The organism is Shouchella tritolerans (genome assembly GCF_025770735.1).
GTDB lineage: Bacteria > Bacillota > Bacilli > Bacillales > Bacillaceae_D > Shouchella > Shouchella tritolerans.
The window spans coordinates 457,283-687,968 of record NZ_JAODPB010000002.1; the positions used below are offsets into that span (position 1 = coordinate 457,283).

Annotated in this window: 237 protein-coding genes and 3 riboswitches (2 of these 240 cut by a window edge); of the genes, 187 read left to right on the plus strand and 50 right to left on the minus strand. The window is 44.6% G+C overall.

What is annotated here, in order from left to right:
* Together N6H06_RS08655 and N6H06_RS08660 are read left to right on the plus strand one after the other, a co-directional pair.
* Positions 1–265, plus strand: partial view of a DUF2179 domain-containing protein gene (locus N6H06_RS08655; protein ID WP_062747162.1) — the 3' end only. The gene continues 296 nt to the left of window position 1, outside the view; 265 of the gene's 561 nt are visible here — the last part of the coding sequence; its start codon lies off the left edge, out of view; the stop codon is at positions 263–265.
* A gap of 208 nt (positions 266–473) precedes the next feature.
* Entirely contained in the window at positions 474–1,598 is a 1,125-nt protein-coding gene (locus tag N6H06_RS08660; protein WP_263706048.1) for a 2,3-diketo-5-methylthiopentyl-1-phosphate enolase, read from the plus strand.
* A gap of 54 nt (positions 1,599–1,652) precedes the next feature.
* Here N6H06_RS08660 and uppP read toward each other — a convergent pair whose 3' ends face one another.
* A complete protein-coding gene (gene uppP / locus N6H06_RS08665; RefSeq protein WP_062747159.1) occupies positions 1,653–2,486 on the minus strand; it encodes an undecaprenyl-diphosphatase UppP in 834 nt (277 codons plus the stop codon).
* Positions 2,487–2,578: 92 nt separating this feature from the next.
* Between uppP and N6H06_RS08670 the strand changes: the two genes are divergently transcribed.
* The gene (locus N6H06_RS08670) at positions 2,579–3,097 is read left to right on the plus strand and encodes a TlpA family protein disulfide reductase (protein WP_062747157.1); all 519 of its coding nucleotides are present in this window, start codon (positions 2,579–2,581) and stop codon (positions 3,095–3,097) included.
* A 1-nt stretch (position 3,098) separates the two neighbouring features.
* On the opposite strand, the gene mciZ is transcribed toward N6H06_RS08670, so the two are convergent.
* The gene (gene mciZ / locus N6H06_RS08675) at positions 3,099–3,263 is read right to left on the minus strand and encodes a Z-ring formation inhibitor MciZ (RefSeq protein ID WP_082808275.1); all 165 of its coding nucleotides are present in this window, start codon (positions 3,261–3,263) and stop codon (positions 3,099–3,101) included.
* Positions 3,264–3,336: 73 nt separating this feature from the next.
* Between mciZ and N6H06_RS08680 the strand changes: the two genes are divergently transcribed.
* The 11 genes from N6H06_RS08680 to N6H06_RS08730 all read left to right on the plus strand — a co-directional run bounded on the left by N6H06_RS08680 (position 3,337) and on the right by N6H06_RS08730 (position 12,605).
* Complete coding sequence (locus N6H06_RS08680) at positions 3,337–3,876, plus strand: NUDIX domain-containing protein (protein WP_212953423.1); 540 nt, start codon at positions 3,337–3,339, stop codon at positions 3,874–3,876.
* Between the two features lie 53 nt (positions 3,877–3,929).
* Positions 3,930–4,574 (plus strand): stage II sporulation protein M, encoded by a 645-nt coding sequence (gene spoIIM / locus N6H06_RS08685; protein ID WP_062747154.1) that lies wholly within the window; start codon positions 3,930–3,932, stop codon positions 4,572–4,574.
* Positions 4,575–4,694: 120 nt separating this feature from the next.
* Complete coding sequence (gene fur, locus N6H06_RS08690; RefSeq protein ID WP_062747152.1) at positions 4,695–5,186, plus strand: ferric iron uptake transcriptional regulator; 492 nt, start codon at positions 4,695–4,697, stop codon at positions 5,184–5,186.
* Between the two features lie 236 nt (positions 5,187–5,422).
* The gene (locus tag N6H06_RS08695) at positions 5,423–5,644 is read left to right on the plus strand and encodes a YqzK family protein (protein ID WP_011246624.1); all 222 of its coding nucleotides are present in this window, start codon (positions 5,423–5,425) and stop codon (positions 5,642–5,644) included.
* Positions 5,645–5,672: 28 nt separating this feature from the next.
* A complete protein-coding gene (gene xerD, locus N6H06_RS08700; RefSeq protein ID WP_213028903.1) occupies positions 5,673–6,560 on the plus strand; it encodes a site-specific tyrosine recombinase XerD in 888 nt (295 codons plus the stop codon).
* A gap of 90 nt (positions 6,561–6,650) precedes the next feature.
* Positions 6,651–7,835 carry a phosphopentomutase gene (gene deoB, locus N6H06_RS08705; RefSeq protein ID WP_062747150.1) on the plus strand — a complete coding sequence of 395 codons (1,185 nt, stop codon included), beginning with the start codon at positions 6,651–6,653 and terminating at the stop codon, positions 7,833–7,835.
* Positions 7,836–7,941: 106 nt separating this feature from the next.
* Positions 7,942–9,249 (plus strand): pyrimidine-nucleoside phosphorylase, encoded by a 1,308-nt coding sequence (locus N6H06_RS08710; protein WP_062747149.1) that lies wholly within the window; start codon positions 7,942–7,944, stop codon positions 9,247–9,249.
* Positions 9,250–9,431: 182 nt separating this feature from the next.
* Positions 9,432–9,845, plus strand: coding sequence for an organic hydroperoxide resistance protein (locus N6H06_RS08715; RefSeq protein WP_062747147.1), 414 nt, complete (start codon positions 9,432–9,434; stop codon positions 9,843–9,845).
* Between the two features lie 15 nt (positions 9,846–9,860).
* The gene (locus tag N6H06_RS08720; protein WP_062747145.1) at positions 9,861–10,652 is read left to right on the plus strand and encodes a VLRF1 family aeRF1-type release factor; all 792 of its coding nucleotides are present in this window, start codon (positions 9,861–9,863) and stop codon (positions 10,650–10,652) included.
* A gap of 273 nt (positions 10,653–10,925) precedes the next feature.
* Positions 10,926–12,314 (plus strand): MDR family MFS transporter, encoded by a 1,389-nt coding sequence (locus tag N6H06_RS08725; protein WP_263706049.1) that lies wholly within the window; start codon positions 10,926–10,928, stop codon positions 12,312–12,314.
* Between the two features lie 93 nt (positions 12,315–12,407).
* Positions 12,408–12,605, plus strand: coding sequence for a DUF2188 domain-containing protein (locus N6H06_RS08730; RefSeq protein WP_062747141.1), 198 nt, complete (start codon positions 12,408–12,410; stop codon positions 12,603–12,605).
* Between the two features lie 224 nt (positions 12,606–12,829).
* Here the strand turns inward: N6H06_RS08730 and N6H06_RS08735 are convergent, their stop codons facing one another.
* Positions 12,830–13,186 carry a hypothetical protein gene (locus N6H06_RS08735; RefSeq protein WP_062747139.1) on the minus strand — a complete coding sequence of 119 codons (357 nt, stop codon included), beginning with the start codon at positions 13,184–13,186 and terminating at the stop codon, positions 12,830–12,832.
* Between the two features lie 147 nt (positions 13,187–13,333).
* Here N6H06_RS08735 and N6H06_RS08740 point away from each other — a divergent pair, with 147 nt between their 5' ends.
* The 14 genes from N6H06_RS08740 to N6H06_RS08805 all read left to right on the plus strand — a co-directional run bounded on the left by N6H06_RS08740 (position 13,334) and on the right by N6H06_RS08805 (position 24,696).
* Positions 13,334–13,807 carry a metal-dependent hydrolase gene (locus tag N6H06_RS08740; protein ID WP_213028904.1) on the plus strand — a complete coding sequence of 158 codons (474 nt, stop codon included), beginning with the start codon at positions 13,334–13,336 and terminating at the stop codon, positions 13,805–13,807.
* Positions 13,808–13,877: 70 nt separating this feature from the next.
* Positions 13,878–14,657: a polysaccharide deacetylase family protein gene (locus N6H06_RS08745; RefSeq protein WP_062747136.1), complete on the plus strand. Its 780-nt coding sequence runs from the start codon at positions 13,878–13,880 to the stop codon at positions 14,655–14,657.
* Between the two features lie 165 nt (positions 14,658–14,822).
* A complete protein-coding gene (locus N6H06_RS08750) occupies positions 14,823–15,989 on the plus strand; it encodes a D-alanyl-D-alanine carboxypeptidase family protein (protein WP_212953427.1) in 1,167 nt (388 codons plus the stop codon).
* 106 nt (positions 15,990–16,095) lie between these two features.
* Positions 16,096–16,440, plus strand: coding sequence for an anti-sigma F factor antagonist (gene spoIIAA, locus N6H06_RS08755; RefSeq protein ID WP_011246636.1), 345 nt, complete (start codon positions 16,096–16,098; stop codon positions 16,438–16,440).
* Position 16,441: 1 nt separating this feature from the next.
* The gene (spoIIAB, locus tag N6H06_RS08760; protein WP_062747132.1) at positions 16,442–16,882 is read left to right on the plus strand and encodes an anti-sigma F factor; all 441 of its coding nucleotides are present in this window, start codon (positions 16,442–16,444) and stop codon (positions 16,880–16,882) included.
* Positions 16,883–16,894: 12 nt separating this feature from the next.
* Positions 16,895–17,659, plus strand: coding sequence for an RNA polymerase sporulation sigma factor SigF (gene sigF, locus N6H06_RS08765; protein ID WP_011246638.1), 765 nt, complete (start codon positions 16,895–16,897; stop codon positions 17,657–17,659).
* A 336-nt stretch (positions 17,660–17,995) separates the two neighbouring features.
* Entirely contained in the window at positions 17,996–18,469 is a 474-nt protein-coding gene (gene spoVAC, locus N6H06_RS08770; protein ID WP_011246639.1) for a stage V sporulation protein AC, read from the plus strand.
* A gap of 14 nt (positions 18,470–18,483) precedes the next feature.
* Positions 18,484–19,488 (plus strand): stage V sporulation protein AD, encoded by a 1,005-nt coding sequence (gene spoVAD, locus N6H06_RS08775; protein WP_062747130.1) that lies wholly within the window; start codon positions 18,484–18,486, stop codon positions 19,486–19,488.
* A gap of 3 nt (positions 19,489–19,491) precedes the next feature.
* The gene (spoVAE, locus tag N6H06_RS08780) at positions 19,492–19,848 is read left to right on the plus strand and encodes a stage V sporulation protein AE (protein ID WP_062747129.1); all 357 of its coding nucleotides are present in this window, start codon (positions 19,492–19,494) and stop codon (positions 19,846–19,848) included.
* Complete coding sequence (locus N6H06_RS08785; RefSeq protein WP_062747127.1) at positions 19,845–20,432, plus strand: stage V sporulation protein AE; 588 nt, start codon at positions 19,845–19,847, stop codon at positions 20,430–20,432. The genes spoVAE (N6H06_RS08780) and N6H06_RS08785 overlap by 4 nt, the downstream gene beginning before the upstream one ends.
* Positions 20,413–21,882 (plus strand): spore germination protein, encoded by a 1,470-nt coding sequence (locus N6H06_RS08790; protein WP_062747905.1) that lies wholly within the window; start codon positions 20,413–20,415, stop codon positions 21,880–21,882. The genes N6H06_RS08785 and N6H06_RS08790 overlap by 20 nt, the downstream gene beginning before the upstream one ends.
* Positions 21,883–21,986: 104 nt before the next feature.
* Positions 21,987–23,318, plus strand: a complete 1,332-nt coding sequence (gene lysA / locus N6H06_RS08795) for a diaminopimelate decarboxylase (protein WP_062747125.1) — start codon at positions 21,987–21,989, stop codon at positions 23,316–23,318.
* Positions 23,319–23,391: 73 nt separating this feature from the next.
* Positions 23,392–23,826, plus strand: a complete 435-nt coding sequence (locus tag N6H06_RS08800) for a peptidylprolyl isomerase (protein ID WP_011246645.1) — start codon at positions 23,392–23,394, stop codon at positions 23,824–23,826.
* 402 nt (positions 23,827–24,228) lie between these two features.
* Complete coding sequence (locus N6H06_RS08805; RefSeq protein ID WP_062747122.1) at positions 24,229–24,696, plus strand: TspO/MBR family protein; 468 nt, start codon at positions 24,229–24,231, stop codon at positions 24,694–24,696.
* Positions 24,697–24,713: 17 nt separating this feature from the next.
* On the opposite strand, the gene N6H06_RS08810 is transcribed toward N6H06_RS08805, so the two are convergent.
* Positions 24,714–25,586, minus strand: coding sequence for a LysR family transcriptional regulator (locus N6H06_RS08810; RefSeq protein WP_062747121.1), 873 nt, complete (start codon positions 25,584–25,586; stop codon positions 24,714–24,716).
* A 511-nt stretch (positions 25,587–26,097) separates the two neighbouring features.
* Between N6H06_RS08810 and mmgD the strand changes: the two genes are divergently transcribed.
* The 5 genes from mmgD (at position 26,098) to N6H06_RS08835 (ending at position 32,155) form a co-directional block, all read left to right on the plus strand.
* A complete protein-coding gene (gene mmgD, locus N6H06_RS08815) occupies positions 26,098–27,219 on the plus strand; it encodes a citrate synthase (RefSeq protein WP_062747119.1) in 1,122 nt (373 codons plus the stop codon).
* Positions 27,220–27,241: 22 nt separating this feature from the next.
* Positions 27,242–28,675, plus strand: a complete 1,434-nt coding sequence (locus N6H06_RS08820; RefSeq protein ID WP_062747117.1) for a bifunctional 2-methylcitrate dehydratase/aconitate hydratase — start codon at positions 27,242–27,244, stop codon at positions 28,673–28,675.
* A 19-nt stretch (positions 28,676–28,694) separates the two neighbouring features.
* On the plus strand, positions 28,695–29,603 hold the full coding sequence (gene prpB, locus N6H06_RS08825; protein WP_062747116.1) for a methylisocitrate lyase: 909 nt from the start codon (positions 28,695–28,697) through the stop codon (positions 29,601–29,603).
* A gap of 189 nt (positions 29,604–29,792) precedes the next feature.
* Positions 29,793–30,698 carry an NAD(P)-dependent oxidoreductase gene (locus tag N6H06_RS08830; RefSeq protein WP_404830338.1) on the plus strand — a complete coding sequence of 302 codons (906 nt, stop codon included), beginning with the start codon at positions 29,793–29,795 and terminating at the stop codon, positions 30,696–30,698.
* On the plus strand, positions 30,695–32,155 hold the full coding sequence (locus tag N6H06_RS08835) for a CoA-acylating methylmalonate-semialdehyde dehydrogenase (protein WP_212953431.1): 1,461 nt from the start codon (positions 30,695–30,697) through the stop codon (positions 32,153–32,155). Before N6H06_RS08830 ends, N6H06_RS08835 begins: the two co-directional genes overlap by 4 nt.
* A gap of 238 nt (positions 32,156–32,393) precedes the next feature.
* On the opposite strand, the gene N6H06_RS08840 is transcribed toward N6H06_RS08835, so the two are convergent.
* The gene (locus N6H06_RS08840; protein ID WP_263706050.1) at positions 32,394–33,446 is read right to left on the minus strand and encodes an enoyl-CoA hydratase/isomerase family protein; all 1,053 of its coding nucleotides are present in this window, start codon (positions 33,444–33,446) and stop codon (positions 32,394–32,396) included.
* A 621-nt stretch (positions 33,447–34,067) separates the two neighbouring features.
* Positions 34,068–34,218: riboswitch (FMN riboswitch) on the plus strand.
* A gap of 131 nt (positions 34,219–34,349) precedes the next feature.
* On the opposite strand from N6H06_RS08840, the gene ribE reads away from it, so the two are divergent.
* The 3 genes from ribE to ribH are packed head-to-tail and all read left to right on the plus strand — an operon-like array spanning position 34,350 to position 36,683.
* Positions 34,350–34,994 (plus strand): riboflavin synthase, encoded by a 645-nt coding sequence (ribE, locus tag N6H06_RS08845; protein ID WP_062747111.1) that lies wholly within the window; start codon positions 34,350–34,352, stop codon positions 34,992–34,994.
* Positions 34,995–35,007: 13 nt separating this feature from the next.
* Positions 35,008–36,201, plus strand: a complete 1,194-nt coding sequence (locus N6H06_RS08850; protein WP_263706051.1) for a bifunctional 3,4-dihydroxy-2-butanone-4-phosphate synthase/GTP cyclohydrolase II — start codon at positions 35,008–35,010, stop codon at positions 36,199–36,201.
* Between the two features lie 11 nt (positions 36,202–36,212).
* A complete protein-coding gene (gene ribH / locus N6H06_RS08855) occupies positions 36,213–36,683 on the plus strand; it encodes a 6,7-dimethyl-8-ribityllumazine synthase (RefSeq protein ID WP_062747108.1) in 471 nt (156 codons plus the stop codon).
* A 134-nt stretch (positions 36,684–36,817) separates the two neighbouring features.
* On the opposite strand, the gene N6H06_RS08860 is transcribed toward ribH, so the two are convergent.
* Positions 36,818–37,282, minus strand: coding sequence for a DUF309 domain-containing protein (locus N6H06_RS08860; RefSeq protein WP_062747106.1), 465 nt, complete (start codon positions 37,280–37,282; stop codon positions 36,818–36,820).
* A gap of 147 nt (positions 37,283–37,429) precedes the next feature.
* On the opposite strand from N6H06_RS08860, the gene N6H06_RS08865 reads away from it, so the two are divergent.
* The 3 genes from N6H06_RS08865 to N6H06_RS08875 are packed head-to-tail and all read left to right on the plus strand — an operon-like array spanning position 37,430 to position 39,359.
* Positions 37,430–38,200 (plus strand): segregation/condensation protein A, encoded by a 771-nt coding sequence (locus tag N6H06_RS08865; protein ID WP_062747105.1) that lies wholly within the window; start codon positions 37,430–37,432, stop codon positions 38,198–38,200.
* Positions 38,181–38,762 carry an SMC-Scp complex subunit ScpB gene (gene scpB, locus N6H06_RS08870; RefSeq protein ID WP_062747901.1) on the plus strand — a complete coding sequence of 194 codons (582 nt, stop codon included), beginning with the start codon at positions 38,181–38,183 and terminating at the stop codon, positions 38,760–38,762. Before N6H06_RS08865 ends, scpB begins: the two co-directional genes overlap by 20 nt.
* A 24-nt stretch (positions 38,763–38,786) precedes the next feature.
* The gene (locus N6H06_RS08875; RefSeq protein ID WP_263706052.1) at positions 38,787–39,359 is read left to right on the plus strand and encodes a DUF2087 domain-containing protein; all 573 of its coding nucleotides are present in this window, start codon (positions 38,787–38,789) and stop codon (positions 39,357–39,359) included.
* A 171-nt stretch (positions 39,360–39,530) separates the two neighbouring features.
* Here the strand turns inward: N6H06_RS08875 and adh are convergent, their stop codons facing one another.
* Entirely contained in the window at positions 39,531–41,051 is a 1,521-nt protein-coding gene (adh, locus tag N6H06_RS08880; protein WP_263706364.1) for an aldehyde dehydrogenase, read from the minus strand.
* A gap of 176 nt (positions 41,052–41,227) precedes the next feature.
* On the opposite strand from adh, the gene N6H06_RS08885 reads away from it, so the two are divergent.
* Positions 41,228–42,094: a superoxide dismutase gene (locus N6H06_RS08885; RefSeq protein ID WP_263706053.1), complete on the plus strand. Its 867-nt coding sequence runs from the start codon at positions 41,228–41,230 to the stop codon at positions 42,092–42,094.
* Between the two features lie 38 nt (positions 42,095–42,132).
* On the opposite strand, the gene cls is transcribed toward N6H06_RS08885, so the two are convergent.
* The 4 genes from cls to N6H06_RS08905 form a co-directional block, all read right to left on the minus strand.
* On the minus strand, positions 42,133–43,593 hold the full coding sequence (cls, locus tag N6H06_RS08890) for a cardiolipin synthase (protein WP_212953435.1): 1,461 nt from the start codon (positions 43,591–43,593) through the stop codon (positions 42,133–42,135).
* A 28-nt stretch (positions 43,594–43,621) separates the two neighbouring features.
* Positions 43,622–45,286, minus strand: a complete 1,665-nt coding sequence (locus tag N6H06_RS08895) for an ABC1 kinase family protein (RefSeq protein WP_263706054.1) — start codon at positions 45,284–45,286, stop codon at positions 43,622–43,624.
* A 33-nt stretch (positions 45,287–45,319) separates the two neighbouring features.
* Entirely contained in the window at positions 45,320–45,637 is a 318-nt protein-coding gene (locus N6H06_RS08900; protein ID WP_238583312.1) for a phasin family protein, read from the minus strand.
* 178 nt (positions 45,638–45,815) lie between these two features.
* Positions 45,816–46,502, minus strand: coding sequence for a DUF421 domain-containing protein (locus N6H06_RS08905; protein ID WP_062747100.1), 687 nt, complete (start codon positions 46,500–46,502; stop codon positions 45,816–45,818).
* Between the two features lie 237 nt (positions 46,503–46,739).
* Between N6H06_RS08905 and N6H06_RS08910 the strand changes: the two genes are divergently transcribed.
* The 18 genes from N6H06_RS08910 to N6H06_RS08995 all read left to right on the plus strand — a co-directional run bounded on the left by N6H06_RS08910 (position 46,740) and on the right by N6H06_RS08995 (position 62,274).
* Complete coding sequence (locus N6H06_RS08910; RefSeq protein ID WP_062747099.1) at positions 46,740–47,171, plus strand: YhcN/YlaJ family sporulation lipoprotein; 432 nt, start codon at positions 46,740–46,742, stop codon at positions 47,169–47,171.
* 7 nt (positions 47,172–47,178) lie between these two features.
* Complete coding sequence (gene spoVAC, locus N6H06_RS08915) at positions 47,179–47,649, plus strand: stage V sporulation protein AC (RefSeq protein ID WP_062747097.1); 471 nt, start codon at positions 47,179–47,181, stop codon at positions 47,647–47,649.
* On the plus strand, positions 47,649–48,665 hold the full coding sequence (gene spoVAD / locus N6H06_RS08920; RefSeq protein ID WP_212953442.1) for a stage V sporulation protein AD: 1,017 nt from the start codon (positions 47,649–47,651) through the stop codon (positions 48,663–48,665). Before spoVAC (N6H06_RS08915) ends, spoVAD (N6H06_RS08920) begins: the two co-directional genes overlap by 1 nt.
* Entirely contained in the window at positions 48,662–49,012 is a 351-nt protein-coding gene (gene spoVAE / locus N6H06_RS08925; RefSeq protein WP_011246670.1) for a stage V sporulation protein AE, read from the plus strand. Before spoVAD (N6H06_RS08920) ends, spoVAE (N6H06_RS08925) begins: the two co-directional genes overlap by 4 nt.
* A gap of 147 nt (positions 49,013–49,159) precedes the next feature.
* Complete coding sequence (locus N6H06_RS08930; protein WP_062747894.1) at positions 49,160–50,302, plus strand: D-alanyl-D-alanine carboxypeptidase family protein; 1,143 nt, start codon at positions 49,160–49,162, stop codon at positions 50,300–50,302.
* Entirely contained in the window at positions 50,299–50,898 is a 600-nt protein-coding gene (locus N6H06_RS08935; RefSeq protein WP_062747092.1) for a nucleoside recognition domain-containing protein, read from the plus strand. Before N6H06_RS08930 ends, N6H06_RS08935 begins: the two co-directional genes overlap by 4 nt.
* Entirely contained in the window at positions 50,895–51,425 is a 531-nt protein-coding gene (locus N6H06_RS08940; protein WP_062747090.1) for a spore maturation protein, read from the plus strand. Before N6H06_RS08935 ends, N6H06_RS08940 begins: the two co-directional genes overlap by 4 nt.
* A 281-nt stretch (positions 51,426–51,706) precedes the next feature.
* The gene (locus N6H06_RS08945) at positions 51,707–52,435 is read left to right on the plus strand and encodes a pseudouridine synthase (RefSeq protein ID WP_011246674.1); all 729 of its coding nucleotides are present in this window, start codon (positions 51,707–51,709) and stop codon (positions 52,433–52,435) included.
* Positions 52,436–52,513: 78 nt separating this feature from the next.
* Entirely contained in the window at positions 52,514–53,047 is a 534-nt protein-coding gene (gene resA / locus N6H06_RS08950) for a thiol-disulfide oxidoreductase ResA (RefSeq protein ID WP_095238596.1), read from the plus strand.
* 21 nt (positions 53,048–53,068) lie between these two features.
* Positions 53,069–54,703, plus strand: a complete 1,635-nt coding sequence (gene resB, locus N6H06_RS08955; protein WP_062747086.1) for a cytochrome c biogenesis protein ResB — start codon at positions 53,069–53,071, stop codon at positions 54,701–54,703.
* Positions 54,704–54,721: 18 nt separating this feature from the next.
* Positions 54,722–55,921: a c-type cytochrome biogenesis protein CcsB gene (ccsB, locus tag N6H06_RS08960; RefSeq protein WP_212953446.1), complete on the plus strand. Its 1,200-nt coding sequence runs from the start codon at positions 54,722–54,724 to the stop codon at positions 55,919–55,921.
* Between the two features lie 124 nt (positions 55,922–56,045).
* Positions 56,046–56,762 (plus strand): response regulator transcription factor, encoded by a 717-nt coding sequence (locus N6H06_RS08965; RefSeq protein WP_011246678.1) that lies wholly within the window; start codon positions 56,046–56,048, stop codon positions 56,760–56,762.
* Positions 56,762–58,549 (plus strand): ATP-binding protein, encoded by a 1,788-nt coding sequence (locus tag N6H06_RS08970; RefSeq protein WP_318527540.1) that lies wholly within the window; start codon positions 56,762–56,764, stop codon positions 58,547–58,549. Before N6H06_RS08965 ends, N6H06_RS08970 begins: the two co-directional genes overlap by 1 nt.
* 142 nt (positions 58,550–58,691) lie before the next feature.
* Complete coding sequence (locus N6H06_RS08975) at positions 58,692–59,762, plus strand: FecCD family ABC transporter permease (RefSeq protein ID WP_062747083.1); 1,071 nt, start codon at positions 58,692–58,694, stop codon at positions 59,760–59,762.
* A complete protein-coding gene (locus tag N6H06_RS08980) occupies positions 59,759–60,538 on the plus strand; it encodes an ABC transporter ATP-binding protein (protein WP_263706056.1) in 780 nt (259 codons plus the stop codon). The genes N6H06_RS08975 and N6H06_RS08980 overlap by 4 nt, the downstream gene beginning before the upstream one ends.
* Before the next feature lie 72 nt (positions 60,539–60,610).
* Positions 60,611–61,162 carry a cob(I)yrinic acid a,c-diamide adenosyltransferase gene (locus N6H06_RS08985; protein ID WP_263706057.1) on the plus strand — a complete coding sequence of 184 codons (552 nt, stop codon included), beginning with the start codon at positions 60,611–60,613 and terminating at the stop codon, positions 61,160–61,162.
* Positions 61,163–61,272: 110 nt separating this feature from the next.
* Entirely contained in the window at positions 61,273–61,416 is a 144-nt protein-coding gene (locus tag N6H06_RS08990; RefSeq protein WP_193754471.1) for a hypothetical protein, read from the plus strand.
* Between the two features lie 96 nt (positions 61,417–61,512).
* A complete protein-coding gene (locus N6H06_RS08995; RefSeq protein WP_062747077.1) occupies positions 61,513–62,274 on the plus strand; it encodes a TerC family protein in 762 nt (253 codons plus the stop codon).
* 148 nt (positions 62,275–62,422) lie between these two features.
* On the opposite strand, the gene N6H06_RS09000 is transcribed toward N6H06_RS08995, so the two are convergent.
* From N6H06_RS09000 to N6H06_RS09010, 3 genes are all read right to left on the minus strand, one after another.
* Positions 62,423–63,802: an FAD-dependent oxidoreductase gene (locus N6H06_RS09000; protein ID WP_263706058.1), complete on the minus strand. Its 1,380-nt coding sequence runs from the start codon at positions 63,800–63,802 to the stop codon at positions 62,423–62,425.
* 315 nt (positions 63,803–64,117) lie between these two features.
* Positions 64,118–65,719 (minus strand): phosphoglycerate dehydrogenase, encoded by a 1,602-nt coding sequence (serA, locus tag N6H06_RS09005; RefSeq protein ID WP_062747073.1) that lies wholly within the window; start codon positions 65,717–65,719, stop codon positions 64,118–64,120.
* A gap of 432 nt (positions 65,720–66,151) precedes the next feature.
* Complete coding sequence (locus tag N6H06_RS09010; protein ID WP_062747071.1) at positions 66,152–66,403, minus strand: ferredoxin; 252 nt, start codon at positions 66,401–66,403, stop codon at positions 66,152–66,154.
* Positions 66,404–66,539: 136 nt separating this feature from the next.
* Between N6H06_RS09010 and N6H06_RS09015 the strand changes: the two genes are divergently transcribed.
* From N6H06_RS09015 to N6H06_RS09035, 5 genes are read left to right on the plus strand one after another with little or no spacing between them, the layout of a single operon-like run.
* Complete coding sequence (locus N6H06_RS09015; protein WP_263706059.1) at positions 66,540–67,580, plus strand: helix-turn-helix domain-containing protein; 1,041 nt, start codon at positions 66,540–66,542, stop codon at positions 67,578–67,580.
* Positions 67,574–69,079 carry a RecQ family ATP-dependent DNA helicase gene (locus tag N6H06_RS09020; protein WP_212953452.1) on the plus strand — a complete coding sequence of 502 codons (1,506 nt, stop codon included), beginning with the start codon at positions 67,574–67,576 and terminating at the stop codon, positions 69,077–69,079. The genes N6H06_RS09015 and N6H06_RS09020 overlap by 7 nt, the downstream gene beginning before the upstream one ends.
* Positions 69,076–69,651: a CPBP family intramembrane glutamic endopeptidase gene (locus N6H06_RS09025; protein ID WP_062747066.1), complete on the plus strand. Its 576-nt coding sequence runs from the start codon at positions 69,076–69,078 to the stop codon at positions 69,649–69,651. Before N6H06_RS09020 ends, N6H06_RS09025 begins: the two co-directional genes overlap by 4 nt.
* Before the next feature lie 12 nt (positions 69,652–69,663).
* Complete coding sequence (locus N6H06_RS09030; protein WP_062747065.1) at positions 69,664–69,858, plus strand: hypothetical protein; 195 nt, start codon at positions 69,664–69,666, stop codon at positions 69,856–69,858.
* Positions 69,859–69,902: 44 nt separating this feature from the next.
* Positions 69,903–70,316: a DUF2663 family protein gene (locus tag N6H06_RS09035; RefSeq protein ID WP_062747063.1), complete on the plus strand. Its 414-nt coding sequence runs from the start codon at positions 69,903–69,905 to the stop codon at positions 70,314–70,316.
* Positions 70,317–70,506: 190 nt separating this feature from the next.
* On the opposite strand, the gene N6H06_RS09040 is transcribed toward N6H06_RS09035, so the two are convergent.
* Positions 70,507–70,827: a helix-turn-helix domain-containing protein gene (locus N6H06_RS09040; RefSeq protein WP_212953462.1), complete on the minus strand. Its 321-nt coding sequence runs from the start codon at positions 70,825–70,827 to the stop codon at positions 70,507–70,509.
* Between the two features lie 145 nt (positions 70,828–70,972).
* On the opposite strand from N6H06_RS09040, the gene N6H06_RS09045 reads away from it, so the two are divergent.
* The 63 genes from N6H06_RS09045 to N6H06_RS09355 all read left to right on the plus strand — a co-directional run bounded on the left by N6H06_RS09045 (position 70,973) and on the right by N6H06_RS09355 (position 134,362).
* Positions 70,973–71,239 (plus strand): helix-turn-helix transcriptional regulator, encoded by a 267-nt coding sequence (locus N6H06_RS09045; protein ID WP_082808271.1) that lies wholly within the window; start codon positions 70,973–70,975, stop codon positions 71,237–71,239.
* Between the two features lie 884 nt (positions 71,240–72,123).
* A complete protein-coding gene (locus N6H06_RS09050) occupies positions 72,124–73,344 on the plus strand; it encodes a glycosyltransferase family 4 protein (protein WP_062747059.1) in 1,221 nt (406 codons plus the stop codon).
* Positions 73,341–74,378 carry a glycosyltransferase family 4 protein gene (locus N6H06_RS09055; RefSeq protein WP_062747057.1) on the plus strand — a complete coding sequence of 346 codons (1,038 nt, stop codon included), beginning with the start codon at positions 73,341–73,343 and terminating at the stop codon, positions 74,376–74,378. The genes N6H06_RS09050 and N6H06_RS09055 overlap by 4 nt, the downstream gene beginning before the upstream one ends.
* On the plus strand, positions 74,371–75,432 hold the full coding sequence (locus N6H06_RS09060; RefSeq protein WP_062747055.1) for a lysylphosphatidylglycerol synthase transmembrane domain-containing protein: 1,062 nt from the start codon (positions 74,371–74,373) through the stop codon (positions 75,430–75,432). Before N6H06_RS09055 ends, N6H06_RS09060 begins: the two co-directional genes overlap by 8 nt.
* A gap of 287 nt (positions 75,433–75,719) precedes the next feature.
* Positions 75,720–76,907 (plus strand): M20 metallopeptidase family protein, encoded by a 1,188-nt coding sequence (locus tag N6H06_RS09065; RefSeq protein ID WP_062747053.1) that lies wholly within the window; start codon positions 75,720–75,722, stop codon positions 76,905–76,907.
* A 133-nt stretch (positions 76,908–77,040) separates the two neighbouring features.
* Positions 77,041–77,823 (plus strand): metallophosphoesterase, encoded by a 783-nt coding sequence (locus tag N6H06_RS09070; RefSeq protein ID WP_064505287.1) that lies wholly within the window; start codon positions 77,041–77,043, stop codon positions 77,821–77,823.
* A 14-nt stretch (positions 77,824–77,837) separates the two neighbouring features.
* Positions 77,838–78,749: a MerR family transcriptional regulator gene (locus tag N6H06_RS09075; protein WP_263706060.1), complete on the plus strand. Its 912-nt coding sequence runs from the start codon at positions 77,838–77,840 to the stop codon at positions 78,747–78,749.
* A 111-nt stretch (positions 78,750–78,860) separates the two neighbouring features.
* Positions 78,861–79,463: a genetic competence negative regulator gene (locus N6H06_RS09080; protein WP_062747049.1), complete on the plus strand. Its 603-nt coding sequence runs from the start codon at positions 78,861–78,863 to the stop codon at positions 79,461–79,463.
* 136 nt (positions 79,464–79,599) lie between these two features.
* Positions 79,600–80,286: a response regulator transcription factor gene (locus N6H06_RS09085; protein ID WP_062747047.1), complete on the plus strand. Its 687-nt coding sequence runs from the start codon at positions 79,600–79,602 to the stop codon at positions 80,284–80,286.
* Positions 80,283–81,725 (plus strand): sensor histidine kinase, encoded by a 1,443-nt coding sequence (locus tag N6H06_RS09090; RefSeq protein WP_263706061.1) that lies wholly within the window; start codon positions 80,283–80,285, stop codon positions 81,723–81,725. Before N6H06_RS09085 ends, N6H06_RS09090 begins: the two co-directional genes overlap by 4 nt.
* Complete coding sequence (locus N6H06_RS09095; protein WP_263706062.1) at positions 81,722–82,738, plus strand: LolA family protein; 1,017 nt, start codon at positions 81,722–81,724, stop codon at positions 82,736–82,738. The genes N6H06_RS09090 and N6H06_RS09095 overlap by 4 nt, the downstream gene beginning before the upstream one ends.
* 87 nt (positions 82,739–82,825) lie before the next feature.
* Positions 82,826–84,082 carry a Glu/Leu/Phe/Val family dehydrogenase gene (locus N6H06_RS09100; RefSeq protein ID WP_062747041.1) on the plus strand — a complete coding sequence of 419 codons (1,257 nt, stop codon included), beginning with the start codon at positions 82,826–82,828 and terminating at the stop codon, positions 84,080–84,082.
* An 89-nt stretch (positions 84,083–84,171) separates the two neighbouring features.
* The gene (locus N6H06_RS09105) at positions 84,172–85,140 is read left to right on the plus strand and encodes a YpdA family putative bacillithiol disulfide reductase (RefSeq protein ID WP_062747039.1); all 969 of its coding nucleotides are present in this window, start codon (positions 84,172–84,174) and stop codon (positions 85,138–85,140) included.
* 5 nt (positions 85,141–85,145) lie between these two features.
* The gene (locus tag N6H06_RS09110) at positions 85,146–86,105 is read left to right on the plus strand and encodes an asparaginase (protein ID WP_062747038.1); all 960 of its coding nucleotides are present in this window, start codon (positions 85,146–85,148) and stop codon (positions 86,103–86,105) included.
* An 88-nt stretch (positions 86,106–86,193) separates the two neighbouring features.
* Entirely contained in the window at positions 86,194–86,841 is a 648-nt protein-coding gene (gene prsW, locus N6H06_RS09115; RefSeq protein WP_062747036.1) for a glutamic-type intramembrane protease PrsW, read from the plus strand.
* Between the two features lie 180 nt (positions 86,842–87,021).
* Positions 87,022–87,186, plus strand: coding sequence for a hypothetical protein (locus tag N6H06_RS09120; protein WP_169715968.1), 165 nt, complete (start codon positions 87,022–87,024; stop codon positions 87,184–87,186).
* A gap of 133 nt (positions 87,187–87,319) precedes the next feature.
* Positions 87,320–87,419, plus strand: a riboswitch (SAM riboswitch).
* Positions 87,420–87,503: 84 nt separating this feature from the next.
* Positions 87,504–88,610 (plus strand): methionine biosynthesis PLP-dependent protein, encoded by a 1,107-nt coding sequence (locus tag N6H06_RS09125; protein WP_062747035.1) that lies wholly within the window; start codon positions 87,504–87,506, stop codon positions 88,608–88,610.
* Between the two features lie 11 nt (positions 88,611–88,621).
* Positions 88,622–90,487, plus strand: coding sequence for a bifunctional homocysteine S-methyltransferase/methylenetetrahydrofolate reductase (locus N6H06_RS09130; protein ID WP_263706063.1), 1,866 nt, complete (start codon positions 88,622–88,624; stop codon positions 90,485–90,487).
* Positions 90,484–93,930 (plus strand): methionine synthase, encoded by a 3,447-nt coding sequence (metH, locus tag N6H06_RS09135; RefSeq protein WP_263706064.1) that lies wholly within the window; start codon positions 90,484–90,486, stop codon positions 93,928–93,930. The genes N6H06_RS09130 and metH overlap by 4 nt, the downstream gene beginning before the upstream one ends.
* A 127-nt stretch (positions 93,931–94,057) precedes the next feature.
* The gene (gene sleB, locus N6H06_RS09140) at positions 94,058–94,951 is read left to right on the plus strand and encodes a spore cortex-lytic enzyme (protein WP_263706065.1); all 894 of its coding nucleotides are present in this window, start codon (positions 94,058–94,060) and stop codon (positions 94,949–94,951) included.
* An 18-nt stretch (positions 94,952–94,969) separates the two neighbouring features.
* The gene (gene ypeB, locus N6H06_RS09145) at positions 94,970–96,313 is read left to right on the plus strand and encodes a germination protein YpeB (protein ID WP_062747027.1); all 1,344 of its coding nucleotides are present in this window, start codon (positions 94,970–94,972) and stop codon (positions 96,311–96,313) included.
* Positions 96,314–96,479: 166 nt separating this feature from the next.
* Entirely contained in the window at positions 96,480–97,157 is a 678-nt protein-coding gene (cmk, locus tag N6H06_RS09150) for a (d)CMP kinase (protein WP_263706066.1), read from the plus strand.
* Positions 97,154–97,744 (plus strand): lysophospholipid acyltransferase family protein, encoded by a 591-nt coding sequence (locus N6H06_RS09155; protein WP_062747026.1) that lies wholly within the window; start codon positions 97,154–97,156, stop codon positions 97,742–97,744. Before cmk ends, N6H06_RS09155 begins: the two co-directional genes overlap by 4 nt.
* A 92-nt stretch (positions 97,745–97,836) precedes the next feature.
* Entirely contained in the window at positions 97,837–98,991 is a 1,155-nt protein-coding gene (rpsA, locus tag N6H06_RS09160; RefSeq protein ID WP_062747024.1) for a 30S ribosomal protein S1, read from the plus strand.
* A gap of 256 nt (positions 98,992–99,247) precedes the next feature.
* Entirely contained in the window at positions 99,248–99,871 is a 624-nt protein-coding gene (locus N6H06_RS09165) for a YphA family membrane protein (RefSeq protein ID WP_062747023.1), read from the plus strand.
* A 78-nt stretch (positions 99,872–99,949) separates the two neighbouring features.
* Positions 99,950–101,263, plus strand: coding sequence for a ribosome biogenesis GTPase Der (gene der, locus N6H06_RS09170; RefSeq protein ID WP_062747882.1), 1,314 nt, complete (start codon positions 99,950–99,952; stop codon positions 101,261–101,263).
* A 22-nt stretch (positions 101,264–101,285) separates the two neighbouring features.
* Positions 101,286–101,903 carry a glycerol-3-phosphate 1-O-acyltransferase PlsY gene (plsY, locus tag N6H06_RS09175; protein WP_062747021.1) on the plus strand — a complete coding sequence of 206 codons (618 nt, stop codon included), beginning with the start codon at positions 101,286–101,288 and terminating at the stop codon, positions 101,901–101,903.
* 12 nt (positions 101,904–101,915) lie between these two features.
* Positions 101,916–102,938 (plus strand): NAD(P)H-dependent glycerol-3-phosphate dehydrogenase, encoded by a 1,023-nt coding sequence (locus N6H06_RS09180; protein ID WP_062747019.1) that lies wholly within the window; start codon positions 101,916–101,918, stop codon positions 102,936–102,938.
* 96 nt (positions 102,939–103,034) lie between these two features.
* The gene (locus tag N6H06_RS09185) at positions 103,035–103,301 is read left to right on the plus strand and encodes a stage VI sporulation protein F (protein ID WP_062747018.1); all 267 of its coding nucleotides are present in this window, start codon (positions 103,035–103,037) and stop codon (positions 103,299–103,301) included.
* Positions 103,302–103,509: 208 nt separating this feature from the next.
* On the plus strand, positions 103,510–103,716 hold the full coding sequence (locus N6H06_RS09190; protein ID WP_011246723.1) for a DUF2768 domain-containing protein: 207 nt from the start codon (positions 103,510–103,512) through the stop codon (positions 103,714–103,716).
* 25 nt (positions 103,717–103,741) lie between these two features.
* Complete coding sequence (locus tag N6H06_RS09195) at positions 103,742–104,461, plus strand: hypothetical protein (protein ID WP_062747017.1); 720 nt, start codon at positions 103,742–103,744, stop codon at positions 104,459–104,461.
* A gap of 245 nt (positions 104,462–104,706) precedes the next feature.
* Positions 104,707–106,185 (plus strand): stage IV sporulation protein A, encoded by a 1,479-nt coding sequence (spoIVA, locus tag N6H06_RS09200; protein ID WP_062747880.1) that lies wholly within the window; start codon positions 104,707–104,709, stop codon positions 106,183–106,185.
* 185 nt (positions 106,186–106,370) lie between these two features.
* Complete coding sequence (gene folE, locus N6H06_RS09205) at positions 106,371–106,940, plus strand: GTP cyclohydrolase I FolE (RefSeq protein ID WP_062747015.1); 570 nt, start codon at positions 106,371–106,373, stop codon at positions 106,938–106,940.
* Between the two features lie 2 nt (positions 106,941–106,942).
* Positions 106,943–107,170, plus strand: coding sequence for a trp RNA-binding attenuation protein MtrB (mtrB, locus tag N6H06_RS09210; protein WP_062747014.1), 228 nt, complete (start codon positions 106,943–106,945; stop codon positions 107,168–107,170).
* A gap of 98 nt (positions 107,171–107,268) precedes the next feature.
* A complete protein-coding gene (locus N6H06_RS09215; RefSeq protein WP_212953478.1) occupies positions 107,269–108,051 on the plus strand; it encodes a heptaprenyl diphosphate synthase component 1 in 783 nt (260 codons plus the stop codon).
* The gene (menG, locus tag N6H06_RS09220) at positions 108,020–108,727 is read left to right on the plus strand and encodes a demethylmenaquinone methyltransferase (RefSeq protein ID WP_062747010.1); all 708 of its coding nucleotides are present in this window, start codon (positions 108,020–108,022) and stop codon (positions 108,725–108,727) included. Before N6H06_RS09215 ends, menG begins: the two co-directional genes overlap by 32 nt.
* Positions 108,728–108,760: 33 nt before the next feature.
* Positions 108,761–109,648 (plus strand): UbiA-like polyprenyltransferase, encoded by an 888-nt coding sequence (locus tag N6H06_RS09225; RefSeq protein ID WP_062747009.1) that lies wholly within the window; start codon positions 108,761–108,763, stop codon positions 109,646–109,648.
* An 11-nt stretch (positions 109,649–109,659) separates the two neighbouring features.
* Positions 109,660–110,517 carry a menaquinone biosynthesis protein gene (locus N6H06_RS09230; RefSeq protein ID WP_263706067.1) on the plus strand — a complete coding sequence of 286 codons (858 nt, stop codon included), beginning with the start codon at positions 109,660–109,662 and terminating at the stop codon, positions 110,515–110,517.
* 25 nt (positions 110,518–110,542) lie between these two features.
* Entirely contained in the window at positions 110,543–111,514 is a 972-nt protein-coding gene (hepT, locus tag N6H06_RS09235) for a heptaprenyl diphosphate synthase component II (RefSeq protein ID WP_062747006.1), read from the plus strand.
* Between the two features lie 129 nt (positions 111,515–111,643).
* Positions 111,644–112,087 (plus strand): nucleoside-diphosphate kinase, encoded by a 444-nt coding sequence (ndk, locus tag N6H06_RS09240; RefSeq protein WP_062747001.1) that lies wholly within the window; start codon positions 111,644–111,646, stop codon positions 112,085–112,087.
* Positions 112,088–112,269: 182 nt separating this feature from the next.
* Positions 112,270–113,058 carry a CheR family methyltransferase gene (locus tag N6H06_RS09245; RefSeq protein WP_318527525.1) on the plus strand — a complete coding sequence of 263 codons (789 nt, stop codon included), beginning with the start codon at positions 112,270–112,272 and terminating at the stop codon, positions 113,056–113,058.
* A gap of 88 nt (positions 113,059–113,146) precedes the next feature.
* Entirely contained in the window at positions 113,147–114,319 is a 1,173-nt protein-coding gene (gene aroC / locus N6H06_RS09250) for a chorismate synthase (RefSeq protein WP_062746999.1), read from the plus strand.
* A gap of 3 nt (positions 114,320–114,322) precedes the next feature.
* Positions 114,323–115,399 carry a 3-dehydroquinate synthase gene (aroB, locus tag N6H06_RS09255; RefSeq protein ID WP_263706068.1) on the plus strand — a complete coding sequence of 359 codons (1,077 nt, stop codon included), beginning with the start codon at positions 114,323–114,325 and terminating at the stop codon, positions 115,397–115,399.
* Positions 115,396–115,761, plus strand: coding sequence for a chorismate mutase (gene aroH / locus N6H06_RS09260; protein ID WP_062746995.1), 366 nt, complete (start codon positions 115,396–115,398; stop codon positions 115,759–115,761). The genes aroB and aroH overlap by 4 nt, the downstream gene beginning before the upstream one ends.
* 264 nt (positions 115,762–116,025) lie before the next feature.
* Positions 116,026–117,522, plus strand: coding sequence for an anthranilate synthase component I (trpE, locus tag N6H06_RS09265; RefSeq protein WP_062746992.1), 1,497 nt, complete (start codon positions 116,026–116,028; stop codon positions 117,520–117,522).
* Positions 117,519–118,544, plus strand: coding sequence for an anthranilate phosphoribosyltransferase (gene trpD, locus N6H06_RS09270; protein WP_263706069.1), 1,026 nt, complete (start codon positions 117,519–117,521; stop codon positions 118,542–118,544). The genes trpE and trpD overlap by 4 nt, the downstream gene beginning before the upstream one ends.
* On the plus strand, positions 118,537–119,304 hold the full coding sequence (gene trpC / locus N6H06_RS09275; RefSeq protein WP_263706070.1) for an indole-3-glycerol phosphate synthase TrpC: 768 nt from the start codon (positions 118,537–118,539) through the stop codon (positions 119,302–119,304). The genes trpD and trpC overlap by 8 nt, the downstream gene beginning before the upstream one ends.
* Entirely contained in the window at positions 119,301–119,954 is a 654-nt protein-coding gene (locus N6H06_RS09280; protein ID WP_263706071.1) for a phosphoribosylanthranilate isomerase, read from the plus strand. The genes trpC and N6H06_RS09280 overlap by 4 nt, the downstream gene beginning before the upstream one ends.
* The gene (gene trpB, locus N6H06_RS09285; protein ID WP_062746986.1) at positions 119,932–121,131 is read left to right on the plus strand and encodes a tryptophan synthase subunit beta; all 1,200 of its coding nucleotides are present in this window, start codon (positions 119,932–119,934) and stop codon (positions 121,129–121,131) included. Before N6H06_RS09280 ends, trpB begins: the two co-directional genes overlap by 23 nt.
* Positions 121,124–121,933, plus strand: coding sequence for a tryptophan synthase subunit alpha (trpA, locus tag N6H06_RS09290; RefSeq protein ID WP_263706072.1), 810 nt, complete (start codon positions 121,124–121,126; stop codon positions 121,931–121,933). Before trpB ends, trpA begins: the two co-directional genes overlap by 8 nt.
* A gap of 68 nt (positions 121,934–122,001) precedes the next feature.
* Positions 122,002–123,111 carry a histidinol-phosphate transaminase gene (hisC, locus tag N6H06_RS09295; protein WP_263706073.1) on the plus strand — a complete coding sequence of 370 codons (1,110 nt, stop codon included), beginning with the start codon at positions 122,002–122,004 and terminating at the stop codon, positions 123,109–123,111.
* 22 nt (positions 123,112–123,133) lie between these two features.
* Positions 123,134–124,231: a prephenate dehydrogenase gene (locus N6H06_RS09300; protein WP_062746980.1), complete on the plus strand. Its 1,098-nt coding sequence runs from the start codon at positions 123,134–123,136 to the stop codon at positions 124,229–124,231.
* A 10-nt stretch (positions 124,232–124,241) separates the two neighbouring features.
* Entirely contained in the window at positions 124,242–125,534 is a 1,293-nt protein-coding gene (gene aroA, locus N6H06_RS09305) for a 3-phosphoshikimate 1-carboxyvinyltransferase (RefSeq protein ID WP_263706074.1), read from the plus strand.
* A 417-nt stretch (positions 125,535–125,951) separates the two neighbouring features.
* Positions 125,952–127,211, plus strand: a complete 1,260-nt coding sequence (locus N6H06_RS09310; RefSeq protein ID WP_263706075.1) for a tetratricopeptide repeat protein — start codon at positions 125,952–125,954, stop codon at positions 127,209–127,211.
* A gap of 129 nt (positions 127,212–127,340) precedes the next feature.
* Positions 127,341–127,886, plus strand: coding sequence for a ReoY family proteolytic degradation factor (locus N6H06_RS09315; protein WP_062746973.1), 546 nt, complete (start codon positions 127,341–127,343; stop codon positions 127,884–127,886).
* A 62-nt stretch (positions 127,887–127,948) separates the two neighbouring features.
* Positions 127,949–128,416: a YpiF family protein gene (locus tag N6H06_RS09320; RefSeq protein WP_062746970.1), complete on the plus strand. Its 468-nt coding sequence runs from the start codon at positions 127,949–127,951 to the stop codon at positions 128,414–128,416.
* A gap of 131 nt (positions 128,417–128,547) precedes the next feature.
* Positions 128,548–129,039, plus strand: coding sequence for a ubiquinol-cytochrome c reductase iron-sulfur subunit (locus N6H06_RS09325; protein WP_062746968.1), 492 nt, complete (start codon positions 128,548–128,550; stop codon positions 129,037–129,039).
* A gap of 14 nt (positions 129,040–129,053) precedes the next feature.
* Entirely contained in the window at positions 129,054–129,725 is a 672-nt protein-coding gene (qcrB, locus tag N6H06_RS09330; protein ID WP_011246751.1) for a menaquinol-cytochrome c reductase cytochrome b subunit, read from the plus strand.
* A gap of 39 nt (positions 129,726–129,764) precedes the next feature.
* A complete protein-coding gene (locus N6H06_RS09335) occupies positions 129,765–130,541 on the plus strand; it encodes a menaquinol-cytochrome c reductase cytochrome b/c subunit (protein ID WP_062746966.1) in 777 nt (258 codons plus the stop codon).
* A gap of 131 nt (positions 130,542–130,672) precedes the next feature.
* Positions 130,673–131,275 carry a DUF1405 domain-containing protein gene (locus N6H06_RS09340; protein WP_062746965.1) on the plus strand — a complete coding sequence of 201 codons (603 nt, stop codon included), beginning with the start codon at positions 130,673–130,675 and terminating at the stop codon, positions 131,273–131,275.
* A gap of 55 nt (positions 131,276–131,330) precedes the next feature.
* The gene (gene ypjB, locus N6H06_RS09345) at positions 131,331–132,104 is read left to right on the plus strand and encodes a sporulation protein YpjB (protein WP_062746963.1); all 774 of its coding nucleotides are present in this window, start codon (positions 131,331–131,333) and stop codon (positions 132,102–132,104) included.
* Positions 132,105–132,221: 117 nt separating this feature from the next.
* Entirely contained in the window at positions 132,222–132,920 is a 699-nt protein-coding gene (locus tag N6H06_RS09350) for a zinc metallopeptidase (RefSeq protein WP_263706373.1), read from the plus strand.
* A gap of 221 nt (positions 132,921–133,141) precedes the next feature.
* On the plus strand, positions 133,142–134,362 hold the full coding sequence (locus N6H06_RS09355; RefSeq protein ID WP_263706076.1) for a Bcr/CflA family efflux MFS transporter: 1,221 nt from the start codon (positions 133,142–133,144) through the stop codon (positions 134,360–134,362).
* 114 nt (positions 134,363–134,476) lie between these two features.
* Here the strand turns inward: N6H06_RS09355 and N6H06_RS09360 are convergent, their stop codons facing one another.
* Positions 134,477–135,349 (minus strand): YitT family protein, encoded by an 873-nt coding sequence (locus N6H06_RS09360; RefSeq protein WP_082808266.1) that lies wholly within the window; start codon positions 135,347–135,349, stop codon positions 134,477–134,479.
* Positions 135,350–135,656: 307 nt separating this feature from the next.
* Here N6H06_RS09360 and N6H06_RS09365 point away from each other — a divergent pair, with 307 nt between their 5' ends.
* The 7 genes from N6H06_RS09365 to N6H06_RS09395 all read left to right on the plus strand — a co-directional run bounded on the left by N6H06_RS09365 (position 135,657) and on the right by N6H06_RS09395 (position 140,695).
* Entirely contained in the window at positions 135,657–136,763 is a 1,107-nt protein-coding gene (locus N6H06_RS09365) for a transposase (RefSeq protein ID WP_263706078.1), read from the plus strand.
* Between the two features lie 191 nt (positions 136,764–136,954).
* Positions 136,955–137,272 carry a nucleotide pyrophosphohydrolase gene (locus N6H06_RS09370; RefSeq protein ID WP_404830344.1) on the plus strand — a complete coding sequence of 106 codons (318 nt, stop codon included), beginning with the start codon at positions 136,955–136,957 and terminating at the stop codon, positions 137,270–137,272.
* Positions 137,272–138,066 (plus strand): 4-hydroxy-tetrahydrodipicolinate reductase, encoded by a 795-nt coding sequence (dapB, locus tag N6H06_RS09375; RefSeq protein ID WP_263706080.1) that lies wholly within the window; start codon positions 137,272–137,274, stop codon positions 138,064–138,066. Before N6H06_RS09370 ends, dapB begins: the two co-directional genes overlap by 1 nt.
* 12 nt (positions 138,067–138,078) lie before the next feature.
* Complete coding sequence (gene mgsA, locus N6H06_RS09380; protein ID WP_062746951.1) at positions 138,079–138,510, plus strand: methylglyoxal synthase; 432 nt, start codon at positions 138,079–138,081, stop codon at positions 138,508–138,510.
* Between the two features lie 275 nt (positions 138,511–138,785).
* Positions 138,786–138,956 carry a hypothetical protein gene (locus N6H06_RS09385; protein ID WP_263706081.1) on the plus strand — a complete coding sequence of 57 codons (171 nt, stop codon included), beginning with the start codon at positions 138,786–138,788 and terminating at the stop codon, positions 138,954–138,956.
* Positions 138,949–140,178 (plus strand): RtcB family protein, encoded by a 1,230-nt coding sequence (locus N6H06_RS09390; RefSeq protein ID WP_263706082.1) that lies wholly within the window; start codon positions 138,949–138,951, stop codon positions 140,176–140,178. Before N6H06_RS09385 ends, N6H06_RS09390 begins: the two co-directional genes overlap by 8 nt.
* A 274-nt stretch (positions 140,179–140,452) precedes the next feature.
* Positions 140,453–140,695 (plus strand): hypothetical protein, encoded by a 243-nt coding sequence (locus tag N6H06_RS09395; protein ID WP_011246763.1) that lies wholly within the window; start codon positions 140,453–140,455, stop codon positions 140,693–140,695.
* 42 nt (positions 140,696–140,737) lie between these two features.
* Here the strand turns inward: N6H06_RS09395 and N6H06_RS09400 are convergent, their stop codons facing one another.
* The gene (locus tag N6H06_RS09400; protein WP_082808265.1) at positions 140,738–141,169 is read right to left on the minus strand and encodes a GNAT family N-acetyltransferase; all 432 of its coding nucleotides are present in this window, start codon (positions 141,167–141,169) and stop codon (positions 140,738–140,740) included.
* A gap of 253 nt (positions 141,170–141,422) precedes the next feature.
* On the opposite strand from N6H06_RS09400, the gene N6H06_RS09405 reads away from it, so the two are divergent.
* Positions 141,423–142,175 (plus strand): class I SAM-dependent methyltransferase, encoded by a 753-nt coding sequence (locus N6H06_RS09405; protein WP_212953504.1) that lies wholly within the window; start codon positions 141,423–141,425, stop codon positions 142,173–142,175.
* 242 nt (positions 142,176–142,417) lie between these two features.
* Here the strand turns inward: N6H06_RS09405 and N6H06_RS09410 are convergent, their stop codons facing one another.
* Positions 142,418–142,723, minus strand: coding sequence for a hypothetical protein (locus tag N6H06_RS09410; protein WP_062746944.1), 306 nt, complete (start codon positions 142,721–142,723; stop codon positions 142,418–142,420).
* Between the two features lie 610 nt (positions 142,724–143,333).
* On the opposite strand from N6H06_RS09410, the gene zwf reads away from it, so the two are divergent.
* Positions 143,334–144,821 carry a glucose-6-phosphate dehydrogenase gene (zwf, locus tag N6H06_RS09415; protein ID WP_062746941.1) on the plus strand — a complete coding sequence of 496 codons (1,488 nt, stop codon included), beginning with the start codon at positions 143,334–143,336 and terminating at the stop codon, positions 144,819–144,821.
* Positions 144,822–144,964: 143 nt separating this feature from the next.
* Positions 144,965–145,492, plus strand: a complete 528-nt coding sequence (locus N6H06_RS09420) for a ClbS/DfsB family four-helix bundle protein (RefSeq protein WP_062746940.1) — start codon at positions 144,965–144,967, stop codon at positions 145,490–145,492.
* Between the two features lie 154 nt (positions 145,493–145,646).
* On the opposite strand, the gene gndA is transcribed toward N6H06_RS09420, so the two are convergent.
* Positions 145,647–147,056, minus strand: a complete 1,410-nt coding sequence (gene gndA, locus N6H06_RS09425) for an NADP-dependent phosphogluconate dehydrogenase (protein ID WP_263706083.1) — start codon at positions 147,054–147,056, stop codon at positions 145,647–145,649.
* 93 nt (positions 147,057–147,149) lie between these two features.
* A complete protein-coding gene (locus N6H06_RS09430; RefSeq protein ID WP_062746935.1) occupies positions 147,150–147,869 on the minus strand; it encodes a class I SAM-dependent methyltransferase in 720 nt (239 codons plus the stop codon).
* Positions 147,870–148,300: 431 nt separating this feature from the next.
* Here N6H06_RS09430 and N6H06_RS09435 point away from each other — a divergent pair, with 431 nt between their 5' ends.
* From N6H06_RS09435 to N6H06_RS09450, 4 genes are all read left to right on the plus strand, one after another.
* Complete coding sequence (locus tag N6H06_RS09435; protein WP_212953508.1) at positions 148,301–149,407, plus strand: peptidoglycan-binding protein; 1,107 nt, start codon at positions 148,301–148,303, stop codon at positions 149,405–149,407.
* A gap of 445 nt (positions 149,408–149,852) precedes the next feature.
* Entirely contained in the window at positions 149,853–150,803 is a 951-nt protein-coding gene (locus tag N6H06_RS09440) for a peptidoglycan-binding domain-containing protein (protein WP_249413825.1), read from the plus strand.
* Between the two features lie 885 nt (positions 150,804–151,688).
* Positions 151,689–152,843 carry a Gfo/Idh/MocA family protein gene (locus tag N6H06_RS09445; protein ID WP_263706084.1) on the plus strand — a complete coding sequence of 385 codons (1,155 nt, stop codon included), beginning with the start codon at positions 151,689–151,691 and terminating at the stop codon, positions 152,841–152,843.
* Between the two features lie 35 nt (positions 152,844–152,878).
* Entirely contained in the window at positions 152,879–154,405 is a 1,527-nt protein-coding gene (locus N6H06_RS09450) for a DUF5060 domain-containing protein (protein WP_263706085.1), read from the plus strand.
* 295 nt (positions 154,406–154,700) lie between these two features.
* Here the strand turns inward: N6H06_RS09450 and N6H06_RS09455 are convergent, their stop codons facing one another.
* Positions 154,701–155,897, minus strand: a complete 1,197-nt coding sequence (locus N6H06_RS09455) for a helix-turn-helix domain-containing protein (protein ID WP_062746928.1) — start codon at positions 155,895–155,897, stop codon at positions 154,701–154,703.
* A 235-nt stretch (positions 155,898–156,132) separates the two neighbouring features.
* On the opposite strand from N6H06_RS09455, the gene N6H06_RS09460 reads away from it, so the two are divergent.
* From N6H06_RS09460 to N6H06_RS09470, 3 genes are all read left to right on the plus strand, one after another.
* The gene (locus N6H06_RS09460) at positions 156,133–157,524 is read left to right on the plus strand and encodes an MFS transporter (protein WP_249413827.1); all 1,392 of its coding nucleotides are present in this window, start codon (positions 156,133–156,135) and stop codon (positions 157,522–157,524) included.
* Between the two features lie 41 nt (positions 157,525–157,565).
* The gene (locus N6H06_RS09465) at positions 157,566–158,513 is read left to right on the plus strand and encodes an ROK family protein (RefSeq protein WP_062746924.1); all 948 of its coding nucleotides are present in this window, start codon (positions 157,566–157,568) and stop codon (positions 158,511–158,513) included.
* A 62-nt stretch (positions 158,514–158,575) separates the two neighbouring features.
* On the plus strand, positions 158,576–160,012 hold the full coding sequence (locus tag N6H06_RS09470) for a glycoside hydrolase family 1 protein (protein WP_062746923.1): 1,437 nt from the start codon (positions 158,576–158,578) through the stop codon (positions 160,010–160,012).
* Positions 160,013–160,282: 270 nt separating this feature from the next.
* On the opposite strand, the gene N6H06_RS09475 is transcribed toward N6H06_RS09470, so the two are convergent.
* Positions 160,283–161,161: a cation diffusion facilitator family transporter gene (locus tag N6H06_RS09475; RefSeq protein ID WP_263706086.1), complete on the minus strand. Its 879-nt coding sequence runs from the start codon at positions 161,159–161,161 to the stop codon at positions 160,283–160,285.
* A gap of 415 nt (positions 161,162–161,576) precedes the next feature.
* Here N6H06_RS09475 and N6H06_RS09480 point away from each other — a divergent pair, with 415 nt between their 5' ends.
* From N6H06_RS09480 to N6H06_RS09510, 7 genes are all read left to right on the plus strand, one after another.
* Positions 161,577–162,659, plus strand: a complete 1,083-nt coding sequence (locus tag N6H06_RS09480) for a branched-chain amino acid aminotransferase (RefSeq protein ID WP_062746919.1) — start codon at positions 161,577–161,579, stop codon at positions 162,657–162,659.
* A gap of 18 nt (positions 162,660–162,677) precedes the next feature.
* Positions 162,678–163,481, plus strand: a complete 804-nt coding sequence (locus tag N6H06_RS09485; protein ID WP_062746917.1) for an HAD family hydrolase — start codon at positions 162,678–162,680, stop codon at positions 163,479–163,481.
* Positions 163,482–163,515: 34 nt separating this feature from the next.
* Positions 163,516–163,614, plus strand: a riboswitch (TPP riboswitch).
* 101 nt (positions 163,615–163,715) lie between these two features.
* The gene (locus N6H06_RS09490) at positions 163,716–164,321 is read left to right on the plus strand and encodes an ECF transporter S component (protein ID WP_062746915.1); all 606 of its coding nucleotides are present in this window, start codon (positions 163,716–163,718) and stop codon (positions 164,319–164,321) included.
* A complete protein-coding gene (locus tag N6H06_RS09495; protein ID WP_062746913.1) occupies positions 164,314–165,783 on the plus strand; it encodes an ABC transporter ATP-binding protein in 1,470 nt (489 codons plus the stop codon). Before N6H06_RS09490 ends, N6H06_RS09495 begins: the two co-directional genes overlap by 8 nt.
* Positions 165,752–166,549: an energy-coupling factor transporter transmembrane component T family protein gene (locus tag N6H06_RS09500; protein WP_062746912.1), complete on the plus strand. Its 798-nt coding sequence runs from the start codon at positions 165,752–165,754 to the stop codon at positions 166,547–166,549. Before N6H06_RS09495 ends, N6H06_RS09500 begins: the two co-directional genes overlap by 32 nt.
* Positions 166,550–166,601: 52 nt before the next feature.
* Complete coding sequence (locus N6H06_RS09505) at positions 166,602–167,204, plus strand: DNA-3-methyladenine glycosylase (RefSeq protein ID WP_082808263.1); 603 nt, start codon at positions 166,602–166,604, stop codon at positions 167,202–167,204.
* Complete coding sequence (locus N6H06_RS09510; RefSeq protein ID WP_249413828.1) at positions 167,167–167,802, plus strand: LOG family protein; 636 nt, start codon at positions 167,167–167,169, stop codon at positions 167,800–167,802. The genes N6H06_RS09505 and N6H06_RS09510 overlap by 38 nt, the downstream gene beginning before the upstream one ends.
* A gap of 79 nt (positions 167,803–167,881) precedes the next feature.
* Here N6H06_RS09510 and N6H06_RS09515 read toward each other — a convergent pair whose 3' ends face one another.
* The 3 genes from N6H06_RS09515 to N6H06_RS09525 all read right to left on the minus strand — a co-directional run bounded on the left by N6H06_RS09515 (position 167,882) and on the right by N6H06_RS09525 (position 171,008).
* Positions 167,882–168,835, minus strand: coding sequence for a C40 family peptidase (locus tag N6H06_RS09515; protein ID WP_263706087.1), 954 nt, complete (start codon positions 168,833–168,835; stop codon positions 167,882–167,884).
* Positions 168,836–169,182: 347 nt separating this feature from the next.
* Entirely contained in the window at positions 169,183–170,388 is a 1,206-nt protein-coding gene (locus N6H06_RS09520) for a GNAT family N-acetyltransferase (RefSeq protein WP_062746904.1), read from the minus strand.
* A gap of 32 nt (positions 170,389–170,420) precedes the next feature.
* Entirely contained in the window at positions 170,421–171,008 is a 588-nt protein-coding gene (locus N6H06_RS09525; protein ID WP_062746902.1) for a TetR family transcriptional regulator, read from the minus strand.
* A 133-nt stretch (positions 171,009–171,141) separates the two neighbouring features.
* Between N6H06_RS09525 and N6H06_RS09530 the strand changes: the two genes are divergently transcribed.
* From N6H06_RS09530 to N6H06_RS09590, 13 genes are all read left to right on the plus strand, one after another.
* Positions 171,142–172,140, plus strand: a complete 999-nt coding sequence (locus N6H06_RS09530; protein ID WP_062746900.1) for an LLM class flavin-dependent oxidoreductase — start codon at positions 171,142–171,144, stop codon at positions 172,138–172,140.
* A 133-nt stretch (positions 172,141–172,273) separates the two neighbouring features.
* A complete protein-coding gene (locus N6H06_RS09535) occupies positions 172,274–173,026 on the plus strand; it encodes a type II toxin-antitoxin system SpoIISA family toxin (RefSeq protein WP_212953517.1) in 753 nt (250 codons plus the stop codon).
* Between the two features lie 86 nt (positions 173,027–173,112).
* Positions 173,113–173,259: a hypothetical protein gene (locus tag N6H06_RS09540; protein WP_193754470.1), complete on the plus strand. Its 147-nt coding sequence runs from the start codon at positions 173,113–173,115 to the stop codon at positions 173,257–173,259.
* A 98-nt stretch (positions 173,260–173,357) separates the two neighbouring features.
* Positions 173,358–174,362, plus strand: a complete 1,005-nt coding sequence (locus tag N6H06_RS09545; protein ID WP_263706088.1) for an LLM class flavin-dependent oxidoreductase — start codon at positions 173,358–173,360, stop codon at positions 174,360–174,362.
* A gap of 118 nt (positions 174,363–174,480) precedes the next feature.
* Positions 174,481–175,407, plus strand: coding sequence for a PLP-dependent cysteine synthase family protein (locus N6H06_RS09550; RefSeq protein WP_062746894.1), 927 nt, complete (start codon positions 174,481–174,483; stop codon positions 175,405–175,407).
* Positions 175,404–176,540: a bifunctional cystathionine gamma-lyase/homocysteine desulfhydrase gene (locus N6H06_RS09555; RefSeq protein WP_062746892.1), complete on the plus strand. Its 1,137-nt coding sequence runs from the start codon at positions 175,404–175,406 to the stop codon at positions 176,538–176,540. Before N6H06_RS09550 ends, N6H06_RS09555 begins: the two co-directional genes overlap by 4 nt.
* Before the next feature lie 236 nt (positions 176,541–176,776).
* Positions 176,777–177,115 (plus strand): antibiotic biosynthesis monooxygenase family protein, encoded by a 339-nt coding sequence (locus tag N6H06_RS09560; protein ID WP_062746889.1) that lies wholly within the window; start codon positions 176,777–176,779, stop codon positions 177,113–177,115.
* 124 nt (positions 177,116–177,239) lie between these two features.
* On the plus strand, positions 177,240–179,060 hold the full coding sequence (locus N6H06_RS09565; RefSeq protein ID WP_263706089.1) for an IucA/IucC family protein: 1,821 nt from the start codon (positions 177,240–177,242) through the stop codon (positions 179,058–179,060).
* Positions 179,032–180,774, plus strand: coding sequence for an IucA/IucC family protein (locus N6H06_RS09570; RefSeq protein ID WP_263706090.1), 1,743 nt, complete (start codon positions 179,032–179,034; stop codon positions 180,772–180,774). The genes N6H06_RS09565 and N6H06_RS09570 overlap by 29 nt, the downstream gene beginning before the upstream one ends.
* Positions 180,768–182,006: an AMP-binding protein gene (locus N6H06_RS09575; protein WP_212953523.1), complete on the plus strand. Its 1,239-nt coding sequence runs from the start codon at positions 180,768–180,770 to the stop codon at positions 182,004–182,006. The genes N6H06_RS09570 and N6H06_RS09575 overlap by 7 nt, the downstream gene beginning before the upstream one ends.
* A complete protein-coding gene (asbD, locus tag N6H06_RS09580; protein WP_062746882.1) occupies positions 182,003–182,269 on the plus strand; it encodes a petrobactin biosynthesis protein AsbD in 267 nt (88 codons plus the stop codon). The genes N6H06_RS09575 and asbD overlap by 4 nt, the downstream gene beginning before the upstream one ends.
* A complete protein-coding gene (locus tag N6H06_RS09585) occupies positions 182,262–183,236 on the plus strand; it encodes a DUF6005 family protein (RefSeq protein ID WP_062746880.1) in 975 nt (324 codons plus the stop codon). The genes asbD and N6H06_RS09585 overlap by 8 nt, the downstream gene beginning before the upstream one ends.
* Positions 183,233–184,051 (plus strand): sugar phosphate isomerase/epimerase family protein, encoded by an 819-nt coding sequence (locus N6H06_RS09590; protein WP_263706093.1) that lies wholly within the window; start codon positions 183,233–183,235, stop codon positions 184,049–184,051. Before N6H06_RS09585 ends, N6H06_RS09590 begins: the two co-directional genes overlap by 4 nt.
* Positions 184,052–184,085: 34 nt before the next feature.
* Here the strand turns inward: N6H06_RS09590 and N6H06_RS09595 are convergent, their stop codons facing one another.
* Complete coding sequence (locus tag N6H06_RS09595; protein WP_263706094.1) at positions 184,086–184,631, minus strand: D-glycero-alpha-D-manno-heptose-1,7-bisphosphate 7-phosphatase; 546 nt, start codon at positions 184,629–184,631, stop codon at positions 184,086–184,088.
* Between the two features lie 145 nt (positions 184,632–184,776).
* Between N6H06_RS09595 and N6H06_RS09600 the strand changes: the two genes are divergently transcribed.
* The 4 genes from N6H06_RS09600 to N6H06_RS09615 all read left to right on the plus strand — a co-directional run bounded on the left by N6H06_RS09600 (position 184,777) and on the right by N6H06_RS09615 (position 189,122).
* The gene (locus tag N6H06_RS09600; protein WP_212953530.1) at positions 184,777–186,099 is read left to right on the plus strand and encodes a D-serine ammonia-lyase; all 1,323 of its coding nucleotides are present in this window, start codon (positions 184,777–184,779) and stop codon (positions 186,097–186,099) included.
* Between the two features lie 288 nt (positions 186,100–186,387).
* Entirely contained in the window at positions 186,388–187,155 is a 768-nt protein-coding gene (locus tag N6H06_RS09605) for an exodeoxyribonuclease III (RefSeq protein ID WP_263706096.1), read from the plus strand.
* 231 nt (positions 187,156–187,386) lie between these two features.
* Positions 187,387–188,103, plus strand: a complete 717-nt coding sequence (locus N6H06_RS09610) for a YebC/PmpR family DNA-binding transcriptional regulator (protein WP_062746870.1) — start codon at positions 187,387–187,389, stop codon at positions 188,101–188,103.
* A 134-nt stretch (positions 188,104–188,237) separates the two neighbouring features.
* Entirely contained in the window at positions 188,238–189,122 is an 885-nt protein-coding gene (locus tag N6H06_RS09615) for an EamA family transporter (protein ID WP_212953532.1), read from the plus strand.
* Positions 189,123–189,162: 40 nt separating this feature from the next.
* Here the strand turns inward: N6H06_RS09615 and N6H06_RS09620 are convergent, their stop codons facing one another.
* The 5 genes from N6H06_RS09620 to N6H06_RS09640 all read right to left on the minus strand — a co-directional run bounded on the left by N6H06_RS09620 (position 189,163) and on the right by N6H06_RS09640 (position 192,980).
* Entirely contained in the window at positions 189,163–189,354 is a 192-nt protein-coding gene (locus N6H06_RS09620) for a hypothetical protein (RefSeq protein ID WP_062746867.1), read from the minus strand.
* A gap of 193 nt (positions 189,355–189,547) precedes the next feature.
* Complete coding sequence (locus N6H06_RS09625; RefSeq protein WP_062746865.1) at positions 189,548–189,883, minus strand: metal-sulfur cluster assembly factor; 336 nt, start codon at positions 189,881–189,883, stop codon at positions 189,548–189,550.
* Positions 189,884–190,045: 162 nt separating this feature from the next.
* The gene (locus N6H06_RS09630; protein ID WP_153020516.1) at positions 190,046–190,162 is read right to left on the minus strand and encodes a methionine/alanine import family NSS transporter small subunit; all 117 of its coding nucleotides are present in this window, start codon (positions 190,160–190,162) and stop codon (positions 190,046–190,048) included.
* Positions 190,159–191,661: a sodium-dependent transporter gene (locus N6H06_RS09635; protein WP_212953534.1), complete on the minus strand. Its 1,503-nt coding sequence runs from the start codon at positions 191,659–191,661 to the stop codon at positions 190,159–190,161. The genes N6H06_RS09630 and N6H06_RS09635 overlap by 4 nt, the downstream gene beginning before the upstream one ends.
* A gap of 458 nt (positions 191,662–192,119) precedes the next feature.
* On the minus strand, positions 192,120–192,980 hold the full coding sequence (locus N6H06_RS09640) for an AraC family transcriptional regulator (protein WP_263706101.1): 861 nt from the start codon (positions 192,978–192,980) through the stop codon (positions 192,120–192,122).
* Positions 192,981–193,432: 452 nt separating this feature from the next.
* On the opposite strand from N6H06_RS09640, the gene N6H06_RS09645 reads away from it, so the two are divergent.
* The 9 genes from N6H06_RS09645 to N6H06_RS09685 all read left to right on the plus strand — a co-directional run bounded on the left by N6H06_RS09645 (position 193,433) and on the right by N6H06_RS09685 (position 200,216).
* On the plus strand, positions 193,433–193,945 hold the full coding sequence (locus N6H06_RS09645) for a PadR family transcriptional regulator (protein WP_062746863.1): 513 nt from the start codon (positions 193,433–193,435) through the stop codon (positions 193,943–193,945).
* Positions 193,942–194,406 carry a DUF4188 domain-containing protein gene (locus tag N6H06_RS09650; RefSeq protein ID WP_263706103.1) on the plus strand — a complete coding sequence of 155 codons (465 nt, stop codon included), beginning with the start codon at positions 193,942–193,944 and terminating at the stop codon, positions 194,404–194,406. Before N6H06_RS09645 ends, N6H06_RS09650 begins: the two co-directional genes overlap by 4 nt.
* Before the next feature lie 591 nt (positions 194,407–194,997).
* Positions 194,998–196,209 carry an MFS transporter gene (locus N6H06_RS09655; RefSeq protein WP_212953536.1) on the plus strand — a complete coding sequence of 404 codons (1,212 nt, stop codon included), beginning with the start codon at positions 194,998–195,000 and terminating at the stop codon, positions 196,207–196,209.
* A gap of 256 nt (positions 196,210–196,465) precedes the next feature.
* Positions 196,466–197,029, plus strand: coding sequence for a hypothetical protein (locus tag N6H06_RS09660; protein ID WP_212953538.1), 564 nt, complete (start codon positions 196,466–196,468; stop codon positions 197,027–197,029).
* A 337-nt stretch (positions 197,030–197,366) separates the two neighbouring features.
* Positions 197,367–197,573, plus strand: a complete 207-nt coding sequence (locus N6H06_RS09665; RefSeq protein WP_212953540.1) for a PLD nuclease N-terminal domain-containing protein — start codon at positions 197,367–197,369, stop codon at positions 197,571–197,573.
* Complete coding sequence (locus N6H06_RS09670; RefSeq protein WP_263706107.1) at positions 197,570–198,484, plus strand: ABC transporter ATP-binding protein; 915 nt, start codon at positions 197,570–197,572, stop codon at positions 198,482–198,484. Before N6H06_RS09665 ends, N6H06_RS09670 begins: the two co-directional genes overlap by 4 nt.
* Positions 198,481–199,260, plus strand: a complete 780-nt coding sequence (locus N6H06_RS09675; RefSeq protein WP_263706109.1) for an ABC transporter permease — start codon at positions 198,481–198,483, stop codon at positions 199,258–199,260. Before N6H06_RS09670 ends, N6H06_RS09675 begins: the two co-directional genes overlap by 4 nt.
* Before the next feature lie 58 nt (positions 199,261–199,318).
* A complete protein-coding gene (gene sigY / locus N6H06_RS09680) occupies positions 199,319–199,849 on the plus strand; it encodes an RNA polymerase sigma factor SigY (RefSeq protein WP_212953544.1) in 531 nt (176 codons plus the stop codon).
* Positions 199,836–200,216, plus strand: coding sequence for a YxlC family protein (locus N6H06_RS09685; protein WP_062746850.1), 381 nt, complete (start codon positions 199,836–199,838; stop codon positions 200,214–200,216). Before sigY ends, N6H06_RS09685 begins: the two co-directional genes overlap by 14 nt.
* A gap of 651 nt (positions 200,217–200,867) precedes the next feature.
* On the opposite strand, the gene N6H06_RS09690 is transcribed toward N6H06_RS09685, so the two are convergent.
* From N6H06_RS09690 to N6H06_RS09700, 3 genes are read right to left on the minus strand one after another with little or no spacing between them, the layout of a single operon-like run.
* Positions 200,868–201,389: a hypothetical protein gene (locus N6H06_RS09690; protein ID WP_212953548.1), complete on the minus strand. Its 522-nt coding sequence runs from the start codon at positions 201,387–201,389 to the stop codon at positions 200,868–200,870.
* Positions 201,390–201,442: 53 nt separating this feature from the next.
* Complete coding sequence (locus N6H06_RS09695; RefSeq protein ID WP_212953550.1) at positions 201,443–202,099, minus strand: TetR/AcrR family transcriptional regulator; 657 nt, start codon at positions 202,097–202,099, stop codon at positions 201,443–201,445.
* Positions 202,100–202,136: 37 nt separating this feature from the next.
* Positions 202,137–202,376 (minus strand): hypothetical protein, encoded by a 240-nt coding sequence (locus tag N6H06_RS09700; RefSeq protein ID WP_212953552.1) that lies wholly within the window; start codon positions 202,374–202,376, stop codon positions 202,137–202,139.
* Positions 202,377–203,330: 954 nt separating this feature from the next.
* On the opposite strand from N6H06_RS09700, the gene N6H06_RS09705 reads away from it, so the two are divergent.
* The 3 genes from N6H06_RS09705 to N6H06_RS09715 all read left to right on the plus strand — a co-directional run bounded on the left by N6H06_RS09705 (position 203,331) and on the right by N6H06_RS09715 (position 205,035).
* Complete coding sequence (locus tag N6H06_RS09705; protein WP_263706117.1) at positions 203,331–203,594, plus strand: alpha/beta fold hydrolase; 264 nt, start codon at positions 203,331–203,333, stop codon at positions 203,592–203,594.
* Positions 203,595–203,642: 48 nt separating this feature from the next.
* Positions 203,643–204,098 carry a PH domain-containing protein gene (locus N6H06_RS09710; RefSeq protein WP_212953558.1) on the plus strand — a complete coding sequence of 152 codons (456 nt, stop codon included), beginning with the start codon at positions 203,643–203,645 and terminating at the stop codon, positions 204,096–204,098.
* Between the two features lie 421 nt (positions 204,099–204,519).
* Positions 204,520–205,035: a HEAT repeat domain-containing protein gene (locus N6H06_RS09715; RefSeq protein WP_263706118.1), complete on the plus strand. Its 516-nt coding sequence runs from the start codon at positions 204,520–204,522 to the stop codon at positions 205,033–205,035.
* A 449-nt stretch (positions 205,036–205,484) separates the two neighbouring features.
* Here the strand turns inward: N6H06_RS09715 and N6H06_RS09720 are convergent, their stop codons facing one another.
* Entirely contained in the window at positions 205,485–206,300 is an 816-nt protein-coding gene (locus N6H06_RS09720) for a MerR family transcriptional regulator (RefSeq protein ID WP_263706120.1), read from the minus strand.
* Between the two features lie 99 nt (positions 206,301–206,399).
* Here N6H06_RS09720 and N6H06_RS09725 point away from each other — a divergent pair, with 99 nt between their 5' ends.
* Both N6H06_RS09725 and N6H06_RS09730 read left to right on the plus strand, forming a co-directional pair.
* The gene (locus N6H06_RS09725; protein ID WP_263706122.1) at positions 206,400–207,671 is read left to right on the plus strand and encodes an alpha/beta hydrolase family protein; all 1,272 of its coding nucleotides are present in this window, start codon (positions 206,400–206,402) and stop codon (positions 207,669–207,671) included.
* A gap of 100 nt (positions 207,672–207,771) precedes the next feature.
* Entirely contained in the window at positions 207,772–208,329 is a 558-nt protein-coding gene (locus N6H06_RS09730) for a GNAT family N-acetyltransferase (RefSeq protein WP_263706123.1), read from the plus strand.
* A gap of 109 nt (positions 208,330–208,438) precedes the next feature.
* Here the strand turns inward: N6H06_RS09730 and N6H06_RS09735 are convergent, their stop codons facing one another.
* On the minus strand, positions 208,439–209,035 hold the full coding sequence (locus N6H06_RS09735) for a YdeI/OmpD-associated family protein (protein ID WP_062746839.1): 597 nt from the start codon (positions 209,033–209,035) through the stop codon (positions 208,439–208,441).
* A 128-nt stretch (positions 209,036–209,163) separates the two neighbouring features.
* The gene (locus N6H06_RS09740) at positions 209,164–209,454 is read right to left on the minus strand and encodes an RNA polymerase alpha subunit C-terminal domain-containing protein (RefSeq protein ID WP_082808258.1); all 291 of its coding nucleotides are present in this window, start codon (positions 209,452–209,454) and stop codon (positions 209,164–209,166) included.
* Positions 209,455–209,670: 216 nt separating this feature from the next.
* Here N6H06_RS09740 and N6H06_RS09745 point away from each other — a divergent pair, with 216 nt between their 5' ends.
* Entirely contained in the window at positions 209,671–210,357 is a 687-nt protein-coding gene (locus tag N6H06_RS09745) for a GOLPH3/VPS74 family protein (protein WP_062746838.1), read from the plus strand.
* 100 nt (positions 210,358–210,457) lie between these two features.
* Here N6H06_RS09745 and N6H06_RS09750 read toward each other — a convergent pair whose 3' ends face one another.
* Positions 210,458–211,312 carry a YitT family protein gene (locus tag N6H06_RS09750; RefSeq protein ID WP_082808257.1) on the minus strand — a complete coding sequence of 285 codons (855 nt, stop codon included), beginning with the start codon at positions 211,310–211,312 and terminating at the stop codon, positions 210,458–210,460.
* A 182-nt stretch (positions 211,313–211,494) separates the two neighbouring features.
* Between N6H06_RS09750 and motA the strand changes: the two genes are divergently transcribed.
* The 3 genes from motA (at position 211,495) to ytvI (ending at position 214,291) form a co-directional block, all read left to right on the plus strand.
* On the plus strand, positions 211,495–212,301 hold the full coding sequence (gene motA, locus N6H06_RS09755) for a flagellar motor stator protein MotA (protein WP_062746834.1): 807 nt from the start codon (positions 211,495–211,497) through the stop codon (positions 212,299–212,301).
* Positions 212,279–213,037, plus strand: a complete 759-nt coding sequence (locus N6H06_RS09760; RefSeq protein WP_062746832.1) for an OmpA family protein — start codon at positions 212,279–212,281, stop codon at positions 213,035–213,037. The genes motA and N6H06_RS09760 overlap by 23 nt, the downstream gene beginning before the upstream one ends.
* Before the next feature lie 117 nt (positions 213,038–213,154).
* The gene (ytvI, locus tag N6H06_RS09765) at positions 213,155–214,291 is read left to right on the plus strand and encodes a sporulation integral membrane protein YtvI (RefSeq protein ID WP_082808308.1); all 1,137 of its coding nucleotides are present in this window, start codon (positions 213,155–213,157) and stop codon (positions 214,289–214,291) included.
* Positions 214,292–214,310: 19 nt separating this feature from the next.
* On the opposite strand, the gene N6H06_RS09770 is transcribed toward ytvI, so the two are convergent.
* Positions 214,311–214,835 carry a TraR/DksA family transcriptional regulator gene (locus N6H06_RS09770; protein WP_263706135.1) on the minus strand — a complete coding sequence of 175 codons (525 nt, stop codon included), beginning with the start codon at positions 214,833–214,835 and terminating at the stop codon, positions 214,311–214,313.
* A gap of 163 nt (positions 214,836–214,998) precedes the next feature.
* On the opposite strand from N6H06_RS09770, the gene N6H06_RS09775 reads away from it, so the two are divergent.
* Positions 214,999–215,349: a DUF2200 domain-containing protein gene (locus N6H06_RS09775; protein WP_263706137.1), complete on the plus strand. Its 351-nt coding sequence runs from the start codon at positions 214,999–215,001 to the stop codon at positions 215,347–215,349.
* A 161-nt stretch (positions 215,350–215,510) separates the two neighbouring features.
* Here the strand turns inward: N6H06_RS09775 and parC are convergent, their stop codons facing one another.
* The 11 genes from parC to N6H06_RS09830 form a co-directional block, all read right to left on the minus strand.
* A complete protein-coding gene (parC, locus tag N6H06_RS09780) occupies positions 215,511–217,934 on the minus strand; it encodes a DNA topoisomerase IV subunit A (protein ID WP_062746826.1) in 2,424 nt (807 codons plus the stop codon).
* Positions 217,935–219,905: a DNA topoisomerase IV subunit B gene (gene parE / locus N6H06_RS09785; RefSeq protein ID WP_212953566.1), complete on the minus strand. Its 1,971-nt coding sequence runs from the start codon at positions 219,903–219,905 to the stop codon at positions 217,935–217,937.
* A 226-nt stretch (positions 219,906–220,131) separates the two neighbouring features.
* Positions 220,132–220,539, minus strand: a complete 408-nt coding sequence (locus N6H06_RS09790; RefSeq protein WP_062746822.1) for a CoA-binding protein — start codon at positions 220,537–220,539, stop codon at positions 220,132–220,134.
* Positions 220,523–222,121 (minus strand): ABC transporter permease/substrate-binding protein, encoded by a 1,599-nt coding sequence (locus N6H06_RS09795; RefSeq protein ID WP_263706143.1) that lies wholly within the window; start codon positions 222,119–222,121, stop codon positions 220,523–220,525. The genes N6H06_RS09790 and N6H06_RS09795 overlap by 17 nt, the downstream gene beginning before the upstream one ends.
* A 76-nt stretch (positions 222,122–222,197) precedes the next feature.
* On the minus strand, positions 222,198–223,232 hold the full coding sequence (locus N6H06_RS09800; RefSeq protein WP_062746818.1) for an ABC transporter ATP-binding protein: 1,035 nt from the start codon (positions 223,230–223,232) through the stop codon (positions 222,198–222,200).
* A 121-nt stretch (positions 223,233–223,353) separates the two neighbouring features.
* Positions 223,354–224,145, minus strand: coding sequence for a 2,4-dienoyl-CoA reductase (gene fadH / locus N6H06_RS09805; RefSeq protein WP_263706148.1), 792 nt, complete (start codon positions 224,143–224,145; stop codon positions 223,354–223,356).
* Between the two features lie 248 nt (positions 224,146–224,393).
* A complete protein-coding gene (locus tag N6H06_RS09810; protein WP_212953570.1) occupies positions 224,394–225,836 on the minus strand; it encodes a glycoside hydrolase family 1 protein in 1,443 nt (480 codons plus the stop codon).
* A gap of 91 nt (positions 225,837–225,927) precedes the next feature.
* Complete coding sequence (locus tag N6H06_RS09815; RefSeq protein WP_062746813.1) at positions 225,928–227,370, minus strand: glycoside hydrolase family 1 protein; 1,443 nt, start codon at positions 227,368–227,370, stop codon at positions 225,928–225,930.
* Positions 227,367–227,726 (minus strand): PTS lactose/cellobiose transporter subunit IIA, encoded by a 360-nt coding sequence (locus N6H06_RS09820; protein WP_062746812.1) that lies wholly within the window; start codon positions 227,724–227,726, stop codon positions 227,367–227,369. The genes N6H06_RS09815 and N6H06_RS09820 overlap by 4 nt, the downstream gene beginning before the upstream one ends.
* A gap of 32 nt (positions 227,727–227,758) precedes the next feature.
* The gene (locus N6H06_RS09825; protein ID WP_263706153.1) at positions 227,759–229,006 is read right to left on the minus strand and encodes a PTS sugar transporter subunit IIC; all 1,248 of its coding nucleotides are present in this window, start codon (positions 229,004–229,006) and stop codon (positions 227,759–227,761) included.
* A gap of 2 nt (positions 229,007–229,008) precedes the next feature.
* Positions 229,009–229,323: a PTS sugar transporter subunit IIB gene (locus tag N6H06_RS09830; protein WP_263706154.1), complete on the minus strand. Its 315-nt coding sequence runs from the start codon at positions 229,321–229,323 to the stop codon at positions 229,009–229,011.
* Between the two features lie 376 nt (positions 229,324–229,699).
* Here N6H06_RS09830 and N6H06_RS09835 point away from each other — a divergent pair, with 376 nt between their 5' ends.
* A protein-coding gene (locus tag N6H06_RS09835) for a BglG family transcription antiterminator (protein WP_263706156.1) crosses the window boundary here: on the plus strand, positions 229,700–230,686 show its 5' portion. 918 nt of this gene lie beyond the right edge of the window; the window shows 987 of its 1,905 coding nt (coding positions 1–987); its start codon is at positions 229,700–229,702; the stop codon falls past the right edge of the window.

Below are 230,686 nucleotides of genomic sequence, written 5' to 3' on the forward strand. Positions count from 1 at the left end.
ACAATTGATTGACCGCCTTAGGGAAATGGGCTTTAGTGTTTCCAGCTCTTCCGTTGAAGGAATGGCGTCAACACGATGCCGCCTTGACTGCACGGCACGCAGGGACAGGGAGAAGGAATTTATTAAAATTGTGTCTGAATATGAGCCGCAAGCGTTTATCGTCTCGTTCGAGCCACGCAATTTTAAAGGCGGCTATATTACAAAAGCGATGAAGAAGAGGCGAGAGAAATATTTAAAACGAAAAGCGAAGGAAGACGCCCATTAAAAAATCATCCAGGCTGATAGAAAGCGTGTGTTAGCCGTGTGAAGTCTGACCAAAACAGGCATTTATGAACGACTGAACGAGGTGAGCAACGAAGGATGCGCTTGTCTTCAGTCTGGACGCTGTCCGGTCTGAGCAGCGTTCTTGACATGGTAGCGCTTTATTTGTAATGTTGATAAAAAATCATCTTGCTTGATGAGGAGGTTTGGCTGTGGCGCAAATAAATGCGGTGTACTATGTAAGTGATTCAAATGAATTTATTGAGGAAAAAGCAGAGAAAATGGCCACTGGGCTCACGGCTAAGCCTTGGCAAGAAATGCCTGAAGCTGAGAAACAGGAAAGCTTTGCTTATAAAGGAAAAGTCGTTTCCATTAACACGGACCCCTCTTACGGAGAAGGCAGCATTGTGACAATTTCATTCCCCGTTGCCTATGAAGTTCCAGACTTTCCCTCCATTTTAACAACGACATATGGCAGGTTGTCTTACGAACCGAATGTAAAACTGCTTGATTTGCAGTTTTCCAACGACTTAGTGGAGAGATTTCCAGGACCGCTCTATGGCATAGAAGGAATCCGTGATCTTGTGGAAGTAGAAGGACGCCCGCTAGCGATGAGCGTTGCAAAAGGGGCGATTGGCCGTTCAATTGATTCCTTTCATGAACAAATGCTCGCTCATAGTTATGGCGGCATTGACATCATTCAAGATGATGAGCGGCTATTTGAACACAATTGGACGCCGTACGAACAACGGGTGCCCGCTGGGTTAGCTGCTATTGCTGAAGCAGCAGAACGGACAGGGCGAACGCCGTTGTATGTCGTCAATCTCACTGGCAAAACATTTGAGTTAAAAGAGCGGGCGAGAGAGGCAATTGGCTTAGGAGCGCCGGCATTGATGCTAAATGTGTATGCGTATGGGATTGATGTACTCCAAGGCCTTCGTGAAGATCCAGAAATTGATGTACCGATTTTTGCCCATTCCTCATTAACAGGAATGATGACACGCTCCAAACAGCATGGCATTGCCTCCCGTCTTTTGTTAGGAAAGCTGCTGCGCATGGCAGGAGCCGACGCAGTTCTGTTTCCTTCGCCTTATGGCAGGATTGGCATAAATGCAGATGAAGCGCAACGGGTGAAAGACCAGCTGACAATGACGACTCAAATAAAGCGCGCCTTTCCGATTCCTTCTGCTGGCATTGATTTTCAAACAATTGCCACTGTCCGTCAAGATTTTGGCGAAGATGTCATTATCAACCTCGGCGGCAGCGTCCACCGCTATAAAGGTGGTGTAGAAGCAGGGGGCAAAGCGTTTATCGAGGCAATCAACAACACGAACTAAAAAAGAAACGAGTTGGGCATAGCCCAACTCGTTTTATGATGTGTATGACAGAATTTAAATGTCTGCACTCCCCAATGTATCTTGGAAAATAAAGACGAGAATGGCGACGATAAAACAATAGACGGCAAAATAGACTAGTTTGCTTTTGCGGACAAGGTTCAAGAAAAAGACAATCCCAAGCCAAGAAGCAATAAACGTAACTAGAAAGGAAGCGGCAAGCTCAAATAAGCCAGTGTTAGCGAGCAGTTCCCCTGATAGCAGGTCGTCAATGGCCAACACAGAAGATCCTAAAATAACTGGGATCGAAAGTAAAAAGGAAAAACGGACAGCCGTTTCCTTGTTTAGACCAGCAAACATGCCGACAATTAAAGTCGTACCAGAGCGTGAAAGCCCAGGAACAAGCGCTAGGCATTGGCCTAGTCCCACGATAATCGAATCCCAAATCGTCATTTCTTTTTCTGTGCGGTTTCCGTGGCGGACAAAACGTTCTATAATGATTAGGAATAGACCGGTGACCACAAGTGCCAAGGCAATAAAAATAGGCGCTTTAAACGTTTCGCTTATGTAGTCTTCGAACAAAATGCCGGCAACACCCGTAATGCCCGTGGCGACAACTAAATAAATAGCGAACCAAAACATCGCTTTATTTTGCGGCGTTCGTTTTGTGAAATAGGCAAAAAAACCGCGAATAATCTCAATCAAATCATGGCGGTAATAAAGAATAACCGCAAGAACAGAAGCGAGATGAAGGAGAATTTCAAAGCTAAAGCCGGCAAATGTCATGCCGAATAGGGATTGGACAATAATCAAATGGGCGGAACTTGAAATCGGCAAAAACTCTGTAATTCCTTGAACAAGTCCAAGGATGACTGCTTCTAGTAAACTCATAAGTGAATTCCCTTCTGCTTATTAGTTTGATATAAATGGAACTGTTTTATTCTAGCAAACTTTTGGCGAATCGGAAAGGGGCAACCACATCAATGCAGAAACGGAGATGGACATTCGTTGTGCTTGCTGGAGCATGCATAGCGATTGTGTTTTTTATATGGCAATTTAATGGAGAATCAAAACCGGTGCAGGCGGGGGATCAATTGTTGGACATAGAGCTTGACGTATATAAGGGTTCGAGCGCTTCTTTTAGCGATTACCAAGACGGCGTGCTCGTCTTAAACGTGTGGGCATCATGGTGCGAACCGTGTATACGGGAGATGCCTGCATTAATGGAAGTGGCAGAAGACTATCGAAATAGAGGAGTGTCTGTCATCACTGTCAACAGCCAGTCGAAAGAATTGCGCCCTGAAGATGCGATCGAGTTTATAGAAGAGCAAGGTTTGACGCTGCCGGTTTTTTTTGATTCTGAAGGGGCATTTATGCAAGCGTTTAAGCCTTCATCATTGCCAACGACTTACATCATTGATCAAAACAACGTTGTCACCGATGTGCTCGTCGGCGAAGTAACGAAAGAAAGGATCGATAACAAGTTGCAGGAACTTCTCTGAACTATTTTATTCGCTTTAGAGGAGGATTGTTTTTTTCTACGGGCTTCCATGCTGAATGCCAAGCAACAACAGTGTCAAATGTTTTAGCAGCCTGTTTTAACGCAGTGAGCACTTCCCATTTTTGCCCAATGAGTATGATGCTATTCTCGCGATGGTATCGTTTCATAAAAGCACCTCCCGTTCAAGTATGATACACTTTTATGCACTACATACATCAAAGATGACAAGGTGGGTACCAAATGAAAGAGTTGACTGAACAAACCATTGCGAAGCAAACGATTCATAAAGGAAAATTGATTCAGCTTGATGTAGAGGACGTCAAACTTCCAGACGGAACCATCGCAAAACGGGAGTTGGTGCGCCATCCTGGCGCAGTTGCTGTAGTCGCCATCACCGAAGATGACAAACTGGTGCTAGTGGAGCAATACCGTAAAGCACTAGAAAAGGCGATAATTGAAATCCCAGCTGGAAAAATGGAACCTGGTGAAGCACCTGAAAAAACAGCTAGGCGTGAACTGGTTGAGGAAACAGGTTATCAAGCTGAGTCGTTAACATTCATCACGTCATTTTATACATCGCCAGGCTTTGCAGATGAGCTTGTATACGTATATGAAGCAACAGGGCTAAAAAAAGGCGACCAATGCCTTGATGAAGGAGAATTCGTCCGTGTGTTAGAATTGACCGAAACAGAGTGTGACCAGCTTGAGCAGGAAGGGCGGATTCATGACGCGAAAACAAGTTACGCTTTGCAATACTGGAAATTAAAAAATCGCCGCTAAACAGTCATAGCCTTCTTTTGCTGCTCATAAAGTAGAGCAGGAGGGGACAGGCTATGAACAATCCAAACCGCGTCTATGAAGCGATTGCTAGACATGTAGAAAACAACCGGTCGACTTATATTTTTACAAGTGTCCTATTTCTAATTGGCGTTGTTTTCGGCGCCATTGTCGTCAACAGCCTTAGTTTGTCGCAGCGGCACGACTTGTTTACATATTTAAGTCAATTTTTTGATGAAATGAAAAATGGGTCTGTGGTCACATCACCAAGTGAGCTGTTTGTCCACAGTTTTACTCATTATGGCAAATATATCGGTTTAATGTGGATCCTTGGCATCTCATTGATTGGATTGCCAGCTATCTTTGTACTTATTTTTGTCAAAGGCCTCGTTATTGGCTTTACGGTCGGGTTTTTAGTGAACCAAATGGGTGCACAAGGATTTCTGCTTGCGTTTGTGTCTGTCTTGCCACAGAATGTTGTGTTAGTTCCTGCGTTTATTGTTGTTGGCACAGCGAGTGTGTCATTTTGCCTGCGTTTAATCAAGCAAACGTTTGCCAAAGGGCTAAAAGAGCCGATTTTTCCTCCTTTTTTCCGGTACACGACACTCGTTTTAATTGTTGGCGCATTTGTTACTGTCGCTTCTGTGTTTGAAGCATACGTATCGCCACTATTAATGAAATGGGTCCTGGCCTCTTTTTAGAATAATTCCAACATGATAAATGATATTCATTTGCAGATTGGAATTATTATTAATTGACAACTGTTCTCTTCTCATTTATAATAAATGTACATTTAGATCGCTTTTGAGTAGGAGGCCGTTATGGAAAATCGATTAGAGCGGATTAAAAAGCAAATGCATGCTCAGAGCTATAAATTAACGCCTCAGCGCGAAGCGACAGTAATGGTTTTACTTGAACATGAAGAGGACCATTTGAGTGCTGAGGACGTCTACCTCCTTGTTAAAGAAAAAGCGCCTGAGATTGGTTTGGCGACGGTTTACCGCACACTAGAACTATTGACAGAACTCAATGTTGTTGACAAAATCAACTTCGGCGATGGCGTTTCCCGTTTTGACTTGCGCAAAGAGGGGGCAAATCATTTTCATCACCATCTTGTCTGCATTGAGTGTGGCGCAGTTGATGAAATTACAGAGGATTTGCTTGGCGATGTCGAAGCGGTAGTAGAACGGGATTTTTCCTTTAAAATCAAAGACCATCGGTTAACGTTCCACGGAATATGCTATCGTTGCCAAGAGCAGCCTAGTAAAGAACAGAATGGCCAGGGCAGCAAACAATTAAATGAGCAAACGTAAAAAGGATTTTCTACTAATGGAGCCCAGTACATAGGGCTTCCGTTTAATCGGTCAACCGGCGTGAGGGTATTGTCCCCAGTCGGTTGGCCTTTTTTCGTGGCTGTTTCCAATGGGAGGATGCCATCTGAACCATTTTTATTTGTCTATTGCCGTTTTATAAATCACGTTTGTACGTATAGAATGAGGCAAAACCGGCATAGGTTAATAGTATAACGATCGAACAATGGAGTGATGAAATGGCAAAATCCTTATTGCAGATGGCTAAGGCGGCGATCCTGTTTACGTTGTGCACGACCATCTTTTATTATGGTATTCTATGGGTGAGCCATGAATTTAGCGAGTACCATAAGTATGACGAGCCTGAAGGAAAGGCGTTAAAAGTAATGAGCATGAATGTTGGCGAATCAGACTTATCAATCGACGAGCGGATAAAAAGGTTCTTATGGATGGGAGAATAAGCGGTTAAAGGAGCAATTCCTCATGGCAATGGAACACGATATTCAAGAGTTTATCCATTTTATTAAAGTGGAAAAAGGGCTGTCGCCAAATACAATCGAGTCGTATGCAAGGGACTTAAAGCAATATGGCGTCTATTTAAAGGATCGAGGGATCGACCAATTTACCCGAGTGGACAGGTCAACGTTGCAACATTATTTATATACGCTAAAGGAAGCAGGAAAGTCTTCGGCGACGATTGCAAGGAACGTCACCACGCTTCGAGCGCTGCACCAATTTTTGTACCGTGAAAAATGGACAGACCATGACCCGACATTATGGATCGAGACGCCACGCATCGATAAAAAACTGCCAGGTGTCCTTTCGATCGAGGAAGTTGATGCACTGCTAGCTGCCCCAGATTCATCTACGCCGTTTGGTTTGCGCAATAAAGCGATGCTAGAGCTTCTCTATGCATCTGGCATGCGTGTAACAGAATTGATTTCTCTTGGGCTCGATGACGTCCACTTGTCCATGGGGTTTGTCCGTGTCATCGGAAAAGGGAATAAAGAGCGGATCGTACCTTTAGGCAAAGAAGCGACCAAAGCTTTAAATACCTATTTAGAACGGGGCAGACGTGCGTTGCTTAAGCATGAACGGCATGATAAATTGTTTGTCAATCACCATGGCCGCCCCATTAGCAGGCAAGGTTTTTGGAAAATCATGAAGCAACTAGCAAAAACGGCGAACATAAAAAAAGATTTTAGCCCACATACCCTTCGCCATTCTTTTGCGACGCATTTGCTTGAAAATGGGGCTGATTTGCGTTCTGTTCAAGAAATGCTCGGCCATGCCGATTTGTCGACAACACAAATATATACACATGTAACAAAAACGCGTATGAAAGATGTTTATTCTCGCTACCATCCTCGCGCTTAAGCCCGAAATGAAATCATAACAGCGTCTGGAATAACGGGTAGAAAGCGGATGGGAAGCAAAAGGTTGAATACATTCGAGAGAAGGGAAATTATGAAGAAACGGTTTGAACGGATTTTTTTAATTGTCATGGATTCAGTCGGGATTGGTGAAGCGCCAGATGCTAAAGACTTTGGCGATGAAGGGACAAACACGCTTGGTTCCATTGCAGAGGCTTTTAATGGCCTAAATGTTCCTGAATTAGAAAAGCTTGGCCTTGGCAAAATTGCTCCTTTAAAAGGGGTTAAAGATGTCCCGACTCCACTGGCAAGCTACGGAATCATGCAAGAAGCGTCCTTAGGAAAAGATACAATGACAGGTCATTGGGAAATAATGGGTTTACATATTACAAAACCATTCCAAGTGTTTCCGGATGGGTTTCCGACGGAGCTGCTTGAGCAACTTAAAAGCGAAACAGGACGAGGCATCATTGGAAATAAAGTCGCATCAGGTACAGAGATTTTGGATGAATTAGGCGAAGAGCATGTGAAAACAGGTGATTTAATTGTCTATACATCAGCTGATTCTGTTTTGCAAATTGCCGCCCATGAAGAAGTCGTGCCTTTGGAAGAGCTTTATGATATTTGCAAGAAGGCCCGCAAGTTGACATTAGCTCCGGAGTACATGGTTGGCCGTGTGATTGCAAGGCCGTTCGTTGGCGAACCAGGCAAGTGGAAACGGACAGCAAACCGCCATGATTATGCGCTAAAGCCATTTGGTCGTACAGTGATGAATACGCTTGAAGATGCAGGGCTTGCTTCCATCGCGTTAGGCAAAATTTCCGACATTTATGATGGGGAAGGCGTTACAAAAGCAGTCCGCACCGCTTCGAATGAGGATGGTATGGACAAGCTAGCAGAACAAATAAATACATCTTTCGAAGGGCTTTGTTTTTTAAATTTAGTCGATTTTGATGCACTTTATGGCCATAGACGAGATGTGATCGGGTATGGAGAGGCGATTATGGCATTTGATCAACGACTTGGGGAAATCTTGCCCCGATTAGGAGACGAAGACTTGCTGATCATTACAGCCGATCACGGCAATGACCCTACGCATACAGGTACCGACCATACAAGGGAATATGTGCCCTTGCTCGTGTACAATAAAGGGATAAAACCAGTCAATCTCGGGAAACGCCGAACATTTGCTGACATAGGGGCAACTGTTGCCGACAATTTTCAAGTGGAATTGCCTAGCAACGGAACGAGCTTTTTAGCAGAACTAAAACCTGAGTAAAGCGTTATTTCAGTTAAAAAAGTCAGCTATCAAAGCAGGGCAAGCTACTAAAAATCCGGCAAGGAACAGCAGCTGCTTTTCTTTGCCGTTGGAGGGAGAATCAGCGATGAGAATGGTCGATCTAATCGATAAAAAGCGTGATGGCAAGGTTCTTACAAAGGAAGAAATCCGCTGGGTCATTGATGGGTATACAAACGGCACCATTCCTGATTACCAAATGGCGGCGCTGTCAATGGCGATTTACTTTAAGGACATGAACAAAGAAGAACGGGCAGAGCTGACCCTGGCAATGGCGGAATCAGGGGATATGATTGATTTGAGCGCGATTGAAGGAGTGAAAGTTGATAAGCACTCTACAGGGGGTGTTGGCGATAAAACGACGATCGCCCTTGCTCCACTCGTTGCTTCTGTCGGTGTTCCTGTCGCGAAAATGTCAGGAAGGGGGCTAGGCCACACTGGCGGTACGATTGATAAGCTCGAAGCCATTCCTGGTTTTTCGGTCGAAATGGATACAGATACGTTTCTGAAACGAGTGAATGAACAACATCTTGCCCTCGCAGGCCAAACGGGCAACTTAACACCTGCCGACAAAAAGCTCTATAGCTTACGCGATGTTACAGGCACAGTCAACTCAACCCCGTTAATCGCTAGCTCGATTATGAGTAAAAAAATTGCTTCAGGCGCTGATGCCATTGTACTCGATGTGAAATGCGGATCTGGTGCTTTTATGAAGACATTGGATCATGCCGTTGAGCTTGCCGAAGCCATGGTTGAAATCGGATCGAGTGTTGGCCGTGAGACGATGGCTGTCATTTCAGACATGAGCCAACCTTTAGGAAGGGCAGTCGGCAATGCCCTAGAAGTGAAAGAAGCCTTTGCTGTCTTGAAAGGCGAAGGGCCTGCTGATGTCCGCGAGCTTTGTCTTGTATTAGGCAGCCACATGGTTTATTTGGCTAAACGAGCGGAGTCTGTCGAAGCGGCGCGGCAGCTTCTTGAAGAGGCGATTCAAAACGGTGACGCGCTGGAGACGCTGAAAACCTTTATTGCTACACAAGGTGGTGACCCATCGGTCGTCGAAAATCCAGCACAAATGCCCCAAGCAGCCGAGCAGATCGCTGTCTCTACTAAAAAAGCAGGCTATATTAAAGAAATTGCAGCCGATAAAATTGGCACAGCCGCTATGAAGCTTGGTGCAGGAAGGGCAACAAAAGAAGACGACATTGATTTAGCGGTCGGCCTTGTACTTGAAAAGAAAACAGGCGATTACGTAAAGGCAGGAGAGACGCTTGCAACCCTTTACGCCAACGAACAAGGGATAGAGGAAGCAAAAAAGCTTGTAGAAGATGCTTATCATATTGTCAGTGAGAATGTGGAACGACCAACGCTCATTTATAAAGAAATCTACGGCCAATAGTTCGCTAAAATATTCCTCATTTTGTCATGAAGAATAACCGTGGCGAATAGATTAACTAACACCTAAAAGAGGCGCCTTTCAACACTGCTAAAAATAACGAGGTTTAGGAAAAAAATCGATGTTTAAATAACAGCATAAAGGTGTATACCATTCATAAAGCAGATAAAAAGGAGTGCATATAGGTGGCAAACATTGTTTACACATCATCCGCAACAGCACAAGGCGGACGTGAAGGGCATGTAAAATCAGATGATGCAACGATTGACTTAGACCTTGTCAAACCAGGTTCGAAAAAGGAAGGCTCAAATCCAGAGCAGTTGTTTGCGGCTGGATACGCTTCCTGTTTTGATGGTGCATTGAATTTAATGGCAGAGAATGCGAAAAAAGAAATTGACTCGACCACAACCGCCCATATCTCTCTCGTTAAAGACCCGTCTGACGGAGGGTTTCAAATAGGCGCTGAGCTTGAAGTGGTGGTCAAAGGCGTATCTGAGGAAGAAGCACAGGAACTTGTGGAAAAAGCACATGAGTTTTGCCCTTATTCAAAAGCAACACGTGGTAACATCCAAGTGAAGCTGACTGCGAAAGCAGAATAAAAGGAGGGTGACCCATTGTCACTAGCAAAAGATATCGAGCGGTTTAAACAAATCCATTGCGATGACGGCTGTCTTTCAATTTACTTGCGCACGTCCTTGTCCAGTACGGATCAGCAAAAAGGTGAGTGGAAGATCCGTTTAAAAAATGGGCTAAAAAAACTGGAAGAATACTTGGAAGCTAGTGAGAATGACACGGAACTCAAAAGTTTTAAGAGACTGAAAAAACTTGCCGAAAAAAACATAAAAGAATTATCGACTAACCTGCCGAAAAGCATCGTTTTTATCGGTTCTTCAAGCGGTGACCTATATGTGAAGAAACTGCAAGTCCCTGTAGAAAATGATTTTAGGTGGGAGCACTACCCTGTAGTCGACCAACTTGAGAACTTAGAAGCAAAATACCCTCTTTCTGGCATCGTTATGATTCAGAAAACAGATGTATTAGCAGTTGAGACAAGTTTAGGGGAAGTAAACGATGAATTGCATTATGCTTGGGATGTAGAAGCAGAAGATTGGAAAGAATATATTGGCGCACGTCCTGAAGGCGAGACAGGTGCGGCCCTTCACCGCGAATCGTACGCAAACCGATTTGATGCCAACCAGCAACGCTGGTTTAAAAAGATTGCCAATAAAATTGAGAAACAAGCAAGAAAGCGGAATTGGCAAACGATTCATGTCGTTGGCTCACCAGACCAAACGACAGCGTTTGTCAAACAATGTTCGACGGCGGATGTGGCCGTCTTAAAAAAGAATTTGGCTAAGTTAAAAGCACACGAAATCGTCAGAGAAGTAAATGAATCTGCCGTATAAGTCTGAGTTCGGCTATCCGACCTTGTCGACAACCCCAATCCCTGCTTCACGGAGCAGGGATTTTAGCGTGTAAAAATTCGTGAGGCGAAACAAATGTTTTGACAAACGAAGAAAATCGTCGCTATAATCAATGAGTAAAACGCTGTCCGTCCAATTATGCCTTTACATAGTAGCAGTTCCCCTCTCACGTTCATTTCGTATGTCCTCGAAACGATGTTCATTTGCAGGAAAAGAATAGCGACTGTTTAAATTGAATTAAAAGAAGGGTAAACAATGGAGTCTACACAAATAGAAGAGTCAACGTTTAATAAAAAGCCGCTTGTAGCCGTTATGCTAGTAGGCGCATTTATTGCCATTTTAAACCAAACATTGCTGACAACCGCATTGCCACACTTGATGGTCGATTTGCAAATCAATGAAAACAAAGCACAATGGGTTACGACGATTTTCATGCTTGTCAATGGCATTATGATTCCGATCAGTGCCTTTTTAATTGAGAAATTTCGAACCCGTTTCTTGTTCTTAACAGCGATGTCGCTTTTCGGCATCGGTACTTTCATTTGCGCTCTCGCTCCTTCATTTGCTGTTCTTATGAGCGGCCGTGTCATTCAAGCAGCAGGAGCGGGCATTATGATGCCGCTTATGCAAACGGTCTTTTTGTTAATTTTTCCAGTTGAAAAACGAGGAGCAGCAATGGGGATGGTCGGACTTGTCATTTCATTCGCTCCAGCTATCGGTCCAACATTGTCTGGCTGGCTAGTCGAAATGTTTCCGTGGACCATCTTATTCTGGATTTTGATTCCAGTCGTTGTCGTTGATATCATTGCCGCCATTTTTGTTATCCGCAATGTGACAGAATTGCGTTCGCCAAAGCTTGATCTTTTATCGATTATCCTATCAACGTTTGGATTTGGCGGTTTGTTATTCGGTTTTTCAAATGCTGGGCAAGCTAGTTGGACGAGTCCACTTGTGTTTGTTCCACTTGCAATCGGCATTTGTGCACTCGTGATGTTTATCAAAAGGCAGCTGTGGTTAGAACATCCTATACTGGAGTTCCGTGTCTTTAAATACCGGTTGTTTACATTGACGACTGGAATCGGCATGCTCGTTTTCGTCTCGCTTGTGGGCCCGGCAACGATTTTGCCACTCTTTATTCAAAATATGCAAGGCCACTCCGCCCTGGAAACAGGGCTGACGATTCTCCCTGGTGCTGTTTTAATGGGTTTGATGTCGCCGATTACCGGCCGTATCTTTGATCGCATCGGCGCAAGGTCGCTGTCCATCATAGGCATTGCGCTTCTTGTTGCCACGTCACTTTTGTATACGAATTTAAGCGAGTCAACGAGTCTAGTTTATTTAACAGTCGTTTATGCATTCCGTATGCTCGGGCTCTCGTTAGTGATGATGCCGGTAACAACGGCAGGGCTTAACGTGCTGCCTCGCGAGCTTATTCCACACGGAACAGCGATGAATAACACGATGCGACAAGTAACTGGCTCCATCGGTACAGCTATTCTCGTAACGATTATGACGGCATCTGCATCGCTTCACACCAATGAAGCGATGATCCAAGGAGTCAACAACGCCTTTATCGTAGCAACGGTTTTAAGTTTTATCAGTTTACTGCTCTCTTTCTTCATTAAGAAGCCTTCGGCGGTTTAACGTTTAAAGGTAGCCGGCTCCCGGGTATGGTTCAATATACGAGATAAGACAGCCATTTGGTCATGGTTGAAATGGAGAAAGGAGCCGGTAAGTGTGAAAAAGTATACGGTTGTTCCAAATAAGGACGCGACTACATGGTTTTTAAAAGTAGAAGACGTCGCTCCTTATGAAGAGTTTGACAAGCAATCAAAAGCAATTGAAGCAGGCATGAAGTTGGCAGAGATCAACCGGCCAAGCCAGTTGATGATTTTCGATGAAAACCATGAACAACAGGGAATTCAAACATTTTAGTGTCCAAAATGGATATCCACCACCTCAGACTGATAGAAAACGGTTGTCAGTCGAGGCATACTAGCGAAGGAAGGGACGCAAGAGATCGACGCGTCGTCATGCTAGAAAAGGGATTTCGTATACGGTTCCACACGTTCAAGTAGTAGGTGGAGAACGCCGAGAGCGAATGGACTGGTTAAAGGAACCTAAGAGAGGGCTGTCTCTTGTGACAAGCCCTCTCTTCATTATGCACTTTTGGAGAGCTTCCATGCTGGAATAAGGGAATGGAAACGGAAAAAGAAACTCACTATCATATGGATAATGACATAAATAGCCAGTGTCAGCCCATAGGTCAGCAACCACACTGGCCATGTGCTTTTTAAGAACAAAAATAGCAGCGTCATGCCGACGGGGAATGGAGTGACGATAATGAGCCACATCGGCGAACGGAGCTTTTCAACCACTGCTCCTAACACGACAACACTAGCTCCAATGAAAAGGGGATGCCAGATTGCTAGAGCTTGCTCCAAGAAGAAATCGCCAAGAAAGTAAGCAAAACTAGTAAGAAGAATGGCTGTGAGTAGACTGATTATGTAAGGCAACGTGATCCCTCCTGAAGAGTTTCCTACGATTAGTTTAGTACAATCGTCTGATTGCGTCACGAATAATTTAAATGAGCGTGATAAGCGAACGTATGTGTGTTATGATGGAGGGGCACTTGATGCAACAAATACATAAAGGAGTCAATGATGACAGGAAAAACCCATATGATTGGCGGCGTAGTAGCATGCCAAGCGATGGACACGATCGTTTTCTCAGGAGCCCATGGGTGGGCTTACTATGCGGCTGGGCTTGTCGGTGCCGTCTTGCCTGATATATGTCATACCCATTCCAAAATCGGCAGGAGATTTCCGGTATTGTCGAAAACGATTGCCGCTATTTTTGGCCATCGCACATTTACACATAGTTTGCTGTTTCTACTGCTGGCAAGCATTGTCTTGCGCTGGCTGTTCCCGGAAAACGAGGCTGTGCAAACAGGCGTGTTAATAGGAATCGCTTCTCATTATTTGCTCGATGCTTTAACGGTACGGGGAATTCGCTTTTTTTACCCTGCCAACATACGTGTCCGCATTGCTCGGATTCGTACTGGAAGCTGGCTTGAGACCGTTGTGCTTGTTGCCTTAACAGCCGCAATAGGGTGGTTTTACTGGGGGCCCGTTTAATCGCCCGCGCATAAATGACTCATTCTCCTCTCATACTAGGAAGATCGACTAGTTGAGAGGAGTTTTTCACGTGAGCAAGAATTGGCTAACAGTTGTTGTGTTTATTTGCGTTAGTTCACTTCTTTTTGGCGGAGGATTTAGCGAGGCCATTTCTTATCGAGCGGTTGAAGAGGATGGTGGTAAGATAAAGCGCCCGGCTCTTGTGCAGACAACTGCCCTTACACAGATCCAACGTGAAAAAATTCAATTTCAAGGGCCAGATGACGAAAAAAGGCTCGCGTTAACATTTGACGACGGTCCTGATCCCGTTTACACAGAACGTCTACTTGATTTATTAAAGGAAGAGGATATCAAAGCGACTTTTTTTGTACTAGGCTATAAAGCAAAGCAACATCCGTCGCTCTTAAAACGAATGGTCGCGGAAGGGCATAGCATCGGCAATCACAGCTTTACCCATCAAGAGTTGACCAAGCTTGAACAAAGCGAGGTGCTAGACGAAGTGGAACAGACACAAGCGGTCATTGAAGAAGCGACTGGCGTCACTACCGATTTGGTGAGGGCCCCCTATGGGAGCGTGAATGACATGGTTGTCAAAACACTCACAACAAACAGTTACCACCTAATTGGTTGGAGCATTGATTCATTAGATTGGCAATACCAACTGCCATTTTCGATTGCGATGAATGTAGTCGAGGATGCCCATTCTGGCGGGATTATCCTTCATCATGACGGCACGGCTACAAGCTACCAACTGTTTGAGGATCTACCAGCAGAAATTGAATGGTTGAAAGAAAAAGGCTATACATTTGTAACAGTCCCCGAATTGTTGCATTTGCCCGAAGCAAGTTAAGCCATTGGCTCGACTTGCTTTTTGTTATTTTTGGAGGTTGTTCAGCAAAGGGGCAACGGAGGCAAGCATTTTAGTTTTTGTTTTGCGCAAATGTATAACCTTTCCAGTAAATGGGGACACTAGCAAATAGTTTTTTTATGATGACGGCCTAGTGGAGGGAAAAACATGAAAAGAAAATGGAACGTATGGATGCTCTTGTTTGTTTTGTTGTTTGCATGCACTGGTGAAGCAGCGTTTGCCAAAGAAAAGGAAATGCCTCAGTTAGCTGAAAATGCCGCGTCCGCGATATTAATTGAACGGGATACAGGCGAAGTATTGTTTGAAAAAGATAGCGACAACATGCTTCCTCCAGCTAGCATGACGAAAATCATGACCATGCTGCTTATTATGGAAGCGATTGAAGAAGGCACGATTAAGTACGAGGATATGGTGACCGTTAGCGAGAATGCCGCATCCATGGGCGGATCGCAAGTCTTTTTAGAACCTGGAGAAGAAATGAGTGTTGATGACTTATTGAAAGCCATTGCCATAGCTTCTGGGAATGATGCAGCGGTAGCGATGGCTGAACATATTGGCGGCACCGAGCAGGAGTTTGTAAAAATGATGAATGCGAAAGCAGCCGAGCTTGGTTTGGAAAATACACAGTTCCAAAATCCGAATGGCTTGCCTGAAGCAGATCATTACTCTTCTGCTCATGATTTAGCCGTTATGGCGAAAGAACTGCTTAAATACGAAAACATCACTTCTTATACAGGGATATACGAAGATTATTTACGCAAAGGTACCGATAAGGAGTTCTGGCTAGTAAACACGAATAAGCTCGTCAAGTTCTACCCTGGCGTCGACGGTTTGAAAACTGGGTTTACACAAGAAGCGAAGTATGGGTTGACGGCAACAGCAGAGAAGAACGGGATGCGAGTCATTGCCGTCGTTATGGGGGCGGAAACGCCGAAAGAGCGAAATGCTTCCATAACGAATATGCTTGACTATTCATATAGCCAATATTCAACGAAGCGGTTGCATGAGCGAGGAGACCTTATTGGGGAAGTCCCGGTTATAAAAGGTAAGGACAGGCATGTACAAGCAATCACGCCTGAGCCTGTTTCATTGCTGTTGAAAAAAGGCACGAAGCTTGATGAGATTGAGACGGCGATCGAGCTTTTTGAAAACGTGGAAGCACCTGTCTCAAAAGGGGATACAGTTGGCCAGCTTATTATTGTAAAAGATGGCGAAACACTCTCAAGAACGGACCTTGTGGCAGCAGAAGATGTAGAAAACGCTTCGTGGTGGACGCTATTTAAACGGATGCTGTCATCATTTGCTGGAAAATAGCTAATCGCAAAGGAAAAGCAAACTTCGCCACTAGTTTTGTCATGTACAAGGAATCTGTCATTTTGCAGGCGAATGAATTACTAGCAAAACGACGGAGGTGCAGTTTGTGAACTTAAAAATCGGATTGGAGCAAAAGGAGCATGTGTTGTTGGTTCGGCTTGAAGGGGAACTGGACCATCATTCTGCCAAAGAATTGCGCAGCCAAATAGAAGCGCGGCTAGAAAACATCCAGCATATTGTGCTGAATTTGGCTGAGCTGTCTTTTATGGACAGTTCCGGGCTTGGCGTGATACTGGGGAGGTATAAACAAATTAAGGCAAATGGCGGCGAAATGGTCGTATGCGCGATTTCGCCAACGATCGAGCGGCTGTTTGAGATGTCCGGCCTTTTTAAAATTATCCGTTTGGAAGAAAGCGAACGATTCGCATTGCAAAAACTGGGGGTGGCATAAAGTGGCCAATAAAATGAATGTAGCGTTTTCGGCTTTAAGTGAAAATGAATCTTTTGCCCGAGTGACAGTCAGTGCCTTTATTGCCCAACTTGATCCGACGATGGAGGAATTAACGGAAATTAAGACGATTGTATCAGAGGCGGTCACCAATGCGATTATCCATGGATACGAGAATGATCCGAATGGGCAAGTCTATATTACAGCTGAACTGAAGGACCGTGAACTCGAACTCATTATCCGCGATGAAGGGGTAGGCATTTCAGACTTAGATGAAGCAAGACAACCGCTCTACACCTCGAAACCAGAACTCGAGCGCTCTGGAATGGGATTCACGATTATGGAAAATTTTTGCCAAGAGATGAAGGTAATTTCCGAACCAATGATCGGCACAACCGTTTATTTGAAAAAACAGCTGGCCACGACGAAAGCAATGTGCAGATAAGGGGTCTTGCTTATGAGTGCAGAGGTGAAAAACGGCGGCAAAAAAAAGCCACTATCCGATAAACAAGTAAAAGAGCTTATTGCAAAAAGCCAGGAAGGTGACACAGAAGCACGGGATTCGATCGTCAACCATAACACACGTCTCGTCTGGTCTGTTGTTCAGCGTTTTTTGAATCGCGGTTATGAAGCAGACGACCTTTTTCAAATTGGCTGCATTGGTTTAATAAAGTCCGTCGATAAATTTGACCTTTCCTACGATGTGAAGTTCTCCACGTATGCTGTTCCAATGATTATCGGTGAAATCCAACGGTTTCTGCGGGACGATGGTACGGTGAAAGTCAGTCGGTCTATTAAAGAATTAAGCAATAAAATTCGCAAAGCAAAGGACGAACTGACGAAAACGTTGCGCCGGGCACCAACCATTAATGAGATCGCTGAGCATTTAGGCGTGACGCCTGAAGAAATCGTATTTGCCGGAGACGCCAACCGGAGCTTGTCTTCAATCCATGAAACGGTCTATGAAAATGACGGCGATCCAATTACACTTCTAGATCAAATTGCCGACCACTCACAAGTCAAGTGGTTTGACAAGATCGCTTTAAAAGAAGCCATTTGCGACCTTGGCGAAAGGGAGCGGCTGATTGTGTATTTGCGTTATTATAAGGATCAAACACAATCAGAAGTGGCTGAACGCTTAGGCATTTCGCAAGTGCAAGTTTCTCGGCTTGAGAAAAAAATATTGGAACAAATGAAAGAAACAATGTCAGACGCCACTTAAAAAAGCAAGCTCAAAGGTTTAGGAGCTTGCTTTCTTTTTTGTCTAGGGGCATATGTAGAGGAATGTGTAAGTACTATACAGACAATCCAGGTGGCAAGCTTTGGACAGTAAGAATAAGGCCTGAGGAAAAATGCTTGAGGAAGACCCACCTGAGGAAGCAGAGCGAAGATGTTACCGCAAGTATACCGTTGCCGAAAATCATTGTCAACAATAAATGTTGCGAATAGTTAATTTTATGTAAAGTCATGTCACATGTTTTCACGATTGGAAAGCATGTGGCTTTTTTTGTTTCTGCGCATGAATAGGTTGATTCGATACATACTAACAGGAGAGCGAATGAAGGAGCCATCCATTGTGAATGCGAATAAACAAGAAGAATACAAAGAGAATATTGTCTTGTATAAACCGAAAAGCCGCTATCTAAAACATGGGTCTCTGGCTTTTTTTTCAGGTGGGCTCATTTGTGTAATCGGTCAACTGATTTTCCGAGGGTATCATGCTTTGTTCCAATTATCCGATGAAACGGCAACGAGCTATATGCTTATCACCTTGATTGCCATTGCCGTTTTAGCAACAGGTATGGGCTTTTATCGCAAAGGAGCACAACTGTTTGGCGCAGGGCTACTTGTCCCGATTACAGGGTTCGCCAATGCCATGGCTGCTACTGCCCTTGAACATCGGACAGAAGGGTTGTTAACGGGAGTAGGCTCCAATTTATTTCGGCTGATTGGCCCGGTGCTTGTTTTTGGCATCAGTACTGCCTACCTTGTCAGTTTTTCCAGACTGTTGATCCGCATGATTTTACACTAGAAAAGAGGGAAACTATGGGCCTTTCACATCGGACAATTACATTCTCAAATCCAGTGTATATCCAATCGAGCGGTACGGCAGTCGGCCCAAAAGAAGGAGCAGGGCCACTGGCTGGCTCTTTTGATTACCGATACACGGATAGTTATTGTAATGAAAAAAGTTGGGAAATGGCAGAACGTGCATTGATGAAACAAGCGATTAAACAATGTTTAACTAAAAACCATTTATCGATAGACTCTGTTGATTTGTTTGTTGCCGGAGATTTAAGCAACCAGACGACCGCTTCTAGTTTTGTCGCCCGTGACTTGCAATTGCCATACATCGGTACATATTCAGCATGCGCCACTTCTGTAGAAACGCTAATCATTAGCGGCGTATGGGTATCTAGCGGGTTAGCTGATTTGGTGCTCGCAGCGGCAAGCAGTCATTACGGCGCTTGCGAAAAGCAATTTCGCTATCCAACTGAATTTGCGGTCCAAAAACCAGGGACTGCTCAGACAACTGTAACTGGAGCAGGTGCCGTTCTATTGGGGAAGAAACGGACGCAAATTCAATTAACAGAAGCAACGATTGGCCGTGTCCAAGACCTAGGCATCACCGATCCAATGAGTTTAGGGGCAGCAATGGCACCAGCTGCAGCTGAGGTGACAATCGGTCATTTGCATAAAACGAATCAGCAAGTAAGTGACTTTGATTTAATTGTGACAGGTGATTTAGCGATATCTGGAAGTGAAATTTACCGTAAGCTTTTGCGAGAGCAAGGCATTTATATAACCGGGCGTTATGAGGACTGCGGCGTCATGATGTACCACTCTAAGCAACAAGCACTAGCCGGGGGAAGTGGCGCAGGTTGTTCCGCATCCGTTGTATACGGGCATATTTACCATCGCCTTCTCGCCGGAGAACTAAAACGTGTTCTTGTCGTTGCCACTGGGGCGCTTCTAAGTTCGATGACCGTTTTGCAAAAGCAATCGATACCGGCAATTGCCCATGCAATTGTCCTTGAAAGGAGGAACTAGCAAATGGAGTTTTTATGGGCGTTTCTAGTCGGTGGAGCGATTTGTTTAATCGGTCAGGTTTTACTCGATGCAGCAAAGCTGACCCCTATTCAAATGCTCGTCGTTATGGTGATAGTGGGAATTGTCCTTGATGGCTTTCATTTGTACGAGCATTTGGTTGAGCTTGCTGGAGCAGGCGCTACCGTGCCTTTAACAGGATTTGGTTATTCACTTGTTCATGGTGCGATGGAAGAAGGGGCAAGGGGGCTGTTTAAGATCACGGACGGAGTGTTTGAAATCGCCTCAACAACGATTGTTTTTTCGATCTTGTTTAGCGTTGCAGCTGCCTTGTTTTTCAAGCCTAGGGGTTCGACAGGATGAAGAGGAAAGTAATTTTTGTGACAGACGGCGATTTAGCAGCTAAAAAAGTACTTGAGTTCCTTTCGGCAGAGCTTGGTTGCCGCTGCATTAGCGCTTCATCTGGCAATCCCTCCACGTTAACTGGCGAACAGCTTGCTACGTTAATCTTGTCTGCTCCTGACGTACCAATTTTAGTCATGTTTGATGATTGTGGCTGGCGTGATAACGGCCCTGGAGAAGAAGCGATGCGCTATCTTGCGGGCCACGACCAGATTGAGATCATCGGGGCGGTAGCAGTGGCTTCAAAAACACATGCAAAAGAGTGGGCCCATATCGATGTCTCTGTTGACCGAACAGGCGAACTGACTGGGTACGGAGTCGACAAAGAAGGGGTGCCTGACCTGGAAATCGGGCGAATTTATGGCGATACCGTTTCTATTCTTGATGAACTGCAAATTCCCTATATAGTCGGCATCGGCGATATTGGCAAGATGGCTCGCTTTGATGATGTCAAGCGCGGGGCACCTGTGACGAGGCAAGCGCTAGAAATGATTTTAGAAAGGAGTGGATACCGTGAAGTCCCCGATGAAACCGATGAACTTTAGCCATGACTTTTCCGAGAATGAAGCGATTTTAAAGGAAAGACTTGGTCTTGACCAATCCTTTGATGTTGGCGTTCGCAAGCTGAAAATTTTTAATAGAGAGGTCGGCATTTATTATTTGACAGGTCTTGTCGACAATTTATATATCATTGAAATTTTACGCGAGCTCATGGAAGTTGAAGGCAGGTTGCGCCGTGTTGAACAACCGTTTGTAACGATTAAAAATCATTTGGCCCATATCCAAGTGGAAGAAACGGAATCAATGGACCGCGCCATTACTCAAGTGCTGTCAGGGCTGATCTTCGTTATTGTAGACGGGGAGGCGAAAGCGCTTGTTGCCGACGTCCGTTCCTATCCAGGAAGGGGTCCTGAAGAGCCAGATACAGAGCGTGTTGTTCGTGGTGCACGAGATGGCTATACAGAAAATATTATCTTTAACACAGGGTTGACCAGGCGCCGCATTCGTGATGAGCGGCTTCGGCAAGAAATCATGCAAGTCGGCGTCCGCTCTAAAACCGATATTTGCCTTTGTTATATAGATGGCATTGTCGATCCAGGCTTTATAAAAATCATTAAAAAAGAATTAAGAGCGATCAACATCGACGGCTTGACAATGGCAGACAAAGTCGTCGAAGAATACATTGTCAAACAAGGGCTTAACCCTTTCCCTTTAGTGCGCTATACCGAACGGCCCGATGTAGCCGCTACCCATATTTTAGAAGGGCATGTCGTCATCATTGTCGACACCTCGCCGTCTGTTGTCATAACGCCAGCGACGATTTTTCACCACGTTCAGCATGCGGAAGAATACAGGCAGGCTCCAGCAGTGGGGACGTTCCTCCGCTGGATGCGTCTAGTTGGCATTTTGTTTTCACTTTTAATTGTACCGTTTTGGTTGCTTCTCGCCATCAATCAAGAAATGGTACCCCCCGCTCTTGATTTTATCGGCGTAAACGAAAATAAAAACATTCCGATTGCACTGCAAGTTATTTTTGCCGAAGCCGGCATTGAATTGTTGCGAATGGCTGCTATTCATACCCCTTCGCCATTAGCGACTGCATTAGGGCTAGTCGCCGCCTTGCTGATTGGCGAAATAGCGATTGAAGTCGGCTATTTTACGGCAGAAGTTATTCTTTATGTTTCCCTTGGCGCAATTGGCATGTTTGCCACTCCAAGCTATGAGCTCGGTGTAGCGCTTAGGATAGCACGCTACGGCTTAATTTTATCAGTCATCTTTTTTGACGGAATGGGCTTAGTGGTCGCAATGACATTGCTGTTTTTTTCACTTGTGCGACTTGCCCCTTTGCAGCGCCCTTACTTATGGCCATTTTTGCCTTTTGACCCGCCTGCATTATACCAAGTGTTGTGCAGGGCTTCAGTGCCATCGCTCAGGTGGAGGCCAAGTATTGTCCATCCACAAGATAAAATTAGGCAAACGCCAACAAGCGAGTAGCCAAACGAACGTGGATTTGATACACTAGTGGAAAAACGCGAAAAAGCAGCTTAGCCTTTTTGGCTGAAGTTGCTTTTTTTAAAGGGATACAAGGGAGTGGAGCCATGTATTTACACGGGACAATGACAATTAACAAAGCTGGCCATTTGGAAATTGGCGGCGTCGATACAGTGGATTTAGCAAAAAAATACGATACGCCCTTGTTTGTTTATGATACTGCTCTCATAAAAGAACGAGCCCGCGCTTTTAAACAAGCATTTGAGGCAGAAGGGGTTTCCTATCAAGTTGCCTACGCGAGCAAAGCTTTTAGCTGCATTGCCATGTACCAACTAGCCGCCTCGCTAGATTTAAGCATTGACGTTGTTTCAGGTGGCGAGCTGTTTACCGCCCTAAAAGCAGGGGTCGAGCCAGGGCGGATCCATTTCCACGGCAACAATAAAAGCCGAGAAGAATTAGAAATGGCCATTAAAGCGGGAATCGGCTGTATCGTCGCGGACAATTTTTATGAGCTAGAATTGCTTGAGGAACTCGCCGCAAACAGGGAGCAAACGGTTTCGATTTTGCTCCGTTTAACTCCAGGAGTTGAAGCCCATACCCATGAATTTATCGCAACAGGGCAAGAAGACTCAAAGTTTGGATTTGACATTGCTAGCGGGCAGGCGGACAAGGCGGCGCGGATTGCCGAAAGCAGCAAATTCATTGATTTGCTTGGCGTCCATAGCCATATCGGTTCGCAAATTTTTGAAACAGAAGGCTTTGTGCTTGCGATTGAAAAAGTTTTTAACCAGCTTCAAAGGTGGCAAGAGGAATTCGACTTTGTACCGCGTGTGCTCAATTTCGGTGGTGGCTTTGGCATTCGTTATGTAGAAGGAGACAAGCCACTAGTGCCTGAAGCGTACATTGAAGAAATTGTAAAGGAAACAAAAAAACACGCTGACCGTTTAGGTTTGGCGATCCCAGAAATTTGGATTGAGCCTGGGCGTTCTCTTGTCGGGGATGCAGCCACAACACTATATACAATTGGTTCAACGAAAGACATTCCCAATGTCCGGCGTTATCTATCTGTAGATGGGGGAATGAGTGATAACTTGCGCCCAGCTTTATATGATGCTAAATACGAAGGATTGCTTGCCAACCGCGCCCACGACAAAGCAGAAGAAACGTTTTCTGTAGCAGGGAAATGTTGTGAAAGCGGCGATATGCTTGTCTGGGATATGCCTCTGCCAGAGGTGAAGCATGGCGACGTCCTAGCGATGTTTTGTACCGGGGCGTACGGCTACTCAATGGCAAATAATTACAACCGCATTCCACGCCCGGCTGTTGTGTTTGCAGAAGACGGGGCAGATCAACTAGTGATTCAACGGGAGAGTTATGAAGATTTAACCAAGCTCGATCTTGCTTATCAAGCGAATGTAAAAGAAACAAGTGACGTTTGAGAATTACTGAAGATTTGTGTACAATGGAACAAGCGCTTGCCGCTACTTCATAGTTGAGAGTGAGGTTTTTTGGATGAAAAAAGGAAGCATTGAATTTGAAAACGGTGAAAAGATTGTCATCGAATTTTATGAGGACGCTGCGCCTGGTACCGTAGAAAATTTCGAAACACTGGCCAATAAAGGGTTTTATAATGGTCTTACGTTCCACCGTGTCATCCCTGGATTTGTTGCCCAAGGGGGAGATCCAAATGGAAATGGCACAGGTGGTCCAGGCTATACGATAAAATGCGAGACAGAAGGCAACCCACATAAACATGTTCCAGGGGCGCTTTCAATGGCACACGCCGGTCGAGACACAGGTGGCAGCCAATTCTTTATCGTCCATGAGCCTCAACCCCATCTTGATGGTGTCCACACGGTGTTCGGGCAAGTCGTTGAAGGACTAGACAGTGTGTACCGCATCAAACAAGGCGATGTGATGTTAGAAGTGAAAGTTTGGGAAGAATAAGTGTACAGCAGTAAGCCCTGTCGTGATGACAGGGCTTGAGGTTGTCGACAAAGTCGATAACCGCCCTCAGACTGATAGAAAACGCTTGTCAGACGAGGAGTGCAGGCGAGGGAAGAAGCGAATAGAACGTGGGTTCATGAGCTTATGAGTGAGGCAAACGACAACGTATGCGAGCGTTTGTCTACAGTCTGAAGCCCTGTCGTGATGACAGGGCTTTTTCTATGCAACAAAAAAATAAACAAACGTAGAATATAAATCATTTGACGCATCGGTTCTATTAGTACAGACGCCCACACGATTCATAAACATGTGATTGATCGAAACCATTGGTAACCCTAGCTAACACCACGGGGGATTGTTTTACAAGCTGAGGGGCATGATACATAATGCGGAGGTTAGAACATGAAGAAAATTGCCGGCACCATAGCGGTTTTTATTATTACTTACGCGCTTTTTTCAGCCGCCGATTACCTGTTTCCAGTTGATCAAGAATGGTACCATTCACTGAACAAGCCGGAATGGACGCCAAGTGGATCTACGATCGGAGTCATTTGGGCTATCCTGTTTGTCCTAATATCCCTTTCAGCTGCTATTGTGTATGCAGTCTTTAGATTTAAAGGTGCGAAAAGCTACTGGTTTGCGCTTTTGATTAATTATGTGATTAATCAAGCATTCAGCTATTTTCAGTTTACACAAAAGAACTTGCTGGCCGCATCGATTGACTCCTTGTTTGTAGCCCTCACAGCACTGGTATTAATGATAGTAGCCAAAAAATATAGCAAAGTGGCAAGCTACCTTCTTTTGCCTTATGTTTTATGGAGTGTATTTGCGACCATCTTATCCTTTACAACCTATTCAATGAATCTGTAACCGTGTAGTCACCGCATCTAATTGGATGTGTTTTTATGAGGAGATGGCGGTAGTGCCCCTTGTAAAAACGTTAAAAACGCTTTTACTTGTGGAAGGGACCGATGGCTTTCTGGGCAATGCAACCAAGTGCTGCGCATCTGTTCCTTGCCGTTTACGTCCAATGGCATTCGTATATAGTCGTTTCCGTTTAAGTCGCGGACGGCAACCTCTGGAAGAATGGCGGCGCCAATGCCGTTTGCCATTAATTGCTTGCATGTTTCAATTTGGTCAACGTTGATCGTTTGTAAGGGCGAGCGGGTCGCCTCAGCAAACAGCCATTCTTCAATGAGCGATTGAAAGGCATCATCGCTTTGAAAAGAAATGAACACAGTTGGTTTCTCTGTATCGACGCGGCGGACATAGTAGAGCTGTTCAGAAAATAGCAGCGTGAGCCCTTCTTTATCGTCGACATCGCCGCGAATAATCGAAAGATGCGTATGATGCCTGTTTTGATAAATAGCAGAACTAAGGCCCGTATGCAAATCAATTTTGACATCGGGGTAAGCGTTCACGTAGGCACGCAATGGCTTTGGCAATACGTATTGGGCAATGACGGATGAGACTCCTAGTGAAAGCGTGCCACGGATGGTTCCTGTCAACTTGCTAAGGCGGTCTTGTAGTTGTTTTTCCTCCTGAACACGGCGTTTGGCAAAGGCAATCACTTCTTCCCCTACTGGTGTTGGAATAAGTGATTTGTGGGTGCGGATAAACAGCGGCTCCCCAAAGCGTTGTTCGATTTGCTTAAGGCGTTGGCTGAGAGCGGGCTGGGAGATATATAACTTGCGTGATGCACCGCGAATGGTCCCCTCATCGCTTAGCGTTGCAATCAATAAGTCCTCTTCTAGTCGCATCCAACCATCTCTTTTCTAAGCAATGGGTATCATTGCTTTTTTCATTAGTTTACAAAAATAGGCGTTTTGCAGCAACAAATGAAGTGTGTAAGGCCATGAATGAAGGATACAAATAACAAGAAGTGTTGGTTGTATAAATGAAAAAACTGCTGGCAAAATCAGCACAGATCGACCGTGCTAGGGCGATTGGGCAAGAGATATTTATAAGCCCTTTTTAATATAGTGCTGTCCGCTTCCTGAAAGAAAATAGGCCATTAACGTCAAGGGGGGACGGAAGAGGCGTTGGCATAGTGGACAAAAATACCAGTTGGTAGAAGCGAGGTTGTCTCCAGAATCGCTGAAAAAACAAATGATTATTGCCGAGTGAATTTGGAGTATGTTACATTTAAGTAGACGGATGAACACATCGAAGTCGTATACGGCAGCTGGAGGTGAGTTTCGTCGAATTATGTAAGCGCTTTATTTAATTAGACTTATCGTTTTACTCGGAAAAAGAAAAAGGAGGGATCGCATGCAAGTTGAACAAACGTATCATCCAGGTTTGGACGGAGTGATTGCGGCAGAAACCGATTTATCTTTTCTCGACACGGAACAAGGACAAATCATTATCCACGGTTACGACTTGATTCAATTATCAAAAACAAATGGCTATTTGGATATTGTCCACTTATTGTTAAAGGGTGAATTGCCGTCGGAACAAGAACGGCTAGTATTAGCAGAGCGTTTAAGCGGTTCGTATGACTTGCCTGAAGCCATTTTGGACGTTTTAAAACGGTTGCCAGCATCGACACACCCAATGGATGCACTGCGGACGGGCGTTTCTGTGCTAGGAGGTTTTGATACACGGCTAGATGACCGCGGCGAGGAGGCAAACCGTGAACGGGCCTATGAACTGCTGGCGAAGCTGCCAGCGATTGTGGCTAACAGCTACCGCATCCTTGAGAAGAAACAAGTTTTAACGCCAAAAGATTCCCTTTCCTATAGCGCCAATTTCTTATACATGATCACAGGGAATGTGCCGAGTGAATTAGAAGAGCGTGTATTCGACCAATCGCTGTTGCTTTATTCTGAGCATGAAATGCCTAACTCCACTTTTGCAGCGCGAGTCATCGCCTCTACACTTTCAGATATGTATGGCGCTCTCACAGGGGCAGTCGCTTCTTTAAAAGGGCATTTGCATGGCGGCGCCAATGAGGCAGTTATGTATATGCTCCTTGATGCAAACTCGCCTGAAGAGTTTGAAACGCTTCTGTCGAATAAGTTAAAGAAAAAAGAGAAAATAATGGGATTTGGCCATCGAGTTTATATGAAAAAAATCGACCCACGCGCTCTCATTATGAAAGAGGCGCTTGCTGAACTTTCACAAGCTGCTGGAGATGACAGGCTCCTGCGAATGTGTGAGGCAGGAGAGGCTCTTATGGCAAAAGAGAAGGGACTTTATCCGAATCTGGACTATTATGCAGCCCCAGTATACTGGATGTTAGGCATCCCAATCAGCTTGTATACCCCAATTTTCTTTTCGTCCCGGACAGCCGGGCTAAGTGCCCATGTAATCGAGCAACATCGAAACAATAAGCTATTTAGGCCGCGGGTTAAGTATACGGGGCCGCGTTATACATCTGTACAGAAATGAAGGGACAACGGAGGTTTTTTGCATGGAATTGAAAACGGATACAAGAAAAACAGACTTGCTCTTAGAGGAAATTGCCGAGTATGTGCTAAAAAAGGACATTACAAGCGAGGAGGCGCTGGAAACGGCAGCACACGTTCTTATTGATACGATTGGCTGCGGCATTCTCGCCCTCCGCTATCCAGAATGCGTCAAAATGCTCGGACCGGTTGTGCCAGGGACGATTGTTCCAAATGGCGTTAAAGTTCCTGGCACACCGCATGTCCTAGACCCGGTTCGAGGCGCTTTTAATATTGGCACGATGATACGGTGGCTCGATTACAACGATACGTGGCTTGCGGCCGAGTGGGGGCACCCATCGGATAACCTTGGCGGCATCTTAGCGACAGCCGACTATATAAGCAGAAAAAACATAGCGGAAGGCAAAGCACCTCTAACAATCCAAGATGTGTTAATCGCGATGGTGAAAGCCCATGAAATCCAAGGCGTGCTTGCGCTGGAAAATAGCTTTAACCGAGTTGGCCTTGACCATGTGCTCCTCGTAAAAGTAGCGACTACGGCTGTTGTAGCCGGGATGCTTGGTGGTACAAAAGAGGAAGTCGTAAACGCCGTCTCCCATGCGTGGATTGACAATTCCTCATTGCGCACATACCGCCACGCTCCGAACACAGGCTCGCGGAAATCATGGGCGGCAGGGGACGCAACAAGCCGAGGCGTCTTTTTGGCAATGACAGCCTTAACTGGCGAGATGGGCTATAAAACAGCGCTGTCTGCTCCAGGATGGGGTTTCCAAGATGTGCTTTTTGGTAAGAAGGAAGTCGTGCTTGCCCGTAAGCTCGATTCGTATGTCATGGAAAACGTGTTATTTAAAGTGTCTTATCCAGCTGAATTCCATGCGCAAACGGCAGCCGAAGCGGCAGTAACGTTACATGAGTCGGTCCGCGACCGTTTGGATGAGATCGACCGTATTGACATCCAGACCCATGAATCGGCGATCCGCATTATTGACAAAAAAGGGCCGCTTTACAATCCTGCTGATCGGGATCATTGTTTGCAATATATTACAGCAATTGGCCTGTTAAAAGGTGCAATTGTAGCAGATGACTATGAAGATGAGATGGCCCAAAATCCACGCGTGGACCAACTTCGCGATTTGATGGTTGTCACGGAAAACAAGCAGTTTTCAATAGACTACTTAGATCCAGAAAAACGGTCCATTGCCAATGCTGTGCAAGTCTTTTTTAAGGACGGTACAAAAACGGACCAAGTAACAATCGAATATCCACTCGGCCATCGTTTCCGCCGCGAAGAAGCCGTTCCTGCTATCCAGGCAAAATTCGCAGCAAATATCGCTAGTCATTACCCGCAAAAGCAAGAAAAAGCAATCCTTGAGGCATGTACAAACAAAGACTTAGGCAACATGTCAGTGCCGGCTTTTACAGACTTGTTTGCCTTATAGAAGGAAAGGAGGGATTGCAATGCCTTGGATTGTAGACGAACCACGCTCACAACATGAACTGGCAACGTCTTTTTACAAACAGATGACAGAAAAAGGAATTTTGCAAATTCCAGGGGCACATGATGCGATGGCTGGTTTAATCGCAAAACAAACGGGCTTTACAAGCCTTTATTTGTCAGGAGCTGCCTATACGGCGAGCTTAGGTTTGCCTGATCTTGGGATTGTTCACTCAAACGAAGTCGCCGCCCGAGCACGGGAAATTGTCCGGGCTACAAACCTGCCGCTTTTAGTCGATATCGATACTGGATTTGGCGGCGTGATGAACGTTGCACGAACAGGGGTAGAAATGGTTGAGGCTGGCGTTGCGGCTGTACAGATGGAAGACCAAGATTTGCCGAAAAAATGTGGCCATTTGAACGGAAAAAAACTGATTCAGGCAGAAGAGATGGCGCAAAAAATTGCTGCTTTGAAACAAGCAGCTCCGTCGCTTGTCATCATTGCCCGCACCGATGCAAGGGGCGTGGAAGGGCTTCAGTCAGCAATTGACCGCGCCAAGCTTTATCTCGATGCCGGCGCCGATGGTATTTTCCCAGAAGCGTTGCAAGGCGAAGGAGAGTTCCGTGCCTTTGCCGAAGCAGTCGAAGCGCCTTTGCTTGCTAATATGACTGAGTTTGGCAAAACGCCTTATTACAAAGCAGAGGAATTTGAACAGATGGGTTTTGCGATGGTCATTTATCCAGTCACATCGCTCCGTGTAGCTGCCAAAGCATATGAACGCGTGTTTACTGATATTATGGAGAATGGCACACAAAAAGCGAGTTTGGCTGACATGCAAAAGCGCAGCGAATTATACAAAGCCATTTCGTACGAAGAATTCGAAGCGTTGGATGCGTCTGTCGCAAAAACGGTATTAACAAGCGACCAGTAAAACCGAGAAAACGCTTTTCAGATGAATGTAGTAAGGGAAGATGCGAGTAAAATGCGTGTCATGAGAAACGGTTTTTAAATATATGAAAACGACGACATATGCGAGCGTTTGTGTGTAGTCTGAGAGCCTGCTTGACAGGCTCTTGAGGTTATCGCTAAAGTCGACAAAATCACCAGAGGGGGAGATGTCGTGAAAGTCGGGTTCATCGGTTTAGGCAATATGGGCATGCCAATGTCGAAAAATTTGCTTGAGTCTGGATATGAAGTAGTTGGTTATGACATCAATGAAGCTTCTCTTTTAGCGTTTGAACAGGCAGGGGGAAAGCGGGCCCATGATTTGACAGACATCGTGCTGGCAAGTGAGCTCATCTTTACAAGCCTCCCTTCTTCTGAAGCGGTCGAAAATGTGTATTTAGGAGAAGAGGGCGTATTCGCTTCTGCCCCTTCGAGCATTCTCTTTGTCGACACAAGCACTGTCGCTCCAGAGCTTGAAGTGCGGATTGGGCAAGCGGCAGAAGAAAAAGGATTATCGTTTTTGGCCGCTCCAGTTAGTGGCGGCGTCGTTGGAGCGGAAAACCGAACCTTGACGTTCATGGTTGGCGGTCCAAAAAAACTGCTTGAGACAGTATCTGATCACCTGATGAAACTAGGAAGCAATGTCTTTCATATTAGTGAAAGCTATGACAGCGGCACCAATGCAAAGTTGATCAATAATTTGCTGATTGGCTTTTACACAGCCGGTGTTGCAGAAGCATTGGCGCTTGCCGAAAAGAGCGGCTTAAATTTGGATTTTCTGTTTAACGTCCTAAATGTTAGTTATGGCCAAAGCCGCATTTATGAGCGAAATTATAAATCGTTTATGGCAACAGGCAATTATGAACCTGGATTTGCCTTAAAGCTGCTTAATAAAGATTTGCGTTTTGCGATGGATCTTGCGAAAGAGCGCGGCATTAAATTGCCGATTAGTGAAGCTTTAGTTGAACTGTATGCAGACGCTGAGCAAGCAGGGCTTGGAGAGAAGGACATGGCCGTGCTGTTTGAACGGATTGGGGAACAGACGATTTCCTTTAAAGCGGAAGGAGTGGCTAAACGATGACCACAACGAAAGTGAAAACGGTGAAAAACTGGATTGACGGTGCTTGGGTGGAAGCAACTACGGCTGAAACGGAAGTCGTGCCAAACCCAGCAACAGGGGAAACCATTGCTTACGTGCCCCTTTCAGGCGAACGCGATGTTGAGCAGGCGGTGGCGAGCGCAAAACGGGCCTATGAAACATGGAAAACGGTTCCTGTTCCCGAGCGTACTCGGTACATGTTTGCGTATTTGGAGCGGCTAAAGGAAAATAGGGAGCAATTGGCGCAGTTGATAACGCTTGAAAACGGCAAGACGATCAAAGATGCTAGAGGGGAAGTCCAGCGTGGCATTGAGTGTGTCGAGCTGGCTACGTCGACACCGACAATGATGATGGGCGACGCTCTTCCCGATATTGCTAGCGGGATTGACGGTTCGATTTGGCGCTATCCTTTAGGTGTTGTTGCTGGCATTACGCCGTTTAACTTTCCAATGATGGTACCGTTATGGATGTTTCCACTTGCGATTGCAGCAGGGAATACATTTGTTCTTAAAACCTCTGAACGGACGCCGCTTTTAGCTGAACGGCTTGTCACACTTATGCATGAAGTCGGTTTGCCAAGCGGTGTATTGAATTTAGTGAATGGCGGCAAAGCAGTGGTTAATGGCTTGTTAAACCACTCGGACGTTGAAGCGATTTCGTTTGTCGGCTCTGAGCCTGTTGCTCGCTATGTATATGAAACAGGTACAGCAAATGGCAAGCGAGTTCAGGCCCTTGCAGGCGCAAAAAACCACGCTGTTGTTTTAGCCGATTGTGAACTGGATAAGACGATCCAAGGGGTCATTGGTGCAGCGTTTGCATCGAGTGGCGAACGGTGCATGGCTTGTTCCGTCGTCGCCGTCGTTGAGGAAGTAGCGGATGCGTTTATCGAAAAACTAACGGCAGAGACGAAGAAATTGACAGTCGGCAACGGCAAAAACGATGAACATTTTGTCGGCCCGCTCATTCGCCAAAGCCATAAAGACAAAGTTGTTAAATACATTGAACAAGGAGTAGAACAAGGAGCAGAGCTGTTGGTTGATGGCCGCAACGCAACGAGCGAGGAAGCCGGCTATTACCTTGGCGCAACCTTATTCGACCACGTGACACCCGATATGACAATCTGGCAAGAAGAGTTGTTTGCACCAGTGCTCAGCATAGTCCGTGTTCGAGATTTAGAAGAGGCAATTGCTTTAACGAACCGATCTCGCTTTGCTAACGGGGCGGTTATTTACACATCTAGCGGCAAGGCAGCGCAACACTTTCGAAATGCGATTGATGCCGGGATGGTTGGCATCAATGTGAATGTGCCCGCTCCAATGGCGTTCTTTTCATTTGCTGGCAATAAAGCATCGTTTTTTGGCGACCTTGGCACAAATGGACGTGACGGCATCCAATTTTACACAAGGAAAAAAGTCGTTACTGAACGCTGGTTTAATTAGTTAAGGGAACCTGGTTATCGCTTAAAAAAGCATTTAGAAATGGAATTTGCATAACTACTTTTAGAGCCACCCGCATATAGCAGGTGGCTCAGACTGTAGGCAAATTGTCATTTGCTTCTCAAATGGATTGAAACAGTCAGTGCAAAGCTAACATCTTTGCTCATCTGTACTTTCATCTGAGAAGCGTTTTCTATCAGTCTGAGTGATGGGAGCGACTTTACCTAAAAAAGCAGCGAACTCACAGTTCACGGAAAAAGGAAAGCGCTAATTCGTCAGGTACCTCTTCGATTGTTTTATACTGATAATTGGGCATACGCGTTTTATCGATTAATACAGACCGTACGCCTTCATAAAAATCATCGCAACGTAAAAAGCGCAAAGCGAGGCGTTTATCGGTTTCATACGTTTCTTCAAGCGTAGATGTCTTCGATTGTTTTAAATGGGCGAGTGTCACCTTTAGTGATAAAGGCGATTTGCTGCGCAATATGTTGGCGCAATCTTGGGCAAATTCATCCGCTTTCGCTTCTTCAAGTGAAGCGATAATGGCTTCGACCGTTTTGTGGGAAAAATGTTGATCGATTTTCGCTTGCAGCATAGCCAATTCGCTTTTTGGCGGTTCTGCAATGAATGACTGCAAAAAAAGGTGCAGTGCTTGACCCAGATCTTGTTCGCTATTTATCCAGTCGGTGCTAAGCAATTGACTGCGAAGAGGTTCAATCGTTTCTCTTTTCGTATAATAGTCGGCGCACCCTAGAAAAATCGCATCTTCTCCAGTTAGCATTGCAGCAGTCAGTGCTGCATACCTCCCTGTATACCCAGGAGCAAGGCTCAGAAAATAACAGGCCCCTACATCGGGAAAGAAGCTAATGTTCATTTCAGGCATAGACCACTTAGTTGTCTCGGTGACAATGCGGTGACTCGCGCCGTAACTAAGGCCGACGCCTCCTCCCATCACAATGCCGTCAAGAAGGGCGACGATCGGTTTGGGGTAGGTGGCAACGAGCAGGTCAAGTTCGTACTCATGGGCAAAAAAATGTTTTGCTTTCTCGATTCCATTTTTGCTGTCCCGGGCGTTATAAAGCGCTTTAATGTCTCCGCCAGCACAAAAAGCTTTGCTCCCGGCTCCTTCAAGAAGAACGAGTGCAACCTCATCATCCTGTTTCCACTGTTGCAATTGTGCCAACATGCCACTCACCATGTCATAAGACAGTGAATTCAACGCTTTTTCACGGGCAAGTGTGATGACTCCTACCCCAGTATCTAATTTTTCAAATCGCATATTGGTCGACATTGCTTCACCCCATCATTAAAAAGTAATCGCTTCTTTTTCTATTTTGACGCATTTTTAGCGGAAATGCAAAACATTTCAACTTGCATTGCGCCATCTTTTTCGTTATAATGATTATTTATATAAGGCTAGGCTACTTTTTTCTGCCTGCGGGAGTTGATGCCTCCCGTCTATTATCACTTACACCGCCTCCTTTCAGGCGCAGGGAAAAGACTTTTTGTACATGCAATTCAAACTGGCGCGGCCTCGGAGCCGCAAGGACGATCGAGAGGAAGGGCTTTCGTTGTCTTGTTAGCAAAAAATTCCATAGAGTCTAGCTTTTTGTCTCTTCTAACGGAACAAGAAGATAGAATAGAGAAGCTTATAAGCAGGCAAAGCACGTAGAATGGCGATGATGACCAAGTGCTTTGCTTTTTTGCGTTTTTATATTTTTATTCAATAGGAGCTCCAATGAATGAAGATAGGATAAATTGATCAGCAGCTTGTTCGTTATTTCCGGCGCTAAAAGGGAATAGAATGGACGTTATAAAACCGTGTCCTTAAGCTAGGGAGCAAAGTCCTTGCTTTTTTTATTTTACAATGATAATCTTGGTTTACTTAGTGAACCAATCACAAGTGAATAATACTCAACTTCGGGGCAGGGTGCAAATCCCGACCGGCGGTGATAAGGCAATTGCCTTTTAGTCCGTGACCCGCATAAGCATTACTTGCGTGTGCGGTGGATCTGGTGCAAATCCAGAGCCGACAGTAATAGTCTGGATGGGAGAAGTTCGAGCGCAAACTTTTAAAAAACGGTTATGTTTGCTTTATTTGTTGTGCGCAAAAACGTATGAAGCCATACGTTTATTTCCTGTACCCTGAAGACATGTTCTTCAGGGTTTTTTCTATTTAAAAGGGGGCATGACTATGTTTACAGGTATCATTGAGGAAATGGGCAAAATTGCTTTTGTCTCAAAAAAAGGCAAAGCCATGACGTTGGCCGTTAACTGCAAAACCGTTTTGGCAGATGCGGCAATTGGCGATAGCATCGCTGTGAACGGCGTTTGTTTAACGGTTACGGCGATATCTGAAAGCCAATTTCAAGCAGACGTCATGCCAGAGACATACGAAGCGACAACGATCAAACAGCTTGTTCCTGGCCAGTTTGTTAATTTGGAACGGGCGATGGCTGTCGGCAGCCGCTTTGGCGGGCATATCATTTCCGGCCATGTAGATGGCATCGGCATCATTCAAAAAAGACAACCAGTTGAGAATGCTGTGCTATTCGAAGTGGAAGCAGACCGAGAACTTGTTCGCTATATTGTTCAAAAAGGGTCGATCGCTGTTGATGGAACGAGTTTGACTGTGTTTGCCGTCACTGATACAAGCTTTACGATTTCGATTATTCCGCACACACTTGAAATGACCATTATGGGCACAAAGAAACCTGGTGACCATGTCAATTTGGAATGCGACATTATCGGCAAATACGTTGAGAAACTGCTTGCCCCGAAAGAAAGTGCCGTTCGTACGCCTTTGTCGCAGCTTCTTAAAGAAAATAGCTATATGTAAAGGGGAGAACAACGTGTTTGAATCGATTGATGAAGCGATCGCACAATTAAAAGCAGGGGGAATAATCCTCGTTGTAGATGATGAAGACCGGGAGAATGAAGGGGATTTTTTGGCTCTTGCTGAAACGGCGTCCCCTGAAACAATCAATTTTATGGCAACACACGGACGCGGTCTTATTTGTGTCCCTTTGACAGAAGAGCAGGCTGAACGCCTGCAGCTTGGGCAGATGGTGTCTCACAGCACAGATCCACATGGAACAGCATTTACTGTGAGCGTCGACCATTCACGTACGACAACTGGCATCTCCGCTTTTGAGCGGGCAGAAACGGTCCGCGCTTTAGCAGATGGCAATGCGCAGCCAAGCGATTTTAAACGGCCAGGGCATGTTTTCCCGCTTGTTGCCAAAAACGGCGGTGTGCTACGTCGGGCTGGTCATACGGAAGCCGCTGTTGACTTTGCGAAACTTTGTGGAGCGAAACCGGCAGGCGTTATTTGCGAAGTGATGAACGAAGACGGTTCGATGGCTAGAGTGCCTGAGTTGCGTATCATTGCCGATCAGCACAACTTGCCGATGGTGACGATTAAAGACTTGATCGCTTACCGCCGTAAGACGGAGAAAGTTGTCACAAGAGAAGTGGCTATTTCGTTGCCGACTGAGTATGGCGATTTTAAAGCGGTTGGCTATACAAATTCCATAGACGGCAAAGAAAGTGTCGCCCTTGTTAAAGGGGACGTCGGAAACGGTGAACCTGTTCTAGTTCGTGTTCACTCCGAATGTTTGACTGGCGATGTGTTTGGCTCAAAACGATGCGATTGTGGTCCGCAGTTGCACGCGGCGCTAAAGCAAATTGAAGCAGAAGGACGAGGCGTGTTGCTCTATATGAAACAGGAAGGCCGCGGGATTGGGCTAATCAATAAATTTCGCGCTTATAAGTTGCAAGAGGAAGGCTACGATACGGTGGAAGCGAATGAGCGCCTTGGATTTCCAGCGGATTTGCGCGAATACGGGATTGGGGCGCAAATCCTTCGCGATTTAGGCATCCGTGACATGCGGCTTTTGACGAATAACCCTCGAAAAATCGCAGGGCTAGAAGGCTATGACTTAAACATTGTTGAGCGTGTGCCCTTGCAAATGGAAGCAGTAGCCGAAAATGAACATTACTTGCATACGAAAAGAGAAAAGCTTGGGCATATGCTCAATTTATAGGAGGAATTCAAATGGGGAAAAATTATGAAGGCCATTTGGTGGCATCCGGATTGAAGATCGGAATGGTTGTTGGTCGTTTTAACGAATTTATTACAAGTAAACTTCTCGGCGGCGCGCAAGATGGGTTAATCCGCCATGGAGCAGATGAAGGCGATATCGATGTTGCTTGGGTCCCAGGAGCGTTCGAAATCCCGTTTGCAGCAAAAAAAATGGCTGAAAGCGGCCGATATGACGCGGTGATCACTTTAGGGACCGTTATACGGGGTTCGACGCCTCATTTTGACTACGTTTGTAATGAAGTGGCGAAAGGGGTCTCTTCGTTGGCATTGACCACTGGGATTCCCGTCATTTTTGGTGTCTTAACAACGGATACAATCGAACAAGCAGTGGAACGAGCAGGCACAAAAGCAGGAAACAAAGGGTGGGAAGCAGCAAGCGCAGCGATTGAAATGGCGAATCTAGCGAAGCAGTTCGAGGCGTAATAACGGCAAGCGTTTTCTATCAGTCTGAGTGCGGTTATCGACTTTGTCTACAGTCTGAGTGCGGTTATCGACTTTGTCGACAACCTCAAGCGGCCCCTTTTAGGGCCGTTTTTTTTTGGGGCTGTTCAATCCTCTTATTGGTCATTTCGATTGCGCAGAAGGTGCTTATCAATGAGCTGGGGATCTGCGAGATTGCTTGGAGCACACCACGATTTTCCAGCGTGGCGTTGACATGCTGCAAGCAAGGCTGTGTCCCATATCGGAAGGTTGTAGTCCTCAAAACAGTTAGAGCCTAAATGGGCGAGCCGTGTTTTCATATCTTGTTTTAGCGTCCTTGCATTTAGGCCTAGTTCGTAAAGGTCGTTTGCCTCTACAGGAACGCGTTTGAGCAAGCGGCGATACAAAATCGCTGCTCCTTTTATGTTGCCTCTTCGCTCATGATAAAGGGCGACCGCTAGTTGGATGAGCGTGACCCAACAAGAAGCGCGCTTGTCTTTCGGAACGGATTTCCATTCTGCCTCTAACACTTCGTGGCATTCAAAGTAATCCCGTTCCGCATGAAAATAATAGAGGAAATCAAGATAGCGCTGTTTGTACATCGTTTCGTTCCCCTTTGCTGTTGCAAAAAAGTGGTTTATGGTATACTTCTAGCGTGAGTCGACTTTTTGTGGCTAGAAACGAATTGGCCACGAAAGCAGAGGACCGTTGCTTTCGTTTAAGATGTCCAAATCTAATGTGGTGATTGAGTGAACACAACAACTTATAACGTAAAAACAGATTCTTTTGAAGGGCCCCTCGATTTGTTGCTCCATTTGATCGCGCAGGCGGAAGTGGACATTTATGATATTCCTGTAGCAAAAATTACAGACCAATATTTACACTATATCCATACAATGCAAGAACTTGAGCTTGACTTAGCGAGCGAATACTTAGTCATGGCGGCCACGCTTTTGCAAATTAAAAGTCAAATGCTTTTGCCAAAGCCCGAGGAATTGTTTGACGAAGACGAGGGGATGGAAGCAGAAGACCCTCGGGATGAACTCGTTGAGCAGCTTTTGGAATATCGAGCTTTTAAAGAAGCGGCCGAACAATTAAAAGAAAAAGAAGCACAGCGCAGCTTAGTCCATACGAGACCTCCAAACGATTTGGACGCTTTTTTAAGCGAAGAAGAAGAACGCAAGCTCCAAATCGAAGGCGTCACACTTGCCGACATGCTTGGCGCGTTTCAAAAGCTTCTCCAGCGCAATGCATGGAATGCACCAAAAACGAAAACGGTCCAGAGTGAAGAACAGTCGATTGAACTTCGTATGAACGAACTGTTGGACGAGCTATCGGCTCATTCAGGCAAGGCACCGTTCCATACGCTGTACGAGATTGGCAATGTATCGCAGCTGATCGTCACGTTTTTGGCCATGCTTGAGCTTATTAAAACACGGGCGATCCATTGTGTGCAAGAGGAGAGCTTTGCTGAAATTATGATTTACTTATGGGATGGGGATGAGCATGCAAGCAAGTAAGCTCGCAAAGATTGAAGGTTTGCTGTTTGTCACAGGTGATGATGGCATTTCGCCAACAGAAATGGCCGAACTGGTTGGAATTAGTGAAGACGAAGTGATTCAATTGTTAGAAGTGCTTTCGGAACAAATGGCTAAAGAGGAGCGCGGCATCCGGTTAGCACGTCTTGCCAACCGGTATCGGCTGACAACAAAAGTAGAACATGCCGATATGTATAAAAAGCTGGCTTCATCGCCGATCCACGGCGGTCTTTCTCGTGCGGCTCTTGAAACGCTGGCGATTGTTGCTTACAAACAACCCATTACACGGGCTGAAATTGACGAAGTACGGGGAGTCAAATCGGAGAAAGCGCTGCAATCGCTTGTATCAAAACTGTTAATTGAAGAGTGCGGTCGGGCGTCGGGTACAGGCCGGGCGATCCTCTATGGCACGACACCATATTTTTTAGACCATTTTGGCTTAGAGTCGTTAGCTGACTTGCCTGATTTAAAAGAGCTTGATTTAAATGAAGAAGAACAGGATGAAACGGATTTGTTCTTTGAAAAGTTGAACGCTGACTTGTAAAACAGCAATGAAGGGGTTTGCGCGATGCAATTAAACCGGCTTGTCAATTTTCACAAAACGCTAGGAGACAAAACTCGCTTGCGCATCATTGCTTTGTTAAAAGATGGCCCTCTTCACGGGCAGGCGATTGCAGAAAAACTTGGCTTGAAACCGCCGACCATTTCTCATCACATTGCCAAGCTGCGTGAAATTGATTTAATTTACCAAAGGCGTGATAAAAACACGATCTATTTTTATTTGCATGAAAAGAAATTAATGCAAATGGCGCAAGCGATTGTGTTGCTTGGTAGCGAAGAAATGTTTGGAGCAATCGAAGTAGATGAGGAAGTCAAACAAAAAGTCATCGGAAATTTTTTGCAGGCAAATGGCAGGCTGAAAACGCTGCCTGCTCAGCGGAAAAAGAAACTGATTATGCTTGAATACATGACAAAGGGACTGCAAACTGGAAAAAGTTATACAGAAGAGGACATTAACAGTCATATTCAACAGTTTTATGATGATTATGCCACCGTCCGCCGCGAATGGGTCATGTGCCATTTTATGTTCCGTGAAAACGGGAAGTATGAGCTGAACCCTCGGGAAATGTGGCCTGTTTAATCTGCTTGTTAAAGAAACGTTAACCACAGTACAAAGTCTGATAGAAACATAGCCCTGTGCAAACAACAACGTTATGCGATCGTTTGCCTATAGCCTCAGCCAGAAGCAGTAGCCTCTGGCTGGGGCTGTTTTCGTATTGGTTTTAACAGCCACAAACGTCGCTCACATTCATTAAAAAAATCCTTGCGAGTTGTCACTATAGCTGACAAGCATGTTTTTCGTTTGCTGGTAATGGTTAAGCATCATTAAATGCGTTTCACGGCCTACACCTGATTTTTTATAACCGCCAAAAGCGGCATGTGCTGGATAAGCATGATAACAATTAACCCAGACCCGGCCGGCTTCGATCTGACGTCCAAAGCGGTAAGCGGTGTTGATGTTGCGTGTCCATACGCCTGCACCAAGGCCGTAAAGGGAATCGTTGGCAATTCGGAGTGCTTCGTCTGCATCTTTAAATGTCGCAACGGAAACAACAGGGCCAAAGATCTCCTCCTGGAATATGCGCATATTGTTTGTCCCTTTGAAAACGGTAGGCTCAACATAATAGCCACCGCTGTAATCTCCGCTTAACTGCCTTTGATTGCCGCCTGCAAGAACTTCTGCTCCTTCTTCTTTGCCAATGGCTAGATAGGAGAGGATTTTTTCCAACTGTTCTTCAGATGCTTGCGCGCCCATCATCGTTTCCGGGTCAAGTGGATTGCCTTGCTTGATAGCTGCCACACGTTCAAGCGCCTTTTCGATAAACGCATCATAAATCGTTTCGTCAATTAGCGCTCGAGATGGGCATGTGCACACTTCACCTTGGTTTAACGCAAACAAGACAAACCCTTCAATCGCTTTATCCAAAAAGTCATCTTCTCTCTCCATGACATCTCTGAAAAAGATATTCGGTGATTTTCCACCTAATTCAAGTGTGACAGGAATCAAGTTTGCAGATGCGTACTCCATAATTAACCGGCCCGTTGTCGTTTCCCCCGTGAAGGCGATTTTTGCGATTCTTGACGAAGAAGCAAGTGGTTTTCCTGCTTCGAGGCCAAAGCCGCTTACCACATTAACGACTCCTGGAGGCAGCAGGTCAGAAATGAGCTCCAGCAGAACGAAGATCGAGGCAGGCGTTTGCTCGGCCGGCTTAAGGACGACGCAATTACCAGCCGCGAGTGCAGGTGCAAGCTTCCAAACGGCCATTAAAATCGGAAAGTTCCAAGGAATAATTTGACCAACAACGCCAAGTGGCTCTTGGAAATGATAAGCAACCGTATTTTCATCAATTTGGCTAAGCGTCCCCTCCTGGGCACGTATCACGCCAGCAAAATAGCGAAAATGGTCGACGGCGAGAGGAATATCGGCGTTTAATGTTTCCCGAATCGGCTTTCCGTTATCCCACGTTTCGGCTACCGCAAGCATTTCCAGGTTTTCTTCGATCCGATCAGCGACTTTATTTAACAAATTGGCCCGTTCTGCAGCAGGCATTTTTCCCCAGCTAGCCTTCGCTTTGTGGGCAGCATCAAGGGCTAGTTCAACGTCTTCCGCACTGGAACGGGCTACTTCACAAAAAGGCTTTCCCGTCACAGGGCTGAGGTTTTCAAAATAGCGCCCCTTAACAGGAGCAACCCATTCGCCTCCAATGAAATTGCCGTAGCGCTCCTTAAAATGCACAAGTGCGCCTTCCGTATTAGGTTGTTGATAAGCCATGGAAAGTGCGTCTTCCGTACTAGATGGTTGATAAGCCATGAAAATTCCTCCTTTTATATGGTTTATACGTAGTTTCGAGATGAAGAAAGCGTTTCCCTGCAAATTTATACTTTTTTCGCAATTGGCCAAGAACGGTTGCATATACGTAGGGGGAAAAGGAAAAAGGAGGGAATAATGTGGATTCGCATGAGCAAGCATTAAGAAAATGGAAAGATGAGCTTGCCAGGCTTTGGAAAGAGCAGGAAAGCGAGTTTGTCAGGTCCATAGGAGAAGAGCATACACAGCCATTTACAACGTCGTTAAGCCAATTGGAATATGCGCTTGATCACGATCCTGCCCAAGCAAACGAACATGCTCAAGACGCATATGACTCATGGCTAATAATGGCTAATTTAAGAGGGAAAGGTAAAAATAACAGTGTTCCCATTGGCGGTCATAGGCTGCCACCAATGCCTTATTCTTATAATGCGTTGGAGCCGTACATTGATGAAAAGACGATGCGCATTCATCATTTAAAGCATCACCAGACATATGTCAATGATTTAAATAAAGCAGAGAAAGAAATGGAAAAGGCAAGACGTACTGGAAATTATGATTTGATTAAGCATTGGGAGAGGGAAGCAGCGTTTAATGGAGCGGGGCATTATTTGCACACGCTTTTTTGGCATGTTATGTCGCCAAATGGGGGTGGAGAGCCCCAAGGGGCGCTAAAAGCGAGAATAACAGAAGACTTTGGCTCCTTTCAAAAAATGAAAGCCCATTTTTCCAATGCTGCTGAAAAAGTTGAAGGCGGAGGCTGGGCGATGCTCATTTATGCGCCTAGGTCCCATCGGTTAGAAATTCTTCAGGCTGAAAAACATCAAAACCTTTCCCAACAAGACCAAGTGCCGCTGTTGGTGTTAGATGTATGGGAACACGCCTACTATTTAAAGTACCAAAATGATCGTAAAGCATATATTGAGGCATGGTGGAATGTTGTGAACTGGAGAGAAGCCGAAAATCGTTATCGCCAGGCCTCGCTGTTAAAATGGGTGCCCTATTAAAAAAACAAACCTAGGAGGGACCTAGATTTGTTTCTCGTTTACAAAATGGGCGACAACAATCGCGATATTGACTCTTTAAAGCGGACGCTTGTTGGCCGGTTTTCATACATTTCTAGCGTAATTTGAGTTGATTGTTTTACGTCATTCTCAAAGTCAGCTATTAGCTGGCCAGCGATTTGACTGTCATAGATAAAGGCATTTACTTCAAAATTGAGTTTAAAGCTCCGTTGGTCAATGTTAGCGGTACCGACAGAACAAACCGTTTCATCGACGATCAACACTTTATTATGAATAAAGCCATTTTCATACTGATAGACCGTTGCGCCAGCTCTTAGCATTTCACCAATGTGGGAAGTAGTCGCCCAGTAAACAAACATATGGTCCGGTTTGTTTGGAATCATCAGTTTTACTTCTATGCCCGTTTGTGCAGCGACACGAAGGGCATCAAGCAACGTTTGGTCTGGAATAAAGTAAGGCGTCTGGATTAAAATCGACTTTCGTGCATCCATGATCATTTTTAAATAGCCATTTTTGATTTGTTCAAATTCCGAGTCCGGTCCGCTTGAGACAATTTGTACAGGCGTATCGCCAGCAGGCGGCACTTCTGGAAAATAACGATCATGGTAGGAAATATGGTATTGTTTGGAAGCTTGGTTCCAATCGAGGATAAAGCGCGTTTGGATCGCTTGGACAGCAGGCCCGACGATGCGCAAATGGGTATCGCGCCAGTAACCAAATTTTTTGCTTTTTCCTAAATACTCATCTCCAACGTTAAAGCCACCGACATAACCACACTTGCCATCTATGTTAACGAGCTTACGGTGGTTGCGGAAATTCAAACGCAAGTTGACAATCGTAAACCTAGATGGGAAGAAGATACCAATTTCTCCGCCTGCTTCACGAAACGCTTTTAAATACTTTTTGCGCAAAGACCGGGAACCGAGGTCATCATAGAGCAAGCGGACTTTCACGCCTTGTCGCGCTTTTTCTGTCAGCGCGTCCACGATCGTTTTTCCGATCTCATCATAACGAAAAATATAATACTGGATGTGGATGAACGTCTTGGCCTGTTCGATATCCTTTAACAGTTGCGCAAATTTTTCTTTGCCGTCACTGAAAATATCGACACGGTTCTCTATTGTCAGCAGCGCATCGTTGCTCATTAAATGCATATAGATCAATTCACGGTTTTTATCAACAGTAGGGCTATTAAAGCGGAACGAGGTATCTAAAAGATCACGCTTTTGTTCTTCAATGAAATGCTCGAGACCTACTTTATTAATTCCTTCCCATTCAAACATTTTCCTCCGCGTTAATGTTTGTCCTAGGAAAATGTAAATAATAAAGCCGCCTAGTGGAATAAAAAACAGAATAAGCAGCCATGCCCAAGTCGCTTGTGCATCTTTACGTTCAATAAAAATTAAAATGGCGGCAAGCAAGATATTCACGATCATGAGGGCGACAAATAAATACGTTGGTATTGCTAATTCAATCATCATTGGTATCACTGCAACTTTCTCTTACGATCTAAAAACGCCCCGACCTAAAAATTGCCCAGATAATCCAAAAAAACATTAGTGAGGTAATCACAAGCCCTATTTCGATGGCGGGAATTTGCAATAGGATGGTTGGCTCAGCTGTTAAGGAGCCGCCAATAATGACTCCAGCCATAATGATGCTAAATGAAAGGAGCACGATTGAAAAAGCAAGCTTATTGCTAATTCGGTCCACTTTTTGGATCAGATGGTGGATTTCGCGAATCGAGATATTGACTTTCAATTTTCCGGCACGGATATCTTTTAACGTTTTGCGCATATCTCGTGGAAAATGCCGCAATGTTTCCATGCCTTCTTGAAATTCAGCTTGGACTTTTTTGGCAAAGTTGCGTGGATCATAGCGTTCCTTAATTAAGACACGCCCAAACGGTTCAACAATATCAATAATGCGCAATGTAGGGGCAAGTGACGAGACAATCGCTTCTACTGATAATAGTGCTTTTCCGAGCATTGTCAAATCGACAGGCACAACGCAATCATGTTTATTGGCGACGTTGAACAAGTCTTGTACAGCTTCGGCGAGAGAAATGTCAGCCATTGGGATGTCGTAATATTTTAACCGTAAATGGTCGAGGTCATCCCAGAGGCGGTCACGGTCCACTTGGTCGTGAACAATATCCATGCGGAAAAGGGCTTCCATGACGCGGTCGGTGTTGCGTCCTTTTAAACCAAGGACAAGTAAAGCCAAATTTTGGCGCATATCGTTTGTCAAGCGGCCTACCATTCCAAAATCAATCAAAATGATCTCGTTCTCTTTAGTGACAAACACATTGCCTGGGTGTGGATCGCCATGGAAAAAGCCATGCACAAAAATCTGCTCAAACATGCCTGTGGCAAACCGTTCAGCCACGATTTCTTGGTCGAAGCCTTTCTCATATGTAGCATCGGTAATTTTCGTGCCATCCACATAGGTCATCGTCAACACTTTCATCGTTGAATGAGACGAGTAGACAACCGGTGTAAAAAGATGATGTGTTTCCGAGTTTTGCCGCCTAATCCGTTCTGCGTTTTGCGCCTCATTTTTATAATTGATTTCCTCTTTTAGCGCTTCAGCAAACTCGTGAAACAAATCGACGAGACGGAAGCGCTTGACCCAACCGATTCGCTCTTCGGCCAACTCTAACAAGTCATGCAAAATGGCAAGGTCCGTTTCAATTGTGCGCTCGATTCCTGGGCGCCGCACTTTCACTACGACTTTTTCGCCAGTAGGCAGTTCAGCCCGATGGACTTGTCCAATCGAGGCCGCTGCCAATGGGACTGGTTCAAAGGAACGGAATAACTTCTCAAGCGGTGCTTCCAGTTCTACTTCAATGATGTCTTTCACCTCTTGATAGGCAAAGCTTGGCACATTGTCTTGAAGTTTCTCCAGTTCGGATAGCACATAAGCAGGAAACAGGTCGCCCCGTGTACTCGCAAGTTGTCCAAGTTTAATGAAGGTAGGGCCAAGCTCTTCTAAAAGCAAGCGAATCCGCTTGGCGACTGAAAGCGAAGAGTCTTTGGCACGTTTCTTTTTGGTTCGTTTTTTTGTGCGATCTAGCAGCCCTAAATCACGGACAATTTGGCCAAAACCATAGTGATAAAGGGCTGTAATAATATCTTGGTACCTAGAAAGGTAGCGAATGCGCGTTTTTAACATAGGTTTCGTCCTTTCCAGTCCTGGTTCGTTCTGTTACTTTTCTACGTCCTTCTCGCTAAGGGCTTTTTCGAGGGCAGCGACACGCGCTTTAAGGGCGTCGACCTCTTCCTTTGTCGGCACATCCATAGACGATAAGAATTGTTTTGTCCGCTCTTGGATCATATTTTCCATATTCTCCTGCGCCTTTTGCCCCTTTGCCAGCAAATCATCGATAAGTTGGTTCGATTCAGACCGTTTGACTTCACCGCGTTGGACTAAGTCATTGACTGTTTTTTCAATTTGTTCTTTGCTCGCAGCAGCGGCGCCTACACCTAAAGAATACATATTGTTTAAAAGATCTTTCATTGCCATTCTTTACACCCTCCTATTGCAATTTGATGTTGTAGGTTCATTGTATACAAAAGCAGTTGGCAAACACAATCAATATATAATATGTGTTTCCTTGTTTTACGACAAAAGCAAGCAATATGTTTCATGTTTGCTTCCGAACATATAGACAATCGTTCTTATTAGGCGATCCGCCTTTTATTTACTCGGCTCTGTACGTTTGCAAGAATAGTGGTTCTCCATCGATCCATTCTGCATACAGGACGTCTTTATAAGACAGTATGCCCCGTTCTTTTAATTGATCTTTAAGCCAGGTTTCATCTCGGCCAATTTCCTTTAAAGCTTTTTTTATGATTTCCCCATCCATTATTAACAGTACTGGCATTGGCAGGTTTTCTGGGTTTAGGGAAAGGTCACGGTTAGTCGGCAGCGCGTAAGGCGGTTTGAGTTGGACGTTTACTGTTCCGTTTGTTTCTAAAATGCCATACTCGACTTGACGGACTGAGAACACACTTTTTTCACGCAAAAGATGTTGGAGCTGGTTCAAATCCAGCTTATTTTTGCGGAGTTCCTCATATTGAATTCGCCCTTTAGCAATCACAATCGCCGGGGTGCCTTCAAGGAACCCCCGGGTGATACGAAATTTTTGCGTGATGATTTCAATGCAATAAATGAGTGAGCCCCATACGAAAATGGCATAGAGCACATACTGAAGGCCAATATCTTTATCATAAATGGCATTGCCGACCAATTCGCCGATAACGAGTGCCGAAATAAAGTCAAACGGTGTTAATTGCGTAATTTGGTTTTTGCCAAGCACTTTTGTTAGCAACAGGAGAGCAAAAAAGCCAACAATGAGCTCAGTTGTGAGAAACAGATACCCTTCCATCGTCTACCATCCCCCAATTCCAAATTCTGTTCGTATTCAGAGTGCAGCAAATGCAGATAATGATTTAGTCGTGAAAAACGGATGTCTAGAAAGATTGCCTTCGCCATTAGGCAGGCTAAATAGGTAAGAGAAAATTAACGGCGAAAAAATTTACAAAAATTTCATGTTTAAACGATTTCTAACTAAAACAACCTATGTGTGTCTAGATATGATTTGTAGGTGGAGGTGAAACTAAACATGAAAAGAAAATTGGTTTCGGTGCTTGCTGTTCTCCTCTGTTTAGGAGCTTGTACTCAAGCTGAAGATGAGCGAGGCAGTGCCTTCAAACTCCAGGAAGCTGCAGGCCATGGCCAAGAAGCTTCAGATAGGGCGAAGGACGAGATTCTGGCGATGGAAGAAGTGATCAGCGTCAGAGGCATCCAGTATAAAGAAGAAATGGTCATGGCGATGCATGTCAAGCAAGTGGATCGCTTTCAATTAAAAGATGTACGGAAAAAAGCATTTGACCGGATCAAAGCATTATATCCAGATTATACAATCCACATTTCCACGGATAAGAAAATCTACAAAGAACTAGAGGACGCTGAAAATAAAGTGAAAGCCGGCAATTTAAGCGAAAAAGAGCTTGAGAAAACGATCAAGGTTATTGAAAAGCATTCGAAAGGATAGGGCACATATGGCAAAAAAACAGCTTACGCCGCAGCAGCAAGAATACCAAGAACTGCATAGCTCTTATGAGAAAAAGCGGCCTGTACTTAAAAACTGTATTTACGCCTTTTTTATTGGCGGTTTTATCTGTTTAATTGGACAATGTTTGCACGTTTTTTTCTATACGAACTTTAATTTTACCGAAAAAACGGCTGGAAACCCGACAGTCGCCGTATTGATTTTTTTAGCGACATTAATGACAGGCCTTGGCTTTTATGATCGGATTGCGCAGACGGCAGGGGCTGGGACGGCAGTACCAGTTACTGGATTTGCGAACTCGATTGCATCGGCTGCGATTGAGCACCGGACGGAAGGGTATGTCCTCGGTGTCGGTGGCAATATGTTCAAATTGGCTGGTTCAGTTATTGTTTTTGGCACTGTTGCTGCTTTCATTATTGCGCTCATCAAAACGATTTTAATGAAAACGGGGGTGCTTTAATGCTCGCAGGCAAACAGAGTTGGATTTTTAACAGCAAACCGGTTATAACAGCAACGGGAACAGTGGGCGGACCGTTTGAAGCAAATGGCGCCATTCCAGAAGCGTTTGATTTATTGCATGACGATTTATGGATCGGCGAAGATTCTTATGAAAAAGCGCAGACTATTCTGATTGAAGGCGCTGTAACAGAAACGTTGAAAAAAGCCTCCCTAAAAAAAGAAGATGTGAACTTTATGCTTGCTGGCGATTTGGTTAATCAGCTTACGCCTTCCAGTTTTGCCGGCCGTACAATTGGCATTCCGTATTTAGGCATGTTTGGTGCTTGTTCAACGTCGATGGAAGGGCTGGCAATCGGCGCGATGATTATGGAAGCAAGGGGAGCCCGGCATGTGATTAGTGTCGCTTCAAGCCATAATACAGTAACTGAAAAGCAATTCCGCTACCCGACTGAGTATGGGAGTCAAAAGCCGCCAACCGCGCAATGGACAGCAACTGCCGCAGGGGCGTGCCTGCTTGAAAAAACAGGCAATGGGCCAGTCGTTACGAAAGCGACAATCGGCCGTATTGTTGATATGGGCTTGTCCGATCCTTATGATATGGGAGGGGCGATGGCGCCTGCCGCTGCTGACACGATCGCTGCTCATTTTCGCGACACAAACAGCAAACCCGATGACTATGATTTAATCGTATCTGGCGACCTTGGCCAAATTGGCCTACCGATCTGCCGTGACTTATTAAAGCAACAAGGGTATGACCTTGACCATAGCAAGTTTCAGGATTGTGGCTTAATGCTCTATAAAGAAGACCAGCCTGTTATGGCGGGCGCAAGCGGACCAGGCTGTTCCGCTGTCGTCACATACGGGCATCTGTTGAAAAAAATGCAAAAAGGGGAGTTAAAGCGTTTGCTCGTTGTGGCAACAGGCGCGTTGCTTTCTCCTTTGTCTTATCAGCAAAAAGAGTCGATCCCTTGTATCGCTCATGCGGTGTCGATTGAAGCGAACGGAGGGATGTCATGATTTTTCTGTGGGCCTTTTTAGTTGGCGGGGTCATTTGCGTCATTGGCCAACTGCTTATGGATGTCGGCAAGCTGACACCTGCCCATACGATGTCGACGCTCGTTGTATCAGGGGCGATTTTAAGCGGGTTTGGTTTATATGAACCGTTAATTGATTTTGCTGGCGCAGGCGTGACTGTACCAATAACAAGTTTCGGAAATTCCCTTGTCCAAGGAGCATTAATGGAAGCAAATCGTGTCGGCTTGATTGGGATTATTACCGGCATTTTTGAAGTGACAAGCGCCGGCATCTCTGCTGCGATCATCTTTGGATTTTTGGCTTCCCTTTGCTTTAAACCAAAAGGCTAAAACTGCCTTGAATCGAAGAATAAAAACCTTTTCGCCGTTAAAAGAGGTGAAAAGGTTTTTTGTCATGGTTGATTTCGAACAAGCCCGTCATATTCATAGCTTGTTCGCATAAAGTGGTACTAAACGGAGTGGAGGCTGGAGGGTATGATGAAAAAAACAATCGTGCACTGTTTATTGGTCGGGTTCTTGTTTTTTTTCCAGAGCAGCGAGGCGCTTGCGAATGAACCTGCAACATTTCCTGTTTCTGGACAGGCCGCTATTTTGATGGAACAGTCTTCTGGCCGTGTTCTGTATAGCAAAAATGAACATCAGCCCCTGAAAATCGCCAGCATTACGAAGATTATGACGGCCATCTTAGCGATTGAATCAGGCAAGCTGGACGAGACAGTAACCGTATCCAAACGTGCTGAAGGAACAGAAGGTTCCTCCCTGTATTTAGTGGCTGGCGAAAAATTAACGCTCCGCGACTTAGTGTATGGGCTTATGCTACGGAGCGGCAACGACGCAGCTATAGCGATTGCTGAACATGTTGGCGGCAGCGTCGAAGGCTTTGTTTTTTTAATGAACGAAAAGGCAGAGGAAATTGGCATGTCTAATACGCTATTTCGTAATCCACACGGGCTAGATACAGATGCGGATCACTTGTCGAGTGCGTACGATATGGCGCTTTTAACCCAATATGCGATGGGAAACGAAGAATACCGAGATATTTCATCGACAAAAGACTACCGTTCAAAAGGCGAGAAAGTCCGTGTGTTCCATAATAAAAACCGTCTCCTCACCGAGAAGTACAGTTACTCAACTGGCGGGAAAACAGGTTATACGAAATTGGCGAAACGAACGCTTGTGTCTACCGCTTCCAAGGACGGGCTTGATTTAATTGCCGTCACGTTAAATGCCCCTGATGATTGGGATGACCATATGCATATGTTTAACTGGGGATTTGAACATTACAGCCTTGAACGGCTCGTGTCAAAAGGGAAGCTGAAAAGCAAAGTCGATCCATTTTACGAAGGCAATTTGTATGTCCCGTATGACGTTGTGTACCCGCTAACGACAGAAGAAAAAAGCCAGTTGCAGTCTGCTTTAACGTTGAAGAATCCCCCGAAAAGAGGAAAGTTTACTGACCAGGAGCTTCTTGATCCAATTGGAAAATTAGCATTTACGGTTGATGGCAAAACGATTGAATCGATCCCTCTTTATTATCAGGCTCAAGAAGAGGAGCACGTTTCTTTGTTTCAAAAAATTGGGCGCTTACTAACATTCATCATTGGGGTGCGGCCTTTATGATTAACGTGATTTGGGCCGGTATGCTATTGATCGGTCTTATCTATGCAGGTGTGAACGGGACGATGGCAGAGGTGACAGAGAGCGTCTTCACGGGGGCGAAAGAAGCGGTAACGATATGCATCGGCTTAATTAGCGTGCTGACATTCTGGCTTGGGCTGATGAAAGTCGCAGAAGCGGCTGGGCTTCTCAAGGCATTGGCGAAAATTGTCCATCCCCTTGCAAGGCGTCTTTTTCCAGAAGTGCCAAAAGACCACCCAGCAATGGGTTATATATTGTCGAACATGACCGCTAATGTGTTCGGTCTTGGCAATGCTGCAACACCGATGGGCATCAAGGCGATGGAGGAGTTGAAACGGCTAAATGGCGGCAAAGAAGAAGCGAGCCGTTCTATGGTCACGTTGCTTGCTTTAAACACAGCGTGCTTAACGCTTGTGCCGACAACGGTCATTTCCATTCGTATGTCGTACGGTTCTGCGGCGCCTACAGATATTGTCAGCACGACCATTTTAGCTTCTGGCTGCGCCATGCTAGGGGCGATTTGCATTGACCGCCTTTTTTATATGCGCCGGGCGCGAAAGGAGCGTAAAAAGAAATGACCTATTTAACATCGCTTTCCGTGTGGCTCATCCCGTTGCTCATTGGTTTTGTCGTCCTTGTCGCTTCATTTAAGCGCGTGCCGACGTATGAAACATTTGTATCGGGTGCAAAAGAAGGGTTTAGCATGGCCGTTTCGATTATCCCCTATTTAGTCGGGATGCTCGTCGCTATTTATGTGTTTCGCGCTTCCGGGGCAATGGATGCTCTTGTCGGTGCCATGGCGCCGGTACTGAGCTGGGTCGGCATTCCTGCCGATATTGTTCCACTCGCGCTAATGCGTCCCATTTCCGGAACAGGCGCTCTTGGGTTAATGACGGATTTAACTGCTGTCCATGGCCCCGACTCTTACATTGGCCGCTTAGCTGCTACGCTGCAAGGAAGCACAGATACAACGTTCTATATTTTAACGGTTTATTTCGGTGCAGTCGGCATCAAGAAAATGGGCGATGCCCTAAAAGTCGGACTACTTGCTGACTTAGTCGGCATGATTGCCGCTGTTGTTGTCGTTAGCCTCGTCTTTGGGTAAGCGAGGAGAAACAGGCAGAAAAACAGACAAGCAAAAAGAGCGTGGCTGGCAAATAAGCTAGACGCGTTTTTTTCTGTTGGAGAATACGCTTTACATCAATTGCCACGCAAAGCAGTGTTCTATTATGATGGAGAGAGCTCGGGGCGAAAAACACAGGTATACGACGGGAACAGCAGTAAAGAGGGGCAATTGTTTGATTTTTCGAGTCCCATAAAATCTCTACTTTCGCCTACTTGTATCAGTCGCTTGAAGGCGGTATGATGGCAAAGAGGTGAACAACGATGGAACGATTGCAAAAAGTTATCGCCAAAGCAGGAGTGGCTTCTAGAAGAAAAGCAGAAGAATATATTGTTGAAGGTAGAGTGAAAGTAAACGGCGAAACAGTCACGGAATTAGGGACAAAAGTAAATCCAAGCAAAGACGCTGTTGAAGTGGATGGCGTTCCCCTTGATAAAGAAGAGCCTGTCTATCATTTGTTGTATAAACCGACTGGCGTCGTGTCAACATCAAATGACGAGAAAGGGCGGAAAGTCGTCACAGATTTTATTGAAAGCGAACAAAGAATTTATCCTATTGGCCGGTTGGATTATGACACATCTGGTTTGCTTTTGCTTACAAATGATGGAGAGTTTGCCCATCTGCTCATGCATCCCCGTTATAAAATTGAAAAAGAATACATTGCCAAAGTGAAAGGAATCCCTGAACGGAAACGGATCAAAGAACTTGAAACCGGCATTGTCTTAGAAGATGGCAAGACTGCCCCGGCAAAAGCAAAAGTCCTATCGATTGACAAAAAAAAGCAAACAGCGATTGTGCGGCTTATTATCCATGAAGGCAAAAACCGCCAAGTCCGCCGGATGTTTGAAGCAATTGGCCATCCTGTTGTAAAGTTAAAGCGCGAGCGCTACGGGTTTTTAACGCTTGGCCATTTACATCCAGGTGAGTCACGGCCGTTAAAGCCGATTGAAGTCAAACAATTAAAGGAACTGGCTGTCACGAAACCGTCATAAAATTGCAGGCGGACAAAATGAAGAAAGCGCTATAATGTAAGAAAACGTTCACATTTTCGCGAGAGGAGGGGACGTCGCTTGGGTAAAAGCAAAAAGAAAAGGAGCATTATCCGTTTTACGGTGTTATTTGCAATCGTGTGTGCAATCGGCTACACGATTTATGCGAATGCCGCCTCTGAACAGGGAGCAGTCAAAGTCGGAGAACCGGCGACCAACTTTGCGTTAGTCGATCTGGAACAGGAGCGGTTTGAGCTTGGCCAAAATAAAGGCAAAGGGGTATTTATCAACTTTTGGGGCACGTTCTGTGAGCCGTGCGAGCGGGAAATGCCTTACATTGAAAATGCTTACGAGCAATACAAAGATGAAGTTGAAATGATTGCCGTCAATGTTGATGAGGCGCCCCTAACAGTCCAGTCGTTTATCAATCGCCACGGCCTTACCTTTCCAGTCGCCATTGATGAGCGCCGGGAAGTAACACGGGCGTATGGAATCGGCCCGCTTCCAGCTACAATTTTAGTGGACGAGCACGGCATTGTGCAAAAAGTACATACAGGCGCAATGACAGAGGAAATGGTCCACGAATTTTTCCAAAGCATTGTTCCTGACGCATAAGGGCATCTGGGGGGATTTGTCATGAACGAACAGACGCACGTATGTGAGTGCGGACACACAAACAGAGAAGGCACCGAGATGTGCGCAGCATGTGGGAAGCCTCTGACGGAAAAAGCGCGAACAGAAGGCGTGAACATGCGCTACGAGGGGGCAGCGATTCGCTCAAAAAAGCGGAAAGTAACGGTACTTGATCGGATTTGGGGCTTTTTTTCTTCCGTGAAGGTTGGCGTATGGATTATCGTTTTGCTGCTGCTTGCCTCAGGAGTCGGGACAATCTTTCCGCAAGAAAATTTAATTGGCGAAGACCCAGAAGTATTTTATGAACAAGAGTATGGCAGCATCGGACTGTTTTATTACAAGTTGGGCTTGCACGAACTGTATAGTTCGTGGTGGTATATTGCCTTAATAGCCGCACTTGGCATCTCCATTATTGTTGCCAGCATTGACCGTGGCGTTCCTTTGTATAAAGCGTTAAAGTCGCAACGGGTAACGCGTCATAAGCATTTTATGACAAGGCAGCGTTTATTTTCAAAGACAGAAATCGCGCCTTCAGAAGCGGAGAGAGCGATTTCTGAAGCGGCAGAAAGGCTAGAACATAAACGCTACCGCATTCGCATCGAAAATGGGAACGTACTGGCGGAAAAAAACCGCTTTGCCCGTTGGGGCCCGTACGTCAACCATTTAGGTTTAATTTTGTTTCTGATCGGTTGTTTGCTCCGCTACATTCCTGGCATGTACGTGGACACGCAAATGTGGGTCCGTGAAGGAGAACAAAGCCCGATACCAGAAACAGAGGGTTATTTTATTGAGAACCGTGGGTTTACGGTGGAGCTATACGACGAAGAAGATGAGCGTTTCCAAGATGCGTTTGCATCAAGCAATGCAGTTGTACCTGAGACGTTTGAAACCGATGCCGTTCTTTACAAACGGCAAGAATCAGGAATTGTCGGAGAGAGCGGCGAGCTTGAACAAGTGCAAGAAAAACAGATTCGTGTCAACGATCCGCTCAAATTTGATTCATTTTCCCTTTATCAAACGGATTACCGCTTAAATGAGTTGCATGAAATGACGTTTACATTGGAACATAAAGACACTGGTGACACGTTTGGCGAACTGACCGTTAATTTACTTAACCCTGAGAAATCTTATGACCTTGGCGACGGGTATTCCGTTATGCTTGATGAATATTTCCCAGATTTTTACATGAATAGCAATAACGAACCATCTACACGTTCAAGTGTGCCGAATAATCCGTTCTTTATTTTTACGATGTACACACCTGATACCCCAGATGGCGAGACAAGCATGGTTGGTATCCAGCAAAATTTAGAACCGCTAGGGGAAAATGAATATAAAATGACATTTGTCGATGTCGATTTAGTCAATGTCAGCATTTTAACGGTCCGAAAAGACTTGACAATGCCGCTTTTAATTGCCGGAGGGGTGATCTTTATTATTGGGCTCATTCAAGGGTCGTACTGGGCCCACAGGCGTGTGTGGCTGCAACAAGTTGGCGGGGAAGTTTGGATTGCTGGTCATACAAATCGGAACTGGCTGTCTTTTAAAAGGGAAATTGACGATGCATTAGAAGGCAATGCGCTTGTCCCTCCTGTCGACCAAGAGGAAGAAGCGGAGAGCCGCTCAGAAGGTGTATAAAAGAAATAGGGGGACGTTATGGTCAATCTTAGCTTTAATTTACTGCTGTTTGCTTTTTTTGCTTATTTAATAGCAACGGTATTTTTTGCGTTCTCCCTTCGGAAACGGAAAAAAGAAGCGGAATCAAGCAAAACAGCATCAAAAGAAAGCAGGCGTGGGTTCGTGTTTGCGTCTTTAGGCTTGCTTCTAGCTTTAGGCTATTTTATAACGCGCTGGTCTGTAGCAGGCCATCCGCCTGTCAGCAATATGTTTGAGTATATGACTTTTCTCGGAATCGCGATGAGCTTGGCTTTTGTCATCCTTTATTTTATTTATCCGAGCAAGGCAGATGTCATTGGTTTTTTTGCAATGCCGACTGTAATGCTGTTGATTGTTTACGCGTCAACATTTGAAACGGCGATTTCACCGCTTGTACCGTCTTTGCAAATGCCGCTCATGCTAAAGCTCCACATTATAACGACTTCGATTGGGCAAGGGCTCTTAGCGATCGGCTTTGCCGCCGGGCTTGCTTATTTGATCCGCACGATTGATTTGACGACGAAAAGTTGGAAGCCGCGGGCATTGGAAGTCATCATGTACAGTATTCTCTGTTTTCTTGCCTATTCGACACTATCCCATGGGTTTGCAGCAGCAGGATATGAAGTCGAATTTCAATATGTTAACGAAGAAGGCATCGTTTCAGAACAGCCGATGGTGTACAATTTGCCAGCAATTGTCGGGCCTAATGAATGGGAACTTTTGACGGAGGGCGCGATGGAGCCATGGGTTTCAGTACCAGGCAATATCGAAGCGAGCGATTTGAATACGTTGCTGTGGTCATTTGTTGCTGGCTTGTTGCTTTATTGGCTGCTGCGGTTGATTTTGCGCAAACGGCTCACAAAGGCAATCCAGCCGCTTTTGAAAAACATTAGCCCGCAAACAACGGATGAGTTAAGCCATCGTGCCATTGCAATTGGCTTTCCTGTTTTCGCTTTAGGTGGGCTTGTATTTGCGATGATTTGGGCGCAAATTGCGTGGTCACGTTTTTGGGGATGGGACCCGAAAGAAGTATGGGCGCTTATTACATTTTTATTTTACGCCGTTTATCTCCACTTACGTTTAAACAAAGGGTGGCATGGTGAAAAATCGGCGTGGTTATGCGTAATTGGTTTTGCGATTATTATGTTTAACCTCGTATTTGTTAATTTGGTCATAGCGGGACTTCATTCTTACGCTTAAATTTGGCGGAATTGTTACAGCTTCGGCTGCATCAATTCCGCATTTTTAGTCGTACGAATGGCAACTAAAATTTCTTCCGTGGTACACTACTAATGAGAGCAGTATTGATAAGGAGGTTTCCCAAATGGAATACAAGCCGACATTGCTTGTTGTAGATGATGAAGAGCGGATTCGCCGCTTGTTGCGAATGTATTTAGAAAGGGAAGAGTACCAAATTGAAGAAGCAAGCAACGGTGAGGAGGCACTTGAACTCGCCCTTGCAAAAGAATATGACTTGATTTTGCTTGATGTGATGATGCCGGGGATGGACGGCGTCGAGATGTGCCAAGAGCTCCGTAAGAAAAAAGCGACGCCTGTGATGATGTTGACGGCCAAGGGAGAAGAAGCAAACCGTGTGCAAGGGTTTGAAGTAGGAGCCGACGATTACATTGTCAAACCGTTCAGCCCCCGGGAAGTGGTGCTCCGTGTGAAAGCTTTGTTGCGCCGTGCGTCTGCTACTAAGTTTTTGCAAACTGACACACAGACAAAAGATGTGCTTGTGTTTGGGCCACTCACGATTGACAATGATGCCCATCGAGTGACCGTTGACAAGACGGAAATTAGCTTGACGCCAAAAGAATATGAACTGCTCTTTTATTTGGCGCAATCACCAGACAAAGTGTTTTCGCGTGAACAGCTATTAAAGGATGTGTGGAACTATGAGTTTTTTGGCGACTTGCGAACAGTCGACACACACGTCAAACGATTGCGCGAAAAACTGAATCGCGTTTCTCCAGAAGTAGCAGCGATTATTTCAACCGTTTGGGGGGTTGGATACAAGTTTGAGGCGACGCGTGGGTGATGCTGTGGCAAAGTGTGGTCGGGAAATTATGGTTCACCATCCTTTTGCTTGTCACCGCTGTATTGACGATTTTAATGGTGCTGCTGCTTCGCTTTACAGAAGGAAATGCGATTGAGGAAGCTGAAAGCCGCTTAAACAGCTACGCAAATATGGCAAAAACGATGTATGAAACCCATACGGATGAAACAAGCACGTATGATTACTTGCAATCGTTAAGCAATGAATTTCAAATTAATATCACCATTATTAAAAATGGCGCAAAAGCGTGGAGTACCCAAGGCAACCGCTCAGGAGAGATCAATGTTGCGACATTGCTAGAAGAGTGGTCGGTAGAAGGACTGGAAAAAGGCGAGCGGATTGTAACAGAGGCCAATTATCCTGCAAATGGTCAGCAGCAAGACCCGATCGAAATGATCGTAGTCGGTGTGCCGTTATCAGAAGATTATTTAACGAGCAGCGGCATCATTCTATACCAACCACTGTCTGCCGTCGAGGAAGCAGCGGCAGAAACGCGACGCATTATCTATTTGTCAGCAGGCATCGCGTTAGTGTTGACGACTGTTTTTGCATTTTTTTTGTCAAGCCGGATTACGTCGCCGCTGCGGAAAATGCGGCAAGCGGCATTGGAAGTGGCCCAAGGGCAGTTTCATACGAAAGTGCCGATCCTTACACAAGATGAAATTGGCCAGCTAGCGATTGCCTTTAACCGGATGCGCCGAGAGCTTAACCGCAACATTTCCGAGTTAAATCAAGAGAAAGAACAGCTTTCCCATATTCTCGCCTCAATGGCTGACGGCGTGATTACGCTAGATCGACAAGGCAGAATCTTATTGACCAACCCCCAAGCAGAAGAAGTGTTAGCGCTCCTATTCTATGAAGAGGGGCAAAAGCCAAAAACGGGTGAACGGAAAACATTGCCAGTATCGTTAACTCCTTTGTTTGAACAAGTTGTTTCAGCGGAGAAAGAAGAGCTGCAAGAACTGTCCGTTCAAGGGCGAAGTATGGCTGTGTTGATGGCGCCTCTCTATGCTGAAGAGCATGTCCGCGGTGCTGTTGCCGTTGTCCGTGACGTAACGGAAGAGCGCCGCCATGACAAACTGCGCAAAGATTTCATTGCCAACGTGTCACACGAGCTGCGGACGCCTATCTCGATGTTGCAAGGCTATAGCGAAGCAATGGTTGACGGGGTAACGTCAAGTGATGAGGAACGAAAAGAAGTGGCGCAAATCATTTATGATGAATCGCTACGTATGGGCAGGCTCGTCAATGAGCTCCTCGATTTGGCGCGTATGGAAGCAGGCTATATTGACTTGAAACTAGAAGAAGTGGATCTTGATTCTTATTTAGAACGGATTACCCGCAAGTTTGCAAGCTTTGCCCGCGAATATGACGTAACAGTCGAATTGGCCAAGCCAGGAAGAGGACAGATTGCTGTATTTGACCCTGATCGGATTGAGCAAGTTTTAACCAATTTAATTCATAATGCGATCAGGCATACAGATCCTGGTGGACTGATTACCGTTGTACATGAACAAGAACAAGAACGTGACACATTTGCTGTAGTTGATACGGGGAAGGGCATTCCCGAAGAAGACCTTCCCTATGTATTTGAACGTTTTTATAAAGCGGACAAAGCGCGGACAAGGCAGCATGGTGGCACAGGGTTAGGCCTTGCCATTGCAAAACATATTATTGACGCACATCAAGGAAAAATTACTGTCCATAGCCGCTTAGGAGAAGGGACAACGTTTCGTTTTACGTTGCCTAAACATCAAGGCGATATGTGAAATGAAGACATTCTGTAATTAAACAGAGACAAGCAACGGCATTGTTCAAGATGTAGGCAATGCAGTCGGATGCAGCGTTTGTCGAAATCGACAAGGCGCTGCATTTGCCGTTAGGAAGAAAAATGGCAGGAGGAACGCTATCTTGTTACCGCAGCGCGCATTGCAACGAGTTTTAAAAACGCATAAAACCGCCGTTTACGCTGGAGCTACAGTGATCACGATGTTAGTGGTGCTAGCCGCTGTTCGCTTTGGCAGCGTCGGCCTTTCATTCCCAACGGTTTTCTTCGTCCTTGTACAAGAAGGGCTGAACATCCCTCTCGGAAAAGAATTAGATCCAGGGCATGTACAAATTATTTTACAGATTCGCCTTCCTCGAGTGCTGCTGGCGCTTTTCGTTGGCGCCTGTTTAGCTGTAGCTGGTGCTGCTTTTCAAGGGCTATTGCGGAATCCCCTTGCTGATCCATATACGTTAGGCGTTTCCTCTGGAGCTGCACTTGGCGCAGTAGCGGTGCTATTCTTTCAATTGGCCTTTTTCGGGGCGTGGACATTGCCCGTTGTCGCAATGGGGTGTGGGTTTTTGACGTTAGTGGCTGTCTTGTATTTTACAAAGCTACTTTCACCATCTTTGCAAAATGAAACCGTTGTGCTTGCAGGTATTATTGCCAGCGCCTTTCTAGGGGCAGGGCTTTCGCTGATGATTGCCATGTCTCAAGATGAGCTACGTCAAGTCATCAATTGGTTGATGGGCAGCGTTGCGATGAGAGGCTGGGCCCATATTGGCTTGTTGCTGCCATTTTTCATTGGCGGGTTCACATTGTTGTTTTTTTGTAGGAATGAGTTGAATGCGTTTATGTATGGAGAGGAAACGGCGCAGCATTTAGGCGTTCATGTGGTTCAGAAAAAATACATCGTCCTTATTGCCGCGACCATTTTAACAGGCAGTGCCGTTGCCGTCTCGGGTACAATTGGCTTCGTTGGTCTTGTTGTGCCCCATATGTGCCGAACGCTTTTTGGGAGCGACTATTCACACTTGCTCCCCCTGGCAGCCATTGTTGGCGGCAGTTTTTTAGTGTTATGCGACTTGGCGGCGCGTATCGTCGTTTCTCCTGCAGAACTGCCAATTGGCGTTGTAACCGCGCTCATTGGCGCCCCAACCTTTGCGTGGATGCTATATAGAAGCCAGCGGGCGAAAAGGAGGGATGAGGCAGCATGATTGTTGCAAATAACCTTTCCGTCAACCGAGGGGGACGTCCAATCCTCCAACAAGTAAGTTTCCAAGCAAAGAGAGGGCGAATGCTTGGCATACTTGGGGCAAATGGCAGTGGCAAAACGACGTTGTTAAAAACGGTGACAGGTTTCTATCCTTATCAGGCAGGTTCGATTGAAATCGACGGAAAGCCACTGGCAACCCTAAAGCCAAAAGAGCGGGCGCGACGGATGGCTGTGCTATCCCAAGAGGAGCATGTTTCCTTTGACGTGCCTGTCTATGAAGCGGTTGCCCTTGGCCGTTACGCCCATAAACAAGGCTTGTTTACCGTTAAAGGAAAAACAGACGACGACATCATTTGTAAAGCGATGGAAGAGACAGGTATAAGCGACATGGCTGAACGGTCGTTGTTAAGTTTGAGCGGCGGCGAAAAACAACGTGTCTGGCTCGCTCGGGCGCTAGCACAACAACCTGACAGCTTGCTACTTGATGAACCGACAAACCATTTGGACTTAGCCCACCAAGTTGCGCTCATGGAACATTTAACAAAACTGCTGTCATCACGGCAATTGACTGTTGTGTGCATTCTACACGACATTAATCTGGCTAGTTTATATTGTGATGATGTGTTGTTACTAAAAAATGGAAAAGTAGTAGGCCAAGGCGAAACGCAGTCGATATTGACACGGGCCGCTCTTGAAAATATTTACGGAACAGCATTTCATGAATGGATAGAGCCAGTGAAAGGAAGGAAACAATTTTCGGTGGTCACATGCGTCTAAAGCGTAGGTGTAGGTGAGCAAACGTCATACGAAAATCGGAGACGTCCAAAATGGCCTTAAGGAGAAGGTAGAATGAAGATTTATACGAAAAGGGGAGATCGGGGCGAGACGAGCATTGTCGGAGCCCGCTTGCTAAAAACAGATGCACGCATTGAAGCGATTGGTGCAGTCGATGAGTTGAACAGTTCACTTGGCTTTGCGATATACAGCTGTAAAAAGCACGGCCTTAGCCAATTAACAGAGGAGCTGATTGTGCTATCACACCAATTATTTGATGCAGGGGCCGATTTGGCTCAAGGGAGAGAGGCGAATTGGAAAATCACGAGCGCTCATACCGATGCGTTGGAGCGTTGCATTGATGCCCACACGTCTAAGTTGCCGCCACTGTCCGGATTTATTCTTCCAGGAGGGTCTGAACCTGCTTGCGCATTGCATCGTTGCCGTACAGACGCCCGCAAAGCAGAACGAAAAATCAACGGCGTTGCCGATGTGTCCCAAGCGTTGTTGCCCTTTTTTAATCGCTTATCGGACTGTTTTTTTACAATGGCGCGTAGCGCTAATCACGAATTGGCCGAAGAAGATATCCTCTATGTCGGCGAACAACGCCTTCAAAGGGAGGAATAAAACGGGAAATGAAGCCATATGGATAGTAGTGGCGAATGTTTAAAAGAGCGATAAGAGGGCGCTATTTGCCGGCTTAATGGCTCTTTTTTAGCGACTTGAAGGAGGCCAATATGGTTGGTTTTATGGATTTTGTAAGGCGGATCGGAATTGTGCTAGTGCTAGGGCTTGCCATCTGTTTGCTTTTCTTTAGCTTTAAAAGCCCTGCCGCAGATGAAGTCATTATGGAGCGGGACATCGAGGGGCAAAAGCAATAACTTGCCAGATGCCTGCTCTTTGCTGAAAGAAGCGTACATAGATAAAAAGCCGTTGGCAACCCTAAAGGGAGCAACGGTTTTTTAGGAGGGAAACATGTGCCGCTTCTTTTAGAATATGGTTGGGTTTTGCTTGTTTTAATTGGTCTGGAAGGGATTTTAGCTGCTGACAACGCAGTGGTGCTGGCAATGATTGTTCGCCATTTGCCAGAAAACGAAAGAAAAAAAGCTTTATTTTATGGGCTTGCAGGTGCTTTCTTATTTCGCATCATTTCTTTGTTCTTTATTTCTTTGCTTGTCGATGTTTGGCAAATCCAAGCAATAGGCGCTATTTACTTGTTGTATTTGTCTATTCACTATTTGTATCGAAAATGGATCAAAAAGAAAACAAAGAGTGCAAAGGCGATGAAAGCACCTGTAGGGTTTTGGAAAACCGTCGTAAAAGTCGAGCTTGCCGATTTTGCATTTGCGGTCGATTCCATTTTAGCAGCCGTCGCCCTTGCCGTCACATTGCCAGCGACGAATTGGCCAAACATCGGCCAACTGGACGGAGCACAGTTTGCTGTTGTCCTAAGCGGTGGGATCATCGGCATTGTGATTATGCGATTTGCAGCAGGCAAATTTATTAAATTGCTTGAATGGCGGCCAAGCCTTGAAACAGCCGCTTATTTAATCGTTGGCTGGGTTGGCGTGAAACTTCTTGTTTATACGCTTGCCCATCCTGACTTGCACATTTTACCAGAGCATTTCCCAGAATCTTCGGTATGGAAAACCATCTTCTGGACCGTATTTGCTGGGATTGTCCTGATCGCTTGGTTCAAGTCGTCAAAGGATTTGAAAAAGGCTTCTCTACAACCATAAAGACTGTAGACCAACTTTGTTGTTTGGATTTGGGACGGTTCGTCCATGCCCACAAAAACGTTGTTCTAACTTCCTCCTTTGGTTTTCATTGTCTCGACTGACAAGTAAAAAAGCAGCCACTCCTTGAAAAGAGTAGCTGCTTTGTCATTTAGTTTGATAAGCGTACTTCTGCTGTTTTTTGTATTGGTTCCCTTTGTTCAAGAATGTTAAGGGCGAGCGTATTCAGCAGGTGAATAGGCTTGCTGTAATGTGGTTGGAAGAAGAAATCAGCAAACGCTAAATCAGTCACCGTCATCTTCTGTTGGATGCAGACCGATAGGGTATTCATTAGTTGTGTATGATCGGTCTTGCTCATGACTTGGGCACCGACAATGCGAAGCGATTCCTGTTCGAAAACAAGCTTTATCCGAACTTCCTCAGCAGAAGGCATGAATGTCGGGCGTTCATGGTCCGTGAATGTAAATGAACGGACATCAAGGCCATATATCGCTGCCGTTTCTTCAGTTAAACCAGTAGAGGCAATGTTTAGGTCGTACAACTTTAGCCCAGATGTTCCTTGTGTCCCTTTATAGGCAAGTGCCGGCCCATCAATATTGTACGCAACGAGCGTGCCCATTTTCGTTGCATTTGTAGCAAGAGGGATGTAAGCCATATGGTTGGCAGAGTTGTGAAATACTGCACAATTGTCTCCAGCCGCAAAAATATCAGGATCGCTCGTTTGCATATATTCATTCACTAGCAAAGCGCCATTTTCAAGTGTGTCGACTTTATCTTTAATGAGATCTGTTAGTGGCTTAAAGCCGACGCAAAGCAAGACAAGGTCTGCTTCGTGTGTCTGTTTGCTTGTTTGCACGGCTTGGACACATCCTGCCGAATTTCCGGTAAATGATTCGACTTTTTCGCCAAGCGCCAGCGTAACATGATGGTCACGTAATGTTGTTTCAATGTCATTGGTAAACTCATGGTCGAGGTATTTGTTTAAAATACGGCTGGCACCCTCGATAAGGATTACATCCTTGCCGTTTGCTGCAAATGCCTCAACGAGTTCAATGCCAATGTAGCCAGCGCCAATGACGGCTATTTTTTTGGCGTTCGTTGCTTTTTTTATGATTTGCTGCGCTTGGTAATAGTTTTTGCAAAGCTGAATGTTCTTTAAGCCGACACCAGGAATAGGCGGTATGACTGGAGCGGAGCCTGTTGTAAATACAAGTTTGTCATAGTTGTCTGTAAATTGTTCACCTGTTTGAAGGTTGCGGACGCGAATTTTTTTGTTTTTATTATCAACGTTAATCACGTCATGAAGGACGTGCATGTTTGCGCCAAGAGCAGCCAATTCTTGTGGAGATGAATAAAACAAGTCTTCAGCATGTTCAACGACACCGCCGACGTGCAAGGCGATCCCGCAAGACAGAAAGGAGACTGTATCGTTTCGTTCATAGACGGTTATTTCAGCGTCAGGATGAAGCCGGATTAAATTTTTAACAGCAGTCGTACCAGCATGGGTACAACCAATTACAATTATTTTCATCGTTTGTAGCCTCCTATATAAGAATGTGATTAATTTCACAAGAATGAGCAAGTGAAAAGGTTCATCTTTTTGTGAACCATTGAGCAAAATCCTCAAGTTGATCATATCATATTGTGAACTGGTGAGCAAACATTTTTTTAAAGCTGACATTCTTGTTTGTTTTAGAATCGCTATGGAAGTTGAGAAGTGGTTTAGATAAGTAGAAGAAAACGAAGGCCACCTAGTTGAAAAACGAGGTGGCCAGGCAATCGATCGTTAACTTTTGCTATCGACGAAGCGCGCCTATTAGCAAAAGTTGTCTATGTTTTTCAAGGCTTATAAATCGATGACGCTAGCAATAGCGATTTCGTCAAACGTTAACAAACCGTCGATCACTGTTTGATCTACATGTTTATCGACTTGGACAATCATAATCGCTTCGCCACCGGCTGATTTCCGTCCAACTTGCATCGTTGCAATGTTGACGTCGTGCTTAGCGAGGAGTTGACCCATTTTGCCGATAACGCCGGGGCGGTCAAAATGTTGGATGTATAAAATATGCCCTTCTGCGACGACGTCGACTGAAAAGCCGTTGATTGATACAATCCGTGGCCCATATTCATGGATGTAAGTTGCCTTCATTTCAAACTGTCTGCCTTCGCCATGGACAATTGCCTGAATGAGGTTAGAGTAGCCAAATGTTTTCGTCACATGCTTTTCGCCAAAGGAAATGCCACGTTCTTTGGCAATAAGTGAGGCGTTGACATCATTGACAGCCGCATCAACACGTGGTTGGAGAAAACCAGAAATAAGGCTTCTCGTTAGCACGCTCGTATTTTGTTCGGCTGTTGTACCGCTGTAAAACACTTCGATTTCTTGGACAGGCACGCGCATCAATTGTGATAATACGGAGCCCATTGTCCTAGCAAGGTCGTAATATGGCTTCATTTTTTCGTAAACTTCTTTTGGCATGGCTGGCAAATTAATGGAGTTTAATGCCGGTTCACCGTTTAAAAATTGCAGTACTTCCTGTGAGACTTGGGCAGCAACGTTCAGTTGTGCTTCTTTCGTGGAAGCAGCAATATGAGGTGTGGCAACTACGTTAGGATGATCAATCAATTCTTTGTCTGTCGCTGGTTCTTCTGTAAACACATCCAAAGCAGCCCCGGCCACGTGGCCGTTGTTTAAGTAGTGTTTTAAAGCCTGTTCATCAATGATGCCCCCCCGGGCGCAGTTTATTAAAAACACACCTGGCTTTGTTTTCGCGATTGTTTCCATATTCAAAAGCCCTTTTGTGTCTTTCGTTAATGGCGTATGCACAGTAATGATATCGGCAACGGATAGAACATGATCCAACTCGCCTTGGGCGATGCCAAGTTTTTCTGCTCGTTCAGCCGTTAAAAATGGATCATACACAAGCACACCCATTTCAAACGCTTTGGCTCGTTTAGCTAGTTGCGTACCAATACGGCCAAAGCCAATAATGCCAAGTGTTTTTCCACGAAGCTCAGTGCCTTGGTAAGCTTTGCGGTCCCATTTTCCTGATTTAACACTAGCGTTAGCTTGTGGAATATTGCGCAACAGTGCGCACATCATCGCAAATGTGTGCTCCGCTGTTGAAATGGTATTGCCGTCAGGTGCATTAATGACGACAACGCCATGTTTGGTTGCCGCTTGTATGTCTACATTGTCAACACCGACGCCGGCACGAGCAACGATTTTCAAACGTGGCATACGGCTGAGGAGCTCCTCGGTGACTGTAGTGGCACTGCGGATTAACAGGGCGTCGTATTGCTCCAGTGGCCCAGCGTTGTCGACGCTTGCTTGTGTCACCTCAACATGGTCAGCCTCAAGCAAAGGCAACAGGCCTTCTTCGCTCATGGTATCGGCTACGAGAATGTGAAATTGGGCTGTTTTTGGCTCTGCTACTTGGTTCATTTGTACTCCACTCCTTTTATGGTTCTCTTCCTACATAAATGAAAAACGCCCCCCACAGCGGCAGAATTTTGCTGTGAGGGGCGAATGTTCGCGGTACCACCCTCGTTGTTTGCACAAGATGTGCATCTTTACTGGTAACGGCAGAAGCCGGCACACGTCTACTGTTTTTTCGACGTGACAACTTAGAAGGGCTATCCAAACAGGCTGTCACTGGTTTGCAGCTCCCACCAGCTCTCTGAATCGGCCTTGCTTTTCATGTCTTCATCATCGTTTTTAGCAATTTGATTTGTTAGATAATTTATCATGGCAACGCAGAAAAGTCAATCGTCAAAACCAAAAAAGTTCGGTTTTTCTTGTAATCGCTAATCCTCGTTAGTTATAAAAAAGAAAAATACAGAAAAAAGACAGATAACTTTAATCAAAATCATTCTTTTATTCGTATTTAGTTGGGTCACCGTTAAAAGGCTTGTCGGAAATTTTAATCGAGTCTGTTGGGCAGCCATCTTTAGCATCGATTGCATCATCAACGAGCAAGTCGGGAAGTGGCTTATTTCCAGTATTATGATCAAGGAGAGCGTAAGCTAGCCCTTCTTCATTGTAATCATACACATCTGGGGCAACGAGCCCACAGGCGCCGCAAGCAATGCATGTATCTAGTTCGACAATCGTATAACAGTTTTTCATGGCAGAACCCCTTAAGCCTAAACTGATTCAATTGTAGCGCGCAACAAGCAAAACTGCAATTGACAAACAAGGACAAAAACAAGGCTGTTTTGGTACAATGAGGAAAACCAAGGCACGATTGAAAGAGGGAAAAATCGTGAGAGAACAGCTTTTTATGCTTGCCTGTCATCATTTTCAAGGCGAACGCTCTTTATTCGGAGCGTATCATTTATTAAAAGGCAAGCGCTCCGCACAAACGATACAAGATGGCGCTTTGTTCAGCGCTCTTCCTTTGTTTGGTCTTTTGCCCCAACTGTCTTATAACGAAGCGGAACAAGTCGTTAAAGCGTTGCTTGAAAATGGGAAAGTCCGCGAAACGGACGGGGCGCACCAGCTGACTGAGAAAGGCGAGACCCAGTTGGATGCCTGGCTACATGCCCATTCTTACGTACAAAATATAAACAATGGATTGTTCCAACAGGCGGATGTGCTCTTTTGGAACCGCCTCGCTTTGCTTGTGCAGTCATTAAATGCATTAGCAACGGGGACTTCTTTTATTCCTGTCGTTGGCGATTTAGATGTACAACGATTCGTCAAAAGCACACTCCCAAAACCAGCTGAACGGAATCGATACAGGATGAAGTTATATAAAGAATGTGCCGCTTTTTTAAGAAAGCGTGATCGACTGCAAGCTGAACTGTTTGTTCTACAGCTTTCAAGGCAAAAGCGGATCGGGGAGACGAGGCAACAGCTTGCCTTGCGCTATCGTCTTTCCTTAATGGAAGTTGAACTACGCCATAAAAGCAACCTCCATGCACTGATGACTGAGACCAGTGAAAACCCGTGCAATTACGAAGTGCTTTCACATTTGCTTCCAACGATACAAAGCCGGACAAGCACTGCGTCGGCACGAAAAACCGCCTCTTTATTGCCGCAAGTTGATTCTGTGCAAGAGCTTGCGCACATACGCGGCTTAAAGCCGGCAACGATTGAAGATCATCTCGTTGAAATTGCTTTGTTTGACCGCTCTTTCCCAATTGACCGCTATGTGAGCGAAGAAACGCAAAAGAACATTTTGCGCGCCAGCCGCGAACACCGTACGTTAAAGTTAAAAACGATTCGAACAGCGCTTAACAATGAAGTCACTTATTTTGACATTCGGCTTACGCTGGCGAGGAAAGGATTCATAAAATGTTAGAACGTCATTTGCAGGCTTTATTTGGTTTTACTTCATTTAGGCAAGGGCAAAAAGAAATCATTGAAGCGCTCATAGATGGGGCAGACGTGTTGGCTATGCTCCCGACAGGACGGGGCAAATCCCTTTGTTACCAGCTGCCTGCTTTTCTCGCCGACGGGGTTACGATTGTCGTTTCACCGCTGCTCGCGTTGATGGAAGACCAAGTCCAACAGTTGAAATCAATCGGACTGAAACAAACTGCCGCTCTCAACAGCTTTACGGAAACGGAAGAACGTAGACGTTTGCTCCGTAACCTTGCAAAAGTGAAACTGTTGTACACGTCGCCGGAGATGTTGCAATCACGAGAACTGCTCGCTGCTTTGGCAAAGGTAAAAGTCTCTTATATTGTCGTCGATGAAGCCCATTGCGTGTCTTATTGGGGGCATGACTTCCGCGCAGATTATTTGCGGATCTGCGACATCAAACAGGTGCTCGGTTCGCCGCCTTGTTTAGCGATTACAGCCACAGCAACGAAAGAAGTCCGCGCTGATATTAAAAAACAGCTCGATTTACGGACACCGTTTGAACATATTGAGAGTGTCAACCGCTCCAATATTGTGCTTCTAGCTGAGGAGGCTGCTGACCAAGCCCAAAAACAGCAGCGCCTTGTGGAAATGGTCGCTACTTATCAAGCACCAGGAATCATTTACGTTCAGAGCAGAGCCCAGGCAGAAGCATGCAGCGCTTATCTTGCTCAGGAAGTGAAGAATGTTCGGACGAGCTTTTATCATGGCGGCATGGAAAACGCCGACCGCTTGCTTGTCCAACAACAATTTATGAATGGCCAACTGGATGTGATTTGTGCGACGAACGCATTTGGGATGGGGCTTAACAAAACAGATGTGCGTTATGTCATCCATTTGCATTACCCACTTGACATCGCCTCCTACATTCAAGAAATTGGTCGGGCAGGGCGCGATGGGGCTTTAAGCTTTGCTTTGCTTCTAACTGCTCAAGAAGATCGTGTACAAGCGCAAAATTTACTTAAAAAAAACGATTTTACTGCCGATGAATGGGTATGGGCACTTTCACAGTTAAAAGTAGGAGAAACGCTTGATTTTCCATCATTTGAGAACCGGCTTTTAGCCATGCAATCCGATCAAGCACGGACGGTTGCATATTTGTTAGAAAAATGGGGTGTAATCAAGGCAGGGCTTGTCCAATCCTTTTCAATGGCAAAACTAACAAGTTTGCTCCACCGCCATTTTAAAGAGCAAATTGCAGCCAAAAAGAACCGGCTGTTCCCGGTGTTTCACTATGGTCGTGATGACCAAACTTGCCGGCGCCAACAATTACTTGCCTATTTCGATGAGTTTCCAGCTCCCCAAAATCCGTGCTGTGATGTGTGTGGTCTCACCCTTGACTCGTTTAAACGGACGCCTGTTAACGTAAATGAGGAGCCGTTTTTGTGGGAAGAAGAGCTTAAAGCCGTTTTTGCAGTGGCGGAGGGAAAACGATGAAAGCAAACCGCCGCGCCACCACTCAGCTGGATAAGAAAGATTTATACATCAGCTTATACGGTTCGCAACTGCTGCTTTTGGCCATTGGAATCGCGTTAAGCTTTTTCTATACGGGCGGACCGGTTGGCATTTGGCAAAGCCTTGAATTTCAGTGGGGCACGGGAATAGGGTACGGAAGTTTGTTTGCTGTTGCCGCCTTGCTCATAAATTGGCTGCTTGTCGTGTTGTTGCCAGAAGGCTGGCTCGATGATGGGGGATTGAATGAGCGTGTTTTTACCGGCATGGGCCCTGTCCATATTGTCTGTTTTTGCTTGTTGGTGGCCTTTTGCGAGGAATGGCTATTCAGAGCCGTTTTGCAACAGCTCGTTGGGCTGCCGCTGGCGAGTTTGCTGTTTGCGATTGTCCATTTTCGCTATGTAACAAAGCCTGTGCTGTTTGCCTACGTACTCGTTATAAGCATAGGGCTTGGTTGGACGTTTGAGGTGACAGGGAACTTTGCGACTGTTGTATGTGCGCATTTTTTCATTAACGCTGTTCTTGCCTTTGTTTTAAATGTTAAGAACAGAAAGTAGGAGGAGATGCTAATGAGCGAACAGCCGATTTATTTAGAAAACCAAGGAGAACTTGAAACGCTGCCTCCCCGTTCAAAAGTTCGGAACCATAAAAAGAAACGAAAAGACAAGAAAAAAGCAGTGGTCTCTCCCATTGCCCATATGCTCGCTGTTCTTTTCTTTTTGCTTGTTTTCACGAGTTTAGCTGTCTCGTTCTATTTGTTCTAAAAGGACAGCCTTTCCCATACATTACGTATGGGAGGGATCAGGCAATGGGAGGCCAATTGGCATTAGAGATGATTACGAAAGAGTTGATTAAACGCAAAACAGAGTGGGATCGCTTGGAGAAACAACACTTGTTTTGCGGGTGGGCTGCGCTCATTAGTGGCTGCACATTTGTGATTCTTTTGAATGAGCCTCAAACAGGACGCATGGTCTTTCCCAAAGAGTTGCTTGCTTCGCCGTTGTCAACAGCTTTACTCGTCGTACTCTCTCTGTCTCTCATTGGACTTGTTCATTTATCAAAGAAAGCAGCAAAAAAAGAAAAAGAATTTGAGGCGCTGCGCAATGAGTTTATCGAGCGTAGCGAAGAGTTTTGGCCAACTGAGCGTAGCGCAGCCGAGAAAGAAGCCTATTTAAAAGAAATGCAAACGCGCTACTCCATCAACTTGTTTTATTTTGAATGATATCATGATAAATCGAAATGCCTAGTCATACGCTAGGCGTTTTTTTGGGTGGCTAAAAAAAAACAGCCTGCTTAGCAAGCTGTTTTAGATCGTAACAACCATTCATAAACATCGTCTGCCTTGTTCATCTGCTTTGAAACTGCTGTTCAAAAGCATCTTCACTGCACTTCTCGTTGGCAAGCGTTTTCTATCAGTCTGTTTCATTTTCTTTTTTATTGGCCCGGAAGCGGATAAAGGCAAGGTGTTCACGCAATAGCTGTGCCTCTTTGTGTGTAAGTTCATTGTCATAAAAGAAAGAGCCATTTTTCTCTTTGGAACGCCCTAGCAGATAATCTGTTGAAACACCGAAGACATCTGCAAGGCGGCGTAATGTATCGGTGTCAGGGGTGCGGTTGCCATTTTCATAGCCTGATATGGACACTTTCGTTACGTTGATCAGCTCGCCTAGCTGTTCCTGGGTAAGCTGTCGTTCTTTCCTTAATGCTCTTAGACGCTCTGGAACAATAGTCATATGCACAACCCTTTCTGCTCGGTCTACCTGTATTATATGTTAACAAATCGCTAACGTAAATTCGGTTAACTAAATAGAAACAATTGTATTTACAGAAGAAACTGGGAAGGATATACTGTAGTTAACTTTTGGTTAATCAAATGAGGTGATCGTATTGCAGCGGGAAACATTGAAAAAAGTTCGATTGGAGCACCAAATGACGTTAGAGGCAGTAGCAAAAAAAATTAACGTGAGTACCCCATTTTACTGGCAAATAGAAAATGGGAAAAGAGGGCTTTCTTATGAACTTGCTTACCGGATTGCGGCTGTTTTTTCCTTAAAGCCCGATGATCTCTTTTTTGACGATATGTTAACTAATGATTTACAAAATGAAAAAGAAACAAAAAATGATAAAAGACAGTCTAACAAATGAAAAGGCGGATTTACTTTTTGCACGAGGATTTGTTGTTGTTACAAAAAATTGGTAAAACTCTCAAAGCGCCACAGTCGGCGCTTTTTTTATTCAATCGAAAAAATCAATTGCAAAGAAAATAAACCTATCAAGCAGGAACAAAACTATTTTTAGCCAATGAAGACAACAGTAATATCAGGCTAGAGACTGAGTGCAAGACCATTCTAAAGGGTATCGCGCTTTTTTGAACTGGTTGTTAAAATAAATGCGTAGGTGGCAATGATTTTTAAAAGGAATTAAGTTGGTGATTCCTAAACGTTCTTATGTAAGTCAATCATTTAATTCTATCGAACATAATGGTGGTTTTTCGGGTTTGTAAGGTTGAATAGTTCCTAATTTGTTTATAAGCGCAAAAGTTTGTATGTGAGGTGAAAGGAGACAGTAAAAAAACAAAAAGGCACTTGATAGGATATAGATAGTTAATAAGGAACTAACCGGCTACTGGCAAAGCTATTGGATCGGTGTAAAAGGAGGGGAATAGCCGTTAATAGCATCTGTTGAACCAATTGTTATAGCAGAGCTCTAATGAATGACATGATGTATTATGTCACAAAGAAATATTCGGCCCCACTTATGCCGGTGTACCTTTTTAAGACAGACTTAAAGAACGCTCATACTGGCAAACGACACGAGGTATTTGCAGATGTCATAGTGTTAGTGTACTATTTGAATAGAACACTAGAACAAGATTGGTTCCCTTTGATTGAACAAGAAACGGGCTTAATTCTAAAATTTTTATAAAAAGAAATGGAATCGTTCTTCTTTTATTGGCAAGAAGCTTTATACTTTACTAGTGTTCTATTCGAGAAAGTAAGCTCCATTTCAGAAAAGGAAAGAGGAATAACATGAATATTGGGATCTTTACCGACACCTATTTTCCGCAAATTAGCGGGGTGGCTTCGTCTATTGCAACACTTGAAAAAGAATTGAGCGCCCGGGGTCATCGCGTCTACATTTTTACGTCAACGGATAAAGCGGCAGATCCAGAACAGGAGGAGGGGAAGGTTTTTCGGTTTTCAAGCCTTGCTGTTGGATTTGTTCCCGAGCGACGCTTAGCTTATGCTGGGATACGCAGAGCGACAAAACTGATGAAGGAACTAAACATCGAAATCGTCCATACCCACACAGAATTTACAATGGGATGCTTAGGAAAGCATCTTGCACATAAATGTAAGCTTCCTCACATTCATACATACCACACGATGTATGAAGACTATGTTCATTACATTGCAAGAGGAAAGCTGTTGTCTCCGAAAATGGTTGGCCGTTTAACAAAATGGTTTTGTCGCGGTGCTGATGCCGTGATTGCGCCCACGGAAAAAGTGAAGACGTATTTGCGTCGTTATAAAGTAAGCGAACCGATTTATGTGATTCCGACAGGCGTATCGGTGAAGCAGTTTAAACGTTCCGAAGCAAGCTTGGTGGATGTGTTGGCGTTAAGGAAAAAGCTTGCGATCAATGAAAGTGACAAAGTCATTATTAGCATTGGTCGGATGGCAGAAGAAAAAAACATGGAGGCGCTCTTGTACGCAATCAAATCACTGGAGAGCGAACTGGATCATGTGAAAACGGTGATGGTTGGGGACGGCCCTGTCCGACAGTCACTCGAAGCGCTGGCTGTATCTCTTGGAATCAGCGAACATGTCCGCTTTACTGGTGCTGTTGAGTGGAACCAGATTCACCATTATTACCATTTGGGCGATTTGTTCGTAAGCGCCTCGACGACTGAAGCGCAAGGTCTTACCTATATTGAAGCAATGGCTTCAGGCTGTATTGTAGTGGCCAAGTCTGATCCAAGTATTAAACGGATTGTCTTAGACGGCACAACTGGTTTTGTATTTAAAGAAGATAAGGATCTTGGACCGCTTTTGCGCCGTTTATTGCACGCATCCAATTTAACGAAAGTGCGGAAAGCGGCCAAAAAACAAATTCAGCCATTGACAGCAGAAGCGTTTGGCGCAAAAGTAGAACAAACTTATTTTGAGCTCGCCAAAAACAAAAAAATCGAAAACAGCTCACCTAAACTAATGCAAGCAATCCTTTACCGAAAAGAGCAGTCATTATGATTAAACTGGAAATGTTATCATCTGCAGAAAAAGTAAAAGGGCAGGGGGTCGCCTCTGCCTACAGGGAACTAGTCAATGTTCTGCAGCGAAAAGCAAAACATAAATACGATCTTCAATTGAATACATTTCAAGCCGCGGATATTACCCATTACCACACCATAGACTTAAAGTTTTACCTCGCGTCATTTTCGCGGAAAAGGGGCATAAACGTTGGCTACGTTCATTTTTTACCTGAAACCGTTGACGACAGCTTGCAGTTGCCGCGCTTATTTCGACGTGTGTTTTATAAATACATTCTCTCCTTTTATAAGCGGATGGACCGGCTTGTTGTCGTTAACCCTTCCTTTATCGACAAGTTGGCTCAGTATGGAATTGAGCGTGATCGGATATCCTACATTCCAAACTTTGTGTCTAAAGAAGGGTTTTCAGAGGGGACGAAGGAAGAAAGAATCGCATTTCGACAGCGGTACAATATTCCAGAGCAGGCGTTTGTCGTGCTGGGCGCAGGGCAAATCCAACACCGAAAAGGCGTCTTGGATTTTATGGATGTCGCCAAACGTCTCAAACATATTCATTTCGTTTGGGCAGGCGGTTTTTCGTTTGGGCAGTTAACTGCCGGTTATGCCGAGTTGAAAAAACTAGTGGAAAACCCGCCGGAAAATGTCCATTTTACAGGAATCCTTGAACGTCATGAGATGAAGCATTGCTACAATGCGGCGGATTTGCTTTTTTCGCCGTCTTATCATGAGTTGTTCCCGATGACGATTTTAGAGGCAATGAGCTGCAATAAGCCGTTGCTACTTAGAGATTTGCCTTTATATGAAAACATATTATTTGATTTTTATGAGCGGGCTGGATCAAATGAAGCGTTTGCGGCGGCCATAGCACGTTTAGAGGCCGATCACAGTTTTTATGAGCAGACGGTCGAACGGGCTAAAAAAGGTGCAAGCTTCTACTCAGAAGAACGTTTGCTTAACGAGTGGGACGGCTTTTATTCAAGCCTCCTCAAGATAAGGGAGCCAGTGCATGAATAAGAAACAAATATTTTTACAACTAGGGCTAGTTATTTTGCTCGGCGCTCTGTGCGTGTTTTTCCTGGCGAGGAATGTTAGCTTGGATGCGGCTATTGAAGGTATTCGCAAAGCTCACCTAACTTGGCTCGCTCTAGCCGCTGTTATGCTGTTGTTGTCTTGGCTCTTAGAAGCAGCGGTTCTTAAAGTCATGGTTGGAAAAAGAGCAAAGCTGGGGTTATTCGACAGCTTTTATTCAACGATGGTGGGACAAATGTTTAATCAGCTGACTCCAATGGCAGCAGGGGGTCAGCCTGCACAGCTCTATGTATTAGTGAAAAAAGGGGTGCCTGGTGGGAGTGCAACGTCGATTTTGTTGATGAAATTTCTCGTCTTCCAAGTGGTGCTTGTGTTAAGCTTTTCCGGTATTTTAATTATAGGCTATGGAGCGTTGGTGCAAGCGATGCCTCAGTTGAAACTGCTCATGCTAATTGGTTATGGAGTCCATGTTATCGTGATCGTGGCGATGTTGCTCGTCGTGTTTTACCGAAAGCTGGCCGAAAAGCTTGCCTATGGTATTCTTTTCCCTGTCCGCTTCATTAGCAAGCGCAAGGCAGCTGAATGGAAGGTCAAACTGGGCGGGGCGTTAGTCGATTTTCATGAAAAAAGCAGGCAGCTTGTGCGGAGCAAGCGTGCTCTTTTGGTTACATCTTTGTTAACCACTGCACAACTATTGCTATTTTTCAGCGTGCCTTATTTTATTTTTCAGGCACTGGGCGCACCAAATATCACCCTTTTAATTGGCACGGTGTTTCATGCGTTTGTAGTCATGTTTGCGACAGTTGTGCCGACCCCTGGTGGCAGTGGCGCGGCTGAGATGACGTTTAGCGGGTTGTTCCAGTCTTTTGTCTCGCCAGCAACATTGTTGATCGCACTCTTGTTTTGGCGGATCCTTACGTCATACAGCACAATCTTAGTTGGCTTTGTGCTCATATTAGGGGAGAGTCGCAAAAAAATCAGGCGAGTAAAGGAGAAGGCCGTTGAAGGGGTATCAATAAGGAGGCGGCAAAGGTCATAACGGGAAAATGATAAGCACTTGTGGGATAGCCTTTCAAAAACGCCTCCCGTTATGCTATACTGGAGTTGTATTCGTTTTCTTTAAGGCAGATAAAGCAAGGAGTGGACAAGAATGAGCGGGTCTCAATTAATTTCTATCCTCGGCATCGGTCTAACTGCCATTGCTGTGGCGGTTTCGATGGCGTTTATGCTTTTGAAAATGTCCCAGAACTCTGATTAAGGCAGTTGTTTTATTCGATGGTATCCTTTTAGGGTACCTTTTTTGTACATAAATGAGGAGGGGTGTCGGTGCGAGAGGCGTTGTTTAAAAAACTTGAATCACTTTACCCGGAAATGGTGGACTTGCGCCGGGATTTTCATGCTGAGCCTGAACTGGCCTTTGAAGAAGAAATAACACCAAGAAAAATTGCCTCTTATTTGCAAAAACTTGGTATTGACGTCCGTACACAAGTAGGGGGACGGGGTGTCGTCGGGACAATCAAAGGCAAAAAACCAGGCAAAACAGTAGCACTACGAGCGGACTTTGATGCGCTGCCTATTCATGAAGAAACGGGGCTGCCGTTTGCTTCGAAAATTCCTGGGAAAATGCATGCTTGTGGGCATGACGGCCATACCGCTACACTGCTCGTATTAGCGAAAGCGCTCGTAGCGATGCGTGATGAGTTGGAAGGGACGATTGTCCTCATCCACCAATTTGCGGAAGAATTTGCCCCAGGCGGTGCGATTGCGATGATCGAAGATGGTTGTTTAGATGGGGTGGACGCTATTTTTGGCACCCATTTATGGAGCCCCCTTCCTTATGGGGAAGTTGGCTATTCATATGACCGTTTGATGGCTGCATCAGACCGCTTTGAAGTGAATATCCAAGGAAAAGGCGGGCACGGAGCTCTTCCCCATGAAACGATTGATGCTGTCATGGTCGGCTCATCTGTAGCCATGATGCTCCAACAGTTAGTGAGCCGCAATGTCAATCCTCTAGAACCGGCAGTTGTCACAATCGCTTCTTTCCATGCAGGAGGTGCTTTTAACGTCATTAGTGATACGGCGAAGTTAGAAGGGACGGTAAGAACGTTTAGTGAAAGCGTACAAAACCAATTAATTGCCCGTATGGAAGAAACGATCAAAGGGGTTTGCGAGGCGAGTGGTGCGACTTATTCGTTTACTTACGCAAAAGGGTATCCAGCAGTCGTGAATGACAGAGAAATGACGGAACTTTTAGTGAAAACAGCGGAATCATTCCATCCAGCAGAAAAATTGCATGAAATCGAGCCCGTAATGGGCGGGGAAGACTTTTCTTATTATTTACAACGTGTTCCAGGAGCGTTCTTTTTCACCGGTGCTGGGAATGAAGAAAAGGGCATCGTTTATCCCCATCATCACCCTAAGTTTGATATTGACGAGCGTGCTATGCTTGTGGCCGCCAAACACCTAGGAGCAGCTGCTCTTTCCTTTTTAGGAAATGGAGATAAAAAGTAACGCGGAGGCATACGATGTGCCTCCGTGTTTTTCTTATGTTTTATTAGCCGAGAAAAGTTGCCAAATAAGGCAATTATGGCAGGAATGTGGTATGATACATCTATACTTTTCGAATGACAAGGAGCTTATGGAAATGTGGAAATTCTGGATAAAAACCGCTGTTGCGTTTGCTGGGGGCGCCTTGGCGATGCATATGGCGAGACAAGCTCAAGAAAATAATGTCCGCTTCCACACTTTCTCAAGCGCGAAAATCCCGGCAAAAGCAGATCCAATCGAGCTTTTGTTTATTTCGGATATCCACCGGCGGCAAATTGCCGATGAAATATTGGATATCGCGAGAGAGCGCTGCGATGCGGTATTGATTGGTGGAGATCTAACAGAGAGAGGTGCTCCGAGAGCACGGACTGAAGAGAACTTACAAAAATTAGCTGAATTGGCGCCTGTTTTTTTTGTGCGAGGCAACAACGACGAAGAAGTCGATCAACAATGGCTTGCTGCATGCCTTCGTAAATATGGCGTAAGCTATTTAGACAATAAACAGACGACGATAACGATAAAGGAAGCTCGTATCACAATCATTGGACTGAGCGACAGAGACTATAGCGAGGAAGAACTGGACAAGCTTTTTGCCGACAAACAGGACACTTATACAATTGTTCTTTGCCATTACCCAAATGTAAGCCATTCCCTTCATGGTAGGGATGTGGACGTGATGCTTTGTGGACATACGCATGGAGGGCAAATCCGTGTCTTCGGTTTCGGCTTAGAGAAAAAAGGCGGACTTGTACAGGAAGGCGGATTTTTGAAACTCGTGAGCAATGGGTATGGGACGACGTCTGTACCCCTTCGTTTAGGCGCTGCTCCTGAAGTTCATGCGATTACGATCAAACCAAGCATAGCAAAGGTGGAGGAATAGGGGGCAAAGGCAGGATGATGACCTCTAAAGATGGGAAGTATAACATAAAGGCCGTTTCCAAGAAATTAGGGATTCACCCGGGAACATTAAGGGCATGGGAAAGGCGATACCAGGCTATTAACCCGGATCGGAACGAAAGCGGCCATCGTTTGTATACAGACGAACACATTGCCGTGCTCCGCTGGCTAATTGAAAAAGTCAATGAAGGATTTTCCATTAAACAAGCCGTTGAACTAAAAGAGGCTGACAAAGCGAGCGGTGAATGGAGTACAGCAACAGAGAATTCCAGCTATATAAGCCACCTTGCCACGGATTTCCTAAAAGCTTTGCTCGCCTTTGATGAGGAACAAGCCCAAGAATGGCTTAACCGTGCTTTTAGTATGTATTCGATGGAACGTGTGGCGATTGAGCTGTTTAGTATTGCCTATGACATGCTTGAACAGGAAAGAAGGCAAGGAACCATTACACTTGCCCACCTACAATATGCTGTACGAGCCATGGAGGCGAAAATCACAAATTTGGCAATGGTGCTGCCTACTGACAGGTCCAAGCCAAAAATTTTGTTGTTTTGCGGCCCTCATGAACAATCGGCTTTGCCGTTAAGGATCTTTGCGTTTTATTTAAAGCGAAAAGGGTTTAACACAATCTGTTTTGGGACAGGAATTTCTGTTGAAGATGCAGAATTGGTTGTGCAGCAGTGCTCGCCTAGCCTTGTCGCTGTTTCTTGCAGAGATGAGAAGAACATACAGGCTGCTGAGGACTGGCTGAAACAAGTGATAAAAAAACAGCCTAACACGAAGATCGGGTTGCTTGGAAAAGGGTTTTCAGAGCTCCCTGACAACAAGAAAACAAACTGTGAGACGATGTTCATCGGCAAGTCAAGAGCAGACTGGGAAATATGGATTGAACGAATGCTGCAACATTAAAAATTGGATTTAGGAAAAACAATGATTTTGAGAACCATCTTTTGCGTATCCACATACCGTATCGTATAGATACGCGCGAGAGAACCATACGGGCATAAAGGAGGGGCTGGTATGCGCTTAGAGCGTTTAGCAATCGATAAATTTAAGGTTTTTCTAACCTATGATGATATGGACGAAAGAGGTATTACAAAAGAAGACTTATGGCAAGATGTTCCGAAAGTCCATGACTTATTTCGGGATATGATGCTGGAAGCAGATGACGAGCTAGGTTTTAAAATCGATGGGCCGATTGCAGTTGAAGTGTTTGCGATGCCAGCGCAGGGCATGGTCTTTATTATTACGAAAGGCGACCCTGCTGACGAGTATGATGTCGATGACTATGAAGAAGGCTTTATTGAAATGCAATTGACTTTAGACGAAACCGACGAAGTTTTTTATGAGTTTTCTTCGTTTGAAGACGTCATTGGTCTCGCGTCCCGTCTACACGCAATAGGTATGTTAGGCGGCGAATTGCATTCCTATCAAACGCGCTTCTACTTAAAGTTTAACGAAGCAGAGCTTGAGGAAGTGAATGAAGCGGCCATTATAGCGATTTTATCAGAATTTGGCAGCCCTGCGACAACCTCTTTCCATCGTATTTGCGAATATGGAAAAGCGTTAATGCCAGCGCAAGCGGTTGAACAGCTTTATCGGATTTTTTATCTTAAGACGTAGCTGGATGTAGCGAAAGGCATGAAACCTTTCGCTGCTTTTTTCGTAAAGAAAAATAAGGATACTTGAGCGAAAAGCAACAAACGAGTGAAACCTTGGCATGATAAGGGGCAGCGTTTTAGGAGTGTGAGGACGGTTTATGGCAATATTGTTAATTGAAGATGATCAATCAATTGCAACAATCGTGAAAGAGTACTTAGAGAGGGAATCCTTTAAAGTCGTATGGCAAGCCGATGGCGAGAGTGGCTACCGTGCCTTTTGTGAAGGCGCGTACCAGCTTGTATTAATCGATTTGATGCTTCCAAAAATGGATGGGTTTGCTTTGTGTGAGAAAATCCGCGCCAGTTCAGAAGTGCCCATTATTGTTGTTAGTGCAAAGCAGACCGATTTCGACAAAGTCCAAAGTTTCGGGTTAGGAGCAGACGACTATGTGACAAAGCCATTTAGCCCCCTTGAACTAACGGCAAGGGTGAAAGCGCAAATTCGTCGTTATGAACGGTCGTACCCGCAGCAAGAAGACAGGCTTCGATTTATAGATGTAGAAATTGACATAACGGGCAGGCGCGTTTTCGCTCGTGGCGAGCAAATCTCTTTTACAGCAAAAGAATTTGAACTGCTGCTGTTTTTAGCCAACCACCCAGGGCGCGTTTTTACAAAAGAAGAGCTGTACGCAGCAGTATGGAATGGTGACGGCTTTGACAGCAGAACGGTTACAGTCCATGTGAAAAATGTCAGACACAAATTAAAAGACGGGACGAAGCATCCGAAATACATAGAAACGGTGTGGGGCGTTGGTTATAAATTTATAGGGCTGGGGAACCGATGAAGCTTAGAGGGCAGTTAAACTTGCTCTTGCTCGCAACCGCGCTTGTCCCGTTTATCGCGACAAGCTTATTTTCATACCAACTAAACCGTGTGGCGAAAGAAGAGTCAAGTAACCATTTAGAGTCGATGATTGTCGCTAAAAGCATAAGCCGAACGCTAAATCAGAATGCACAAATGTTTGATGGCTCGGCAAAGGAGCTTGGCCGCTTGGCGCTCAAACAACATGAAAACGTCCAGTTAGGTCTTTATTCAAAGGATCGGGCCTTGCAATTCCAAAGCGCCTCTGAGGAAGGGGTTTTTGCCACCCACCTTACGCCAGAGGGGATGTTAAGCAATTTGTATAGTTGGCAATCAAGTGATTCGGCCTACATTTACAAGGAGCCGATTTTTTTGCAAGACCAAATTGCAGGCTACTTTGAGCTTCGCTTTGACAAAAGCGGCATACGCAAGGAAACGAAGGAAGTGTACATGCTGACGGTCTTGTTTTTTCTTATAACAGTAGGTATCACTCTTTTTATTGTGCAGCACTGGTTTAAACGGAATATGCTCGTTCCATTTGCTTGGATGAAAGCGGAAATGGACGAAGTTGCTTATGGGAAACAAAATCGTACGACCCCTGTTAAGCGCGGGCGTACGGAAGTTGGCCAACTGATGGACAATTTTGCGAACATGGCAGCGCATTTGCGAGCAATTGATGCCCAAAAACAAAGTGAGGACGAAGACCGCAAAAAGCTGATTGCGGCGATTTCACATGATTTAAGGACGCCTTTAACATCCATACGCGCGTATGCGGAAGGGATGCACGCCCACCCGGATAAAAGGGAGGAGTATAGCAAGGTTATTTTAGCAAAGACCGAGTATATGCAGCGATTGATTGAAGATTTGCTTATTTTCTCCCAAGTTCATTCAACGAGCTTTAGCTTGTCGTTAAAAAAGGTCGATGCAGAAGAGCTTGTCGAATTGTTGTTTGATGGGTACGACCTTGAAAAAGAGCAGTTAAGGTTAAGTACGAACATGGAAATAGAGCCGGCTGAAGTCGATGCAGATGCTGGCCGTCTTGTTCAAGTCATGGACAATTTGGTTACCAACGCAATCTGCTATTCGCCTGAAGGAGGCGCGATTTCCTTGTACGCGACAAATAAGCAGTCTTGTTTGCCTCCTTACGTAGCGCGGACAAATGACCAGCGACTCTATATTTTCGTAAAAGATGAAGGGCAAGGGATTCCAAGTGGGGTGCAACGCCAGCTCTTTGACCCGTTTTTTCAAGTAGAACAGGCTAGAAGCCAAACAAACGATAAGGGCGTAGGCTTAGGACTGTCTATTTGCCGGGAACTTATCAATCAGCATGGAGGCACAATTGATGTCTATTCGTCGCCACCACACGGGAGTACGTTTTTCTTTTCCATTCCGTGTATAAAAACAGAGGGGGGAAGTGAATGAAACGGCAACCGCTATTTTTAGCGGCAATTACAGGGTTGTTGTTTACAGGTGGGTGCAGCTTCATGACAATCAATGCTGAAGATGTGCTAGAGCAGGCCCTTGCAAGAGAAGAAAAGTTTGTTCCTTATACGATTATTAAAGAATTTGATGATGGCTACAGCGAGTCAGTCTATGCAAAAGACGAGCAAACACAACGGGTCGATTTTGCCAAAGACGGGCAGTTGTTGTCCACTTCTTTATATGTTGATGGCAATATTTATGAAAAAGACTATGAAACAAAAATGATTTACGAAGCAAATGTAGAGGCAGCGACGAACCCGCTTACCCCAAAAGAAGCATTGCTTGATGAAGTGAGCTATTTGCTGAAAAACCATGAGATTGAAGTCGTTGAAGACGAGCGCTTTTTAAAACGTAATGTGTTTAAACTCCATTTTTATTCTGAGACTGACCACATAAAGGAAGCTGAGTTATGGGTCGACAAAAAAACGTACCTCCAACTAAAGACCGTTTATACGTACTCTGATCAAGTCGTGGCAGGGGAAGCGGTCGAGGTTCGCTTTAAGCCTGACTTTCCTGAAGGTTGGTTTGATGTGGAGGAAGATGGATTTGTTTTACTAAGTGAAGAGGCACCTGTCCAAATAGAGAAAAACGAATTGGCTGACGCATTTGACAAATCACTGCGCTTGCCAAACGAGTTAAACGGTTTAAAGCTGGAAAACATTGAGCTGTATGACGGCGGCAGTGAGGATGCTTCTGTTGTTGCGTTGTATCTCGATAGTGACGGCAAGGAAATTGAACTGACCATCTCCAAAAGCTACGGGTTGGAATGGATTGGCGAAAGTGAGACGGAGACCGTTCGTGGCATGGAGGTCAATTTTAGTTGGGAACCGTCAAGTCATTATGCAAATTGGACGGAAGACGGACTTTTTTATGAACTGTTCACAATGAGGGATTGGCAAAAACAACAGGCAGTGGAATTGATTGAAGGAATGGAACTTGTTGCAACAGACTAATGGGTTTTTAGAAAAAAGGATGGCAATTATGTGAGCATTTCATTAAGATAAAGATGTGAGCAGCTGACTTCCGAAGAGGTGGAAAAGATGGACGAAAACCAAGAGGATAAATTAGATGTTCTTGTAGCGACTCAGTCCATTATACATAAGGCGCTAAAAAAACTAGGCTATCCAGATGAAATGTATGAGCTACTTAAAGAGCCGGTACGAATGTTGACCGTTCGCATTCCTGTGAGAATGGATGATGGATCAACGAAAATTTTTACCGGCTACCGTGCCCAACATAATGACGCTGTTGGTCCGACAAAAGGAGGCGTACGGTTTCATCCAGATGTCAGTGAAAAAGAAGTCAAGGCGCTGTCGATTTGGATGAGTTTAAAAGCAGGCATTGTCAACTTGCCATACGGTGGCGGAAAAGGAGGCATTGTTTGCGACCCAAGGCAGATGTCGTTTAGGGAAGTGGAGCGTCTAAGTCGTGGCTATGTACGTGCGATTAGCCAAATTGTTGGCCCGACGAAAGACATTCCCGCTCCAGATGTGTTTACCAACTCGCAAATTATGGCGTGGATGCTTGATGAATATAGCCGAATTCGAGAATTCGACTCACCCAATTTTATTACTGGGAAGCCGCTTGTGCTCGGAGGGTCACACGGCCGAGAAGCTGCGACTGCAAAAGGTGTGACGATTTGCATTATGGAAGCGGCGAAAAAGAAAGGAATTGACCTTGAAGGAGCACGCGTCATCATTCAAGGGTTTGGCAATGCAGGGAGCTTTTTGGCAAAGTTTATGGCCGATGCAGGGGCACTAGTAGTGGGAATTGCCGATGCATATGGCGCCCTTTACGCAGAAGAAGGTTTAGATATTGATTATTTGCTTGATCGCCGCGATAGTTTCGGGACAGTAACAAATTTATTTAAAGATACCATTACAAATGAGGAGCTGTTAGAAAAAGAATGTGATATTTTGGTTCCGGCAGCAATCGAAAACCAAATTACATCACACAATGCTGGCAAGTTAAAAGCAGCGATTGTCGTCGAAGCAGCTAACGGCCCGACTACACTTGAGGCAACACAGATTCTTGCAGAACGGGGAATCTTACTCGTACCCGATGTCTTGGCAAGTGCTGGGGGCGTGACGGTCTCTTATTTTGAATGGGTGCAAAACAACCAAGGCTACTACTGGACGGACGAGGAAGTCGAAGGACGGTTGCGGACAGTGCTAACGGAAGCGTTTAACAATATTTACAACCTTGCTTTACGCCGTAAAGTTGACATGCGCCTCGCTGCCTATATGGTCGGTGTTAGACGTATGGCCGAAGCTTCTCGGTTCCGTGGATGGGTTTGATCTGCTATACTATGATGAGAAAATAAGTGCCCTTGTCCAAAGTTGCCTTTGAGGACAAGGGTTTTGAATGTTTTGATGAGGTGAGGAATGTGGTAGATGCAGTCATTATTGGCGGCGGCCCTTGCGGCCTTGCTGCGGCAATTGCATGTCAAGAAAAGGGGTTGTCTGCTGTTGTTGTGGAAAAAGAGAACATAGTCCACTCGATTTACCGCTATCCAACGCACCAAACCTTTTTCAGTACAAGCGAACGCTTAGAAATAGGCGGTGTCCCTTTCGTTGTGGAGGACCGCAAACCCAGGAGGAACCAGGCGCTTGTCTATTATCGGAATGTAGCAAAATTAAAAAGGCTCCACATTCGTGCGTTTGAAAAAGTGCTCCATGTAGCAAAACGGGCGGATCGTTCATTTGAACTGACGACGACAAAAGGAAAACTTGAAGCGAAGCATGTGATTGTTGCCACAGGTTATTACGATTCTCCCAATATGATGGGGATACCAGGTGAAGAAGCAAGCCATGTGATGCACTATTTTAAAGAAGCCCATCCTTATTTCGATCATGATGTAGTTGTCATTGGCGGCAAAAATTCGGCTGTTGACGCAGCGCTTGAGTTAGAAAAAGCTGGTGCCCGTGTCACTATTCTTTATCGGGGCAGTGATTATTCGGCAAGCGTAAAGCCGTGGATTTTGCCAGAGCTCGTGTCCCTTGTACGTAATGAAAAGATCAAAATGGTCTTTCATGCTGATGTGCATGAGATTACGGATAGCCACGTACACTACCGGATAGGGAAACAAGAGCACAAGGCTAAAGCGCAGTTTGTGTTTGCGATGACCGGCTATCATCCCGATCACTCCTTTATTCGCAGTCTTGGTGTACATGTCGATGAAGCGACAGGACGGCCTGTATATGACGAGCAAACAATGGAAACAAATGTGGAAGGCATTTTTATCGCTGGCGTCATTGCTGCTGGAAACAATGCTAATGAAATTTTTATTGAAAATGGTCGCCTGCACGGCCCTTTGATTGCACAAGCAATTGCACGCAGGATCGAAATGGAGTGATGAATATGCGCCATGTGATGTTGCTGACAACTGGAGGCACGATTGCAAGCACCACAAGCGAAAGCGGCAAATTGGTTGCAGGTGAACTTTCTGGAGAAGAGTTGGCAAAGCTATGTGGTTTGCCGGAAGACATCCGTGTAAGTGTGCGCTCTGTATTGCAAAAGCCAAGCGTTCATATTACACTCGCCGATTGGCTGTTGTTAAAGCGCGAAGTAGAGCGTGCCTTTGAAGATGAGACGATTAACGGCATCGTTGTTACACATGGCACGGATACGCTTGAAGAAACGGCTTATTTTTTAGATTTAACGAACAAAGACGAGCGTCCCATTATCGTCACAGGTTCTCAACGGGGCCCAGAGCAAACAGGCAGTGATGCGTTTATTAATTTGCGTCATGCCATTTATGCTGCTTGTGAGCCTGATTTAAAGAACACTGGCTGTGTCGTTGTTTTTAACGAGCGGATTTTTGCAGCCCGTTATGTTAAAAAAGAGCATGCCTCTAATTTGCAAGGATTCAATGCCTTTGGTTTCGGTTATTTAGGAATTATAGACAATGATGTGATTTTTACGTATCAAAAGCCTGTTCGCCGGGAGTTTTATGAAATTGGCGATTCCTCTCTTAAACAAATTGGCATTGCCAAAGTTTATTTAGGCATGAGCGCAGACATGCTGGAAGGAATGATTGCTGTATGCGACGGGATGGTCGTTGAAGGCGTTGGCCGCGGCCAAGTCCCTCCAAACCTAGTAGCTACGTTAGAAAGAGCGGTTGCTAACAAGAAGCCAATCATTGTGACAACAGCCTCAGAAGAAGGGAAAGTATATCCAACGTATGACTACAAAGGAAGTGCCCACCAACTCGAACAAATGGGCGTTATTCTCGGTTCGGATTATGACAGCAAGAAAGCACGGATAAAAGCAATGGTCATGCTGGCGGCGAACAAAGAACTAGCTACTGGGTTTAAGTGATGGCGCTTGCTGATCGAAACAAGTCGGTTTTATACTAGAAAAATAAGGAAGGTTATATTAGCGAACCAAAGAGAGTAGGCGGTCAGCCATGGTATCCCTTGTTCTAGCTGCAATGGCTCCGGCCATGGCATTGTTTTCATATGTCTATTTGCGCGATGTATACAGCAAAGCAAAAATGTTTCTCGTTCTCCGGATTTTCATTATCGGCGCACTGCTTGTCGTGCCGATTTTGGTCATCCAATTTGCCTTTACTGAAGAAAATGTCTTTCCCCATCCAGCCGCTAAAGCGTTTTTGCTTTACGGGTTTCTGGAAGAAGGGTTAAAATGGCTCATGTTGTTTGTATTTGCCTACCAACATGGACAGCTTCAGCGCCCAGGGGATGGCATTTTGTTTGGCGTTTCCGTCTCCCTAGGCTTTGCTACAGTTGAAAATGGCTTATACATGATCGCTTATGGTTTAGAGGCAGCGATCCCCCGAACAGTTTTGCCAACAACGGCACATGCTGTTTACGGGATTGTCATGGGCTATTACATTGGACAAGCGAAGTACAAAGAAGACCATAAAAAGCTGTTTTTACTCCTTGGGGCCATTCTGCCAATCGTGTTGCATGGCGGGTATGACTTTATTTTATCAAGCTTTGGCCATTATGTACTTTATGCCATGATTCCATTTATGGTCGTTCTTTGGCTTCTCGCTATATGGAAGCTGAAAAAAGCAAGCCGTTTTCCTGTTTAAATCACTCAGACCGATAGAAAACGCTTGTCAGACGAGGAGTGCATGCGAGGGAAGATGCGAATAGAACGGGGGGTCATGAGCATATGACCGAGGCAAACGACGACGTATGCGAGCGTTTGCCTACAGTCTGTTGCCGTTTTACTGTTTAAGCGAACATTTAATAAGAAGGGGGATTCAATCATGACAACAGCAAACCGCTATCGCATCGTCATTCGCTGCCCTGTATGTGGGGAAAAATACATTTTGCGGGGCAAGCGCAATGAACAAGGTGAATACGAGACCGGGTTTAAACAGTGCGTCTGCGGAAATGAAGATCAATTGATTGTTGAAGCAAACCCGGAATAATCGCCATAAATTGTGGCGATTTTTTTACGCTTTATAAACGATGGATGGAGTGGCATGAAATAATGGTTGCACTTGCGTGAAAGTTGCGGTAAAGTGGAAGAAACTTATAAATGGGTTTCAACAATTGAATAGGTTCTTATCAAGAGAAGTGGAGGGAATGGCCCAATGAAGCTTCAGCAACCAGCCAGCAATGGTCAGGTGCTAAATCCAGCAGTTTATCTGCAAGATAAGAGAAGCATGCACGTAAGCACCCCCTTCTTCTAATCTTGGAGAAGGGTTTTTTGTTTTGCAAAAGTACACTTTGGGGGGAACAGAGAATGGGAAAACGAGCTGAAACAATTTTAGCGCAAATTGGCAATCGCCGCGATGACCATACTGGCGCAGTAAACACGCCCGTCTATTTTTCAACAGCATATCGCCATCCGGGCATTGGCGAATCGACAGGGTATGATTATGCCCGTACAGGCAATCCGACAAGGGAAGTGCTAGAAAAAGCGATTGCTGAATTGGAAGACGGCGAGCACGGATTTGCGACTAGCTCTGGAATGGCTGCAGTTCAAATTGTGCTTTCGTTGTTTGCCCAAGGCGATGCGATCATTTGTTCAAAAGATTTATATGGCGGTACGTACCGTCTGTTTGAAGGAGGCTGGACAAGATGGGGAGTGTCCTTTACATATGTGGATCCACGGAATTTGCAAGAAGTCGAACAAGCCATTCACTCTAATGTGAAGGCCATTTTTATCGAGACGCCGACAAACCCACTCATGCAGGAAGCCTCGATACCAGCGCTTGCTGCTCTCGCTAAAAAGCATGATTTGCTGCTCATTGTCGATAACACATTTTATACGCCGCTCTTGCAGAAGCCACTAACGGAAGGAGCAGACATCGTCATTCATTCGGCGACAAAGTACTTAGGAGGCCATAACGATGTCGTTGCCGGGCTTATCGTTGCGAAAGGAGCCGATCTTTGTGAACGGCTCGCTTATTATCATAATGGTGCTGGCGGCATTTTAGGCGCATTTGATTCTTGGTTGCTTATCCGGGGAATGAAGACATTGGCATTGCGGATGGCCAAGCATGAAGAAAACGCTAAAAAAGTGGTGCATGCACTGGAGCAAACAGAGGGCATTACAGACGTGCTTTATCCTGGAAGAGGCGGAATGCTGTCGTTTCGGGTTCAAAACGAAGCTTGGGTCAATCCGCTGCTAAAACATTTACAATTAATATCGTTTGCGGAAAGCCTCGGTGGCGTCGAAAGCTTAATGACCTATCCAGCAACACAAACGCACGCCGATATTCCAGAAGAGATCAGACTTGCCAATGGAGTCGATAACTGTCTTCTCCGTTTCTCAGTCGGCATTGAAAACGGAGAAGACATTGTAGCCGATTTGCTGCAAGCGATTGCGGCCGCTAAAAAATCCTAGGAGGGAATGCGATGGAACTTCGCGACAAGTTGAAAACGAGCTTAATCGTTGGAGACGGGGCAATGGGCACGCTTTTATACGAGCAAGGTTTTGATTTATGTTACGAAGAATTAAACCTTTCCCAGCCTGACGCCGTTTACAATGTGCATCGATCGTATATTGAGGCAGGTGCGAAACTGCTGCAAACCAATACGTATGCAGCAAATGCCGTCAAACTTGAAAAATATGGATTGAACGAACATGTTGAAGAAATCAACAGCGCCGCCGTCAGCATTGCCAAAAAAGCGATTGGCAACGATGAACAGCTTGCATTAGTTGGCACGATCGGCGGGATTCGCGGGTTTCTCCATGAAGATACGGAAAACAAGGCGATTACAGCTGCTTTACTTGAACAAATAACAGCCCTCTTAGAAGCAGGCGTTGACGGGTTATTGTTTGAAACGTTTTATGATTTTGAAGAGGCAAAAGAAGCAGTAGCGCTGGCAAGGCGGCTTACAGACAAAGCGATTATTATGAACGTGTCGATGGGCGATATCGGCGTCTTAAATGGCGGCATTCCCCTCGGTGATGCGCTCGAGCGACTCCATCAATTAGGAGCAGACGTTTTAGGAATCAATTGCCGCATGGGTCCTTATCATATGCTCCGCTCTTTGGAACAGCTTGAATTATCGTCAGCTTTCCCACTTGCTTGCTATCCGAATGCCAGTTTGCCAGGTTACCGGGACGGACGCTTTGTTTATGCTTCCAATACCGATTACTTTTATGAAATGACAGGGGCGTTTATTGAACAAGGCGTCCATTTGATTGGCGGCTGCTGCGGCACAACGCCAGGACATATCGCTGCGATCGCCAAAGCTGTCGAAATGAACAAGCCGAAAACGCGCTCGCTCGTTGTCAGACGGCCAAGCCAACTTCAGGAGGAAGCACCAGGAAGAGGAGAGCGGCTCAATGAGCCGTTGGACCTATTGGCAAGGCGCAAACAAACGATAATTGTTGAACTTGATCCTCCGAAAAAATTAACGATTACGAAATTTATGGAAGGAGCCAAAGCGTTAAAAGAGGCAGGGGTAGATGCGTTAACGCTTGCCGACAATTCTCTTGCCAACCCTCGTATTGACAACCAAACGTTGGCGATGTTAGTAAGGGAACAGCTAGGATTACGTAGCCTTGTCCACTTAACATGCCGTGACCGTAACTTGATTGGCATGCAATCACACTTAATGGGGTTGCATCTAGCGGAGCTTCATGATTTGCTTGTGATCACTGGAGACCCAAGCAAGATTGGTGATTTTCCTGGAGCGACCTCCGTATATGATGTATCTTCGTTAAAATTGTTGCCTTTAATTAAGCAAATGAATGAAGGGATTTCATTCTCTGGAAACTCCCTTGGCAGTAGAACATCTTTTTCGACGGCGGCAGCGTTTAATCCCCATGTTAAGCATCTTGACAAAGCAGTACGGCGTCTAGAAAAGAAAATCGAAGCTGGCGCAGATTATTTTCTGACGCAGCCCATTTTTGATGAAAAGCAATTTGAAGAATTGTATAAAGCAACGAAGCACTTGCCTGTGCCAATTTTCGTTGGCATTATGCCGTTAACAAGCAGCCGCAATGCGGAGTTTCTTCATAATGAAGTGCCAGGAATGACACTGAGCGATGAGACAAGAGCACGGATGGCCGCATGTGGAAACGACAAAGAAAAAGCCGAGCAAGAGGGCTTGCAAATCGCGATGGAGCTGGCCGAAGCAGCTAGTACTTATTTTAATGGCTTGTATTTAGTAACACCGTTTTTACGTTATGAGTTAACTGCAGCGCTTGCCAATCATTGCCGAGCGGTAGCGAATCCAACTAACAACACGATGGAAGGCGAGCGAATATGACAGAATCTCTATTTGAAAAGCAGTTAAAGCAATCGATCCTTGTGCTAGACGGAGCAATGGGGACGATGTTGCAAGAAGCGAACTTGACCGCAGCCGATTTTGGTGGGGAAGCATATGAAGGCTGCAATGAATATTTAAATCAAACAGCGCCCCATATTGTATCTGAAATTTATAAAAAATATTTAGAGGCAGGGGCAGACATTATTTCCACCAATACGTTCGGCTCAACGAGCATCGTTCTTGCCGATTACGGCCTTGCCCATTTAGCCTATGATCTTAGCAAGGAAGCAGCTCGACTAGCACGAATGGAGGCTGATCACGCTTCAAAATCGGGAAAACCTCGTTTTGTTGCTGGAGCGATGGGTCCGACGACAAAGTCATTGTCTGTAACAGGAGGGACTACATTCCATGAACTAACCGAAGCGTACGAAGAACAAGCGCGCGCTTTAATTGACGGGGGCTGTGACGTTTTGTTGCTGGAAACAAGCCAAGATATGCGCAATGTTAAAGCAGCGTATCTAGGAATGAGCGAGGCATTTAGACGTACCGGCCGGAGATTACCGCTAATGGTGTCAGGGACGATTGAACCGATGGGCACGACGTTGGCGGGACAGACGGTGGAGGCTTTTTATTTGTCGCTTGAACATATGAAGCCAGCGGTTGTCGGCTTAAATTGCGCGACTGGGCCGGAGTTCATGCGTGATTACATTCGCTCTCTCGCAGAACTTGCTGAAACGAATGTGAGCTGTTACCCAAATGCTGGGTTGCCTGATGAAGATGGTGTCTACCACGAGACGCCAGATTCGCTCGTGAAAAAACTTGAAGGATTTGCCGCCAAAGGTTGGCTAAATGTGGTTGGCGGCTGCTGCGGCACGACCCCTGCCCACATTAAAAAAATGGTTGAAGTAATCAAGAAGTATCCGCCTCGCAAGGCAAAAACACGTCAAACCCATGCTGTATCAGGGATTGAACCGTTGTTGTATGACGACTCGATGCGACCGCTTTTTGTTGGAGAACGTACAAATGTGATTGGCTCACGGAAATTTAAGCGCCTGATTGAAGAAGGGGAGTATGAACAAGCGTCGGAAATCGCTAGAGCTCAAGTGAAGCGTGGGGCACACGTCATAGATATTTGCTTAGCAGATCCAGATCGGAATGAGCGAGAGGACATGGCTGCTTTTCTGAACTATGTGGTTAACAAAGTCAAAGTGCCGCTAATGATTGATTCTACCGATGAAGCTGTCATAGAACGAGCGCTTACCTATTCCCAAGGGAAGGCAATTATTAACTCCATCAACTTAGAAGATGGCGAAGAGCGGTTTGCCGCAGTGCTGCCACTCGTGAAAAAATATGGCGCTGCCATTGTAGTGGGAACAATTGATGAAACAGGCATGGCTGTTACAGCAGAAAGGAAATTGGCCGTTGCGAAGCGGTCGTATAAGCTGTTAACCGAAAAATACAACATTCCCCCTCATGACATCATTTTTGATCCGCTTGTGTTTCCTGTAGGAACAGGAGATGAACAATACATCGGCTCGGCAGCAGCAACTGTCGAAGGGATTGCCCTTATAAAAAAAGAGCTGCCCCAATGCTTAACGATTTTAGGAGTCTCGAATGTCTCCTTTGGTCTTCCTCCAGTTGGACGTGAAGTATTAAACGCAGTCTTTTTGTATCATTGTACGCAAGCAGGACTTGATTATGCAATTGTCAATACCGAAAAGCTAGAACGTTACGCGAGCATTCCTGAGGAGGAGAAACAGCTAGCCGATCGGCTGTTGTTTCAAACCAACGATGCCCATTTGGCCGCGTTTACTGCTTTTTATCGCGGGAAGAAAACCGAGAAAAAAGTCGAGTATGCAAACATGTCTTTAGACGAGAGGCTCGCTGCCTATATTGTCGAAGGGACAAAAGAACGACTTGAGACAGACTTAGCCGAAGCTTTGCGTCTGTATGACACGCCGCTTGCCATTATAAATGGACCGCTGATGGCGGGCATGGATGAAGTTGGCCGGTTGTTTAACGCCAATGAATTAATCGTTGCAGAAGTGTTGCAAAGTGCAGAAGTCATGAAAGCGGCGGTTGCTTATCTCGAACCACATATGGAAAAAAGCGAACAAGAACAAGGGAAAGGCAAGATCTTGCTTGCGACGGTTAAGGGAGATGTTCATGACATCGGCAAAAATCTTGTCGACATTATTTTGAGCAATAATGGCTTCTCTATCGTCAATTTAGGGATTAAAGTTACCTCTAATGAATTGTTAGAGGCAATTAAAAAAGAACAGCCAACAGCGATTGGGTTGTCAGGGTTGCTTGTTAAGTCCGCCCAGCAAATGGTGTTAACTGCGCAAGACTTACGGCAACAACATGTGGACATCCCGATTCTTGTTGGTGGCGCCGCTTTAACGAAAAAATTTACGGATACACGGATTGCTCCTGAATACGAAGGATTAGTCGTTTATGCAAAAGATGCAATGAACGGTTTGGAACTTGCCAATCGTCTTACAACTTCAGAAGGACGAGATGAACTTACACGTGAGCTGGCCACGGCAAGACAACAAAAAGCGGAGTTTAACGAGCAGCGAAAAACGAAAGCGCCGACGCTTACTAAGAGGGCAAAGTCGGATATCGCCCATCATCACGCTGTCTTTGAACCAACGGACCTTGATGAGCATATGATCCGCGATTATAAAATCGACCATATTTACCCATATGTCAATATGCAAATGCTTCTTGGCCGTCATCTTGGCATCAAAGGGAAAGTGAGCCGCCTGCTTGCTGAAAAAGACCAACGCACTACTAGGCTAAAAGCGCAAGTCGATGCTTTTTTCCAAGAGGCGAAGACGAAGAAAACGTTACAGGCGAATGCGATGTACCGTTTCTTTCCTGCAAATGCCGATGGCGATGATTTAGTGATTTTTGATCCTTATGACGTTGGCCGTGAGCTAGAACGCTTTGCTTTTCCCCGGCAACCCCACGCTCCGTTCTTGTGCTTAGCAGATTATGTCCGTCCTTTTGGCGAAGGGACCGATTATGTTGGGTTTTTAGCGGTTACCGCTGGAGCTGGAGTGCGCGAGGCAGCAGAGGCGGCAAAAGCAAAAGGTGATTATTTGTATAGCCATTTGATCCAAGCTGCTGCATTAGAAACAGCTGAGGGGTTGGCGGAACGTGTTCACGAGCAAATGCGTGATCGTTGGGGGTTTCCAGATGGTGCTGATTTTACAATGAGCGACCGTTTTGCAGCGAAGTACCAAGGCATTCGTGTATCGTTTGGCTATCCCGCCTGTCCAAATTTAGAAGATCAAGCCAAGCTGTTTCAATTGCTTCGTCCAGAAAAAATTGGTATGGAATTGACCGATGGGTACATGATGGAACCAGAAGCATCTGTCACTGCGCTTGTATTTTCTCACCCTGAAGCCCGTTATTTTAATGTGGCGAGCTTATAAGAAAACAGACGCAAATGAGCGAAAGCGATTTGCGTCTGTTTTTTGTGCATAAAAACACCCCAGCAAAACAAAGACTAGCAGTAGACCAATTTCCCCACTATAAGTGGGCATAAGGAGGAACGAATATATGTTTCGAACAAAGCGAATCGCTCGGTGCCTTCTAGGTGCAATTTTAGCGTTTGCGGTTCTTTTTTTTAACAACGAAATGGTTGATGCCTTTAGTGACCAAGTCATTCAAAAAGGGGCGACAGGCGACGATGTCGTCGAATTGCAATCTCGTTTGCAGTATGTAGGGTATTATAATGGAAAAATTGACGGTGTTTTCGGTTGGGGGACGTACTGGGCTGTGCGGCATTACCAGTACGAATATGGGCTTGAAATTGATGGGTTGGTTGGAGACGACATGAAAGCAAAGCTGGCAAGCACAACCGATTATGATAAAGCATTTGTGACAAAAGCACTGAACGAGGGCAGGAAGTTTTCCCACTATGGCGGTACATCGAAAGACATCCAGAAAGGGCCAAAAGGTTCTGCAGACAAGCAAGGCAAACAAAAAAAGGAAGCAGGAAAGGGTGGCGAGACACAGCAGCCAGCTCCGGATCAGCCTGATACTGGAAATGAACAAGAACCAATTATCGAAAAAGCAAACAATGTGCCTTCAGGCTATTCATCAAATGATATTCAACTGATGGCTCAGGCAGTGTATGGCGAGGCCCGTGGTGAGCCTTATGAAGGACAAGTCGCGGTGGCAGCAGTGATTGTCAACCGTCTAAATTCGGCGACTTTCCCAGATACAGTCGCTGGAGTCATATATGAAGACCGCGCTTTTACGGCGGTAGCTGATGGGCAAATCAATTTAGGCACAGATGAAACGGCAAGGCAAGCTGTGCTTGATGCGTTAAATGGGCAAGACCCGACCAACAATGCGCTTTATTATTTCAATCCAGATACAGCGACATCAGGATGGATTTGGTCACGGCCACAAATTAAGCGGATTGGCAAACATATTTTCTGCTATTAAAACGGAGGTGCTATTTGCATGTTTCGCAATCTTTTAATCGCTGCTTTGGCTGTTGCAGTAGTAGGCACAGGCGTTTGGGGCTACCAGCAAAAGCAAGAAAAAGACCAGCTGCAAATTACAGCGAACAATACGTATCAGCGGGCATTTCATGATTTGACTTACCATATTGACCAAATTGAAGACGAGCTTGGCAAGACACTTGCGATGAACACACAAAGGCAATTGACGCCTTCACTGGCTGATGTTTGGCGGGTGACGAGCCTTGCTGAGAAAAGTTTGGCTGAACTGCCTGTTCAAGAGTTAAATATGGACGACACGGAAAAATATTTGTTTAAAATCGGCGATTTTGCCTACCGTACATCTGTCCGTGACTTAAACAACGAGCCGCTTACGGACAAAGAATATGAGACATTGGCCCAATTGTACGAGCAAGCTAGTTCTATTAGGGAATCAATGAGAAAAACACAGGCAACTGTTATGCAAGGAGACATGCAATGGCTGGCTCAAAATGATGAACAGCAAGAAAACGAGCCATCCCAATCATCGGTTGCAGGCCACTTTGAAAGATTAAATAAATCGGTTCAAGGTTTTAGCGAAGTAGAATGGGGTGCAACGGATTCAGCTATCCGCAACTTAAATGGTGAGTTGAAAGAGGCGCTGGCAGGAAAAGAAAAGATTTCAAAAGAGGAAGCAAAGCAACGGGCGCTTGATTATTTAAAATTAGGCGAAGGCACGAGCGTGCAAATCAACGACTCACCAAAAGCACTAGAATATCCAGCTTATTCTCTTTTAATTGATGACCCTGATAACCAAGCCCACTATGACATGGATATGAGCGTTGAAGGTGGCGAACCGATTTGGTTTATGCAAGACCGGCAAATCGATAAAGCGAAAATCAGTTTGAATGAAGCGGTCAATAAAGCGCAGAGCTTTCTCGAACGTGGTGGCAAAGAAGGCATGCAGCTTGTTGAAAGCACGCAATACGACAACATCGGCGTCCTCGAATTCGCCTATGTCCAAGACGGAGTACGCATATACCCGGATAACGTCATGATTGAAGTGGCTTTAGATGACGGGGACGTTATATCCTATGTCGGACGTGGCCATCTGATCCACCATCAAGAAGACAGGCAAATCCCAGAACCAAAATTGACGAAAGAAGAGGCGCAAACCAAAGTCAATAAACATGTCGAAATTCAAGAAGACCATCTTGCCGTTATTGAAAATGACATTAATGAAGAAGTGTTTGTTTATGAATTTTACGGAACGAGAGATAACGACACATACCGAATTTTCATTAATGCGTTGACAGGCGAAGAAGAAAAAGTCGAACGAATGAAGGATTCAGAACCAGAATATTAATTCAGAAGGCTCTCGAAAAGGGGAGCCTTTTTTTCGTCTCGTGCTTGCCATTTATGCAAATTATGAGATAATAAAAAGAAAGATACGGGAAGTGAACGTTAGGATTGAAAAGTCTGCTGCTTTGTCGTATCGTAAGAAAGAGAATGCAGGAAAGTGTTGTGAATTTATGGCAAAAGGATTTAATGTGGCAATTGATGGTCCTGCTGGCGCCGGGAAAAGCACAGTGGCCAAAAAAACAGCTGAAAAGTTAGGCTTTCTATATATTGATACTGGGGCCATGTATCGGGCGATCACCTTTGCGGCGTTAGCTGAGGGTATTGATTTGCATGATGGGGAAGCGCTCGGCAAGCTCCTAGAGAAGAGCGAGCTGCGTTTGGAGTCATCAAATGAAGGGACGGCTGTTTTCTGGAACGGCGCTGACATTACGGCTGCGATTCGTACAGCCGAAGTGAACAGCAATGTGTCGCTCGTAGCGAGCCACCGGGAAGTACGGGAAGGCATGACGGCGATGCAGCAGGAGCTTGCCAAATCGAAAAACGCCGTACTAGACGGACGCGATATTGGGACCCATGTCCTCCCAGATGCCAATGTAAAAGTGTTTTTGACTGCTTCAGTCGAAGAACGGGCTCGGCGCCGCCATCTTGAGCAATTGGAAAAAGGGCTCCCGTCGGACTTCGAACAACTAAAAAAAGACATTGCTAAACGCGATGAATTGGATTCAACCCGAGCGATCGCCCCCCTTAAGCAGGCGGCAGACGCGCAAGTCGTCGACACGACCAGCATGGGAATTGATGAAGTCGTTGAGGCGATTCTTGATTTAGTAAAGGAGCATTGGCGCCAATGACTCTCTATCAATTTGGACAAGCCGTTTGCCGCCTCTACTTAAATGCGCTGTTCAAAGTTCGTATTTACGGGAAAGAAAACATTCCAGACAAAGGTGCAGTGTTGCTATGTGCAAACCATATTAGCAACAATGATCCGCCTTTGCTAGGTGCCTATATAAAACGGCCAGTACGTTACATGGCTAAAAAAGAGCTGTTTAAAGTACCTGTTTTGAAAACGCTGCTGAGAAAACTAGGCGCTTTCCCAGTCAATCGCGCCGGTGGCGATAAACAATCGCTCCGCACTTCTTTAGATATTTTAAAATCTGGGGACATGGTAGGCATCTTTCCAGAAGGAACGCGCTCTAAAACCGGTGAGATCGGAAAGGGGCTGTCGGGCGCTGGTTTTTTTGCTTTAAAAAGTAGCGCCCATGTTGTCCCCTGTGCCATTATTGGTCCTTACAAAATGAGGGGCCGTGTTACACTCGTTTATGGAAAGCCAATCTCTATGGAAGAGCACCGGGCGAACCGCACTTCAGCAAAGGAAGTCACTGAACTCATCATGGATGAAATTCAAAAGCTGAAGGATCAATATCAAGATTTATCATAAAACGTCCTTCATTCGTTCTTAGAAACATTGGAGGCTGTTTATAAAAAAACGCAAGATGCCCGGCGTTGCCGGATTGAAGGAGGCAAAAGTCAATGGTCGAAGAAATGAATGACGGCATGAATGAAATGAAATCTTTTTCTGTAGGGGATATTGTTACAGGGAAAGTAACAAAAGTTGAAGACAAGCAGGCATTTGTAGATGTCGGCTTTAAAGTAGACGGCATCGTGCCCATTAGTGAATTGTCGAGCCTGCATGTAGAAAAGGCAAGTGATGTCCTCTCTGTTGATGATGAATTAGAACTGAAAGTCACAAAAGTCGAAGATGATGAATTGATTTTGTCGAAAAAAGCGGTTCAAGCCGAAAAGGCATGGGAACAACTTGAGGCAGCGTATGAAAAAGGCGAAGTTATTGAAGCAGAAGTAGCAGAAGTTGTGAAAGGCGGCCTTGTCGTCGATGTTGGCGTAAGAGGATTTATTCCTGCTTCATTAGTAGAACGCCATTATGTTGAAGATTTTTCTGATTACAAAGGCAAGCAATTGCGTTTGAAAGTGACAGAAATTGACAAAGACAACAATAAGTTGATTCTATCACAACGGGCTGTTCTTGATGATGAAATTGAAGAAAAGAAAAAGCAAGTGTTGCTTTCCCTTTCAGCTGGCGATGTCGTTGAAGGGAAGGTTCAGCGCTTGACCAGCTTTGGCGCTTTCGTCGATGTCGGTGGTGTCGATGGTCTCGTCCATATTTCGCAAATTGCCCATGAGCGTGTCGAGCATCCGTCAGATGTGCTGTCAGAAGGGCAAGAAGTAAAAGTCAAAGTGCTTTCCGTTGATCCTGATAGCGAACGCGTTTCCCTCTCCATCAAAGAGATGCTAGCCGGCCCATGGGAAAACATCGAAAGCAAATTTTCAGCTGGCGATCTAGTTACTGGTACAGTGAAGCGCCTCGTATCGTTTGGCGCTTTTGTGGAAATTGCACCAGGGGTGGAAGGACTCGTCCATATCTCGCAAATTTCCAAACGCCATATTGGCACGCCGCAAGAAGTGTTGGAAGAAGGGCAACAAGTACAAGCAAAAGTGCTCGATGTTAGCGAAGCAGACAGACGTGTATCTCTTAGCATTCGCGAAGCGTCTGAAGAGCAAGAACGAAAAGAAACACGTGCCTATGAAAAGCCAGCCAACGATGAGCCTTCTGGCTTCTCGCTTGGAGATATGATCGGCGATCAGTTGAAAAAATACCGTGACCAATAACGTACGATCATGTAGATTGATCGAAAATGCTTGTTAGCTGAGGAGCGAAACCGAGTGAAGATGCGAATAGAACGTATGTCCATGAGCCACGGTTTTTGTGCGCATGGAACGAATGTTCCAAAGCATAAAACGAGGTGAGCAACGAAGGATGCGAGCATTGTCTACAGTTGGGAACCGGCGCAAGTTGAGCTGCGCCGGTTTTTTTATGTCTAAATGTTGGTGAAAGCGCCGATACTGTCCAATGAGGTGATGAGAAATGGACGGTGTATTTGTTTATTGGTTTGGCTGGCTTGCTTGGATTGCCGGGACGTTTTTGTTGCCGAAAAATGAACTGCGGCAAGTGATGTGTGCAAGCATTTTAGCGCTATTATGCTTTATTCCTTTGAACGTGATCGTTTCAGGCAATCAAATAAGCATCGGCTATGTTTTTAGTCTATTGATCTGCTATTTACAGCTAGGAAAGCTCAGGTTCTCCGGAATCATGTATCCAGCTGTTTGCTGCTTACTAGTGGCGGCAACCTACATAGGCATACAGGAATTGATTCGCGTCGACCCGGTTATTTTACTCATTGACGGCCGTTTTCTGTCTGCAGGCGCTGTGCTTTTAACGATTTTCATCATAAAAAGGAGAGCAAACCGTACTGCTGTGTTAGCCACTGGCCTCCTTTACGGCGACTTGTTTTTGAATGTGTATCGCCATGGGCTTAACGGAGGAATGGAGCTTGGATCGCTTGCGTTTTTTGACGTATTTGCCATCAGCGTCTCCATGAGTACAGCCGCTTTGGTCTTTTCGATTGCTTTAGAGAAATGGCGCCAACATGTGCTTGTGAATAGTAGACAGCCGAAGCCAGTGCCAACAAGGATAGACAAGCATGCATGAAGATAGTAAAATGGATAAGCTGGAGAAGAAAACGAATGCTGTTTTTTAAGTAGTTTGAAGGAGAAAGGGTGTGTGATTGTGACTAAACCAGTTGTTGCAATCGTTGGCCGGCCGAATGTAGGAAAGTCAACTATATTTAACCGGATTGTTGGCGAGCGTGTCGCCATTGTTGAAGACTTACCGGGAGTAACGCGTGACCGTTTATATAGCAAAGGAGAATGGCTAAACCACGAATTTTATGTAATCGACACAGGCGGAATTGAGCTCGGCGATGAACCGTTGCTCGTGCAAATGCGCCAACAAGCGGAAATTGCCATTGACGAGGCGAATGTGATCATTTTTATGGTCAATGGACGAGAAGGAATTACAGCCGCAGACCAAGAAGTGGCAAACATGCTTTTCCGTTCAAAAAAGCCGGTTGTGCTTGCTGTTAATAAAGTCGACAACCCAGAAATGAGGGAGTCGCTTTACGAGTTTTATTCATTAGGGGCCGGTGAGCCTTATGGAATTTCAGGCTCCCATGGATTAGGGATCGGCGACTTGCTTGATGAAGTTGTTCGCCATTTTCCTGAAGAAAACGACGATGATTATGCAGATGATACGATCAAAATGGCATTGATCGGCCGTCCGAACGTCGGCAAGTCTTCGCTTGTTAATGCGCTTCTTGGCGAAGAGCGGGTGATCGTCAGCCAAATTCCAGGGACGACCCGTGACGCGATTGATACATCCTTTACGCGAGATGGCCAACATTATGTTGTGATTGATACTGCCGGTATGCGTAAGCGTGGCAAAGTTTATGAAGCCACTGAAAAATATAGTGTGCTCCGCTCACTGAAGGCGATTGAACGGTCTGACGTCGTTCTTGTCGTCTTAGATGGCGAAGAGGGGATTATTGAACAGGATAAAAAAATAGCCGGTTATGCCCATGAAGCGGGAAGGGCAATCGTCATTGTCGTCAACAAATGGGACGCCGTAAAAAAAGACGACAAAACGATGCAAACATTTATCGAAGACATCCGTTCCGAGTTTCAGTTTCTTTCGTATGCGCCGATTTGTTTTTTGTCCGCCAAGACCAAGCAACGCCTTCATTTGTTGCTGCCTGAAGTGAGGAAAGTGTCAGAAAGCCATCATCTTCGTGTGCCGACTCATGTCCTCAATGATATGATCATGGATGCGGTAGCAATGAATCCAACCCCAACGGATAAAGGCAAGCGCCTGAAAATCAATTATGTGACGCAAGTGGCCGTGCAGCCGCCGACATTCGTGTTCTTTGTAAATGAACCTGAACTAATGCATTTCTCTTATAGGCGCTTTTTAGAAAACCGTTTGCGTGCCACTTTTGAGTTTGAAGGAACGCCTATTCACATCATTGCACGGAAAAAGAATGATTAATTATTGGCAAGGGGGAAACTGAATGATCGTTTCATTAATTGTGACGGTGTTGTTCGGTTATTTGCTTGGGTCTGTCAGCTTTAGCTACATCATTGCAAAGAAAATCAAGAAAATCGATATACGCAGTGAAGGAAGTGGCAATGCTGGGGCGACAAATACATTGCGTGTGCTTGGAATCGGACCGGCCATTTGCGTCCTTTTGCTTGATGTCGCAAAAGGGGTTGCCCCTGCACTTCTTGCCATTGCCCTCACGAATGGGGACTACCCCCTTGTGCCGGCTTTGGCGGGCTTAGCGGCCATTCTCGGGCATAATTGGCCTATTTATTTTGGCTTTCGCGGCGGAAAAGGAGTTGCTACTTCCATTGGCGTTGTGGCCACGCTTTTATTTTATCCTGCCCTTTGTGCCGGAATTGTAGCGATTTTAAGCATCGTTTTCACAAAATATGTATCCCTTGGTTCGCTTTTATTTGCAGTGTTAACGCCAATTGCTGCACTCATCATGCTGCCGTTTTTTCATTACCCACTAGAATATATTTATTTAGCTGTGTTATTGGCGATCCTATCTTTATGGCGGCACCGCACGAACATGGGACGGCTTATTGCAGGCACGGAAAACAAATTAGGGAAAAAACATGCGTAGGAGGAGTTCATGATGCAAAAAATTGCGGTTATTGGAGCGGGAAGCTGGGGAAGCGCTTTAGCGATGGTTCTTGCGGATAATGGCCATGATGTTCGTCTAATCGGGCGCCGACATGAACAAATGAACGAATTGAACGAACGTCATACGAATGAATCATATTTGCCGAACATCGAATTGCCAAAAACGATTCGCGGTTATACAGGAATGGAGGAAGCTCTTGACGGAGTTGAGGCTATCGTATTAGTCGTTCCAACTAAAGCGATGCGTGATACTGTCCGTAAAATGGCGCCATATTTGCAAAAGGCGGTACCGGTTATTCATGCAAGCAAAGGGATTGAACCTGCGACCCATAAGCGCATATCCGAAATGATCGCCGAAGAAGATGCAAGCACGAATCGCATTTCTTCCATTACGGTTTTATCTGGACCAAGTCATGCCGAGGAAGTGGCATTGCGCCAACCGACAACCGTTACGGTTGCTTCAGCGGATGATGAGGCAGCCAAATATACGCAAAATTTGTTTATGAACCAACAGTTTCGTGTCTATACCAATCCTGATCTAGTCGGTGTTGAAATCGGAGGGGCACTAAAAAACATTATTGCGCTAGCGTGTGGTGTGACGAATGGCCTTGGTTACGGGGATAATACAAAAGCAGCGATCATGACGAGAGGGTTGGCGGAAATTTCCCGCCTTGGCACAACAATGGGGGCAAAACCTTTAACGTTCTCAGGTTTATCAGGGCTCGGCGATTTAATTGTGACTTGTACAAGTGTGCATTCACGTAACTGGCGTGCTGGACGGATGATCGGCGAAGGTTTGTCTATGGATGAAGTGCTTGAAAGAATGGGAATGGTTGTCGAAGGAATTCGAACAACGCAGGCAGCCTATGAACTATCCGAAAAGCTAGAGATTGATATGCCAGTGACCAAAGCGCTCTATAGTGTCCTGTTTAACGGAATTGACCCTTACCAAGCAGCTGAAGAATTAATGGGACGTGTAAAGCGTCATGAAGTGGAGTCGCTTTACCGTTCGTAAACTTCGTTTTTAGCCGTTTGATTCCGTCTAGATTGCGCACACTCTTTTTTTCTCATGCATACGATAAGGAGAACGTAAGCATGAGGAGGGATTTAGGTGTTTAAGAAAAATGACTCATTTTTTGATCAAGTGCATAAAACGACAAAAGTGCGCCCTGATGAGCTATTAAAGCTGGCTAACTCTGTCAGTCAAGCCAATTTGAAAGATGAGGCAACGTTGCGCCAATTGATTGGCAAAGTGGCTGGCCTTGCAAACAGGCCAGTCTCTAAACAACAAGAGGACCAAATCGTTGAAGCGATTTTAAACAACAATATGCCAACTGATATGGCTTCATTGGCTAAAATGTTTAATAACAAAAAATAAGACAAATTAGTCAAACATCTAGACCAAAACCTGGAGCCTGCATATACTTTAATAGAACACCTACTATTAAAAGAGGGCTAAGAATAAGGATTTAGTCAAGCTAGAGAGGAGAGCCCCACTCCTGTCTAGCTTTTTTTATCTCTATCTGCTTGTCTTACCTTATGGTATACTTGCCTATGTACCAATCCGAAAAGAGGGGTGTCTCGCATTGTCGCAAGCGATGTTAAATATGTACATATCTTTTGGCGGTCTGCTGCTCATGTTCATTTCTGCAGGTACCGCGCTTTTAGCGCGAACAAAACTGAGCGGCTTCTTTTCAAAAGTTGTGTTAACGTTTTCTTTTTGTTGTCTGCTTGTTTCAGGGATCATTGTCGCCTATATCGTCCTTGGCGGTCCGACATCAACGGGCAGGTAGCCATTTTGCAAGGAGGAATGAATCAATGAAGCAGCTTCTTGCTTCCTGTATGGCAGGTTGTCTTGTTCTTGTCCTAAGTGGTTGTTTTTTGCCAGAGGAACAGAGAGCAGAAAACCAAATTGCTTACCCAGACCAACTAGCGGCTGTGCAAACGGCAGTTGACCAATTTCAGGAGGATACCGGTGTCCTTCCAATCACCAATTTTGATGAGAATACCCATGAGTACCAGCGCTATACGGTTGACTTTAGGCAGTTGGTTCCCCGTTATTTGCAACAGCCGCCGGGAACAGCCTTTGAAAATGGCGGTACCCACCAATATACGCTCATAAATGTGGAAGAGGACCCAGAAGTGAAAGTTTTGGATGTTACAGCGATGAATGTCGTTCGTGACCTTCAACAACGGATTTACGATTATATGCGAGAACATACATATGCGCCAATTGGAGAGGCGCTAGACTATAATTTGTTTACGCTAGACTTTAAAGCACTCGGTTATTCAGAAGAGCCGTATGTAGCCAGTCCTTATAACCAAACGTCGCTACCGTTGTTATTTACAAACGATGGCGAAGTGGTGATCGATTATTTACTTGATTTAAAGATGGCAGAGCAGGAAAAAGATTTTGAGGAAGGCGTCGACCTTCGCCGTTATTTATATGAAGACTCTCCTTTTTTGCCATTGTATTCAGTGCCGTACTCCCTTGATGAGGAAGGCAATATTCAATACGACACGCGTTTCTACGATTAACTCCTCGATTCCAAAGTCTTACCATTCGAATTGATAAAATAGGTCTAATCTGCCCCTTCCATCCATATAGTTACATTGGAAGGGGCATGTTGCGGGAGGCTCCCCTTCTCAAGCATTGGATGCAGGCACAATTTAATTTTTCCTAGTCAGTCATAATAAGTGGACAATGTCATAGAAATGATAGTGGTTAGATATGAAAGACTCGGCTGCATCAAACTTTACTTGACCGGGAGGGGATTCTTTTGTTGGAAAAAGTAGATATCTTTAAAGATATCGCAGAGCGGACCGGAGGCGACATTTATCTCGGTGTTGTAGGGGCGGTTCGCACTGGAAAATCGACATTTATTAAGAAATTCATGGAGCTAGTCGTGCTGCCGAATATTGAAAATGAGGCTGACAAAGCACGTGCCCAAGATGAGCTTCCGCAATCGGCAGCAGGAAAAACGATCATGACAACAGAGCCGAAATTTGTTCCGAATCAAGCTGTTTCAATTCATGTGGATGAGGGGCTCGATGTCAATATTCGCCTCGTTGATTGTGTCGGTTATGCTGTTCCAGGCGCAAAAGGCTATGAAGATGAAAATGGACCACGGATGATCCACACGCCGTGGTATGAAGAACCGATTCCGTTTCAGGAAGCGGCAGAAATAGGGACGCGCAAAGTCATACAAGAGCATTCGACTTTGGGTGTTGTGATCACAACAGATGGAACGATAGGCGATATACCACGACAGGACTATCTCGAATCAGAAGGGCGAGTTGTAGAGGAACTGAAGGAAGTCGGGAAGCCATTTATCATGATTGTGAACAGTGTACGCCCAAGCCATCCGGAGACGGAGGAGCTGCGTACATCGCTGGCTGAAGAATACGATATTCCAGTGCTGGCGATGAGCATTGAGAGCATGACCGACCATGATATAAATAGTGTGCTCCGTGAAGTTCTTTTTGAATTTCCCGTTCACGAAGTCAATGTCAATTTGCCAAGCTGGGTCATGGTTCTAAATAATGAGCATTGGCTGCGGCAAAGCTATGAAGATTCTGTACGGGAAACCGTCAAAGATATCAAACGTCTACGTGACGTCGATCGAGTTGTCAGCCAATTTACAGAATTGGAGTTTATTGAAAAAGCGAAATTGGCCGGAATTGAAATGGGCCAAGGAATTGCCGAAATTGATTTGTATGCTCCTGATGCCTTGTACGACCAAGTGTTGAAAGAAGTAGTTGGGGTCGAAATACGAGGAAAGGATCATTTGCTGTCTTTGATGCAAGACTTTGCCCATGCCAAGTCCGAGTACGACCAAGTTGCAGACGCTCTTCGCATGGTGAAACAAACAGGGTATGGCATTGCCGCACCGTCTTTGAATGACATGAGTTTGGATGAACCAGAAATTATTCGCCATGGCTCAAGATTTGGAGTCCGTTTAAAAGCAGTGGCGCCATCCATCCATATGATTAAAGTCGATGTCGAATCGGAATTTGCGCCAATCATTGGCACCGAAAAACAAAGCGAAGAACTCGTTCGCTATTTGATGCAAGATTTTGAAGAAAATCCGCTTTCGATTTGGAACTCCGATATTTTCGGCCGGTCCTTAAATTCGATCGTCCGCGAAGGGATTTCCGCTAAATTGTCGTTAATGCCTGAGAATGCCCGCTACAAGCTGCAAGAAACATTAGAACGTATTATTAATGAAGGCTCTGGTGGATTGATCGCCATTATTTTGTAACGGGGCACAGGTGGCCCTTTAGGCATTTGTCTTTTTAGCAAGGTGCTATGTTTGATCCTGAATGGAGATTGCTTTCGACTAACTCATTGCCAATTGCGATGAGTTCTTTTTGCTTTTCCACTGTTCTTTTGCTACTCTTTAGAAGAGATTTATCCTTTATAAAGAGTTTCGGTGGAGGGACAAGAATGGTTGACCACGATAAATTACAGCAAGCAGTGCGAATGATATTAGAAGCAATTGGCGAAAACCCTGAACGTGAAGGGCTTGCAGATACCCCTAGAAGGGTAGCCCAAATGTATGAAGAAATGTTCAGCGGTCTTCATGAAGATCCAAGCGAGCATTTAAAAACGGTATTTGGCGAAGAGCATGAAGAACTTGTGCTTGTCAAAGACATTCCGTTCTTTTCGATGTGCGAGCATCACCTTGTGCCGTTTTTTGGAAAAGCTCATATTGCTTACATTCCCCAAAATGGGATCGTGACGGGGCTGTCGAAACTGGCGCGCACTGTCGATGGAATAGCAAGAAGGCCGCAAGTACAAGAAAGAATGACGAAAACATTAGCTGATGTGCTAATGTCTACCTTAGACGCAAAAGGGGCAATGGTCGTTCTGTCTGCAGAACATATGTGCATGGCGATGAGAGGCATTAAAAAGCCAGGTTCGAAAACGGTGACGACAGCAGTGCGCGGCTCATTCGCCGATGACGGAGAAGCGCGTGCGGAAGTATTGCAACTAATCCAAACGAAGGAGGCGTAACGATGGCACATGAGAGTGATTTTTTTGTTATAAAAGCAAAAGAAAATGGTGTTCAAGTCATTGGTCTTACCCGCGGTTCGGATACCCGTTTTCACCATTCGGAAAAACTCGACAAAGGTGAAGTCATGATTGGCCAATTTACGGAACATACATCAGCTGTCAAAGTCCGCGGCAAAGCGATTATCCAAACAAGCCACGGCACATTGGATACGGAGGAATCAGGCGCTTAAATGCGAGCGCTTTTTTCTTTGTGTTCATTGGATAAGGGCGTATGCTATACTATATAAAGAACATTAGCGGGTTGTACGCGATAGAGGGGACATGAACAATGAGCAATACAACGTTGCCGGTGATGCGATCGGCGCTTGAAATAAAACAGCGCTTTGAACGGATATTGCAATACGATTATTTGCAAGGATACATTGACAACACCCGCCCCGACGCCGATGAACTTTGGCTGGTTTATACGATTTTGACCGAATCGGAACCGCCAGATCGTGCCGGGGCGATCACGCTTGCGTGGGGCTTTGCCCATGCTGGACTACTGGTCCACGATCTTGTGTCCTTACATAACACAAATGAAGAGTTTGCCAAAAAGAAGCGCCAACTGAATGTGTTGGCTGGCGATTTTTACAGCGCCCTGTATTACCAAGCTTTGGCTCGAGTCCATGCGGTTGATATGATTGAACTGTTTGGTAGCACCCTTCAAGAAGTGTATGAAAAGAAAATCGCAAGCCACCTAGACAAAGACAACTCGTTTGAGACTCGCCTCGTTCAAACGGAAGAGATTGAAGCACTACTGGCAGTGGCGATAGCCAAGGCAATTGGTCAGGAAGGATACGAGCCGTTGCTTAGGCCGTTTTTTCTGTATAAACGCTTAGAAAAAGAAAAAGAAAATGCCAAGGCGGGTTGCTTATCACCGCTTATTGAAGCTTGGACGGCCGAGAACAGACAAGGTTCCCTTTTTAAAGTTGAACAACAGAGGCGATTAGAACAACTACAAGAAGCAGTGGGCAAGCAGGATAATAAAGCAAGTGCGTTTATAAAAACATTCCTTGAAAAGCAAGGAGGTAGCGACAGTGGACCAATCGAAAGAACAACGCGTTCATGACGTATTTCAATCGATTTATAAAAAATACGATGTGATGAATTCTGTTATCAGTTTGCAGCAACACAAAAGCTGGCGTAAAGATACAATGAAGCAAATGGATGTCCAAGCAGGAACGAGTGCTCTCGATGTATGTTGCGGCACAGGGGATTGGACGTTGGCGCTGTCGGAAGCTGTGGGCGAGCATGGGACAGTGATTGGCCTTGATTTTAGCGAAAATATGCTCGCAGTGGGCCGTGAAAAAGTCCAAGCCGCTAAGCGTAATAATATCTCGCTTGTTCATGGAAACGCGATGGAGCTTCCGTATGGCGACAACACGTTTGATTATGTGACGATCGGTTTTGGTTTGCGGAATGTTCCTGATTACATGCAAGTGTTACAGGAGATGTGCCGGGTAGCCAAGCCTGGAGGTAAAATAGTTTGTCTCGAAACGTCGCAGCCAACCATACCAGTCTTTAAACAGCTATACTTTTTTTATTTTAAGCGGATCATGCCCCTTGCAGGAAAAGTATTTGCTAAAAAATACGAGGAATACTCATGGCTACAAGAATCAACATTAGCGTTTCCAGGGAAAGACAAACTTCGAGACATGTTCGTTGAAGCTGGAATGAAGGATGTTGCTGTAAAGAGCTATACAGGCGGTGTTTGCGCTATGCATATGGGGATAAAGCCGTTATAGAAATGTGTAATATTGGAGAGGAGTAAGGCAGTAATGGCTACTGCAGCTTTAAATAAAACGAAAATCTTTTTGCGAATGATTAAGTTTGAACATACGATTTTTGCATTGCCGTTTGCATTCTTAGCAATGTTGCTTGGCAGTTTAATTGCCCACGGACAGTTTCCTACGTTGCTTCAGTGGCTTTGGGTGACACTGGCGATGGTCGGAGCAAGGAGTGCTGCGATGTCGCTCAACCGTGTGATAGACGCCAAATTTGATCGTGAAAACCCAAGAACGGCGAACAGGGAGATACCGGCAGGACTGTTATCCAAAGCGGATGTCTGGATTTTTATTGTCGCTTCTTTTGCACTCTTGTTTTTGGCTGCTTCGCAGTTGAATGTTCTTTCCGTCTATTTGCTGCCAATTGCTGTATTTTTTCTTGTGTTTTATTCCTATACGAAACGCTTTACATGGGCATGCCACTTAATTTTAGGGATAACGATCGGGATTGCGCCTCTAGGCGGATGGGTTGCTGTAACAGGACAACTGCCACTGGCTAGCTTTTGTTTGTTTTTGGCTGTCATGTTTTGGCTTGCTGGTTTTGACACCGTCTATGCAACACAGGATGCTGAATACGATCAAACACACGGGCTCCATTCGATTCCAAGCCGTTTCGGCATTAAAAAAGCGTTATGGATCGCCCGTTGTTTTCATGTCGTCAGTTTTGCGTTTTTTGTCGGTCTCTACTTTTTAACGCCTTTGACATGGATTTACTTAGTGGGTGTCGCCCTTTCAGGGCTGATTATGGTTTACCAGCATTTAATTGTTTCTGAGAAAGATTTATCGAAAGTGCAATTGGCGTTTTTTCCGATGAATGGAACGCTTAGTGTCGTTATGTTTTTATTTGCTTTCGCCGATATGCTTGTCATCCGGTTTTATTAAAGGAGGTTCCTATGAGCTTACAAGTTGGAGAAATTGCCTATACCAACACATTGCCGTTTTTCTTTGAGCTAGACCGCAGCTCATTAGAGGAACATGGCATATGCATAACACAAAATGTGCCGGCGAACATCAACCATATGCTTGCCTCTGGCGAACTTCAAGCTGCCGCCATATCGTCTTTTTCCTATGGCGAAAATGAAAATGACTATGTGGTGTTGCCGGATCTTTGTGTTGCTTCGGCTGGCATGGTTCACTCTCTGCTCTTGTTTTCAAAAGTGCCGATTAATAAGCTTGAGGGCGAGTCGGTGGCTTTGACAACAAGCTCAGAAACAACGGTTCATTTGCTGAAAATCGTGTTAAAGCGTTTTTATCAAGTAACACCTTGCTATAAACAAGAAAAACCTGATTTAGGAAAAATGCTCAAATCCCATACGGCAGCACTTTTAATAGGAGATGACGCCATTCGAGAGCGCCACGCTGATGTCCCTTATGTGTATGACCTTGGCCAGCTGTGGTATGAATGGACGGGCTTACCGATGACGTACGCGTTATTTGCAGTTAGAAAAGATGCGCTTGAAAACAAAGCGGAAGAAATCAACGTGCTACACCAGTCCTTAAGAAAAAGTTATTTGCGAACCGCAGCGGATGGGTATAGGCGGATAAACCGTTATTTAGAGCGCAAAGGAATGGCAAGCCTTTCTTTTTGGGATATGTATTTTGAGGCACTGCTTCATCAGCCTACAAGCAAAACCGAGCAAGGTTTGCTATATTACTTTCAGCTTTGTTATGAAGAAGGCTTTCTTGAACGGGAAGTGCCTACATTGAGGAAGTGGAGGCCGACCACGTCTGTTTTAAAATATAAGCAGTAACAGTTTCTGCACGAGGGTGGCGTTGATGAAGTTAGCAGATATTTATAAAGCATTTCAAGGAGATATAGAATTTATTGAAGCGGAATTGGAACGAACCCTTTCGGCTAAACACCCTGTTTTAAAAGAAGCATCAACGGGGTTGTTAAAAGCCGGCGGGAAACGAATCCGTCCTGTGCTTGTGCTTTTGGCCGGGAAGTTTGGCGATTATCAATTAGACAGGTTAAAGCACATTGCCGTTACTCTTGAACTCATTCATATGGGTTCCCTTGTCCATGATGATGTCATTGATAATGCGCCGCTAAGGCGTGGACGGGAAACAGTGATGTCTCGTTGGGATAACCGTGTAGCGATGTATACAGGCGATTACATTTTCGGGCACGCGATTGAAACGACAAAAGCCTTTAGCGATAAACGAGTCCACACGATTATTTCCGACGTCATGAACCAAATATGCCGAGGCGAAATCGAGCAAATCCGGGACCAATACAATTGGGATCAAGGGTTACGCATTTACTTGAGGAGGATTAAACGCAAAACGGCTTTGTTAATTGCCGTTAGCTGCCAGCTGGGCGCCATCGTTTCTGGCGCGACGACTGAACTCCAAAAAAATCTTTACTACTTTGCTTACTTTCTCGGGATGTCTTATCAAATTATGGACGACATACTCGATTTTGTAGGTACCAATGAACAGCTAGGCAAGCCAGCTGGCGGCGATTTGCGCCAAGGCAATGTCACGTTGCCTGCGCTGTATGCAATTGAGCACACGCCTGGGTTTAAACAACGGCTAGAGAAGTCGTTAACGAAAGAGTCGTCTTTAGAAATGGACATGGAGCCGCTATTAAATGAAGTCCGCACATCAGGCGGGATTGAATATGCACAGGCAATGAGTGACCGCTATTTACACAAGGCGAATACGCTTTTAATGGAATTTCCCGACATTGATGCCAAAAGGCATTTAATTGAAGTCGCCAGTTACATAGGACGGAGAAAATATTAAGCCAGCGACGAGCTGGCTTTTTTGTTCGTAAAAAAGCCCATCTATTCTAAGAAATCTTATTGTTAGCGTTTTCCTAATTTGCTATACTGGAAACGTTCGGTGTAAACATTCATAAAGCGAGGTTAGACAATGGAACGTACATACGTAATGGTTAAGCCAGATGGAGTACAACGTAATTTGATTGGAAACATTGTATCGCGGTTTGAACAAAAAGGGTACACGCTTGCTGCAGCTAAGCTGGTCACTTTAAGCAAAGAAACGGCAGAAACGCATTATAGCGAACATCGGGAACGGCCGTTTTTTGGCGAGCTTGTTAGCTTTATTACTTCCGGACCTGTGTTTGCGATGGTTTGGGAAGGAGAAGGGGTCATTAAAGCGGCCAGACAACTCATTGGCGCTACCAATCCTAGCGAGGCTGCTCCAGGGACGATACGCGGCGACTTAGCAGTCAACGTTGGCATGAATGTCGTACACGGATCTGATTCCCAAGAATCTGCGGAGCGTGAAATCGCTATTTTCTTTAAAGAAGAAGAGCTAAACGATTATCAAAAAGACAGCAATAAATGGGTTTAAAACAAAGCCAGTTGGGTTCTCCTCAACTGGCTTTTTTATGTAAAACGAGACCGTTTTAAAAAGAAGACTGCTTGACTGTGTCGAGTCACCATTAAACATGGTACACTCTTTTTAAGAGTTTAGCATTAACATGGAAAGGAAGAACGTTATTTGGCAGACGTTTCTGCCAGAAAAACGGCAACATGATGAGAATGGATGAAGATTATGAACAATTCGTTTCTACTTTTTACAAACTGAGTGGCATTCATTTGCAAGCTTATAAAGAGACACAGATGAAACGGAGGCTTACGGCACTTCGCGATAAACGGCATTTCTCAAATTTTTCTAGCTATGCGAACGCGATGGCAAATGATCCTTTGCTTCTTACAGAATGTGTGGATCGTGTCACGATCAATGTCTCTTCGTTTTTCCGCAATCGCACCCGTTGGGAGACATTACGTACAGAGATTTTGCCGCGACTAGCGTCGAAAAAAAGCGGCTTGAACATCTGGAGCACCGCCTGTTCGACTGGCGAAGAACCGTATTCATTGGCGATGCTCATCAGAGAAGCAAACATTCCTTTACAAAATAAAACGATTCTTGCGACCGATATCGACTCGGCCATACTCGAAAAAGCACGCTTAGGCCTATTCCGCCAGGATGCGTTTAAAGAAATGAATAGCCAGTTCCAACATGCCTATTTTCGTAAGCAAGGGGACGATTTTGCGATCATAGAAGATGTGAAAAAGCTTGTGAATTTTAAGCGTCTTAACTTGCTTGCTGACGAGTACCCAACACGCTGCGATTTGATTATTTGCCGCAATGTGCTTATTTACTTTACAGAGGAGACAAAGCGAACGATTTTCAAAAAATTTAGTGAGTCTTTGGTTCGTGGCGGTGTCCTGTTTGTCGGCAGTACGGAACAAATTTTTGATCCCCAACAATATGGTTTACAAGCAATAAAACCGTTTTTTTACGAAAAAGTAACATGAATGTACAGACAATTGCTCCAATACATGCTATAATTTAACGCATAAAAGCGATAAAGTATTGCCGGTAAGATAGGAAAGGGTGTTAACATTGAGATTTTTAACAGCAGGAGAATCGCATGGACCACAACTAACTGCGATTATTGAAGGCGTGCCAGCGCAATTGCCACTTTTGGCAGAAGATATAGACCGTGAATTGGCAAGACGCCAAGGTGGTTACGGCCGTGGTCGCCGTATGCAAATTGAAAAAGACCGCGTTCAAATAGTAAGCGGCGTGCGCCATGGCATGACGACTGGTGCCCCTATCACATTTGTTGTCGAAAATAAAGACTGGAAAAATTGGACAAAAATAATGGGCGCTGAACCAATAAGTGAGGAAGAAGCGGAAAAAATGAGACGGAAGTTAACGCGCCCCCGTCCAGGTCACGCTGATTTAAATGGTGCAATCAAGTACGGGCACCGCGATATGCGCAATGTCCTAGAGCGTTCATCGGCACGGGAAACGACTGTCCGCGTTGCCTGTGGAGCATTGGCAAAAGTCATTCTTAAAGCTTGTGGCATTGAAGTTGCCGGACATGTTCGCGAAATTGGCGGCATTCAGGCTGAAGAAGCAAACTATGCCACGATTGAAGAATTGCAAAAGCGCGCAGAAGAGTCGCCTGTACGCTGTTTAGACGAGGATGCAAGCAAAAAGATGATGGCAGCCATTGACAAGGCAAAACAAGATGGCGATTCGATTGGCGGCGTTGTTGAAGTCGTTGTTGCTGGCGTGCCTATTGGCCTCGGTAGCCATGTCCATTATGACCGCAAATTGGATGGCAAAATTGCTGGCGCGGTGATGAGCATTAACGCGTTTAAAGGTGTAGAGATTGGCATTGGCTTTGAGGCAGCACGGCTTCCAGGGAGCCAAGTTCATGATGAGATTACTTGGAGCGAAGAGGAAGGCTATAAGCGGAAGACGAACCGCCTTGGCGGTTTTGAAGGCGGGATGACCAACGGGATGCCCATTGTCGTAAAAGGGGTGATGAAGCCGATCCCAACGTTGTATAAGCCGTTGCAAAGCGTAGATATTGATTCGAAAGAACCATTTGCCGCAGGTGTTGAACGTTCCGATAGCTGTGCCGTCCCCGCTGCATCGGTTGTCTGTGAAAATGTGGTCGCGTGGGAAGTTGCCAATGCCTTGCTTGATACATTTGGTTCTGACCAGCTTCCTCTAATCCAGGCTGCTGTAGAACGTCATCATGCCGCTTCAAAGGAGTTTTAAGCGATGTTTGTGGACATTCACACCTCTTCAAAGCAATACAAGGCTGAAGTGGGGCCAGGGATTTTGCGGGAGGCAGGCAAAACGATTGAAACGCTTGCCCCGGCCTCTTCCTATTTGATCGTTTCAGATGAAAATGTCGCAAACCGTTATCTCGATGTGTTGGTTTCTTCTTTTACAAAGGTTCCTCATACGTTTGTCGTGAAAGCGGGGGAGCAATCAAAGTCTTTTCATGTTTATGAGCAGCTTGCCGCTTTTTGTTTGGAAAAACAGCTTGACCGCCAGTCCGTTATCATCGCCTTCGGAGGCGGCGTTGTCGGCGATTTGGCTGGATTTGTAGCGGGCACCTATATGCGTGGCATTCGCTTTATCCAAGTTCCGACCACTTTGCTTGCCCACGATTCAAGCGTTGGCGGGAAAGTAGCAGTCAATTTGCCCGCCGCTAAAAATATGATTGGCGTTTTCCATCAGCCCGAAGCTGTCCTGTTTGATACAGAATTGTTAGCAACTTTGCCGGATGACGAATGGCGTTCTGGTTTTGCAGAAATTGTTAAACTCGGTTTTATTGCCGATGCGCCTTTTTTAGCTTGGCTGCGTGAAACAGTGCTTTCACTAACAAGTGTAAAAGCAGATCATTTGCAAAAAATGGTGGCCAAGGCGATTGCCATCAAAGCCGATATCGTTGGCAAAGATGAAAAAGAGCATGGCATCCGCGCTCATTTGAATTTTGGGCATACGCTCGCTCATGCGATTGAAGCAGAGCTGGGGTATGGAAAAGTAACCCATGGCGAAGCGGTGGCAATCGGCATGCGTTTTGCTTTTCGCCTCAGCCTCCGTTTTACGAAAGAGGATTTGCGGCTTGCCGATTATGAAAATTGGTTTTCCGCCCTTGGTTATGACCTTCGTTTGCCAGCAGGACTTTCAGCACAACGGCTGCTTGCACGTATGAAAAGCGACAAAAAAACGAATGCAGGAAAGATTGTCATGGTGTTGCTCGAACAGCTTGGAGCCGCCTATACGAAAACAGTCGATGAACATTTGCTTTTAGAGTTGTTAGAAGATGAACTGGGAGGAAGATCATGATTCGTGGCGTCCGAGGTGCAACAACAGTAACAAAAAATGAGGCACAAGCAATTGAACAGGCCACAGAAGCACTCGTACGGGAAATGGTCAGTCAAAATGCGTTGCAGCCAGAGCAAATCGCCCAAGTGATTGTGACCGCTACAAACGATATTGATGCTACATTTCCGGCGAAGGCGGTTCGGAATTTACAAGGATGGCAATATGTTCCTGTGATGTGCGCTCAAGAAATTCCGGTAAAAGGAAGTTTGCCCCTTTGTATCCGTGTAATGATGACAGTAAACACATCTTTAAAGCAAGAGGAGATTAAGCATGTTTTTTTAGAAGGGGCGAGTGTGTTGCGTCCTGATTTGTTAAAAAAATAGGCGCTTAGGGCGTTGACGGGAAACGGGGATTTGCGTTACACTACTGGGCAAGAGGAAATAGCAAGAATAGTTGAGTTTGAGCATGATAAGAGACTAGTTGAGAATGAGTTGAGCGGAGCGGAGAAGAGAAAAGTAAGTATAGAATTGTAAGTATTGTTGCTTAAAACATGCTTTTATATGTTTTTTGCATACCTTCACCATAGGCGAATCCCCTTTTTTCGCCACCTCCCGCTCTTCATTTTCACATCACAAGGAGTGAGTGAGATGAAGAAAACCCCTTTTGCATCCTTTCAGCAAGCCTACAACCGTTACGGTACATGCTTTTATAGCGAAACGGTTTTTGCCGATGGCTTGACACCTATTCAAATGTTTCAAGCATTGCAAGAAAAAGCGACCTATTTGCTCGAAAGCAATGACGTACAGTCGGAATGGTCCAACTACTCCTTTATTGGTTTGAACCCAATTTATGAGTGTGTAGAAGAGAATGGTTCTTATAAAACCCTTCATTTGCAGACTGGTAAGGTGGTTGCTAGTGCGTTAACTTTCGAAGCGTGTTATCAGAAAACAGTTTCCCACATCGATCCGCAACCGAGCGAAATGGAGATTCCTTTCCAAGGAGGAGCGGTTGGCTATGTCAGCTATGACGCGATCGAAGAAATGGAGCCTGTCATCGAGCGGAGCGATCAACGCAGCTGCCCGTATTATCATTTCATTTTTTGTGAACAGTTGCTCAGTTTTAATGAGCAGACAAAGCAATTGACGCTCATTCAATTAGTCAAAAGTGGCTTGCAACCGGCAAAACAAGCTTTCGCCGAAGCACAAGCGAAAATTCGAACGCTAATCGACAAATTGGAAAGCGCCAAAGCGCCTGCATTGCCACATATGGTCACGAAAAAGCAGCTGCCGATCGAAGTCCGCTCCAACTATTCGAAACAAGGCTTTATAAATGATGTAAACCGGATTAAAGCTTATATTCAGGCAGGCGACATTTTCCAAGCCGTTTTGTCGCAACGGCTAGAAATGACCGTTTCTGTTAGTGGGCTCGATTTGTACCGCGTGTTGCGCTATGTGAATCCTTCACCTTATTTGTACTATATTAAAATTGGAAATAAGGAAATCATCGGAAGTTCGCCAGAAAAGCTTGTCCAAGTACGCGGTGACCATGTCGAAATACACCCGATTGCAGGCACGCGCAAGCGTGGGCAAACGGCGGCCGAAGATGAGGCGTTAGCCCGTGAGTTGCTAGCTGACGACAAAGAACGGGCTGAGCACCATATGCTTGTTGACTTGGCGCGCAATGATGTTGGCAAGGTCTCGGTTTATGGGAGCGTAGAAGTCCCATCCTTATTAGAAATCGGAAAATTTTCCCATGTGATGCATCTCGTCTCCAAAGTAACAGGCAAATTAAAGCCTGAGGCAACGCCTTATGACGCGTTAAAAGCAGCATTTCCTGCTGGGACTCTTTCTGGTGCACCGAAAATTCGTGCCATGCAAATTTTAAATGAGCTAGAACCTACCAGAAGGGGCATTTACGGAGGGGCAATCTGCTATATGGATTTTAACGGCAATATTGATTCTTGCATTGCGATTCGTACGATTGTCCTAGAAGGCCATTGCGCTACCATCCAAGCAGGAGCAGGCATTGTTGCAGATTCAGACCCCGAAAAAGAATATGAAGAAACATTGAACAAAGCGAAGGCACTTATTCATGCGATTGAACAGACAGAAGCGTTGTTTGCAAAGGCGGTGCGTTTGTCATGATGAAGCAAGTGCTAAACAAATGTTTAATGGGCGAATCCTTGTCTGTAAAAGAGGCAGAGCAAGTGATGGAACAAATCATGTCAGGGCGTGCGACCGCCAGCCAAGTGGCGAGCCTCATTACGATGATGCGCGTTCGCGGCGAGACAGCAGAGGAAATTCTCGGCTTTGCTAAAGGGATGCGCGCTTATGCGCGCAGATTCCCTGCTGTCATCGAAGGGGCGATTGATACATGCGGCACAGGAGGAGATGGACTCGGAACGTTTAACATCTCGACTGCATCAGCGCTTGTTTTGGCATCGCTCGGTGTGCCTGTCGCCAAACACGGCAATCGCTCTGTCTCTTCCAAAAGCGGCAGTGCTGATGTGTTGGAGGAGCTCGGCATCAACATCCAAGCTTCCGTTGAAGAAGCTTGCCAAATGCTTGAAACAACGAACTTGTGCTTTTTATTTGCGCCGCTTTACCACCAGTCAATGCGTCATGTCGCCGGTCCACGGAAAGAAATTGGCTTCCGTACCATTTTTAATTTGCTAGGTCCGCTTACGAACCCAGCCGGTGCCCGTTACCAACTTCTCGGCGTTTACGATGAAGCGGCCGCTTTGAAAATGGGAGAAGCATTGTGCCAGCTTGGTAGCGAGCACAGCCTTTTAGTTACAGGCGCTGATGGCCTTGATGAATGTGCCATTCATGGCGACACACACGTAGTGGAAGTGAAAGATGGTAGGTGCGAAACGTATCGGTTCTCACCTGGCGACGTAGGCTTGCCAGTCGGAAATCTTGCTGATATCCAAGTAGATACGCCTGCTGAAAGTGCTGCCTTAATCCACGCGATTTTTTCAGGTGCCGGGCCACAAGCGGCTAAAAACATTGTTGCCTTAAATGCAGGAGCAGCGTTGTACGCCTGTGGGAATGCCAGTCACATTGCTGAAGGCGTTCACTATGCCAACAAAGCGATAGAGAGCAAACAGGCGTTTCGCTATTTGCAATCATTGCAACAACAGGAAAGGGGAATCAAGCATGCTTGAGAAAATTTTGGCGACAAAACGAGAGGAAATCAGCCAACTCCAGTTGCCTGAAAAGCAGTATTTTCCGAAAAAAAGCCTGAAAGCGTCCTTGCAAAAAGCGTCTTTGCCACTAGGTCTGATTGCGGAAATTAAACAGGCCTCCCCTTCGAAAGGGGTTTTATGTGAGACGATTTCACCAACAGCGATCGCACAGGTTTATGAAAAGGGCGGGGCAAGCGCGATTAGCGTTTTGACAGACCGTACGTATTTTCAAGGTGACACTGCTTATGTGGCTGAAGTGAAAAAGACCGTGTCTTTGCCGGTATTGCGGAAGGATTTTATTTTGTCGCCCCTTCAAGTGGAGGAAACGGCGTGCATTGGCGCAGATGCCATGTTGTTAATAGCTGGTGCAATGGAAGCGAAGCAGCTCCACGAACTCTATGAACTAGCGTATAGCAAAGGGTTGGAGTGTTTAGTTGAAGTCCATAGTGAAGAAGAGCTAGAGTCGCTTCTCGCTGTTTTTACTCCAGAAGTAATTGGCATTAATAACCGCAATTTAAAGACGTTTCAAACGTCGATTGCCCAAACCGAGGAGATTGCAAAAATGGTGCCGAAAAAAGCGTTGCTTGTGTCCGAGAGTGGCATCCATACACCTGATGACATTGCACGTGTGAAGAAAGCCGGAGCGAACGCTGTGTTGATCGGCGAACAGTTGATGCGTAAACACGATAAAAGACAAGCGATCATCGACTTGTTTTCTGAAAGTGCGATAAACCAATGAAATTAAAATATTGTGGACTCCATCAGCAAGAGGATGTCGAAGTAGCAGCAGCTTCTCACTGTGATTACATGGGCTTCGTATTGGCAAACAGCAAGCGGAAAGTTGCCCTTCATGACGTGGCACAATGGTTGGCTACAACCGACATTAGCACGAAGCAAACGGTAGCGCTTTTTGTGAATGAATCACTTGACACAATCGCACAAGTTGCCAGCAGCGGCCTATTTGATGTGATCCAGTTACATGGCACCGAAACGCCTGCCTTTTTGCAGGCCGTCAAGGACCGAACACAAAAGCAGGTATGGAAAGCGATCCATCATTCAAGCAGCGCGCTCAGCATCATGCAGGCTTTTGCAGGCATCGCCGATGGCTATGTAATTGATTGTAAAAGTGCCAAAGGCTGGGGCGGAACAGGCGAATCATTCGACTGGAAACAGATCCCTTCTTATAAGGAAGAAGGAGTTCGGCAAGGTACGCAAGTGCTTATTGCAGGCGGAATTACGCCTGAAAACGTCGTCGAGCTTGCCCACTACCAAGTAGACGGACTGGATGTATCGAGCGGAATTGAAGAGAACGGAAAAAAAAGCGTCGCAAAAATAGGGCGCCTTGAACAAGAAGCGGGGGTCCATTATGCAGGAAACAATACCAGATAGCCGCGGCCGTTTTGGCGAGTTCGGCGGCAAATATGTTCCCGAAACATTAATGTCGGCAATTGAAGAGTTGGAAGCTGGGCTGGCAAAAGCGATGGTTGATCCCGCTTTTATAGGAGAGCTAAAAGCCGACTTGGCTGAATATGCAGGCAGGGAAACACCGCTGACGTTTGCAAAAAACATTAGCGCAAAATTAGGCGGAGCCAATATCTATTTAAAACGGGAAGATTTGGTTCATACTGGGGCCCATAAATTGAATAATGCAATTGGCCAAGGGCTCCTTGCAAAACGAATGGGCAAAAACAAGCTTGTCGCCGAAACAGGGGCAGGCCAGCACGGCGTCGCCACGGCAACGGTTGCTAGCCGCCTTGGCATGGAATGCAAAGTGTTTATGGGCGTGGAAGACATGAAGCGGCAAGAGTTAAATGTATTCCGCATGGAATTGCTTGGAGCGGAAGTCGTTCCGGCGGAAACGGGAAGCCGGACGCTAAAAGACGCCACAAATGAAGCGATTCGCTATTGGGTCTCCCACGCAGATGATACGTTTTATCTAATCGGCTCTGTAGTTGGCCCACATCCTTATCCGAAAATGGTCCGCAATTTCCAGCGTGTAATTGGCGATGAAGCGAAACAGCAGATTGCAAAAAAGACAGGACGGCTGCCTGATACAATTGTTGCTTGTGTTGGCGGTGGCAGCAACGCAATCGGTATGTTTTACCCGTTTCTCGAGGATGAAGTGGAGCTTGTCGGCGTCGAAGCGGCAGGACGGGGGCTCGATACAGCCGAACATGCTGCCACGATCAGCAAAGGTTCGAAAGGAATTATCCATGGCTCGCTTACGTACTTGCTTCAAGATGAAGCTGGGCAAATCATGGAGCCTTATTCGATTTCCGCAGGGCTTGATTACCCTGGCGTTGGCCCTGAGCATGCCTATTTGGCCGCACAAAAGCGAGTCCGTTATGAAGCTGTAACCGATAAAGAGGCGCTCGAGGCACTTGCGCTTCTTGCAAAAGAGGAAGGAATCATTCCTGCAATTGAATCGGCTCATGCGTTGGCTAAAGCTTTTCAAATGGCGAAAACGATGACGCCAAACCAATCTGTGCTCGTATGCTTGTCAGGCAGAGGCGATAAGGATATGCACACATTGCAGCGGGTTTATAAGGAGGGGTACGATGAATAAGCGGCTTACTGACGCTGTAAAAAAGGGCAACTTGTTTATTCCATTCATTACCGCTGGAGACCCGGTGCCAGAAGCAACCATCGCCCTCGCACTCTCATTACAGAGAAGTGGGGCGGATGTACTAGAGCTTGGCATTCCTTATTCTGACCCATTGGCAGATGGGCCGGTCATTCAAAACGCCTCCAAACGTGCACTAGCAGGAGGGATGACGCTGGCTAAGGCTATGGCGCTCGTCCCGGAAATGAGGAAAGCGGGGCTTACAATTCCTGTTATTGTCTTTACTTACGCCAACCCTTTGCTACAATTTGGGTTTGAACGTTTTTGCGAGACGGCATGCGACTACGGAATTGACGGCCTCCTCGTTCCCGATATGCCGTTTGAAGAGAGCGAAACATTGGCTAATGAGTGCGAAAAACAAGGGCTTGCCCTTATTTCACTTGTAGCGCCAACATCTCAGCAACGGATCAAAGCGATTGCCAGCCGCGCCCAAGGCTTCCTTTACTGTGTATCCTCACTAGGCGTAACGGGAGCGAGAAAAACACTTCATCCACAAGTGGAAGCTTTTTTAAAGCTGGTAAAAGAAGCATCGCCTGTCCCGTATGTAGTTGGATTTGGCATTTCCAGCTACGAACAAGTTGAGGAAATGGGGCGCCATGCTGACGGTGTTGTGATCGGGAGCGCGATTGTTGAGCAAATTGGCCTCAGATGCGAGGCGTTGAAACAGGCGGAATCACGAGATGAAGCAGTCAAAGAAATTGAGCAATATGTCAATTCTCTCCTTCATCCCGCTCCGACCTATTAAACAGTTGCTAGTACGCTTGATTTTGCGTAGGATAGCTAGTAAGACTAGGGAAAGCAGGTGCAGACACGATGTTAGCAAAAAAACAAATACAAGGGTTGCCGCCATATGCCCCAGGCAAGCCGATTGAAGATGTGAAAAGGGAATACGGTTTAGAGACCGTCATAAAAATGGCATCGAATGAAAATCCGTATGGGGCGTCTCCTGCTGTGGCAAAGGCGATTGCCGATGGAGCATCAAAAACGTTTTTGTATCCGGATGGCTATGGCACAGCCTTGCGCAAAGCACTTGCTGCCAAACATAAAGTAGATGAAGGACAGCTTATATTAGGAAATGGTACCGATGAAGTTATTCAACTACTATGCAGAAGTTTTTTAACGCCTGAGACCAACACGGTTATGGCGACGCCCTCTTTTTCTCAGTACAAGTTAAATGCAACGATTGAAGGGGCAACAATAAAAGAAATAACCGTTAAAGAAGACGGCTCCCACGATTTAGACGCAATGCTTGCAGCGATTGACGGCCAAACGCGGATTGTCTGGATTTGCAATCCTAACAATCCAAATGGGGTCGCACTCGGCGAAGCCGATTTGAAAAAGTTTTTAGACGACGTTCCAACCACATGCTTGGTCGTTGTTGATGAAGCGTACTATGAATATGTAGAATTAGAAGACTTCCCAAACAGCGTCGCGCTGCTAAACGCATACCCGCAGCTAGTTGTGTTGCGGACGTTCTCAAAAGCATATGGCCTTGCGGGCCTCCGCGTCGGCTACGGCATTAGCCAGCGTGAGATTGCTCGCCAAGTTGAGCCTGTGCGATTGCCCTTTAACAACAACATCCTCGCCCACACAGCCGCGCTCGCAGCATTAGAAGACGAAGCGTTTATTGCAGCGTGCAGGCAAAAAAACAGTGTCGAAAAGGCAAAATTGCGCGCTTTCTTTGAAGCGAGAGGGATGTTTGTGTTTCCGTCGGAAACAAACTTCTTACTAGTGGAAACAGGGATTCCGGGAGATGTGGTCTTTCAAGCTTTTCTTGAAAATGGCTTTATTCTCCGCTCAGGGGAAGCGCTCGGTTACCCGACGGCAATCCGCATTTCCATAGGCAATGAGGCAGAAAATGATGCCTTTATCGAAAAAGCTCCTGAGATTTTGGACCAGCTCCTTGCAAGCTTAGGCGCATAAAGAGTAGGAGAATGGTATTGACATGAAGCGTACAGCATTTGTTGTCGGGATGGGGTTGATTGGCGGCTCCATCTCGCTTGCAATCAAGCGCGACCAAGATGTCCATTTGGTCGGCTATGATATTTCAGCCGAACAGCTCCATATGGCTAAAGCACTTGGCGTAATTGATAAGGCTGCCTCAAGCCTAGAAGAAGGCGCACAAGCGGCTGATTTTATCATTTTGGCAGTGCCGGTAAGCAAAACGATTGAATTGATTGAGCAGCTTAGCACGATCTCGTTGAAACAGGGGGTCATAGTCACTGATGTAGGCTCGACAAAGCAAGATATTGCCGCGGCTGCTGATAAACATTTCGGTGACAACGTCTGCTTTATTGGCGGTCATCCGATGGCAGGCTCACATAAATCGGGCGTCGAGGCAGCAAAAGCACATTTGTTTGAAAATGCGTTTTACTTGCTTGCCCCTGGCAAGAATAGTGAGCCGCGCCATATTATCGCCTTGCAAAATTTGTTGAAAGGCACGAAAGCGCGTTTTTTGCAGATGGAACCACAACAGCATGACAAACTGGCAGGCACAGTGAGCCATTTTCCCCATATTATTGCAGCAAGCCTAGTCCATCAGCTCAAAAAGCTTGAAAAAACCGATCCAGAGGTAGCCCAATTAGCGGCAGGTGGTTTCAGGGACATTACGCGGATTGCCTCAGCGAGCCCGGTCATGTGGCGTGATGTGCTTTTGCATAATAAAGAAGAAATGCTACGCCTATTTGCCGAATGGCAAATCGAGATGGATTCCGTAAAGGAAATGGTTGAACGCTGCGACGGCAAAGCCATTCATGCTTACTTCCAAGAAGCAAAAGCATTCCGTGAAGAGTTGCCACAGCGCGAAAAAGGTGCCATACCGGCTTTTTATGATTTGTTCGTCGATGTTCCTGACCATCCAGGCGTTATTTCCGATGTGACAAGGATACTTGCTAATAAAGAGATTAGCATTACCAATATTCGAATATTAGAGACGCGGGAAGACATTATGGGCGTTTTACGCCTTAGTTTCCGTTCAGAAGAGGATCGAGTACATGCCCAGGAAGAACTGAAACGGCATATGTATGAAACTTACACGATATAAGGAGAAGAGTATGGACGAGACGATAAAGGTGCTAAACAAAGCAGAATCAGGTTTGTCAGGGACAATTGTCGTGCCTGGCGATAAATCGATTTCACACCGTGCTGTCATGTTTGGCGCTATGGCGAATGGCACAACAAACGTCAGCGGATTTCTTCCTGGCGATGATTGTTTAAGCACGATCGCCTGTTTTCGGCAAATGGGCGTGGCGATTGAACAAAAAGGCGACAAAGTCACGGTTGAAGGCAAAGGGTTAGATGGGCTGAAAGAGCCAAATGGGGTGTTAGATGTCGGCAATTCCGGCACAACGATCCGTTTGCTATTGGGCGTCCTTTCTGGTCGGCCTTTCCATTCGGTCGTTGTCGGTGACGATTCGATTGGCAAACGACCGATGGCACGGGTGACTGCACCACTTCGCCAAATGGGCGCGCAAATTGACGGACGGGAAATGGGAAATAAAACACCGTTATCGATCCGTGGTGGGCAGACGAAAGCAATCGAGTATACGATGCCTGTAGCAAGCGCACAAGTCAAATCAGCGCTTCTGTTAGCGGGATTGCAAGCAGAAGGGCAAACATCCGTTACAGAGCCGCAAACAACAAGAGACCATACAGAACGAATGCTTCATGCTTTTGGCGTCGAAGTGAAGACAGCGGGCAAGACCATTTCCATTCAAGGCGGCCAGTCCCTCCAAGCAGCAGACGTCATTGTTCCAGGGGATATTTCGTCGGCGGCCTTTTTCCTTGTCGCAGGCTGTATCGTTCCAGGGAGTCGCGTCCACTTAAAGAATGTAGGCTTAAATCCAACGCGTGCTGGAATTCTTGAAGTCTTGAAGCGGAGTGGAGCAAAGCTGTCGATTGACGAACAAGTGACTGCAGGCGGTGAGCCACGGGGCGATATCACAATATCAACAAGCAAGCTCTCGCCGTTTGTCATTGAAGGAGAGGAAGTGCCCACGTTAATTGATGAAATACCGGTTTTAGCAGTGCTTGCTACGCAAATTACGGGCACAACCATCATCCGAGATGCTGAAGAGCTAAAAGTGAAAGAAACAAACCGCATTGATACGGTTGTAGGCGAATTGGCTAAGCTTGGTGCCGACATTGAAGCGACCAACGACGGTATGATTATCCGTGGCGGTGAGCCACTTACAGGCGGGAAAGTGGATTCCCATGGCGACCACCGTATTGGCATGGCGCTCGTCATTGCCTCTTTATGCGCAAATGGACCGGTAGAATTAGCAAACACTGGCGCGATTTCTGTATCGTATCCTCAGTTTTTTGAGCATTTACAATCGCTACAGTAGAAAAAACGTCCAAGCAAATCGAAATCGGTTGTAGAGAGAGGCGCGTAGTCAAGGAAAACGAGGACAGGAGCAAATGGTTCCGTGTGCGTGAACAGTTGCAAAGCAGATCAACGAAGATACGAGCAGTGTTTATAGTCTAAAAGCAAGCCATGTGCTTGCTTTTTTGCCCCAAAAAAAGAATCCACCTGTAAACGAAAGCGTTTACAAATGGATTTAGCCATAATAGCTAAGAATGTATGGATAGGAGTGGAGAGAAACCATACGCTAATTAGAGAATAAACGAAAACGCTTCCATTGTCAACAGGTTTTGCCATAAAAGATTTTTTTAAAATGATGGGCAAACAGAATGGTTGAAAGGGCACAATTGCTTACTATAAAATAAAGGCAAGAAGCATGCAAAAGGAGCATGATGTTTTTGTGGATATAAAAAAGAAAGTTTATGCATCGATTGAATCTGGGAATGTAGAAGAAGCACTCCGTTTACTAGATGCGTTTGCGAATACAACGAACCATGACCAGCTCTACCAAGCAGCGCAGCTTTATTATGAGCTAGGACATGTTGATAAAGCACGGCCGCTTATTGAACAATTGCTCGAATTATACCCTGATGAAGGGGAGTTGTACGTTTTGGCGGCAGAAATGATGATTGACGCCGACCAAGAAGACGAAGCGATTGAGTTTTTGCTAGAGATCGGCGAAAACGATCCAAGTTTTTTACAAGCTCAACTGCTGCTTGCTGATTTATACCAGTTGCAATCTCTTGATGAAGCAGCTGAGCAAAGACTGCTTGCTGCCCATAAAAAAGCGCCTAATGAGGTCATCATTACGTATGCACTCGGTGAATTTTATCTTGAACAAGGTTCATATAATAAAGCAATCCCGTATTTAAAACAGGCATTGCATGCAAAAGAGGAGCTAGGCGATATGAATGTCGGTTTGGCGCTTGCTGAAGCTTACGGGGCTAATGGCCAGTTTGAAGACGCGCTTTTGCTCTACCACCAGCAAAAACAGAATGAACTTCCGCCGAATGCATTGTTTAACTTTGGTTTCACCGCTTTTCAGCAAGGTGATTACACGGTGGCGATTGAACAGCTTGAGGCTGTGAAGACACTGGACCCTGATTTCACAAGTGTCTATGTGCCGCTTGCACGCGCTTATGAAGCAGAAAGGCGTTATGAGGAAGCATTCGAAACATTGACCGCGGGCATGCGTATGGATGAATTTAATGATGCGCTGCCATTACTTGCCGGGAAACTGCTGTATAAACAACAGGATTTTGTCGGCGCTGAACAATACTTGCGCCAGGCAATTGCTTTAAATCCAACAAATACAGAGGCATTGCAAACACTAGCAGCGTTTTTCCGGGAGCAAGAACGATTTGACGATTTGCTGGAGCTTGTCGAACACGCCAAGTCCTACGGCGAAACAGATGCGCTGCTTGTTTGGTACGAAGCACTCGCTCATAAAGAGCTGGAGTATTATGAAACGGCACGGGAAAAATACAAAGAGGCCTATGTTGCTTTTCATGAAGACACAGACTTTTTAAGCGAGTATGGTCACTTTCTCTTGGAAGAGGGAGAGCGGAAAAAGGCGGTAGAACTTTTTCAAAAAGCGCTGCAACAAAGCCCTGAGCGGGGTGATTTGTCAGAACTCCTCAATGAATTGCAAGCAGAATAGCCTCCTACAGCGCGATTTGTAGAAAACGAATTGTGGCTAGAAAAAGGATTCAGGCAATGGCAAGGCGAATTTACAGGTATGCAGGAGCTTAGGAAAGTTTCCAACGAATTCAGAAAGGGGGAGTGAGCAATGAGCAATATGGTTCCAGTCATGGACAAAAAAGCATTTTTGCGTAGCTTTCTCAAACGCCATCAACTGAAAAGGCGAGAATGTGCTTGGCTTTTGAACTACTTGATGAATGATGATACGTTAATGGAACGAGTTCACTTTTTAAACCATTCTGAAGGCACGCCAAAAGCTTTGGTTATTTCTGCTCAAGGAATCGAACAAATCCCATTTTCTTTCCGTAAAAAGCATCATGTCACAACAGATTGCGAAAAAGCGTTCCACGACATTCGCTTAAATCAAACAGAAGACATATATATTGAGCTCCACTTCCAAGAGCGCTTAACGTGCCCGCAGTATTTAGCGGTGCTCGAAGACAATCCGTACTTGCCAGAAACGCAAGAAAGGGCCCAGGCATTTGAGCGAAAAGCGGAAGCGCTTTTGCAGGAGTCTGTTCGCTTGTTCCAACTCAAAAAGCTGTCGGAAGCAATTGACGAGGCGCTTGACAACGGCGATAAGGAGGCGTTCATGGAATTGAGTGAACGGCTAAATCGCTTAAGAAAATCTTGAAAACAGGGCCAACTGGCTCTGTTTTTTTGCTATACTAGAAAGGGACAAAAGGAGAGGATGATATGCGGTTTCGCGCAGCAGACATTGATACATATTTAAAAGCGGCGGACTATGTAGACACAGCACTTATTCCGCTAATGAAAACAACGTGGGATACAGAGGCGAAATCGGTGACGCAAGCGGTTGAGTTTACTGCTCAGCTAGCAGATGAAATGGAACGGCAATTTCACGGGCGGATCATGCAATTTCCTGCTTTTACTTATGCCCAATCAGAACCAATGGCAAGCCGCATTGACAGGCTGTTAGGGTGGGCAGCCGATTTAAAAGCAGCCTCATTTTCCCACATTTGTTTGTTGACTGCTGACGGGGAATGGAAAACGGCTGAAAAGGAGCTTGACGGAATGGCACTGTTTTTTGTGCCGGCGCTTCCCCTTGAATTTGTTGAAGCGAAGCACCGTAAAGAAGTGATGGACGGGCAGTTGAAACAGCTTATTCCCCTTTTATCGCAGCTATGGCAACAAAAAGTCTGAAAGCGCTCTTCTAACTTATATTGCGCAATGTAGGCGGTTTATAGTATGATGGTATCGTCCTAGTATTAGTCTTGTTAAGAATGCTCAGAATAAAAGGAGCACAATTATGAACGTTGTTAGGAGGGAAAATAGTGAGCGAGAGAGACCACAAAGTATCAAGACGGCAATTTTTATCGTACACGCTCACTGGCGTCGGCGGTTTCATGGCTGCTGGCATGTTAATGCCGATGATTCGCTTTGCCCTTGATCCTGCCTTAAAAGCAGGTGCGGAGTCGGATATGCAGCTCGTTTGCGAACTGGATGATTTGACCGATGTGCCGCAGCGGTTTACATGGAGCTTCACGCAAGTTGACTCATGGTACGAGTCACAAGTAGAGCACGAAGCTTACATCTATTTGGACGGCGATAAAGTTGTCGCTCTATCTTCAGTATGCACTCATCTTGGTTGCACGGTTTCGTACAATGAAGATGCGAGCGAGTTCCAATGCCCATGCCATGGAGGCCGTTTTGAAGAGGATGGTACGAATATCGCCGGAACGCCACCAACGCGACCGCTTGATGTTTTTGAAGTCGTGGTGGAAGGCAATCAAGTTTATCTTGGACAGGTGAGTCAAAGAACTTAGGAGGGGCGCGAGAAATGCTTCAAAAAATTTATGATTATGTGGACGAGCGTCTCGACATAACGCCAATGTGGCGGGATATCGCTGACCATGAAGTGCCGGAGCACGTCAACCCAGCTCATCACTTTTCAGCGTTTATTTATTGTTTTGGCGGTTTGACGTTTTTTGTAACCGTTATTCAAATTTTGTCGGGAATGTTCCTTACCATGTATTACGTGCCGGATATTGTTAATGCCCATGCATCTGTTTACTTTTTGCAAAACGATGTAGCAATGGGTGTCATTGTCCGCGGCATGCACCATTGGGGCGCCAGCCTTGTTATTGTCATGATGTTTTTACATACGTTGCGCGTGTTCTTTACCGGCTCGTACAAAAAGCCACGTGAATTAAACTGGGTTGTAGGAGTATTGATTTTCTTTGTGATGCTGGGCCTTGGCTTAACAGGCTATTTGTTGCCTTGGGATATGAAAGCATACTTTGCAACTGTCGTAACACTTCAAATTGCCGAAAGCGTACCGATTATCGGCGACTTTACAAAAGCGTTGCTTGCCGGAGGCGAAATTGTTGGTGCAGCGACGTTGACACGCTTTTTTGCTATCCATGTCTTCTTCTTGCCAGCAGCATTGCTTGGTTTGCTTGGAGCGCATTTTATCATGATTCGCCGTCAAGGCATTTCTGGCCCGCTATAATAGCTAGCAAAAATGTGACTATACTAAGGGGGGAAACCCATGCATCGAGGAAAAGGAATGAAGTTTGTCGGCGATTCCCGTGTCAAGGCGGATGGCCGAAAAGCAAACATTCCAAAAGACTACTCGGAATACCCTGGAAAAACGGAGGCTTTTTGGCCAAACTTCCTATTGCGGGAATGGATGGTAGGGGCAGTCTTTTTAATGGGCTTTTTATGCTTAACTGTGGCCCATCCTGCGCCGCTTGAAGCAATCGCTGATCCATTGGAAGCTTACATTCCGCTTCCAGACTGGTATTTCCTGTTTTTATATCAATTGCTTAAGTATGAGTTTGCTTCTGGCGACTTTAATGTGCTAGGTACAGTGGTTATTCCAGGCGTGGCATTCGGCGCTTTGCTGCTGGCTCCATGGTTGGATACATCGAAAGAGCGTCGGCCTCACCGTCGCCCGATTGCCACATCTATTATGCTTCTTGGTGTCGCATCCGTTGTTTACCTGACATGGGAGTCAGTGGCCCAGCATGACTGGGAAGCTGCTGCCCAGCAAGGGAAGCTAGTAGAAGGAGCCGAAATTGATGAGGAAGCAGAAGGGTTTGAAATTTATTCAAGCCAAGATTCATGCATCCAATGTCATGGCGACCAAATGACAGGTGGTGCGGGAGCGCCAAACTTGCTCGAAACAGAAAAAACACCTGAAGAAATCATGGAAATCATTCAAAATGGGCAAGGAGCGATGCCTGCCGACCAGTTCACGGGCTCTGAAGAAGAACTGCAAATTTTGGCAGAGTTCATCGCAAACCATGGTCAAGATCCTGAATGATTGTGTTATACTAAGAGCTGTCTTTTTTAGGCAGCTTGAAGGAACGAGACGAACAACGAAGGATGCGAGCGTTTGTCTACAGTCTGGAGCTGCCTTTTTAGGCAGCTTTTTTAATGAAAGGAAGGGCTGGCATGCTAGCTTATTTGTACGGGCTTTTAACGAAACGCATCAGTTTATGGTTGCTGCTCATCATTAATGTGTTAGGCACGATCTATGGGTTTTACTGGTATGGCGACCAGCTTGCGGCCACTCCACTGCATTTTATCTGGTTTGTGCCTGACAGTCCTACGGCAAGTTTGTTTTTTGTGTTTGTGTTGATTGGTTTTTTGAGCCGTAAGCAATCCGGCTTAATCGAAGCGCTTGCCGCCGTGACGTTACTTAAATATGGCGTGTGGGCAGTCGTCATGAATACGTTTCAAGTGATGGAAGGCGCCCCTCTTCATTGGCAAATTATTATGCTGAATGTATCCCATGCAGGCATGGCTTTACAGGCGCTTTTATTCATGCCATATTTCCGCATCAAAAAAGGACATTTGGCGACTGCGTTATTATGGACCGTCTTCAACGACTTTATCGATTACCATTTTCAGATGCACCCGTGGCTAAGTGCTCGAATTATGCCTTATATTGACGGCATTGGCTGGTTTACTTTCCTGTTAGGACTTGTCTGCGTAGCAACCGTCTACTTCCTAAACGTACGCCAGCACGCGCTTCGTATTAATTTGCCGCGCTAAGGTCTACTCTTGTCCTTTTGTTCATAGGATGTTTAGAACAGAGGAGGGACAAGAAATGCGTCATTGGATGATGCTCGTTTTGCTTGTTTGTATCGTAGTGATGCTGCCTATGCCTGGCTCTGCAAATGATGCCCAAGCGTGGAAAGAATTGAATCATACGGCAAATCAAGTGCTGAAGCTAACGAAAGAACAGCGTTATGAAGATGGAAAACGGCTAATGAGTGTGTTTGCGGATTTTTTCCTTTCTTATGATTTTGAAGACCAGGAATGGACGATGTCTTCGTTACGCACACTAACCACAACGTTTGAAAATGCTGAACATGCACTGACGGCTACAAATATGCCTGATGATGAACGAATTCGCCTCGTCACAGCGTTTCGCCTTGCGATTGACGCGTTTGCCAAAAACAGCGAACCCCTTTGGAAAAGCACAGAAACGCAAGTGATGGCGTCACTAGACGATTTAGAGGAAGCGGCTGTATCAAAAGATGCCCAAGCCCTGAAACGCCAAATAAATGCATTTCATTCCCTATACGGCATGATTCGTCCTGCTATCCATTTAAGCACAACGGAACAAACCGTCGTACGTTTTGACTCCTATTTTGCTTTATTAGAAAACCAATCATTATCGTCTGAGCAGCTGGAAGGTCATATTGAAACGATGCGTGGCGCTTTTAAAGAACTTTACGAAGGTAGTGAAGAGGATGGGATAGACCCATCGCTTTTATGGGCAATTTTGTCTATCGGTGGGCCGCTTGTTGCGTCTTTATCTTATGTCGGTTATCGAAAATACCGGGCTGAGAAACGGCGTGTAAAGGCAAAAGAATAAAATGTGTCAAAACTGTGACAGGCGTTCAAAAAACAGCTTGTAGCAATAGCGGGAAGTTTGATTTTCTTTGACGTTTTGATTACGATAATAGTATTAAGATAAAGTGAGGTGATTGCAATGAGTCTCGGTGCTTATTTGTTTTATTTAGCGTTTCTCATTCTAATCCCGCTTCTGGCTCAAGGAAAAGTAAAACGGGCGTATAAAAAATATTCGCGCATCCATAACAGTGCAGGAATGACAGGTGCAGAAGTAGCCCGGAAAATTCTTCATGACAACGGCATTTATGATGTTGAAGTCGAAGAGGTTAAAGGGGAGTTATCTGACCACTACGATCCACGTGCCAAAGTTGTACGGTTGTCAACAGACAATTACCGCAACGCTTCAGTTGCCGGAGCGGCCATTGCTGCTCATGAAGTAGGACACGCGATCCAAGATGCAGAAAACTACTCATTCTTGAAATTTCGCAGCGCTTTGGCACCAGTTGCTTCCATCGGCAGCAATTTAGGCCAATGGCTCATTCTAGCCGGTTTGCTCTTCGGCGTCGGTGCTCAAGTTGGCGGAAACCCTGTTTTGCTAATGGGTATTATCTTCTTTGCCACCGCTGTGTTATTCCAAGTGGTTACGTTGCCAGTCGAGTTTAACGCTTCCAACAGAGCAATGGAGCAAATGGTTGCAAGTGGGATTATTGTAAACAACGAAGAGCGGGAAACAAAGAAAGTTCTTGATGCCGCTGCTTTAACTTATGTGGCAGCAGCGCTTGTCGCTTTGCTCGAACTAGCACGCTTCATTATGATTTACTTGTCACAACGCGACTAATGGTCGGAACAAATCGGCTTAGTCTGAAACCAGCTCATTCACTTGGGCTGGTTTTTTCTTGCTCATTTAAAATGGGGGCGAGCATGCCCCGAAAAAACGCTTTAACAGTAAGCTGATGTACAAATGTCAACAGACCATGCTCGTTTTTTCGGGCAAAGCCCTTTACAAACATGGTTTCCCTAAAGTAGACTGAGTTTGTTTATCAGAAATGGGGAGACGGAATGAAACAGAATCCAACAGGAATGGAAAGGCTGGCGCTTGCGTTTTTGCTTGGAATGCTAGCCGTCCTTGGGCCACTCAATATTGATATGTATTTGCCGAGCTTTTTGCAAATTAGCGAAGATCTGCAAGCGCCCGCTTCGCTTGTGCAACTAAGTTTAACAACGTGTTTAATCGGTTTGGCGATCGGGCAACTTGTCGTTGGGCCGATCAGCGACGCAAAGGGAAGGAAACGGCCATTGCTCATTTCAATTACGTTATTTGCCGCAGCTTCGCTTTTATGTGCGTTTGCTCCAAATATTGGCGTCTTGATTGCCGGGCGCTTTTTACAAGGATTTACGGCAGCAGCTGGGATTGTCGTGTCTCGTGCGGTTGTCCGCGATGTTTTTACAGGCCAAGCATTAACAAAATTCTTTGCGTTGCTTATGGTCATTAATGCCGTGGCGCCGATGTTAGCGCCAATGGCAGGCGGGGCGATTTTGCTGTTGCCAGGGGCGCGCTGGGGCTGGATTTTCTTGTTTTTGTCTTTGCTTGGTGTCTTGATCGTTCTCGTTGCAGGAATAAAGCTAGAAGAATCGCTTCCACCAAGCAAGCGGGTGCCAAGCTCTATGTCGCATATCCTATGGACATTCAAAGATTTGCTTAAAGACCGTTCTTTTATCGGCTATGCACTTACACTCGGGCTCGCTCATGGCGGCAGTTTTGCCTATGTGGCCGGCACTCCGTTTGTTTACCAAGGCATTTACGGTGTAAACGAACAAGTTTATAGTGTGTTATTTGGCATTAATGGTCTAGCCATTATTACCGGTACCTTCGTGGTTGGCCGTTTAGCCGGCATAGTTCATGAACGAACGTTGTTGAAAACAGGAGTGATGGTTGCGAGCTCAGCTACAGCTATCCTTGTCTGCATGGCGGCCATTCAAGGGCCATTATGGACAATTGTCGTTTCCATTTTTGTTTACATGACGTCAATGGGAATGATCACAACTTCTTCCTTTACGTTAGGAATTGCCAAACAAAGCCATCGTGCTGGCAGTGCTAGCGCGATGCTCGGCATGTTGCCCTTATTCCTTGGAGCGATGGTTGCGCCGCTTGTAGGCATCGATGAATCAACAGCAGTGCCGATGGCTGCGATTATGTTTGCCACAAGCGTGTTGGCCCTTAGTACATGCCTTGGTTTGACGAAAAAAGAGAGCAGTCCTAGCCAAGTGGGAAAACGGTAACTGTTCAAAGCAAACGTATAGCGCTAAATGAAGAAGGGAATGGCTCTTCAATAGACATGGTTGGAGATGAAAAAAGCAACAGAGAAGCGACATGCTCTGTTGCTTTTTTACTGCTTAGCCAATTCGAATCGGTTGCTTGTTGTCATCGAGTGTAAACCCTTCACCGGCCGCTTCGGAAACATCGTGGATGGTCATGAACGCATGGGGATCAATGCGATGCACAATATTGCGCAACCTCACCGTTTCATTGCGGGCGACGACGCAATATAAAATTTCTTTTTCGTCGCCAGTAAATGTACCTTTTCCTTGTAATGTCGTTGCGCCTCGGCCCATTTCACGTAAAATCGCTTCTGAGATCTCTGTAATCGACTCGGAGATGACAAAGGCTGCTTTCGCATTGTAGGATCCTTGTTGGATAAAGTCAATGACTTTGGCGGCAATAAACACATAGACAATCGTGTACATTGCTTCACGCAAATCAAGATAGACGAGAGAGATGGCAATGACACACGAATCAAATACAAAAAAGGTGCGCCCGATGCTCCAGCCAAAATAGCGCAAGCATAGTTTCGCAATGATGTCGGCGCCGCCGGTTGTGCCGCCAAAACGGAAGACAAGCCCGAGCCCTGTACCGACGATGGCTCCTGCGAACAATGCGGCAAGCATTAAGTCATTGCCAAGGAAAATATGTAAGTTGATACGCTGGAACAAATCAAGGAATAACGATAAACTGAACGTGCCTACGAGTGTATAGTAAAAAGGAATCCGACCTAACATCCGCCAGCCTATAAAAAACAACGGAATGTTAATAACGATGTTGGTGATTGCCGGGTTGATCGTAAATAAAAAGAATAAAAGCAATGTAATGCCTGTAACGCCGCCGTCTGCCAGTTGGTGTTGCATATTAAAGTAAACAAGGCCAAACGACATAAGCGCCGTGCCGAGCAAAATGAAAAAAATGTTTTTAACGTGCCGGTTGACTTCCAAGCAATCGCCTCCTTTTCGCGTCCATTCTTAGTTTACTCAACTTCGTGAAAAAAAGAAATATCACGTCATTATTTTTAAATTCCCCCGAAAGAAGTCTCCCACTTCTAAACGTGAAGGTGCACCAGCACCAGTGAAAGTGGGAGATGAATTTCGGGTTAGGTGTAGCCTAAAGTTGTCTCTTTTTTGTGTTATGATATAAAATGAAAGGCTTCTGGGCGTAAACGATCGCAGATTGATGATGGCATATCTGACTATGCAAAAGATAGGTTTGTTCGATTTTCACGAGTGAAAAGTGAGGTGATTCGATATGGCAAACAAAGCATATAAGTTCCGTCTGTACCCAACGCAAGAACAAGAGCAACTTCTTACGAAAACTTTCGGTTGCGTTCGTTTCGTCTACAATAAAATGTTGGCTGACCGAAAGGAAACCTATGAGAAGTTCAAGGACGACAAAGAAGCCTTTAAAAAGCAAAAATTCCCGACTCCTGCCAAGTACAAAAAGGAGTTTGTATGGCTCAAAGAAGTCGATAGTCTCGCATTGGCGAACGCCCAACTGAATTTGCAGAAGGCATACCAAAACTTCTTCTCTGGTCGTGCTGAGTTTCCGAAGTTCAAAAGCCGCAAGGCAAGACAGTCCTACACAACAAATGTGGTCAACGGAAACATCATGCTTTTGGATGGCTCTATCAAATTACCGAAACTGAAACTTGTAAAAATGAAACAACATCGGGAAATTCCGTCCCATCATGTCCTCAAGTCTTGTACGGTTTCTCGAACAAAAACAGGAACATACCATGTTTCGATTCTCACTGAATACGAACATCAACCTACACAAAAAGACGTACAAGCTGTTGTTGGCTTAGATTTTTCCATGAATGGCTTATTTGTCGATAGCGAAGAAGGTGAGACAGCCAATTACCCTCGTTTCTATCGCCAAGCCTTGGGAAAATTAGTGAAGGAACAGCGTATTTTATCACGCAGAAAGAATGGCTCTAGTCGTTGGCACAAACAACGTCTGAAAGTAGCGAAGCTACATGAAAAAATTGCGAACCAACGAAAGGACTTTCTACATAAGGAATCGCACCAATTAGCGAAACGGTATGACTGCGTGGTGATCGAAGACCTCAACATGAAAGGAATGGCACAAGCCCTTCATTTCGGCAAAAGCGTTGCTGATCATGCATGGGGCATGTTCACGACATTCCTCCAATACAAGTTAGAGGATCAGGGGAAACAGCTTATCAAAATCGATAAGTGGTTTCCATCATCTAAAACGTGTTCATGTTGTGGTCAAGTAAAGGAGTCTCTCGCTCTTTCTGAGCGCATCTTCCATTGTGATTGTGGTTTTGTGGCAGATCGAGATTGGAACGCTGCTATCAATATCAAACGTGAAGGGTTACGACGGTTCGTATAATCATCAATAGAGCATGGAACAGGCTCGATAGCTAAGTCAATTTCGTACCATTAGGTGCGATTACCTTAGAAGCCTCCACCTCTAAGCAAGCGTAGGTGGCAGGTAGTTCACATTGCGCAGGCGCGTGCTTTTCGCTAGGATAGAAGGGAAAGGAAGTGCCGATGATGCCTGAAGGAAAAACAATCGCAGAAATGCAAAAAGAAGTCGACTCGTACATAGGGCAGTTTAAAGAAGGTTACTTTAGCCCACTGGCGATGTTGGCTCGCTTGACGGAAGAATTAGGCGAGCTAGCAAGGGAAGTGAACCATTACTATGGAGAGAAGCCCAAAAAAGCATCAGAAGAAGACAAAACGATGGAACAAGAAATCGGCGATATGCTGTTTGTCCTTATTTGTTTGGCGAACTCACTTCAAATTGACTTAAGCGAAGCGCATGATCTTGTCATGCATAAATTCCAAACAAGAGACAAAGACCGCTGGACAAAAAAAGAAAAAGGAGAACAGATCTAATGACACGTATTGTAATTGCAGGGCCCCGTGGCAACATGGGGCAAGAAGCAGTCAAACTTTGTCTGCAAGAAGAGTCATTTGAACTTGTCGCTGTAGTTGATTCAAAAAATGATGGCAAACGCTTAAATGATTTGCCAGAATTCCAACAAGGCGATGTACCCGTATATACCGATATGGCACGCTGTTTTGCTGAGCATGAACCAGATGTATTAATTGATTTGACGGCACCTGCCTTTGGTAGAAAGCATATGGAAATCGCGTTTGAGCATGGCGTTCGTCCGGTTGTGGGAACGACAGGGTTTAGTGATGAAGATATTCGCGATTTAACGCAAATGGCCGAAGCAAAAGAGCTTGGCGCGATTATCGTCCCCAACTTTGCTATTGGCGCGATCTTAATGATGAAATTTGCACAAACAGCAGCACGGTACATGAATGATGTGGAAATTATTGAGCAGCACCATGACCGTAAGCTTGATGCGCCGTCAGGGACAGCAGTAAAAACAGCACAGCTCATTGCCGAGGTACGAGCTCCGAAAAAGCAAGGTCATGAGCAGGAAAGGGAAGAGATGTCAGGCGCAAGAGGAGCTGACTTTGAGGGGATGAAAATCCACTCCGTCCGTTTGCCAGGGCGAGTGGCTCATCAAGAAGTGCTGTTTGGCGGAGTGGGACAAACGTTATCGATACGCCACGATTCGCTAAATCGTGAAAGTTTTATGCCTGGTGTAAAGCTTGCTGTTGAACAAGTGGTCAAACTTTCGACGCTAGTATATGGCCTTGAAAATTTAATCGACTAAGGGGAGAACGACATGAAAATCGCTTTAATTGCCCACGACAAGAAAAAACAAGAATTGGTTGATTTTTGTGTTGCCTATGAGCCCATTTTAAAAGAGCATGAGCTGTATGCGACTGGTACAACGGGTACTCGCATCATGGAGGCGACTGAATTGATTGTGACCCGTTTTAAGTCTGGCCCATTAGGTGGCGATCAGCAAATCGGGGCGCTCGTTGCTGAAAATCAATTTGATTTGATTTTGTTTATGCGCGATCCGTTGACGGCGCAGCCCCATGAACCGGATGTCACTGCTTTAATTCGGTTATGTGATGTGCAAAGTGTGCCGCTGGCGACAAATATGGGAACCGCTGAAATTTTAATCAAAGGGCTTGAAAGAGGCGATTTTGCTTTCCGTGATATTATCCATGAACAAGAAAAAACAAACCCATTAAAAGAAGGCATCTAGCCTTCTTTTAACATTAAAGGGAAGCAAAGGAAAACAAGGAAAGGGGAAAAACAGGACATTGTTCACACCCAAGAGATCGCAAAGTGTTCATGGGAAGACACGTATAAAGACCTAATTCCAGCTGAAATCCGGCAAACTTACATGGAGCAAGCCCATTCGTACGCCGCTTTTTTTGTGGAAGAGGCAGGGGCAGTTAGTGGCTTTGCCCAACTAACTAGAAGTATTTGGCCGCCATTTATGTCGCCCCTAAAAAGCTTGACTGTGGAGCAGGGACATTGCTTTTTGAAGCAGTCGTACACGAATTAAAACGAGGCGAGCCACTTGTTGTGTACCTTGAAAAAGGCAATTTTCATGCTGAACGATTTTTAAGAGCAACTATTTGGCCATGTCTTGCTACAGTAAAAATGGTATTCAAACGGGATGAAGAGGGGAGAATTTATGTATAAGACGATTGACGGTGTCCGCGTATGGGGGGAACCACTTGAAAACGCTGTTGAACAGGCAGTTCGCTGTAGCCAGCATGGCAATGTCGTCCAAACACTATTAATGGCTGACCACCATAAAGGGTACAGCCAACCAGTAGGGGGCGTTGTCGTCTATGATGGCCAAGTATCCCCTTCTGGAGTCGGTTATGACATTGCCTGTGGCAACAAAGCAGTGCGTACAAATCTTACTTTTGAGGAAATTCGCTTGGAGCTACCTCTGCTTCTCGATGAAATTTACGAAGCGCTTCCGTTCGGCATTGGCCAAAAAAACAAGCAGCCAGTTGACCATGAGCTCTTTTCTGATCCTGACTGGCATGTGTTTTCGGAAATTGCACCAGGGCTTGCAGATACATTACAAACATTGGCGCGTAACCAACTCGGTACGATTGGAAGCGGCAACCATTTCGTTGATTTGTTTGTGGAAGAAGAAACAGGCGTTTTATGGGTCGCAAACCATTTTGGCAGTAGGGGCTTAGGCCATAAAACAGCTAGCGGTTTTTTGAACTTGGCGAAAAACAGGCCGTTTGCTAGCAAAGTTAGCGGGGAGAGCATGGAGGATGTACCGACGTTGTTTGATGTTGCCTCAGAGTTAGGTGACATGTACATCCGAGCAATGAACATCGCCGGTAAATACGCATATGCTGGCAGAGACCATTGTATCGCTAAAGTACTCGCCATTCTGCAAGCAAAAGAAACGTTTTCTGTTCATAACCATCATAATTTTGCTTGGAAGGAAACGCACAATGGCAAAGACGTTTATGTCGTCCGCAAGGGAGCAACACCTTCTGCTCCAGGACAGCTTGGATTTATCGGCGGCAGTATGGGTGATTACTCAGTCATTGTTGAGGGAATTGATAGCAAAGAAAACAAGGACGCTTTTTACAGCACAGTCCATGGCGCTGGCAGGTTAATGAGCCGCACGCAGGCGGCGGGTCGTTTTACAGGGAAAGGCAAGAACAGACGCCGCAGCGGTGGAGTGATCAGCTCTAAGCAAATGGCAGCTGCGCTTACTGCGTTTGGGGTAGAATTGCGCGGCGGAGGCACAGATGAAAGTCCATTCGTATATAAAAAATTAGATACGGTCCTCTCTGCTCATAAAAATACGTTAAAAGTAAAACATCGCTTAAAGCCTGTTGGTGTTTGTATGGCTGGCGAAAATGAATTTGACCCATACAAAGATTAAGGGTGTTACAGCTGTGCAATAAAAGCATTACCTAGGCGAGATGAGAAAAACGCTTAATTATTCTCCTGCTGTTTATAGACACTGAAACGTTGTCGATGGGCATACGCTGGCCATAAGGAATTTGGTAGGTCGTTGCTTTCCTAATAGTAGATTCCCTAATGAAAACCGTGTTTTTTTGTTTGCAATTTTTCGGCTTCCTTTGGACAACAATAAACGGCATGCCTCTAAACATTAGAACATAAACTAGATAAATTGGAATATAGGGGGAAGCACGATGATCGTTGAATTTGTTGATATGGATAATCACGATCTTCTTCATCAAATTAAAGGCGAGGAAGCAAAACAATTTCTAGATTATGCGGGGACCATCAATAAAGTCCATTTGCGAATCAGCAAAGATCTGTCTTTTCAAGGGGCAATTGCGGAAATGATTTACGACTTGGATTACATTCGCGGGACACCTAGTCAACGGATAGAAGTGCGCTTAGCAAACATTCAAATCAGACGGCTAAATTAAAAAAGCCAGCAATGGAATGAAAACAGGCTGGCTTTATAGATGCTAAACCTCTTTTTTCATGAGCAAATGTGGGATACCGTCTTCCATAAAGACGTTAGAAGCGGTTTTGTATCCAAGACGGTGATAAAACCCTTCTGCATGTTGTTGGCCATGGAGCAACAATGAGGCAGCGCCTTTTTGTAAAGCAATGGCTTCCAATGCTTCAATGATTTCTCTACCGACACCTTTTTGGCGCCAGTCTTTTAAAATGCAAATTCGTTCGAGTTTCCCGGCGTTTTCGACTAAACGGATACGGCCTGTCCCGACTGGTTTTTCACCGTCATAAGCAATGACATGTGTACAAGCAGCATCAAGATGGTCATATTGGTCGAACTCGTCTTCAAGTGGGCAATGTTGCTCCTGGACAAACACCATTTCCCTAATATGAAAGGCTTGTTCTAACTCTGCAAGTGTCGTGGCGATTTTTATTTCCAAAGGTCATTCCCCTTTTTTGTAACATGATTTTTCATTATCGTTATTTTACCTTGAAAACGTATGTTCTGTAAATGTTTTAAGTCGAAAAATCGTTGTTGAGCTATGCTACAATAGTATAAAACGAAGGAAGGCTGAAAAGGAGTGAGATAGTTGCGGCTCCAACTAGGATTTACATAACAACGGTGCAGAGGACCTCCACATAAATCGGGACAAACCGGCGTACATCTGTTTATTTATGGGGAGGAATCAAAAAATGGCCTATAGCAAGACCTTTTTAGAACAAGTAGAAACAGCAATGAAGCAGTCATTTAGCGGTTGGAATTTTGAGCAGTTAAGAGGGCGAGTGAAAGAGGAGGAGCTCGACTGGTCTTATCGGGATTGGGTCAAGGAGTCACTTAAGCAAAGGACAGTGCTGGATATGGGCACAGGCGGTGGGGAATTTTTGTCTTCGTGTGCTCCATTCCAAGGAAAGGTCTATGCAACAGAGGGATACGAGCCCAATGTAGAAATTGCGCAAAAAGCATTAGCCCCGTTTGGTGTCTGTGTACGTTATATAGAAGATGATGACTATCTGCCATTTTCTGATGGGGCTTTTGACAGTATTATTAACCGTCATGAGTCATACAGCGAGCGAGAATTAGCGCGTATATTAAAACCAGGGGGAACGTTTATTACGCAACAGGTTGGCGGTGACGATTGCAAAGAAATCAATGACGCACTTTCACTTCCTTTAAATACTGAATTTGCAGATTGGAAGCTGGAAGTTGCAGTTGACCGCTTAGTTGCACACGGCTTTAGCATTGAAGCAAAAACGAAGGCTTTTCCAAAGCAGCGTTTTTTTGATATTGGTGCGCTTATTTATTACTTGCGGGCGATTCCCTGGCAAGCACCAGGCTTTTCTGTGGAACGCCATATGCCCCAGTTGTATCGCATCTATCAGGAGATAAAAAAGAGAGGGTATTTCGAAACGACACAGCATCGATTTATCTTAAAAGCAAGAAAATAAAAAGGGCGGCTTTGTGCCGTCCTTTGAGGTTGTCGACAAAGTCGATAACCGTACTCAGACTAATAGAAAACGCTTGTCAGACGAGGAGTGCAGGCGAGGGAAGATGCGAATAGAACGTGTGTTCATGAGCAACGGTTTTCTTGCGCATGAAACGACCGTTTCAAAGCATATGACCGAGGCAAACGACGACGTATGCGAGCGTTTGTCTACAGTCTGAAAGGGCGGCTTTGTGGCCGTCCTTTCTAAGCATGAGAATGGTGAGCGTTGCTTAACTCAAGAAACCATTGCTTGTCCTTAGTCAAAAGGGCAATCTCTTGAAGAGCGCGAATATCATCGGCTTTCAGTTTGGGGGAACATGTTTGCAAGTCTTCTTCATTTGCCAAAAGCGGCTGCTTACCATTTAAAACGCGCTGCTTGGTATGGAATTGGTAAATTGTTTTAATTGGGGTGTTCGCTGAATTGGACGCCACCACTTTTGCTTCGCTAATCCAACCAAGAATGCGTGCGCGGCCTGCTTTGTAAATAACCCATTCGCCATTTCCGTACATGCCAATCAGCTCCTTTTAAAGAACGTATTCACTGTAAAGAGAAAATATGCGCGAAGAATCAAAAAAGCAACGCCATTTGTTTTTTTAATTTCACGTACTGAATTAAATAGCCCGACTATCTGTTCCTCAAATCAGAAAATTTCACGTACCATATTAAAAATTATGAACGACAACAAAAATAAAAAAAGAGCTTTCTGTAGAAAAAAGAGTACGACTGGAAAAATGGAAGAAACTAACGAGAGGAAGACGCTAAACATAAAAAACATTCTGCTGGGAAAAGGCAGAATGTCGGGGAAAATATTAAGGCAGTTCCTACTATACCACAGCTTGAGCCTATTGTATAGCGGGATGGGGCTGTTAAATCAATCCAGCACAAAAAAACAAGGAGTGCAATTGCCGTTAATCAAGTGTATAGTTAATCAAGTGTATAATAGAAAAAATCTTTTTAAATAAGTACAGCAAAGCATTAAAGGGAGAAAGTTAGACGGTTGCTAAGCAAATTTTAGCTGTCTGAGCAACATTTTCGGTATAATGGGGGAGGGCAACAAACACCTATTGCCAATTGCTTAGCGAGCGAAAGAAAAAGACAGTCAAGAAAAGAGGTAAAAAGATGAACCAGATCGAACAAGCGGAAGCGGTTTTTGTTATTTTCGGCTCTACAGGTGATTTAGCGAAACGAAAATTGTTTCCGTCTATATACAATTTATACAGAAAAGGCAATTTGAACGAACATTTTGCTGTAGTCGGTTTAGGGCGCCGTGAATGGGATGATGAAAAACTAAGAACAGTCGTTATGGAATCGATCCAAGAAGAACTCGGCGAGCAAACTCCTGAAGTCGCCGAACCATTTTTAAAGCATTTTTCCTATCTATCATTTGACGTCACCAACAAGGATTCCTATAGCGAGCTGAATGACAAGTTGCACATTTTGGATGAGACATTCCATATCCCTGGAAACCGAATTTTTTATATGGCAATGGCACCTGAATTTTTTGGGCAAATTGCTCAGTCAATACATAACGAAGGGCTAAAGGACACGCAAGGGTGGACTCGTCTTGTGATTGAGAAACCTTTTGGGACAGACTTGCAGTCGGCCATCCGTTTAAATGACGAAATACGCCAGGCGTTTTCAGAAGATGAAATTTACCGGATCGACCACTATTTAGGAAAAGAAATGGTGCAAAACATTCAAGTGATCCGTTTTGCCAATGCTTTATTCGGTTCATTGTGGAACAATAGACATATCGCTAATATTCAAGTGACTTCCAGTGAGCAGCTCGGTGTAGAAGGACGGGGCGGCTATTATGAAAAATCAGGAGCCCTTCGTGATATGGTGCAAAACCATATGCTGCAAATGGTGTCACTCTTGGCAATGGATGTACCTCTTCGCTTGTCAACGGATGATATTCGTAGCGAAAAAATTAAAGTGTTACGCGCGTTGCGCCCGATTGTCGGCGAGAGCATTAAGGAAAATGTTGTACGGGGGCAATATGGCCGAGGGGAGATCAACGGCCAAGAAGTGATTGGCTATTTGGAAGAAGAAAATGTAAGCGACTCGTCAAAAACAGAGACCTATGTTGCAGCAAAGTTAATGATTGACAATCATGTCTGGGCAGGCGTGCCTTTTTATATCCGTACTGGAAAGCGGATGGCGGTGAAGTCAACGAAAATCGTGGTTGAATTTAAGGAACTGCCTTTAAATCTGTATAGCAAGGAAAACAAACAGACTGGGCCGAATTTGTTGATTATCCATATTCAGCCTGATGAAGGCATGACGATTGTTTTGAACGGCAAGAAGATTGGCTCGGCAGACACGACGCCTGTCCATTTGCAATACCGGCATGATAGCGAAGACCGGTTTAACACGCCTGAAGCATATGAGCGTTTGCTCTTTGATTGCATGATGGGCGATGCAACAAACTTTGCCCATTGGGATGAAGTCAGTTTGTCATGGTCCCTTGTCGATGCGATCTCCAAAGCGTGGTCAGAAAATGGAGAAAAGCTGCCAGCATATAGAGCAGGTTCGATGGGGCCAAAAGAAGCGGATGAGCTTCTTGAAGCAGACGGCTTTTCATGGTGGCCTGTTGAAGAAATGTAAAATAAAAAAGCTTGGCTGAAAAATTGAATAGACAAAACAAAAAAGAGGATATTATGTTCATTATATGAGCATATATCCTCTTTTTTGTTATTTAGATTAGGCTGTACATAGTATGATACTATATAGTAAAAAGGGAGATTTTAATGGTAGCGAAAAGCGAAAAAGAAACTCTATTATTGGATAGCGACAAAAGTTTTAAAGCGCTGCTTGAAATAATTGAATCAGTGCCTAGCAGAAAACGGACTATTACGATTGAAACTCACGAAAGAGACAAGAATTTCCGTGATATCATCATGCATCTGTATGAATGGCACACAATGCTTGAGAGATGGTATAGAGAGGGTATGGATGGAGATGTTCCATTTATGCCTGCACCAGGTTATAAATGGAGAACGATCGAGTTACTTAATATGCAAATTTGGGAAAATTATCAAGATGTAACATTAAATCAAGCAATAAAAAAGTTGAAGTTAAGTCATGAAAGAGTAATGGATCTAATTCGATTACATACAAATGAAGAAATCATGACAAAAAAATATTATAAATGGACTAAAACAAGTAACTTATATAGCTATTTTGCAGCAAACACTTTTAATCATTACAATTGGGCTATAAAAAAATGTGAAGTTATTGCGAAGGCCATAAAAGTAGGGGAAAAGCAAGAGTTGTGAAATAAATTACTTAAATATCGGTGTGTTAGCTGAATGAGGGAGGACATAACATATTAGTCATATACAATATGTTATGTCCTCTAATTTATCTAACTTTTTTCAGTTTAGATCTTGGTAATAGTTAGACCAAGCTCTTTTGCTGTTATGAGCCGCCTTAGTCAAGCCAATTTGTATGAAAAACGCCTTCTTTGTCAATGCGTTGATACGTATGGGCGCCAAAGTAATCCCGTTGTGCTTGGAGCAAGTTAGCTGGCAGACGCTCACTTCGGTAACTATCATAATAAGAAATAGCACTCGAAAACCCAGGTACTGGGATGCCGTATTCAACTGCTAGAGCTACCACTTCGCGCAGTGCTTGTTGATACTTTCTGGAAATGTTTTCGAAGTACGGATCGAGCAGCAAGTTGTCTAAGCTGGCGTCGCGCTCGAATGCATCCGTGATGTTTTGCAAAAAGGCAGCGCGGATAATACAGCCGCCACGGAAAATTTTTGCGATTTCCCCGTACTGAAGGTTCCAATTCATTTCTAAGGACATTGATTTTAGCTGCGAAAATCCTTGGGCATAGGAAAGGACTTTACTGAAATACAACGCTTGGCGAATTCGTTCGATTAATGCCTGCTTATCACCTGTGAATGGTTTTTTCTCTGGGCCAGACAATATTTGGCTCGCTTTAACGCGTTCTTCTTTCATAGCGGAAAGGAAGCGGGCAAAGACCGATTCAGTAATAACAGGGAGAGGTACGCCTAGATCAAGTGAGCTTTTGCTTGTCCATTTTCCAGTCCCTTTTTGACCGGCTGTATCCAAAATCACATCAACCATGGATTTTCCTGTTTCTTCATCTACTTTTGTAAAAATATCGGCGGTGATCTCAATTAAATAACTATCGAGTTCTCCTTCATTCCATTCCTTAAACACACTGTGCAACTCTTCAGCGTTAAGGCCGAGCACGTTTACTAATAGCGAATAGGCTTCGCAAATCAGTTGCATATCCCCATATTCAATGCCATTATGGACCATTTTTACATAATGGCCGGCTCCATTGGGACCGATGTAAGTCGTGCAAGGCTCGCCATTTACTTGAGCCGCAATTTTTTCAAACATTGGTTTGACGAGTTCATAGGCTTCTTTCTGCCCACCTGGCATAATGGACGGGCCTTTTAGCGCCCCTTCTTCACCTCCGGAAACGCCTGTGCCGATAAAATGAATCCCATGCTCAGCTGCTGTTTGGGAACGGCGTATTGTATCGGTATAATAAGTGTTGCCGCCATCAATGAGAATATCTTTTTTATCTAATAGCGGGATTAAGGAATCAATTACTTGATCTGTGATTTGGCCTGCTTGAACCATAAGCATAATTTTGCGCGGCTTTTCCAAAGAATGAACAAACTCTTCTAATGAAAAAGTACCGACTAAACGCTTGCCTTTGTTGTGGTCAAGAATTTCTTTGATCCGTTCTTCTGAGACGTCATAAAGAGAGACAGAAAACCCTTTGCTTTCAAAGTTCAAAGCTAGGCTGCGTCCCATGACACCGACGCCGACGACGCCAATATTTTGCTTTGCCATATTCTTCTTCCTTTCCAAACTTGCTTTCATATAAATCGATATGAACATACCATATGTAAGCGTTTTTCAGCAAGCTGGTCAACTTAAGAAACCTTAAGTTGACCGACTTGCGATAATCCAAGCATGGCCAAGTTTTGTCCTGAACTTTTCCATCCTCATTTGGTGCTGTTGCATTTGCGCAAAACAATCGGGGGAAAGAAGCGGTGATGGCATAAGGTCATTGCCTTTATCGCTTTCATCTTGTTGGAGCGCTTCCGCCACTGTTTCTTTTACTATCTTTACATGGCCGAACCCATTCTCTGTCAAAGCCGCTATCCAATCTTGGGCCGTGAAGAGTGATCGAAAGCCATAGCCATCTTTCAATTCAGCGATTTCCTCTGTCGTTAGAGATTGTGTGCATATAAGCTCATTCGCATACATTTTCCCATTAAAGGCTAGGACTCGCTTTATTTCTTTTAACGCTTTCTCTAAATCAAGGAAAGCTAACACCGATTCCGATAAGGCAATATCGACGCTATTACTAGGGAAATCCATCGCTTCAATTGTTCCTTCATACAAAGACACAGCAACATTTTGTTCAGAAAAGCGTTGTCTCGCTTTTTCCAGCATGACAGGGTGTTGCTCAATCGCCCAAACGTGGCAGTCATAAATGTGCTTTAAATAAGCAGCGGTTTGCCCGGTACCGCATCCACAATCAAGGATGACGGTATGATCATCAATGTCCATATTGATGATCATTTTTTTAGACTCGGCAAACCCTCCTGGGTGGGCGCTGCCAATGCCAAATGCAGCTAACATATCTGTGTAATCCATAATCCCTCTTTCCGTCCTCTTAGGCTTCGTGACCTAAAGGGGACTCCGTTAGAATGGGCCATCAGGCGTTTAGTGCAGATTATGCAGCCGCTCTTTTATTGTGCTTATATGACAGCTATGTTTCAATTGTAATCGCAAAAATGAGCGAAATAAGCGGATTTAAGCAAAAAATAAGCGGAATTTGCATTCGTGTCCTCGGATATAGCGTCTTTCTATGACAAGAACGGCATAAAAATGTACAAAAACGGCTAATTGTGAGTAAATGTGTAATCAGAAGGAAGGGCTAGGGAAGAAAGTGCCAGTTATATGTCTCTAAATTAACTTTTATTACAGTTTGATTTCGTGTTGTTTAAGAAGAGCGATAGACGATTGTCTCCTGGCCTGAAGACTGTTACTATCCATATCAGCAAGTAATTGAAGGAGGCACTACTTTGAAAAAACAAATTCCATTCAAAGTCTTTCGCAGCATCGGGCTGCCAGTTGTGACTGCAGGGGTTATTTTCTTCAGTGCACCAACAATGGCTAACGCCATGTCAGACCGCACCCTTTCACAAGGCGACAGTGGCGAACAAGTGGAACAATTGCAACTACTTTTGACAGACAACGGGGTTTTTGATAAAGAAGACATAAACGGAACATTTGGAAACTCCACGACATCAGCGATTAAGGAATTCCAAGCATCTGAGGACTTGCTTGTTGATGGGATCGCTGGATTGCAAACACTAGGTGCCTTGCACGCCCTTGAACATGGCGATGAAGGCAAATTAGTTGAAGAACTACAAGAACAATTACTAAGCTTAAACTATTATAAAGGCGAAGTGGATGGGCTATTCGGTTCCTTAACGGAACGGGCAGTGAAAAACTTTCAGTCTGACAACGGGATTGAAGTAGACGGTATAGCTGGCCCGGCTACATACAGCAAGCTCTATTACAACCAAAAGTCAGCTTCAGCCGAGCCAGTAAAAGTAGAAGAAAAGCAAGCTGAACCAAAACAACAGTCAGAAGAAGCAAGCGAAGAACCGAAAGCAAAGCAGACTCAAGAACAGCCTGAAACAGTTCCTGAAACAGTAGAGGAAGAACCGGTAGAGGAACCACAAGCTGAACCACAAACAAAAGCAGAACCAGAACCAGAGACACAGCAAGAAAGTAAGAAAGAAGAGCCAGCAGAAGAATCAGCTCCTGCTAAAAGCGAACAACCAGCAGAAGAAACTTCTAAAACTACAGAAGACTCTAAGACTACAGAAGGCACAGCTACGTATCAAATGGAAGCTACCGCTTATTCAGCCGACTGCAATGGCTGCTCAGGTGTAACGGCAACAGGTATTGATCTAAAAGCGAATCCAAACCAAAAAGTGATAGCGGTAGATCCAAGTGTCATCCCTCTTGGCAGCCGCGTGTACGTTGAAGGTTATGGTGAAGCCATTGCTGGAGACACTGGCGGTGCAATAAGCGGCAACAAAATTGATGTGTTTGTCCCATCTCAAAGCGACGCCGTTAATTTTGGCCGTAAAACTGTCAAAGTGACTGTCTTAAATTAATAGGAAAATGCGAACGATGCGCCCAAGGGCGCATCGTTTTTTTTGGGCGACGAAGTCGACAAAATCAGACTGATAGAAACCGCTTGTCAGACAAGAAGTGCAGCCAAGGGAAGATGCGAATAGAACGGGGGTTCATGAGCAACGGTTTTCTTGCGCATGAAACGACCGTTTCAAAGCATATGACCGAGGCAAACGACGATGTATGCGAGCGTTTGGCTACAGTCTGGAAGACGCGCCCTTGGGCACATGTTGTTATGTTACAGCCAAGTTACATTCAGATTAAAAAGGTTGTAACAAGGGTTAAAGAGGGACATGAGCGAGTAGGTATGGTAGCAGATTACGAGAAAGCGAGGCGAACAAGTTGACTATTGCTTACGAGGAAAGCCGCCGCCGCCACTTAGGAGAACCTGTTGAAAAAAGCACCGGAATTAAGGGGAGATTTACCATGCCTATAAAACTTTGTTTCTTCTTTATGAGCGTACTCTTGTTTAGTTTGATTAGTTTACCTGAACTGGCAGACGCCGACACATTCAGTCCAATAAACGAAGGTGAAAAAAGCGAGCGTGTTGAGAAACTACAAGACTATCTGGTGGAGAATGGCTACTTAGAGGATCAGGATCGGTCCGATACATATGGCAGTAAGACAGTAGAAGCGGTTAAGCAATTCCAACAAGACAACAACCTATTGGTTGACGGCATTGCTGGGGTGCAAACGCTTGGTTCAATGGCTGTATTACAAGAAGGAAGCGAAGGGCCCCTTGTTTACATGCTCCAACAAAAATTGGCGCAGTTGCAATATTACCAAGCAGATTTTGACGGGTACTATGGTGTATTGACAAAAGCTGCTGTTATCGCTTTCCAAAAACAGAACGGCTTAGCGGCAGACGGAATTGCTGGGCCGCTGACCTTTAAAGCATTGTATTATAGTGGGGCAGAACCTACAACTGTGCAGCCAGAAAAAACAAGTGAGAAAGCAAATGAAAACAAGAATGTGGAAGAGGAACACGAACTGAACGAAAACACAAACGTTGAAGTAGAGCAGCCAACAGAGAAAAAAGAGGAAGAGCCAGCAAACGCGACTTCTTCTACGCACAAAAGCGAAGGGAAAAAGACCTTTCAGATGGAAGCAACTGCTTATACAGCGTATTGCAATGGCTGTTCTGGCACAACAGCGACGGGGATTGATTTGCGTGCCAATCCAAATCAAAAAGTGGTAGCCGTTGATCCAGCAGTCATCCCTCTTGGCAGCCGTGTATATGTAGAAGGGTATGGGGAAGCGATTGCCGGAGATACAGGTGGGGCGATTAAAGGACAAAAGATTGATCTCTATATGCAATCAGAAGCGGATGCTTATGCATTTGGCAGGCAACAAGTGACCGTCACCTTGCTTGAATAACGAGCTATTCGTTTGTTAACATCATTCAGACTGATAAAAAACGCTTGTCAGACAAGGGGTACAGGCGACGTTAGGTTCCGTACACGGCAGTTTTCTAAGTCGAACGAAGTTGTTCCTAACGTTCTAATAAGCTTTTCAGCCCTTGGTTCTTCCAGTATTGGAGACCAGGGGTTTTGTGTTTGAATACCATTCCAGTCGTTATGGCGCTTCTGAGATTTTTTCGGCACTCAAATCCAAAACAGTAGGTAATATGTATTTTCCATTTTGATTGGTTGGAAGTAATTTCCTGCACGATTTTGTGGCGTGTTAATTATTTTAATAAGAGTATTAAAGTCTAGGCTGAATTTATTTTCAGCTTTAATTTTTAACACGATTACATTGAAAATTTACCGAAAACAATAAAAAAATACTATTAAATACTTGAAGTAAGGTATATATTTGACATATAAACAAAATGAAAGCGCTATCCGAAAAAGGATTTAATTTAGAAAGGGGTCTTTTTCATACAAGCGTATCATCCTTATTTACCTAGTTACGAATCCAGATGGAGCCGTATGGTATTTATGAAAGTCATGACAAATTTAATGGTAAATTTTATGAGGAAAAGCAGAGCCACTCATTGAAGGTGGAATGGTCATTGAACTGGAACCTGTTACGGTGACGGTTGAGAAGCACCACGTGTTATTCTTCCGGATAAACGTCATGGGAAAGTACTGACTTTGAAGGGCATGAATTTTTTTTGACGCCCCTTCTATTAGAAAAACCGGTGACACGTACTATTTGATTTATTCATCTTTTTGAGAACCATGAGCTTATGCAACCTCTAAACGTTCAGATGGTGAATTAACATATGGTGGCACAATTGTTTCCAATAGAGATATTTACTTGGATGAGAGAACAGAGGAAAAAGCGTTGAATGATATTGGAAATAACCATAGTAGTAGTGAGAGCCGGATAACAAAACAGACGAATGAGACAGAAAGAGAAGTGAAGCATATGTGGAAAATAGGTGTAATCGGAGCGGGTTACTGGTCCCAAAAGCACTTGAATGCATGGACAAGTATAGATGGGGTTTCAGTTGAGGGGATATGTGATTTTAATCTTGAGCAGGCAGAGCAAAGAGCAGAGCAATTTAATTTGGCGAACGACATTTGCTTCCAAGACATAAATGACATGCTGGCTTCGACAGAAATTGATGTAATCGATATAATCACCCCACCAGAAACACATGTAGAATTAGTTGGTATTGCGGCAAAGCATGGAAAACATATTATGTGTCAGAAGCCGTTTGCAAGAAGTATAGAAGAAGCTAAAAAAATAATTCACATTGCGGAAGAGGCTGGAGTAAGGTTGATGGTAACAGAAAATTGGCGTTGGCTGGAGCCTTTTCAGAAAATCAAAACCCTTTTAGAGGAAGAGAAGGTAGGGAAAATTCATTCTGTCCGATATAGTCATACTGATTTTTATTCCCCAAGATTTGGCGAGTCCAAGCCGCTTCCACAACCTTTCTTTAGAGATATGCCGAAACTGCTCTTCTATGAGATGGGTGTACATTGGTTTGATACGTGGAGATTTTTGTTTGGCGAACCGAAACGTCTTTTTGCGGAACATGTACAAATCAGTCCATACGTGAAGGGGGAAGATTCCGGTTTTATTTCCATTGCTCATGAAGACTTCATTGGCTTGATGGATATGAGCTGGGCGACGAGAAGAGAACTGGAAACAGCATTAAGTGAACCGGTTCTTCCTGATCATAAAGAACAGCTTTCTGTAGAGGGAGATCTGGGAACAATCAAGCTCTATAAGAATGGAACGATCACGTTCATCAATAATGACGGTATGGAAGAAACCTTAGTCGAACATACTGAAATAAATTATGAAGAGAGTCATATTAAATTGCAGCGTCACTTTATTGAATGTTTAAATACCGGCGCTAAATTTCAGACGAGTGCAAGGGATAATCTGAAAACACTTCAACTCGTATTTGCTACTTATCAAAGTGCCGATGAGCATGAAGTAGTCCATTTTAACGTTCAATAATAGGAGAAGACATCATGGAGAAGGAGGAACAGATAATGCAAACTGAACGTTGGGAAATGGTTGAATTGACATTTGCTGGCCAGGAAACTGAAAATCCATTTTTGGATACAGAATTGAAAGCGACTTTTTCATGTAATGAGAAAGAGGTGATTATCCGCGGCTTCTATGATGGGGAAGGAAAATATAAAGTCCGCTTTATGCCAGATCAAGTGGGAGAATGGTCTTACCGGACGATGAGCAATCAGCCGGAGTTGGATGGACAGAGTGGGACGATTTCCTGTGTGGAACAAAAGAAAGAGAATCATGGTCCCGTTTATGTCGCTGATGGAACCCATTTTGCTTATGCAGATGGCACACCTTTCTATCCATTTGGAACAACCGCGTATGCTTGGATACATCAGTCAGAAGAATTGCAGCAACAAACGCTTGAAACATTGAAAGGGTCGCCATTTAATAAGATTAGGATGTGTGTATTCCCAAAATACTATGAATTTAATACGGATGAACCGGAAATTTATCCATACGAGGGCGAGCAAACGAAGCTTTTTTCTGGGGCATTTGATTTTTCTGAATGGACAGTGACAGAAAGTGACTTCAACTTTGAGGTATTCAACCTAGAATTTTTTCAACGATTAGATCGACAAATCCAAACGTTGAAAGAATTAAATATCCAAGTCGATCTAATCTTATTCCATCCATACGACCATTGGGGCTTTGCTTCCATGGGAAAGGAAAATGATATCCGCTACTTACAATATATCATTGCAAGATTGAGTGCTTACAGCAATATTTGGTGGGCGATGGCGAACGAATATGACCTAATGGAAATGGCGAAACAGAAGAAAAAGGAAGACTGGGAAAATTTAATTCAATGTGTCATGGAAGAAGATGTATATAACCATCCGATTTCGATTCATAATTGGCATCATCCTCCGATTCATTATTTTGATTCCAGTCACTGGTATGACCATGCAAATCTGAATATTAGCCATGTTAGTATCCAGCATGATGTTTTATTTTATATACCAAGCTGGTTAGAGAAATATAATAAACCAATTATGATTGATGAATGCCGTTATGAAGGGAATTTAAGTAATGGTTGGGGAAATATGACGGCGGAGAATATGGTGAAGCATTTCTGGGAAGGTGTTGTACAAGGCGCTTATGTAACGCATGGAGAAACGTATATAGATGAAGAAAATGTTATTTGGTGGTCTCATGGGGGCAAGCTAAAAGGAAAAAGCCAAGAAAAAATCGCTTTCTTGAAGGAAATAATCGAAGAAGGGGAGCCTAAACGGTTAAAACCACTTGGTGCGGACAGCTCTCACTGGGAATTGGTGGCAGGAATTTCAAATGATTCCTATGTTCTTGTTTATTTTCGTGACAGCCAACCAGCCTTTAAAATACTCGATTTTCTTCCAGAAAATGTTTCGTTTACAGGGGAGCTTATCGACACGTGGAATATGACTATTACTCCATTGGAAGGAAGGATCGATCGCGGGACACGCATTTCATTACCACAACAGCCGTACTTGGCCCTGAGATTATATAAGGAAGGGTGATTAGATGAGTGGACAAAGTGACTTTTGCTGAAATGCCTGTGCAGAAGACTTTTCCACTTATAACGGAGCAATCAACCATACATGGATTTGACGTATTGGGGACCTCTCCTAAGTGCAGGTTTCCTTCAATCATGTAGCGTGCACACATGTCAGTTTCGCTGATATCACAGTGTAGAACGATTGCATAGAGCTGCACACCGACTTATTTTATTCGGAAATAGGGACTGTAGGATTAACCAGCCTGTATGAATTTCATCTTAGAAATTCATACAGGCTATTTGATTATAATGAAAGATCATTCAGAGTTACTAGGATTACTAATGATGACTTTATCTCTGAAATTTTTAGGCGTTTGACCAGTATATTTTTTGAAAACCTTTACAAAGTAACTCTGGTCAAAAAAGTTTAACAAGGAACTAATATCACTTAAACTCAAATCGGAGAACACAATTAATCTTTTTGCCTCCTCTATCCTTTGCTGTTGAATAAATTTTTTCAATGTAATTCCAGTCTCCTCTTTAAATTTACTCGAGAGGTAAGAGGGACTTAAATTGAGATGAGAAGCAATTGTTTCAACGGCTAAATCCTCATAAAGATGGTTGAAAATATATTCCTGGCAAATAGTAATCGGCTTCGAATAGTTGGAACGATTACTTCTAACTACCCTTTCGATAAAATCAATAAAAATTTCCTCCATCAGTTTATTTGTTGAATCAATATAATTTAATTCCTCGATATGTTGAATATAAGAATCACTCAGATTATAGGCAACTTCAGGATAAAGACCCCCATCAATCGCTGCTCTAGTTGCTAAAGTAATCGCCGTAATAATTAAATTCTTTCTGCTTCTTAAGGAATCATTTTTGGAGAGTGTCCCATAAACTCCGCCGTCTGAATGAATTTGCATATATTGGATCATTTTTTGTTTATTGCCAAGCTTGATGGCGCTAAATAACTGTTTTTCAAGAAGGTATGAATTATGATAAACGTTATTCTTCCTTTGCTCCACAATCTTCAACTCAATGATATCTGGTGTCAGGGCGGTGTTTAAATCTTGGTTTTCCTTAATGACGTCATTGATGGAAAGCTGTTCACCATACAAAATGTAGTAAAGCAAAATAGCTGTATTCAAAAGTGTGTTTGTATCAAATTCAAGGGGAGGATTTTCCTCCTGTTCTCTCCGATAGTTTGTTGAAAAATATATTTCAACATTTGGCCAAAATACAAGTAGTTTAGTTGGATTGTAGGGGTAAGGGATTAATACAATTTTGTCTTTTTGGGAATTTACATAAGCTAATTGGATGGGACGATCGTCTTTTATCGAAAAAAGTTCATTGACTAAACTTTGTGGCATTTGTTTTTGTTCGAGTATAGAAGTGTGTTTACTCATAGAAGTCCAGACAATCTCTTGATCTTTATTAAACAATAAAATTGGAATGGTTGAGGCATTATAAACTAACTTACAAGCAATTTGAAAGTGTTTATCTTGCATATGTTAATCGACTCCTTCGTCTTAGCAAGAACTAATATACCTTTATACTTAGAATTATACCATAATTAGGTGGGATTTATAAATAATATAAGTTGATAATTACCGTTTATCAAATAATTATACCATAAATATACCTGTAAACGTTTTATAATTAAGTCACGGAAAGCGCTTACCGGATTTAGGAAGTCTTCATTTTGTTTTCGGCTAGGCATAATAAAACAAGGGGTGTACGAAGATGGAGTTGAATGAAAAAATGTCAGATAAGAATGCCCAGGATTCAACAGGGACAAATCAAAAACTTCCATTGTCAGAAAAGATTAGCTATGGTTTAGGAGATCTTGCTTCTAACTTGATTTATACGGTCATTACGACTTATCTAACGTTTTACTTTACGGATGTCTTTGGGATAGGTGCCGCAGCTGTCGGTACATTGATGTTGGTTGTCCGTTTTGTAGATATGGTTGATAGTCCGATTTTGGGAATATTGATCGATAAAACGAATACGAGATGGGGAAAGTCACGACCTTGGATTTTATGGGCTTCCGTGCCTTTTGCTATATCAGCGATTGCACTATTTTTAGGACCTGATTTAAGTGAAGGCGGTAAATTAGTTTATGCATATATTTTCTACATTCTTGTAAGCGTTTTGTATGCAGCGGTTAATAACCCGTTAGCGACAATGCTTCCTAGTATGACAAGTAATGTTCAAGAAAGAACAGTAGCAAATACGTACCGTATGATTGGTGGCCAATTAGGTGGGCTAATTGTAAATATGAGCTTACTTGGACTCGTAGCGTACCTTGGAGCAGGAGATCAACAAAAAGGTTTTTTCTATACGATGACTCTCTTTGCAGTCATTGGATTAATTCTATTCCTGATAACCTTTTTCGGTACGAAGGAAAGAGTACAAGCTGCATCAGGCAAAGTAGAATCGATCCCATTAAAAGAAAGTGTCAAAGCAATTAAAGGAAACCACCCGTGGATTATCGTTTCTTTACTTGGTCTTGTATTCTTTATGATGTATATAACGAAATTATCGGCAGCAATCTACTACATTACGTATTATATTGAGAAACCAGAAGCAATATCATTAATCAACTCTCTGGGAATGGTTACAATTATCGGAATTCTAATCGTACCATTTCTAACAAAGACACTTTCTAAGAGAAGCGTGATTATGATTGGTGCCCTAATTAGTATTGTTGGACAAATCGTTATCTATTTAGGTGGTCAAAGTATACCAGTTATTGCAATTGGGACGGTTATTGGGGGAATAGGTTTAGGATTGCCGGCAGGTTTATTATTTGCGATAATGGCGGATACCGTAGATTACGGTGAATGGAAGTCAGGTGTCCGGGCGCAAGGTTTACTTGTATCTGCTGCGGGGATCGGTATTAAACTAGGATCAGGGCTCGGTGGTGCACTCCCAGCTTGGTTGCTTGCAGCAGGTGGTTATGTGGCCGGCACAGCTCAAACGGCAACGTCACTAAATATGATTGCATTCAGTTATATATGGGTTCCGGTGATTTTAGGTGTTATATTATTTATTTTAATGATATTTTACAAGTGGGAGAAACCACATGAAGAAATTATAGCCGAGCTGGAAGCGAGAAGAGCACAAAGCTAAGAGCAGCTTTTTGATTCCACTCACAAATAGGAGAATGGCGTATGTATTTAGTAATTGATATTGGTGGGACATTTATTAAGCATGCATTAATGGATGCTGCGGGGAAAATGATTGAAAAGAGTAAAGTACCTACTCCAAAGACAAATGCAATTGGTCGTGTTCTAACAGGAGAGGAAAATCCAGATGCCAAAAAGCAGCTGGAGGAATTGATAAATACGCTTTTCTCTATCATTGATAATCAAGACCTGGCAAATATAAAAGGAATTGCGATGAGCTGTCCAGGAACGATTGATGTGGAAAGCGGAGTTATTTACAATGGAGGATCATTTCCGTTTTTACATGAAGTAAATGTAGTCGAAATCATCAGGAATCGATACGCTAAAGATGTTTTCATGGAGAATGACGGGAAATGTGCTGCCTTAGCTGAATTATGGCTGGGCAGTGTAAAAGATGTAGATGATTCCGTCATTCTCGTATTAGGAAGTGGTGTAGGAGGAGGAATCATTCTCGATCGCAAGCTTCATCGGGGAGTCAATCTATCAGCTGGTGAAGTGAGTTATGTGATGAGCGAAGTAAACCCAGCGACGAAGGAAGCTCGATTTGTCGGCTTGGAATGTTCTGCGGTGGAAATGGTGAAACAAATTGCTGAGTTAAAGCAGCTTGAAGACCACACGGATGGGCTGGCTGTATTTGAGTATATCAACAATGGGGACGAAGAAGCGATGGCAATCTTTGATGATTTCTGTACACAGATAGCGGCCCTCGTTCTAAATATGCAATATATACTAGATCCTGAGAAAATAGCGATTGGTGGCGGAGTCAGTGCTCAGCCAATCCTTGTGGAACGCATTCAACGGGCGATGGATGAAATCATTGAAACGAATCCATTACACAATGTACAACCTAATGTTGTCGCCTGTCACTTCCAAAATGATGCAAACTTATATGGTGCTTTATATCACTTTTTTACTAGCAAAGAAAATAAATAGTCTGGCAGAAGCTTTTTAGAGTTCCTGCTAGACTACGATAGAAAAATATTGGAGGAATTAAAATGAAAAAATATCAATTTCCAAAAGGGTTTTTATGGGGAGGAGCAACAGCAGCCAATCAAATGGAAGGGGGATTTTCAGAAGGAAATAAAGGGTTGAATATTGCCGACGTATTGCCTGGTGGTAAAGGCAGATTGAAAATATTACAAGAGCCTGGCTTTAACTTTGAGATAGATAAGGAAAAATATTTTTATCCGAATCATGATGGAATAGATTTTTACCATCGTTATAAGGAAGATATCGCACTTTTTGCAGAAATGGGTTTTAACGTATTTCGTTTATCCATTGCTTGGTCCAGAATTTTTCCAAGAGGGGATGAAATGGAACCAAGCGAAGAAGGGTTAGCTTTTTATGACCAGGTATTCGATGAGCTACATAAGCATGGAATTGAACCAGTCGTCACGATTTCCCATTATGAGATGCCGGTTCATCTTGTAAAAGAATATGGAGGCTGGAGAAATCGGGAAGTTGTAGGTTTCTTTGAACGGTATGCTCATGTGCTTTTTAACCGTTATAAGAACAAGGTTAAATATTGGATGACATTTAATGAAATCAATAGTGGCCTAATTATGCCGATTATGGGTCTTGGATTTTCCATTCAAAAGGAAGAAGACAGATATCAGCCGACATACCAAGCTTTCCATCATCAATTTGTGGCAAGTGCAATTGCTGTGAAAGCTTGTAAGGAAATTATTCCTGAGGCTCAAATTGGTTGTATGATTCTCTATGCGCCAGTTTACTCAGTTGATTGCAATCCTGAAAATGTGATGCATGCATTAAAAGAGGAGCAGTTATTTAATTATTTTTGTACAGATGTCCAAGTACGTGGAGAGTATCCTGCGTTTATTAATCGTTATTTTAAAGAGAATAATATTGAGTTGGATATTCAGGAAGGTGACTTGGAATTAATTAAAGAGGGAACAGTAGATTATATTGGACTGAGTTATTACATGTCTCGTACGGAGAAAGGAATTAAAACAGAAGAGGAGAAGGCACAAGGAAACTTTATATCCGGTGTGAAAAATCCTCATCTTAAAGAAAGTGATTGGGGCTGGGAAATTGACCCAACCGGTTTACGTATATCTTTAAATGAGTTGTATGACCGTTATCAGATTCCATTATTTATTGTGGAGAATGGCTTAGGCGCCTATGACAAAGTAGAAGCGGATGGTTCTATCCAGGATGATTACCGTATCGATTACTTACGGGCGCATATTCAAGCCATGGGGGAAGCAATAGAAGATGGTGTAGGTTTAATGGGCTATACAAGCTGGGGTTGCATCGATCTTGTAAGTGCATCATCTGGGGAAATGTCTAAACGTTACGGCTTTATTTATGTTGATCGGGAAGATGATGGTAGCGGGACTTTAGAACGAAAGAGAAAGAAATCATTCTTCTGGTATAAAGATGTCATCACTTCTAATGGCGAGAAACTTTAAATCGAAAGACATTCAACCGAATGTGCCACACTCCATTATCTACGTTACAAGCTGAGAATAAGAGGTTTCTGAAGGAACGGAGTCAGATACAAGGGACCTACAATTCAATTTAAAAACAATGTATGCTAAGTATAAATAGCGCCCATTCTTCCAAACCAAAGTTAAGTGGCATATAAAAATACTTTGAGTGAAGTTCATTATTCGTAGCGCTGCGCCAAAAGACCATACTTCTAAAGGAAGCGCACTGCGCTTCCTTTTTCTCTGTTCTCTTTATTTATCATCTTTTTTCGGTTCGATGTGCACAGTGGTATGAAGAATGTTATGCTTTGTTCGCAAATCTCGTTCGATTTGGTCCGCAATGTCGTGGCTATCTTTTACCGTTAAAGTAGGTTTTACTTCAATCGTTACATCGGCATAAACAGAACTGCCAACTTGGCGTGCTTTTACCATTTTTAATAGATGGACTTGCTCATTTTCCTCAATTGTATTTCTGTACACTTCAAGCATCTCTTCATCAAAGCCATCGGTTAATGAGTGGGTGGCGTCTCTAAAAATGGTCCAAGCTGTATAGCAAATAATAAGGCCAATCAGCAACGCAGTCAATGAATCAAGCCAGCCTAAATGGAAATGGGAAGAGATAATGCCGATGAGCGCCCCTAAACTGACGAGTGCATCGTTTTTATTGTCTTGAGCGGCGGCAGCGAGAGCTTGGCTATTGATCTTTTCAGCGAGCTGTTTATTGTAGCGATAGACAAAAAACATGATGACCGTGCCCCCTGCCGCTGTCCATGCAGCGACCATGCTTGGCGCCTCTGTTTCATTTGCGCTAAGAAGGGTCGTTCCTGCCTCGATTAACACTTGAATGCCAATAATTGCCATCAAGAATGCTGCCAACAAAGCCGAAATATGCTCCGCGCGAAAATGGCCATAGGGATGGTCTTTGTCAGGCGGCTTTTGGGAAATGCGCAAGCCAATTAAAACAGCAATAGAAATAATAATGTCAGAAGCATTGTTGTATCCATCAGCGACGAGCGCTTGCGAAAAAAACAAATAACCGACCGTCAGCTTTACCGCAGCCAAAAAGATATAAGCGCCTATACTAAGCCATGCGCCAGATTCCCCTTTTTTTAATTCTTCATATCGTTTCATCAAGGCTAACCCTTTCTCCAAAAAATATCATGCAAAAAATATGTTTCTTTGCGTTTCTTTATCCTACCAAACAGGTAGCGAGTGGGTCTACAGCAACATGTTTCCCTGCTCGCAGCACTATGGCTTTTATGGAACAATGTTTCCTAGAACCAACATTTCCCCCAGTTAGAAACGGAAAAATAGAGGAAGAATCACAGATGATAGCAAAAAACTGTTTGAATATGTGATATTATGATATAGTAAAGTGATAATAATAACTCGTTTTATTGCCTAGTATAGACAATTAAGCAGTTTTTATTGGGGAGAATAGACGATTTGATCAATTTCATAAAGGGTAAGCATTTTTTTGTTTGTCGTCTTGTTCCTAAATCATGTCATCGATGTTACTAGAGAAAAAATGAAGGAGCGCTCGTTCATGACAACACAAAAACTCGAAATTATGAAATGTACGCACAAAAAACAAAAACCCGAGTCTTCCGCTTTAGAGTTTGGCAAGTATTTTACAGACCATATGTTTATCATGGATTATTCTGAAGAAAAAGGCTGGTACAGTCCCCGCATTATTCCTTACCAACCATTAACCCTTGATCCTGCTGCAATGGTATTTCATTACGGTCAAACGGTTTTTGAAGGCTTAAAAGCGTACCGTTCTGAAGATGGGAGCGTCCGTTTATTCCGCCCAGAAGAAAACTTTAAGCGCTTGAATCAATCAAGCGACCGTTTGAGCATCCCGCCGATTGATGAAGCACAAATGCTCGCTTATTTAAAAGAATTGATCCGTATCGATAAAGACTGGATTCCTACGATGCCAGGTACTTCCCTTTACATTCGTCCATTTGTGATTGCAACAGAACCTACATTAGGCGTAGCACCTTCACGTAATTATAAATTTATGATTATCTTGTCTCCAGTCGGCGCTTACTATAAAGAAGGCATAAACCCAATTGGCATTTTTGTAGAAGACCAATATACGCGCGCCGCACCAGGAGGCACAGGGACTGCGAAAACGGCTGGCAACTACTGTGCTGCTTACAAAGCGCAAGAGCGGGCTACAGCGAACAAACAAGCACAAGTTCTATGGTTGGACGGGATGGAGAAGAAGTACGTCGAAGAAGTAGGCAGCATGAATGTGTTCTTTAAATTGAACGGAGAAGTGCATACACCTGAATTGTCAGGCAGCATTTTAGAGGGCATTACCCGCAAAAGCGTGATTGAGCTGCTAAAAAGTTGGGAAATTCCGGTGTTCGAACGGCGGATTTCAATTGAAGAAATCGTGAGCGCAAGCAAAAGTGGTACGCTTGAAGAAGTCTTCGGTACTGGTACAGCGGCGGTCATCTCCCCGGTCGGAGAACTTTTATGGAAAGACCACAAAATCGTTGTCAACAACAATGAAACAGGAGCGTTGGCCAAACGTTTGTACACGGAATTGACAGGCATCCAAACAGGAGAACAGGAAGATCCGTTTGGCTGGACTGTCCGTTTGGAAGAAGAGGAATAACCACATCCGGAGGCAAGTATGATACGAGCTATTTTCTTTGATTTAGATGATACGTTATTATGGGATAAAAAAAGTATAAAGGAAGCTTTTAGGCAGACGTGCGCTTTGGCGGCAACGGTGCATACAGACATTGACCCGGACGCGCTAGAAGAAGCGGTGCGCACTCATGCCACGCAGCTATATCAATCATATGAAACGTACGAGTTTACAAAAATGATCGGCATTAATCCATTTGAAGGATTGTGGGGGGCTTTCCGTGATGACACAGAAGACTTTAACCGCCTACGAGAAATCGCTCCTGTTTACCAACAAGCCGCATGGGCAAAAGGGTTAGCAGAAATGGGCATAGAAGATGGGGAATTGGCCAGTCAATTGGCGATTCATTTTCCATCAGAACGGCGAAAAAACCCCTATGTGTTTGACGATACGTTTGCAGTGCTTGATGAGCTGCAACAATCTTACAGGCTTTTGCTTTTAACGAATGGCTCTCCTGATTTGCAAAATACGAAATTGGAGATTACTCCTCAACTTGTCCCTTATTTTGACCATATTTTGATTTCTGGCGCTTACGGGAAAGGCAAACCGGATGTAGCGATGTTTGAACATGCGCTCGAATTATCAAGGGTAGCGAAAGATGAAGTGCTCATGGTTGGCGATAACTTGCATACAGATATTCTTGGCGGAAACCAAGCTGGCATTAAAACGATTTGGCTAAATCGTGATGGGGTGGAAAACACAACCGACATTCGCCCAACCTATGAAATTCGTAGCTTGATCGAAATTAAAAACGTGATTGCCGAAAAAAAAGATTGCAGCTTGTAAAAACATATGGTTAACTTTAAATAACATCATAAATTACAACCACTAGGGGTGCGTTTTGCTGAGAAAGGCGTTTAGCCTTAACCCTTTACCTGATCTAGGTAATGCTAGCGAAGGGAAGTGCGGTGTACAATAGGTGCTGCTTTGGTTTGCCCATTGCAGGGTCGTGTGCGTCGCTCCATCCGTTTCGGGGGAGCGTTTTTTTGTGCCCTTTCCAGTGGAAAAAGGAGACAGAAAATGAACAAAAATCGCTTACGTTTGACAGACATGATTGTGACGATTTTGATTTCGGTTGTGTTTGCGGTCGTATACCGCTTGTGGACGCCAATAACGGACTTAGTCAGCCTCCCAGGATTGCAAGCAGACCAGCTGCTGTATGGTATGTGGTTTATTGCCGGAACGATTGCAGCGTTGCTGATCAAAAAGCCAGGGGTCGCGTTACTTGCTGAAACGGCGGCTGCTTCAGGGGAATTTTTCGCCGGTTCCCCTTACGGACCATTGTTGCTGTTGTACGGCGTCTTGCAAGGGCTTGGAATCGAGCTTGCCTTTGCCTTATTTAAATACCGGGTATACACGGTTTGGACAGCTAGCCTTGGCGCTGCTTTCGCTTCGTTCGCCTCACTTGGGTTCGATTATTTTAATGCTTATTTAAGCGACTTAACGACTTGGAATATTACATTGCGCATTGTTTTTCGTACCCTCGGCTCGATTGTCATTGCTGGCTTTTTAGCGTCTGTCCTTGTACGCGCACTAGAAAAGACAGGCGTCAGCACGCTTTTGCGTCCCGTTTCCCAAGCCGATTACGACTTGTTTGCCTCGAAAAGGAGAAAAAAGGATGAGTAGAGAACAGGCTGTTTCCATTAAGCAGTTGTCGCTTTCTTATCCGAATAGTGGCACGTTGTTATTTGAAGACGTGTCCATTGATATTTACTCAGGTGAGAAAGTGCTTTTGCTTGGCCCGAGTGGCTCGGGAAAATCAACGCTAGTGCATATGATGGCGGGCCTCATACCAGGCGCAATAGAGTTGCCTTATCATGCTGAAGAGCTTGTTCTCGCCAAGCAACCTGCTATTGTATTCCAAGATCCAGATACGCAATTTTGTATGCCTTATGTCGATGAAGAAATAGCGTTTGTCTTAGAAAACCGCCGCATGCCCCGTGAACAAATGGACGTGATGATAGAGCGTCTTTTAGCGCAGGTAGGCCTTGATTTGCCTGATCGCCATTGGCCGATTGCTGCAATGTCACAAGGGATGAAACAGCGCCTAGCTATTGCTTGTGCACTAGCGGCAGAAAGCGATGTCCTTTTTCTTGACGAACCAACAGCGTTGCTTGATCCTGACGGGACAGCGCAAATATGGCAGACTGTCCGCCAAGCGTGTAGCGGCAAAACAATCATCATCATCGAACATAAAATTTCTGAAATCATTGATTTTGTTGATCGGATTGTGTTGTTTAATGAAGAGGGCCAATTGCTTGACGATGGCCCTCCACAGGAATTGTTTCAGCGCTATCGCCGCCAACTTGACGAGTATGGAATCTGGCACCCATATTCGTGGAAAAACTACTTGTCCCAAAACGCCATTGACAAAATAAAGGGGAAGACGCACAAGCCGCTTCTGTTGCTTAACAATTGGGCTGCTTATCGTGGTAAGCAACGAGTGGGAAAAGTAGACGAAGCGGTTGTCCATGCTGGCGACTGGATTTGCATAACGGGCAAAAACGGTGCTGGAAAAACGACCTTTCTGTACGCTTTGATGAATTTGCTAAAATGGAAAGGAGTGTATCAGCTAAATGGGGAGGCCGTTAAACAAAAGCAGCCGCTTTCTGAGCAAATTGGCTTTGTTTTTCAAAACCCTGAATTTCAGTTTGTCGCTGATACGGTTTGGCAAGAGCTATTAGCCGGCTGCCCCATGGAGTCAGCCAACGCCCAGGCCCAATCGTTGCTTGAGACGTTCCAATTAGCAGACAAAAAAGACAACCACCCATATATGCTTTCCATCGGCCAAAAGCGCCGGCTAAGTGTAGCAACAGCCTTTATGGAGCCGCGGCCGCTTTTGCTGTTCGATGAACCGACATTTGGCCAAGATGCAAAAAATACATTCTTGTTGCTTGAAGCGCTAGAAGAGCGCCGCAGGCAAGGGGCAGCGATATTGATGGTGACACATGATGAAACGATTGTTGACTATTTTGCCACGCATGAATGGATCATCAAAAGCGGAACCCTTGACACAGTAGTCGCGCGGCCGCGCAGTGGAACAGGGGGTGACGTAGGTGGAATACAAATGGAGAGAGACATGGCTTAGCCGAGTGAATCCGAGTTTAAAATTAGTGATAACGATTATCGGTTTTATTGGGATTATATTCGTGCATAATCCTAACGCGTTGCTTATCTTGTTTCTCGCTTCCCTGTTATTACTTTTCTGCTTTTCTGGCCATCCTCGCAAGTTTGTGTTGTTATACTGTCTGCCATTTTTGCTATTGTTCATTTCCTCTTCCAGCGCGATGGTTTTATTCGGGAAAGGGGAGACGACGTGGTTTCAGTATGGGCTTATCCATATAACGGAGGAAAGCTTTTACCGGGGCATCCACTTAGGTTTACGCGCGTCCACATTCGCCGTACTTGGTTTGTTGTTTGCTTTAACAACGAAACCTGTGCTGTTATTTTATTCGCTCATGCAGCAACTGAAACTACCTGCAAACATTGCCTATTCTTTTATGGCTTCGATCCGGATGCTGCCCATTATGGTAAGCGAATTTCAAACGCTTCACTATGCATACCGGATTAGGGGCCTTGATCTTGGGAAAGGCGCAACAGGCTTTTTAAAGAAAATGCGTTTTTATAGCGTCCCATTATTGGCGCAGGCGATACGGCGCGCTCAGCGTATTGCGATCGCTATGGAGGCTAAACAGTTTAAAGGGGCAGCGAAGCGAACGTACTTTTATGAAATCGGCTATTCAAAATGGGATGCGGTTTTCCTTACCACATGCCTTACGTTAGTAAGTGCAAGTGCCTTGCTTGGCGGGCTAGAATGGTTTTTGCCTGTAGGAGATGTGCGTCACTATGAATAATGGCCAATTTGTGCTTAAATAAAGGAGGATGATCGGAGAAAGGACTGTCATAATGAAACAACAAAAAGCGCTCGATCTGTCTTTTTTTGAGCAATCAACAATCGAAGTGGCAAAAGGGCTCATTGGCATGCATTTGGTGCATGAATTAGACGGCGTAACGTTGGTTGGCCGAATAACAGAAACCGAAGCATACTTAGGGGTGCTTGACCGAGCGTGCCACAGCTATGGCAGACGGCGGACAAAACGGACAGCTATTTTGTACGAAGAAGCTGGAAGATGTTACACGTATACGATGCACACCCATTGTTTGCTAAACGTTGTATGTGAACAAAAAGGACAGCCTGAGGCTGTGCTCATTCGTGCAATTGAACCTATCAGTGGAATCAAAGAAATGGAACGACTACGCGGCAAACCACATGCAAGCCGTGAATTTGCAAATGGACCAGGTAAATTAACAAAAGCAATGGGAATTACAATGGCAGACTATGGACGGCTTTTAACCGAACCTCCGCTCTATTTTGCAAAAGGGGACAATAGAGACGCAGCGATTGTGGCGACGAAACGTATCGGCATCAAAGGCGCTGGTCCATGCAGCCACCACCCATGGCGTTTTATTGATGCCAACAGCCGTGCTGTATCGGCTTATCGGCCTTGAGAAAGGAATGGGAGAATTGGAGATACAATCTTTAGCAGTGTTTTGTGGATCGAGTGCTGGCAAGGATCCAGTTTATATAGAACAAGCGACAGCCTTTGGCAAACTCCTTGCCGAAAACGAAATCACCCTTGTTTATGGCGGAGCACAAGTAGGTTGTATGGGTGCCGTGGCCAATGCTTGTTTGCAAGCAGGAGGGCGTGTCATTGGCGTGATTCCAAAAAAACTGCAAAACGTAGAAATTGCACATGACAAATTGTCTGAGCTTTATGTCGTCGATACGATGCACGAGCGGAAAGCGCTCATGGCTGAGCATGCCGATGCCTTTGTTGCCTTGCCAGGAGGAGCGGGAACGCTTGAAGAATGGTTTGAAGTGTTTACTTGGATCCAGCTAGATTACCATCAAAAGCCATGCAGTTTATTAAACGTAGCCGATTTCTTTAATCCGCTTTTGGCCATGCTTGACCATACAATTGAACAAGGCTTTATGTCTGAAGCATACCGAGATTTGTTTATTGTCGAGAAAGAACCTCAAGCGCTAATGGAGCGTTTACAAGGTTATCGTCATCAGCATGTATCAAAATGGACAAAGAATGGGTGAAAGAGAGGGGCGATGCTCCTCTTTTTTAGGTGCCATTAAAGAGAAAACAAAAAAGCCCTCATTATGAGGACTTTTTTCATTAACGGAGGCTTCCAGCACCAACGTAGTGGCTGCTCCAGTAAGAGTTGCTCAAGCTTGCAGTTTGAACACCGCTAGAACCTGCATGAACAAATTGGCCGTTTCCTACATAAATGCCAGCGTGCGTTATGTACGAACCAGAATTGTATGTGCCTGTGAAGAAGACAACATCTCCAGGGCTAGGGTTAGACGTTTTAGCTGATGCATCGTAGATTGCTTGTGCAGTTCTTGGAATAGAAATTCCTTGAGAATTATAGACATAGTTGATGAAACCACTGCAATCAAATCCACTTGGAGTCGTTCCACCCCATACGTAAGGAGCACCAATTTGGCTTTGTGCAACTCCTACTAAACCACCACTGTTGCTAGGAGCACTTGTAACAGATGTACCAGCAACGGATGTGCTTACTTCTTCGTTTACTTCGTTAGAAGAAGAGTCAGATTCAGATGTTGAAGCTGTTGACTCGCTTGAAGCTGTTTCATTTGAAGCTGTTTCATTTGAAGTTGTTTCATTTGAAGCCGTTTCATTTGAAGTTGTGCTTTCTTCAGAAGCAGAGGCAACTTGTCCACCGTTATCAAGAGCTTTTTTTGTGGCCGGTCCTACAATGCCGTCAACGGAAAGACCGTTGTTTGCTTGGAATTCGCGAACTTCTTTTTCTGTTTGCGGTCCAAAAATGCCGTCAGCAGAGATGCCTAATTTTTCTTGAACTTCACGAACAGTGTCATTACGGTCACCGAAACGGACAGTGGTAGAAGTTGATTGTTCTTGAGAAACTGTATTTGATTCAGAAGTTGTTTCCGATTGTGCTTGGTTTTGGTTCTTTTCTGCTGCGTTTACTTTGTTCATGTCAACGCTAGCGTCTGCAGATTGGCTTGTCGCAACAGAAGCTGTGCCAGCTAGTCCAACTACGACTGAAGTACGTACGATTAATTGTTTCATATTTGCCTTAAACATATTATTATTCCCCCATAAGTAAATTAATAAACTTGACTTGATGTCATATAATCTTTTTCCCAAGTCCTAATTTAACGTATGAACATCACAGTTTCTTTTAAATAAAATTACAATACGGTTACAAATGGTTTTCTTTACCTGCAATTCTCGTAATATTCCAGCATGAATAGACACAAACCTTCTGGAAAAATGTCATTTTAAAAGGAAGATTTCTGTTTTAATATGGTAGAAATGCTCTATATTTGGCGGGGAAATAAGTAGAGGGATGGCTATATCGCCTGCTGTTCGAATCTACTTTAACATGTTGTTGGCAAGAAAAAGGCAACGTGAAATAAAACGCTGCCCTTTCAAAAGTAATCTGAAAACCAAGGTTTGTTGTCAGGAACGATCGCTTCTAAATAGGCGATCGTTTCTTCGCTCGCTTCGAGCCGGCCCATTTCTTTTAAAGTGGATGCCCTTTTATAGTTTAACAGAAGCGTAACGAGTGTTTGGATGTCGGTTTTAACGTCTGCTTTTACACCGTTTTCGATCGTTACTCTCTTTTGGTTGGCAAATGATAAAACGAACGTTCCGTTGTTCCACTCTAGCAGAGGATCAGAAATGGCAAAAGTGAGTGTGCCGTTCGCTTGTGAAGTAAAGGGAAACGAGGCAAGGAATCGTTCTACGTCAACTATACGCGCCATGTAATAAGGAGAAATTTTTTCTTCAATTTCACTGTCTTCCAAAAAGAAGGATAACGGCTCGTTTGCAAAGATCTTTCCTTTTACGTAATAGACCATGGAGAAATGGGCGCCGATGAAATTCCAAATCCCGCGACGTGCTTCTTCGTTGTTATAAATCATTTCTTTGACATAAAACGTTTCATTTTCAACTTTGTAATACATATAGCCTGTCGGTTTGTCATGTTCATCATAGTAGACACAACCTGTCAGTTCGTCACGTTCCCATTTAAAATGCTCCTCCCAAGCAAGGCGATTGCGAATCATCGCGCCGTTTGCCTTTTGCGAGAATTGGGCATACACCGTACGGATGTCTTTGTCTGCAAATTCGACCCGTTCGATTCGGCCTGGAACATCATAAGGTTTAGGAATTTGCGTGTCTCTAACAGTGTAAGTAATGACGTCAGAAATGATCTCCCAGCCTTTTTTGCGGTAATAAGGAATCGAGTAAGGGAAAAGGTAAGAAATCGTTTGGCCACGGTTTTTCATGTTTGTTAAGCTTCTCTTCATTAAGTCATTCATCAAACCAAGGCCTGCATATTCAGGGTAAGTGCCCACACCTGTAACACCGCCCATTTGAAAAGGTTGTCCATGGATGTTAACCGAAAATGGGTAGACGACCATTTGCGAAACGAGTTGATCGCCTGAGAACCAGCCTATCACATCACAGTGGTCAATAATGGGCTTTTTCCATGCTTGCATTTGTTGTTCGCCTATTTCAGAAACATCTTGGTTCGTCACTTGGAAGACATAGTTTAACAGATCAATGGATTGCTGCATATCCGAATCCCTAACAGGGCGGATTTCCAGTGAATCTCTGCGGTTACTTGCCATGATTGTCAAATCCTTTTCTACATGTAATTTTTCTAAAAAGATGCCGGTTTATCGGCGCAGAGGGTGCGCGTTAAAAAAGCATACGTATCAGCGATTGTTTTGCATGCTTCTTGTTGACTACCGCTGTCGTACAAATACGTTTGTTCAGCAGCCGATTCGATTAAGCCAATAGCCAATTTAGCAAAACGGGTGGCAGGAAGGGGGAGGTGGATCGTCGCTTGTTTGTCGGCTTGCTCAAAAAAAGCGGTCATCCATTCGTAATAAGGTTCATAAATCAGCTCCCATTGCTGCAAATAATCGCTTGCAGCTAGGCCTGTGTAAATGATCGCAAAAATACCACGGTATTCCTTTGTCAACGAAAACGTGCTTTCGATTAACTGATGCAGCTTGCTATGGAAATCTTCTTTCTTGGTGACATCTTGTTCAATTCGTTCCAATGTCTTGCCAACCATTATGCGGGCAAGTTCCGGCATGAGCGCAAGTTTGGACGGAAAGTAGAGGTAAAACGTTCCTTGGGCAACGCCTGCCCGTTTCACAATGTCGGATACTTTCGTTTTTTCCACGCCATTTGCTTGAAATTCTACGAGTGCGGCAGCAATGATTTTTTGTTTTTTATCCATATCCAACTCCTCTGACTGATTATCAGTCATTTTATCGTAACCAAAGAGGCAAAGTCAATTCGTCTACATTGAAACGGCTGACTACCTTCGCTACAATAAAGGCGAAGCGCACATATAGAAAAGAGGGCTTATAATGGAAACGAGTGTGACATTATCGGTTTTAAACTTGGCTCCCGTCCGTGAAGGAATGGGCGTGAGCGACGCACTAAGGCAATCAATTAAATTAGCCCAAAAAGTAGAAGAATTCGGCTACCGCCGATTCTGGGTCGCAGAGCACCATAACATGCCAGGAATTGCAAGTTCTGCTACCGCTGTGCTTATTGGGCAAATTGCAGGAGCCACGAAAACAATTCGTGTCGGTTCTGGGGGGATCATGCTTCCAAACCATGCCCCACTAACGATTGCAGAACAATTTGGAACGTTAAACGCCCTTTACCCCGGGCGCATTGACTTAGGCCTTGGGCGTGCGCCAGGAACCGACCAGCTAACGGCCCATGCGCTTAGACGCCATGGCCAAGATGCGAATGACTTTCCTGAGCTTGTAGAAGAATTGCAAAATTATTTCCAACCAGAAAGCGCGACCAAACGTGTCCGTGCCTATCCAGGAGAAGGGGAAAACATTCCTATTTGGCTTCTCGGTTCCAGTGGGTTTAGTGCCAGGCTTGCAGGTGAAATGGGGTTGCCGTTCGCGTTTGCTGGCCACTTCGCCCCTCAACATATGATGCCAGCGTTAATGGTATATAAAGAGTCCTTTAAACCTTCTGCTGTGTTGGCCGAACCATACAGCATGGTGGCGGTTAACGCGATTGTTGCGGAAACAGCCAAAGAGGCAGAAGTGCTTGCTTCGAGTCTTTACCAGCAGTTTTTGGCGATGATCCGCAACCGGCCAGGCAAACTGAAACCTGCTGTAGAAAATATGGATGACGTATGGACACCTTACGAAAAGCAAATGGTGATGGAACAATTAGGTGGCTCTTTCATTGGTACAGCCGCTGATGTTCACGACCGATTGCTTCGATTTGCCGAAAAAACAGAAACAAACGAGTTCATGTTGCATACCACTATTTACGATGAGCAGAAACAATATGAATCGTTTCGCCTCCTTGCTGAGCAATTTGGGCTCCTTTCCTAAATATCGTTATTGAAAAAGCTTGATCGAAAAGGTCAAGCTTTTTTTGTATGCAAATTCATGTTGGGAAATATTTCTATTTGTCCAGTTGCTGTCATAGACTTTATAACAGCATGCAAAAATAGGGGGTGAACACATGCTTCTACTGTACCAATTACTTGTGTGGTTGACCGTATTAGGGCTAGGGCTATATGTATTTGCGTCTTGGCGGTGGGAAGAGGAGACAAAAAAACGGCTGCCAATCATACGAAGATTATGGTACGCATGGTTTGTCGCTGGAGCAGCATTCACATGGACGTTTTACCCAGAAAGTATTTTTACTCAGTGGAATCACTATCTGATTATTGCTTTGCTTTTCGTTGTTGTCGACGCCTTTGTTTTTTTGAGCGCTTACGTGCAACGAATTGGTTCCAATATGTTTACAATCGATACCGGTCAACTGATTGAAGCAAACGACCAAGTGCTCAAAGCGCAACAAGACAGGCTAAAAGCTTTTTTTCGTTTACTAAAAAGTGACTCGATTAACGTCTATTACGGAGGGCAGCGTGCATATATTACCGGTGTGAGAGAAATTCTAGCAAGGTTTGCCGACAAGACTGAAATCCAAGCAAGCGTCTTTCCCTTCATGACACAAGGCGATAAAGACCATTTGCTTGTGCATTTCAAAGATCGCACGACGGTAAGAGCGACATTGGAAAGACAGGATGTCTACTACGGAGAAAAAGATAAACTTGTTTTCATTCCTGTGATTTTACAAGGTGAGAACCATGTCATTAAACTGTCCTCTGAAGAGCGGCTTACCGAATTCGATGCACTCTTGTTTGCCTCACTTGTGGCCATCTATGATCTCTTGTCTCAAGGTGGGGATGAAGATCCGTCTGAAGAATGATTGGGAAAAATAGGCATAGCCATTCTCACCGATGAAAGCATGCAGGAATAGTCTATCTTATAATGAGTTGAGTGGGTGAAGGGTTGATGAAGAAAACGACAAAGAAGTCAACTAACAGTGTGCTTCCTGCGTTTGCTACCTCTCCGTATACGGCTGATTTGCAAAAAAAGAACAAAGAAGCGATTCAGCTTTTTAAGAAATGGAACTCAGGCAAAAAACGGAAAGCGCGCTAAGCAGAATGGGCTCGTCCATTCTGCTTTTTTGTGTTTAAGTTGCTAATTCCTGCAAAATTCGATACGGTAAAGGAAGACTAAATGAAAGAAGGATTCTTGTGATAAAACTTAGTGTGCTAGACCAAGTTCCTCGCTCCAGTGAGACAACAAATGAATTTGCCTTAAAGGAAACGGCCGACTTGGCTCAAGCAGCTGAAAGCATGGGGTATTCCCGTTACTGGGTGGCCGAACACCACGATTTGCATGGCTTGCTTTCGCCAAGCCCAGAAATTTTACTGGCCTACATCGGCGCTAAAACCAACTCTATCCGCTTAGGAGCTGGCGCGATCCTGCTTCCTTATTATGCCCCTTTTAAAGTCGCAGAGTCTTTTCACATGCTTGCCAACCTTCTTCCAGGGCGGATCGATCTTGGCTTGGGCCGGTCCCCAGGAGGTTCGGCAGAAGCAGCGGAAGCCCTTTCTGGCAACTTTATTGAACGCATTCATACAATGGATGAGCGTATGGCAGAGCTGATGCATTTTCTCAACCGGGATTTTCCAGAAGGGCATAAATACGCCTCTTTACAAGCTGAACCTCTTCCTTATGAACCGCCGACTGTGTATATGCTTGGAACGTCTAAGAAAAGCGCTGCCTTAGCGGCTAAACATAACCTCCATTATGTTTATGGTCATTTTATGGATGATCAAAACGGCCAAGATGTCATTGCCCACTATCGGAAGCGTGCGAATCGGGCTACGAAACCGATTGTTTGTGTGTTTGTTCTATGCGCGGAATCCAACGAAAAAGCGAGGCGGCTTTACCGTTCTGTGAGGCTGTGGCAAACGGCCAATCAACAAGGGAGGATGATGGCCGCTATTCCGCCTGAAGCGGAAACGGCTTATTTTCTTTCCCAGTTGAACGAAGAAGAGCGCGCTGCTGTAATGGACGTGCCATCAACCGCAATTGTAGGCGACAAACAGCATGTGAAAGAACGTCTTGATGCCATTGCTAGCGAGCTTAATGTCGATGAGTTGATGGTGTTGACGCATGCGCCAGAGCTTAGCGATCGCCTCCATTCATACCGGCTATTGGCTGAAATTTACCCACAACTTGTTTCTTTGTAGTCTCCCCTATAGCGCTGCCCGTGTTTCTGGCGGCGCTTTTTCTCTTCTTCAAAAGTAGGCACCAATCCAAATTCACGACATACGTTGGAATAAACGGCAGCGCAAATGAGGTGGTTAGATGGAAGTGTACCGCCATATCCATGAACTTATCGGTTCAACGCCCATGCTTGAGCTGACGGCCTTTCCGCTCCCACGCCGTGTGCGTTTATTTGCGAAATTGGAGTATACCAATCCTGGAGGAAGCATTAAAGACCGTTTAGGCGTCAAACTCCTCAAGGAAGCAATCGCCACAGGGAAAATCACAGCAAAGGGCACGTTAATTGAGCCAACGGCTGGAAATACAGGGATTGCCCTTGCTCTCGCAGCCATTGGCACGGATGTAAAGGTCATTTGTGTCGTCCCAAAGGCATTTAGCGTCGAAAAGCAGCAGTTGATGCGCGCACTCGGAGCTGTCATCGTCCATACACCGAGTGAACATGGCATGAAGGGGGCAATTGCCAAAGCAAAAGCATTAGAACAAGAGCTTGATGATGCTTATTGTCCGCAGCAGTTCAGCAATAAAGCGAATCCACTCGCTTATTATGAGTCGCTCGGACCAGAAATTGTTCACCAGCTTGACGGAAAAGTTGATGTTTTTGTTGCGGGCGCCGGAACAGGAGGGACGTTTTCAGGAACAGCCGCTTATTTAAAGGAAGTTATCCCTGGCATCCGCACTGTTGTTGTTGAACCAGAGGGCTCGATTTTAAATGGCGGGAAGCCAGGTCCGCACCGGACTGAAGGGATTGGGATGGAATTCGTTCCAGACTTTGTAAACAAGTCTTTGTTTGAAGCCATTTATACGATCTCGGACAGCCAAGCGTTCAAGCGGACACGGGAACTTGCTGAACGTCAAGGTGTGCTTGTCGGCAGTTCTTCTGGTGCTGCTCTTGAAGCTGCCCTACAAGAGGCAAAAATCGCTGACGAGTGTGCCTGCATCGTCACTGTCTTTCCTGATGGGGCGGAACGGTATATGAGCAAAGGCATTTATGAGGAGGAACCTTTGTGAGGAAAAAGACACAGCTTATCCACGGTGGCAGTGGAATGGATGATGAAACTGGAGCAGTCACGCAACCGATCCATCCAGCCAGCACGTTTAAACAAAAAGGAATTGGCAACTTTCAATATGAGTATGGGCGAACGGGCAACCCGACGCGCCATGCGCTCGAGTCTTTGCTTGCTGATATAGAAAGCGGGACCCATGGGTTTGCCTTTGCCTCAGGATTAGCTGCGATCACCGCGGTGATGAAGCTTTTTTCGTCCGGTGATCATATCATCGTAACAGATGATGTGTATGGCGGGACATACCGGCTATTTACAACTATTTTGCAAAGGGAAGGGATTGCAGCCAGTTTTGTCGATACGGAGGATCAAACAGCCATCGCAAGGGCAAAAACAAGCAAAACGAAAGCGATTTTTATCGAAACGCCGACAAATCCATTACTGAAAGTAACGGATATACGGAAACTGGCCAGCTATGCTCAAGCGGAAGAATTACTCCTTATCGTTGATAATACGTTTGCCACCCCTTATTGGCAAAACCCTCTTGTATTAGGAGCAGATATTGTCGTCCACAGCGCTACGAAATATTTAGGCGGCCATAGTGACGTTGTTGCCGGAGCGGTAGTCGTAAAAGACGAAAAACTAGCTGAAACGCTCGCTTTTATCCAAAATGCGACAGGCGCTGTTCTTGGACCAACTGACAGTTGGCTATTGATGCGGGGCATCAAAACGCTTGCGGTAAGAATGGAAGAAATCGAAACGAATGCGCGTATGCTCGTAAAGTTTTTGCTTGGCCACCCAAATGTCAGCCGGATTTACTATCCAGGTTTAGTTGAACATCCTGGCCATGCGACGCATGCTTTGCAAGCGAGAGGGTTTGGCGGCATTATTTCCTTTGAGGCTGCGAGTGAAGACATTGCTAACAATGTGTTAAACAAAACGACCTATTTTACTTTAGCAGAGAGCCTCGGAGCGGTCGAAAGCCTGATTTCATTGCCAGCTAAAATGACCCATGCCTCGATCCCAGAAGACAGGCGGCGCGCTCTTGGCATTACAAATACACTCGTTCGTTTGTCTATTGGTTTAGAAGACTTTGAAGATCTGGCCGAAGATTTGGAAATAGGGCTAACGGTTTTTTAAACACGTGCGATACGCGCGTGTTTTTTAAGTAACTAGGACCATTGTCGCGTCTTAAGGAAGCAAAGATGATAGGAATGGCAGTGTATATTGTTCAGGTTAACCGCGGAAGACAAGGGGCTAGTGTTCGTAATCGGAGTCGATCAGCCATGAGCAAATGGAAGCAATTTCAAAAAAACAGTTGAAAATGAGAATCGTTATCAATATAATGTAAGTAGATAAGACGAGGAGGGATTTCAATGTTTTTACAAACGAAAACGCTCATTGTGGAAGAAGGGCATGGAGACAAAATGGTTGAAAAATTCGCTGCTGACGGAGTAATTGAAGAGCAGCCAGGGTTTATTGAATTACAAGTAATGAAGCAAAAACCACGAAAAGGCCAAGAAGAGATTTTAGTGCTTATTCGCTGGGAGTCAGAAGAGGCTTGGAAGGCTTGGGAGAAAAGTGATGCCCATTTGGCTGGCCATCGTGCCAATCGCGGCAAGCCTAAACCAGCGTATATAATTGATTCCAACCAAAAAGTATACAACCAATTAGCAGGCAAATCGTATCGCAAACCTGTTAAACATGAAAGCTAATGGGCTACTAGAAGATGAAAAAAGGAGTCGATTAACCGGTTGTTGTACAAGTATAACGGGGAAACCCGTTTTTTTCAACTCAATTGAGAATAAATCTCATTGGATTTCCAGAAGGGATGAAAACATGGCTCCATCAACGAAGCATATTGCCGAAAGTGCGTCATTTCAAGCGTTTGTAAACGGCTTTATTCGCGAAACGGGGACAGGGTGCATGAGGCCATTAACGAGCGTGGATGAGGTCGAATTACAACAAAAGATGCACGGCCCTTTCATTATGGAACTACATTTGCCAAAGCAAAAAACCACGTTATGGATCGATCTGCTTTACAGATCCCTTGTCGGCCGCCACACGTTTGGGGATGTTTTCCAGGTTAAGCAAGGTGGGAAGTGGCAACTAGAAGAGCCTTTTTCAGCAATGATTTTGCTTGTACAAGAGCTGCATGCACAAACAAAATCAAACCCGGAAAAGCGAAGCTCTTGTTTTGGAGAATGCTTATTGCGCATGATTGATAGTCTTCAAACGATGGAATCCTATATTGAAGCGCGGCAAAAAGATGGGGAAAAACTATACGAAAGTAAACAACGTTTTATTGATTCGGAACAGTCGCTCTTATATGGACATTGGCTCCATCCCACGCCGAAAAGCAGGCAAGGCATGGCTTACTGGCAACATTCATTATATGCACCAGAGCTAAAAGGGCGGTTTCAACTCCATTATTTTCTTATCCACCATGACCTTGTTGAACACGGCTCGTTGTTTGAGCACAGTGCCTGTGAATTGGTGGCACAAGACGTTGGCGCTGCTACATTTCTAAATGAAGGCAATAAAAAATGGATCGTTTTTCCGATGCATCCGCTACAAGCGCAATACTTGCTAAAGCAAACTCCTGTTATAAACGTGATGGAGCAAGGGTTGATAAAAGACATAGGACCAGCGGGAAAGCTTTTTAGCGCGACCTCTTCAATACGAACGGTTATAAGTGAATCAGGAAAATGGATGTATAAGTTTTCGATTCCAGTAAAAGTCACCAACTCACTCCGATTGAATCGGCGTCATGAACTCCAGGCAGGAATGTTGGTAGCAACGTTGCTGCACCATTCGGAGACGATCCAGATGTACAAGGGATTCCACATGATCAGGGATCCAGCTTATATGACGGTACGTTTTCCTGGAATGGAAGAAAGTGGGTTCGAAACGATCGTTCGAGAAAATCCCTTTCAAGATGGCGGTGTTGGCGTCACTTCTATTGCTGCTCTTACACAAGATCCATTGCCTGGCTATCGCTCAAAGCTTGCAGGCTTAATTCAAACAATCGCTGTGCGCGAATGCCTGCCAGTCTCCACAGTTAGCCTTAATTGGTTTAAACAATATATTGACATAGCTGTTCGCCCACTTATCCATTTGTACGACGAACTTGGTTTGGCACTTGAAGCACACCAGCAAAATAGCCTAATCAACATTTATAACGGCTATCCGAGCGCTTTTTATTACCGTGACAATCAAGGCTATTACTTGGCAAATTCTTATAAGGACACTCTGTTGGCAAAAGAGCCTAAATTAAAGGAAGCCCATGGTCTGTTTTACAACGATGCCCTTATTGACGATCGCTTTGCTTATTACTTGGTCTTAAACCAAGTGTTTTCATTAATCTGCCGTTTTGGCGTTGACAGTCTCCAGGAAGAAGCGGTTTTGCTGGGCGTGTTGCGGTCAGCGCTTACTGAAATGGAGGTTACTTTGATTGGCGCAGGCAAGCGCTTTGTACAAGGCTTACTGGGAAACGAAGAGCTCGCTTGCAAAGCAAATTTACTTACGCGTTTCCATGATGTCGATGAACTAGCCGAAGAGTTAGAACAAGCGGTATATACCTCAATAAAAAACCCATTTAATAGAACGGGAAAAAAAGAAGGTGTCGCTTATGCACATGCAGGCAGCTCCATGTTCTAAAACTGCGTTGCGTGTACGACGTCAATTAATGGAAGCGATCCTATTTGAAAGGTTGCTGGACGTCAAGGAAACGAACAAAAGCAATGGTGATACGGTATTTACCGTCTATGGTCGTTCGTTTTTGTTCCAATGCATAGGAAAGCGGTCTGCTTTTGGACGGATTCGTTTACAGCAAGGACCGTACCGACTCATAGGCAAACGTCAGGTACGACTTGCGAAGCTAGAGGAAATTGTCAGTGAACTGACAGCCAAAGAAACGAGAAAACAAGCGCTGGTGGATGAACTGTTACAAACAATTAAGCTGAGCGATTGGAATGAAACGAGGCTTGGAATGACATCATCCAGAAGGGGTTTGGCTTATGAGCAACTGGAAGCAGCGCTGATCGAAGGCCATCTCTACCATCCTTGTTTTAAAGCACGGAAAGGATTTTCACTTGACGATCATTATCATTATGGGCCAGAAGCAAAACAATCATTTCACCTTGTCTGGCTTGGCGTTCGCAAACAAGATGCCATTGTCCATTATCCTCAAGAAGCAGGTTGCTTTTTGCAGCAGGAATTAGGCACCTCTGTCTGGCAAGCGCTCGTGAAAGCATTATCGGAAGCTGGCGGCCAACTTAGTGAATACGAATTCATCCCTGTTCATCCGTGGCAATGGCAAGCGCTTAATGGGAATTTGCTGCAACAAGCGATCAAAAGCAGAGACGTATTGTACTTAGGCCGTTTTGGCGACGGGTACTGTGCGACTCAATCACTAAGAACAGTGATGAATGTAGAGCATGTAACAAAAGCGCAATTAAAATTGTCGTTAAATGTCGTCAACACGTCTTCAGTTCGCACGATCCCGCCTCATTTGATTGCAGCGGCTCCAGCTATTTCAGTGTGGCTACAACGCATCATTGACAGTGACCCGTTTTTAAAAGACGAAATCGGCGTTGAGCGGTTAGCGGAGTATGCAGGGGTGGCGTACGAACCTAAAGGCAAACGATGGGACAAAGCGCTCCTTGGCCAAATTGGCTGCATTTGGCGCGAAAGCGTTTCCTCCAAATTGAGGCCAGGGGAGCAAGCGATTCCAATGAATGCGTTGCCATTGCTAGAAGAAGACGGCGCGTTGTTTATCGCCTCTCTTATAGAACAGTTTGGGATAGAGGCTTGGCTTATGCAGTTGTTCAAAATAAGCGTGGTCCCTATAATCCATTTACTAGCTGGCCACGGGATCGCAATCGAAGCACACGGACAAAACGTCATCCTTGTGACTGAACAGGGGTGGCCAAAACGCGTGATTTTGCGCGACTTTCATGAAAGTATCGAATATAAAGAGAACTTCGTGAAAAACCGTGCTTGGATCCCGCACTTTTCCACACTGCATCAAACATTTCAAACAGGCAAAATCGACGAGCATTATTGGATGTCTTCCCTTGAAGCACTAAGGGAACTGGTGATGGATACTCTTTTTGTTTATCAGCTCACAGAACTATCGTGGCGACTGGAACAGCATTTTCACTATAGCGAGCAGCGATTTTGGTCATTGGTCGACTGCGCCATCCACGATTACGCTACTAGGGAACTCGTGCCATCAGAGCGTTTGCAAGCTTTACGGGTAGCTGCTCCTGTTATCGCTACAGAGTCACTGCTAACGAGCAAGGTGACAGGGAAGGCGAACTGCCGCCATTTGGTCAACAATGAACTTGGGAGGGGAAGCCGTTCATGTTAGCTGTAAACGACTGCAACTATACAAAAGCAGATTGGGAGCGGTACGAACAACAATTTGCTATGCACCCTATCTGGAAAACAGCAGAGCAATGGCGGATTGCTGTCTGCCCACAAGACATTGGAAAATGGATTGCGCTCCTTTTGTACGTCAAAAAAAGAGGCGGCAGCTTAGTACCGATCCACCCAAATACGCCTCTCGCTGCAGCGAAGAAGATTGCCGCGCAAGCTGGCTGTTCTTATTTATTCTTTCATACGTTTGAAGCGCCACTGACGCTTTCAAACCTGGTCAGTAACTTTCCACCAGGCCTTGTCCAGTTTAGTTCAGGTACGACAGGGGTACCAAAACAAATGGAGCGCAGTTGGTCATCGATTGATGAGGAGCTTGGCGCTTACGTCGAGCGTTTGGCTCGTATGGATGTCGATACGGTCGTAGTCGCCTGTCCAGTCACCCATTCCTATGGCCTCATCAGTGGGGTGTTAGCCGGACTGTTCCAAAATAAGAATGTAGTAGTGGTGACAGCGCAAAATCCTAAATATGTACTCAAAAAACTAACCGATTACCCAAACCATTTGTTATATGGTGCCCCGCCACTTCTGTACGCATTAGCAAAGCTAAGCAACGGCAAAACACTTCATGCTGTAATGACCTCCGGAACACGCTTGCCAGAGGAATGGTTTCGGTTAATCCAATCAAACAGCCTAATGCTGCTTCAACAATATGGCTGCTCGGAAGCCGGCTGTATTAGCATTGCCATGCCACTCCGTTTTTCTGAAGAATTGGGTGTGCCCCTTAGCCATATACAGACAAAAGCAGGGACAGCGAGAGATAACCCTTCTGAAATTCAAGTCACCATTGGCAGCCGTACAATCAATACAGGTGATTTAGGCTACATTGATCAAGATGGAACTCTTTGCTTTCGGGAACGACTGGACGACATGATTAATGTCGCCGGGTTAAATGTTTATCCCCACGAAGTCGAACAAGTACTGCGCGAACATCCTAGCGTAGAAGAGGCGGTCGTCTATAAAAAGGCAGACTCCTATGCGGGAGAGCGTGTTTGTGCCCAAGTATCTGCTGGAAAGGAGACGCTATCGCTTCATGAATTGCGGAGCTTTTGCATAAGCCGGCTAGCGCCCCATCAAGTCCCACATGAAATCACCATTGTTGAAGAGATTGCAAAAAACGCGAACGGAAAAATAAGCCGCGTAAAGTTAGGAGAAGCAAAAGGATGACGAAAAAGGAAGCTATTGATGCGATTTATGCGATTTTAGAGAATGAATTAAAATTGCCAACGCTTGAACAGTTCCATCAAGACGCACGAATGAACGAAGATCTGGCGCTTGATTCCATTATGATTTTGCAGCTCTTGCTTGAATTAGAGATGAAATATGGCGTTGCCATCCCAGATGAGCACATTGATGTAAAAGCATTTTACACAGTCGGCGCATTGGCTGCATTTGTTGCCGACAAACAGGAAGAGCCGCTTTATGATTAAAGTCCACTGTTTTGTCAGTTGCATATGTGAAATTCTTAAAAAAAGCGGCGTTGACCACCGTCCTTATTATTTTGGTGTGTGGGATGCTGATTTTGCAATCGACGATTCGTATGCTTTAGCATATCATTCTGAAAAAATCGACCATTCATTTTTGAAAAACTGGTATCGTCATTTATACGGAATTGACATGCAGGAGTGGTATAAAAAGGAGCAATCGAAAAAGGCAAATATCGCCGCGCTTGAAACGTTACTTGAAACGAGGCCTCCTTTTCGGAACGTGATGGTGATGCTTGATTTGGCACTTTTACCAGAACGGGAAAACAAATTCCACCAAAAGCCGTTCCCTCACTATGTGCTGTTAGAAAAAACAGACACGGATGGTCAGTGGCTTATGCTTGATCCTGACTACCGGTGGGAAGGCGTCATGGAAAAAGAGCGGATTTTAGAGGCGATCCGTTCCCCTGATGTGGGCGGTGGCTTTTATTTTGATGCAAAACGGATCCATCATCCGACGCCAGAAACGGTCGAGGCCTATTTTCAAACATGCATGAAGCTGCATTCGAATCCCCTTACCGAAGGGGTACGAACGATTGTTAAAGCCTATGTGAACGGAAGTGAAAAGGCGCGTTTTTCAGAGCTTTCCATTGCCTTAAAACAGTTGCCTGTGCTGGCGATTCGCAAATATGCGTATGAGCATGCGTTTGCTTACTTTTGGAAAGAGCTTGGCTTTAAGGAAGCTGAATTTGAAGCATGGTGCGATGAAATCGAGAAATTGGCGAAAGGCTATACAACTGTTCACTACCGGGCAATGAAGCTTTCTAGAACCAAAAATGAGCAGGATTACCAAGCGGTGCTTGCCCAACTGGAAAAACAAGATGTACGGGAAAGGCGGATAAAACACTGCCTGTACGATTATTTTAAGGAATGGCAGCAATTACAAGCAAAAGCGAGGGGGGTGAACGCATGAACGTGTCAATTTGTACCATTTCTTTTCGTCATACGCTAGTGTCGATCGACCAGCTTGCTGACTGGGCGAAGGCGCACAATGTCGATGGAATTGAATTGTGGGCCCCTCATGCCCGCCACTTGCTTGCCACTCCCTTCTACAATGGCGACTGGCTTAAAAAATATGGCCTTATCGTACCAATGGTAAGCGATTACTTTCCGCTTTATGAAGAATGGAATACGTTAATAAACGCTGCAAAACAAACATCGCTTCTGTTGACAAGATGGAATACGAACCACATCCGTACATTTGCCGGTGCAAAGGGGAGCAAGCATACGACAAAAACAGAACGAGCCTATCTTGTAAAACGGTTAGCTTGTCTTTGTGACCACTTTTTTGACAAAGGTCAATATGTGTTAGTGGAAACGCACCCCCATACATTATGTGATACGGTCCCATCCACGCTGCAACTGTTGGCGGAAGTCGACCACCCAGGGTTAGCGATCAATTTTGATGTCCTTCATGTATGGGAAAGCGGAGCGGATGTAAACGGTGCGTTTAAACAATTGCAACCTCATATTCGCCATCTACATTTAAAAAACATTCGCTCGCCAGGCGACTTAGATGTATTTGCTCCTGAAAACGTTTATGCCGCTGCCGGATCTAGAGAGGGAATGACTGGGCTGTTTAATGGGTGTTTTGATTATGAATCCTTTCTGTCAGCGAATCAATTAGACGGGGTCAATGTCTCGCTTGAATGGTTCGGGAACGATCCGTTTCAAGTATTAGCACAAGACTGCCAGCAATTAATGAAATGGAAAACAGTCCCCATGTAAAGCGGTTCCTTTGTTTCACATTAGAAGAGCTGCTTTAATGCGCAGCAGCTCTCTTTTGGGCAAGAATCCATGGAACGGCGGCACGCAAGTCCGGGTAGCGTGCGTCTGCTTGGAAATCGTCATTTGTGCGGGCGTGAACTAAGACCGTTTGACAACCTGCCTTTTGGCCCGCACGAATGTCTGGTTCGCGGTCGCCTACCATGACACTCTTGGACAAGTCAACGTGATGTTTTTCCGCCAGTTTTTCCAGTAGATAAGCTTTTGGTTTACGGCAAGGACATCCTTCATTAGGTTTATGGGGGCAATAGGCGACATCGTCGATTTTTGCCCCTAGCACTTTTAAGTCGGCCTGCATTTTTTCATGAATGCGCTCGAGCTTTTTTTCTTTCATGTAGCCAAGTCCAATGCCGCCTTGGTTGGTAACAACAAAGACGAGGAAGCCTGCTTTGTTGAAGAAGCGAATCGCTTCGGCTACCCCATCTAGCAAGTGGAAGTCGTTTGCATCGTTGACGAATTTAACACGCTTGGATAATACTTCGTTAATGACCCCATCACGGTCTAAAAAAACGGCTTGTTTCATGTTAATCCTCCCTTTGATGTTCCCAAATCCTTGGTTGTGTAAAAGTGTCGTCCCCCATTTACGATGTGCATTTACAAAGGGGAATATCCCCAGCCGGATGGTCCTTAAATGTGCTAAAGTAAAAGAAAAAAGGAGGGGGATAAACATGGACATAGCAGGCAGAAATCGAGAGCAGTGGTTGGAAGCTTACCCACTTTTACGACAGATTGTCTCGACAAAGGAAGTGTGGTGGGCCAACCCTGACAGGCAGCCTGTAAACGAAGGGCTAGCAGGCCTTCCTTTAAAAGAAGAGGACGTGAAGAAAGCAGAACAGCGGTTGCGACGTTTTGCCCCATACATAGCGAGCGTGTTTCCGGAAACGAAAGGGGCAAGGGGCTTGATCGAATCGCCGCTTATCGACATTCCATCAATGAAGCACAAGCTTGAACAACGCTTTGGCAAAAACTTGCCAGGCAGGCTTTTGCTTAAAGGCGATCACGAGTTGCCTATTTCAGGATCAATTAAAGCGCGGGGCGGTATTTATGAAGTGTTGAAGCATGCGGAAAGCTTGTTGATGGAACAGCAACTTCTCACTAAACAAGACGATTATTCATTGATCGCTACGAACACGATTCAATCGTTTTTTTCTTCTTATGCCATTGTTGTTGGGTCAACAGGTAATTTAGGGTTGAGCATTGGCATCATTAGCGCAAAGCTAGGATTTCGCGTGACGGTGCACATGTCAGCCGATGCAAAGCAATGGAAAAAAGACATGTTACGAGAAAAAGGCGTGCGTGTAGTGGAACATTCCGCCGATTACAGCAAGGCAGTCGAAGAGGGGAGGAAAGAATCAGACGCTGATCCGTACAGCTATTTTATCGATGACGAACATTCAATCGATCTATTTGTAGGGTACGCTGTCGCCGCATTTCGCTTAAAAGAACAATTGCAGGAAAAGGGAATTGCCGTCACAAAAGACCAACCGCTCCATGTCTATCTTCCTTGTGGCGTTGGCGGCGGTCCTGGTGGGGTTGCTTTCGGCTTGAAGCTCGTTTTCGGCGACGCGGTCCGCTGTTTTTTCGCGGAGCCTACCCATTCGCCATGTATGTTAATTGGTATGTTAACTAGAAAGCACCATTGCGTCTCTGTCCAAGACTTTGGAATCGACAACCAGACAGCAGCCGACGGCCTTGCGGTAGGGAGACCGTCTGGCTTTGTTGGTCGCATGATGGCTCCATTGCTTGAGGGCATCTACACGATCGCTGATCCGATGCTCTATACACTCCTCGCCGATCTCGCTGATGCAGAAGGCCTCTTTATAGAACCATCAGCGGTTGCGGGATTATACGGCCCTATACAACTCGAAAAGAGAGGGCTATATACCGATGCAGCGACTCATCTTGTCTGGGCGACAGGAGGAAGCATGGTGCCTAAAGAGGTCATGGAAACCGATTACCAAATAGGTGTCAACTTGCGGGCTGAACTGTAGATTTAGTAGGCAAGTACTCGCGTCGAGGTTCAGGAAAAGAATATTCGGACTGATTATTTGGGAAAAGAACACTTAGGTTACAGTTATTAGACGAGAAAGCTCTTACATTAGCAGGGCTTTCTTTAGACAGCTTAATGGTCACAAAACAGAAATGGCCTGCATGGGTTAACTAGCTAAGAATTCCATGGCTATAGCCATGTTGGAGGCTCAAGTAAGCAAAACGGTACTGGTTTTCTCTCATCTATGCTACACTGGGCACTGGATAAAGAGAGAGGGAGTTCAATAACTATGAAATTCGTATCGTGGAACGTCAATGGCCTCCGCGCATGTGTAAGAAAAGGCTTTTTAGATTTTTTTCATCAAGTTGATGCAGACGTGTTTTGTTTACAGGAAACGAAGCTACAAAAAGGGCAAATCACGCTTGAGCTGCCTGGCTATGAACAATACTGGAACGATGCGGAGCGTAAAGGTTATTCAGGGACAGCAATTTTTACTAAACACTCTCCGCTGTCTGTCACATATGGAATCGGCGATCATTTTCCAGATAACGAAGGGCGCGTCATCACCCTTGAGTTTGAGAACTACTATGTCGTAACGATGTATACGCCTAATGCTAAACGGGACTTAAGCAGACTGCCATACCGGTTGCAGTGGGAGGAAGCCGCTAGGGAACATCTGACTCTACTGGAAAAGCAAAAACCTGTTGTTTTCTGCGGTGATCTCAATGTCGCACACCAGCCGATTGATGTTCGAAATGACCGGGCGAATATCGGCAATTCTGGTTTTACCGATGAAGAGAGAGCCGAGTTTGGCAAGCTGCTCGAGGCGGGATTTGTCGATACATTTCGCCATTTTTACCCTGATGATGAGGATGCCTTTACATGGTGGTCGTACATGGCCAATGTCCGGGCCCGTAACATTGGCTGGCGCATTGATTATTTCCTTATTTCCAGGGCGTTGATGCCTTATCTTGCCGACGCTTCTATTCATTCATCGGTCTTAGGCAGCGATCACTGCCCGATAGAACTACGCCTCGATTTGCAGCCAGATGAATAAATCGGGACCGCTTTAAAGCTAGTTGCTTGCTCTTGTCCAACTAGCTTTTTCGGTCTTCCTATCGATAGTGTAACCATACTTTTTTATAAGCAAGTGGCATTGCCGACAATGAAAGGACACTGGGCTCATTCGCCACTTCTGCTTACGCAAGACGGTCATTATGCGTTATAATAACGTTGAGAACCAGCGCTGTGGCCTGGAATTGAAAAGGGAAAGAGAGTGGGTACGAATATGGGCCGTAAATGGAATAACATTAAAGAAAAAAAAGCTTCTAAAGACGCCAATACAAGCCGGATTTACGCCAAATTTGGCCGTGAGATTTATGTAGCTGCCAGACAAGGGGAGCCTGATCCTGAATTAAACCAAGCCTTAAAAGCGGTACTGGAACGGGCGAAGACGTACAATGTCCCGAAATCCATCATTGACCGTGCCATTGAGAAGGCAAAAGGCGGCTCAGATGAAAGTTATGAGGAACGTCGTTATGAAGGGTTTGGGCCAAACGGGGCGATGGTGATTGTCGATGCTTTAACAAACAATGTCAACCGCACCGCGTCTGACGTTCGCGCTGCTTTTGGAAAAAATGGCGGAAACATGGGTGTCAGTGGTTCAGTCGCCTATATGTTCGACAGAGTGGCTGTCATCGGTTTTGAAGGCAAAACAGCCGACGAAGCACTAGAGATTTTAATGGACGCCGATGTTGATGCCAAAGACATTATTGAAGAAGATGACACGGTAATTATTTACGCGGAACCAGACCAGTTTCACGCTGTCCAAGAAGCGTTTCGAAACGCCGGAATAGAGGAATTTTCTGTTGCCGAATTTTCGATGATTGCCCACAACGAAGTGACGCTTTCAGAGGAAGTGCAAGCACAGTTTGAAAAAATGATTGACGCGATTGAAGACTTGGAAGATGTACAACAAGTCTATCACAATGTTGACTTGGCTTAGGACAACGAGCAAGGCTAGCACTGGTTTAACCGCTGTTTAAACAGTACGGGCATTAGGCAAAGACTGCTTAAAAATAGCGTCGTATAGGCCAACGCCACTAAATAAGACATATAGAACGATTGGAGCGATTGACGATGCCGATGGCGATTGTTTTCGTGCTATGTGCTGCGATGTTGTGGGGAACAACCGGGACAGCTCAAGCGTTTTTAACAGGCGCCCATCCGTTAGTTGTGGGGGCAGTGCGGCTATTGCTCGGGGGAATTAGTTTACTAGTGTTTGCTATGTTGACAGGCAAATCGCTAAATATAAAGGGGTGGCCGAAATGGCCATTTTTTGTGAGTGTCGCGGCTATGGCTGCCTATCAACCGTTCTTTTTTACGGCTGTGTCAATGACTGGCGTTGCTGCGGGAACGGTTATCGCAATTGGGAGCGCCCCTATATTAGCAGGCTTGCTTGAATGGGCCTTTTTTAAGCGGATTCCAGGAAAGCGATGGATGCAAGCAACTGCCATGGCGATTGCCGGCTGTGTGCTGCTAATGACGGCTGGCGATCAGTCGGTTGTTGTGACGCCGATGGGGCTTTTGTTTGCTATAGGGGCAGGGCTTTCCTTTGCCGCTTATACACTAGCAAGCAAAGGGCTTGTAGCCAAAGGAGAACCTGAAGTCGTCGTCGCATTCATATTTTCTTTCAGCGCGATCGTGTTGTTGCCAACGTTGTTTTTATTTGAGGTCAGCTGGCTGCTTCATTGGCAAAATGGGCTCGTTGTTTTGCATTTAGGGGGGATTGCGACTGGCTTGGCCTATATGCTGTTCGCGAAAGGACTAAAAGAAATTCCAGGCTCTCTTGCCGTAACGCTTGCATTAGCCGAACCGCTTACTGCGGCCCTTCTAGGAGTCAGCCTTGTTGGCGAGTCGCTCTCCTTTTACTCGTGGGGCGGCATTGCGTTGCTGTTGCTTGGCCTGTTGTTGGCTTCCATTACGCCAAAACAAACACGATCAAAACGCAGTTTTTCACAGTAAGCGGTGTTTATCAAAAAAAATAAGCAGGAGGGGGGCCTGCTTATGAACGGTGTTGCTTTATTGTTGTTCCCACTTTCAACACATGCCATTTGCCACTTTCGGTTAAGCGGGCATGTACTTGTCGAGCCCATTCTTTTGCTGCCATCACATCAGTAAAAGCCTTGATGGGGCAATAGGACTGGCTGTGAAGGACAGTTACCGTGCCGTCATGCAAACGAGCAAGGGTATACATATGGCCGACCTCCATTTGTTGTAGTGGATACAATGTTAGTTTGCAGCAAATGGCGGTTTAAGGCAATCTTTATTGCAAAGACTTTATTCTTTTTTAATTGTTGTCACATAACGTGGGCCTTATTTCGCCCTGCAAAAGCCATGCCTTTCTTTTTAAGCGTAAAAGTACTCGTAAAACAGGCAAGCAGTACGGTTTAATCAGGAAGGCCGAGGGCAATTTTGGCATAACGTGACATTCTATCTTTTGACCAGGGTGGGCTCCAAACGATATTCACATCAACCTTTCCAATCTCCCCAAGTTCTTGTAATTCTGCAAGCGCGCGCTTCACATCCGCTTGAATCGTTCCTGCTAGTGGACAACCCATGGTCGTCAGCGTCATTTCTACGGTAACGTTCAACTCATCGTCAAGTTCGACGCCATAAACGAGGCCGAGATTGACAATGTCAATGCCAAGTTCAGGGTCAATCACTTCTTCTAGTTGCGCCATTACCCGTTCTTTCGTTTCGTTTCGTTCTTCTTCTGTAGGCATAAGCTCACCTCCGATAGATGTTTCTTCTAATTGTACAGATAGATAGTGAATGATACCAGCAATCTGCTTATGGGCCTAGTCTGTCCAAGTTATCCTTCTTTATTGACCGCGGAAAACCAAAAAAGACGGCGCGTCTCTTGTGCCGTCTTCCTCATATATGAGCTAGTTTGTTTTTTTGCGACGTTTGGAGACAATGTAGGCATAGGTAATGCTTGTCGCCATGCCGCCCCATAGGATAACCATACCAATAATCATCATGACAATTGCGCTTCCACTCATTGTCCATCCTCCTTCTTATAGGCTTCCAATTTGCCATAAGGCCATTTAATCAGGCTAAGTAAAAGGCCAACAACGAATGCCGCTCCGGCAACGCCCCAGCCTGAAATAGCCAAGAAAGAAAGGGGCATATCTTCGTAAGGCGCGCGAATGTTACTAATCAACGAGAGAACAATATTTGCGCCAAGGACGAGAGGAGTAATAAACATTAAGCTAAATTTCCACCATGAGCCAATCCGGAAATCAGACACTTCATTCATATGCGCTTGCAAGAAATCGAGCTTGCGTAAAATCCACGCAACAATAATGACAGACACAAGACCGGCAAAAGCGATGCCGAACTGATTAATGAAGTTATCGACGGCATCTAACACGTTAATGCCTCCGCGCGTCGCATACAACAATGAAATAATCGCTGACAAGCCGCCGCCAATGATAACCGATTTTGTTCGTGATACTTTAAATTTGTCTTGCACGCCAGCTATATACGTTTCTGTAATGGATATTAAAGACGAAATACCAGCCAGCACAAGACAGCCAAAAAACAAGACGCCGAACAAACCGTTGAATCCTGGCATTGTATTAATGATTTCGGGGATGGCGATAAAGGCCAGACCAATGCCGCTAGTGGCTACTTCTGCCACAGGAACGCCGAGATTGCCAGCCATGAAACCAAGTGTCGCAAAAATGCCGATCCCTGCAAGTAGCTCAAAGCTCCCGTTGCTGAATGCAGTAATAAACGCACTGTTGTTTAAATCTTCTTTCTTCGGCAAATAGCTTGCATAAGTAATCATAATGGCGAATCCGATAGATAAGCTAAAGAAAATATGCCCATAGGCGGCTACCCAAACACCAGGCTGACCTAATGCTTGCCAATCAGGCCGGAAAAAGACATCCAATCCATCAACGGCACCATCTAATGTAAGGGCACGTACAACAATTGCTAAAAACATGGCAACAAGTAAAGGAATAAAAATGCGGTTTGCCCATTCAATGCCTTTTTTTACACCAGCTAACATGATGATAAACACGCCCGCCCAAACAACGACAAGCGGAATCAACACATTGCCATTCAATCCACCAAGGACACCTGCTTCAGTCGCTTCAAGGTAGTCTCCTAAAAAGAAACCTTGGGTGTCACTACCCCAACTTTGATTAAATGAAAACACCATATAGGACAGAGCCCAAGCGATGATAACCGAATAATACGTCGCCACAACAAAAGAAATCGCAACTTGCCACCAACCAAGCCACTCCGTCTTTTTGTGGAGGCGTGCAAAGGAAAGCGGGGAAGATCCTCTAAATTTTTGACCAATTGAAAATTCCATTAATAAAAGTGGGATCCCAGCTGTAAGCATGGCAAACAAATATGCGAGAAAAAACGCGCCCCCTCCATTGTCATAAGCTACGTAAGGGAAACGCCATATATTTCCCAACCCAACTGCGGACCCAATAGCGGCCATAATAAAGCCGGCTCTTGTTCCCCATTGTTCTCGAGCCAAGTGTACTCCTCCTTCTATAAATGATGAAATGTTTAAAAAACATTCTTTCTCCAAAAGTCTACCGCTTCTGTCTTAATTTGAAAAGATATTTTCTGAAAAAAATCAAAATAAAGGGTTTTGATTTCCCAAATTATCTAGCAAATGGGGGAGGGATTTGCGATGTCATCAGTGCATTTAGCTGACCTCCTCTTTTTTTGTAATCGCTTTCATGAATGGCATCAAGGAATGACGTCCATATTCAATCATACTAACTGGCCGTGGCGTTTATGAAACATAGGATGGTTTTAACATATTTTTTTCCCAATTTATAGATAGAGTAAATGGAGTGGTTGTAGACTATAGAGGGAAGAGCCATTAAAAAGATCCTACCTGTGTCAGAGGGCAGCCACGTTGCTACTTATACTAAAGGGCAATAGCAAAAAGCGCATAACAAAGGTTGTCATGCGCTTTTTTATTTATCATTTTTTTATTGGAACCCATATCTCGCTGTAATAATCCTTTGAATAAGGATTAGCATCACTTACGTATACTTCCATTTCTGGTCCACCTGAGTGTTCATATCCCGTTGCCGGAAACCATTCAGAAAAGATTCGCTCCCATATCTTTGGCATTGCATGAGGCATTGCACCGTGTACCGGAAAAATAGCCCAAGTTGCTGCAGGAACCTGTCTGGCCTCCCAATCAACAGGGATTTGTTCACTATTCTTTTCTGCAGCGATTAAGTAGGTTAAATTTTCTTGCTGTTTGTCAAAATCAATGCAAATACCAAGCAATCCAAGAGGACCGCAATTTTTGGCAAGTTGTTTTGACAATCCATTCTGGTTTGATTCATTCCAGAAAGCTGCAATCTTTTGGTTGTTCTCTCCGCCCATTGTCGTTGTACGAATGCTTTTCCCTACCACGGTAAACGCGTCTTTCTCGACAATCTTGTAATCCATTTCTACATCACCCTTTAACTGAATTTGAAAAGAGATCTTTGGGTAAGCCTTCAAGGAATGACGATGTTTCTTAGCGTCTGATGGAGGAATACCGTGTATTCGCCGAAATGCCTTCGTAAAAGATTCTGGACTTTCGTACCCATACTTCATTGCCACATCGATTACTTTAGATTTGGAATGAACTAGTTCTTGTGCAGCTACAGTAAGACGGCGATTCCGAATATATTCAGTTACGGTATAACCAGTTAACATATGGAACATCCGTTGAAAGTGAAATCTAGACATACAAGCAATCGCAGCAATTTCGTCAAGCAAAAGCTCGTTGTCTAAATGGCTTTCTATATACTCAATGCTATCAAGCATTCTTTGAAGGCTTTCCATCGTGTGTTCTCCTTCCTAAACTCAGTCTACCAACAAGGAGTTAGCCATTTCCTGTTTATCTGTGCTCAATGGTGACAGGGTTTTCGCTCCAAATGATTTAGGAAAAGCATGCCATCATTTGTAGGGAGAAGATGTAGCTATGTAGATGGGCATGATAAAACTTTATCATGCGAAAAGGGGGAGATCAAAAACAGTTGAAACGAAACAGGATATACTCCAATCATGACAGAGTTCAATGGGACAAAAAGGCCTAAATGCAATCGCGTTAACGTTACAGAAAGGGTCTGAAATACCCCGATTTTATAAAGATTGGAGTGTTTAAATACGATCTTGCTAAGACTGAAATTCAGCGCTGCTTTTTCGTTAATTATTTACTTAAAAGACACTGTTGACAAATAGTTCATGTCTATATATCTTTTAGATATATCTAAAAGATATATCTGGAGGATGAGATGAAAACAGAGGCTAAATGGATTGTGCTCGGCATATTGTCGGGAGGATGTAGGACGGGATACGAAATAAAAAAGGTCATCGATAATAGTTTTGAGCATTTTTGGAAAATGAGTTATGGACAAATTTATCCCGCACTTAAAACATTGGTCAAAGACGGGTACGTTATTCAAATCGGAGGAGAGGGGGATCGGAAGGAATATGAGATAACGGAAGCGGGTAAGCATAAACTTCATAATTGGCTGGCGGCCCCTATTTACGATACTGGGCTTCATAAAAATGAACTGCTCGTAAAATTGTTTTTCGGAAACGAAATGAACCGGGAGCAAGCATTTGACCACATTTGTGAACATGAACGGTTGTTACAAGGGAAAATGAAAGTTTACGAACAAATGGAAAAACAGTTAAGCACTCATCCTGGCGCTGAATTTTGGTTATATACGTTAGATTATGGAAAAGAAGTAGCTGAAGCCGAACTGCAGTGGTGCAAAAAAACAAAGGAGAAACTGAGATGACAAAAGCGAAACGAGTTAGTGCTCCAAATAACCAAGATGTAGTGATTTTTATCGTTGGTATGAAAATTCAGCAGTGGTGGAATATCAAGGCATGGGGACCCGTTTTTAGTGCCATGCCACCGATGCTAAAAGAACTTTCCAGCAAAAAAGACACTGGTTTTCTTCATTATGAAGCAGGGTGGAGTGGTAGGAACATAGTGATTACCCAATATTGGGACAACATCGAGAATCTACATGATTTTGCCCATGGAAAAACACATATGAAAGCTTGGACCCGTTTTTATAAAAAAGCCGCAAACTCAAAAGGAGTTGGTTTTTTCCATGAAACGTATATCGTAAAAGCAGGAAGCTATGAATCTATTTATGTCAGTATGAATAAACCGAGAGGGCTGGCTGCTGCATGTTCTTCCTATGCAACAGACATGCATTCCACTATGAAAAACCGATTAAAGAACGTATAGCATACTCGACCACGTTTAAGAAGGTGTTTAGGGCTATGGAATAATTGAGTGTAGGAGGCATACACATTAATCGTTTGCAGAAAGATATGGTATATTGTACAGAGACGGAGTATGAGGGACTAGAAAGGAAAAATAAAATGATCACCATCTCATGTACAAAAAATGATTCGAGCTATCACACTTTTTTGAAGAACCTATTGCCATGCAAAGTGATGAATTTTATCGTTGGCAAGCCAACGTAGTTCGCCTGGCAAGGAAAAATAACATTATTTTCATGAATAATGTTTTATTCTTTTCAGAATCAAAAAATCCATTTTCAAAATATTAATGAAGTCTTCACGCAAGCGTTAATCTCGGATCAATGACGGATAGGGTATTGATGACGAAATGTATGATTGAGGATTATTTGCCCTTGAGTGAAAGGTCAATTCTGCCATTAAACAAACAGTCAAATAAGACGCCGATTTTAAAGCTGAAAAGCGATCCAGAACAACTGATGAAAGCGGCTTTTAGAAATAAGCTCCGTAGATAGTAATCATATAGAATAAATGATAGATAGTCATAAGAGAAGAATTCGGAGGAATTTGTAGGATGAAGGCATTGGCAACAAGAAACAGAGGGGCTATTTTATTGCTCATGTTTAATATATTTATAGGATTTGTAGGCGTCGGCTTGGTTATTCCGATTATGCCGACGTATATGAACGTTCTTGGCATCTCTGGGACGATCGTCGGCCTGCTGGTGGCAGTCTTTTCATTAACTCAATTTCTGGTGGCTCCTTATGCAGGCAGTTGGTCCGATCGTTATGGGCGGAAGTGGATCATTGTCGCCGGTCTGCTGCTTTTTGCTGTATCCGAGCTGCTTTTTGGCCTCGCTACGAATGCGGTGTTGCTGTTTATCTCAAGACTGCTTGGCGGTGTATCTGTCGCCTTTATTATGCCCGCCGTCATGGCCTACGTCGTTGATATTACGACAGAAGAGGATCGGGGAATGGGAATGGGCTGGATTAATGCGGCGATTTCGACAGGCTTTATCATCGGTCCGGCGATCGGTGGTTTTTTAGTCGAGTACGGTATGCGAGTGCCTTTCTTTGCCGCTGCTGGAGCAGCTGCCTTATCCGCTGTCGTTTCGATGAGCATTTTGCCAGAGTCGCTGGATAAGAACAAGTTGCCTGCCCCAGAGGCACGCATGGACCGAAAAGAGTCCCAACTCGCACAGCTTGCCAAATCTTACCGCACCCCTTATTTTACAGGGCTGTTAATCATCTTGATCACGTCGCTCGGATTGTCCCAATTTGAGACAGTGTTAGGACTTTTTGTTGACCATAAGTACAGCTATACGCCCAATGAAATTGCGTGGTTAATCATGATCGGCGCGATCGTCGGCGCAGTGATGCAGCTGACGCTCTTCGGGCGGCTAATCAATTGGATCGGGGAGAAGAAGCTGACGGTCTATTGCTTGCTGGTGATGGCTGTTTTTATGGTTGCGACGATCTTTTCGGCCCAATATTGGATGATGGTTGTATCGGTAACGCTTGTTTTTTTGGCGGTTGATTTTGTACGCCCGGCGATTAGCACTTATTTTTCCAGAATTGCCGGCAACGAACAAGGGCTTGTCGCTGGGTTGAATGCTTCCTACACGAGTCTCGGGAACATCTTCGGGCCGATCCTTGCCGGAGCCTTGTTTGATGTTCAAATCAACTCCCCGTTCCTGGTAGGCAGCCTGATCGCTTTAGGCGGCTGGATCCTTAGTCTGCGCTGGATGCGCAAGCAAACGGAACGGTCGCCAGGCTCGGCCGTGTAACAGACTAGAAAAAATGAGTGGGGATAAGCGCCACCAGTAAATCGCCACGTTCGCTTCATTCTGATTGCTGAAAATCATCTAATGTGGTTCAAAAATTCTCCACAAGTTAGAAGGAATAAAAAAGCTAAGTGGGGCAAAACTGGCCAGCTGGAAGCATGATGATGATACATACTTATCTCCTCTGCATCATCTTGGTGGGCTGAGTGGTAAGCAAACATTAGTGATACCCATAAAACTTGTACGGAGTGGCAGTTGAATGTTTAAAAACAAAAAGCAAGAAATAAGAACAAGCTACGAATTGGCATTATTGGAGAAAGCACAAAAGATGGTCCCCAAAGCGCCTCCTTTGCCGTGGAGGCAGCAGGCTGTACTGTCTGCCTCTGGAGTAATAGCAGCAGGCTGGGACTCAAACGAAAATATCATCCTCTTAACAAGCTCAGGTTATAGCATCAATCATGCAATGACTGGTGAGAGAATTCTAAGGGACAGGGACACCGACAGAACTGAAAACAATATCATAGACAGGGGATTGAAATTTATCATTCCAGATTCTGGGGAAGAGATTGATCTCTTTGGCATAGAAGCGGGAGATGGAGTCCATTTAACGGTTGAAGGATGGAGTTTAGAGGTGATTTATCCTTGGTGGCCACGAGCATCTGTCATCATCGACCATGTGTTTGTTCAAGGGCATGAATACTTGCTGAATGCGACAATGTTAGACATTCCCCGTTTGGATGGCTGGATAAAATGTGGCTTTGCTCCGTCGGGTAATAAATTTATGGTGATTGGTTCTGGCGGCGCAATGGTCTTTGCGAAATGACAGCAAGAGCAGAGAAGCAAAAGATGAGAAGGCGCAATCATATGCACCTTCTCATCTTTATATGCTGATGTTTTCTGCAAATTAGTTTGATTGAAACTACTTTAATTTGCGATTCATATTAGTCCTATTTATAATTTCACGTACCAAATTAATCACAGAAAAGCCACTACTATAAAATCTACAAGGCAAAGCTTCAGTGACTGTTAAAAAGAAGCAAACGGCCCTATGAACGCGAGATGATAGGAATCTCGCGTTTTTTAATTTTCTCATGAACGATTTTGTCATCTGGTCCGTCTTATTTGTGAACTTGAATTTACAGTTAAAGGGGAAGGATAGGATGAATACGGATTTTAATGATGTTCCTTGGGGGCTGCTTGCGCCCATAATCATTTTGAATTTAATTTTGGTCATCGTCGCGCTCATCGATTATGGGAAACAAGCAAAGACGAAAGGCGCGCACCCGTTTTGGATTCCGCTGATTTTGTTTGTTAGCTTTATTGGTCCGGTAATGTACTTGATCTTCGGTAGGGGGAGCCAGCGATGAGTTTCGTATCTGTACGGCAATTAACGAAGACATATGCCGAGTACCCTGCAGTGGACAATCTTACTTTCGAGCTGGAGCCGCATTCCTGCATCGCTTTATTAGGTGTGAATGGGGCTGGCAAAACGACTACATTAAAGATGTTATCAGGATTAGTCAAACCTACATCAGGAACCATACAGTTCCACCAACAATCAGCACACGGAAAGGGCGACATTCACGCCCATATCGGCTATTTGCCTCAGTTTCCCGTTTTTTGCGATTGGATGACCGGTTTTGAATTTCTTCTCTATGTCGGGCAACTCGCTCATTTGCCGAGAGGGGAAGCGAAGCGTAGAACGCAAGAATTACTGGACAAGGTGGGGCTGGCCGAAGCAGCTCATCAGCGTATTGTCCAATATTCAGGTGGTATGAAGCAACGTCTCGGCATTGCCCAAGCTCTGATTCACCAGCCTAAGCTGGTCATGCTAGATGAACCGGTATCTGCTCTCGATCCAGTCGGACGCCGGGAAATGCTCCAGCTGATGCAAACACTAAAGGAGGAAGCAACAGTTCTTTTCTCAACCCATGTCCTGCATGACGCGGAGGAAGTAAGTGACGAAGTGCTCATTATTGATCAAGGCCAGCTAAAATATGGGGGGACGCTTAACTCGCTTCAGCAAGAATGGCAAGATGCGGCAATCATAATCGAAGCCAAGGATGACTTGACCCATCAGCTCAAGAACTGGCGGGAACAGAAACGTATTGTTGACTTTGTCTCAGAAGACGATAGTTACAGAGTATTGGTAGAGGATATTGAGTTGGCGGTGCCCTTCCTCTTGCACGCTTTTGCTTTGCAGCAGATTCGGTTAACGAAATTCGAAGTAGCTAAAATGTCTCTTGAAGATTTATTTTTAAAGGTGGTGCAAAAATGAAGCAATGGCTCGTTTTGTTTCAAAAAGAACAAGTAGAACTATGGAGGAATTATAAGTGGATATGGGTTCCTATTGTGTTTCTGTTACTAGGAAGTTCGACGCCGCTCTCCACCTACTTTATGCCACAAATCTTAGAGGACTTCGGCGGATTGCCAGAAGGGGCCGTCATCGACATTCCTACGCCAACAGGAACTGAGGTGCTCGCACAAACGTTATCTGATTTCGGATTGCTCGGCGTCCTTGTCTTGACGTTGGCGTTGATGGGGATCGTATCAGCTGAACGTCGTAGCGGAGTAGCGGCGATCATTTTACTGAAGCCAGTGCCTTACTTTTCTTATCTCACGGCCAAATGGGCGGCGATTACTTGCTTTTCATGGGTGTCACTTGGTCTCGGTTACGGCTTAGCGATGTATTACACAAACCTTTTATTCGATGCCGTTTCGCTTGAACGTTGGTTCAGCAGTTTTCTTCATTTTGGATTGTGGTTAACGTTTGTTATGACCATTGTTTTGTTTTATAGCACCATTCTTAAACAAACAGGCGCAGCAGCCTTCTGTGCCTTAGCTACCATCCTTCTCATCAGCCTGCTGTCATCGTCATTTCCGGCCTGGTTCTCATGGAGTCCTGCACAGCTGGCCAATCACGCCACATTGGTTCTGTTGGAAGGAGAGGGTTTGGCTGATTATACACCTGTTCTGTTGTCCACTCTATTCGGGATCATCGGCTTGCAACTTGGAGCAATCGCCATTTTTACACACAAAGAGCTTGTTGACTAGCTTCAGTATCAATGAGCATGATAGAAAAGAACGACCTGCCTTGTTTAAGGAGACATGTATGGACGAAACCGCACTTATTCGTAAAGCCCAAAAGGGAGACCAAGTGGCGCTAGCTACTCTCCTGCACGAGAATTATTCGTTTTTGAGAAGATATGCGTTAAAGATTACATTAAAACCATCATTGGCCGATGACTTAACACAGGAAACCATGACCAAGGCGATCGAAAAAATTCATCTTTATAAAGGCCGTTCTAAGTTTTCAACATGGTTGATTTCCATCGCCTCTAACTTATATATTGATATGGGCCGCAAGCAGAACAGAGAGGAGCTAATGGCAGATACAGAAACGCCTTTGCACCAGTTGAAGTGGGAATTTGCCCACCGTCAGCTTGAATGGATGGATGTTGTAGATGGGTTAGGGAAATTATCAGAAGGGTATCGTCTGCCCTTGATTTTGAAGCACTATTACAGCTATAGGTATGAAGAAATAGGCAAGATGTTAGGCATACCAGAAGGAACTGTGAAGTCAAGGGTTCATCACGCATTAGGTCTGTTAAGGAAGGAGTTGAACGTGAATGACGAAGGATAAGAAGCAGAACAAATTGGATCTGGAACCGAAGGGGGAAAACGGAAGACCATCAGCACAGCTAACCGACAAACAGACGATTATGGAGCTGCGTTCGGGTTTAGAACGTCTTGATCAGCTCGATTCAGTGGATGAGCCAGACCTTTCTTTTTTCCTGCAGCAAGTAAAGGAAACAAAAGCCAATAGCAGGAAAAAGCTGCTTAAGGAGCTAGTAGGATTGTGGGGGCTCGCCCTCGTTATTTTAGCGTTTTGGACGACAACCTACTTTCATTCGCCAACGGTCTTTCTGATCTTGCAAGGGACCGCTGTTGTCATACTGCCGTTCATCGTATATTTTACGACGAAAAAAGAGGTGAACAAACCTTCATGACGAACATGCCTCCTTCTGACGTTCCTTTCTATCTATGGGTAATCTTAGCCGCCATTTTATTTACGCAAAGTACGATTCTATTTATCAACGCCCGGCGACACGGCCATAATTACTGGTTATGGGGAATGATTGGTCTGCTGAATTTTCCTACGGCGACTTTGCTTTATTTGATTTTTGCAAAACGGTTGCCCAGCAGGCTATGGAGAAGGCAATAGGATGGTAGCAGGAAGAGTTCACTTTCTCGGTACAGTTTCGGCCTTAATGAGCATTGTTTTGGAAGTGATCCGCGAGGGCCACGAGCAACTCGCTACAGATCGCTTCGTCCTGATCATTGTAAATCGCCTGAACTAAGTTCAAAATCGTCCAGGTTGTACTACTGTACGCCGCGTAGCGTGACGCCCATTGCATATTCCTCATGGCTATGACACAATACGCTAGAAAAGACAGTAAGCTCATGACGATACCTCCATGCATTTTCATGCATGATACACCCGCGGGTAGCTTTCGGTATAGTACGATATTGCGACGGCAAAAAGGTCGCTTTATGTGGTCGGTGAGGCGTTACAGTTTCTGGACAATTTGACAGTCGTTTTATTAAGCCAAGCTGTGCCTATGACACAGCTTGGCTTAATAGGTTGAAATCGCCCAGATTTATCCTTCAATCGTGACAAAATCACGGGGATTCGATCGGATAAACATACTGATTCGGTTCAAGCTATCCGGTACAATCTCCAGAAACTTTCCATATAAACGCTCAATGGCTTTGGACAGCTCACGATCTTGCTCTAAATCTTTAAAGGAAGCAGATGTCATTGGAATATTGAGCTTGTGGTTCCGCTCTTCAATCATCTGTTTCGTATCTTCGAGCAGCAGTATCATGTTCTCGTCACCAAAATAACGCAACCCACCAATGACACCTTGCCAATATCCAGACGTCTGAAGCAAATAAGATACCCAAGAGTAATATTCACTTGCCGAATCCTTGGCATGATCATAAAATACCCTAAACATACATAATGCCTGCTGACTCCTGTTCAAACTGGAAATAACCTGCTTCTTGGTTGCCCCATCTTTCCCACGAATGCTTAAGAGCGCCTGCTCCACGCACGCCCATCCGAGCCTTTCGTCGCTCATCGAATCAAAATCCGCCTGATTCATCGTCACTAATGTCATATAACACCTCTTTTTTTGATTTACACGAATGTCAATATAAAAAATAAAAAAAATTACTCTGGTTTAATGACCGCTAATGCTGTTTCAATCCCTTGCTCCAAGACTTCCATGAGCTGCTCTTTGATCTCTGTTTTGGACAATTCTTTCCTGTGCAATTCCTGCTTCAGTTGATCCAGATAGTGCATCCCTTGGGATACCGCTCCCCAGAATTGCATGGCCATCAAGCTTGCACTCCCTTGACGAATCGTTCCTTGCTGCATGCCCTTCTCCATGGCCGATGTTATCGGTTGGATGAATGTCTTCACCCATTCGAAAGAAGAGAACTGATCATCTTCGGTATACAGGTATTGGATATCCAGGCTAATGCGCGTGTAAAAACGGGATACCGCCGGTTCTTCCAAAACTTGTCTGCACACGAACCGTGCATACTCACTGAACAATTCAAATACAGATCCTTTTTGCCTAAAATGAGAAACTGTCGTTTGTTGGGTCTTGTTCATCATATGCTCATACAGTTCACGGAACAAAGCTTGCTTGTTCTCGAAATAATGATACACCAATCCGCGTGCTAAACCGGCTTGTTTGGCAACATCACCAATTTCGGTAGCGGAATATCCTTTTTCTGCATACACAACCAAGGCTGCCTGCAATATTTCCCGTTTTCGTTGTCTGCGAATTTCTTCATTTTGTTCCTTCGTACGCGGCGACAAAAGTAACCCTCTTTTCATTTTTTCATTGACATTCATGTCAATGAAAATTATAGACATCATTTGGAAGTATGTCAAATTGCCCGGATCGCTCAAACGTGAAAGTATATATACCGAAACTCGGCTTGTTGATGCCGCTTCTTCGTGCTGTTGCTAAAAGCGAAATCGACACTAAAAAACCGGCAAAGTCAAAATAAATTGGTAAAATGTTATAGACGGCTCGAATATGGTTAATGTCCGCTACGTAAAACTGGAACACAAGACAACTCACAGTCATCATAAAACTTTTCTCCTGTTTCGAAGGGGAGGGGAGTTGACTATTGTTTTCGCACCGGTGAGCTGCCTCATCTTTAACTACTACCATGCAGCGCATGAAGTCTTCAGGCATGAAGTTTGAGATTGATCGGTACAGGCATCTGTCGCTCATGGTGGTCGAGGGGGAATTTTCAAGCGTGGTAGAAGTGAATTTGTTCGAGCTTCCGACATGGTTCGGTGCGGAGATTAGTTCGGACAAACGGTACAGCAACAAGGCATTGTGGAAGCAGTTGAATCAGTAAGCGCTCTATGTCTCAATTAGTCCCGCCGCATGGACACTATTACGTCGGTGTGGGGTGAGTTCGACATCTCGCGCGTGTGGTTGTACAGAGTAGGTAATACACAGGGGTTGAATTTCAGCTGTGTATGAGTTGCTGTAAGATAGAAGTACCCTCTTTAGGTGGATGTAGGAAAGTGGGAAATTATCCGAAATTGAAGGTTGCCTATTTAGATACGCCCAGCATACAGCAGAATACATGTAAATAATCATAAGGTTTGGCCGCGCTCCTAAACTGGCCAAAATAGATTGCCGATTAGGCAAAGGGTGGACGGGTCTAATGGATTATCTTATGATTAAGTATAACGGTGCTAAGAAGGAGCCACATTCATGAATACATATAGGATACATGCTTTATGCCTCAGTATATCCAAACTCTATCACAAAAGGTGTTTTTGAAGTCCAACCTTTGACTTTGCATGAACAGCAAAAAGTTTGTTGCGCAGAGTAGCTTCTGTCTTTTTAAAGCTAGGAGCCGAACAGAAATCCAAGGAATGTCTAAACCTAGCCAGTCAGCAATTTATCAAGTAAGCGCTTATTCGATTCGTATTTACACCTAGGAGAGGAGCTAGGGGAACATAAAGAGGATATTTACCGGGTAAATAGATTATTCGGCATATACAGATGAAGAATGGGAGGAGTTTGAGGACCGAACGGACATTCATCTTGAGCGTTTACGAAAGAGGGAGTGATCTTTCAATCGATCGTCTCCTTGTTTCCCAGTCTTTCGATTCCTTGCTTGTCATAGGGAAAGCGGATCCAGTCACATGCGATAAACATGTGGAAGCTTATAGTAAAATTGCAAACGGTCATAAAGTGGTGATTAACAATTGCGGGCATACGCCCCATGCCGAATGTCCTGATGTCTATTGTTACAAGATGATGGAGCTTTTTACGTTTAAATGAAATTGGCAGTGGCGCATACATATACTTTAACAAGGATGTGAGTAAATAATGGTTTTTCATGCGAAAATAGCGATTCTTCCTATGAGTATATTTATATTTTTATTGGTAGGCGCAATGGTCGCGATTGCTGTTCTTCCTCTCACTTTTATTCTCGGAGAGGTGTCTTCATCCCTTATTTTTTTCATTTCGGTTGCGATGTTTATTGTTACAGTTAGCCTTCTCTTGTTGTACATAACCTCCATTAAATTTGTTTTGACGAAGGAACATCTACTAATCAAAGCAGGTCCATTTAAACGTAAAATATTGTACCCAAACATAATAAAAGTCGTCCCAACGACCGCTCGATTCACCGGTTATCAAATTTCCTCGTCTGATAAGGGAATTGAATTGCGTTACAAAACATCCAATGCTTCTAGAACGATAAAAATATTACCAAAGGGTAAAATGGAATTTATTGCCGAGTTGAGAAAACGGTGTCCAAATGCACAGATTAGTGAATTTTAAAGTGAAGAGGGAAGTTGGAGAGGCAATGTAGAAGTAAAAGAAGATAGGGAAATGACTCTATACAAACGAAGAAAATCCGGCATCTGGGTTATTAGAGCGAGTAGAAATACGCATATCAGAAAGCCAGTAGAGGGATGTACGTTGGAAGCCTTTGCAATTCATATGATATGAATAGTAGAAAGCAGGTTCTCCTCGGGTTTTTCGAGCAAAGTGAAGGAATGGGAAAATCCATTATGAAAAAATAATATGTCTGAATAAATTAGTAAGTTACTATTCTGAGAGCAATATAAAGTAATAAATCACCTATTTCACTAAACTCCGGAAGGTCAAGGGTATAACCCATCGCTCACTGCTGTATTCTCGATGATGATGTTATTGCAATTTTGAGACGGAATACGTAATACAAAAGGATGGTGTCTCTATGGACAAGAACGAGGAAGTATCTCTATCGCTTAGAAAGATCGCCAATTCCAGTGAAATTAACCAGGTAGCTGCGGGGCTGAAAGAAGTGAGGCGGTCTGGTAAAGCCGCTTTGCCACTATTGATAGATGCGCTTCATGGTGAGGATCCGATGTTGCGTGACATTGCATGCGCCGTTCTCGGAGAGTTAGGTCCAGACGCAGGAGAGGCGGTGCCGAAACTGATCGAGCTGATGCAAACAAGCTCTGAGGAGACAAGGATGGCTGCAGCTCTCTCGTTGATGCGCATCGGATCTGACAGTCTACCATTATTGGAAGAAACAGCCAAGAAGTCAGTGGGTTTAATGAAATTCTGGGCTTGTTGGGCCATATCCTGGCTCGATCCTTCTCTGTTGGATCCGGATATGATCGGATGTTTGAAAGCTGAGCAGGAACAGCCGACGAATGAAGTAACCCCATTTGCCGCGGCTGAAGCAGTTGGGAAAGTGATCGCATGGCAACTGAAAGAAGCTGACTAAAATAATTTTTAAAGACGCGGGCATCTTTGGTACAACGTTATGTGTGGAGATTGGATAATGTGTTGAAAATGCTCGCTGTTCTTGTCAATCGGACGTGTACTCGGATGCCATCCGGAAGAGGGGGAAAGCAGCCGGGAGAGACTAGGCGTGATATATATCTGCTTCGATACGTTGTTTTTGATTGTTTCTTTTAGTTTACATAATATACATTACAGGAACCAATTGAAGTAAAAAGAAATATGGTCTCGAATCACAAGTTTACTTCAGTTTTCGAGACGAGAAAAATTAATTCATTTCATTGCCAGCACTAATCACTTATCTTAATTATTTCGAACGTCACCCAACAGAAACCAAATTATAAAAAAGGAACTGTTGCACACAGTTCCCTAATACTTGCCCTGTTAGCTAAACAAAAGAAACCGATCACGTTTTCTTTTGTTTTATAACGCTTAAGGCTGTAAATATACTTGAATTTCATGAGACTGGCTATCGAAATTATCGTAAAGTTCAGTTACAAGAATAACTGTAGTATCTCTCACATTATTTCGGTTAAGGTAATCCTGCATTTTTTTTATTCTTTCCATCTTATTATGTTCATTGTAAGTAAGACAAACATATTTCCCTTCTGGAATATGGCTTAAGACGTATTCATTTTCGGGTATAAAGTGTTTTAGCTCATCTCCACCCGTTACCCTCATATATGCAGATATAAAAGATTCTTTGCCAAGATTAAGGAAAAGCGGAATATCAATGAAAAAACCACTTTCAAAGTCAAATTCCAAATTAGATTGAAGCATGTCCATCTCAATCTTTCTGCTATTCAACTCAAAATTAAATACTTCGCCTTGATCTTTTAATTTAATTATACGTCTTTTATTAATCCATCTTTGATAGGGTTCTTGCTGCTGTACAGCTTCTAACCCATACTCAATGAGTTTTGTTACTTTCGTAAATCTTTTATTAACACTGGATAGTGTCTCTATTTGTTTTTCTAACATATCTCGATAAGCTCTAATCTTTATTGAGATTTCTTGCATATCGCCGGAACTAAGGGTATCTCTGACTTCTTTCAAAGGAATACCGAACATTTTGGCATATTTAATGATGTCAAGATAGATGAACTGGTCAAGAGTGTAGTAGCGATACCCACTCTCCTCGTTAACATAAGAGGGTTTTAATAATCCTATTTTGTCATAATGTCTTAATGCCTGAATTGAGACATTATTTATTTTTGCAGTTTCTCCAATGGAAAAAATGTTTTTCATAAAAATCCCCTTTACTCTATACCTGGTATAGACTATATAGTTTAATTATAAACGATAAAGAGGCATATTCAATGCCTTTATAAAAGGAGATCAGCAACCATGAAAAAAGTATTACTTGCTACATTGATCGCATCCGCACTGCTTGTTGGATTAAGCCTTCTTGCTAGTACTCAGGGAATAAACACTGTGACAGAGCCAACAGCAACACCGCAAAACCAATCTATCTCAAAAGAAGAAGAAAGAGGTGCATTGGTAAGCTACGAAAAAGTAAATGATTTAACTACAGAAGAAATCAATGAGTTGAATCCTGAAAAGAATATCGGGCAGCTTTTGGATTATGATGTATCTTTATATTCTATTACTTACGAGTCCGTCCAAAATGGAAAACCGGTTGTATTATCAGGTCTTGTAACGATTCCTAAAGGTAAAGAAAAACCATCTCTCTTGCAATACCATCATGGTACAATGCTACCGATTCCAATGCCCGGTGGCGAAGGTTCAAACGATGTACCTTCCTTATTCAACGGACAGGCGGCTCAGCCTGACGCTGATTTTGGGGAGACAAGAATGATGATTCTGACTTTCGCATCAGAAGGATATGTTGTGAGTGCCCCAGACTATGCCGGTTATAATGTTTCCAAGGATTTAGATCACCCATATAATATTCCGAATGAATTGGCAAACTATTCAGTAGATATGATTAGAGCAACTAAAGAACTAACAACAGTATTAGAAGTGAAGACGGACAGCAAATTATTTTTAACGGGGTGGTCTGAAGGAGGAGGAGCTGCTTTAGCAACTCATAAGGACATTGAGCAAAAATATCCTAAAGAATTTAACCTTATTGCTACCTCTGCATTAGCTGGACCATATGACATGCCATCTATGCTCGAAAGCAATACTTTTGAGCTTGAAGACGACGATTTGGGTGAAAATGCTGGTATTTATAGTTGGACATTATATAGTTTGCTAAAATTCAGTAACATCAATGTACCTTTAGATAAGATATATAAATATGAAGTCCAGAATTCTTTAGATGCGCTTAATCCACCTTCCAGTAAAGTAAGCGAGTTTATAAACTTACCGTTTCTACAAGAAAGCATCATGAGTGGTGATAACGAGAAATTGCTTAATGCCATTGAACAACTAAGCCTTATTGACGGTTGGATTCCTAAAGCAAAAATCATGCTCCATTCAGGTAAGAACGATGATATTGTCCCCCATTATAATACGTTGAACGCCTATAACAAGTTTAAAAAGGAAGGAGCAGATGTAACCCTGTATGAATATAACGGTGACCACTATACTCCTGACTTAGACTATCTGACAACTACGATTAAAGATTTTGGAAAACTGTCTCGAAAAAAGTAATAATCTTTAGCTTTTACCATATAAAGACCTAATTATTCAAAGCATTAGACCTTTTAGTTTTTCTTAAACCTTTTGTTTGACCAATCTAAGGAGGCACTTTATGAGTATGAGGACAGAGACAATAACAAAACACTTTAAAGAGTTTTATAAAATTGAAAATTTATACAAAACATCCTTTCCAGAAAATGAACGAATCCCGCTATGGTTTTTATTATGGAGATCCCGAAAAAAATTCGTTGATTATATTGCCTTCTACGATGATGATGTGTTTATTGGATTCGCCTATCTCATATCAGATAAAAACCTGACCTTTGTGCTATATTTGGCCATTTCGTCAGAATTCCGATCAAAAGGTTACGGAACGTTCATACTATCTGAGATCAAACAAAAATATGCAGACAATCGTATCATATTAAATATTGAAGCAATTGATGAAGTAGCGGACAATAATGAACAACGACTTAAGCGCAAGCATTTTTATCTGAAAAATGGATTTCAAAATGCAAGTTTCAAAATTATAGAATACGGGCAGATATACGAAGTATTGATTCTTGGAAGCAATGTTACTATTGAAGAATATATATTTTTATTAAAGCAATTTACTGGGGTTCTTTTCAGTTTGCTTTACAGGCCTAAATTTATAACTGGCAGTTGTTAGATATACATTCATGGAATAAACCAGTAGCTAAACGCCCAGCGGCGGTTCTAAAAGTTATCAGAAGCAGAATGGCTAATTAACCTATTTCACCTGCTTCTGGTAACTTTTACTAATCCTTCAATCCTAATCCATCTAGAATTTTCTGGACGTACTTTTCAACCCTTGCTTCTCGTGTTTTTGGTTGTTTGGCTCCTGAAAAATAAAGAATGTATGCTCGTTGCCTTCCTGGCGTCAATGCGTCGAAAGCTGTTTTCAAAGCGGGGATTTCTGCGAATTTACTTTGAAGCTCTTCTGGAATGATCAAGTTGGTATTGTCTTTATCGTTTTTTACTTTTAATCCGGCTTTTTCTACTTCAATTGCTTCATATATATAGTCTTTTAAAATCGGCTCCCTTTCAATAATTTCCTGAACATTTGTAAAGCGAATTTGGCGGGCTGCCTGAACGTTCTCTGTTTGTTGGATGAGCATCCCATGGGCATCCTTTAACAAGGCACCTTTATGAAAGAGAACCGCACAGTAGTCTTTAAATCCATGTATTAATACGATGTTTTTATTTTCAAATGTATAGCAAGGGTGCATCCACTTAAATTCTTCAGTCAGGTCACAGTCAAGAATAATATCTCTTAACTTCTTATATTCTTCCTTCCACTTTTTAGCGTTCGTTAAAAATTCATCAACCTTGGGATTCATGCTGTTATTTGTCATTGAGGGATACAACTCCTTCTCTATCTGTTTTGGCGACATCATTAGTATGTAAGAAGCTATGGAAACCTTCTCACGCCACTTTTTTGAAGTTCAACATACACTTGCAGGTTCAGAAATTTAAATACAATTTAACGTTTAAATGAGAGTTGTTTTTCTTCCAATGAAGCGCTAAGAGTTGGCAAGGAAGCTGGTCCTATTCCATGAATCTTTAAAATTTCCTTTTCACTAAAGTTTGATAGCTGTTCTAATGTCGTTATTCCCTCATGTATCAATGCATTTCTAGCGGGAGATGAAAGCTTTGAAAGGAACCCACTACTTGGTTTACTTTCTCGTTGGCATGTTGGACAGCTTGGACGATCTGTACTTTTATAATAGTTATGCCCTTTATTGCACGTTTTTCGTTCTTTTGAAGTAGTCATCTCTTCCTCCCTTTTCTAAGCATCATTGCTTTTTAAACTTTACTACTCTAATCTTATAATTTTTTTCAAGTCATGCATACTACCAATAACAATCTCAGTTGATTTTGGTTTTGTTGTCTTCTGTGTGCCTTTTATCTAGTCTTGGCGAGCGGGGTGAAACTTTTTTAACATCAATTCGTAAAACAGTATATAGATGAAAAAAAGGAGTGATGGGCCTTGCCTTTTATTGCTGAGCAATTATTCCTATTAGCGATTAATCCGCAAACAGCGAAGCCTTATTACCGAGCAACAACGGCTCTACCTTATGCGCTTAATGGCGCGCTACTGGCTGAATTGATGATCAATGGCAATATTGAATTGCAACGTAAGAAAGCAGTCATTGTTAATGAAGATACGAATGATCCATTGCTTAGGCAAACACTTGCACGCATGAAAGAGAAAAAGCCCCGCGCTCTCAATTATTGGGTGCAAGGCCTCTCTTCTTCCCGCACTCATCAAGACGTGGCAACATTGCTTGAGGAAAAGGACCAGCTAACGGTTCGTAAAACACGTATTCTTGGCCTCTTTCCAAGTTATGAATACCATTTAGAACGAAACGACTTACACGTCCACGCCTATCGTTTATTTCGGGCGGTGCTAGATAAAATCGGGAGCCAAGAGCCCCTCGACCGAGAAGAAGAACGATACGCAGTGTTGCTTGCATTTTTGCATACGAGCAAGCTTTTGCCTCTTATCTTTAAAAAACGAGCTGAAGCACGGGAGGCAGCCGCGCAGTTGAAGCGGATCAGCAAAGACTTGCCTGTCTCTACTGAAGTCAAAAAGACGATTGATGCCATGGAGGCGGCAATGATTGTAGCGACGACTACGGTAGTGGTCACATCAAGTTCCTCTAGCTCTTCGTAAAGAAGAAGCTGTCGCCTGAAATCTGTAAAACAATTAGACTGTAGAAAACGTAGGTACGTTTTTCTACAGTCTGAGGCGCGCTGTTATACGGGCGCTTTTTTTAATGGTCTTCCTTTCCTTTGAATGCAGCTCCTCTTGATTCATGAGCGTCGATAATAGTGAAAAAGGCATTTCGGTCATGTTCATAGATCGTATTTTTTAGCTGCATGATCTCCAGTCTTCCTACCACCACATATAAGATGTCTTTTTCTTTTCCTTGGTAGCCCCCCTGCCCTTTTAGCCGTGTTACGCCTTTGCCCAGCTTCGCCGTAATTGCTTCAGTAAGCTGTTCATAGTGGTCCGAGACAATCATAACCGCTTTCGTTTGATCGGGACCTTCTACAACTGCGTCGATCGTTTTGGCGGCTACGTAGTAGGTAAGAATAGAGTACATGGCATTTTCGAAGCCATACACGAAGGCTGCCCATGCGAAAACGACTACGTTAAAAACGAGTACGCATTCACCGACTGTAAAGGGAATTTTACGAGTCAACAATAATCCTAACACTTCTGTGCCGTCCAGTGCGCCGCCGCTTCGAATGACCAACCCGACGCCGAGTCCTAATAGCAGTCCCCCAAATATGGTTGCCAGCAATGGCGTAGTTGTAAGAGGTTCTAAATGCCAATGATGCAAAAGTGCTTCCGATACAGCAAGGATAATGTTTCCGGTTAAAGAATAGATTAAAAAACGCTTGCCGAGGTAGAGGAATCCAAAATACAAAAACGGGACGTTTAAAAAAAGGACGAGAATGCCGAAATTAAAAGACGTAATCGCATTTAAAATCAACGAAATGCCGATAATGCCCCCATCGATAATACTGTTTGGTAGTAGGAACCATTCAATTGCTATAGCAGCTAAAATGGCCCCTGCAATAACAGTGAATATACGAAAGCTGAGTTGCTGTGAAGCTGGCATAGGCAGTCCCTCCATTCTAATTACTATGGACAAAAATGAATTTTTTATGCAAAAGGACCCAATTGTAAAATGAGACTTTCGGCTTAAAAGAGTGACAGATTGACGAAATTGCGAAGAGTGCTTCAAGCATTGGCTTCTTTGTCCGAATTAAGTAGTAAGGACAGATTTAAAAGGAGACTCACATGGACAAGACATCATTTATCGGCATTCTTTTAGGAATAAGTACAGTCATATTTGGGGTCATTTTAAAAGGCTCTAGCTTAGACGTGCTTCTGAATCCCGCCGCTATTGTCATCATCATAATTGGTACGATTGCAGCTGTTTTAATCGCCTTTCCCTTTTCGGACATTAAACGAGTTCCAAAATTGTTTGGCGTATTGCTGTCTGAACGGAAAGAAACATCTCAACAGGAAATTGTAGAAAAGTTTGTAGAGTATGCGACGATTTCACGTCGTGACGGGATGCTTGCCCTTGAAAGCAAGATTGAAGATATAGACGATCCGTTTTTTCAGCAAGCTACACGGATGATGATTGATGGCCAGGACCCTGATTTTATTCGCCATACATTGCATGAGCGGATTGATGCGATGCAAGAACGCCATGCGACAGGAGCGGCGATTTTTAGCCAAGCCGGCACCTATTCACCAAGCCTTGGTGTGCTCGGGGCGGTGCTGGGGCTCATTTCTGCACTTGGCAATTTGGATGACATTAACAAGTTGGGCGAGTCGATTGCGGCTGCTTTTGTCGCAACCCTGCTTGGGATTTTTTTCGGCTATGTGCTTTGGCACCCATTTGCCAATAAACTACGGCGTAAATCAAAAATTGAAGTATTGAATCAACACATGATTATCGAAGGAACGATCGCGATTATCAATGGCAGCTCGCCTCGTGCGGTTGAAGAATACTTATCGGTTTATATGGAGGAAAAGAAGCAAAAAGCATACAAAGAAGGAGCAGAACAAAGACATGTCACACAAGCGGAGGCCTAGGCAGCATGACAGTAATACACATGTAGACGAAACATGGCTCCTCCCTTATGCCGATATGCTTACTTTGCTTGTCGCCTTGTTTATTGTCCTGTTTGCGATGGGCCAAATCGATCAAGCGAAGTATGATCAACTCAAAATTGTTCTTTCAGAAACGCTTGGCGGACAAGGGATTCTTGACAATCAAAATGCCCTCGACGATGTGGATGAACAGGCGAGGAATACTCTTGAAAGCGATCCTTCTGAATTAAGTGAAGCCTCAAAAATCGAGCGAAGTGAATTGGAACAGCTTCAGGCACGCTTAAATGGGTATATTGAAGAAAAGCAGTTGGCGGATCGGCTGCAAACAGAACTTGGTGCTTCCGGTTTGTTAATTACGATCAACGACGGCATATTGTTTGCCTCAGGTAGTGCTGAACTCAAGAGCGATTCGGTCGAACTAATCGAGCAACTATCGGCTATGCTTGCTTCTGACCCACCGCGCTATATTCAAATTTCTGGCCATACCGACGATGTGCCGATGGGAAATAATGAATATGATTCGAACTGGGAATTAAGCAGCGCCCGCGCTTACAATGTCATGAAACTGTTTTTCGAATACGATCATTTTGAGCCAGCGCAACTGTCATTTGCTGGCTACGGTGAGTATCACCCGATTGCTTCAAACGAGACTGCTGAAGGAAGGCAAGCCAACCGACGCGTTGAAGTCCTCGTTCTCCCGTTGGAACCAATCGAATAATAAAACGGAGTGGGTTCCTGCCCCACTCCGTTTTTTAGGTGGCATTTGACAGCATGCTTTGTCAAGAACTACAATAATCTCGTTACTTGTTTTTGGCGATGTTTACATGAAAAGAAGGTGAACCTGTTGTCGCGAGACGTTGCTTGGATGATTGGCCGAACGATTGCCATTGTGGTTTTTCTCATAGGTTCTTTATGGGTGTTCGCAAAGGTCTTCTCGCTTACATACCCTTTTTGGTTTGCGGCTTTGTTTGCCTGGATGCTACAACCAGTCGCCCGTTTCTTTCAACAAAAGCTCCGCTTTAGCCGTGGTTTTGCCAGTTTGTTTGGTTTGCTGGGTGGAATTCTGGTGATTAGCGCGATTCTAACGGGGTTGGTTTTTCTTATTTATTTTAGTTTGCGCCAATTTTTCGAGCAAGTGCCAACGTGGATTGAGGAAGGTTCTGAGAAAATGCAAATCTTCTTTAATGAAACGATTTGGCCGTACTGGCAGCAAGTACTTGGCTTGTTTGATACGATCGATGTAGGCACACACAATGTCCTTTCGGAAGGAATTGACCAGCTGGGAACAGTGCTTGGCAATTTTCTTGGTGATATCGGGCAAGGGGTTGTTGACTTTTTAACAACAGCGCTCTTAGGGTTACCGAACTTTTTGGTGGCGTTTCTGTTTATCATTTTGAGCATTTATTTTATGGGGAAAAGCTGGAGCTATTACCAAGATGTTTATGATCGCCATGTGCCAAAACGGCTGCGTAAAAAAGGCAGAGAGTTCGTACAAGCGATCCGGCGAAGGCTGTTTGGCTTTCTTCGAGCCCAGTTTATCCTCATGTTTGTGACTGCTTGTATTGTCTTTGTTGGCCTTTTGATCATTCGGGTCGACAATGCTTGGATGCTTGCCATTGTCGTCGGAATTGCTGAGCTCCTTCCTTATTTAGGGACTGGCACGATCTTGATTCCTTGGTTTATATATTTGTTTATTACAGGCGATGTTTCCGGCGGTTTCGGAATTGCGATTTTATACATCATTGTGGTCATCATCCGGCAACTTCTTGAACCAAAAGTGCTTTCAAGCCATATGAACTTAAATCCAATCGCGGTCTTAATTTCTTTGTTTGCTGGCCTCCGCTTGTTCGGTGCATTCGGCCTGTTTTTAGGCCCCGCTATTCTGGTGTTGATCGTGATTTTGAATGACATTGGCTTTTTCCGAGCCGTTCTTCAGTTTATCCGCAACGGTTTTACTGAACCCGAGCAATAGCCCGCTCTAACTGAGCGGGCTATTGCTTTGGCCAACCTTGTTCATTCGTTGAATGGGAGAACGCATCCTCCCCTGATTGATGGCTGGCCTGTTGTTCTTGTTCAAGGGCTCGAGTTGTCTCTGTATCGCCCTCCATTCGTGCATAATCCACTCCACTAGCTTTTTGATGGTCCTCCGCTAAAGGCGTTTCCCTTTCTCGTTGCGCTTCTGGTGTTCGCTTCGCATAAGGGAGTGCTTCCAGGCGTTCATAAGGAATCGGTTGCCCTGTATCGATACAAATTCCGTACGTACCTGCTTCGATTCGCTCTAGTGCTTCTTTGACGTCTTGAAGGCGTTTTTGGTCTGCCTCGTTTAGTGATTGTTGGATGACACGGTCTTCGTATTCAGAAGCGGTTTCACCAATATGGTTATCGGCGCCCCGAGCAATGTCGCCGCGGCTGTCCGACATTTCGCCAGTGGTTTGTAGCCTCTTTGTTTCAAGTCTGTCTTTCATGTCTAGCAATTTGTGTTTTAAATGAGCAAGTTGTGTTTCTGTAAGTCCCATGTTTGCTAGCCTCCCTGTACGTCCTTTACTGCCCTTTTCCCGAAAGGACAGGTATGCAAACAATGAGGGGGCAATTGATTGCGAGGAGATGGTAAGGATCCTAGGTGTTGTCCGACAATGTTTCGTGCTAAAATAAAGAAAACCTTATAAGCGAGGATGTACCATGACCAAACATCGGATCTATACAACGAGTGTCGCGAGCGTCTATCCCCATTATGTGGCGAAGGCAGAGAGAAAAGGACGCACAAAAACCGAAGTCGATGAAATTATTTGTTGGCTGACCGGATATAGCCAAAAAGAGTTCGAAGCGCAACTAGAAAAACAAACAGACTTTGAGACATTCTTTGCGGATGCTCCAGAGCTGAATCCTTCACGAACGTTGATCAAGGGCGTCGTCTGCGGTGTCCGAGTCGAAGACATTGAAGAACCGACGATGCGGGAAATTCGCTATTTGGATAAGTTGATCGATGAGCTAGCAAAGGGAAAAGCAATGGCGAAGATTTTACGGAAATAACAATGACACACGAAGAAACACCGACTCTTTTAGATTGGGAATCGGTGTTTCTTGCTGCCTAAGTGAAGAGGCGTAAAAATGCAGCAAATGTTTTTGCGAGGCATGAAAAGAAGTCTACTAAAAAAGCCTTGAAGCATGAGCTTCAAGGCTTTGAGGTTTCCTTAGTGAATCATACGTATGAAAGTGAGTGCGTCGCCGCTTTCGTGTTGGTCAAAGGCATATGACCCGTTGGAGTAGCGGTCAGCACGGCGATAGTCCTTTGGCGAGACCTCAATCGTGTCTCCTTTTGCCGTTTCGATTGCAAATGTTTCCTCTTGAGAGCGGACCCGCTTGAATCCAACTAATCGATGAGGGTTGTTTTTCAATTCCCTTAGCATTAACACGCCTCGTTTGGCGCGGCTTGACTTTTCAAATTCAGTAATGGCCATTTTCTTGACCGCTCCACGATGAGTGGCGACGAGAAATTCAACGGAATCTTCAAGGCCGAATGCTTCGGCGCCAATACAGAAATCGCCTTCCTTTAAATTGATTCCCTTTACCCCAGCGGCACGTTGGCCGACGAGGGAAACATCTTCTTCCGAAAACCAAAGTCCATACCCAAAGGCTGTGGCTACGAACAGCTCTTGCTGGCCGTCCGTCAAAAGCACGCGAACGACTTCGTCCCCTTCTTTTAGCTTTAAGGCCATCAGCGGTTTTGAATAGCGTTGGGCTTGGTATAGGTTTAACGTTGAGCGTTTAGCCATCCCTGCTCGCGTAATAAAGAGCAAATACTTCGTCTCGGCAAACTCGCGAATGATTTGTGCAGCGATAATTTCATCATCGGCATCGATCGCAACGAGGTTGGCAACATGTTGGCCATCGTCTTTCCAACGGATGTCTGGCAGCGAGTGGACAGGCACGTATAAGTAACTTCCCCGTTTTGTAAACAATAGCACCACATCGGTTGTATTTGCTTCTTGGGATAATAAGAGACGGTCCCCTTCTTTCATTCCTGGCCCATCTTGGCTAGAGGCTGAGTAGGAGCGCAGGCTTGTCCGTTTGACATAGCCAGCCTTTGTGATCGTCACGCGAACATCTTCCGAGGCAATCAACATGTCCATATTGATTTTGATTTCTTCAATTTCTGCTCGTATTTCGGTACGGCGCGGAGAAGCAAATGTCTTTTTAATTTGGTTTAATTCCTTTTTAATGACGGAAATGAGTTTCTTTTCGCTGGCCAAAATCGCTTTTAGCTCGGCAATCCGCTTTTCAAGCTCTTCGGCTTCTTTTTGAAGCGTCGTAATGTCGGTATTGGTCAGACGGTAAAGTTGGAGTGTGACAATCGCTTCTGCTTGTGGTTCAGTAAAGCCAAACTGGCTTTGCAAATTGGCTTTTGCGTCTTTTTTATCTTTTGAAGCGCGGATCACAGCGATGACTTCATCCAAAATGGAAACGGCTTTCATAAGGCCTTCGACAATGTGGGCGCGGTCAACTGCTTTCTTAAGCTCAAATTGGGAGCGGCGCGTAAACACTTGTTTTTGGTGGTCGATGTACGCTTGCATCAGGTCGCGCAGCCCCATTAACTTAGGGGTTTTATTGTGTATCGCTACCATGTTAAAGTGGTACGTCACTTGCAAATCGGTATTTTTAAACAGGTAATGGAGAATCGCTTCTGGATCGGCTTCTTTTTTCAGTTCAACGACAATACGCATCCCGGTACGGTCTGTATCGTCCCGGACTTCGGCAATGCCGTCTACTTTTTTGTCAAATCGGATTTCATCCATTTTTTTAACTAAGCTCGCTTTTACTACTTCGTAAGGAATTTCGGTAATGACAATCTGCTTGCGGCCGCCGCGCGTTTCTTCAATCGCTGTCCGTCCGCGGACGACGATTTTGCCTTTCCCTGTTTCATAAGCTTGGCGAATGCCGTTCGAGCCTTGGACAATCCCGCCAGTAGGGAAGTCAGGGCCTTTAATAATTTCTAGTAATTCATCAAGGCTCGTATTTGGCTTTTGCATCAACAATGTAATGCCATCGATGATCTCTGGCAAGTGATGAGGCGGTATGTCTGTCGCATAACCAGCCGAAATACCTGTTGAACCATTCACAAGCAAATTTGGAAACATCGCTGGCAAGACGACAGGCTCTTCAATCGAATCATCGAAGTTGGGGATGTAGTCGACTGTGCCTTTGTCTAAATCACGCATCAACTCAGCGCTTATTGCCGATAGCCGTGCTTCCGTATAACGCATGGCTGCAGGTGGATCGCCATCCACTGAACCGTTGTTGCCGTGCATGTCGATTAATTGTTCACGCACTTTCCATTCTTGGCTCATGCGGACCATTGCTTCATACACGGAACTGTCGCCATGGGGATGGTAATTGCCGATGACGTTCCCAACGGTTTTGGCTGCCTTTCGATACGGTTTATCAGCCGTATTGCCTTCATTGTACATCGCATATAAAATACGGCGTTGCACAGGCTTTAGTCCGTCTCTAGCATCAGGCAATGCTCGTTCCTGGATAATGTATTTGCTGTAGCGGCTAAAACGGTCGCCGATGACATCTTCTAAAGGAAGGTCGAGATAACGTTCTGATTTTGCCACTTACGATTCCTCCCCTACTTGCAGATTCTCGTTTTCCAAAATATTTGTGTCCTCTTCTAATCCAAAGGCAACATGGCTTTCAATCCACTTACGGCGCGGTTCGACTTTATCGCCCATAAGGGTGGCCACATGTTTTTCAGCCCGTGCCGCGTCCTCCAAACGAACGCGGATCAATGTCCGTGTTGTTGGATCCATTGTTGTTTCCCATAGCTGAGTTGCGTTCATTTCGCCAAGCCCTTTGTAACGTTGGACAGTCGACCCCCTGCCGACTTTCTTTAACGCAGACTGAAGCTCGTTTTCATCCCATGCATACTCGACTTGCTCTTTTTTGCCGCTGCCTTTGCTTACCTTATATAAAGGAGGCAAAGCGATGTAAATTTTTCCTTCGTCTATGAGCGGTTTCATATAGCGATAGAAAAACGTTAGCAACAGTACTTGTATATGAGCACCGTCTGTATCAGCGTCCGTCATAATGACGACTTTGTCATAATTACAGTCAGCGCTATCAAAATCGGCTCCTACGCCAGCGCCAATTGTATGGATGATCGTGCGGATTTCTTCGTTTTTCATAATGTCATCAAGCTTGGCTTTTTCGGTGTTGATGACTTTTCCCCTAAGGGGGAGAACAGCTTGGAATTTACGGTCGCGTCCTTGTTTGGCTGAGCCACCGGCAGAGTCGCCCTCGACTAAGTACAGTTCATTGCGAGCTGGGTTCCGCGATTGAGCTGGTGTCAGTTTGCCGCTCAGCAACACATCTTTGCGCTTGTTTTTCTTGCCGTTGCGCGCATCTTCCCTGGCTTTACGTGCCGCTTCCCGCGCCTGTGCTGCTTTCATTGCTTTTTTAAGCAACATCGTTGCCACAGCCGGATTTTCTTCTAGAAAATAACTGAGATTTTCCGAGACAATCGCATCGACAGCAGAACGGGCTTCTGGTGTCCCTAGCTTGCTTTTCGTTTGCCCTTCGAATTGCAGTTTCGCTTCGGGGACGCGAACCGAGACGACCGCCGTGAATCCTTCCCGTATATCCGACCCATCTAAGTTTTTATCCTTCTCTTTTAAAACGCCAATTTTACGTGCATGTTCATTCATGATCCGGGTCATCGCTGTTTTCGCGCCTAGCTCGTGTGTGCCGCCGTCCCGTGTACGGACATTATTAACGAAAGAAAGCACATTTTCCGTATAAGCATCGTGAAATTGAAAGGAAAAGTCCATTTGGATGTCATTGGCGCTTCCGGAAAAGGACACAACTGGATGAAGCGCTTCTTTTCCTTCATTTAAATAGTCGACAAAGGCTTCAAGCCCTGTATCAAACTTAAACACTTCATGTAGCTCTTTTCCAGGGCGCTTGTCCGTTAATTCAATTTGGACGCCTTTCAAAAGAAAAGCCGCTTCTCGAAGTCTTTCCGCCAATATTTCGCTATTAAACTGAATCGTTGAGAAAATGCCTTCATCTGGCTTAAAACGGACAGTCGTGCCTGATGAGCGTGTTTTGCCTTTTTTCTCTAGCGTTGTGACTGGCTTGCCGCCTTGTTCGAAACGTTGTGTGTATCGATAACCATCCCGTTTAATCTCCACTTCAAGCCATTCCGATAAGGCATTGACGACGGAGGCGCCAACCCCATGAAGCCCGCCACTTGTCGCATATCCACCTTGGCCGAATTTGCCTCCAGCATGAAGGACGGTGAAAATGACTTCCGGCGTCGGCTTTCCGGAACGGTGCATGCCGACTGGCATCCCCCGCCCTTCATCTTCAATCGAGACACTTTGATCTTTATGGATCGTTACTTTTATTGTGCTTCCGTAGCCGCCGAGTGCTTCATCGACGGCATTATCAACAATTTCATAAACAAGATGGTGCAGCCCGCGAACATCGGTTGAGCCGATGTACATGCCAGGCCGCTTGCGTACCGCTTCAAGTCCTTCTAAGACTTGAATGGCATCCTCATTGTATTCAACGTGCTGTTTTGCCATTCCGTTCTCCCTTCCATTTATCTATAAATCGATTATACCACAAAATGCACGAACATTTGTTCTGTGTAGGTGAAATAATGGCCTGTCCTTCTTCATTTTAACCATTGTTTTCCTGTATGCAACAGTTTTTTCTAATAGCACCTTACCATGTTTATCTTTGTTGTTGCAAATGCCTGGCTATCTTGCTTGACAAAATCAAGCCCGCACCTATGATGCGGGCTTTCGATCATTTAAACTTAGCATGCTCAACTTTAATGCAACGGTCCATGACTGTTTCGACTCCATGTGCTTGCAAATACTCATACGCTTCCTCGTTAACGACGCCTAATTGCGACCAAAAGACGCCAATGCCTGCTTTGACTGTGTCTCTGGCAATCTCAGGGAGAAACTCGCTGCGGCGAAAAACGTTAACGAGATCTACTTCATCCTCAATATCAAGGAGCGATGGGTACGCTTTTTCACCGAGCACTTCATCGACGCGGGGATTGACAGGGATAATCGTGTATCCTGCTTTTTGCATTGCCTCGGATACCATGTAAGAAGTGCGTTCGGGATTGTCGGATAAGCCAACAACCGCAATGCGCTTTTTCGTATGAAGCAGTTCTTTAATCCGTTCATCACTTGGGTTTTTCATGTGTGTTCACTCCTTTTTCGTCTTTCAGTAGGCCTTTCTCTTGCAAAAACTCGCCAGCTACTTGATAAGGATCTTCGTCGTTAATGTCCACGCGATAGTTCAATTCAGATATTTCTTCAACAGAACCAAGCCCGGCGAGTTGGTTTAAAATGGACGCCAATTCAGGATATTCTTCGATCGCTGTTTTGCTTACTAACGGTGCTGCTTGGTAAGGCGGAAATAAGGACTGGTCGTCTTCTAGAACAACCATATCATACTGGACAAGTTGCGGGTCTGTCGAGAAAACGTCGCTTACTTCTATGCTCTCGTTTGCGATCGCTTGGTAACGAGTGGAGACGTCAATCGATGTGACATGTTCGAACGAAAAGCCGTACGCTTCCTCAAAACCGAGATAGCCATCTTGTCTGTCCATGAATTCAAAGCTAAAACCGACGTGAAGTTTAGTGGCATAAGGTCTCAAATCGCTTATTTTCTTGGCGTTAAGTTGTTCAGCCTGATCCCGGGGCATCGCCAGCGCATACGTGTTTTGAAAGGCCATCGGCTCGAGCAGCACGTCACCGTATTCAGCAAGGAGGCCATCACGAGCTTGTTCGTAGGATGTCCGTTCATTATAACTGAAATCGTCTGTACCCAACAAATCACCTAGAACGGTCCCTGTAAATTCTGGATAAAGATCGATATCCCCTACACGTAAGGCGTTAAAGTTTACGCTTGTCTCACCAAGTGGGGCCACTACTTCAACAGTAAGGTCGGTGTCTTGTTCGATTAAGTGTTTATACATATTGGCGAGGATTGGTGGTTCAGGGCCGAGTTTTCCGCCGATAACTAAATCTGGCTCATCGCTTTGAACGAAGGAAGCGATGGGCGAAATCCCGACGATGGCAAGGGCGACAAGAAGTACGCTCGCGAGCGGTTTATACGTTGTTCCTTGTGCGTGCGCTGCTCGCTTCTCGCTGAAACGCAAAACAAAATCGAGTGCTAGTGCAAGCAACGCAGCTGGAAGAGCGCCGAATAATATATACTCATTGCTTGTCCGCTGAATACCTGTCATAATGATTTGTCCAAGTCCGCCGCCGCCAACAAGCGCTGCCAGGGTGGCGGTGCCGACGATCAGTACCATTGACGTACGGATGCCTGCCATGACTGTTGGCATGGCGATTGGTAGCTCTACTTTCAGTAAACGGCGGTATGAATTCATGCCCATTCCTTTCGCTGCCTCGATCAGGGATGGGTCAATGCCTTTAATTCCTGTATATGTATTGCGTAAAATGGGCAGTAACGCGTAGGCAGAAAGGGCAATGATGGCTGGAGTCGTACCAATCCCGACAAAAAGGACTAAAAAGCCAAGCAAGGCGAGCGATGGGATCGTTTGCAAGACGGCAGCAGCGCCGATCACCCACTCCGATATTCGTTTATAACGAGTAAGCAAAATCCCTAGTGGCACGCCAATTGCCACCGCGATCAGCAATGAAGCAAGCGACAATTGAATGTGTTCCCAAAATGCGCGTATTAGCAAATCAGAACGCTCTTGAAAAAGGTTGATATAAGATGTCCAAAAGGTAGCCATATCTTTGTGCTGCATGCTTAAAGCGCCCGAACGCTGTCCTGCTTAAGCTCGCAGTTCTTCCCCATTTTGTATGCACGCGGACAGTGCTGGATTAAAGTGTTTTTAGGCTCAGTTTGGCCAAGTCTTCATAAGAAATGGTGCCAATTAGTTGATTTCCTTCCTTGACTGGAAGGGCTGGCACACCTTGTTTTTGCAAAGCTTCAAACGCTTGCTCAAGCGTGCTGTCCCGATTTAAAGTCAACGGGTCATCAAGCAAAACGCCATGATAAAAAGCGCGGATTAGTTCCTGCTTATCGTTGATTTCATATTGCAACTCGGCTTGATTCGTGTTCGCTCTTTCTTTTACGTAGGCGCTTTTGTAGACAGGCATCATCACATCTTTTAATGGCATGTTCCCAGGTGAGATCGTTCGCCCCATCATTTCTTTCACAAGGCTTGTCCGTGGATTTTCCCTTAGTTGCTGGGCGGAGCCAATTTGCACGATTTCCCCTTTTTCCATAACCCCAATGCGGTTGCCGAGTTTCGCCGCCTCTTCCATATCATGTGTGACAAACACGACTGTTTTCTGGATCGTTTGTTGCAATGCTTTAATATCTTGTTGGAGCTGGCTCCTTGACAACGGGTCAAGGGCGCTGAACGGCTCGTCCATTAACAAAATATCCGGATCAGCCGCAAGCGCTCGAGCCACGCCAACACGTTGTTGTTGACCGCCGGACAAATCACTTGGCATGCGCCCCCGGTAAATGTTAGGTTCAAGTCCAACTAAATCAAGCAATTCATCGACGCGCTTTTCAATCGTCGACTTCTCCCATTGTTTCATTTCTGGCACAATCCCAATGTTTTCTGCTACAGACATATTCGGAAATAACGCGATTTGTTGTAAAACATAACCAATGTTCCAGCGCAGTTCGTGAATGTTTGCTTGAGCGGTATGTTGGCCGCCAATGAAAATCGCGCCAGAAGAAGGTTCAATTAGACGATTAATCATTTTAAGGGTTGTGGTTTTCCCACAACCACTAGGGCCAATTAACACAAAGAATTCCCCTTTTTCGACGTTAAAGGAGAGCTTGTTTACAGCTGTTGTGCCGTCAGCATATACTTTAGAGACTTGCTCAAAGGCAATCACGTTATACTTCTCCCCCTTATGATTAGGCGCTTTTTCGTATATACCCGATTTTGTTTTTTTTAACCACAGCTCCCTTCCGAGGAATGAACAATCCCCGCAAGGTTGCCCCTGCGGGTTGTGGTTACGTGCGAAATGTGGCAGCGCCTGTTTGAAAGCCAGACTGGCCAATGTGTTGACCACCATCAATCGTTATACAAGTGCCGTTAATGTAAGCCCCATCTGGGGACAACAAATAAGAAGCAAGTTTGGCCACTTCTGTCGTCTTGCCAAAGCGGTTAAGGGGGATGCTTTTTACCGCTTTAGCATGAGCATGCTCATCTTGAAGCAGTTTTTCAACGCCACCTGTGTTTTCAATCGGGCCTGGTGCAATGGCATTGACCCGTATTCCATACTGGCTTCCCCATTCGACGGCCAACGTTTTCGTCATCGCTAGGACGCCCGCTTTGGCGCTGGCTGAATGGACGACTCCTGGGCCGCCTGTCCATGCATAGGTGGCGACAATGTTGATGATCGACCCTTTTGTATTGTCAGCAATCCAGCGCTTTCCAACTGTTTGCGTGACATGCCACGTTCCATGTAAAACGATGTCAATAACCGCTTTCCAACCATTTTCCGACAAGTCCTCAGCTGGACATAAAAAGTTCCCAGCTGCATTGTTGACAACTCCGGTCAATGGCCCGAGCGATTCGTAAATTGCTGCTACCATCTTTTCGACATCGGCCCGGTTCCGCACATCGACTTCATAGGTCGCCACTTGATCAGGGAATGTTTCAATTTCCTGTTTGGCTTGCGTTAATTTGTCGCCATTTCGTGCACAAATAGCAACAAACGCCCCTTCCTCGGCAAACTGTTTGGCGATCGCTTTGCCCATGCCACTGCTTCCACCTGTAATTAATAGGACAGGCTTGTCCATAACGGCCTCCTTCCTTCTCGCAAGTCGGCTTCCTCTCTCTTTTATTATGCTAAATAAGGCTCGATAATGGAAGAGATATGGCTCAAAAACGAAGGATTTAACAATGGGGTGGTCGTTTCACAAAAATAGCCGGTTAACACCATGATAAGATGTAACCGGCTTGTCTAGTTCGATGATGGATTTCAGGGTCGAATGAGGACAAGGGAGGAACCGTCGCTGGATGCCGATGACAATCGACACACAGTCATTTATGAACCTAAATCTTCTCCATTTGTGGCAACGACCTTTTGATACCAATAAAAACTGTCTTTTTTCTTCCGCTCAAGTGTTCCGTTTCCATAATCGTCTTTATCGACGTAGATAAAGCCATACCGTTTCGACATTTCGGATGACGAGCAACTGACAATGTCGATTGGTCCCCACGGATAATAACCTATGACTTCCACACCATCTTTAATCGCTTCTTTTATTTGTTCAATGTGGCGTTTAAGGAAATCGATACGATACGGGTCATGGATTTCCCCATTTGCATCGACCTTGTCATAAGCACCGATGCCGTTTTCTGTAATCATGATCGGTTTTTGGTAACGGTCATAATACATATTTAAAGCTGTTCTTAATCCGATCGGATCAATCGACCAGCCCCAGTCACTCGCATCGAGCTCTGGATTAATTTTTGCCGAGTTAAGTTGTTTGACGCTTTCAGCGTCAGAGATCCGTGTATAGTAATAAGAGAAGCTAAAGAAATCGGCTGTATGTTTGAAATCTTCTTCATCGTTTTCTCCGAATTGAATATGAAGATTATGGTCTTCAAAAAAACGGAACGCGTAATTTGGATATTTGCCGCGCATAAGAATGTCAGAGAAATAGTATTCCATTTGGTTGCGTTTAACCGTCGCCAGTACATCTTCTGGTTTGCAAGTGGCAGGGTGAGAAATGGCATCAAAAAGCATCATGCCGATTTGCATGTCGGGATTTATTTCTTTGGCTATTTTCGTTGCTCTTGCACAAGCAACAAGCTCATTGTGTGCCCCTTGGTATTTGGCTTCCAGTAAGTTTTCGACACGATCTGCTGGAATGCCAAGATGATTAAAGGATTCAAACGTAATTAGGTTGATTTGGTTGACGAGAATCCAATACTTTACTTTGTCTTTGTAACGATTAAACAATACTTCACAGTAACGAACAAAAAAGTCAATTGTTTTTCGGCTATACCACCCATTGTATTCAGTCGCTAAATGCAACGGCATTTCATAATGGGAAACAGTGATCAATGGTTCCATTCCGTTTTTAATAATCTCATCGATGAGATTATCGTAGAATTTTAGCCCTTCTTCATTCGGTTCAGCTTCATCGCCATTTGGAAAAATCCGTGCCCAATTAATCGATGTACGGAACGAATTCATCCCCGTTTCTGCAAGCATGCGTAAATCTTCTTTATAGCGATGATAGAAATCAATTGCTGTCCGTTTTGGATAGTGGCCTTCTTTGTCTTCGATGGCCGATTGAATGTCTTCTGTTGTTAGTTCCAAATTGGCTTTTTTCTTAATATCCACGCGATCCGTAAACTTGTTAATGTCAGCTACGCAAAGTCCTTTGCCGCCTTCTAAATAAGCGCCTTCCGCTTGGTTTGCCGCAATCGCGCCTCCCCATAAAAAGTTCTTCGGAAATGTGTCCGGGTTTTTTCTCATTTTAATTGCCTCCTTTAATGAATGCGTCAGTCATCTACGTGTGCGGAGCAAGAGAGGCAGGCTCAGCTGTATAATACAACTCGCCCTTCTTTTAAAGCGTCTCTCCGTTTGTTTCAATCACGGTTTGATACCAATAAAAACTGTCTTTTTTGATTCTTTTCCGTGAGCCGTTCCCATCGTTGTCGATATCGACATAGATGAAGCCATAACGTTTTTCCATTTCAGCTGAAGAGCAACTAACAATATCAATCGGTCCCCACGCACAATAAGCAAAAACGTCTACCCCATCTTTCAGCGCTTCTTTTATTTGTGCAAGATGCGCAGCTAAATAGGAAATACGGTAATCGTCATGAACGCTCCCATTCTCAAGCTTGTCATACATGCCAAAACCATTTTCTGCAATCATGATCGGTACTTGGTAACGATCATAGTATTGACATAATGCGTGATACAAGCCTTTTGGATCAACGGCCCAGCCCCATGGATTGGCTTTAAGATGTGGGTTTTGGCTTACGTCGATCGGATTCATCCCATTCTTTTTTGCGGAAACCATGGAAGAATAGTAGTAGGAAATGGCGAGAAAATCCATTGTATTCGCTTTTAAGATAGGCGCATCTCCTACTTGTTCATTTAGTTCAATTCTGTTTTCTTGAAAGAAACGTCTCATATAACGAGGGTATTCTCCCCTAAATTGAACGTCTGTAAAGAAATACTGGAGGCGATTTCGTTTCATGGCCAGCACGACATCATCTGGATGGCAACTCTCTGGATAGGCGGTACAATCTGCTAACATCGTCCCCATCTGAAAATCAGGACTTACCTCTCGCGCCTTTTTGACAATAAGAGCAGAGGCAACCATTTGGTTGTGAACAGCTTGATACCTAGCTTCTTCCATGTTCTCTACTTGGTCTTTGCAAATCGCAACCGAATGAAAGGATTCATGGTACATTAAATTAATTTGGTTAATCACGATCCAATACTTTACTTTTCCTTTATAGCGACGGAGCAACACTTCTCCATAACGAACGAAGAAGTCAATCACTTGGCGATTATGCCAACCGCCATATTGAAGGGTAATGTTCAATGGCGTTTCATAGTGAAGCATTGTGATAATCGGTTCCATCCCAAAACTTCTGATTTCATCGATTAACTGATCGTAGAAAGCAAGCCCTTCTTCGTTTGGCTCCGTATCATCGCCATTTGGAAAAATCCGCGACCAGTCAATCGATGTTCGAAAGGTTTTAAAGCCCATTTCAGCAAGAAGGTTTAAATCTTCTTTGTACGTATGGTAAAAGTCGATGCCGTGCCTTTTTGGGTAATAACCGACCTTGTCTTCAATCGCTTCTTTTACTTGTGCAAGCGTTCTGTCCGAATCGTGGCTCACTTTTTCAATATCTTGATCGGAATGATAACGGTGAACATCCGCTAGGCTAAAGCCTTTGCCGCCAACGCCGAAAGCCCCTTCGCATTGGTTGGCGGCAACCGCCCCTCCCCATAGAAAATGTTTCGGAAAAGTTCCTTCATTCGAACTCATGATTGATCTCTCTTTCCGTCTATTTTTTCATCCAATCTTCTAAATACCCGAATCAACCGTTTAGCTAGTTCATATTCGCTTTTCACTGTCATGAGTGTGTCTTGGGCATGAGCAAACAACAGCGAAAAAATGGATTCCTCTCCACGCGCTTCCTTTTGGACGGTTTCTGTTTGCAGCTTATGAGAGGCGACGATATCTTTATTGGCTTTTTCTAATAACGTCTCAGCGCGGTCATACTCTTCTTCTTCGCAGCATTTTAATGCTTCCATCACATCATTGCGAGCATCGCCTGCATGCAGAATCATTTGCATTGAGATTACATTCAATGCTTCTAGTTCTTGTTCTCTATCCACCATATCCAATCTCCTTTAATTGCTTTTCACTTAAATTACTCTTCCGTTTCGCTTAACGTTGACTCTTTCTTTTTCTCTTGCACATCGTACGCTTTAAAAAATGGGAAGAAGATCATAAATGCGACGACAAATAATACAATTGCTAAAACAATGGCTCGCCAATCTTGTGTTGCTAAATAGGAAGAAATCGGCATTGGCATATACCACAGCAAAAATGTCTTCGTTGGAATGCTTACCCAACCTAAATGCAATACCCAGTAAGTGATACTTGGAATTACAATCGCTGTCAGCCACATCGGGATCATTAAAAATGGGTTAAAGACAATTGGTGCCCCAAACATCAACGGTTCATTGATATTGAAGACGGATGGTACGATCGTCGCCCGTCCAATTGCTTTCATACGCATTGACTTGGCAAGGAAGCACATCATAATGACGAGAGGCAACGTTGTTCCGACGCCGCCCATACTTGTAAAGGCATAAAGGGTTTCCATAATGGCGATATTCGATGGATTCCCTCCAGCCGCTGCTACTTGTGCATTTTCTGCAAGGCCTGACAAGTAAACAGGATAAATAACGGGCATCATCACCCAGGCGCTAATCCCAAATGTATATAAGAACGCCGGGATGAACACAGATAACACAAAACCCGGATAGCTTTGAACAATACTTGATAATGGTTTAAAAATCGCCAATATCACTTCGAAGAAATCAATGTTTCCTTGAACGCCAATCAACCATCCTGCTAACATAATCAGCGTAATCGGTATGAGTGTGTCAAACCAAACTATGATAAAGTCCGGTATCGAGGAATCCTCGGGAAAAAACGAGTATTTCGAGAACTGGACAAGGACAAATCCAACAAACAAACCGACAATTAGTGATAGGAACATACCGGTTGCTCCAAAGCGGTCGAGGATGAACTGGATTTTTCCGTCCTCCAAGATGACAGGCGACAGTAAAAAAAGATAAAGGGCCAGACCCGTCGCGCCTGCTACTAGCTTTTTATTATCGAGTTTCTTTTTTTCCATAATAAAGTATGGAATTAAGAAGGCAACGAATAAGCCAAGAAGCCCAAATGTAAATGTGTTAATGAGTGAAAAATCAGGAAGCCACGGAGCAACATTATTCAATAAACTAATGATGGTAATTAACGAACCTACAAGGATAAGCGGCAGAACGGTCATTACTGCATCCTGGATTGAGGATATCCAAGGATTTTTCGTGATTTTATTTACCTTTGGGGTAAACGATTCGTTCATAAACGTCATGATTTTATTCATTTTTATTCACCCGATTCTAGTAAGTTGGCAATAAGATCACACGCTTTATTGCCGTCTAATGTACCGTAAATGCTTTGCGGAATAACCGAGACTTTAATCGAATAGTCATTTACTTTTTCTCTCAGTTCATCTTCCATATATTTTAAGTGAGGGCCGACTAACAAAACATCGATTTCATTTAGATACTCTGACAATTGCGACTCGCTTCGAGCTTGGACAGACATGTCCATTCCTCTTTTCTTGCCTGCTTTACGAATAGCATTTGCCATGAATCCACTAGAGGCACCTGCACCACAAATTAATAATACTTTTGTCATTTCTATTCCCCCTGAACGTTATTGGTTTCGCTTACATGTTTAGTATGGCACTTGCCGATTGGCAAAACCAATAATAAACGTTCCTAGTGATAGGAACCATTCTTCAAAAGCACATAATGGACCACTAATAATGGCAAACTAATAACCCCAAAGAGAATAGTTCTAAAGCTTTCAAGCGATAACAACGAGGATTGATTTCGTTAACGGTTGATTCATTCCCATCTTTCTCTTATAAAATTAGGTATGTTTGCCCCACATCTGAAGGAACCAACGAAAAAAGTTCCTATTTGTAGGAACTTTTTTTAATCGAATCCACGTGGTGCTTTTACCTATAATAAGGTGAGAAGTCCTATATCTATATGTAAGGAGCCCAGTGATGAAAAACAATCGTAAAGAGGCTTTTATTCAGTACTTGGCGTCTAAAAATGATTGGTGCACAGCGACAAATTTGGCAAATTACTTCAAAGTGTCGACAAGAACGATCAGAAAGTATGTCAATGAAATAAATGAAGATCATTTGGTGATTGCTTCCTCGCCTCAAGGGTATCGGTTAGTTAGCAAAGAGAAAGTGAAAACGGACCATCATTATATATCTCCTATAAATCGGATCAAAGTCATTTTAAAGGAATTAATTCTTCAGACAGAAGGAGTGAATCTATTTGACTTAGGCGATAAGCTGTTTTTAAGTGTTTCATCGATCGAACATGACATTGTTCAGGCGAATAAAATGATTAAGTCGTACCATTTGAAAATCCGCCATAAGAAAGATACCCTAATTTTAATTGGCGAAGAAAGAGAAAAGCGCCGTTTGATGAGCTTTATTATTTCACAAGAAACGTCTGAAGAATTTTTAAGTTTAAAGGCAGTTCAAAATGCTTTTCCAAACTACGACGTTTTCTCATTAAAAGATGAAATCGTTTCCATTCTTGAGGAGTTTAATTTGTATGTCAACGATTATATTATGAATAACCTGCTTCTCCATCTTGTGATTACCGTAGATCGAATTAAAAACAACAACTCGGTTATTCACTCAACTGATTTGAATAAATTAAAAAGGAATGCGGAAACAGAAGCGGCAAATAAAATGGCAGACTTGTTGGAAGAACAATATGATGTTTCCTTTAATGAATCAGAGCGATATAATTTTATTTTGCTTTTATCAAGTAAAACGACATTGCTTAATTATCAATCATTAACATCGAGCTCTTTAAATCATTATGTCGATGAACATTATGTAACCCTTTCACAGGAACTGTTAAAGAAAGTGCACGAACGCTACTTTATTGAAATCGTCGATGATGAATTTTTCGTCAAGTTTACGCTCCATATTCGCAATTTAATTTTCCGGGCAAAGAATGAACAA

Excerpts from the sequence above, each read along its gene's own strand:
- uppP (WP_062747159.1), bottom strand. The coding sequence starts at position 2,486 with ATGAGTTTACTAGAAGCAGTCATCCTTGGACTTGTTCAAGGAATTACA.
- N6H06_RS08670 (WP_062747157.1), top strand. The coding sequence starts at position 2,579 with ATGCAGAAACGGAGATGGACATTCGTTGTGCTTGCTGGAGCATGCATA.
- mciZ (WP_082808275.1), bottom strand. The coding sequence starts at position 3,263 with ATGAAACGATACCATCGCGAGAATAGCATCATACTCATTGGGCAAAAA.
- N6H06_RS08680 (WP_212953423.1), top strand. The coding sequence starts at position 3,337 with ATGAAAGAGTTGACTGAACAAACCATTGCGAAGCAAACGATTCATAAA.
- spoIIM (WP_062747154.1), top strand. The coding sequence starts at position 3,930 with ATGAACAATCCAAACCGCGTCTATGAAGCGATTGCTAGACATGTAGAA.
- fur (WP_062747152.1), top strand. The coding sequence starts at position 4,695 with ATGGAAAATCGATTAGAGCGGATTAAAAAGCAAATGCATGCTCAGAGC.
- N6H06_RS08695 (WP_011246624.1), top strand. The coding sequence starts at position 5,423 with ATGGCAAAATCCTTATTGCAGATGGCTAAGGCGGCGATCCTGTTTACG.
- xerD (WP_213028903.1), top strand. The coding sequence starts at position 5,673 with ATGGAACACGATATTCAAGAGTTTATCCATTTTATTAAAGTGGAAAAA.
- deoB (WP_062747150.1), top strand. The coding sequence starts at position 6,651 with ATGAAGAAACGGTTTGAACGGATTTTTTTAATTGTCATGGATTCAGTC.
- N6H06_RS08710 (WP_062747149.1), top strand. The coding sequence starts at position 7,942 with ATGAGAATGGTCGATCTAATCGATAAAAAGCGTGATGGCAAGGTTCTT.
- N6H06_RS08725 (WP_263706049.1), top strand. The coding sequence starts at position 10,926 with ATGGAGTCTACACAAATAGAAGAGTCAACGTTTAATAAAAAGCCGCTT.
- N6H06_RS08740 (WP_213028904.1), top strand. The coding sequence starts at position 13,334 with ATGACAGGAAAAACCCATATGATTGGCGGCGTAGTAGCATGCCAAGCG.
- N6H06_RS08750 (WP_212953427.1), top strand. The coding sequence starts at position 14,823 with ATGAAAAGAAAATGGAACGTATGGATGCTCTTGTTTGTTTTGTTGTTT.
- sigF (WP_011246638.1), top strand. The coding sequence starts at position 16,895 with ATGAGTGCAGAGGTGAAAAACGGCGGCAAAAAAAAGCCACTATCCGAT.
- spoVAC (WP_011246639.1), top strand. The coding sequence starts at position 17,996 with ATGAAGGAGCCATCCATTGTGAATGCGAATAAACAAGAAGAATACAAA.
- spoVAD (WP_062747130.1), top strand. The coding sequence starts at position 18,484 with ATGGGCCTTTCACATCGGACAATTACATTCTCAAATCCAGTGTATATC.
- spoVAE (WP_062747129.1), top strand. The coding sequence starts at position 19,492 with ATGGAGTTTTTATGGGCGTTTCTAGTCGGTGGAGCGATTTGTTTAATC.
- N6H06_RS08785 (WP_062747127.1), top strand. The coding sequence starts at position 19,845 with ATGAAGAGGAAAGTAATTTTTGTGACAGACGGCGATTTAGCAGCTAAA.
- N6H06_RS08790 (WP_062747905.1), top strand. The coding sequence starts at position 20,413 with ATGAAACCGATGAACTTTAGCCATGACTTTTCCGAGAATGAAGCGATT.
- lysA (WP_062747125.1), top strand. The coding sequence starts at position 21,987 with ATGTATTTACACGGGACAATGACAATTAACAAAGCTGGCCATTTGGAA.
- N6H06_RS08800 (WP_011246645.1), top strand. The coding sequence starts at position 23,392 with ATGAAAAAAGGAAGCATTGAATTTGAAAACGGTGAAAAGATTGTCATC.
- N6H06_RS08805 (WP_062747122.1), top strand. The coding sequence starts at position 24,229 with ATGAAGAAAATTGCCGGCACCATAGCGGTTTTTATTATTACTTACGCG.
- N6H06_RS08810 (WP_062747121.1), bottom strand. The coding sequence starts at position 25,586 with ATGCGACTAGAAGAGGACTTATTGATTGCAACGCTAAGCGATGAGGGG.
- mmgD (WP_062747119.1), top strand. The coding sequence starts at position 26,098 with ATGCAAGTTGAACAAACGTATCATCCAGGTTTGGACGGAGTGATTGCG.
- N6H06_RS08820 (WP_062747117.1), top strand. The coding sequence starts at position 27,242 with ATGGAATTGAAAACGGATACAAGAAAAACAGACTTGCTCTTAGAGGAA.
- prpB (WP_062747116.1), top strand. The coding sequence starts at position 28,695 with ATGCCTTGGATTGTAGACGAACCACGCTCACAACATGAACTGGCAACG.
- N6H06_RS08835 (WP_212953431.1), top strand. The coding sequence starts at position 30,695 with ATGACCACAACGAAAGTGAAAACGGTGAAAAACTGGATTGACGGTGCT.
- N6H06_RS08840 (WP_263706050.1), bottom strand. The coding sequence starts at position 33,446 with ATGTCGACCAATATGCGATTTGAAAAATTAGATACTGGGGTAGGAGTC.
- ribE (WP_062747111.1), top strand. The coding sequence starts at position 34,350 with ATGTTTACAGGTATCATTGAGGAAATGGGCAAAATTGCTTTTGTCTCA.
- ribH (WP_062747108.1), top strand. The coding sequence starts at position 36,213 with ATGGGGAAAAATTATGAAGGCCATTTGGTGGCATCCGGATTGAAGATC.
- N6H06_RS08860 (WP_062747106.1), bottom strand. The coding sequence starts at position 37,282 with ATGTACAAACAGCGCTATCTTGATTTCCTCTATTATTTTCATGCGGAA.
- scpB (WP_062747901.1), top strand. The coding sequence starts at position 38,181 with ATGAGCATGCAAGCAAGTAAGCTCGCAAAGATTGAAGGTTTGCTGTTT.
- N6H06_RS08875 (WP_263706052.1), top strand. The coding sequence starts at position 38,787 with ATGCAATTAAACCGGCTTGTCAATTTTCACAAAACGCTAGGAGACAAA.
- adh (WP_263706364.1), bottom strand. The coding sequence starts at position 41,051 with ATGGCTTATCAACAACCTAATACGGAAGGCGCACTTGTGCATTTTAAG.
- cls (WP_212953435.1), bottom strand. The coding sequence starts at position 43,593 with ATGATGATTGAATTAGCAATACCAACGTATTTATTTGTCGCCCTCATG.
- N6H06_RS08895 (WP_263706054.1), bottom strand. The coding sequence starts at position 45,286 with ATGTTAAAAACGCGCATTCGCTACCTTTCTAGGTACCAAGATATTATT.
- N6H06_RS08900 (WP_238583312.1), bottom strand. The coding sequence starts at position 45,637 with ATGGCAATGAAAGATCTTTTAAACAATATGTATTCTTTAGGTGTAGGC.
- N6H06_RS08905 (WP_062747100.1), bottom strand. The coding sequence starts at position 46,502 with ATGGAAGGGTATCTGTTTCTCACAACTGAGCTCATTGTTGGCTTTTTT.
- N6H06_RS08910 (WP_062747099.1), top strand. The coding sequence starts at position 46,740 with ATGAAAAGAAAATTGGTTTCGGTGCTTGCTGTTCTCCTCTGTTTAGGA.
- spoVAC (WP_062747097.1), top strand. The coding sequence starts at position 47,179 with ATGGCAAAAAAACAGCTTACGCCGCAGCAGCAAGAATACCAAGAACTG.
- spoVAD (WP_212953442.1), top strand. The coding sequence starts at position 47,649 with ATGCTCGCAGGCAAACAGAGTTGGATTTTTAACAGCAAACCGGTTATA.
- spoVAE (WP_011246670.1), top strand. The coding sequence starts at position 48,662 with ATGATTTTTCTGTGGGCCTTTTTAGTTGGCGGGGTCATTTGCGTCATT.
- N6H06_RS08930 (WP_062747894.1), top strand. The coding sequence starts at position 49,160 with ATGAAAAAAACAATCGTGCACTGTTTATTGGTCGGGTTCTTGTTTTTT.
- N6H06_RS08935 (WP_062747092.1), top strand. The coding sequence starts at position 50,299 with ATGATTAACGTGATTTGGGCCGGTATGCTATTGATCGGTCTTATCTAT.
- N6H06_RS08940 (WP_062747090.1), top strand. The coding sequence starts at position 50,895 with ATGACCTATTTAACATCGCTTTCCGTGTGGCTCATCCCGTTGCTCATT.
- N6H06_RS08945 (WP_011246674.1), top strand. The coding sequence starts at position 51,707 with ATGGAACGATTGCAAAAAGTTATCGCCAAAGCAGGAGTGGCTTCTAGA.
- resB (WP_062747086.1), top strand. The coding sequence starts at position 53,069 with ATGAACGAACAGACGCACGTATGTGAGTGCGGACACACAAACAGAGAA.
- ccsB (WP_212953446.1), top strand. The coding sequence starts at position 54,722 with ATGGTCAATCTTAGCTTTAATTTACTGCTGTTTGCTTTTTTTGCTTAT.
- N6H06_RS08965 (WP_011246678.1), top strand. The coding sequence starts at position 56,046 with ATGGAATACAAGCCGACATTGCTTGTTGTAGATGATGAAGAGCGGATT.
- N6H06_RS08970 (WP_318527540.1), top strand. The coding sequence starts at position 56,762 with ATGCTGTGGCAAAGTGTGGTCGGGAAATTATGGTTCACCATCCTTTTG.
- N6H06_RS08980 (WP_263706056.1), top strand. The coding sequence starts at position 59,759 with ATGATTGTTGCAAATAACCTTTCCGTCAACCGAGGGGGACGTCCAATC.
- N6H06_RS08985 (WP_263706057.1), top strand. The coding sequence starts at position 60,611 with ATGAAGATTTATACGAAAAGGGGAGATCGGGGCGAGACGAGCATTGTC.
- N6H06_RS08990 (WP_193754471.1), top strand. The coding sequence starts at position 61,273 with ATGGTTGGTTTTATGGATTTTGTAAGGCGGATCGGAATTGTGCTAGTG.
- N6H06_RS09000 (WP_263706058.1), bottom strand. The coding sequence starts at position 63,802 with ATGAAAATAATTGTAATTGGTTGTACCCATGCTGGTACGACTGCTGTT.
- serA (WP_062747073.1), bottom strand. The coding sequence starts at position 65,719 with ATGAACCAAGTAGCAGAGCCAAAAACAGCCCAATTTCACATTCTCGTA.
- N6H06_RS09010 (WP_062747071.1), bottom strand. The coding sequence starts at position 66,403 with ATGAAAAACTGTTATACGATTGTCGAACTAGATACATGCATTGCTTGC.
- N6H06_RS09020 (WP_212953452.1), top strand. The coding sequence starts at position 67,574 with ATGTTAGAACGTCATTTGCAGGCTTTATTTGGTTTTACTTCATTTAGG.
- N6H06_RS09025 (WP_062747066.1), top strand. The coding sequence starts at position 69,076 with ATGAAAGCAAACCGCCGCGCCACCACTCAGCTGGATAAGAAAGATTTA.
- N6H06_RS09030 (WP_062747065.1), top strand. The coding sequence starts at position 69,664 with ATGAGCGAACAGCCGATTTATTTAGAAAACCAAGGAGAACTTGAAACG.
- N6H06_RS09035 (WP_062747063.1), top strand. The coding sequence starts at position 69,903 with ATGGGAGGCCAATTGGCATTAGAGATGATTACGAAAGAGTTGATTAAA.
- N6H06_RS09040 (WP_212953462.1), bottom strand. The coding sequence starts at position 70,827 with ATGACTATTGTTCCAGAGCGTCTAAGAGCATTAAGGAAAGAACGACAG.
- N6H06_RS09050 (WP_062747059.1), top strand. The coding sequence starts at position 72,124 with ATGAATATTGGGATCTTTACCGACACCTATTTTCCGCAAATTAGCGGG.
- N6H06_RS09055 (WP_062747057.1), top strand. The coding sequence starts at position 73,341 with ATGATTAAACTGGAAATGTTATCATCTGCAGAAAAAGTAAAAGGGCAG.
- N6H06_RS09060 (WP_062747055.1), top strand. The coding sequence starts at position 74,371 with ATGAATAAGAAACAAATATTTTTACAACTAGGGCTAGTTATTTTGCTC.
- N6H06_RS09070 (WP_064505287.1), top strand. The coding sequence starts at position 77,041 with ATGTGGAAATTCTGGATAAAAACCGCTGTTGCGTTTGCTGGGGGCGCC.
- N6H06_RS09075 (WP_263706060.1), top strand. The coding sequence starts at position 77,838 with ATGATGACCTCTAAAGATGGGAAGTATAACATAAAGGCCGTTTCCAAG.
- N6H06_RS09080 (WP_062747049.1), top strand. The coding sequence starts at position 78,861 with ATGCGCTTAGAGCGTTTAGCAATCGATAAATTTAAGGTTTTTCTAACC.
- N6H06_RS09085 (WP_062747047.1), top strand. The coding sequence starts at position 79,600 with ATGGCAATATTGTTAATTGAAGATGATCAATCAATTGCAACAATCGTG.
- N6H06_RS09090 (WP_263706061.1), top strand. The coding sequence starts at position 80,283 with ATGAAGCTTAGAGGGCAGTTAAACTTGCTCTTGCTCGCAACCGCGCTT.
- N6H06_RS09095 (WP_263706062.1), top strand. The coding sequence starts at position 81,722 with ATGAAACGGCAACCGCTATTTTTAGCGGCAATTACAGGGTTGTTGTTT.
- N6H06_RS09100 (WP_062747041.1), top strand. The coding sequence starts at position 82,826 with ATGGACGAAAACCAAGAGGATAAATTAGATGTTCTTGTAGCGACTCAG.
- N6H06_RS09110 (WP_062747038.1), top strand. The coding sequence starts at position 85,146 with ATGCGCCATGTGATGTTGCTGACAACTGGAGGCACGATTGCAAGCACC.
- prsW (WP_062747036.1), top strand. The coding sequence starts at position 86,194 with ATGGTATCCCTTGTTCTAGCTGCAATGGCTCCGGCCATGGCATTGTTT.
- N6H06_RS09120 (WP_169715968.1), top strand. The coding sequence starts at position 87,022 with ATGACAACAGCAAACCGCTATCGCATCGTCATTCGCTGCCCTGTATGT.
- N6H06_RS09125 (WP_062747035.1), top strand. The coding sequence starts at position 87,504 with ATGGGAAAACGAGCTGAAACAATTTTAGCGCAAATTGGCAATCGCCGC.
- N6H06_RS09130 (WP_263706063.1), top strand. The coding sequence starts at position 88,622 with ATGGAACTTCGCGACAAGTTGAAAACGAGCTTAATCGTTGGAGACGGG.
- metH (WP_263706064.1), top strand. The coding sequence starts at position 90,484 with ATGACAGAATCTCTATTTGAAAAGCAGTTAAAGCAATCGATCCTTGTG.
- sleB (WP_263706065.1), top strand. The coding sequence starts at position 94,058 with ATGTTTCGAACAAAGCGAATCGCTCGGTGCCTTCTAGGTGCAATTTTA.
- ypeB (WP_062747027.1), top strand. The coding sequence starts at position 94,970 with ATGTTTCGCAATCTTTTAATCGCTGCTTTGGCTGTTGCAGTAGTAGGC.
- cmk (WP_263706066.1), top strand. The coding sequence starts at position 96,480 with ATGGCAAAAGGATTTAATGTGGCAATTGATGGTCCTGCTGGCGCCGGG.
- N6H06_RS09155 (WP_062747026.1), top strand. The coding sequence starts at position 97,154 with ATGACTCTCTATCAATTTGGACAAGCCGTTTGCCGCCTCTACTTAAAT.
- rpsA (WP_062747024.1), top strand. The coding sequence starts at position 97,837 with ATGGTCGAAGAAATGAATGACGGCATGAATGAAATGAAATCTTTTTCT.
- N6H06_RS09165 (WP_062747023.1), top strand. The coding sequence starts at position 99,248 with ATGGACGGTGTATTTGTTTATTGGTTTGGCTGGCTTGCTTGGATTGCC.
- plsY (WP_062747021.1), top strand. The coding sequence starts at position 101,286 with ATGATCGTTTCATTAATTGTGACGGTGTTGTTCGGTTATTTGCTTGGG.
- N6H06_RS09180 (WP_062747019.1), top strand. The coding sequence starts at position 101,916 with ATGCAAAAAATTGCGGTTATTGGAGCGGGAAGCTGGGGAAGCGCTTTA.
- N6H06_RS09195 (WP_062747017.1), top strand. The coding sequence starts at position 103,742 with ATGAAGCAGCTTCTTGCTTCCTGTATGGCAGGTTGTCTTGTTCTTGTC.
- folE (WP_062747015.1), top strand. The coding sequence starts at position 106,371 with ATGGTTGACCACGATAAATTACAGCAAGCAGTGCGAATGATATTAGAA.
- mtrB (WP_062747014.1), top strand. The coding sequence starts at position 106,943 with ATGGCACATGAGAGTGATTTTTTTGTTATAAAAGCAAAAGAAAATGGT.
- N6H06_RS09215 (WP_212953478.1), top strand. The coding sequence starts at position 107,269 with ATGAGCAATACAACGTTGCCGGTGATGCGATCGGCGCTTGAAATAAAA.
- N6H06_RS09225 (WP_062747009.1), top strand. The coding sequence starts at position 108,761 with ATGGCTACTGCAGCTTTAAATAAAACGAAAATCTTTTTGCGAATGATT.
- N6H06_RS09230 (WP_263706067.1), top strand. The coding sequence starts at position 109,660 with ATGAGCTTACAAGTTGGAGAAATTGCCTATACCAACACATTGCCGTTT.
- hepT (WP_062747006.1), top strand. The coding sequence starts at position 110,543 with ATGAAGTTAGCAGATATTTATAAAGCATTTCAAGGAGATATAGAATTT.
- ndk (WP_062747001.1), top strand. The coding sequence starts at position 111,644 with ATGGAACGTACATACGTAATGGTTAAGCCAGATGGAGTACAACGTAAT.
- N6H06_RS09245 (WP_318527525.1), top strand. The coding sequence starts at position 112,270 with ATGATGAGAATGGATGAAGATTATGAACAATTCGTTTCTACTTTTTAC.
- aroB (WP_263706068.1), top strand. The coding sequence starts at position 114,323 with ATGTTTGTGGACATTCACACCTCTTCAAAGCAATACAAGGCTGAAGTG.
- aroH (WP_062746995.1), top strand. The coding sequence starts at position 115,396 with ATGATTCGTGGCGTCCGAGGTGCAACAACAGTAACAAAAAATGAGGCA.
- trpE (WP_062746992.1), top strand. The coding sequence starts at position 116,026 with ATGAAGAAAACCCCTTTTGCATCCTTTCAGCAAGCCTACAACCGTTAC.
- trpD (WP_263706069.1), top strand. The coding sequence starts at position 117,519 with ATGATGAAGCAAGTGCTAAACAAATGTTTAATGGGCGAATCCTTGTCT.
- trpC (WP_263706070.1), top strand. The coding sequence starts at position 118,537 with ATGCTTGAGAAAATTTTGGCGACAAAACGAGAGGAAATCAGCCAACTC.
- N6H06_RS09280 (WP_263706071.1), top strand. The coding sequence starts at position 119,301 with ATGAAATTAAAATATTGTGGACTCCATCAGCAAGAGGATGTCGAAGTA.
- trpB (WP_062746986.1), top strand. The coding sequence starts at position 119,932 with ATGCAGGAAACAATACCAGATAGCCGCGGCCGTTTTGGCGAGTTCGGC.
- trpA (WP_263706072.1), top strand. The coding sequence starts at position 121,124 with ATGAATAAGCGGCTTACTGACGCTGTAAAAAAGGGCAACTTGTTTATT.
- hisC (WP_263706073.1), top strand. The coding sequence starts at position 122,002 with ATGTTAGCAAAAAAACAAATACAAGGGTTGCCGCCATATGCCCCAGGC.
- N6H06_RS09300 (WP_062746980.1), top strand. The coding sequence starts at position 123,134 with ATGAAGCGTACAGCATTTGTTGTCGGGATGGGGTTGATTGGCGGCTCC.
- aroA (WP_263706074.1), top strand. The coding sequence starts at position 124,242 with ATGGACGAGACGATAAAGGTGCTAAACAAAGCAGAATCAGGTTTGTCA.
- N6H06_RS09315 (WP_062746973.1), top strand. The coding sequence starts at position 127,341 with ATGAGCAATATGGTTCCAGTCATGGACAAAAAAGCATTTTTGCGTAGC.
- N6H06_RS09320 (WP_062746970.1), top strand. The coding sequence starts at position 127,949 with ATGCGGTTTCGCGCAGCAGACATTGATACATATTTAAAAGCGGCGGAC.
- qcrB (WP_011246751.1), top strand. The coding sequence starts at position 129,054 with ATGCTTCAAAAAATTTATGATTATGTGGACGAGCGTCTCGACATAACG.
- N6H06_RS09335 (WP_062746966.1), top strand. The coding sequence starts at position 129,765 with ATGCATCGAGGAAAAGGAATGAAGTTTGTCGGCGATTCCCGTGTCAAG.
- N6H06_RS09340 (WP_062746965.1), top strand. The coding sequence starts at position 130,673 with ATGCTAGCTTATTTGTACGGGCTTTTAACGAAACGCATCAGTTTATGG.
- ypjB (WP_062746963.1), top strand. The coding sequence starts at position 131,331 with ATGCGTCATTGGATGATGCTCGTTTTGCTTGTTTGTATCGTAGTGATG.
- N6H06_RS09350 (WP_263706373.1), top strand. The coding sequence starts at position 132,222 with ATGAGTCTCGGTGCTTATTTGTTTTATTTAGCGTTTCTCATTCTAATC.
- N6H06_RS09355 (WP_263706076.1), top strand. The coding sequence starts at position 133,142 with ATGAAACAGAATCCAACAGGAATGGAAAGGCTGGCGCTTGCGTTTTTG.
- N6H06_RS09365 (WP_263706078.1), top strand. The coding sequence starts at position 135,657 with ATGGCAAACAAAGCATATAAGTTCCGTCTGTACCCAACGCAAGAACAA.
- N6H06_RS09370 (WP_404830344.1), top strand. The coding sequence starts at position 136,955 with ATGCAAAAAGAAGTCGACTCGTACATAGGGCAGTTTAAAGAAGGTTAC.
- dapB (WP_263706080.1), top strand. The coding sequence starts at position 137,272 with ATGACACGTATTGTAATTGCAGGGCCCCGTGGCAACATGGGGCAAGAA.
- mgsA (WP_062746951.1), top strand. The coding sequence starts at position 138,079 with ATGAAAATCGCTTTAATTGCCCACGACAAGAAAAAACAAGAATTGGTT.
- N6H06_RS09390 (WP_263706082.1), top strand. The coding sequence starts at position 138,949 with ATGTATAAGACGATTGACGGTGTCCGCGTATGGGGGGAACCACTTGAA.
- N6H06_RS09395 (WP_011246763.1), top strand. The coding sequence starts at position 140,453 with ATGATCGTTGAATTTGTTGATATGGATAATCACGATCTTCTTCATCAA.
- N6H06_RS09405 (WP_212953504.1), top strand. The coding sequence starts at position 141,423 with ATGGCCTATAGCAAGACCTTTTTAGAACAAGTAGAAACAGCAATGAAG.
- N6H06_RS09410 (WP_062746944.1), bottom strand. The coding sequence starts at position 142,723 with ATGTACGGAAATGGCGAATGGGTTATTTACAAAGCAGGCCGCGCACGC.
- zwf (WP_062746941.1), top strand. The coding sequence starts at position 143,334 with ATGAACCAGATCGAACAAGCGGAAGCGGTTTTTGTTATTTTCGGCTCT.
- N6H06_RS09420 (WP_062746940.1), top strand. The coding sequence starts at position 144,965 with ATGGTAGCGAAAAGCGAAAAAGAAACTCTATTATTGGATAGCGACAAA.
- gndA (WP_263706083.1), bottom strand. The coding sequence starts at position 147,056 with ATGGCAAAGCAAAATATTGGCGTCGTCGGCGTCGGTGTCATGGGACGC.
- N6H06_RS09430 (WP_062746935.1), bottom strand. The coding sequence starts at position 147,869 with ATGGATTACACAGATATGTTAGCTGCATTTGGCATTGGCAGCGCCCAC.
- N6H06_RS09440 (WP_249413825.1), top strand. The coding sequence starts at position 149,853 with ATGCCTATAAAACTTTGTTTCTTCTTTATGAGCGTACTCTTGTTTAGT.
- N6H06_RS09450 (WP_263706085.1), top strand. The coding sequence starts at position 152,879 with ATGCAAACTGAACGTTGGGAAATGGTTGAATTGACATTTGCTGGCCAG.
- N6H06_RS09455 (WP_062746928.1), bottom strand. The coding sequence starts at position 155,897 with ATGCAAGATAAACACTTTCAAATTGCTTGTAAGTTAGTTTATAATGCC.
- N6H06_RS09460 (WP_249413827.1), top strand. The coding sequence starts at position 156,133 with ATGGAGTTGAATGAAAAAATGTCAGATAAGAATGCCCAGGATTCAACA.
- N6H06_RS09465 (WP_062746924.1), top strand. The coding sequence starts at position 157,566 with ATGTATTTAGTAATTGATATTGGTGGGACATTTATTAAGCATGCATTA.
- N6H06_RS09470 (WP_062746923.1), top strand. The coding sequence starts at position 158,576 with ATGAAAAAATATCAATTTCCAAAAGGGTTTTTATGGGGAGGAGCAACA.
- N6H06_RS09475 (WP_263706086.1), bottom strand. The coding sequence starts at position 161,161 with ATGAAACGATATGAAGAATTAAAAAAAGGGGAATCTGGCGCATGGCTT.
- N6H06_RS09480 (WP_062746919.1), top strand. The coding sequence starts at position 161,577 with ATGACAACACAAAAACTCGAAATTATGAAATGTACGCACAAAAAACAA.
- N6H06_RS09485 (WP_062746917.1), top strand. The coding sequence starts at position 162,678 with ATGATACGAGCTATTTTCTTTGATTTAGATGATACGTTATTATGGGAT.
- N6H06_RS09490 (WP_062746915.1), top strand. The coding sequence starts at position 163,716 with ATGAACAAAAATCGCTTACGTTTGACAGACATGATTGTGACGATTTTG.
- N6H06_RS09495 (WP_062746913.1), top strand. The coding sequence starts at position 164,314 with ATGAGTAGAGAACAGGCTGTTTCCATTAAGCAGTTGTCGCTTTCTTAT.
- N6H06_RS09505 (WP_082808263.1), top strand. The coding sequence starts at position 166,602 with ATGAAACAACAAAAAGCGCTCGATCTGTCTTTTTTTGAGCAATCAACA.
- N6H06_RS09510 (WP_249413828.1), top strand. The coding sequence starts at position 167,167 with ATGCCAACAGCCGTGCTGTATCGGCTTATCGGCCTTGAGAAAGGAATG.
- N6H06_RS09515 (WP_263706087.1), bottom strand. The coding sequence starts at position 168,835 with ATGTTTAAGGCAAATATGAAACAATTAATCGTACGTACTTCAGTCGTA.
- N6H06_RS09520 (WP_062746904.1), bottom strand. The coding sequence starts at position 170,388 with ATGGCAAGTAACCGCAGAGATTCACTGGAAATCCGCCCTGTTAGGGAT.
- N6H06_RS09525 (WP_062746902.1), bottom strand. The coding sequence starts at position 171,008 with ATGGATAAAAAACAAAAAATCATTGCTGCCGCACTCGTAGAATTTCAA.
- N6H06_RS09530 (WP_062746900.1), top strand. The coding sequence starts at position 171,142 with ATGGAAACGAGTGTGACATTATCGGTTTTAAACTTGGCTCCCGTCCGT.
- N6H06_RS09535 (WP_212953517.1), top strand. The coding sequence starts at position 172,274 with ATGCTTCTACTGTACCAATTACTTGTGTGGTTGACCGTATTAGGGCTA.
- N6H06_RS09540 (WP_193754470.1), top strand. The coding sequence starts at position 173,113 with ATGAAGAAAACGACAAAGAAGTCAACTAACAGTGTGCTTCCTGCGTTT.
- N6H06_RS09550 (WP_062746894.1), top strand. The coding sequence starts at position 174,481 with ATGGAAGTGTACCGCCATATCCATGAACTTATCGGTTCAACGCCCATG.
- N6H06_RS09560 (WP_062746889.1), top strand. The coding sequence starts at position 176,777 with ATGTTTTTACAAACGAAAACGCTCATTGTGGAAGAAGGGCATGGAGAC.
- N6H06_RS09565 (WP_263706089.1), top strand. The coding sequence starts at position 177,240 with ATGGCTCCATCAACGAAGCATATTGCCGAAAGTGCGTCATTTCAAGCG.
- N6H06_RS09570 (WP_263706090.1), top strand. The coding sequence starts at position 179,032 with ATGCACATGCAGGCAGCTCCATGTTCTAAAACTGCGTTGCGTGTACGA.
- N6H06_RS09575 (WP_212953523.1), top strand. The coding sequence starts at position 180,768 with ATGTTAGCTGTAAACGACTGCAACTATACAAAAGCAGATTGGGAGCGG.
- asbD (WP_062746882.1), top strand. The coding sequence starts at position 182,003 with ATGACGAAAAAGGAAGCTATTGATGCGATTTATGCGATTTTAGAGAAT.
- N6H06_RS09585 (WP_062746880.1), top strand. The coding sequence starts at position 182,262 with ATGATTAAAGTCCACTGTTTTGTCAGTTGCATATGTGAAATTCTTAAA.
- N6H06_RS09590 (WP_263706093.1), top strand. The coding sequence starts at position 183,233 with ATGAACGTGTCAATTTGTACCATTTCTTTTCGTCATACGCTAGTGTCG.
- N6H06_RS09595 (WP_263706094.1), bottom strand. The coding sequence starts at position 184,631 with ATGAAACAAGCCGTTTTTTTAGACCGTGATGGGGTCATTAACGAAGTA.
- N6H06_RS09600 (WP_212953530.1), top strand. The coding sequence starts at position 184,777 with ATGGACATAGCAGGCAGAAATCGAGAGCAGTGGTTGGAAGCTTACCCA.
- N6H06_RS09605 (WP_263706096.1), top strand. The coding sequence starts at position 186,388 with ATGAAATTCGTATCGTGGAACGTCAATGGCCTCCGCGCATGTGTAAGA.
- N6H06_RS09610 (WP_062746870.1), top strand. The coding sequence starts at position 187,387 with ATGGGCCGTAAATGGAATAACATTAAAGAAAAAAAAGCTTCTAAAGAC.
- N6H06_RS09615 (WP_212953532.1), top strand. The coding sequence starts at position 188,238 with ATGCCGATGGCGATTGTTTTCGTGCTATGTGCTGCGATGTTGTGGGGA.
- N6H06_RS09620 (WP_062746867.1), bottom strand. The coding sequence starts at position 189,354 with ATGTATACCCTTGCTCGTTTGCATGACGGCACGGTAACTGTCCTTCAC.
- N6H06_RS09625 (WP_062746865.1), bottom strand. The coding sequence starts at position 189,883 with ATGCCTACAGAAGAAGAACGAAACGAAACGAAAGAACGGGTAATGGCG.
- N6H06_RS09630 (WP_153020516.1), bottom strand. The coding sequence starts at position 190,162 with ATGAGTGGAAGCGCAATTGTCATGATGATTATTGGTATGGTTATCCTA.
- N6H06_RS09640 (WP_263706101.1), bottom strand. The coding sequence starts at position 192,980 with ATGGAAAGCCTTCAAAGAATGCTTGATAGCATTGAGTATATAGAAAGC.
- N6H06_RS09645 (WP_062746863.1), top strand. The coding sequence starts at position 193,433 with ATGAAAACAGAGGCTAAATGGATTGTGCTCGGCATATTGTCGGGAGGA.
- N6H06_RS09650 (WP_263706103.1), top strand. The coding sequence starts at position 193,942 with ATGACAAAAGCGAAACGAGTTAGTGCTCCAAATAACCAAGATGTAGTG.
- N6H06_RS09655 (WP_212953536.1), top strand. The coding sequence starts at position 194,998 with ATGAAGGCATTGGCAACAAGAAACAGAGGGGCTATTTTATTGCTCATG.
- N6H06_RS09660 (WP_212953538.1), top strand. The coding sequence starts at position 196,466 with ATGTTTAAAAACAAAAAGCAAGAAATAAGAACAAGCTACGAATTGGCA.
- N6H06_RS09665 (WP_212953540.1), top strand. The coding sequence starts at position 197,367 with ATGAATACGGATTTTAATGATGTTCCTTGGGGGCTGCTTGCGCCCATA.
- N6H06_RS09670 (WP_263706107.1), top strand. The coding sequence starts at position 197,570 with ATGAGTTTCGTATCTGTACGGCAATTAACGAAGACATATGCCGAGTAC.
- N6H06_RS09675 (WP_263706109.1), top strand. The coding sequence starts at position 198,481 with ATGAAGCAATGGCTCGTTTTGTTTCAAAAAGAACAAGTAGAACTATGG.
- sigY (WP_212953544.1), top strand. The coding sequence starts at position 199,319 with ATGGACGAAACCGCACTTATTCGTAAAGCCCAAAAGGGAGACCAAGTG.
- N6H06_RS09685 (WP_062746850.1), top strand. The coding sequence starts at position 199,836 with ATGACGAAGGATAAGAAGCAGAACAAATTGGATCTGGAACCGAAGGGG.
- N6H06_RS09690 (WP_212953548.1), bottom strand. The coding sequence starts at position 201,389 with ATGACATTAGTGACGATGAATCAGGCGGATTTTGATTCGATGAGCGAC.
- N6H06_RS09700 (WP_212953552.1), bottom strand. The coding sequence starts at position 202,376 with ATGATGACTGTGAGTTGTCTTGTGTTCCAGTTTTACGTAGCGGACATT.
- N6H06_RS09710 (WP_212953558.1), top strand. The coding sequence starts at position 203,643 with ATGGTTTTTCATGCGAAAATAGCGATTCTTCCTATGAGTATATTTATA.
- N6H06_RS09715 (WP_263706118.1), top strand. The coding sequence starts at position 204,520 with ATGGACAAGAACGAGGAAGTATCTCTATCGCTTAGAAAGATCGCCAAT.
- N6H06_RS09720 (WP_263706120.1), bottom strand. The coding sequence starts at position 206,300 with ATGAAAAACATTTTTTCCATTGGAGAAACTGCAAAAATAAATAATGTC.
- N6H06_RS09725 (WP_263706122.1), top strand. The coding sequence starts at position 206,400 with ATGAAAAAAGTATTACTTGCTACATTGATCGCATCCGCACTGCTTGTT.
- N6H06_RS09730 (WP_263706123.1), top strand. The coding sequence starts at position 207,772 with ATGAGTATGAGGACAGAGACAATAACAAAACACTTTAAAGAGTTTTAT.
- N6H06_RS09735 (WP_062746839.1), bottom strand. The coding sequence starts at position 209,035 with ATGACAAATAACAGCATGAATCCCAAGGTTGATGAATTTTTAACGAAC.
- N6H06_RS09740 (WP_082808258.1), bottom strand. The coding sequence starts at position 209,454 with ATGACTACTTCAAAAGAACGAAAAACGTGCAATAAAGGGCATAACTAT.
- N6H06_RS09750 (WP_082808257.1), bottom strand. The coding sequence starts at position 211,312 with ATGCCAGCTTCACAGCAACTCAGCTTTCGTATATTCACTGTTATTGCA.
- motA (WP_062746834.1), top strand. The coding sequence starts at position 211,495 with ATGGACAAGACATCATTTATCGGCATTCTTTTAGGAATAAGTACAGTC.
- N6H06_RS09760 (WP_062746832.1), top strand. The coding sequence starts at position 212,279 with ATGTCACACAAGCGGAGGCCTAGGCAGCATGACAGTAATACACATGTA.
- N6H06_RS09770 (WP_263706135.1), bottom strand. The coding sequence starts at position 214,835 with ATGGGACTTACAGAAACACAACTTGCTCATTTAAAACACAAATTGCTA.
- N6H06_RS09775 (WP_263706137.1), top strand. The coding sequence starts at position 214,999 with ATGACCAAACATCGGATCTATACAACGAGTGTCGCGAGCGTCTATCCC.
- parE (WP_212953566.1), bottom strand. The coding sequence starts at position 219,905 with ATGGCAAAACAGCACGTTGAATACAATGAGGATGCCATTCAAGTCTTA.
- N6H06_RS09790 (WP_062746822.1), bottom strand. The coding sequence starts at position 220,539 with ATGAAAAACCCAAGTGATGAACGGATTAAAGAACTGCTTCATACGAAA.
- N6H06_RS09795 (WP_263706143.1), bottom strand. The coding sequence starts at position 222,121 with ATGCAGCACAAAGATATGGCTACCTTTTGGACATCTTATATCAACCTT.
- fadH (WP_263706148.1), bottom strand. The coding sequence starts at position 224,145 with ATGGACAAGCCTGTCCTATTAATTACAGGTGGAAGCAGTGGCATGGGC.
- N6H06_RS09810 (WP_212953570.1), bottom strand. The coding sequence starts at position 225,836 with ATGAGAAAAAACCCGGACACATTTCCGAAGAACTTTTTATGGGGAGGC.
- N6H06_RS09815 (WP_062746813.1), bottom strand. The coding sequence starts at position 227,370 with ATGAGTTCGAATGAAGGAACTTTTCCGAAACATTTTCTATGGGGAGGG.
- N6H06_RS09820 (WP_062746812.1), bottom strand. The coding sequence starts at position 227,726 with ATGGTGGATAGAGAACAAGAACTAGAAGCATTGAATGTAATCTCAATG.
- N6H06_RS09825 (WP_263706153.1), bottom strand. The coding sequence starts at position 229,006 with ATGAATAAAATCATGACGTTTATGAACGAATCGTTTACCCCAAAGGTA.
- N6H06_RS09830 (WP_263706154.1), bottom strand. The coding sequence starts at position 229,323 with ATGACAAAAGTATTATTAATTTGTGGTGCAGGTGCCTCTAGTGGATTC.